The following is a 225,887-nucleotide window of genomic DNA, read 5'->3' as shown; positions in this document are numbered from 1 at the left end:
CTGCTCCTGGCTCATGCTCGGCTCGGAGAACACTTCGATACGCGGCTGCTGGGCGAAGCCCGAGAGCCGCAATCCCGCGGTGACATTTTGCTCCTGCACCATCCGTACGGCTTCCACATCGATATAGGGCTGGGCGATAGGCCCCTGGAAGAACAGCCGAGCGCGCCTCATGGTCAGGCGCTGACCATAGGCGTTGTAGCGGCCGTTGCGCAGGTTCAGCTCTCCGCGGGTGTCGAGGTTGTCGCCGATGTGGACCTTGCCGACGATTTCCGCGGACAGGCCAAAGGCGTCGAAAGTGAGCTTGTCGGAGCCGACCAGCACATCGACGTCCATGGCGATCTGCATCGCCTGCTGCCTGGCCGGCGCCTCCTGGCCGACGATGACGGCATCGTCCGACACCTTGACCGTGGACGGCGGCAGCTGCTGCACCTGGATGCGCCCGCGCGGCACCCGCACCTCGCCGGCCAGGGCCAGGCGGCCGTCTTTCATCAGGATCTTGAGATCGGGCGCCACTTCCAGCTGCGCATAGGGCTCGACGTTGACCGGCAGCTTGTCGCCGGTGACCGCCACATTGACGTCCAGGCCATTGGCCCAGCCGACGCTGCCCCGGATCTGGCCGCGCCCCTGGGTGCCGCTGCGCCAGCCGCCGTCGAGCAAGGCGGTGTCGCCCTGGATACGGGCGGTCAGGCCGAGGTCCTGCAGGCGCGTCGGCACGCTGCCGCCGCCGATGTCGCCGCCGCTGAGCTGGATCTGACCGTTGACCCGCGGTTGCAGCAGGGTTCCGCCCAGCTCGCCCGCGCCGTTGATCTCGCCTTCCAGATGCTCGATGCCTTCGACGAAGGCCTTGCCGAGGGCCAGATTCAGGCCCTGCAACTGGAAGCGACCGGCCAGCGCCTGGTTCGGATCGCGGGGATCCAGCCGCGCCTGCACATCGAGCTGGCCGAGGTCGGCACTGGTCAGGCGCACCTGGGTGTCCACCTGCTGCGGTTTCAGGGCGCTGGTGACGTCCAGGCTGTCGTAGCTGAAGGTCTGCCACTGGCCCGCGGCGTCGCGCAGCCTGAGGCTGCCACGGCCGGCCTGGAGACGGATCTCGCCATCAGGCCCGGCCTTGGGCAGGCGCAGGTCGACGTCGCCATCGAGGGTGCCCTGCCAGGCCAGTTCCGGGGGCAGCAGCGGTTGCAGACTGGCGAGCGGGAAGGCGCGCAGGTGCCAGGCGAGACGGGTGTCGGGCAGTAGCTGCTGATCGTCGCCGCAAAGGCTGGCCGCGCCGGACCGCCAGCAATGCCGGCCCAGTTCCAGGCGCCCGTTGGCCAGGCGTTCGATGCGCGCGGGGCTTTGTAGGGTCCAGTTCTGGCCGCTGGCGGCAACCGAGCCGCGGGCCAGCTGGCCCTTCCAGTCGCCGTTGTCGGCCAGGGTACCGCCGGCCGCGAGCGCAAGGTTGAGCTGGGGCCCCTTGAGCGACAGCTCGGCCTGCTGCTGGCGGCGATCGCCCTGCCCCTGCAGGCGCAAGACGCCAAAATCGCGCCCGGCCGCCTGCAGGCCCTGGGCGGTCAGCTCCAGCTTGCCACGCTGGCGATCGTCCAGAGTGGCCGCCAGCCCCAGGCTGCTCATGCGGTTGTCGGCATAGGCGAGCTGGCGCCCGTCGAGACGCAGCTGGCCAGCCGGCGCCTTGAGGGTGCCGGCCAGATCCAGGCGGCCCTGGGCGCTGCCGGACAGATCGGGCCAGAGTTGGCCGAGGCGCCGCAAATCCAGTTGCAGCTGGCCCTGCAGCCGTTGATCGAGCGCGCCCTGCCCCTGGATGCGGTTGTCACCCAGGCGGATGTCCACCTGCGAGACCTGCCATTGCTCGCCAGCGCCCTTGGCCTTGGCGGCCAGTACGGCCGGCTGGTTGCGCAGCCGTCCCTTGAGGTCCAGATCGGCATCCAGCTGCAGGCGGCCATCCTTGAAGGCACCGGAACTGCGCAGCGGACCGGCCAGGCTACCGGGCAGCTGAGCGACCCAGAAGGCCGGATCAAGGCGACTCAGATCCAGGGCCACCTGCCAGCTGACGCCGTCGGCGAAGCCCAGGTTGACCTTGCCCTGCGCCCGCCCCTGGCCGGCCTGGAGATCCAGCGAGGGCAGATTGAGCTGGGTGGTATCACCACTGAAGGGGGTGGCCAGGGTGAAGGCACCGGCCGGACCGGTGGCCGCAGCCTTGAGATTGCCCAAATAGGCACCGTCTCTATAGGCCACCTCGCCCTGCAGACGCTGCAGGCTCACCGGGGGCTCCGCCATGGGATACAGCCGGCGCCAGGGGAAGTCGCGCCAATCCAGGGTGGCGTCGGCGGCGAGCCCCTGCTGCCAGTCGACCTGGCCGGCCAGCGCCACGCGCTGCTCGGGCGCGGTCTGCAGGCGCAAGGCCGCGACCCGCGCGCCCTTGGCATCGACGCGGCCCTCCAGATTCAGGTCCACCGGACCGCCCTCGCCCGGCAGTTTCGCCTGGCCGACCAGGGCGTAGCCCGCAGCCAGATCGCCTCGCGCGGTCAGCTTGAGGTCGTTCAGCCGCAGGGTATCGGGCAGGCTGGCGGCCGCCTTGAAGCCATCGGCCACCAATTGCAGATCGGCCGGGACGTTGTCCACCAGCGGCTGCACCGTGCCGGTCAAGCGTCCGGGCAGATAGCCGCTGCTGTCGGCCTCCAGCTGCAAGGTCTTCTGCAATTCGCCGTTCAGCTTGAGCGCCAACGACCAGGGCGCCGCCTCCGGCGCCGGCAGGCCGAGGGTGCCCTGCAACTGCAGCGGCCAGGCGCCGCTGGGCTGCAACCGGCCGTGGGTATCCAGGCTGATGCCATGGGCCATGCCGGCCAGGCGCTCGATGGTTATCCCATTAGCCTGCCAGTGGGCCTGGAGTTCCAGGTCGCGGGCCTGCTCGGTGCCGTTGTAAAGAACTTCACCGATCCGTACCTCACCCAGCTGCACCCCCAACGGCAAGCCGAGGCTGGGCAACTGGATGGGTCCGCTCTTTTCCGGCACCGGCTCCGGACTGGGCGCCTGCTCGATGGCGATGCGCGAGGCGACCAGGGTATCGATGCACAGCTGCAGCCTGAGCAGGCAGCCGGGTCGCCAGGCGAATTCGGGGGCCTCGACCGTTACCCGGGTGGCGCCCCCCTCCCAGACCAGCTGCCGAGCCTGCCAATGGCCACCCAGGCGCCCCTGAAACTCGGTCAGGGTCAGACCCAGCACCCGCTCCAGCACCAGGCGGCCGATGCCGGCGTTGCCCAGGACCAGGGCCAGCAACAGGATCAGCCCACCGAGCAGGGTCGCCAGCACGCCAAGGATGACACCACCTACCGACTTCACAGCTCAGGTCCTATGGAAAAGTGCAGGCGGATGCCGCCGGGTTCGTCGAGGCCGTGCGCCAGGTCGACGCGGATCGGCCCGACTGGCGAGACCCAGCGCACGCCCACGCCGACGCTGGTCTTGAGTTCGTAGTTGTTGAGGTCGTTGAAGGCGCTGCCCTGATCGATGAAGGTCGCCAGGCGCCATTTGTCGCGCAGGGGATACTGGTACTCCACACCGCCGGCCATCAGGTAGCGACCGCCGACATAGTCGCCCTCGTCGTTTTCCGGTGACAGGGTCTGGTAGTCGTAGCCGCGAACGCTCTGATCGCCACCGGCGAAGAAGCGCAGCGACGGCGGGATCTTGTTGTAGCCATTGGTGAGGTTGCCGCCCAATTGCAGGCGTCCGAGGAAGCGATGGCCGTCGCCCACGGTGATCAACCCGCGGGCCAGCGCCGTGGCGTGAATCATGTTGGCGTCGGAGAGCAGCCCCTCCTTCGCCGCCGAGACGCCGAATTGCAGGCGGTAGCCGCGATTGGGATCGATGCGGTTGTCACTGCGCAACAGTGAGAAATCGACCCCCGGCATCACCAGGTTGGAGGTGCCTTCGTCATTGCCCAGGCGATAACTTTCGTTGCGCCACTTGAGCGAGAGCACCCGCTCCCAGCCATTGGGAAACTTGCGATGCCACTCGGGACCCACGGTCAGCAACTGGCTGAGGGAATCGTCGTCGGCGATCTGCTCGTACTGGTAGCCGCCGGCGAAGCGGAACTTGTCATTGATCGGGTCCTGCCCGGGAATGTCGTACCAGGTGGCGATGCTCTGGCGTGGCGAAGACAGCTCCGCCTCCGCACCCAGGCTGTGGCCCTGGGGGTTGAGCCAGTGGTTCTCCCAGGTGAATCTCAGCCGCGGGCCGACATCTGTCGAATAGCCGGGGCCAAAGCCGAAGGTACGCGGCTTGCGGGTCCGCAGCGTGACCGTCACCGGCACCTCGGCGGCACCTTCCTGCTTGGGATAGGTGTCGAGCCGGGCGCCATCGAAGAAGCCGCTGGCCAGCAGGTTGCTCTGGAAATCGGCGATCAGCTCGGAATCGTAGGGCGTGCCCTGGGCGAAGGGCACCATACGCTGCAGCAGATCGGGATCGAAAGGGGCATCCCCTGCGAAGGACACCTTGCCAAGGACGAAGCGCGGCCCGCTGTCGAACACCAGGGCGATGTCGGCGAAGCCAGTGGCGGGATCGATCCGCAGCTGGTGCTGGGTAAAGGTGCCGCGAAAGAAGCCATACCGCTGCGCCTGATTCTGGATCAGGCTCTTGGCATCTTCATAGAGTCCCTGGTTCAGCGGCTGGCCTGGCTTCAAGCCGGCCGGAATCGGCCGCTGAAAGGCCCGCAATCGCCGCGCTGGCCCCTCGATGCGAATATCCACGTTACGCAGCTTGATCGGCTCGCCGGGTCGCACCTCGACGACCAGCCGCGGTGTCTCGCCACTCTCTACCCGAGTCTCGATCTGCGCGTGGTAGTAGCCGAGCGCCTGAGCCGCCTGCTCGGCCTGCCGTTCCGTCGCCGGACGCAGGCGCTGCAGCCCGGCGACATCGCGCCCTTCCACCGAGCCGATATAGGCCTGGATGTTGTCTCGCAGGGGGTTGTTGGCCGGCTGGACGCGAACGCTGACCTCGGCCGGTGCCGCCCAGGCCATGCCGTGCAGACAACAAACTCCAATCAGGGCGCGGCGTAGAGCGTTCTTATTCATACGGGGATGCTAACGGGCGTTGCGCTGTGAGACAAACAGGAGTGGCCAGGGTTCGCCAAGTCGCCGCTGCGACAGGAGGCTTTCTGCTAGGCTAGGGCCATCCATTTTCCAGGACAGCTTCATGAAGATAGTCTGCTTCAATATCAATGGCTTACGCGCAAGACCTCATCAACTTTCCGCCATCATCGAACGCTATGATCCGGATGTGATCGGCCTGCAGGAAACCAAGGTCTCGGACGATCAGTTCCCGCGCGAGGAAGTCGAGGCCCTGGGTTACCACGTGCACTATCACGGCCAGAAGGGCCACTACGGGGTGGCCCTGCTGTCGCGCCTGGCGCCGCTGGAATTGCGCAGGGGTTTTCCCGGCGATGGTGAAGAGTCGCAAAAGAGATTCATCTATGGCGTCTTCGCCGACCGCAAGGGTCAGCCACTGGTGGTCATGAACGGCTATTTTCCCCAAGGGGAAAATATCGCTCACCCAACAAAATTCCCTGGCAAGAGGAAGTTCTACGCGGATCTTCAGAATCTACTTGAAGAGCGTTTCACGCCGGACACGCCCTTGCTGCTCATGGGGGATTTCAATATCTCCGCCCAGGACCACGACATCGGCATAGGTGCGGTCAACGCCAAGCGCTGGCTGCGCACGGGCGCCTGCAGTTTCCAGCCGGAAGAACGCGAATGGATGCAGCGACTGCTGGACTGGGGCCTGATCGACAGCTATCGCCAGCTGCATCCGGACGTCGACGACAGGTTCAGCTGGTTCCCCTATCGCAGCCGCGGCTTCGAGGACGAACCCAAGCGCGGCCTGCGCATCGATACCATCCTCGCGTCTCGGATGCTGCGCGAACGGATCGTCTCGGCAGGCATTGACTATGAGATCCGCGGCATGGAGAAGCCCTCCGACCACGCGCCGATCTGGCTAGAATTGACCTGAGGTCCTGTCACATCGGCGTCATGTGGCCTGCCTAAGGTGGCGGCCTCGTCTCAGGCTCGAGGCCTATTCCATGAACGGCTCTGCCCCGGTATTCCGCCGCGCCTTCCTGCGGCGAGCGGTGCTCGCGACCTTGCTGCCCCTGCTGCCTTCGCCCCTTCTGGCCGGCGAACCCACCACTGTCATTCTGCGCCTGCAAGGCTCCAACACGATCAACGCGAACCTGGGCCCGCGCCTGGTCGCGGCCCTGCTCGCCGAGCGCGGCTATCGGGATCCGCAGGTGATACCTGCCACCGTGATGGACGAATGGCAGCTGGTGGCCCGGGCGCCGAATGGCAGTGCCGTGGCCGTACAGATCGCCGCCCATGGCTCCAGTACCGGCTTCACCGCCCTGGCCGCGGGCACCACGGATCTCGCCGCGGCCTCCCGGCCCATCAAGGACGATGAAGTCAGCGCCCTGGCCAATCTGGGTGACATGGGCAGCAAGAACGCGGAGTACGTGATCGGGCTGGATGGCCTGGCGATCATCGTGCATCCCGCCAATCCCCTGCGGGAGCTCGATCTCCAGCAATTGGCGCAGGTCTTCGCCGGCGATGTCACCGATTGGCAGCAACTGGGCGGCCCGTCCGGGCCGATCCGGATCTATGCGCGGGATGATCGATCGGGCACCTACGACACCTTTCGCGAACTGGTGCTGAATCCTGCCGGCAAACGCCTGAGTGCGGCCGCCAAGCGCTTCGAGTCCAATGAAGAATTGGCGCAGCAGGTGGCCGCCGATCCTGGGGGCATCGGCTTCACCAGCCTGGCGGCTGCCGCCAAGGCGCCAAAGCTCGCCCTGCGCGACGGTGAAGGCCGCGCCATAGCCCCCAGCGAAGCCAGCATCGCCACCGAGGACTATCCACTCGCCCGGCGACTCTTCCTCTATGGCTCGCCCGCCCAGCGCTCGGACTGGGCGCGCAGTCTGCTGGAGTTCAGCCAGACCCCTGCCGGCCAGGCGGTGGTACAACAAAGCGGCTTCGTCGCCCAGCGCATCGAACCCCTGACCATCAGCGATACCCGTGGCATGCCACCCGCCTATCTGGAGCTGGCTCGCCGCGCCCAGCGCCTTACGGTGAATTTCCGCTTCACCGCCGGCAGCGCGCGCCTGGATAACAAGGCACTGCGCGATGTCGAGCGCCTGGCGGCCTTCATGCGCCAGCCGGAAAACGCCCATCGGCAGCTGATCCTGGTGGGCTTCAACGACGCCACCGAGGATCCGGCACGGGCGGCGCTGCTGGCCCGTCTGCGTGCCACTGCGGTCGCCACGGCGCTGCGCCACCAGCAAGCCTTCGCCGGTGAGCTGCTCTCCCTTGGCGACCAACTGCCTGTCGCAGGGCTGTCAGCCAACGGCCGGGTAAAGAATCGGCGGGTCGAGGCCTGGATCCAATAGGGACCGGTCGGGCCTTTCCAGGAAGCGACCTGGGGCAACACGGGGACGTCTCCTCCCTGCTGCCCAGGTTCGTGCCAGACACCCCAGCAGCCACTATCGATAGCGATAGGCATCCCGATCAAGACTTAAAGTAGTTTCTCAACACACATTTAGAATCGAAATCAAAAATCATATTCAAGCTTTTGATATTTAAAGGATATGGCCATCGATTTTTAGCAATAGAGGGTGTGAGGGCAAGCGGGACTATCGGGCGGCAGGCGCCACTTTCTCCAACCCTCGCAGACGCTCGCCCGCGCGAATCCCCCGCGTCGAAAACCAGCCAGCCTGGGTTTCCAGGGCATAGCGCGCCGGGGCCCGGGAGCAGTGGCGGGTATCGGTCAGCGGCTGCATTTCGACGGTATTGAGGATCTTGCCGCCGGCATCGATGAAGGCGGCGGCTAGCGCGCTGGGGGTATCGCGCATCCACAGGCAGCGTTCGTCATCCCCGGCAAAGACGAACAGCATGCCTTCGTGGGCTGCCAATGGCGGTCGCCCCATGAGTCCTTGAGCCCGTTGGGCTGGAGTCGTTGCCACTTCTACAGCGAGGCGCTGGTCGCCGATCCGCAGCTCGATGCGCTCTGCCGCCCAGGTGGGCATAGCCGCCAGTGCGGCCAGCAGCAGGCCGCTCCGACCAGGGCCCAGCGCCCGTTTCGCTCCGTCTCGGACCTGGATAAAAAATGTCATCGCATGTGACCTTTGCCAGGCGAAAGCAATCTATCCCACATTGTCAGACAACCTCTCGAGTCCGATGTCGACCGCCAGCCTACCGCCTGCACCCTCACCCGCTCTGGCCACCCGCATTACCTTGGGTACGGTGCTCTTTACCTTTATCGCCTACCTTACCATCGGCATCCCCCTGGCCGTGCTGCCGGGCTTCGTGCACGACCAGCTGGGCTTCAACTCCATCATCGCCGGCCTGGTGATCAGCAGTCAGTACCTGGCGACCCTGTTCTCGCGCTCCCATGCCGGACGCATCATCGACACCGTGGGCGCCAAGCAGTCGGTGCTCTATGGCATGCTCGGCTGCGGTCTCAGCGGCGTGCTGATGCTGGCCTCGGTACTCTTGCAAGCCTGGCCCTGGGTCAGCCTTGGTGCCCTGTTGCTTGGCCGACTGGTGCTGGGCTGCGCCGAAAGCCTCTCGGGTACCGGCGCCATCTCCTGGGCAATCGGCCGGGTCGGCCCGGCCAACACCGCCAAGGTGATCTCCTGGAACGGCGTCGCCAGCTACGGTGCCCTGGCCATAGGCGCCCCCCTTGGCGTGGTGCTGGTGGACAGCCTGGGACTGTGGAGCTTGGGCGCCAGCATCATCGGTCTGGCGGCGCTGGGCTATCGGATCGCCAAGCCCCGCCCGCCCATCGTTCCGGTGCGAGGCGAACGCCTGCCCTTCACCACGGTGCTGGGCCGGGTATTGCCTTTCGGCCTCGGCCTGGCGCTGGGTGGCATCGGCTTCGGCACCCTGGCGACCTTCATCACCCTCTATTACGCCAGTCAGGGCTGGAGTGGCGCGGCCCTGTGCCTGACCGTGTTCGGCTGTTTCTTCATCGGTGTACGCCTGGTCTGCGCCAACGCCATCAATCGCCACGGCGGCTTTCGCGTCGCCATCGTCAGCCTGGCGGTGGAAGCCGTGGGCCTGGCCATCCTCTGGCTGGCCCCCAGCATGACCACCGCTCTGGTGGGCGCCGCCCTCACCGGGATCGGCTTCTCGCTGGTGTTTCCGGCGCTGGCTGTGGAAGCGGTGCAGCGGGTTCCGGCCTCGAACCGCGGTGCCGCCCTGGCCGGCTATTCGGTGTTCATCGACCTTTCGCTGGCGGTGACCGGGCCCCTCATCGGCGCCGTGGCCACCCATTTCGGCTATGCCGCCAGCTTTCTCTGCGCGGCCCTGGCCGCGCTGGCAGGCTTGGCCCTCAGCGTTCGCCTCCTCTGCCGTTTCGACGAGTCCTCGCGAGAACAGCCATGACTACGACCGCCCCACCCGCCCCTTCGCTCGCCATCACGCTGCGCATCGTCTCCATCGTCATCTTCAGCTTTCTGCTGTTCCTGGCGATCGGCCTGCCACTGGCGATCCTGCCGGGCTACGTGCACGACGATCTCGGCTATGGGTCGGTCATCGCCGGACTGGCAATCAGTATCCAGTACCTCGCCACTCTCTTCACCCGCCCCCTCGCCGGCAAGCTGGCTGACAGCATCGGCGCCAAGCGTGGGGTGATCTACGGGCTGTTCGGCTGCGTCGCCTGCGGCGTGTTGACCCTACTGGCCACCTCGCTGCAGAGCGTGCCAGGTCTCAGCCTGGGCCTGCTGATCGTCGGCCGGGTCATCCTCGGCATGTCCCAGGCCATGATCGGTACCGGTTGCCTGAGTTGGGGCATGGGCAGCGTCGGCATGCAACACGTGAGCAAGGTGATCTCCTGGAACGGCATCGCCGCCTATGGCGCCCTGGCTCTGGGCGCGCCCCTTGGCGTGGCCATGGTCGCGGGCCTAGGGCTCTGGAGCCTCGGCGTGGCCATCGCCCTGCTCGGTGCCCTGGGTTTGGCCCTGGCCTGGAACAAGGAGCCGGCGCCGGTGATTCCAGGCGAGCGGCTGCCCTTTCACAAGGTGTTCTGGCGTATCAGCCCCTTCGGCCTCTGCCTGTTGCTCAGCTCTATCGGCTTCGGCGCTATCGCCACCTTCGTCACGCTCTACTACGCAAGCAACGGCTGGCCCAACGCGGCCTTCTGCCTGACTGCCTTCGGTGCGGCCTTCATCTGCGCGCGGCTGCTGTTCGCCGGCACCATCAACACGCTCGGCGGCTTCCGCGTCGCCCTGGCCTGTTTCAGCGTGGAGACTCTGGGGTTGCTGCTGCTCTGGCTGGCGGTCACCCCGCAGATGGCGTTGGTAGGCGCGGCCATGGCGGGTTTCGGACTCTCGTTGGTCTATCCGGCCTTGGGCGTGGAGGCCATCGTCAAGGTACCGCCAACCAATCGCAGCGCGGCGCTGGGCGCCTACTCGCTGTGCCTGGATCTGGCGCTGGGGATCACCGGCCCTCTCGCCGGCGCCATCGCCAACGGCTTCGGCTTCAGCGCCATCTTCCTCTTTGCTGGTCTCATGGCCCTGGCGGGCCTGGGCCTGAGTGCCTCGCTCTATCATCGAGCGCTGCGTGAGAGCAAAGACCCGATCAAGACCTGAATGGCCGCATTGGTCGAGGGCGAAGTCCTGGATCAGGAAAGCCCAGGCTGCTGCCCCCTGTGATCTCTACAATGGGCCGGGATCCGGAATCGGTGCGGGCGGCTTGGCCGGTTCGGTGAGATTCTCGACCACCTCGTCAGGGATATCGGTATCGATCTCCTCATCGGCCATGTCGGAGTCGTTGAGCGGTGCCTGATCGCCGCCCAGCCAGAGGGCCAGCGGAGCGGTGGTGTCGGGCGCGGGAGAAAGAGAAAGGATCATGCCGTGGCTCCTGTGCCGTTCGGTCTCAAGCTTTAGTTGGTCGACGACGCCAGATGTTTCACCCTGGTGCCTACCGCACGTCGCCCCATTCGCCAGCGGCGTCAGTGCCTTGCCAGAGCCTTCGGGCGGAGACGCCGTCCCGGTTGGCAAGTCCATACCCCAAGTAATCGCCAGTCTTTTCGGGCAATTGGCCAGCAGCCTGGCCTGCGCCTGACTAGACTCCAGGGATCCTCCCATGCCGGATTGCCTGCCTATGGATACCCCGACCCGCTCTGCCAGCCCCGCGAATCTGCTCGCGGTCGTTTCGGAAGATGAGCTGCTGCTGCAAGCCCTGGTACGCGAGGTGCTCAAGCAGGAAGGCTTCCATGTGGAAACCTTTGGCACCGCCGACGCCGCCCTGCAATTTCTGGAGCTGCACTGGCAGCAGGTGAACGTCGTGGTGTCGAACGTGCGGATGCCCGGCGTGATCGATGGCGTGCAACTGGCCAAGATCGTCAGCGAGCGTTGGCCCGCGGTGCCCTTCGTCTTGATGTCCGGCTACGCCGGCTTGAGAAATGACATCCCGTCCGGGGTGCCCTTCCTGCACAAGCCGTGGACGCTGGATCAACTGACCGAGGCCGTCTGGAAGGTGGTACCCCGGCCCGACTTCCCCGGCCCCGCCGCCAGTTAGTCCAGCGACAGCCAGCCGCCGCCTGCGCCGTACAAACCACCTCGCAGCTATGCCACAATAGGCGGCATGTCGGGCGCCGCCCGCCTTTACCGCAGCCCAGCCAGGCCGCCGCGCACCGTCGCTGCCCATCGACCCTGCCCGCTGGAGCTCTGCCCATCCGACCGGAACGTCCTGTCCAAGCCGCCTGCCGGCCCGGACAGCGGCCGAGCTCCGGTCTGAAACCCCTTACAGGTATCCCCCCTTGATCTCCACCGCTAACATCACCATGCAGTAAGTCATGGGGTTGTGTGGGGATCAGAGGGCAGTAACCATGCGGGTTTCGTCCCCACCAATCCCCTGCCTTGCCCGCTGAATTGCACCGATTGGCCCCAGAATTAGCCCCGGCCGCAGCCCCTCTTTCGGCGTTCTGCCGACCCAAAATCCCCCTCCTTTCGTCACCACCTGCTCGACATCGTTCTCGACGGATTTACCGTATGCCCGAACAGTAAGGACGCGATCATCCTTTTCGACCCAGACAACCCCACCGTGCTCGGCCTGCAGAGATACCTGACCTACGAGCGCGACCGGCTCGACCTCCCGGAAATTTGGCACCGATTCTGTATCACTGGCGCCCTCGCGCTGCTGGAGCGCAGGGCCATCAGCCAGCCGGACTGCGTCGAGCTCTGCGAGCATGCCGATGCCGGGCTCGACCACTCCATAGAAATCCAGGCGACCTGGCCACGCGGGTGGGACATCCGCCTCAGTTACGAATTGACCTGTCCAGATACCAGCGAGGCGTGGGCGACATCAGGCGGGCCCAGCTTCGTCACGCCCGAGCTCGGGCGACTTCCAGTGGGTCAGTTCAGCCGTCGCAATCAGGGACGCATCTACCTGGTGGACATGCGCCAGGAGCAAGTTCTGGGTGTTTTCGTGACGCCGACCGCCGCCGAGAACGATGGCCGGCTCTACGAGATGGTGCTGGCAGGGCGCTGGGACGGCCAGAAGGTCGTGCCGATCACTGACACGCCTGGACAGCTGCCTGCAGCTCTCTGAGGTATTCCTTCGCCTGCCGACACTTAAATAGCATGGCATTCACCTCCACCCTCAAAGTTGTCCTGCCCGAGTAATCAGCCTGCCGTAAGGGGAAGGTTACAGCGCTCGTGTTGTCTGGGCTGCTCACCTTTACTCGAAGGCTGGCGACTATTTAAGCTGAGCTACTTAGACTGCTGGCAACGGGATCCATCCCTGAGTAGATACCTTATATGCTCAACTCTATATGAATGCTTGGTAGCAGCGGCGCCCTCGTACACTAAGCCCCTAGGATATTTGAGGTGGGCAACAATAACCTCGTCAGAAAACTCAAATTTTCTAGCCCTTAGCTTCTTGAGTCCGATACAACCGACCAGACCGACACCATAATATGCAACCATCAAATAGCATCGAGCCAAGTCCTCTTTCGTAAAAACAGAAGACACCATCACCGCTAAGATCTGCTCGCGAACTTTGCGCCTTGGACTTTTTTGATACCGTCCTGTTATTGTACGAACAAGTTGCTGCTCAATGGTACTAGCTCCCTGCCTTTTACCTTCAAATACTCTAACCTTTAGCGCCCTGACAATCGCCAAAGGATCAACACCAAAATGAAGCTTATTTCGGTGATCTTCTGCAAGAATAAGCGTATGGATCAAGGCATCTGAAATCCCATCAACGCGTCTGGCCCGCGATCGCTCGACCGCTAAAATGCATTTGGAGAAGTCTTTCAGAATTGGGCTATACCCTCCAATTCTTACGATTGCGATACCGAGGTAGACCGGCAGCGTGAAAACCCTATAGGATGCTCTTTGAAAGGCTGTCTGCCACACGATAAAATTCCATTTGAATTCGCAGCAGTTGAATAAAAAGTCCCAGCTTCTAATTTTTCCCACCAGCGATACCGCCGTACTTTTATCGTCATGAACGAACTGGTCTGTCGATTTGCTCCATCCTCCACGATATGAAGGTTCATGACGGTACTCCGCAAATAATTTCTTTCTACACGGCCTGTCACAACCCCCCTGGTTTTATCCGCCCCCCGATACTCGTATGATCTTTTTTTGTCTATATCTCCAGTTTTCTCGGAGGTTCCATAAACGTCATGCCCATCCGAATAAAGGACAAGAGTATAAAATATGCGCATGCCCTTATAAGGACGATAGGAGGACTGCTCTACCGTACTTGCAACAAAAAAAACCCCCGAATAATTCCTTGCCTTTATCAGCAACTCGCGAAACGAAAACAAGATAAATGCAGCCAAAAGCGCCGCGACCAATGAACCATAATTGGATGAGGCGATTCCAAACTTATGCAAACACTGGAACCCATTTGCTACCCACTCCACAACCAACATACAGGTCGCTCCAAATCATAAAGCCTTAACAGATCAAGCAATTTAGGTAACATCTGCATTTTCCTGATCCAAACTGCAACTGTCGATCATTATTCACAGCTTGCTACCGTACTCACCAGTTTTCGCTCGTATCCTATCCGCTGCCTTCGCTCTGCAAGCAAGGCCCGGACCTTCACTTCCAGGCTGTCCTCCCTTCGCAGTCCATCCGCCGCCCAGGCAGGTACCGCCTGGAACGCGGAACAACTACAAGGGTACGCTGAACCTCTACTGGATGCCGAGGCTGGCGCTTACCCGGGTGGGCCTGATCACCACCACTATGATCCGTCGGATCATCACCGAGACCGAATGGGCTTCGCCAGGCGTCAAGCGCAATGCGCTGGTGTGGCTTTCTACGATCCTGAAGGCTGCGGTGCGCGATGGATTGATCACCAGGAACCCGGCCGCGGTGCTGGAACTGCCGAAGCGTTCCCGCAAGGAGGTGGACCCCTTCAGCCTAGACGAGGCTAATCAGATCATCGCCCAGCTCTACCGGCACGAGCATTGGCCCAGCACGATCTACGCCGCCGTCTTCGAATTTCTGTTCTTCACCGGGCTTCGCATCTCGGAGGCGCTGGCGCTGCGCTGGGACGCCATCGACCTGCCGGCGCTCCAGATGCACGTCTGTCGGACCGTAGCCCAGGGCGAGGTGGTCGAGCGGAGCAAGACCGGCGCCGGCCGTTTCGTGCTGCTGAACGAACGGGCGCTTCATGCCCTGGAGTTCGCCAGGCAGTACGCCGAGCGACGGAAGTCAGGAGTCGGCAAGATCAAAGAGACGCCCTACGTCTTCCCTCCTTCCAAGAACAACGAGCACATCAAGCAGGCGTCCGACGTCCATCACCAGTGGAAACCGGCACTGAAGGCGCTGGGGATCCGCCATCGGCCGCCATACAACTGCAGGCACACCTATGCCACAATATGTCTCATGTCGGGCATGAACCCCGCCTTCATTGCAGGCCAGCTAGGCCACAGCGTGCAGATGCTGCTATCGACCTATGCCCGCTGGATCTCCTCCCAATCGGACTGGAACGAAATCGCAAAGCTGCAGATTGGCCCCAAATTGGCCCCGGCAGCAATTGAACCAGTCTGAAACCCTTTACAGGTACCCCCCTTGATCTCCACCGCTAACATCACCATGCAGTTTGGCGCCAAGCCGCTGTTCGAGAACGTGTCCGTCAAATTCGGCAACGGCCATCGCTACGGCCTGATCGGCGCCAACGGCTGCGGCAAGTCCACCTTCATGAAGATTCTCGGGGGCGATCTCGAACCCACCGGCGGCCAGGTGATGCTCGAACCCAACGTACGCCTGGGCAAGCTGCGCCAGGATCAGTTCGCCTATGAAGACTGCACGGTCATCGATACCGTGATCATGGGCCACGCCGAGCTGGCCAAGGTCAAGGCAGAGCGCGACCGCATCTACGCCCTGCCGGAAATGAGCGAAGACGACGGCATGGCCGTGGCCGAACTGGAGGTGCAGTTCGCCGAATACGACGGCTACACCGCGGAAGCGCGGGCAGGCGAGTTGCTGCTCGGCCTGGGCATCCCCCAGGACCAGCACTTCGGCCCCATGAGCGCCGTCGCCCCCGGTTGGAAGCTACGGGTACTGCTGGCCCAGGCACTGTTCTCCGATCCGGAACTGCTGCTGCTCGACGAACCTACCAACCACCTGGACATCAATACCATCCGCTGGCTGGAAGGCATCCTGGTCGCGCGCAACAGCACCATGATCATCATCTCCCACGATCGCCACTTCCTGAACAGCGTCTGCACCCACATGGCCGACCTGGATTACGGCGAACTGCGCCTGTTCCCCGGCAACTACGACGAGTACATGACCGCCGCCACCCAGGCCCGCGAACGCCTGCTGTCGGACAACGCCAAGAAGAAGGCCCAGATCGCCGAACTGCAGCAGTTCGTCAGCCGCTTCTCGGCCAACGCCTCCAAGGCCAAGCAGGCTACCAGCCGGGCGCGCCAGATCGACAAGATCCAGCTGGACGAGGTCAAGCCGTCCAGCCGCGTCAGTCCGTTCATCCGCTTCGAGCAGTACAAGAAGCTGCATCGCCAAGCGGTGACCCTAGAAAACGTCACCCAGGGCTTCGACGGTACCCCGTTGTTCAAGCGCCTGGGCCTGCAGATCGAAGCCGGCGAGCGGGTCGCCATCATCGGCCCCAACGGCATCGGCAAGACCACCCTGCTGCGCACCCTGGTGGGCGAGATGGCCCCCCAGAGCGGTGAAGTGAAGTGGACCGACAGCGCAGATGTCGGCTATTTCGCCCAGGACCACGCCGAGGACTTCGCCGACGACGTCACCCTGTTCGACTGGATGGGCCAATGGACCCAGGGCGGCGAGCAAGTGGTCCGCGGCACCCTGGGTCGCATGCTGTTCTCCAGCGACGACATCCAGAAGTCGGTCAAGGTCATCTCCGGTGGCGAGCAGGGTCGCATGCTGTTCGGCAAGCTGATTCTGAAGAAGCCCAACGTGCTGGTGATGGACGAACCCACCAACCACCTGGACATGGAATCCATCGAGGCGCTGAACCTGGCACTGGAAAATTATCCGGGCACCCTGATCTTCGTCAGCCACGACCGTGAATTCGTCTCCTCCCTGGCCACCCGCATCCTCGACATGAGCGAGACCGGCGTGGTGGATTTCAGCGGCAGCTACGACGACTACCTGCGCAGCCAGGGCATCAACGGCTGACTCCAGGGTTCATGTAGTGGGCACCGCGACCCACTACACGAACAAAATAGATGGTGCCCTAAGCAGTTACCCTAGGTATCATTTCGCACCGAAACGGGTACTCGACCAGGATCGCCGCGATCATCACCTATCGTTTGCGCCGGGAGACCAGGGGTCTCCTGCCACGTCTCGTAACACGTAGCGCCCCCTTCCGGCACGCTCGACGGGCTCCCTGTCGCATCCTGATCTCCCCGCCTGGCATCGGCCCCTGTCGATCCGCCAGAACGGTCGGCCCCAACCTAATAAATCAGAACATTGCCGGACGGCCGCTGTCGCAACTGACTGCCATGCCCTACCGGTTGCTTGCCCCTGCCTGTCCGTCCGTGGTCAGTCCGGGGTTGCCCAACTCGAGGTCGGGCTCCGACGCCCGCTCTCCCTCAGGTGTAAAGCGAGACACTGTCTCAGGAGTACGATGAATGCACAGTGGTAACGAAGAGTCGGATTTCGTTTTCGTCGGCGCGGGAATCATGAGTGCGACCCTGGCGGTCATGCTCAAGGAGCTGGAGCCCACGAGTACCGTCGAGGTACTCGAACTGCTCGACGTAGGCGCGGCGGAGAGTTCCAACCCCTGGAACAACGCCGGAACCGGCCATGCGGCCCTCTGCGAGTTGAACTACACGCCGGAAAAGGCGGACGGCAGCATCGACGTCACCAAGGCCCTCAGCATCAACGGCATGTTCGAGGCCTCCAGGCAGTTCTGGTCCTACCTGGTCGAGGAAGGCCACTTCGGTTCGCCGCGCGCCTTCATCAGCCCCGTGCCGCACATGTCCTTCGTGCATGGCGCCAAGGACATCGCCTTCCTGCGCAAACGCTATGAAGCCCTCAAGGACCACGCCTGCTTCGACGGCATGGAGTATTCCGAGGACCACGCCAAGCTGCGCGAGTGGATGCCCCTGGTGATGGAAGGTCGCCCAGCTACCGAGGCCGTGGCGGCGACCCATGTGGCCGGTGGCACCGACGTCAACTTCGGCGCCCTGACCATGAGCCTGCTAGGTCACCTGCAGACCCGTCCCGGCACCCAGGTGCGCTACAACCAGAAGGTGGTGGACCTGACCCGCGAAGCGGATCAACGCTGGCGCCTGACCATCGAGGACAGCCGCTCCGGTGCTACCCGCACGCTGATCGCCAAGTTCGTCTTCCTCGGTGCCGGTGGCGCGGCCCTGCCGCTGCTGCAGAAGTCCGGCATCCCCGAGGGCGCCGGCTACGGCGGCTTCCCGGTGAGCGGCCAGTGGCTGCGCTGCGACGACCCACACATCGTCGAACGGCACCAGGCCAAGGTCTACGGCCTGGCCGGCGTCAACTCGCCGCCGATGTCGGTGCCGCACCTGGACACCCGCGTGGTGGATGGCAAGAAGTCGCTGCTGTTTGGCCCCTTCGCCGGCTTCACCACCAAGTTCCTCAAGCGCGGTTCCTTCCTCGACCTGCCCAAGTCGATCAAGTCCGGCAACATCGGCCCCATGCTCGCCGTGGCGCGGGACAACATGCCGCTGACCCGCTACCTGGTCGGCCAGGTGCTGCAGTCCTTCGACCAGCGCGTCGAGGAATTGCGCGCCTTCTACCCGGCCGTGCGCAAGCAGGACTGGCGCCTGGAAGTGGCCGGCCAGCGGGTGCAGATCATCAAGAAGGACCCGCAGAAAGGCGGCATCCTGCAGTTCGGCACCGAGATCGTCGCTTCCGGTGACGGCACCATCGCCGCCCTGCTGGGCGCCTCTCCAGGTGCTTCCACCTCGGTGTCCATCATGCTGACCTTGGTCGAGCGCTGCTTCCCGAGCCGCTACCAGAGCGAAGAGTGGCAGGCCAAGCTGCGCAAGATGTTCCCCTCCTTCGGTCACAAGCTGGCCGAAGAGCCGGAGCTGCTGCGGGAAGTACGGGAGCGCACCACCCGCGTGCTGCAACTCGACCAGCCGGCGTGACACCACCTGGATGGCCCACTGGGGGGCCATCCCTGCTCCTGACGTCCCCACCCCAGCAAAACCGCCCCCTCTCCCTCTGGGAGAGGGTTGGGGTGAGGGGCTATCGCCCTCCGACACCTACTTAATCCCCCAACGCCGCGCCCTCCCGTCTTGGATCCGCGCCCCCCTGCCAGCCTGATCCCATCCGGCGAATGACCTGGATGCCACTGGTCATCTCGTCTTCGCGCAGCTGATGCCCACGCTGCTCCAGCGCCTGGCGCAAGGCCGGGGTGGTCTGGCCGCGTTCCAGCTCGGTGGGACCGTTGCGGCTGCCGAAATTCGGCAGCCCCGCGGCCGCCTGGGGATCCAGTTGCCAATCCAGCAAGCCCACCAGGGTCTTGACCACATAGCCGGCGATCTGCGAGCCACCCGGCGAGCCCAGGGCGGCCAGCAGCTCACCGCTCTGGCGATCGAACACCAGGGTCGGGGACATGGTCGAGCGCGGACGCTTGCCCGGCTCCACCCGGTTGGCCACCGGCAGGCCCTTCTCCCGCGGTACGAAGGAAAAGTCCGTCAACTGGTTGTTGAGCATGAAGCCCTTCACCATCAGGTGGGAGCCGAAGTAGCTTTCCACCGTGGTGGTCATGGACAGGGCGCCGCCCCAGGCATCTGCGGCTACCACCTGGGAGGTGGAGAGGCGCAGCGGCGAGCGGTCCGGCGCCCAGGCCAGGGTCGGTCCGGGCGGCACCCCGGGGGCGGCCTTGCCAAGGCTGCGCTCACCGACCTGCTGCGCACGACTGGCCAGATACCCGGGATTGAGCAGCCCCTTGACGTTGACCGGCACCAGCTCCGGATCCGCCACGTACTGGGCGCGATCGGCATAAGCCAGGCGCTCGGCTTCGGCGATCAGATGCACGGCGTCGGCACGCGGCTCCTGGGCCGCCGGCAAGGTGGTCGGTACCGGTCGCAGGGGCGCCAGCGCCCAGGCCGGATCCCGCACCTCCAAGGCCTGGAGGATGCCCAGGGTCTGGGCCACGGTGATGCCGCCGGCGGGCGGCGGCATGCCGCAGACACGCCAGCGCTGGTAGTCGGTGCACAGTGGCGTGCGCGTCTTGGCACGATAGCCGGCGAGATCCTGGAGGTTCAGGCTGCCGGGATTGGGGCTCCGCTGTACGGTCGAGGCGATGGCCTTGGCCAGGTCGCCGCCATAGAGCGCCCCGGCACCTTCCCGGGCGATCAGCGCCAGGGTGTCGGCCAATTCAAGGTTGCGCAGCCGGGTGCCCACCGGCTTCACCTGACCCTGCCCATCCAGATACAGCGCGGCCATACCGGGCGACTGCTTGAGGAAGGGATCGTGCACAAGCTGGTTATGCAGCCGCGGCGACAATGGGAAACCCTCGCGGGCCAGGCGGATGGCCGGCTCGAACAACACCCGCCAGGCCAGCTTGCCGTGGTCGCGATGCGCCAGTTCCAGGGCGCGCAACACCCCGGGCACCCCGACCGAGCGCCCGCCGATGCGGGCCTCCTCGAAGGCCATGGGGCTGCCATCCGCACGCAGGAAGAGCTGTTCCGTAGCACCTGCCGGGGCAGTTTCGCGACCGTCGTAGGCCTGAACCTTGCGACCGTCCCAATAGAGCAGGAAGGCACCGCCGCCGATTCCCGAGGATTGCGGCTCGACCAGGGTCAGGACCGCCTGCATGGCGATGGCGGCATCGATGGCCGAGCCACCCTGCCGCAGGATCTCCCGCCCGGCCTCGGCGGCCAGCGGATTGGCCGCCGCCGCCATCTGCCGGGTGGCTTCGCTGGCCGTCAGTCCGGGCCGATAGCCGGAGCCGGCCTCGGGGGCGACGGGCAAGGAGGTCTCGCGGCTGTGGCTACAGGCCGCCAGGGTCAGGGACAGGAACAGGGGCGTGAGGATCGACAGAGGGGTTCGCAACATGGGGCTCCTGGGCAACGGGCGGCATTCGCCCGCCTAGCCTAGCCCATCACCTGCAGCCATGCCGCCTGCCTGACCTCAGAACGGCAGGTGACGGTGCAGCACACCGCCGCAGAGCACATCCAGCCACAGCAGCTGATGCAGGGCGACGATGGCGAAGAACACCAGCCGAAAGCTCAGCTTGACCGTCTTGTGGCGGAAGCGCTGCTGGGCGATCAGGGCACCCGGCCAGCCGCCGAGCAGCTCGCCCAGGTGCAAGACCCGCTCCGGCACCCGCCAGCCCTTGTCGCGTGCGCGTTGCTTGTCATGCTTGTAGAACAGGTAGGTGACGATGCTGGCGATCAGGTATAGCGGCAGTGGCCAGAGCACACCGCGGCCGAAGGCCAGGGACAGCATGCCGACCAGGGGCAGAATAAAGACCGCGATCTGCAGCAGCGCCAGCATGTCCTGACGGGCGATGGCCGCGCGCTGTTGATAGGGCGTCGGCGCGGACGCCCGCTTGGCGGTCTTGGGCGTAGCGGGCTGCGCAGACGCACGAGCCGGCTTGCGCCGGCTCTGCTGTTCCTTCTCGGGTTTCACCCAGCCGCCTTGGCCGCATGCCAGTCGATCCAGCCGAACTGCCAGGTGGCCAGGATCAGCAGTCCGAAGACGATGCGGTACCAGCCGAAGACCACGTAACTGTGATTGCCGATGAATTTCAGCAGCGCCTTCACCGCCAGCATGGCGAAGATGAAGGAGGTGACGAAACCGACCGCAAAGATCATGGCGTCGCTTGGGACGAACATATGGCGGTACTTGTAGACCGAATAGACCGTCGCGCCGACCATGGTGGGCATGGCCAGAAAGAAGGAGAACTCGGTGGCTGCCTTGCGCGACAGACCGAACAGCAGGCCGCCGATGATGGTCGAGCCGGAACGGGAGGTGCCCGGAATCATCGCCAGGCACTGGGCGAAACCGACCTTGAGGGCGTCGTGCCAGCGCATGTCGTCCACTTCTTCCACGCGGATGCGGTGCTTGCGCTTTTCCGCCCAGATCATGATCACGCCGCCGATCACCAGGGCGAAGGCCACGGTGATGGGGTTGAACAGGTACTCGTGGATCAGATCGCCCAGGATCACACCCAGCACCGCCGCCGGCAGGAAGGCCACGATCAGGTTGCCGGTGAACCGCTGCGCATAGGATTTGCGCGGCAGGTCGGTGACGATCCCGAAGACCTTGAAGCGGTACTCCCAGACCACGGCCAGGATGGCCGCCAGCTGAATCACGATGTTGAAGGCGATGACGGTATCGCCGCGAAAGCCGATCAGGTCAGCCACCACGATCTGGTGGCCGGTACTGGAAACCGGCAGGAATTCGGTGATGCCCTCGACGATCCCCAAAATCAGCGCCTGCAAGGCACTCCATAGGTCCATGGTATTACTCCATCCAAGTGAAACATTTGCAGGTAGCCGGATCCGAAGACGCCGGCGGCAACGGGGTTCGAACCGTGACGCTCCGCAGGGCGTGGCCCTTCGCGGTACCCAGGACAGCTCATGCTGTGGTGGTCGCCCGGCACCTTACCAGAGCGAGACCGGTTGAAGAGACCGATAGACGGCCATTAGGTGCCGTACAACGACGAATTGAATCTTTCCGGATGTGAAGCATGTCGTTTCTGGAGTCACTCACCACCCTGCTGGGCATGTCGCGCGTGGAGCTGCTGGCCGCCGTTCTCGGGGTGATCGCCGTCTGGCTGACGGTCCGCCAGAACATCTGGGCCTGGCCCATCGGCCTGGTGATGGTGGTGCTCTACGCCTGGATCTTCCTGGAGGTGAAGCTCTATTCCGACATGTTGCTGCAGTGCATCTATGCGGTGCTGCAGCTCTATGGTTGGTGGCAATGGCTGCGGGGCGGCCAGCAACACCAGGGTCGGGTGGTCAGCTCGCTCACCACCCGACCGCTGCTGGCCGGTCTGGCCCTTGGCGCCCTGGGTAGCCTGGTCCTGGGCTACCTCATGGGCACCCACACCGATGCCGCCCTGCCCTGGCTGGATGCCGCGCTCACCGGTTTCAGCCTGGTCGCCCAGTTCTGGATGGCGCAGAAGCGCCTGCAGTGCTGGGTACTGTGGTTCGTGCTGGACGTCATCTATGTGGGCCTCTTCTATTACAAGGGCCTCTACCCCACCGCCTTCCTCTATGCGGTCTTTGTCGGTCTGGCCGCCTACGGCTGGCTCGACTGGCGCCGAGCTCTAGCGAGCGCGCGATGAAGGTGGTCGTGCTGACCGGCCCTGAGTCGAGTGGCAAATCCTGGCTGACGACGGTTCTCGCCGAGCGCTTCGGCGGGGTCCGGGTAGACGAGTACGTCCGCGAATACTGCGAGCGGCACGGCACCGATACCTGCCTAGCGGACGTGGATGTCATCGCCCGCGAGCAACTGCACCGCGAGGACCGGGCACGCGCGAGCGCACCGGCGCTCCTGCTGCTCGACACCCACCTGCTGAGCAACCTGCTGTGGAGTCGATTGCTGTTCGGCGCCGCGCCTGACTGGCTGGAGCCGGCTCTACTGGCCCGTCGCTATGACCTGCACCTGCTGCTCGATCCTCGCGATGTCGCCTGGCAGGACGACGGTCAGCGCTGCCAACCGGAGCTCGCCGAGCGCTTGGCATTCTTCGCGCAGTGCCGGGACTGGCTGCAGGCCCATGGCCAGCCGGTGCTGGAAATCGCCGGCGACTGGCCCGAGCGGCAAAGGGCCGCGCTGGCCGCGGTGAGCCGATTGCTGCACGACGCTTGACCCGCCGGTAGAATGACGCCCTGTACCGGAGAACGCCATGCACGACGACGATGCCTCTTTCGCCGACTTCACCCGCGGGATCCGTCCGCTCAAGCAGGATCGCGCCGACACCGGCAAGTCGCGCGCCGACCTGGGACAGATCGCCCAGCGCCGCGCCGATGCGACCAAGACCACGACCGCTACCCGGGTCGACGGCCTGAGCGATGCCTTCGTCATCGACGTAGGCGCCGAGGACGAACTCTACTGGGGCCGCGATGGCGTCCAGGACACCCAGTTACGTCGCCTCAAGGGCGGCCAGATTCCCTTCGAGGGCAGCCTGGACCTGCACGGCATGACCGTGGAAAGGGCCCGGGAAACCCTCTGGGACTTTCTCGCCGAGGCCACTCGCCTGGAAATCCGCTGCGTGCGCATCACCCATGGCAAGGCCGCGCGCCTGGATGGGCGCCGACCGCTGATCAAGAGCCACGTCAACACCTGGCTGCGCCAGCACCCGCAGGTGCTGGGCTTCACCTCCTGCCTGCCCCGCCACGGTGGGACCGGCTCGCTTTATGTCTTGCTCAAGCGCACCATGCTCGAAGGTCGCGACGAGTGATCCTGTGACTCGGGTGACGTCTCATCCGAGCGCCAACTTCCTTATCGACAAACAGGAACCCAAATGTCTCTCGAACAGCACTACTCCTCGATCCTGACCGGACTCGGCGAAGACATCAGCCGTGAGGGGCTGGTGGACACGCCCAAGCGCGCGGCCAAGGCCATGCAGTACCTCTGCCGCGGCTACAGCCAGACGCTGGAAGAAGTGGTGGGCGACGCCCTCTTCACCTCGGACAACAGCGAGATGGTGCTGGTCAAGAACATCGAGCTGTACTCGCTGTGCGAGCACCACATGCTGCCCTTCATCGGCAAGGCCCATGTCGCCTACATGCCCAAGGGCAAGGTGCTGGGCCTGTCCAAAGTGGCGCGGGTGGTCGACATGTTCGCCCGCCGCCTGCAGATCCAGGAAAACATGACCCGGCAGATCGCCGAGGCCATCGAGCAGGTCACCGGCGCTGCCGGGGTCGCGGTGGTCATCGAGGCGCAGCACATGTGCATGATGATGCGCGGCGTGGAGAAGCAGAATTCCTCCATGGTCACCTCGGTGATGCTCGGCCAATTCCGCGCCAACGACGCTACCCGTGCGGAATTCCTTGGCCTGATCAATCGCTGAGACCGGTACGACGTCCGCTATCCTGAAGAGTCGAAACCTCGACCCTTCAGGAGACTTGTCCATTATGACGGACGTCCACAGCCTTACCCTGTTCCGAGCCCAACCCGAACGCTCCCAGGCGCTGGGTGCCCACCTGCTGGATCTGGCCGCGCTGGCGGTCAAGGACGAGGGCTGCCTGGACTATCGGGTATTCCAGGGCAGCGAGGACGGCGATCTCTGGGTGGTCCAGGCCCGCTGGACCTCGATCGCCGCCCAGGACGGGCACTTCAAGCAGCCGCACACCCTCGCCTTTCTGGACGAGCTGCCCAAGCTGGCGGACGAGGTGGATCTGTATCCGCTGGAGCCGAGAAAGCCGACGGCTGAGCTTTGATCAAAGGCTGGCAGGACTGCGATAAATCGTAGGTTGGGCTGAGGCCGCCCTATCGTCGAAGCCCAACAGGGCCAGTGCCGGGGCAAACGCTGTTGGGCTTCGCTGCGCTCAACCCAACCTACGGTGCCCGTAGCAGGATCGTAGGTTGGGCTGAGACGGCTCTATCGTCGAAGCCCAACGGGACCGGTGCCGGCGCAACATCCGTTGGGCTTCGCTGCGCTCGACCCAACCTACGGTGCCCATGGCAGGACCGTAGGTTGGGCTGAGACGATTCTATCGTGGAAGCCCAACAAGGCTGGTGCCGAGTCAAACGCTGTTGGGCTTCGCTGTGCTCAACCCAACCTACGATTCGAGCAACCCGTTACGGCCATGGCGGTCCGCCGAGGCGGACGCTCCGGCATCGCAAGGTGTTGCCTTTCGCGTACGGGCGCCATGGAAGGTGCCAGCAGGACGTTGAGGTACGACGCCGTTATCGCGGCCATGGGCCGCTCCTACCGTCGTGCGCTACCCGTAGGAGCGGCCCATGGCCGCGATCGATCGCAAACTCAATACTCGGACAGCGCGAAGCTCGTCAGGGCGAAGGTGGGGATGCCGGCCGCTTCCAGGCGCTTGGAGCCGCCCAGTTCGGGCAGGTCGACGATGGCGGCAGCTTCGTGGACCTCGGCGCCCAGGCGGCGGATCAGGTTGCCGGCGGCGACCAAGGTACCGCCGGTGGCGATGAGGTCATCGACCAGCAGCACCGAATCACCGGCGCCGACGCTGTCCTTGTGTACCTCGATCACCGAGTCGCCGTATTCGGTGCTGTAGACCTCGGTCAGCAGCTCGGCCGGCAGTTTGCCCTGCTTGCGGAACAGCACCAGTGGCTTGCCCAGCTCATAAGCCAGGATCGGACCGATGAGGAACCCGCGCGCATCCAGCGCCCCGACGTGGGTGAAGGACGCCGAGCGATAGCGCTCCAGCAATTCCGCCATAACGGCGCGCAGGCCTTCGGGCGACTGGAACAGCGGCGTGATGTCCCGAAAGATCACCCCCGGCTTGGGAAAATCGGGCACGGCGCGGATGAGGGATTTCAGGGCGGATTCGGAAAAGGACATGGCAGAGACTCTCGGGCGCCGGGCGCCTGGTTGAATACGATTGCCCAGTATACCGGGGCCCGCACGGCCGGGGCCAACCAGCCGTCCTTGGGAGCTGAATCGATTCATGTAGTGACCTGGATTGACAGCTACCAATGGGGCGGACATCCTTCGCTACGCGCAAACGTTTGCGTGACCACAAAAACCATAAGAATTCGGAGATCCTCCTATGCTGGCCTTTCGCCCTGCCCGCCTGCTGGCGGCTATCGCTCTCGCCTCCGCTTCGCTGATCCTGCCGCTCACCGCCAGTCATGCCACGGCCGCCGAAAAGCCCAAGGTCGCGCTGGTCATGAAGTCCCTGGCCAACGAATTCTTCCTGACCATGGAAGACGGCGCCAAGACCTACCAGAAAGCGCATTCCGCCGACTTCGATCTGATCTCCAACGGGATCAAGGACGAGACCGATACCTCCAGCCAGATCCGCATCGTCGAGCAGATGATCGTGTCCAAGGTCGACGCCCTGGTCATCGCCCCGGCCGACTCCAAGGCACTGGTTCCGGTGCTGAAGAAGGCCAGCGACGCCGGCATCAAGGTGGTCAACATCGACAATCGCCTGGACCCGGACGTGCTCAAGTCCAAGTCCCTGGACATCCCCTTCGTTGGCCCCGACAACCGCAAGGGTGCACGCCTGGTGGGCGAGTACCTCGCCAAGCAGCTCAAGCAGGGTGACCAGGTCGGCATTATCGAGGGCGTCTCCACCACCACCAACGCCCAGCAGCGCACCGCGGGCTTCAAGGACGCCATGGAAGCGGCCGGCATGAAGATCGTCGGCGTGCAATCCGGCAACTGGGAAATCGACAAGGGCAATGCCGTCGCCGCGGCCATGCTCAACGAATACCCCGACCTCAAGGCCCTGCTGGCCGGTAACGACAGCATGGCGCTGGGCGCCGTCTCCGCCGTGCGTGCCGCTGGCAAGAAAGGCCAGGTGCAGGTGGTCGGCTACGACAACATCAAGGCCATCAAGCCGATGCTCAAGGACGGTCGCATCCTCGCCACCGCCGACCAGTACGCCGCCAAGCAGGCCGTGTTCGGGATCGAAGCCGCGCTCAAGCTGGTCAAGGGCGAGCCCACCGGTGCCAAGGACGGGGTGATCGAGACGCCGGTCGAACTCGTCACCCAGCCCTGATCCGAGGAGAGCCCCATGTCGTCCGAGGTCATCCTCAGCGCCCGTGACATCGGCAAGACCTATGCACAGCCGGTACTCGGCGGCGTGGACCTGGAGTTGCGCGCCGGCCAGGTGCTGGCGCTCACCGGGGAAAACGGCGCCGGTAAAAGCACCCTGTCCAAGATCCTCTGTGGCCTGGTGCAACCCACCACCGGCGAACTGAGCTTTCTCGGCCGACCCTATGCCCCGGGCAGCCGCTGCGAGGCGGAGGTCCAGGGGGTGCGAATGGTCATGCAGGAACTCAATCTGCTGCCCACCCTCACCGTGGCGGAAAATCTCTTTCTCGACCGCCTGCCCCGCCGCCTGGGCTGGATCGACCGACGCCAGTTGCGCGAACAGGCGCGGCTGGCGATGGCCCAGGTCGGCCTGGAGTCCATCGATCCGGATACACCCATCGCCGAGCTGGGCGTGGGTCATCAGCAGATGGTGGAGATCGCCCGCAACCTGATCGGCGACTGCCGAGTGCTGATCCTCGACGAGCCCACCGCCATGCTCACCTCCCGCGAGGTGGACCTGCTGTTCGAGCAGATCGAGCGCCTGCGTGCCCGCGGCGTGGCGCTGGTCTACATCTCCCATCGCCTGGAAGAACTCAAGCGCATCGCCCAGCAACTGGTGGTCTTGCGCGATGGCCGCCTGGTGGCCGATGCGCCCATGGCGCACTACGACATCGACCAGATCGTCAGCCTCATGGTGGGTCGCGATCTCGGCGAGCACCTGGACATGGGCGAGCGCCGCTTTGGACCACCCTTGCTGGAAGTCCAGGGACTGACTCGCGCGGACAAGGTCCAGGACGTCTCCTTCAGCGTCCGCGCCGGCGAGATCTATGGCATCTCCGGGCTCATCGGTGCCGGTCGCACCGAGTTGCTGCGGCTGATCTTCGGTGCCGACCGTGCCGATTCCGGCGCAGTGCGCCTGGCCGGCAAGCCGGTCGACCTGGGGTCACCGGCCAAGGTGGTACGTCAGGGCATCGCCCTGATCACCGAGGATCGCAAGGGCGAAGGCCTGCTGCTCACCCAGCCGATCAGCGCCAACCTGGCCCTGGGCAACATGGCCAAGGTCGCCCAGCAGGGCCTGGTCAGCGGTACACGCGAAGCGGCCCTGGCAGAGCGCCATATCAAGGGCATGCGCATCCGCTGCAACGGTGGCAGCCAGCCGGTGGGCGAACTCTCCGGTGGCAACCAGCAAAAGGTGGTCATCGGGCGCTGGCTCGAACGCGATTGCCAGGTGCTGCTGTTCGACGAACCCACGCGCGGCATCGACGTCGGCGCCAAGTTCGAGATCTATGGCCTGCTGGCCGAACTCACGCGCCAGGGCAAGGCCCTGGTGGTGGTCTCCAGCGACCTGCGCGAGCTGATGCTGATCTGCGATCGCATCGGTGTGATCTCCGCCGGCCGCCTGGAAGCCACCTTCGACCGTCATGACTGGGACCAGGAGCGGCTGCTGGCCGCCGCCTTCGCCGGCTATCGCTCCCGCGAAGCCCTGCTGGAAGAACCCGTCCCGCCGCAAACCCTTTCTCAGGAAGCCATTCGATGAGCAGTCTTCCCGTCACCTCCGCCCGACGTGCCTTCGGCCTCGGCCTGGGCACCTACGTTGGCCTGGCCGCCGCCCTGCTGGCGATGATCGTGCTGTTTTCCCTGCTGAGCAGCCACTTTCTCTCCTACGCCACCTTCACCACCCTGGCCAACCAGATCCCCGATCTGATGGTGCTCGCGACCGGGATGACCTTCATCCTGATCATCGGCGGCATCGATCTCTCGGTGGGTTCGGTGGTCGCCCTGGCCGCCGCCGTGGTCAGTGTCGCCACCCTGGAATGGGGTTGGGGCATCCTGCCAGCCGCCGCCCTGGGCATGCTGGCCGCGGCCCTCACCGGCACCCTCACCGGCAGCGTCACCGTGGCCTGGCGCATCCCCTCCTTCATCGTCTCCCTGGGCGTGCTGGAGATGGCACGCGGCGCCGCCTACCAGCTGACCGATTCGCGCACCGCCTATATCGGCGATGCCTACGCCTGGCTGTCGACCCCCTTCGCCTTCGGCATCTCGCCCTCCTTCGTCATCGCCCTACTGGTGATCGTGGTCGCGCAGCTGCTGCTGACCCGCTCGGTGCTCGGGCGCTACCTGATCGCCATCGGCACCAACGAGGAAGCGGTGCGCCTGGCCGGGATCAATCCCAAGCCCTACAAGGTCATCGTCTTCGCCCTCATGGGTCTGCTGGCAGGCCTGGCCGCGCTGTTCCAGATCTCCCGTCTGGAAGCCGCCGACCCCAACGCCGGCGTCGGCCTGGAACTGCAGGTGATCGCCGCCGTGGTGATCGGCGGGACCAGCCTCATGGGCGGGCGCGGTTCGGTGATCAGCACCTTCTTCGGCGTGCTGATCATCTCGGTGCTGGCCGCGGGGCTGGCCCAGATCGGCGCCAGCGAGCCGACCAAGCGCATCATCACCGGCGCAGTCATCGTGGTTGCGGTGATCCTCGACACCTACCGCAGCCAGCGCGCGAAGAGCAAGGGCTGATGGCGACCATCAAGGATGTCGCCGCCCGTGCCGGCATCTCCTACACCACGGTCTCCCATGTGGTGAACAACAGCCGCCCGGTCAGTCCGGGCGTGCGGGAAAAGGTCGAGGCGGCCATCGCCGAACTGGGCTACGTACCCAGTGGCGTGGCCCGCTCCCTGCGCAGCCGTGCCACCGGCACCTTTGGCGTGCTGGTGCCCAATGCGGTCAACCCCTACTTCGCCGAACTGGCCCGCGGCATCGAAGATCACTGCGAGCGTCAGGGCTACAGCGTCATCCTCTGCAATTCCGATGACGATGCCGACAAGCAGCTGCGCTATCTGCGGGTGCTCAAGGAGCGGCGGATCGATGGCCTGGTGGTCGCCACCGTGGACGGCGATCCGCGCTTCGCCCGGGCCCTGGCCAGCCTACGCATCCCGCTGGTCCTGGCCGACCGGCCGCTGGAGGGCGTCCAGGCCGCGCATATCCGCATCGATCACCACCAGGGCGGTCTGCTCGCCACCCGCCACCTGCTGGAACTCGGCCATCGCCGGATCGCCTGCATCGGCGGCCCGGCCGATTCCCCGGTCGCCAGCGAGCGGATCACCGGCTACCAGGAGGCCCTGGCGCAAGCCGGCGTCGCGCCTGGCGCCATCCAGCGCTGCCCCTTCACCGCCGCGGCCGGTCATGCCGCCGCCCGCGCGTTGCTGGCCCAGCCAGAGCGTCCGACCGCGATCTTCGCCGGCAACGACACCATCGCCCTGGGCGTGCTGCGCGCCGCCGCCGAGCGGGGTCTGAGCGTCCCCGCCCAGCTCTCGGTGGTAGGGTTCGACGACATCGAGCTCAGCCGCTATCTCTACCCCGCCCTCACCACCATCGGCCAGTCGATCCGCGATCTCGGCGAGCGCGCCGCCCAGCTGCTGCTGGCGCGCCGCGAGACGGTCGGCAGCCCTTCCACCCACGACATCGCCGTACCCCGGCTGGTGCTGCGCGAATCCACCGCGGCGCCCCCTGCTCTGGAGACCTCCCATGCACCCTGACGTCGTCGTCATCGGCAGCCTCAACATGGACCTGGTGGTGCGCGCTCCGCGCCTGCCCAAGGGCGGCGAGACCCTCGCCGGCCATACCTTCACCACCGCACCGGGCGGCAAGGGCGCCAATCAGGCTGTGGCGGCCGCGCGCCTGGGCGCCCGGGTCGCCATGATCGGCTGCGTCGGCGCCGATCCCTACGGCGACTTCCTTACCCACAGCCTGCTGCAGGAAGGCATCGACTGCCGGGGCGTCTCGGTGGCGCCCGAGGTGCCCACCGGCATCGCCTCCATCCTGGTGGATGACCAGGGCCAGAACGCCATCGTCATCGTCGCCGGTGGCAACGGCGAATTGTCCGCCGCGCAGCTGCAGGCCCAGGAGACTCTGCTGGACCAGGCCAAACTGGTGATCGCCCAGCTGGAAGTCCCCCTGGCTACCGTAGGCGACGCCCTCGCCCGCGCCCATGCCCTGGGCAAGACAATGATCCTCAACCCCGCGCCCGCCACCGGCCCGCTGCCGGCCGAGTGGTACGCCCATATCGACTACCTGGTGCCCAACGAAAGCGAAGCCAGCCTGCTGACCGGGCTGCCGGTGGAGACTCTGGAACAGGCCGAGGTCGCTGCGCGTCAGCTGGTCGCCGCCGGTGCCCGCCAGGTGCTGCTGACCCTGGGCAGTCAGGGTCTGCTGCAGGTCACCGCAGACAGCTGTCGTCACCACCCGGCCACTGCGGTCAAGGCGGTGGACACCACCGCCGCTGGCGATACCTTCCTCGGCGGCTTCGCCGCCGGTCTGGCGGAGGGGTTGAGCGTGGAGGCGGCCATCGCCCTCGGCCAACAGGCCGCCGCCATCGCCGTCACCCGCCCAGGCGCCCAACCGTCCATTCCCACCCGCCAGGAGCTCGCCCGGTGAAGAAAACCGCTCTGCTCAACATCGCCCTGTCCCAGGCCGTGGCCAGTCTCGGCCATGGCGATCTGGTGGTCATCGGGGACGCCGGCATGCCGGTGCCGCCGGGTACGCCACTGGTCGATCTAGCCGTCACCCCGGGCGTACCGGATTTCATCAGTGTGCTGCAGGCGCTGCTCAGCGAGATGCAGGTGGAAAGCCATCTGCTCGCCGAGGAAACCCTGAAGGTCCAGCCGCCGGCGCTGGCCGAACTGGAACGCCTGACCGCGAGCGGTGCCCTGGGCAGCCGCCGCCTGGTCTCCCACGAAGAACTAAAGACCCTGTGTCGCCAGGCACGGGTGCAGATCCGCACCGGCGAATGCCAGCCCTATACCAACCTGATCCTGGTGGCCGGCGTCGCCTTCTAGTCAGCGCAGCTGGCCAGCAGGCGCCGGGTCGCCAGCAGATCCAGCGGACGGGCGAAGAGATAGCCCTGGGCATGGCGCGCGCCCATGTTCTTGAGCAGTTGCAGCGCCTGGGCGTCCTCGACGCCCTCGGCGACCACGTCCAGGCCCAGGGACTCGGCCATGCGCACGATGGCGCGGACGATGGCGACACTGCGTGCGCTGTCGGCGAGGCGCAGCACAAAGGACTTGTCGATCTTGAGGCCGCGAAAGCGATACTCATGGACATAGCCGAGCGACGAAAAGCCCGCGCCGAAATCATCCAGCACCACCGATACACCCTGTAGATCCAGCGCCTCCATGGCGGCCTTGGCGCGCTCGGGTTCAGCGACCAGGGCCCCTTCGGTCAACTCCAGGCAGATCCGCGACGGTGCCACGCCGTGCATGGCCAGGATGTTCAGTACCTCGTCGGCGAATTCCGGACGCACGATGCTGTAGCTGGAGCAGTTGACGTGGACCACCGGCCAGTGGGCATGGGCCGGCTCGGCCAGGATGGCGGCGATCCGCGTCAGCATGTAGGTATCCAGCCGACCGATCAGCCGCAGGCCTTCCAGTTCGGGTAGAAAGGCGCCGGGCGCCAGCACGCTGCCGTCCGGCTGCCGCCAGCGGATCAACGCTTCCAGCGCCGCCACGCGGCCGGTCGTGACCTCGATGATCGGCTGGAAGAAGGGTTCCAGCTCGTCGCCGTTCTTCAGCGCCTTGCGCAACGCGCCCTCGCGCACCACCTGGTCGGACACCACCTGGCGCAACTCCTGGTTGAACACCGCAAAGTTGTCGCGCCCGCCCTGTTTGACCCGGTACATGGCGGTGTCCGCATCGCGCAGCAGATCGTCCGGCTGGCGATGCAGACTCGCATCGGCTACCACGATGCCGATGCTGCAGGAGGCGAACAAGCTGTGGTCGTCGATCACCAGTGGCCGGTCGAAGGCCTCGATGATCCGCTGGGCGATAGCCACCGGCGATTCCAGCCCACCACCGGGCACCAGGATGGCGAATTCGTCACCGCCCAGCCGCGCCAGCAGATCGGTTTCCCGCAGGCAACTGGACAGCCGCTGCCCGGCGGCGACCAGCAGCAGGTCGCCGAAGGGGTGGCCGAACTGGTCGTTGATGCGCTTGAACCTGTCCAGATCGAGAAACATCACCGCCAGGCCGCTGCCATCGCGCTCCAACGCCGCCCAGAGGTCGGCCAGGCGTTGCTGGAAGAAGCTGCGGTTGGGCAGCCGGGTCAGGGCATCGTGGTTGTTCTCGTACAGCAGTCTGGCGTTGGCATCGTCCAGCGCCCGGGTCCGCTCCTGGACCCGGACCTCCAGCGCCTGGCGTGACTGCTGGATGGCTTCCGCCGCGCTGCGCCGGGACAGGGCGGTATCGATATGGCGTGAAACGAAGGTGAGCAGCTCCTGGTCGCGCTGGCTGTAGTAGACGTCTTCGCGATAGCTCTGCACCGCCAGCACCCCGCGGACCTGCTTGCCGTCATAGAGCGGGATGCCCAGCCAGGACCAGGCCTCGACAGTACCCGGCACCGGGGTGATTTCACCCTGGGCGACCAGTAGACGGGCCTTCTGACGATCGATTAGACAGGGCCGCCGCTGGCGGATGGTGTATTCCGTGTAACCACGACTGCCACGCCGGGCAACCGGTGCCGTGGCGCGGCGCTCGTCGGCGAAATAGGGAAAGCTAACCTCACCCGACGCATCGTCGTAGAGTGCGATGTAGAAGTTGTGGGCATAGAGCAACTCGCCCACGACCCGGTGCAGGCCGCCCAGCAACTCGGTCATGTCGGTGCTGGCGCTGGACAGCTCGGCGATGCGGAACAGCGCCGCCTGCAGTTGCTCGGCGCGCTCGCGCTCGGCGATCTGTTCGCGCAGCCGGGCGTTGACTTCGGACAGCTCCTGGGTGCGCTGCCCCACGGTGGCCTCCATGTCTTCGCGCCGCAGGATGCGATCCAGCGCCATGGCCACGTCGCGGGCGATCACCTGGAACAGCGCCTGATCCTCAGGGCCGTAGCGGCGTTCGCGGTCGTAGACCTGCAGGCTGAGCACGCCAAAGGTCCGATCGGCGCCATCCTTGAGCGGAATGCCCATCCAGAACTCCGGAACCGAGCCCTGGCAATAGTAGGGGCCGTTGGTCTGGGCCGCCTCCATGGCCTCTTTGGGTAATAGCAAGGGCTCGCCATGCAGGAGCACATAGGCGGTCAAGCTCGGTTGCGCCCGATCCAGTGGCTCGAAGGAGCCCGGTTCAGGCGGACTCTCGTCGCGCTGGTCGAAATAATAGGGATAGTGGATCTGGTCAGCGTCCGGATCGAGCAGCGCCAGACAGAGGTTTTCCGCGTCGATCAGGGTCACCAGCAGTTCATGGGTGCGCTGCATGAACAGCTGCCGATCCACCGTTGAGCTGGCCAGATAGGTGATGTCGTAGAGCACCTGCTGGATGGCCTGGGCCCTTTGCAACTGCAGGCGCTGCAGCACGAAGCCGAATCTCAGGGCCAAGGCGGCGAAATCGGTACGGTCGTCCGGACGGGCCAGCAGCCAGCCTAGGGGCGTTGGTCCATTGCCGGTGGGATGACAGCTGAGTGAGGCTTGGGCGCAGAGCTGCGCCAGCTCCTCATCGTCGAGCAACGCCGGCCAGGCACTGGCGCCACTACCGGTGGCCATGCACGACCAGTTGCCGCGACGCTGGTACCAGGCCCAGTCCGCATCGGCCGCCGCCGCACAGAGTTGCGCGATGATCTGCTCCGCTTCCAGCCCCCGGGCATTCGGATCCGGCCAGCGTTCCTCCAGCGGCTTGGTCGAGCGTGCGCCAGACTGCTGTTCCTTGGGCCCCTTCATGCTGACTCCTTCCCTTGCATCCACCGGATCCTGACACAGATGCCTGCCTCTCCGGCAAGTACGGGGTGAACGGTTTTCCTAGGGGCGCGAACGGCAAAGATATTACTAAACTCAGGATTGACTGGGACAAGAGTTGTACAGCGGAGGGGTCGCTGTCCAACAACCAGCCCTGCCAGACGATCCTTTGCCGCTTGGCTTGTAGAACAAAATCCCTGGCCCTTTTCCATCGATCAGAAAGACCGCCGTACCGCGAATCTCTTGCTAGCCGTGCCCCACTAATAAGCAGACAGAACGCAATCTGGCGGGGCCTTCCGGCCCGTTGTCGCCTCTCTCTACGAGCAGGAGTTTTCCATGACGGCTTCCAAGCAAGACAACCTGATCGACTGGCTGCGTGACGCTCATGCCATGGAAGAACAGGCCGAGAAAATGCTTTCCGCCCAGGCCGCGCGGCTGGAGCACTATCCGCAACTGCGCCAACGCATCGAGCAGCACATCAAGGAAACCCAGGAGCAACGCCAGGTCCTCGAAGGCTGCCTGAGCCGCCTCGGCAGCAGCGCCTCGACGCTCAAGGACATGGGCGGCAAGTTGATGGCACTGGGTCAGGCGATTGGCGGTGCGCCCATGAGCGACGAGGTCATCAAGGGCGCCATCGCCGGTTATGTCTTCGAGAACATCGAAATCGCCACCTACACCACGTTGATCGCCGCCGCTGCCGAGATCGGTGATACCGAAACGCAGCAAGCCTGCGAACGCATCCTCGAACAGGAGAAGGCCATGGCGGCCTGGTTGCTGGAAGACCTGCCCGTCACCACCAGAGCCTTCCTGGAACGCTCCGCCGATCCCGATCTGACCGCGAAGCGCTGAACTACCCCGTGTTACCCGTGACTAGCCCCTGGAGGTTACATGTTCGTCCATAATAAGCGACTGCAATATACCGTGCGCGTGTCCGAACCCAATCCCGGCCTCGCCAACCTGATGCTGGAACAATTCGGCGGCCCCCAAGGCGAACTCGCCGCCGCCATGCGCTACTTCACCCAGGCGATAGCCGAGCTCGACCCGGGCCGCAAGGACATGCTGTTCGACATCGCCACCGAAGAACTCAGCCACCTGGAAATCATCGGCTCGATGATCGCCATGCTGAACAAGGGCGCCAAGGGCGACCTGGCGGAAAAGACCCAGGAAGAAGCGGACATGTACCGCTCTCTGACCGGTGCCGGCAATGACTCCCACCTCACCCAGATCCTCTACGGTGGCGGCCCGCAACTGATCAACTCGGGCGGGGTGCCCTGGACTGCGGCCTATATCGACACCGTCGGCGAACCGACCATCGACCTGCGATCCAACATCGCCGCCGAAGCCCGGGCCAAGATCGTTTACGAACGCCTGATCAACGTCACCGACGATGCCGGCATCAAGGACACCCTGAGCTTCCTGATGACCCGCGAGATCGCGCACCAGAAGTCCTTCGAGAACGCGCTGCATTCCATCCAGCCGAACTTCCCCCAGGGCAAGATGCCGCCGCGACCGGAATTCGCCAGCGTCTACTACAACATGTCGCAGGGCGAGGGCGATATGCGCGGTCCGTGGAACCAGGGTCAGGATTGGGAGTTCGTCGAACAGCCCAGCCCCGCCGTGGACGGCGGCGACGGCCTGGCCAGCGTCAAGCTGCCGCCGATGCAGGCCAAGGCAGTCGAACAGCTCGCGACCCGTACGATGTCTGACCCGAATGCAGCGCCGGTGACAGGTGCCGATCTGGGCGCCGGCCTGGCCAAGCAGCTCGACAAGAACCGTCTCAACGAGTGATGCCGATGCGGCGACACCCCTGGGGTGTCGCCGCCTTCACCCCCACCTATGACCTTCCGTCGGCTAGTCTGCGCCGACTCGCCTTCCGCAAGAACCTGGCCATTTGCCATCGGTCCTACTGCCGTCATCGTAGTAGGGAAAGCCCTGATGGAAGATTATCTCCTGGCGTTCGCCATGGTCGTCCTGACCACCTTGTTCATAGGTCTCACTACCGTCGGTCTGGTGGAATTCGCCTGATGGCGCTTTGCCGCCTTTTGCGCTGAACATTTGTTCAGCGGTGCAGTCTGCCGCTGTGCATTGATGCCATCACGTCTTACCGACGTAGCCAGGGACGCCACCATGAAACGCCACGCCTATGCCTTAGCCCTCGTTGCAGCCGCCGTCTGCAGCGCACCCGCCTTCGCCATGGATCAGGATGCCCTGCAATTCGAGCAGGCCAGCATGATCGCCTTCAAGAGTTGCGCGAACAAGGCGGTGATTGCCGGTACCCGGATCGGCGACACGGCCCGTTTCTCCGATACCGACAGCTGCGTCGCCCAGGCGCTGTCGCAGATCGAACCGGCCTATCAGAAGGCTCTGACCTCCCTGCAGAACAACGGCACCGCCCGGCGCTGCCTGCAGACCTACTACAGCAACTGGCGCACGCTGATGAAATCGCTACCGGAGCTGCAGTCCAAGCCGCCGTCCTCGGTCCTGCTGACCGCCAACGGGGGTGAGCGCCGACTCAACCAGTACTGGCAATTCGTGGTCAGCGCTCGCTGATCACGCCCCGGCGCCCACTGGGGAGCCTGGCGCCCCTCCTTGCGTTTCAGCCGATGGCGACATGGCCCGGCTGCGCCGCCACCCGTGCCAGCCACGCCTGGATCGCCGGATAGTCGTCCAGGCGAAAGCCCCCTTCGTGGGCGACGTGGGTATAGGCATAGAGCGCTATATCGGCGATCGAATACTGCTCCCCCACCAGGAAAGGCGTGCGTTGCAGCTGCTGCTCCATCACCCGCAACGCCTTGTAGCCACGGACCTGGCAGACCTCGTACTCCTCACGGCGCTCCGCAGGCAGCCCCTGATAGAGCTGGATGAAGCGCGCCACCGCCACATAGGGCTCGTGACTGTATTGCTCGAAGAATTGCCATTGCAGCACCTGGGTGCGCAACCGCGGTTCGCTGGGCAGGAAGCCTGTGCCGTCGGCGAGGAAGTTGAGAATGGCGTTGGACTCCCACAGGCAGGTGCCGTCTTCCAGCTCCAGCACCGGAATCTTGCCGTTGGGATTCTTCGCCAGGAAGGCGTCGCTCTGGGTCTCGCCGGCGAGGATATCCACCTCGTGCCAGCGATACTCCACGCCGAGCAGGTGCAGCATCAGCACCACCTTGTAGCAGTTGCCGGAACGGCGATCGCCATAGACCTGATACATCTCACAGCTCCTTGTAGGTAGGGGTGGCGTCGCGAATCACGTCGGCCAGGCGCGCCAGACCGGTATCCAGGCGCTCGGGCAGCACATGGCTGAAGTTGAGCCGCAGCAGGCCAGGGTGGCGATCCGGCTCGGCGAAGAACGGCTCGCCCGGCATGAAGGCGACGTCCTGCGCCAGGGCCGCGTCCAGCAGGGTACGGGTATCCAGGGGCGTTTTCAGCTGCAACCAGAAAAACAGCCCGCCCTGGGGAATCTGCCAATCGGCCAGCTCGCTGAAGTGCCGGGTCAGCGCCTCAGCGAAGCCATCGCGACGCTCGCGGTAGAAGGCCCGCACCTCCTGCAAGTGCCTTGCGTAGCGCTCGCTGCCGAGCCATTGCAGCACCTGCCACTGGCTCATGCGGCAGGTATGCAGATCGGCGGCCTGCTTGAGCGCTCGCAACGGCTTGAGCAGCTCCGGCGAGGCGATGAGGTAGCCCACGCGCAGGCCGGGCAACAGGGTCTTGGACAGGCTGCCGGTATGGATCCAGGCGCTGCGCTGCAACTGGGCGCACAGCGGTCGTGCCGGGGCGCCGTCATAGCTGAGTTCGCGATAGGGCTCGTCCTCGACCAGGGTCACGCCGAATTCGTCCAGCAGCGCTGCCACGGCCGCACGGTTGGCCGTGGAGTAGCGCACGCCGGAGGGATTCTGGAAGGTCGGGATCAGGTAGGCGAAGGCCGGGCGCCGCTCTTTCAGCCGCAGGCGCAAGGCGTCCAGATCCAGCCCCTCCGGGGTCAGGCTGACCTCCAGGCAATCGGCGCCAAAGAACTGGAAGCTCTGCAGCGCGGCCAGATAGGTGGGGCCCTCCACCAGCACCGGCGTGCCGACATCGAGATACAGCTTGGCGATCAGGTCCAGCGCCTGCTGCGAACCGGTGGTGACCAGCACCTGGTCCGCCGTACAGTCCAGGCCATAGTCGCGCGCCTGGGCGGCGATGGCCTCGCGCAGCGCCGGCTCGCCCTCGCTCATGCCGTACTGGCCCAAGCCGGCCGGCAGCTGGCTCCAGTCCACCGCCGGCAGACAGCGCTCGGCCGGCAGACCGCCGGCGAAGGACATCACCTCCGGCCGCTGCGCCGCCGCCAGGATGTCGCGGATCAGGCTGCTCTTGAGTCGGCTTACCCGTTCGGAAAATGCCATCTGCCCTCCTGTGGCCCGTGGCCGGCTAATGAGTCAAACTACTTGACCGACCCTAATCCACACCGGAAAGACAAGTCAATATGCTTGACCTAAATCAGACCGCTCAGCAGCGCCTGGTCATGGAGACCTTCTTCTTTAGTTACCAGGCCTTCACCGCCAAGGCCGACGACATGCTGGCGCGCCGTGGCCTGAGCCGGGTCCATCAGCGCATCCTGTTCTTTATCGCCCGCGAGCCGGGGCTCAGCAACAAAGCCCTGCTGGAGGTGCTCGGGGTCAGCAAGCAGGCGTTGAACATTCCGCTGCGGCAGTTGCTGGAGATGCAACTGGTGGCCATGGAGACGGATGCCACGGACAAGCGCAAGCGGCGGCTGTCGCTGACCCGGGGCGGCGCTGCGCTGGAGCAGACCCTGAGACGCGAGCAGATGCGCCTGGTGCAGGCGGCGCTGGCCACGGCCGGGCCGACCGCGGCCGAGGGCTGGCTGGCCTTCAACCAGGCCCTGGCTGATCGCCAGGACACCGCTGGTAGCCAGGACAGTTCGGAACCCTCGGTCAACTCCTGAAAACTGTACTGCTCGTTCGCGGCCCTGGTGTATGGATACCGGCCCCAGGTGCCTGGCTAAGCTGACGCAAAGCTCAGGGATGCCCTCATGACCGTCGAACTGCTCTCCGCCTTCATGCTCTTCGCCTTCGTCTCTTCCGCCACGCCCGGTCCCAACAACATGATGCTGCTGGCGTCGGGGGTCAATTTCGGTTTCCGCCGTACCCTGCCGCACATGTTCGGCATCAGCCTGGGGCATATGCTGCTGGTCATCTGCACCGGTCTCGGACTGGGTCAGCTGTTCGTGCTCTATCCGCCGCTGCAGATCGCCTTGCGGGTGATCGGTGGCGCCTACCTGCTGTATCTGGCCTGGAAACTGGCCACCGCCGCGGCCCCCACGCCGCGGGAGTCAGGCAGCGGCAAGCCCTTCGGCTTCTTCCAGGCTGCGGCCTTCCAGTGGGTCAATCCCAAGGCCTGGGTGATGGCGATTGGCGCGGTCACCGCCTATATTCCGGCCGAGAACTTCACCGCCAATCTGCTGCTGGTCGCCCTGCTTTTCGCCTTGATCAACCTGCCCAGCGTCAGCCTCTGGACGCTGTTCGGCATGGGCCTGCGCCGCCTGCTCAGCAGTCCGGCGCGCCTGCGGCTGTTCAATTGGAGCATGGCGCTGCTGCTGGTGCTGTCCCTCTACCCCATCCTGTTCGGCCATCACTGAGGTTTTTGATGCACGCGGCTCCGCAACGCCTTACCCCGCTGGCCGATAGCTCCCCCGCCGCCGTGGTCGCCGGTTTCGTCGCCATGCTGGTGGGCTACACCAGCTCCCTGGTGCTGATGTTCCAGGCCGGCCAGAACGCGGGGCTCAGCACGGGCCAGATTTCCTCCTGGATCTGGGCGCTGTCCATCGGCATGGCCCTGACCACCATCGGCCTGTCGTTGAAGTACCGCACCCCCATCGTCATCGCCTGGTCGACCCCGGGCGCCGCCCTGCTGGTCACCAGCCTGCCCTCCGTGCCCTACAGCGATGCCATCGGCGCTTTCGTCCTCTGCGCGGTGCTGCTCGCCCTGGGCGGCCTCACCGGCAGCGTCGACCGTCTACTGCGTCGGGTACCCCCGGCCCTCGCCGCCGCCCTGCTGGCCGGCATCCTGTTTCGCATCGGCATCGAGATCTGCGCGGCAGCCCAGCACCAGACCGGGCTGGTGCTGGGCATGGCCCTGGGCTATCTGGTAGCCAAGCGGCTGTGGCCGCGCTATTGCGTGCTGGTGGCCCTGGTGGTCGGCCTGCTGCTGGCCGCCGGACTGGGCTTGCTGGACTTCCACGCCCTACGGCTGGAACTGGCGGTGCCGGTATGGACCACCCCGACCTTTTCCCTGGCCGCCACCATCGGCATCGCCCTCCCGCTGTTCGTGGTGGCCATGGCGTCACAGAACATGCCCGGCATCGCCGTGCTGCGTACGGATGGCTACGCGGTTCCAGCCTCGCCGCTGATCGCCACCACCGGCCTCGCCTCCTTGCTGCTGGCCCCCTTCGGCTCCCATGGCATAAACCTGGCGGCCATCAGCGCGGCGATCTGCACCGGTCCCCAGGCCCATGAAGACGCCAGCAAACGTTATACGGCGGCGGTCTGGTGCGGATTTTTCTATGGCATCGCCGGTTTGTTCGGCGCCACCCTGGCCGCGCTATTCGCCTCGCTGCCAAGCGAACTGGTGATCTCGGTGGCCGCCCTGGCGCTGCTGGGTTCCATAATGAACGGTTTGCACGGCGCCCTGGCCGAACCCAGCCAACGCGAACCGGCGCTGATCACCTTTCTGGTCACCGCCTCGGGGCTGACGCTGGCCGGCGTAGGCTCTGCCTTCTGGGGTCTGGTGGCCGGTCTATTGGCCAGTTTGCTACTCACCGCACGCCGCCGGTAGAACCTGAAACCCTCCTGACCGGTCGGAACTGCATCCTTCCCGTCAGGAGAACACCATGTCCCGTACCAATCGCCAGTTCCTGCTCGCCAAACGCCCCTCCGGCGAACCCACCGCCGACACCTTCGAGCGCGTCGAGCAGCCGGTCGGCGAACCCGGCGCCGGCCAGGTGCTGATCAAGAATCTGTTCCTGTCCCTCGACCCGGCCATGCGTGGCTGGATGAACGAGGGCAAGTCCTATATCAAGCCCATCGGTATCGGCGAGGTCATCCGCGCCCTGGGCGTGGGTGAGGTGGTGGCCTCCAACCACCCGGACTTCAAGGTGGGCGATACCGTCAACGGCATGCTCGGCATCCAGGACTACTACCTGGGCGAACCCCAGGGCTTTTACCCGGTGGATCCCAGCAAGGCCAGCCTGCCCCAGTATCTCTCGGTACTCGGCATGACCGGCCTCACCGCCTACTTCGGCCTGCTGGAAGTCGGCGAGCCCAAGGCCGGCCAGACCCTCGTGGTCTCAGGCGCCGCCGGCGCGGTCGGCAGCATGGTCGGCCAGATCGGCAAGCTCAAGGCCTGCCACGTGGTGGGCATCGCCGGCGGTGCGGAAAAATGCCGCTATCTGATCGAGGAGCTGGGCTTCGACGCTGCCATCGACTACAAGGCCGAGCCAGACCTGGCGGCCGCCCTGCGCCGTGAGTGCCCCAACGGTATCGACGTCTATTTCGACAACGTCGGCGGCCCGACCCTGGATGCGGTCCTGGCGCAGATCAATTTCCGCGCCCGGGTAGTCCTGTGCGGTGCCATCAGCCAGTACAACAGCGACAAGATCCAGGGCCCGCAGAACTATCTGGCGCTATTGAGCAATCGCGCCCGCATGGAAGGCTTCATCGTCCTCGACCACGCCGCCCGCTATGCCGAGGCGCAACAGCAGCTGGCGATCTGGCTGGCCGACGGCCAGCTCAAGTCCCGCGAGCATGTGGTGGAAGGCCTGGACACCTTCCCCACGACCTTGATGAAGCTGTTCTCCGGCGAGAACTTCGGCAAGCTGGTGCTCAAGGTCTGAACCGCGTCGGAAAATCGTCGCGAGCGGGCCGCCTATGGGGTCCGCTTGGCTTCCAGGCGCCAACTTATAGACGGCTAATCGCCATCATCCGCCTAAGTCATTGATTTTTATAAAACTATAATACTGGCACGCTTCTCGCTTCAGAGGGACTATCCGCCAAGGAGAACAGGCATGGTCCCGCCCTCATCCAACACCATCAATCTCGATCGCGCTCGCCAGCAGCGTAACGCCAGCCAGGTGGCCCCCGTTCGCGAAAGCGATCCCCTGGTGCTGAGTACGCTACGTCAGCGCCTGCTCAGCGTCCTGCAGTCATCGTTGGATCTCGAACGGGTCCTGCAGCTCTTTCGGCAGGAGGTGTATACCCTCGTGGACGTGCCTGGGCTCGCCTATCGCAACGCCGCAGAAGACGTGGTCATCAGACTGGGCGAAGAGCAGGGTCACCAGGTGCACTACCACCTGAGCCAGGGCGATATCCGCCTGGGCGAGCTGACCTTCTACCGTCAGGAGCGCTTCCAGGACAGCGAACTCAGTGCGCTGGAATACCTCCTCGGCACCCTGCTGTTTCCCCTGCGCAACGCCCTGCTCTATCGCGAGGCGCAGAACAATGCCCTGCGCGATGCCCTCACCGGGGTCGGCAATCGCAACGCCCTGGACCGCGCCCTGGTGCGGGAGCTGGAGCTGGCGCGCCGTACCCAGCAGCCCCTGTCGCTGCTGATGCTGGATCTGGACCACTTTAAACGCATCAACGACCGCTTCGGCCACAGCGTCGGCGACGACGTGCTGCGGCAGACCGCCCGCACCCTCAGCAACTGCCTGAGAAGCATGGACATGATCTTTCGCTTTGGCGGCGAGGAATTCTGCGTGCTGCTGTCGGCCACCGGTCATGAGGCAGCCCATATCGTGGCGGAGCGCCTGAGAGCGGCTGTCGAAGCTCAATCGGAGACCGCCGGCGCCATTCCACTGCCGGTCACCCTGAGCCTCGGACTGGCGACGCTACGTGACGTCGAGTCCCCGCGCTGCTTGCTGCTGCGCGCGGATCGAGCCCTCTATCAGGCCAAGGCCGAAGGCCGCAATCGATCCTGCAGCCTGACCTGAGGGTCGCCTGGGGCCAGGCGACCGCTCTGCTTAGCGGCGACCGCCCTTGCCGGTACCGCCACCGCTCGGACCGCGACGCGGCGCGATACCAGGCGAGGTACGGCCCTTGCTGACCGGCTTGCGGCCCATTTCGCTCGGCCGCTCGGCCACGGCCGACCCCTGGGGCTTGCTGGCCTTGCCTGCCTTGTTGAGCTTGTTGCGCGAACCCCGACCGGCATCGATCGGCCGCGCGGTCTTGCGCTGCTGACGTTCGAGCTTTTCCTTGGTCTTGCCGCCCATGGCCGGCAGCGCCACTGGCGGCAGGCCGACTTCGCCAGCGAGGATGTCGATCTCCCCCTGGGTCATCTCGCGCCAACGACCGACCGGCAGATCACTGGTCATGAACACCGGACCGAAACGGACGCGCTTCAGACGGCTCACCACCAGACCCTGGGACTCCCACAGCCGGCGGACTTCACGGTTGCGGCCTTCCATCACCACGCAATGGAACCAGTGGTTGAAGCCATCGCCTTCCGGCGCCTGCTGGACGTCGGTGAAACGTGCCGGACCGTCTTCGAGGATCACCCCGTTCTTCAGGCGCAGCAGCATCTCTTCGGTCACCTCGCCACGTACCCGTACCGCGTACTCGCGGTCCATCTGGTAGGACGGGTGCATCAGCCGATTGGCCAGTTCACCATCGGTGGTGAACAGCAGCAGGCCGGTGGTGTTGATGTCCAGGCGACCGACATTGATCCAGCGGCCCTGCTTGGGCTTGGGCAGGCGGTCGAAGACGGTGGGTCGGCCTTCGGGATCGTCACGGGTGCAGATCTCGCCCTCGGGCTTGTTGTAGATCAGTACCCGGCGTACCACTTCCTCGGCCTGGTCGCGCTTGAGCAGACGTCCGTCCACTGCGATGGCGTCCTTGGGCATGACTCGCAGCCCCAGGGGGGCGACCACGCCATTGACCTTGATGCGGCCTTCGCCGATCCAGGCTTCGACATCGCGACGCGAGCCGACGCCTAGGCGCGACAGCACCTTCTGCAGCTTTTCGCCAGCTGGCGCAGGTACGGTTTCTTCGAGGGATTCGTTTTGGGGATTCTTGTCGAGGGTCATCAGGCACCTCCCGGTGTAGTGGACGACAAAGGCGCCGCGGAACGGGCGCCAGGAAAAAGACAGGGGCGCATGATAGCGCCCCTGCTCGCGCCAGCCTAGCGAGTGTGGTGTCTCTGAAATTGACTGCACAATTTTGGCGGCGCTTTTTCGGCTGTGGCGGCGTTGCCACTCCTCGCCATAGCCCTGCTATGACTCGTACCGGCGCCTGGCCACAGCCAAAAAATCACTCGCCAATTCTTGCGCGAACTTCAGAGACACCGCACTAGCCCAGCGGGTGACGGATGGCCGCAGGCTCAGTCGAGCGTCGCCAGGGCCTCGCGGCAGAGTTGTTCGACGCGCGTCCAGTCCTTGGCTTTCACCACGTCACCCGGCAGCATCCAGCTACCGCCGACGCACAGCAGATTGGGCTGCTGGAAGTAGTTCTTCACATTGCCCGGATTGACGCCACCGGTCGGGCAGAACTTGAGCTCGGCGAAGGGACCAGCGAAGGCTTTAAGCGCATCCACGCCGCCATAGACGTTGGCGGGGAACAGCTTGAAGCGGCGATAGCCCAGGCGATAGGCCTGCATGATCTCGGAGGGCGTGGCGATGCCCGGCAAGAGCGGAATGGGTGCCGCTACCCCGGCCTGGAGAATTTCCTCGGTGGTGCCCGGGGTGACGATGAACTGGGCGCCAGCCTCGACCGCGGCGTCGAACATCCGCACGTCCAGCACGGTGCCCACCCCCACGTCCAACTCAGGACGCTCCTGGCGCAGTAGCCGTACGGCATCCAGCCCGTGGGCGGATCTCAGGGTGATCTCCAGCGCCGTAAGACCACCAGCGGCCATGGCATCGGCAAAGGGCAGCACGTCGGCCGGATCGTTGATCACGATCACCGGCAGAATGCGCGCGCGGGCGCACAGGGCATCTAGGGTCGCGATCTTGTTCTGCATGTCCAAAACTCAACTCCTCGTCAGGGGCACCAATAGACGACCAGGGGTTCGCGCAGGAACGCCTTGATCGGAGTGGCCAGCTCGTCGCCCTCGGCCAGAGCGGTTTCCAGTACCTGTCGCTTGCCCGCGCCCTGGACGGCGAGGATCTGTTGCCGCGCCCGGCTCAGATAGGCGCGGCTCAGGGTGATGCGGGTCTGGGGCGCGGACGGTGCCACGCCGGGGAAGCTCAGGCGTTCGCTGGCCGGATCCAGGGCCTCTTCCAGACCGGGACTGCCGGGGAACAGCGAGGCGGTATGGGCGTCGTCACCCATCCCCAGGACCAGCACATCAGGCGTACCCAAGGCGTCGCGGAGCCGGGCTTCGGTCAGGACCATGCCCTCCTGGGCAGTGGCCGCCGGGGTATAGAGATCGACGAATCCGGCCGCAGCGGCAGGTCCTTGGAAGAGGTGCTTGCGCAAGAGGCCGGCGTTGCTGTCCGGGTCATCGATGGGTACCCAGCGCTCGTCGGCCAGGGTGACCAGCACCTTGGACCACTCCAGGTCCGCCTGAGCCAGGCGTTCTAGGAAGGGCACCGGACTGCGCCCACCGGAAACGATCAGCAAGGCCTCGCCACGGGCCGCCAGAGCCTCGCGCAGCGCGGTGGTGACCGTCTCGGCCAACGCCGTGGCATGGGCCTCGCGGTCGGGCAATTCGCGCAGGGTCACGCCCTGCCCCAAGTCAGACGTCGCCATACCAGGATCTCCCGTCTCGTGCGATCAGTGCGATGGAGGTCAGCGGACCCCAGCTGCCGGCGGCATAGGACTTGGGCGAGTCGCCCATCTTCGACCAGCCATCCATCAGCTGATCGCACCATTTCCAGGCCGCTTCGATCTCGTCCTTGCGGACGAACAGCGACTGGTTGCCCTGCATGACTTCCAGCAACAGCCGCTCATAGGCATCCGGGGTGCGCAGATGCTTGAAGGTCTCGGAAAAATTGAGTTGCAGCGGACCGCTGCGGAGTTGCATGCCCTTGCGCAGACCCTGGTCCTTGCTCATCACCTGCAGCGAAATACCCTCGTCCGGCTGGATGCGGATGATCAGGCGGTTGCTGATCAGGCTGCGCTGCTCGGGGGCGAAGATATAGTGCGGTGGTTCCTTGAAGTGGATGACGATCTGCGACAGCTTCTGCGGCATGCGCTTGCCGGTACGCAGATAGAAAGGCACGCCCGACCAGCGCCAGTTGCGAATGTCGGCGCGGATGGCGACAAAGGTCTCGGTGCGGCTTTCGGTGTTGGAGTTGGGCTCTTCCAGATAGCCCGGCACCGGCTTGCCGTCGCTGTAGCCTGAGGTGTACTGGCCCAGGACCACGCGGCTGGCCAGCTGGTCGGCGGTAATCGGTTCCAGCGCCTTGAGCACCTTGACCTTCTCGTCACGGATGCTGTCGGCCGACAGATCCGCCGGCGGATCCATCGCGGTCAGGCAAAGCAGTTGCAGCAGGTGATTCTGCACCATGTCGCGCAACTGGCCAGCCTGGTCGAAATAGCCCCAGCGGCCTTCGATGCCGACCTTCTCGGCCACGGTGATCTCCACATGGGAGATGTAGTTCTGGTTCCACTGGGTCTCGAACAGGCTGTTGGCGAAACGCAGGGCGATAAGGTTCTGGACGGTTTCCTTGCCCAGGTAGTGATCGATGCGATAGACGCGATCCTCGGGGAAGAAGCGCGCCACGGCGTCGTTGACCACCTTGGAGGATTCCAGGTCGTAGCCGATGGGCTTTTCCATCACCACCCGGGTGCGCTCGCACAGACCGACGGCGGCGAGGTTCTCGCAGATGGCACTGTAGACCAGCGCCGGGGTCGCGAAATAGGCGGTCAGCGGCGAGGTCTCACCCACATCCTCGGCAAGTCCCGTATAGTCTTCGCGATTGCGGAAATCGATGGCGCGATAGCCGAGGCGACCACGCATCCGCGTCCATACCGTTTCGTCCCAATCGGCCTTGGGCACATAGTGGCGCAGGCGCTCCTCGATGTGCTCCAGCTGCTTGACCCCATCGCCCTGGTCACGCGCCAGCGCCATGATGCGGGTATCCTCGTGCAGTAAACCTTCACGATCCAGCTGATAAAGGGCAGGGAAAAGTTTGCGCAGGGCCAGGTCGCCCAACGCGCCGAAGATTGCCAGGGTACAGGGTAGAACTCGGACGCCAGCCATAAATATTCGTTCTTTTACTTAAAGTTTGAGATATTCCAGCACCATGATAGGGGAGCTGGGGCGATTCGCGTAGTCTTTATATTAAAAAATACGGCGCAGGGGTAACCTCGGCCCAAACCTTTTATAGCCTTAGGATAGAGGCACAACAACCACTAGGAGTTCTCATGGATCGTGCCAGCACCCTGCTGCAAACCATCCAGACCCGCATCGGCGAACTCAACCGTGCGGAGCGCAAGGTCGCCGAGGTCATCCTGCAGAATCCCCGGCAGGCCACGCGCTACACCATCGCGGCCCTGGCCCAGGCGGCGCAGGTCAGCGAACCCACCGTCAACCGCTTCTGCCGCTCCCTGGGCGTGAGCGGCTATCCGGAAATGAAGATCCAGCTGGCGCAGAGCATCGCCAGCGGCGCGGTCTATGTCAGTCAGGCGGTGGAAGCCAACGACGAATCCGAGGCCTACGCGGAAAAGATCTTCAGCAGCACCATCGCCTCGCTGGACAGCGCCCGCCAGCGGCTGGACGCCCGCACCGTCGATCGCGCGGTGGATCTGATGATCCAGGCGCGGCAGATCCACTTCTTCGGCCTGGGTGCCTCGGCACCGGTGGCTCTGGACGCCCAGCACAAGTTCTTCCGCTTCAACATGGCGGTGTCGGCGCATTCGGATGTACTGATGCAGCGGATGCTCGCGTCCATCGCCAGGACTGGCGATCTGTTCGTGATCATCTCCTATACCGGCCGCACCCGCGAACTGGTGGACGTGGCCAAGCTGGCGCGGGACAACGGCGCCTCGGTGCTCGGCCTCACCGCCAGCAATACCCCCCTGGCCAAGGTCTGCACCCACAGTCTGGACATCCCGTTGCCGGAAGACACCGACATCTACATGCCCATGACCTCGCGGATCATCCAGCTCACCGTGCTGGACATCCTGGCCACCGGCGTCACGCTCAAGCGCGGCGTGGATTTCCAACCGCACCTGCGCAAGGTCAAGGAAAGCCTGGTCGCGACCCGCTATCCCTCCGAGCCCGACCAGGGCTAGCGAGCAGCCAATAGAACAGACTGCGCGTCCGCCAGGCGGGCACGCGCCTGACAACCGCTCGCCAGCGCTTCGTCAGCCGCTCTCAAAGCGCCCAGCTCACTCGCGTGCTCCAGTTTCCCGGAGCACGCTGGCCGTCAGATATCGTCGCGGTGACTGAACAGATCCCAGGTGGACATGAACAGGGCGGCGATCAGCGGGCCGATGACGAAGCCGTTCAGGCCGAACAGCGACATGCCGCCGATGGTGGAGATCAACACCACGTAGTCGGGCATCTTGGTGTCCTTGCCGACCAGGATGGGGCGCAGCAGGTTGTCCACCAGACCGATCACCACCACGGCGAAGACGATCAGGATGACCCCTTTGATCACTGAACCGGTGGCCAGGAAGTAGATGGCCACCGGCACCCAGATCAGCGCTGAGCCGACCGCGGGCAGCAGCGACAGGAAGGCCATCAGGGTGCCCCAGAGTACAGCGCCCTGGACGCCCAGCACGCCGAGGATGAAGCCGCCCAGGGCGCCCTGCACCACGGCAACGATGATGTTGCCCTTGACCGTGGCGCGCACCACGGCGGTGAACTTGGCCATCAGGCTGCGCTTGTGCATGTCGCTCAGCGGAATGGCCTTGCGGATCAGCGCCACCAGTTGCGAACCGTCGCGCAGGAGGAAGAACAGCAGATAGAGCATCACGCCGAAGCCGATCAGGAACTGGAAGGTGCCCTGACCAAAGCTGAAGGCCTGGGTGGCGACGAACTGGCTGCCCTGCATGGCACCTTCGGAGAGTTTCTCGCGAATGCCGTCCAGGTCACCGGCGCCGAAGCGCTCCAGCACGCCACGTACCGAATCCGGCAAGGCGCCCCAGATCTGCTGATAGTACTGACCGAAGTTGAGCTGACCGCTGCTGACCTGCTGGTACAGCAGCGAGCCTTCCTGCACCAGGGAAATGGCGATGAACACCACTGGCAGGATGACGATCAGCAGGATCACGAACAGGGTGCAGAGCGCCCCGAGGTTGCGTCTATTGTTGAAGCGGCGGACGAACCAGCGCTGCAGCGGGGCGAACAGGATGGCGAGAATGGCGCCCCAGAACACCGCCCCTAGGAAGGGCGTGAGGATCCAGACGAAGGCTAGGGAGACCACTACCAGCAGGATCAGGAACGTCTTGTTTTCCAGCCGAGCACTTTTCATTGGCTTTCGCGATTCCACACAAGGATGACAGGCCTTGCTTAGAGCCTCGGAAGCCGTGGGGTTCCCATAAGCACCCCCAACTCGACCCGAAGAGGCGCGCCGGCGTGGCCGGCGCGCCCGGGATCATACGCGAAACTGACGAACCAGGCCGTCCAGGCGATCGCCCAGGCCGACCATGCCGGCGGTGTTGCGCGCGCCTTGCTGGGCACCCTGGGCCATGCTGTCGACCGCACTGGCGATGGTGTGGACGCTGCGATTGACCTCTTCGGCCACCGCCGTCTGCTCCTCGGCGGCACTTGCGATCTGGCTGTTCATGGCGTTGATGGTGGCGATCAGCTCGCTGATCGCGGCCAAGGCGGTACCTGCCTGCTCGGCCTGAGCCGTAGTGGCCTCGCCCATACCGCCCGAGCGTTCCATGGCCCCGACCGCGCGGCCGGTAGCCTGTTGCAGGCGATCGATCATGGCCTGGATTTCCTGGGTGCTCTGCTGCGTCCGGCTGGCCAGGGCTCGTACCTCGTCGGCGACCACGGCGAAACCGCGACCGGCCTCGCCCGCCCGAGCCGCTTCGATGGCAGCATTGAGGGCCAGCAGATTGGTCTGCTCGGCAATGGCGCGAATCACGTCGAGCACGCCGACGATGGCGCCCACGTCCTGCTTGAGGCCATCCAGGGACACGCTGCTCTGGCGGACCTCCTCGACCAGTTCGTGAATGCGCGCAACGCTGGTGGCAACCGTCTCGCGGGCCAGCCGACCTTTCTCCTCGGTCTGACGGGTGGCTTCGGAGGCCTGCAGGGCACTGCTCGCCACTTCCTGGGCCGCCGCGGACATCTGGTTGATGGCGGTGGCCACCTGGTCGGTTTCGCTGCGCTGGCGCTGCATGTCGCGATCAGTGCGCTGGGCCTGCTGGGCGACGTCGTCGAGCAGACCGGTGAACTGGTGAGTGATGTCGACGACCTGGGCGATGGTGCCCTGGATGCGATCGACGAAGCGATTGAAGGCGGCGGCGAGTTCACCGATCTCGTCACGCCCGTTGACCGGCAGGCGGCGGGTCAGATCGCCCTCCCCGGCCGCAATGTCGTCGAGATTCTCCCGGATCTGCGCCAGAGGCCTGAGGGTGCGGGCGGCAAACAGCTGCGCGACGATGCCGATCACCACCAGCAGCACGCCGGCCACGCCGAAGATCAGCCAGAGCTGGTCCTGGGTGCGCTTGGCGACCTGCTGGGCCACGGCAGCGACCTCGGCCTCCACGCCATCCAGATTCACCGCCGAGCCGATCACCAGATCCCATTTGGGCAGGTAGTCGGTGTAGGCGAGTTTGGGCACCAGCACGTCCTTGTTGCCGGGCAGCGATGAGCTGTAGCGACTGAAATGCGAGCCATCCTTGCCGACCCGAACCAGTTCCTGGTTGAGGTAGACGCCAGCCGGGTCGCGGTTGTCCTTGAAGCTCTTACCGATGCCGGCCGGGTCGTTGCCCTTGAACAACCGGACGACGTTCGAGTCGTAGCCGAAGATATAGCCGTCCTTGCCATAGCTGATGGCCGACAGCAGGCGGATGGCCTCCTTGCGCGCCTCGGTATCACCATCAGCGGCCTTGTCGTACAACGGCTTGACCACGGTCACGGCCGTTTCGACGGTATTCTGCAGGGCGCTGCGACTCTGCAACATGAGCCGCTCGCGGGCATCGGCGATATCCTTGGCTGCCTGCGCCTGGAACACCCAGTAGGACAGGCCGCCCAGGACGACAGTGAAGAGGCAAACGGGCAGCACTGCCAGCAGGGTGACTTTCAGTTTCAGGCTCACGGGGTTCTCCTTGGTCGCAAGAGCTCAGGGCGTTATCGACCCCTTGCCCACAAACTTGACCGCAGAGTCATCTCCCGGACGAATGCCTGGTGCCGGCACCAGGCAATGGCAGACGGATCACCACGGCGAGACCGCCCAGCGCCGCGACCTCTAGCGCCAGGGTTCCACCGCAGCTGTCGACGATGTCCCGAGCAATCCCCAGGCCCAACCCATGCCCCGCCACCGCCTCATCCAGACGGGAGCCCCGGTCCAGAATGGCCTCGCGCTCCGCTTCCGGCACACCGGGTCCATCGTCTTCGACCCGGATCAGATAGCCCCCCTTATCCTGCGCCACCTCCAGCCGGACCTGCCGATCCGCCCACTTGCCGGCGTTGTCCAGCAGATTGCCGAACAGCTCCAGCAGGTCTTCACGGTCCCAGGGCAGCCGAAGCCCTACGGGCAGTTGGCAGTCGAAACTCAGGTGCTCGCCATGCAGCCGATTGAGCAGCACGCAGAGCTCGCGCAGCTCGGCGACGTCCAGATGAGCACCCGGCAAGGCCTCGCCGGCCAGTCGGGCACGGCGCAGCTCTCGCTCCAGCCGTTCGCGAATGCGCGCCAACTGCTCGCGCAGGCTGTCGCGCTGCTCCGGCAACCCCTGCAATTCCGGCCGCTCGGCCAGGCTGGTGAGCACCGCCAAGGGCGTCTTGAGCGCATGGCCCAGATTGCCGATGCCATGCCGTGCACGCTTGAGGCCTTCTTCGGTATGGCGCAATAGCGCATTCATTTCCGCCACCAGCGGCGCGAGTTCGGTGGGCACGCTGGCGTCCAGCGTCGAGCGGCGGCCCTGGTGCAGCTGGGCGATCTGCTCGCGCACCTGCTCCAGTGGACGCAGCGCCCGACGCACGATCAGCCGCTGCAGCAGCAGGACCACCAGCAGGGTCGCCAGGCCCAACAGGGCGCCGAAGGCGAGGATACGCTGCAGGTTGGCCAGCAAGGGGTTGTAGTCGTCGGCGACCGTGACCTGCACCGTCTGGCCATAGCGCTGGTAATCAGCGCGGTAGGTGAGCAGGCGCTGGCCACTGGGACCGTCCGCCAGGGTATCGCTCAAGCCATTGCCGGGCGGCGCTTCCAGTTGCGCATCCCATAGCGAGCGCGAGCGCCAGCGGATATCCAGCGCCGGGATCTCGATCAGGAAATAGCGGCCCGACAACGGCCGGGTGTAGAGGCTGCCCAGGCGTCCCTCGTCCAACTGCAGGCCATGGGGGCCGCGTACCAGGGCAGCGAGCAGATTTTCCGTCTCGCCGCGTAGCCCGGTTTCCAGATAGCGGCGCAGGGCATGATCCACCAGCCAGGCGCCGCCGAGTACCAGCACCAGACCGGCCACCAGCAGGATGGCCACCAGCCCGACCCTGAGGTGGGTCTGGATGGATCTCAATCGACACCACCCAGGCGATAGCCCTGACCGCGACGGGTCTCGATGACGTCCCGCCCCAGCTTGCGCCTCAGGTGATTGACGTGCACCTCGATGACGTTGGAATCCCGCTCGCTCTCGCCGTCATACAGGTGATCGTTGAGTCGCGTCTTGGACAGGATCTGGCCGGGATGCAGCAGAAAACAGCGAAGCAGGCGAAATTCCGCCGCGCTGAGGGCGATAGTGTCACCGCCACGGACCACGCACTGGCGCGCCTCGTCCAGCGCCAATCCCCCGGCTTGCAGCAGTGGCTGATTGGCGACGCCACGCACCCGCCGCAGCAGCGCGGCGATCCGCAGGCCCAGCTCTTCGGGGTGAAAGGGCTTGGTAAGGTAGTCATCGGCGCCCGCCTTGAGGCCATCGATGCGTTCGGCCCAGCTGTCGCGCGCCGTCAGGATCAGCACTGGCGTCGCCAGCGCGGCGGCGCGCCACTCTCCGAGCACCTCGAGGCCTGGCCGACCTGGCAGGCCCAGGTCGAGAACGATAAGGTCATAGGGCTCCTGGGCACCCTGCCAGGCGGCGTCGCGGCCATCGGCCAACCAGTCGACGGCGTAACCCTGGCGCGAGAGGAACGCCGCGATCTCGTCGGCCAGGGCCACATCGTCTTCCACCAGCAGCAGGCGCATCTAGTCGTCCACCTCGTCCTTCAGGATGGCGCCATCCATCGCGCCGATTTCCAGTTCACGGACCACATCGCCAACGAGGATCTCGATCTCGTAGCGATACTGGCCGTCTTCTTCTTCCAACTCGGCTTCCAGCAGCCGGGCCTGGGGGTAGCGTTCGTTGACCCGCTGCAGCAGGGTCTCCAGGGGCCGGATCACCCCCTCCTTGCGCAGCCTGAGGGCCTCGTCCTGATCCAGGTCGCGGGCCTGAATCAGGGGAGAGACGCCGCCGAGCAGGATCAGCCCGGCAAGGACGACGGTCAGTCGTCGCGCTGATTTTTCAGGACTTCGCCAGTGGTGGCGTCGAGTTCCAGATCCCATTTCACACCTTTGGGGTCACGCAGTTCCAGTTGGTAGATGTAGCGGCCATATTCTTCTTCCAGTTCGGTCTCGTGGGTGGTCGAGCCCGGGTGCTTGGCGATGGCGGCCTGGTTGAGCACCTCGAAGCTCTTGATCTTGCCGCTGTCACGCAGCTTGAGGGCTTCGTCGGGGCCGAGGTCGCGGGCCTGGGCGACGCCCACACCGGTGAGCAGGAGGGCGGCGGTCGCGAGGGCGGTGAGCTTTTTCATGAGGATTCTCTCTCTGGTTGCTGTTCGATCTGGGTCCAGAGTAGCGATCCGCCATTAATCGAAACTTAAACGCCGCTTAAGCCAAGCTTAATCGGATCGGACCGCGCCAGGGCACTTCAGTGTCCAGGGATTCGCCCTTTTGCGTCACCCGCAGTCGACCTTCGCGAGCCAGTTCCCGTGCCGTGTCGCGCAAGGGCTCCATCAGCGGTCGCCAGTCCGCGGCCAGGCCTCGTGCCACTTCCGAGGGGCAAAAGGTCGTGCCCGGACGACACGCCTGGGCCTTGGCCAGCAAGGCGTCGCGCAGCTGTACGTCGGTCGGCTTGGGTGCGGTCATGAGAACCTGGTCCCTTTTCCTGGAGTCCACCGTTTCGACCAGGAAAACGTCGGTGCAGTCATGACCTCTCGCTCGAAAGTAATGCAACGCCTCGCCCAGACCGACTTGCCCATCCCCGCCGATGAGCGTGACGATACCGGAACCGCCCTCTGTACCCCCCTGCCGCCCGATCTCAACTACGTCGATGACAATCAGGCCGGCCTGAGCCGCCGCAAGCTGCGTGGCAAGTGGGCCTACTTCACGCCCGAGGGCGAACGCATCCGCGATCAGGCGGAAATCGAACGCATCAACAAGCTGGCCATTCCGCCGGCCTATACCGATGTCTGGATCTGCTCGGACGCCAATGGCCATCTGCAGGCCACCGGACGCGATGCCCGCGGGCGCAAGCAATATCGCTACCATCCGCGCTGGCGCGAGATCCGCGATACCGACAAGTATGAGCGGATGCTGGCCTTCGGGCAGGCCTTGCCCAAGCTGCGGCAACGGGTGGAAGAGGATCTCGCTCGGCGCGGCCTGTGCCGTGAGAAGGTCATGGCCACGGTCATCAGTCTGCTCGATGCCACCCTGATCCGGGTGGGCAATGCCCAGTACGCCAAGAGCAACAAGTCCTATGGGCTCACTACCCTGCGCAACCGGCATGCCGAGGTGCACGGTAATACCATCGCCTTCCACTTCCGTGGCAAGAGCGGTGTGGAGCATGACATCAAGGTCAGCGATCCGCGGCTGGCACGCACCGTGAAGAAGTGTCTGGAGTTGCCTGGCCAGCACCTCTTCCAGTACGTGGATGGCGATGGCGAACGCCATACCGTGACCTCATCCGACGTCAACGCCTACCTGCACGAGCTGACCGGTGCGGATTTCACCGCCAAGGACTATCGCACCTGGGCCGGCAGTGCCCTCGCCCTGGAAGCCCTGCGCGAATTGCGTTGTGAAACCCAGACCGACGCCAAGAAAGAGCTGGTGGACATGGTCAAGGCGGTGTCCCGCACCCTGGGCAATACCCCGGCGGTATGCCGCAAGTGCTACATCCATCCAGGCGTGCTGGATGCCTTTCTGGCCGGTGACCTCTGCACCCTGCCCAAACCGCGCAAGCGCAAGGGGTTGAAGGAGGAGGAGGTCCTGCTGCTCAACTTCCTGCAGCGGCTGGAACAGCGGATGGCGGAAACCCAGGCGGCTTGACGGAAAGAGGCGGTTCGCTCCGCCTCTGGTTATCGCGGTGCGCCATCGTTGGTAAGGGTCGCTCCAACGGTCCTGACGCCTAGGTGTCTCGCTGCAAAAGTGGCCCTGACGACCTGATGACGAATCAATATTTGTTATGTTATAACTTTTGCATCGTTATCCAAGGCTCGATCATGGCATCCCCGCGCCCTTCTCTGCTGCTGCTCTCCGTACCCGCTCGTCTGTCGCTCGCCTGCATTCCTCTGGTCGCTCTGTGGCTGGCTGTAAGCTGGGCGGTCGCCCTGCCATGAGCGCCGCCATCGAACTCCAGGATCTGACGCTGGCCTATCAGCGGCATCCAGCCATTCATCATCTCAGCGGGTGCTTCCGGACCGGCAGTCTGACCGCCATCGTCGGTCCCAATGGGGCGGGCAAGTCCACCCTGCTCAAGGCCATCGCCGGCACCCTGCGACCGATCAGCGGCCGGGTCAACCGGGCAGTGCCGCAACGCCGTCTGGGCTATCTGCCCCAGGCCGCGGAGATCGATCGCAGCTTTCCGCTCAGCGTGCTGGAAACCGTGGTGCTGGGCGCTTGGCGTGGTTTGGGCCTCTGGCGCGGCGTCACCGCTGCCCACCGGAAGGAAGCAACAGAGGCGTTGCAGGCCGTAGGCCTCGAAGGCCTGGCGGATCGCCTGGTCGGCGCCCTGTCTTCTGGCCAGTTCCAGCGGGTGCTGTTCGCGCGCTTGCTGCTACAGGACGCGCCCGTGCTGCTGCTGGACGAGCCCTTCACCGCCATCGACGCCCGCACCACCGCGGATCTGCTGACCATCGTAAGGCGCTGGCATGGCCAGGGCCGTACCGTGATCGCCGTGCTGCACGACCTGGAGCAGGTCCGTCAGCACTTTCCCGAAACCCTGCTGCTGGCCCGGGAAGCCATCGCCTGGGGCCATACCGACCAGGTGCTGATCACCGAGAATCTAGCCCGCGCCCGCAATCTCGCCGAACACTGGGACGCCCATGCGGGGGTCTGTGAACGCGCATGACCCTCTATCAACTCCTCTTCGAACCCTTCGTCGAATTCGGCTTCATGCGCCGTGCCCTGGTGGCCTGCCTGGCCCTGGCGCTGGGCGCCGGTCCGGTGGGCGTTCTGCTGATGCTCAGGCGCATGAGCCTGGTGGGCGATGCCATGAGTCACGCCGTGCTGCCGGGTGCGGCGCTGGGCTTCATGGTCGCCGGGCTGTCGCTGCCAGCCATGGGCATCGGCGGCATGCTCGCCGGACTGCTGGTGGCCGGACTCGCGGGTCTGGTCAGCCGCTTCACCAGCCAACGCGAAGACGCCAGTTTCGCCAGCTTCTACCTGATTTCCCTGGCTGCCGGGGTGCTGATCGTCTCGCTGCACGGCTCCAGTGTGGATCTGCTGCACGTGCTGTTCGGCACCATCCTGGCCATCGACGCCACGGCGCTCTACCTGGTCGCCGGCATCGCCACCCTGTCGCTGGTGGTGCTGGCGGTGATCTACCGGCCACTGGCCCTGGAATGCTTCGACCCGGGCTTTTTGCGTGCCGTGGGTGGCCGTGGCTCACTCTATCACCTGCTGTTCCTGCTGCTGGTGGTGCTCAACCTGGTCGCCGGCTTCCAGGCCCTGGGCACCCTGATGGCAGTGGGCCTGATGATGCTGCCGGCCACCGCCGCGCGCTTCTGGGCCAACAGCCTGCCCGGCCTGATGGCGGTGGCCAGTCTGATCGCCAGTCTCAGCGGGCTGGTCGGCCTGGTGCTGTCCTACCACCTCGGCTGCGCCTCCGGCCCCGCCATCGTGCTCACCGCCGGTGGCTGCTATCTCCTATCCCTGCTGCTCGGCCGTCTGGGGCTCTATCGACGGCTGCGTCCCCGCCCTCATCTCACCCATTGAAAGGAGTCACCATGAAATCCCTGTTTTCCCTGGGCGCTGCCCTGCTGCTCGCCGCCGCCGGCCAGGTACAGGCCGCACCGGTCAAGGCTGTCGCCACCTTTACCGTGATCGCCGACGTGGTCAAACAGGTCGGCGGCGACCAGGTCCAGGTCACCTCCCTGGTCGGTCCCAATGGCGACCCCCATGCCTACGAACCGACGCCCACGGATGCCCAGGCGCTGAAACAGGCCGATGTGGTCTTCATGAGCGGCTTGCACCTGGAAGGCTGGATGGATCGCCTGATCAAGGCTTCCGGCCAGGCACGTCCACCAGTGGTGCTCAGCGAAGGGATCAAGACCCGCGAAATGGCGGAAGACGAAGATGAACACGGCCATGCTGACCATGATCACGACCATGGCGGTATCGATCCCCATGTCTGGAACAACCCGCTCAACGTGGTCGTCTACACCCGCAACGTGGTGAAGGCGCTGTCCGAGGTGGATCCGGCGGCTGCCGCCACCTTCAAGGCCAACGGCGATCGCTACATCGCCGAACTGGAGGCCCTGGATCGCTATGCCCGCGAGCAGATCGGCCAGGTGCCCAAGCAGCAGCGCAAGGTGCTGACCTCCCATGACGCCTTCGGCTACTTCGCCGATGCCTATGGCGTGACCTTCATTTCGCCGTTGGGCCTGTCGACCGAGGCCGAGGCCTCCGCCCAGGACGTCGCCAAGCTGATCCGCCAGATCAAGCAGGAGCACGTCGCCGCCTACTTCTTCGAGAACTCCAATGACCCGCGCCTGGTGCAGCAGATCGCCAAGGCCAGCGGTGCCCAGCCGGGCGGCGAGCTCTATGTGGAGGCCCTGTCACCCGCCGATGGCCCGGCGTCCACCTACGCAGCCATGTTCCGCTACAACGTGGATACCCTGGTCAAGGCGATGAAGGGCGGGCATTGAGGCCCGGGGTCTTTCGGTAGGTTGGGCTGAACGTAGCGAAACTCAACAGCGCGAGAGCCGAGTCCCCTCACGTTGGGCTTCGACAGTGGAGCCGTCTCAACCCAACCTACGCCGGACCGGTAGGTTGGGTTGAGCATAGCGAAGCCCAACAGCGCGAGGGTCGAGCCCCTGCCTGCTAGGCTTCGACGATGGAGCCGTCTCAACCCAACCTACGCCGGACCGGTAGGTTGGGTTGAGCGGAGCGAAGCCCAACAACGCGAGGGTTGAGCACCTTCGCGTTCGGCTTCGACGCGAGACTGGTCACCTAAACCACCGGCACCTCTTCCAGGTGCCGGTATTTCGCACCCAAGCGCCGGGCCAGCTCCGCTGCCCGTCCCAGGCGCAGCGGTCCCAGTTCGATATCCAGCACCCGGATGGGGCAGTCCGGTATGGCCAGCCCCTCCAGCTCACGCAGGCGCCCGTCGGTGACCAGCAGCAACCGGCATTCCTCGCCCGGACGCTGCCGCCGCCGAGTCTTCAGCCAGTCATGAGCTTCCGCCAGCCCCGCCAGCAAGGGCGTACCGCCCCCTGCGCCTAGCTGCTCCAGCCAAGCCTGCAACGCCTGACCGCTGCGTTGCCCCTGGAAGGACCATTCGGGTCGTTCCCCTGCTGTCTGCAGCACAGCGACGCTGACCCGCTGGCGGTAGGCCTGCTCGAACCAGTCGGCCAGCAGGCCCTTGGCCTGGGTCAGGGCACCGTGGCGGCGGGTGGAGGCGGAATGATCGAGGATCACCAACCAGAGCTGTGCCGGACGCCGACTGCGCGGCTGGCGCAGGAGATCACCGGCGCGCCGCGGACGACCGCGGAGCAGGGTCGGCACCCAGGCGATGGCACCTTCCGTGCCCGACGAACGAGCGCCGTGGCGACCCCCAGTGGCCTTGCCGGTCCCGCTTCGGGCATCGCGATCCAGGGTATGGGACGATCGGATGCCTAGGGCTTTTTTGCCTCGCCCAACCGGCGTCTGGGGCCCGATGCCACAGGCTCCGCTGCCAGGGCGCCCCAGCCATCGTCGCCTGAGGGCTCGACGTCACCCTGTCCTTGCTGATCACTTTTCCCTCGCTCCGAAGGGCCAGAGAGCAGTCTTTCCTGTAGGGGTGGTATTAAAGAGGTTGAATCTTTTATGTCCCGTCGCCGATGGCGCAGGGCGAAATCGGCGACGGCAATGATATCCGCGTGTTCGATCAGCGCGGCATCGCGCCAGGCGGCATGGGCCCGGGCGGCGCGCAGCCAGACCAGGTCGGCGCGCAGGCCATCGACGCCGGCTTGGTGGCAAGCCGTGGTGATGGCCTCAAGGGCCGCCTCATCCAGGGGAATGCTGCCAAGGCGTGCACGGGCCTGGGCGCAACGCTCGCGCAACTGCGCCTGATCGAACGCCCATTGAGCGACAAAGGCCGCGGGATCGCTGTCGAACGCCAGGCGTCGACGCAGGATCTCGGCCCGCTCAAGAGGTGCCGGCCGGCTGTCCAACGCCAGGGCGAAGCCGAATCGATCCAGCAACTGGGGGCGCAAGTCGCCCTCCTCCGGATTCATGGTGCCCACCAGCAGGAAACGGGCGGCGTGCTCATGGGAGATGCCGTCCCGCTCCACCCGGTTGACACCGCTGGCGGCCACGTCCAGCAGCAGGTCGACCAGGTGATCCGGCAGCAGATTGACCTCGTCGACATAGAGCACGCCCCCATCCGCCGCCGCCAGGACACCCGGCGCGAAGCGCGCCCGGCCCTCGCCCAGCGCAGCGTCCAGATCCAGAGTGCCGACGATGCGTTCCTCGCTGGCACCCAGCGGCAAGGTGATGAAAGGACCGCCACCGAGCAGGTCGGCCAGCCCGCGAGCCAGGGTGGACTTGGCCATGCCGCGCGGCCCCTCGATCAGTACGCCGCCGATGCGGGGATCTATGGCGTTGAGGCACAGCGCCAGCTTCAGGGGCTCGGCGCCGACCACGGCGGCCAGGGGAAAGACGGGGGCGGTCATCTCAGGCTTCATCCATATCCATCAATAGCTGTTCGAGGGCGTCGCGGTAGTCGCCTGGTTCCTGCCAGAGCCCACGTTGCTGGGCTTCCAGCAGGCGCTCGGTCATGTCGCGCAGGGCCTCGGGGTTGTGGCGTTCGACGAAGTCGCGGGTATCGGCATCGAGCAAGTAGGCATCGGCCAGTTGCCGGTACTGGTGATCCTCCACCAGCTCGGTGGTGGCGCCGAAGCCGAACAGATAGTCCACGGTAGCGGCCATCTCGAAGGCGCCCTTGTAGCCGTGGCGCTTCATGCCGGCGATCCACTTGGGATTGGCCGCCCGGGAGCGCACTACCCGCCCCAGCTCTTCCTTGAGGGTACGGATCCTGGGCAGATCGGCCTGGGCGTGGTCGCCGAAGTAACTGGCGCGACGCTGGCCGCTCAGGGTCTCGGCCGCGGCCAGCATGCCGCCCTGGAACTGGTAGTAGTCGTTGGAATCGAGCAGGTCGTGCTCGCGGTTGTCCTGGTTCTGCAGCACCGCTTGCAGGCGACCCAGGCGGCGCGAGAAGTCGTCACGGGCGGCGGTGCCGTCATCCTGGGCGCCATAGGCGTAGCCGCCCCAATTGAGATAGGCCGTGGCCAGCTCGCTGCGCTCCTGCCACTGGCGCTCTTCCACCGCACCCTGGACACCGGCGCCATAGGCCCCGGGCTGGGCGCCGAAGATGCGCCAGCCGGCCTGACGCCGCGCCAGATCGGCGGCGGTACCGGCCGCTTCCAGGACCGCGCGCTCGCGGCGCACCTGGGCAGCCAGGGGGTTGAGATCGTCCGGTTCGTCCAGCGCGGCGACCGCCTGGACCGCGGCATCGAACAGCCGTACCAGACCGCCGAAGGCGTCGCGGAAGAAACCGGAGATGCGCAGGGTGACATCCACCCGCGGTCGATCCAGCAGCGACAGCGGCAGGATCTCGAAATCCTCCACCCGAGCGCTGGCGGTCTGCCATACCGGACGCACGCCCAGCAGCGCCATGGCCTGGGCGATGTCGTCGCCGCCGGTTCTCATGGTCGCGGTGCCCCAGACCGAGAGGCCCAGTTGGCGCAGGTGATCGCCCTCCTCCTGCAGATGACGCTCCAGCAGCAGATTGGCCGACTGCCAGCCGAGGCGCCAGGCGGTCATGCTCGGCAGATTGCGCACATCTACGGAAAAGAAGTTACGCCCGGTGGGCAGGACGTCCAGCCGGCCGCGACTGGGGGCGCCGCTGGGTCCGGCAGGAACGAAGCGCCCGTCCAGGGCCGCCAGCAGGCCGCCGATTTCCGCCGGTCCACAGGCGTCCAGCGCCGGCGCCACCTGGGCGACCAGGTGCTCCAGTACCGGGCGGGTCGCCGGCAGTTCGGCCAGCGCCATTGGCAAGGGTTCACCCTCCACCGTTGCGGCGACCAGGGCAAGCGCCAGCAACTCGAGCCGCTCGCGCGTATCACCCAGGGTCCGCCAGGCTTCGGTCGAAAGAGCCATCAGGCACGGCGGACGCGGTCCCTGCCATGGCTCGCCGAGATCGGCGGCCAAGGGATCGAACGCCAGCTGCAGATCCTTGGCCAGCGCCCGCAGGAGACTGGCATTCCCGCCCTGGGCATCGCCCCGGGGGATGCGCAGTAGGGCGACCAGAGTATCCCGCCGCAGCTGCCCGGTGGGCGACTCGCCGAACACATGGAGGCCGTCGCGGATCTGGGATTCCTTGAGATCGCAGAGATAGGCGTCCAGTTGCGGCAGCCAGCTGTCCGGGTCCTCGGTGATCACCAGCCCCAGTTCGCGATCCAGGGCCGTTTCGCGCACCAGTTGCAGGATCTCGCCGCGCAATTCGGTCGCGCGTCGCAGGTCCAGCAGGCTGGCGTCATAGTATTCGTCGGCCAGGCGCTCCAGGTCACGCAGCGGCCCGTAGCTTTCGGCGCGGGTCAGCGGTGGCATCAGGTGGTCGATGATCACCGCCTGGGTGCGCCGCTTGGCCTGGGCACCCTCGCCCGGGTCATTAACGATGAAGGGATAGACGTTGGGCAGCGGTCCGAGAATGGCATCCGGCCAGCATTCCTGGGACAGGCCCACGCCCTTGCCCGGCAGCCACTCCAGATTGCCGTGCTTGCCCAGATGCACCACCGCCTGGGCGCCATAGGCCTCGCGCAGCCAGAAATAGAAGGCCAGGTAGCCATGGGGCGGCACCAGCGAGGGATCGTGGTAGACCGCCGCCGGATCGACGTCATAGCCGCGCGCCGGCTGGATACCGACGAAGGTCAGGCCAAAGCGCACCCCGGCTACCATGAGCCGACCGCGCCGATGCATGGGATCGGCCTCGGGCGCCCCCCAACGTTCCGTCACCGCCTGCTGCAAACTCAGCGGCAGGCGGGCGAACAGCGCCTGGTAGTCATCCAGCGCCAGGCTCTGTAGGGCTGGGCGCAGATCACGCAGGGCGCTGTCGTTGGTCACTCCACCAAGCAGGCGCTCGATCAGGGCGGTACCGCTCTCGGGCAGATTGGCCACTGGATAACCGGCCGTCTGCAGGGCCTGAAGCACCTTGAGTGCCGCTGCCGGGGTATCCAGGCCAACGCCGTTGCCGATACGCCCATCGCGGGTCGGATAGTTGGCCAGGATCAGGGCGATGCGCTTGTCCGCCGCCGGACGCCGCGCCAACTCGATCCAGCTGCGCGCCAGCCGCGCGACGAAGGCCATGCGCTCGCCATCGGCCTGGTAGTTGACCACGTCGCTCTGACTGCGCTCGCAGCGCCAGGCCAGCCCCTTGAAGCTGATCGGCCGGGTGATGATGCGCCCGTCCAGCTCCGGCAGGGCGATGTGCATGGCCAGGTCGCGGGCACCGAGCCCCTGGGGGTTCTCCTGCCAGCGTTCGCGATTGTCCTGGGCGCAGATGGCCTGGAGTACCGGCACCGGTCGGCGGAACGGCGTGAGATTCGGCCGCTCCGGACTGGACTGGGCGAAGCCGGTGGTATTGAGAATCAGCGCGGTGTCGGTCTCGTCCAGCAGCCGCTCGACTTCCGTCAGGCAGGCCGCCTCCTTGAGGCTGGCCACGGCGATGGGCAGCGGATTCAGACCCTGGGCTTCGAGTTGCGCGCAGAAGGCGTCCACGAAGGCGGTATTGGCCGACTGCAGATGGGTGCGGTAGAACAGCAGCGCCGCCGTGGGCCAATCCGCTCGCCAGCGCGGGCGCCAGCCATCCAGGCCCAGTCCTTCGGGCTGATAGACCGCCACCCGCGGCAATTCCTGTGGCGGCTCGTAATGGTATTGGGCATCCAGGCACTCGGTGGCCAGGCAGTGCAGGAAATCCCGGGCATTGCCCAGGCCGCCCTGGCGCAGGTAGCGCCATAGTCGCTCGGCCAGCTCGGGCGCGACCGTCCCCAGGGCCATCAGCTCTGGATCAGGACGATCGCAGCCGGGCACCGCGATCAGGGTCAGCCCCCGCGCGGCCAGTTCGGCGAGGCGCTCCATGCCATAGCGCCAGTAACCCTGGCCGCCATGCAGGGAGATGAACACCACCCGCGCCTGGCTCAGCACCTCCTCGACATAGAGGTCCACCGAGGCGTGGTTCTGCAGCTGCATGGGATTGGCCAGGCGCAGGCTGGGATAGCCGGCATCCAGGGTACGGGTCGCCTCGGCCAGCAGCGCCAGGTGCGAATCGCCACTGCAGAGCACGACGATCTCACCCGGCGTCTGCGCCAGATGGGCGATGCCGTCGTCCGGGACGAAGCCGCCCGGCTGGGTACGCAGCAGATGCATCTGGCGTCAGGCGACCGCGGCGCGCAACTGGGCGGTGATCGCCGCCTGGTCCAGCTCCTGGCCGATCAGCACCAACTGGGTGCTGCGGGTCTCGCCGGTCTTCCAGGCACGGTCGAAATGCCTGTCGAAGCGGGTACCGACCCCCTGCACCAGCAGTCGCAGCGGCTTGCCGGCAATGGCCGCGAAGCCCTTCACCCGCAGCACGCCATGGCTCTTGACCACCTCGGTCAGCGCCGCCAGCAGGGTCGCTTCCGCCACCTCGGGCAGGTCTACGCCAAAGGAGTCGAATTCATCGTGGTCATGGTCTTCATGACCTTCGAGGTCATGGTGGGTCGGACGGCTGTCGATATGGGCCTCGGATTCGGCTTGCAAGCCCAGCAGCACCGACAGGGGCAGCACGCCACGACTGGCTTCCACCACCTTGACCGCGGGCGGCAACTCTTCGCTCACCTCGGCGCGGACCCGGGCCAGGGCCTCGGCGTCCAGGCCGTCGGCCTTGTTGAGGATCACCAGGTCGGCACTGGCCAGTTGATCTTCGAACAACTCGTGCAGCGGCGATTCATGGTCCAGGTTCGGATCCTGGCGGCGCTGGGCATCCACCTGCTCGGGATGGGCGGCGAAGGTACCGGCCGCCACCGCGGGACTGTCGACCACGGTGATCACGGCGTCCACGGTGCAGGCGTTGCGGATCTCCGGCCACTGGAAGGCCTGCACCAGGGGCTTGGGCAGCGCCAGGCCACTGGTCTCGATGAGGATGTGGTCGATGTCGCCGCGACGCGCCACCAGCTCCTTCATCACCGGAAAGAACTCTTCCTGCACGGTGCAGCACAGGCAGCCATTGGCCAGTTCGAAGACGCGCCCCTGGGCCTCTTCTTCGGTACAGCCGATGCTGCACTGGCGGAGGATTTCGCCATCGATGCCCAGCTCGCCGAATTCGTTGACGATCACCGCGATGCGGCGGCCTTCGGCATGGTCGAGCATGTGCCGCAACAGGGTGGTCTTGCCGGAACCGAGGAAGCCGGTAACGATGGTGACGGGAGTCTTGGCCAGGGTTTTCATGGGCTGCCCTTAGAAAGAAAGCGAAAAAAGACGGGCAGGCATGCCAGGCGCTCGCGCAGCGGCAAGGCCCTGGTGGCAGCCCGGATCACCCCGCCCGGTTGCGTATGGAAAGCTAGCGAGGCAGGTCTCCTGGCTCACGGCGCCCTACTCCGGCCTTCCCGCGTGAGCAGTGGCCTTAAAGCTTGTTCATCATTTCGCGAGCTAGCGTCAACTATGAACAGGCTCTGTGGAGAGGCTGAAGATGCCGCTTACAGTTGCGGGGGCAGCCGCGGTGTCGCACCGCGTTCCCTTTCAAGCTCTTGCGGACAAGAGCACCTCGAAGCCCGACAGGCTACGAGTGCCCCGCCGGGGTGTCAATCGAACAGGCTTGACCGTCGGACGACCCGCGTGGTCTGCTCGCCCCTGCTTCAGGTGTCGCGACTCCGCCAGGGGTCGCGGTGAAACGGGAAGCCGGTCCAAGTCCGGCACTGCCCCCGCAACGGTAGACGAGCGCAGGATCACGATGCCACCCGGCTGGCAAGCTTGGGGAAGGCGATCCTGGTAGTCGTACGGGAATGCGGTCTTGCGCGAGCTAGCACCTGGCAAGGCGGAACCCTGCAAGGAAGCGCAATTTACCGAGAGTAGATGAGCACTCCGCGAAGGGCTTCAGCGCAGCCAGGCCGACGCGCAGCCAAGACCGCACCTTGAGACCCTCGTGAGTCCGGAGACCGGCCTGTCGCTTTCAAGCAACCCGCGGTGGGCGGTCGTGCTGGACGGCGGCCGCCTGCGGTTCGCTGCCTCGGCGCGTCCCTGCCGCTTCGACTCCGAGGCCTTGCCATGACCGCTACCCGCTCGACGACCGCCCTGCCCCAGCCTCATACCCATACCCGCGCCCAACGCCTGACCGCTACGCTGCTCACCTGCCTGCTCGGCCTGGGCCTGGTGTTCCTGGCCGGTTTCTCCCATGTCGAGGCGCTGCACAACGGCGCCCACGATACCCGCCACAGCGAAGGCTTCCCCTGCCACTAGAGGAGTTCGTCATGTTCCAGCGTATCGCCTTCAGTGTCGGCGTGGCCGGGCTGCTCGCCGCTCTGTTGCTGAGCATCTTGCAAAGCGTCTGGATGACGCCGCTCATCCTCCAGGCGGAAACCTACGAGGTCCAGACCGAAGCCCCGGCCATGGCCGAGCACCAGGATCACGGCGAGGAAGAAGCCTGGGCCCCGGCAGATGGCTGGCCGCGCACCCTGTCGACCTTCGGCGGTAACCTGGTGGTGGCTGTGGGTTTCGGCCTGGTGCTCGCCGGCCTGTTCAACCTGCGCGCGCCGAACCGGACCTACCAGGGCCTGCTGTGGGGGCTGGCCGGCTACGCCACCTTCTGCCTCGCGCCGAGCCTGGGCCTGCCACCGGAGCTACCAGGCACGGCCGCGGCGGACCTCACCCTGCGCCAGGCTTGGTGGATAGGCACCGTGGGCGCTACCGCAGCTGCCCTCGCCCTGCTGGCGTTCGCCCGCCACCCGGGCTTCAAGATCGCCGCTCTGGGCCTGCTGGTCATTCCCCATTTGCTGGGAGCGCCCCAGCCGGTCGCGCATGAGAGCCTGGCGCCACAAGAACTGCAACGGCACTTCCAGATCGCCGTGCTGGTGAGCAACCTGCCCTTCTGGCTATTGCTAGGCCTGGCGTGCAGCTGGCTGTTCCGCCGTCAGGAGCCGCAAGGCTGATGGCGCTGGTCCTGGGCTTGGGTTGCCGTCGGGATTGTTCGGTGGAGGAGCTTGCCGAGCTGGCGCAAGAGGTAATGCAGGAAGCCGGCTGCGACCACGCCGCCCTGACCGCCTTGGCGACGGTGGCCAGTCGACTCGAAGAACGCGGACTGCGCACCCTCGCCCAACGCTGGCAGCTGCCTTTACAGGGCTTTCCCGCTGAACGCCTGGTGCAAGAACGCGGCATAACCTCAGCCAGCAAGCGGGTATTGCAGCATGTTGGCAGCTCCAGTGTCGCCGAAGCCGCGGCCCTGGTGGCGGCCGGTGAAGGCGCCCGCCTGTTGGTGAGCAAACGAAAGAGCGCGGCGGCAACGGCAGCCTTGGCCTACGCCTGAGACGCCGCTTGCGCGTCGGCGTCGCTGACCCGGGCGCGGACATGGATGGGGCTGAAGGGCTCGTTCTGTACCAGTTCCACCAGGGCTTCCTTGACCAGCTCGAGGATCGCCATGAAGGTCACCACCACGCCAAGGCGCCCCTCATCCAGGGTGAAAAGCGCCACGAAGGGCACGAAGGCGCCATCCTTGAGGCGCTCCAGCACCTGACTCATGCGCTCGCGGGTGGACAGGACCTCGCGGCTCACCTGGTGACTCTCGAACAGATCGGCCCGGCGCAGGACCTCACCCATGGCCAGCAGCAACTCGCCCAGCTCCACCTCGGGCAACAGCTTGCGCGCCCGTGCCTCGGGCGCCGGCAAGGTGGGCACCACGAAGTTGCGGCCCTCCCGCGGCAGATCATCGAGCTCCTCGGCGGCCTTCTTGAAGCGCTCGTACTCCTGCAGGCGGCGGATCAGTTCGGCGCGGGGATCCTCCTCCTCGGCTTCCAGGCCTTCGGCGCGCGGCAACAGCATGCGCGACTTGATCTCCGCCAGCATGGCGGCCATCAGCAGGTACTCGGCCGCCAACTCCAGCTGCACCGCCTTCATCAGCTCGACATAGCTCATGTACTGCCGGGTGATCTCGGCGACCGGGATGTCGAGGATATTGATGTTCTGCTTGCGGATCAGATAGAGCAGCAGGTCGAGCGGCCCTTCGAAAGCTTCGAGAAAGACCTCCAGCGCATCCGGCGGGATATAGAGGTCCTGGGGCAGTTCGGTGAAGGCCTCGCCATAGACCAGCGCCAGGCGCAGCTGCTCGGGTTCGAGCAGCTGGGGATCCAGGGCTTCGCTCATGCTTCGATCATAAAGGGCGTCGGATCCCCGGCACCGACCCTGATCACTTCCGGTTCGTCGGCGGCCAGGCTGATGACGGTCGATGGCTGCAAACCTCCCGGTCCGCCTTCGATCACCAGGTCGACGAAGTGCTCGAGACGCTCGCGGATCTCCCAGGCATCGCCCAGGGCTTCGTCATCCCCCGGCAGGATCAGGCTCACGCTCATCAAGGGTTCGCCCAACGCCTCCAGCAGCGCCAGGGTGATGGGATGCTGGGGCACCCGTACGCCAATGGTGCGCCGCTTGGGGTGCAGCAGCATGCGCGGCACCTCGCGCGTGGCGTTAAGGATGAAGGTGTAGGGGCCCGGGGTATAGGCCTTGAGCAGCCGGAAGGCGCTGGTATCCACCTTGGCATAGATGCCCAGCTCGGAGAGATCGCAGCACACCAGGGTGAAGTTGTGCTTGTCGTCGAGCTGGCGGATGCGGCGGATGCGCTCTACGGCGCTCTTCTCGCCGATACGGCAGCCCAGCGCATAGGACGAATCGGTGGGATAGGCGATGACGCCACCGGACTGGATGACTTCCACGGCCTGACGAATCAGCCGCGGCTGGGGATTCTGCGAATGAATCTCGATGAACTGGCTCATTGGGGTTCCCGATTCTGAGGGTACAGCGGTTGACTGAAGCGCGCCCAGAGGGGCGGCAGATCTTCGGGCAACGGACGGTACATGCCCAGGTCCGACCAGTCGGCCGGCGCATGGAAATCGCTGCCCGCACTCACCATCAGACCGAATTCCCGCGCCAGAATTGCCAGGGTGCCGACCTGCTCGGCCGGCTGCACGCCATTGACCACCTCGATGGCGTGGCCGCCGCCGGTGACGAATTCCCCGATCAGCTTGCGCAGCTTGGTGCGGGTGAAGCCATAGGCCAGCGGATGGGCCAGACTGATCCATGCCTTGGCGCCCTTCAGGGTCGCCAGGGTCTCGGCCAGGGTCGGCCAGTGCTGCTTGACGTCGCCGAGCTTGCCGCCGCCCAGCCACTTGCGAAAAGCCTCGCCACGGTCTTCGACAAAGCCCGCCTGCACCAGGTATTCGGCGAAATGCGGCCGGGCCGGCGCATTGCGACTGTCGCCCAGGGCCAGCTGCACCGCCCGGGCGCCGTCCAGGGTGCCGGGCATGCCCTTGGCCGCCAGCCGCCGGTCGATTTCCCGAGCGCGCTCCCAGCGCCCTTCGTGCAGGGCTTCCAGCGCGGCGTTCAACTCAGGCGCCTCGGGGTCGAAGTTGTAGCCCAGCACATGCAGGGTCGCGCCGCCCCAGGTGCAGGACATCTCGATCCCGGAGAGCAGGCGCAGCCCCAGGCCATCCGCGGCTGCCAGGGCTTCGGCATAGCCATCCAGGGTGTCGTGGTCGGTGATGGCCAGCAGTTGCACCCCGCGCTCATGGGCGCGTCTGACCACCTCGGCGGGCGCGAAGGCGCCGTCCGACGCGGTGGTATGACAGTGCAGGTCGATACGCATGGCTTTCTCCTCCGGCTTCATCAGGTATTATGCCGCGATGCACTGCTATCGGCTGCGTTAATGAAACAATTCATCGATTTCATCCCCCTGCTCCTGTTCTTCCTGGTCTACAAGCTCGATCCGCGTCCGGTGGAGTTCGCCGGGCACGCCTTTACCCTGGGCGGCATCTTCAGTGCCACCGCGGTCCTGATCATCGCCTCCCTGGTGGTCTACGGCGCGATCTTCGCGACCCAGCGCCGGCTGGAGAAGAGTCAGTGGCTGACGCTGATCGCCTGCCTGGTGTTCGGTGGCATGACCCTGGCGTTCCATAGCGAGACCTTCCTGAAGTGGAAAGCGCCGGTGGTGAACTGGCTGTTCGCCCTGGCCTTCCTGGGCAGTCAGTTCATCGGCGACAAGCCGCTGATCCAGCGCATGCTGGGCCACGCGGTGCGACTGCCGGCCCCGATCTGGACGCGGCTGAACATCGCCTGGATCATTTTCTTCATCGTCTGCGGCTGCGCGAATCTCTACGTGGCCTTCACCTACGAAAGCTTCTGGGTCGACTTCAAGGTCTTTGGCAGTCTGGCGATGACCCTGGTATTCATGCTCGGTCAGGGCCTCTATCTGGCGCGCCATCTGCAACCCATGGATGAACCGCGAGACTGATCCCATGAGTCAGATACTGCTGATCGACGACGACCAGGAACTGTGCGACCTGCTCGGTGCCTGGCTGAAACAGGAAGGCTTCGAGGTCACCGCCTGTCATGCCGGCAGCGACGCGCGCATCCAGTTGCGCGAGGCGACACCGGACGTGGTGGTGCTGGACGTGATGCTGCCTGACGGCAGTGGCCTGGAATTGCTCAAGCAGCTGCGCAGCGATCATCCGCAACTGCCCGTGCTGATGCTGTCGGGACGGGGCGAACCGCTCGACCGGATCCTCGGCCTGGAGCTGGGTGCCGACGACTACCTGGCCAAGCCCTGCGATCCGCGCGAACTCACCGCCCGCCTCCGAGCCATCCTCAGACGCAGTCATCCGGCCCAGCCCGCGGCCCGCCTGCAGCTGGGCGACCTGTCGCTGAGTCTGGCGCGCGGCGTCGCCAACATCGGCGAAACCGAGATCACCCTGACCCTCACCGAGAGTCGCATCCTCGAAGCCCTGCTGCGCCAGCCGGGCGATCCCCTGGAAAAGCAGGCCCTGGCCCAGGCGGCCCTGGGCCGCAAGCTGACCCTCTACGATCGCAGCCTGGACATGCATGTCAGCAATCTGCGCCGCAAGCTCGGCAGCCATGCCGACGGTCGTCCGCGCATCCTGGCGCTGCGGGGCCGCGGCTACTACTACAGCGTCTAGCCCACCGCGCAGCCTTTACCCCCTCTTTACGCCCGCTGACCGCCACTGACTCCCCCGCTCCTAGACTGGGCTCATCCGGTGTTGCACCGGTCATCCCAAGGAGATTTCCCGATGCGCAAACTCATGCCCGCCGTGCTGTTCGCCGCCCTGCTGCCGACCCTGACCCTGGCCGCTACCCAGGACAGCACCGACATCACCCCGCCGCCCCACGGCAAGCTGATGGATGGCGGTCCGCGTGGCGACGGCCCCCTGCGCGGTCTCAAGCTGACCCCCCAGCAACGCGAGCAGGTCGGCAAGCTGATGGGCGAGGAACGCCAGCAGCAGCGCGAGATCGTCAAGAGCTACCTCGACAAGCTGCCCGAGGATCAACGCAAGGCTCTGCACGATCAGCTGGATGGCAATCGCGACAAGACCCGCCAGTCCATTCGCGCCCTGCTCAAGCCCGATCAGCAGAAGCGCTTCGACGAAATGGAGAAGAAGCGTGAGGATCGCGCCAAGGAGTGGGCCGAGTTCCAGCAGTGGAAGCAGGACCACAAGTCCTCCTGATCCCCGATCGCTGCGCCGATGGTCCTCGGCGCAGCGTCTGACTAAGAATCTGCCCAAAGTCTCGCGAGCTAGAGACAAACAAGGCGAAAATGCCTAAGGAAGCGGATCGGACCCGCGCTCGGGTTTACGAGTGGTAAATGAGCATTCCGAAGGCATTTTCAACGCCGTTTGGCCGACGCGCAGCAGACTTTGAGCAGCTTCTAAGGCGACTGCATGGTTTTTCGTTCTCTCTTCTGGCGCATCTTCGCCACCTTCTGGCTGGCCATCCTGTCCGCGGTCGGCCTGACCATGCTGCTCGGCCACCTGGCCGATCAGGATTCCTGGATCCTCGCGCAGCATCCCGGCCTGCGCGACCTCCCCGAACAGTGGGTGCAACGTTATGAAAACGAAGGTCCCGCCGCCGCCCAAGGCTTACTCGAACAGCGCAAGGGCCGCTACGGCATCGATGTGCTGGTGCTGGGCGAGAACGGCTCGCCCCTGGTGCGCGGCACCCTGCCACCGCGCATCTTCGACCAGGATCTCGACCAGCCGCAGCGTCAGCAGCGCCCCGGCCCCGGCGCCCGCGACCCCAACCGGCCGTTGCCCTGGCGACGCCTGACCGACGAATACACCAGCCCGAGCGGCCAGACCTACCTGTTCATCTATCACCTGCCCACCCCCGAGCTGGGTGCCTGGCGCCGGCAGAGCCTGTTCTGGCCGGTCGGCATGCTGGCCATCGCCACGGTGGTGCTGACCCTGTTCAGCCTGCTGCTGACCCTCAGCCTGACCCGCCCGCTCAATCATCTAAGGCGTGCGGTCCATGATCTCGGGCAGACCGCCTACCAGCAGGACACCCTCGCCCGCCTCGCCCGCCGCAAGGACGAACTGGGCGTGCTGGCCGAAGACTTCAATCGCATGGGCGCCCATCTGCAGCGCCTGATCGACAGCCAGCGGCAGCTGCTGCGCGACGTGTCCCACGAGCTACGCTCCCCGCTGGCCCGCCTGCGCATCGCCCTGGCGCTGGCCGAACGCTCCGACCCCCATGACCTGGGCAACATGTGGCCGCGCCTGACTCTGGAATGCGACCGCCTGGAAACCCTGATCGGCGAGATCCTCGCCCTGGCGCGTCAGGAAGCGGATCCAGGCCCACCCGAGCAGCTGGAACTGCATCCGCTACTCGAAGGCCTGGTGGACGATGCTCAACTCAGCGCACCCCAGCAGCGGGTGGAGCTTGACGTTCCCGCCGCCCTGCGCCTGGACGGCTGGCCGGACGTCCTGGAACGCGCCCTGGACAATCTCCTGCGCAATGCGCTGCGCTTCAATCCGCCCGCCCGCCCCATCGTCATCTCGGCAGCCGCGACCGCCGGCGAGGTACGCATTCAGGTACGTGACCATGGCCCCGGCGTCAAGGCCGACGACCTGCCGCGCCTGGGCGAACCCTTCTTCCGCTCGGACCAGCAGCACGCCACAGGGTACGGCCTGGGGCTGGCCATCGCCCGCCGCGCCGTGGAGCGCCATGGTGGCGAGCTGCACCTGAGCAATCACCCGGACGGCGGCTTTCTCGCCACCGTCACCCTGCCGCTCAGACCGGTGCTGGCCAATGGCTGACCTGAGCGCTCAGATCACGTGGCGCCGGAAGCCGCGGAGCCACCTCGGGCGTGCCCAGGTAGATGTAGCCCACCAGTTGCTCGCCTTCGGTCAGGCCAAGGCCCTGCAGGACCCAGGGATCGTAGCTGAACTCACCGGAGCGCCAGACCGCACCCAGGCCCAGGGCGAAGGCCGCATTGACCAGACCGTGGGCCACGCAACCGGCGGTGATGATCTGCTCCTGAACGGGCACCTTTGGGTGCGCCTGGGGCACGGCGACGACGGCGATCACCAGGGGCGCCCGCAGCGGCATGCGCCGGGCCTTTTCCACGGCCGCGGTATCCGCGTCGGGCTCGCGACGGCGCAAGGCGTCGGCATAGAGCTCGCCAAGCGCCGTGCGACCCTCGCCGGCCACCAGGATCAGCCGCCAGGGGCGCAGCAGCTTGTGGTCCGGCGCCCGGTCCGCGGCGCGCAGCAGGACCTCCAGTTGCTCGGGGGTTGGGCCCGGTTCGGTCAGGCGACCGACCGAGGCGCGATTGCAAAGAGCTTCGAGGGCATCCATAGCGTCTCTCCTGTAAGGATGCTGCAGTGTAACCCAGGGACGACGGCCGAATTTGGCTGTCACAGCAGCGGAATCACTGACATTCTTGGCCGCTACCCGGATGGTCAGCTAAGATCGCGAATGCTAGAAAACCCGGCCGCTTTCATCGTCGCGAACGGAGTTATCCCGACCTCTCGCCTTTCTCGAAACGGACCCGACAGATGAAGTTTGCGCTCAACCGGTTCCTCGCTGCGTCCGGTGACAGCCTGGGCGTCTACTACGCCCGGGTGTTCGCCTATCTGATCGCCGCCGCCAGCGTCACTGCGGGTTACTACACCCAGACCGATGCCGTGGGCCTGTGGTTGATCCCCTATGCCCTGCTCTATCCGCACCTGGCCCAGACCCTGAGCCTCAAGCTCAGACGCGATCGTGGCGCCCAGACCGATATCCTGCTGGCCGCCATAGACGCCATTCACGTCGGCATGGCCGCAGTGGTGTTGCGCTTTCCGCTGATGCCTACCCTGATGCTGCTGTTCATGCTCGGCTACACCAGCATGCTGCGCGGTGGTCCCCGTCTGCTCGGCCTCTGCCTGCTGTTCGCCACCAGTGCCGCGGCGTTGGGCAGTGCCACCTTCTTCCAGGGCGTCGACCTTACCAGCCCGCTACTGGTGGCGGTCACCAGCGTAGTGGGCACCATGCTGCACCTCTGGGGTACCGGCTACTTCCTGCACCGGCAGCGCAAGCGCCTCATCCAGATCAACGACGACCTCAAACGCGAGCAGGAGAAGTCGGCGATCCTGGCGCATAACCTGGCGAAATACCTCTCGCCCCAGGTCTGGGAATCCATCTTCACGGGCAAGCAGCACATCGCCCTGGGCACCCAGCGCAAGAAGATCACGGTGTTCTTCTCCGACATCAAGGGCTTCACCGAGCTGTCCGAAGAACTCGAGGCCGAAGCCCTCACCGACATGCTCAACAACTACCTCAACGAGATGTCGAAGATCGCCGTGAAGTACGGCGGCACCATCGACAAGTTCGTCGGTGACTGCGTGATGGTGTTCTTTGGCGACGCCAACAGCCAGGGCGCCAAGAAGGACGCCGTGGCCGCGGTCTCCATGGCCATCGCCATGCGCAAGCACATGAAGGTCCTGCGCCAGCAGTGGCGCAGCCAGGGCATCAACAAGCCGCTGGAAATCCGCATGGGCCTGAACACCGGTTACTGCACGGTCGGCAACTTCGGCTCCAGCACGCGCATGGACTACACCATCATCGGTCGCGAAGTGAATCTGGCCAGCCGCCTGGAGAATGCTGCCGATGCCGGCGAGATCCTGATCAGCCACGAGACCTACTCGCTGGTCAAGGAAACCATCATGTGCCGCGACAAGAGCTGGATCACCGTCAAGGGCTTCAGCAAGCCGGTGCAGATCTACCAGGTGGTGGACTTCCGTCGCGACCTGGGCGCCTCCCCCAGCTATGTCGAACACGAACTGCCGGGCTTCTCCATGTACCTGGATACCAACAACATCCAGAACTACGACAAGGAGCGGGTCATCCAGGCGCTGCAACTGGCGGCGGAAAAGTTGAAGGACAAGGTGATCCTCTAACTCCCCCCGCCTTTCCTGCAGGCAGAAAAAAGCCCCGGATATCCGGGGCTTTTTCATGGGACCGCGGGGATCAATCCTCGCGATAGCGACGCAGGCGCAGGGCCTTGCCAGCTACACGGGTGTCCTTGAGCTTGGTCAGCAGACGCTCCAGGCCTTCCTCGGGCAGCTCCACCAGGCTGAAGGAGTCACGGATCTGGATGCGGCCGATGGCCTCGCGATCCATGCCGCCTTCGTTGATGATGGCACCCAGCAGGTTCTTGGCGGCAACGCCGTCACGGGCGCCCAGGGCGGTGCGGCAACGCACGCGGCCTTCCGGCAGCGGCTGCATCGGACGACGCTCGCCGCGATCCGGACGCTCGCCGCGCTCAGGGCGGTCGCCCCGCTCAGGACGCTCGCCACGGGGACGTTCGCCACGACCGGCGCCGGGGGTCAGCGGCTGCTCGCGACGCACCGACTCGATGTCCAGGGCGCGGCCGCTGGTCAGCTTGGCCAGCAGGGCCGCCGCCAGGGTCGAAGGATCGCACTGCAGACGCTCGCACAGTTCCTGACGCAGGGCGCCGTGGGTGGTGTCGGCATCGGCCAGCAGCGAACCCACGCCATCGGCCAGGCGGGAGATACGGGCTTCCAGCACGGCTTCGGCGTCGGGCAGGCGGATTTCGCCGACGCGCTGACCGGTGACGCGCTCGATGACCTGCAGCATGCGGCGCTCGCGCGGGGTGACCAGCAGCAGCGCACGACCTTCACGACCGGCACGGCCGGTACGACCGATCCGGTGCACATAGGATTCCGGATCGTAGGGCATGTCCACGTTCAGCACGTGGGTGATGCGCGCCACGTCCAGACCACGGGCAGCGACGTCGGTGGCGACCACGATGTCCAGCGAACCGTCCTTGAGGGACTCGATGGTCTTCTCGCGCTGGGCCTGGGGCATGTCGCCATTCAGGGCGCTGACGCGATAGCCCTGGCGCTCCAGCAGCTCGGCCAGGTCCAGAGTCGCCTGCTTGGTGCGCACGAAGGCGATCAGGGCGTCGAAGTTCTCCACTTCCAGCAGGCGCAGCACCGAGGCCGGTTTCTGGTCGGCGTGGACCATCAGGTGCGCCTGCTCGATGCGGGCGACGGTCTGGGTCTTGGCCGCGATGCGGACGTGTTGCGGCTCCTTGAGGTGACGCTCGGCGATGGCGCGGATCGACGGCGGCAGGGTCGCCGAGAACAGCACGGTCTGGCGGGATTCCGGCATGGCTTCGAAGATGAATTCGAGGTCATCCATGAAGCCCAGCTTGAGCATCTCGTCGGCTTCGTCGAGCACCAGGTGCTGGACGGTGGCCAGCAGGTTGTCGTCGCGACGCAGGTGGTCGCACAGACGACCGGGGGTGGCGACCAGTACCTGGGCACCCATGCGCAGGGACTTCAGCTGCGGGCCCATGGGCGCGCCGCCGTAGAGGGCCACGACCTTCACGCCGGGCATCTCGGTGGAATAGGTTTCGCAGGCGGTAGCCACCTGCAGGGCCAGTTCACGGGTGGGAACCAGCACCAGAATCTGGGGTTCTCGACGGGACGGGTCGAGCTGCGAGAGCAGCGGCAGAGCGAAGGCTGCGGTCTTGCCGGTACCGGTCTGCGCCTGGCCGATCATGTCGTGGCCGGCGAGGATCACCGGGATGGACTGCGACTGGATGGGCGACGGCTCTTCGTAGCCGACGGCCTTGATGGCGGCGAGGATGGCGGGATTGAGATTGAGCGCAGCGAAATTGCTGATGTCCTGGGTCATTGTCTTGCCTCGTGTGCTTCGCAAAGACCCCAAAGCCAAGAGCTGCGCTTATCCGAATGACCGAAGTCGCCCAGGCAGCCAAGGTGTGAGCTTTTTGCGAAATAAAGATGAAAAAGGGGTGGAGCGTCTAGGATTGTTCGCCGTCGGGCGAACGCACGACCGGTGTAACCATGGCGGCGGACCGGGAAAATGCAGTTCCTGAACGGAAGGTCAAAAAGACCGGGGCGAATAATACCCGAACCCTGGACATTTCTCCAGAGAACCTTGGTCTACTTTTAGGGTCAGGTTGCCGCACGCAGGTTGTTCAGATAGGCCTCCAGATCGAAGCCGATGCGCAGGCTCAGTTCGCGAACGCGCTGCCGTGTGCCAGCTTCGTCCAGCTCCTGCTCCAGGCTCGCCGGTACCAGCAGGATCACGTTGCCCTCCACCACCGGGCACTCCCAGTAATGATGGCGGAACAGCCCGCGCAGCAGCGCCGCGCCCAGCGGCTTGCCGTCGGTGGCGCTCCACTGGTTGATCATCAACCAGCCGCCCGGGTTGAGCTTGGCCTGGCAGTTTTCCAGAAAGCGCCAGGCCAGGTGGGCGCTGGACGGGCCGACATCGGTGTAGAGATCGACAAAGATCAGATCGGCCGGCGCCGCGCTATCGAGCAGCTCCAGGGCATCGCCGATCCGGATCTGCAGCCGCGGATCTTCGCCAAGGCCAAGATGCTGCCGTGCCAGGCGCGGCACCGCGGGGCGCAGCTCCAGGGCTTCCACCGCCTCCAGGGGCAGCCACTTGAGGCAGGCCTGAGTCAGGGTGCCGGCGCCCAGGCCGAGAAAGAGCGCCCGCTGCGGCTGCGGGTGGCAGAGCGCGCCCAGCAGCATGGCGCGGTTGTAGTCGTATTCCAGCCAGGCGGGGTCCGTGGTGAAGACACAGCTCTGCTCCACCTCTTCGCCGAATTCAAGGAAGCGATAAGGCCCCACCTCCACCACCCGAATCCGGCCATGGTCGTCGACGACCTCTTCCAGCAACACTTCCGTCTCGACCATCACCACCCTCCTCTATAGCCGCCCATGGTAGCCGCGATGGGCACTGTCTATCGAGAGTTGTCGCTGCTATCGGTTACCATGGAAGGCTTCGTCGCACCACTCAGAGAGAATCATGTCCGCGCCCTGGAGCCCCACCAGCTGGAGAGGCCTGCCCATCCAGCAACAGCCCGAATACCCCGATCAAGCCCGTCTCGCCGATGTCGAGCGCACCCTGGCGGGTTATCCGCCCCTGGTCTTTGCTGGCGAAGCCCGCGAATTGCGACGACAGTTCGCTGAGGTCACCCAGGGGCGGGCCTTCCTGTTGCAGGGCGGCGATTGCGCGGAAAGCTTCTTCGAATTCTCTGCCGGCAAGATTCGCGACACCTTCAAGGTGCTGCTGCAGATGGCGGTGGTCATGACCTTTGCCGCCGGCTGCCCGGTGGTCAAGGTCGGTCGCATGGCCGGCCAGTTCGCCAAGCCACGCTCTGCGAACGATGAGGTCCAGGATGGCGTCTCCCTGCCGGCCTACCGCGGCGACATCGTCAATGGCATCGACTTCACCGAAGGCAGCCGTGTCCCGGATCCTCAGCGCCTGATCCAGGCCTACAACCAGTCCACCGCGACCCTCAACCTGTTGCGCGCCTTCGCCCAGGGTGGTTTCGCCGACCTGCACCAGGTGCATCGCTGGAACCTGGACTTCATCGCCAACTCGGCCCTGGCCGACCGCTATCACCAGCTGGCGGACCGCATCGACGAGACCCTGGCGTTCATGCGCGCCTGCGGCCTGGACACCGCGCCCCAGGTCAAGGAAACCAACTTCTTCACCGCCCACGAGGCGCTGCTGCTCAACTACGAAGAAGCCTTCGTCCGCCGCGACAGCCTGACCGGCGATTGGTACGACTGCTCCGCGCACATGCTCTGGATCGGCGATCGCACCCGCCAGCCCGACGGTGCCCACGTGGAATTCCTGCGTGGCGTGAACAACCCCATCGGCGTCAAGGTCGGCCCTTCCACCACCAGCGAAGACCTGATCCGCCTGATCGACACCCTCAATCCCGCGAACGATCCAGGCCGCCTCAACCTGATCGTGCGCATGGGCGTGGGCAAGGTTGGCGATCACCTGCCGCGGCTGATCCAGACCGTCGAGCGTGAAGGCCGCCAGGTGCTGTGGAGTTCGGACCCCATGCACGGCAACACCATCAAGGCCTCCAGCGGCTACAAGACCCGGGATTTCGCCAGCGTGCTGGGCGAGGTCAAGGAGTTCTTCGGCGTGCACAAGGCCGAGGGCACCTATGCTGGCGGCATCCATATCGAGATGACCGGACAGAACGTCACCGAGTGCATCGGCGGCGCCCGTCCGGTCACCGAAGACGCCCTCTCCGATCGTTACCACACCCATTGCGATCCGCGCCTGAACGCCGACCAGTCCCTGGAACTGGCCTTCATGATCGCCGAGACGCTCAAGGGCATCCGTCGTTGAGCAGCCTGCGCGGCCTCTAGCGCCGCGCCACTGCCTCCCGCAAGACGTCCGCCGGCCCGTGCAATTGCAGGTCGGCGAGACCCAGCCAGCCGCCCAGGGCCCGTAACTGCCCAGCCAGGGCATCCAGGCCTTCCTCATCCAACCCCGCCGGCTCCAGGTGCACCGCATGCACCGCCAGGCGCGACTGCGCCCGCTCGGCGCGCAGATCCACCCGCGCGGCCAGCCGCTCTCGGTAGAGAAAGGGCAGCACATAGTAGCCATAGACCCGTTTGGGTGCCGGCGTGTAGATCTCCAGTCGATAGCGGAAACCGAACAACTGCTCGGTGCGCTCGCGCTCCCAGACCAGGGAATCGAAGGGCGACAGCAACGCGGCGGCCTGCACCGGCCGCCCGGGGTCCGGGGTATCCACCACATAGGCTGGCTTCGACCAGCCCTGCACCTGGATCGGCTGCAGACTGCCCTCCTCCTGCAACTCGGCGATACCCTGGCGTGCTTCGGCGGGACTCAGACGGAAGTAGTCGCGCAGCTGGACCTCGCTCGCCACCCCCAGGGCACGGGCGCTGCGCAACAGCAGTGCCCGCCGTGCGGCTTCAGGCGTGGGGGCCGGAGCCGCGAGCAGCGCCGCCGGCAGTACCCGCTCGGGCAGGTCATAGAGCCGCTCGAAACCGCGCCGCCCCGCCACCGTCACCTCGCCGGCAGCGAACAGCCACTCCAGCGCCAGCTTGCCCGGACTCCAGTCCCACCAGGGACCGGCCTGCTCGGCACGCTTCGCCAGGCTGCCAGCGCCCAGGGCGCCGCGTTGCACGACCGCTTCCAGGGTCTGGGCGACGACCTGCGGCTGCTCGACGGCGAACCGTGCCAGCTGGCGATAGATGCCGACGCCCTGGCGCGCCTGCTCGCGACGCCAGCGCAACTCGGCCCAGACCTCGGCTGGCACCAGCGAGGCCTCGTGGGCCCAGCACTCATAGAGCTGGCGCTTGCGCCCCCGGCCCCAAGCCAGGGCATCGAAGTCGGCGAAGGCATAGCGGCCGAGACGACTGAACAGCGGTAGATAGTGCGAGCGCACCAGGGCGTTGACCGAGTCGATCTGCAGCACATTCAGGCGCACGGCCTGGCGGTACAGGGCGGCAGCGCCCGCGCCGCCCTTGGGTTGGCTACCGAAGCCCTGGGCGCGCAAGGCCAGGCGTCTGGCCTCGCGCAGGGAAAGGCTTTCCATCCGAACTCCTGATAGCGAGAGGTGATGCTCCACCCTAGCAGGATCGGCGGCCGCCCTCCTCTGCCGGCTGCTGCCAAAAGGGCTTGTCAGCCTCCTGCCAGGTATCGGCGCGACTCAGACCCAGGTCGTGCAAGGCACTGTCATCCAGCCGATAGAGCGCACGGCGCTGACGGGAGACCTGCACCGCTCGCTGCAACCAGGCCAGGGCCCGACGCAGGCGGCAGCTGACGTCCAGATATCCACGGGCGCGAGCGAACGAATCATGGTGAGTAGCGAGCCGAGCCATGGTGAAACTCCTTCTCCAGGGGGTATGGCACAAGTCTGGAAGCTGGCATAACATCAATCAAACGAATCTTTCTGATGTGATCCATTCACCAGGCTGATGCCATGAACTACCCCAGCATAGAGACCGATCTGTTGCGCACCTTTGTCGCCATCGCCGACCAGGGCGGCTTCACCCGTGCCGCCGAGGTGGTCAATCGCACCCAGTCGGCGGTGAGCATGCAAATGCGCAAGCTCGAAGAAGACGTGCTACAGCGGCGGCTGTTCGAGCGGGAGGGCCGCCAGGTACGCCTGACGGCGGAAGGCCAGATCCTGCTGGGCTTCGCCCGGCGGATCCTCAAGCTGCATGGCGAGGTGATGACTACCCTGCGCGAGCCGCACATGGTGGGCACGGTGCGTATCGGCACCCCCGATGACTATGTCATGAGGTTCATTCCGGGCATCCTGGCGGGCTTCGCCAAGGCCTATCCGCTGGTGCAGGTGGACGTCCACTGCGAGACCACCGCGGGCCTGCTGCAACGTCAGGACCTGGATCTGACCATAGTCACCCGCGAACCGGGCAACGAGATCGGCCTGCCCCTGCGTCGCGAGCGCTTCATCTGGGCCGAGGCGCCGGGTTTCGATATCCACCAGCGCGATCCGTTGCCGCTGGCGATGTTCAACACCTCGTGCTTTCTCAGCGAATGGGCCCGACGCGCCCTGGACAGTCGTGGGCGTGGCTATCGCCTAGCCTACAGCAGCCCGAGCCTGGCGGCGCTGCTGGGCATCGTCAAGGCGGGCCTGGCGGTCACCGCGCAATTAGAAAGCCTGTTGCCCAGCGAACTTCGCCGCCTGAGCGAAGCCGAGGGCATGCCCGATCTGCCAGCCTGCTCCATCGAACTGCTGCGCAATCCGCGCAGCGCTTCACCCATCATCGACACTCTCGCCGAGCATATCGCCGAGGGCTTTCGGCAGTAGTCAGCGCAGCGCCAGCAGCACCGCACACAGCAGCAGGAAACCACAGAACAGCAGCCGCAGCAGGCGCTCGGGCAGCTGGTGCGCCAACTTCACGCCCCAGCTCACGCTGAGCAGCCCACCCAGGGCGAGCGGAATACCCACGCTCCAGTCGACTTCCCCATGCCAGGCGTAGCTGGCCAGGGTGACCCCGGTGGTGGGCAGCGCCATGGCCAGGGACATGCCCTGGGCCGCCACCTGGGTCAGGCCCATGACTCCGGCCAGGATCGGCGTGGCGATCACCGCCCCACCGACACCGAACAGCCCGCCGACCATACCCGCCACCAGCCCCAGCACGCCGAGACCCAGCCGGCTCGGCGTTGTCAGCGGCGGCTGGCCACGACGATAGAGTTGCCAGAGGTTGTAGAGCACCAGCAGGAACAGGAAGCCGACGAAGCCGTGGCGCATCGAGCGGGCATCCAGGGACACCGCCAAGGCCGTGCCCACCAGGGCCGACAGCATCCCGGCCGCGGCCAGCAGCCCGGCGCGTTGCCAGTCGATGCGGTTGCGCTGGTTGTACTTGTAGACCGACAGCAGCACGTTGGGCACCACCATCACCAGGGCGGTGCCCTGGGCCAGTTGCTGGTCAAGGCCGAATAGCAGGGCCAGCACCGGAATGGCGATCAAGCCGCCGCCGATGCCGAACAGGCCACCCACCACACCCAGCAGCGCGCCGAGGACGACATCGATCAACAACGTAAACAGCGATTCCACGATGGCACTATCCAGCAGCGAAAGGTTGAAACAGCGGTCGATTCCGGCAGACACCCAGACAGCAAAAAGCCCGGCAAGCCGGGCTTTCTGTCGAGACGCCTGGTTTAGACCTTGGCGCGCGACTTGTACTCGTTGGTACGGGTGTCGATCTCGATGTGGTCGCCGATATCGCAGAACTCGGAAACCTTCAGCTCGTAGCCATTGTTCAGGCGCGCGGTCTTCATGACCTTGCCCGAGGTGTCGCCGCGAACGGCCGGCTCGGTGTAGGCGATCTGGCGCACGATGGTGGTGGGCAGTTCGATGGAGATGACGCGGTCGTTGTAGAACACCGCTTCGCAGACGTCGGTCATGCCGTCTTCGATGAAGGCGATGGCCTCGCCCAGGTCGTCTTTCTCCACTTCGTACTGGTTGTAGTCAGCGTCGACGAAGACGTACAGGGGATCGGCGAAGTAGGAATAGGTCACTTCCTTGCGATCCAGAATCACCGGCTCGAGCTTGTCGTCAGCGCGGAAGACGGTCTCGGTCGCGCTGCCGGAGAGCAGGCTCTTCAGCTTCATCTTGACCACTGCAGCGTTACGGCCGGACTTGTTGTATTCAGCTTTCTGGATGACCCAGGGAGCGTTGTCGATCATGGCCACTTGGCCGGCACGGAACTCTTGTGCGGTTTTCATGCGGTTATCCGTATGGATGGAAGAACGGGATTTCGAGGCGCCATATGATAGCCAATCTGTATGGAAATGCACCAGGCTGGCGGCAAGATCGCTGTGAGAAGCCATCCGATCGCTCCAATCCCGCGCCAGCAGACGCCAGTCCTCGACCTGCGCCTCCAGCGCCGACCAGGCCACCGCCAGGTCGCCGCGACCGTTCCAGGCCAGCCACAGGTCACTGACCGCGGCGCCCAGTTCAGGGGTACCTGAGGCGACATAGCGCGCCAGAAAGGCCTCGAGCTTGACGAAATGGGCGTCTTCCTCCTGCGGATAGATGTGCCACACGAAGGGGTGCGCCGCCCACTGGGCGCGGACGAAGGAGTCCTCGCCGCGGATGGCATTGAAGTCGCAACACCACAGCAGTCGGTCGTAGTCCTGCTGGGAGACGAAGGGCAGCACCTGCACCCGCAGGGCGCCGCGACGGTGGCTGTCGCCGGCCTTGAGCCAGTCGACGCCGAGCCAGGCGGCGACGTTGGCCAGCACCCGGCCCTCCGGTACCAGCAGGCAGGTAAGGCGAGTGCCGGCGCTGAGGGCGTCGAGCCAGTCGATCAGCGCCGGGTTCTCGTAGGCGAACAGCGAGAACAGTCGCTCCCCGGGCTGGCGCCGAACGCCCAGCCCAGCCAGAAAGTCGTCCCGGGCCGCGGCCGCCTGGAGGAAGCCGTCACGCTGATCGAGCAGGTCGTGCTCACGCAGCAGCCCGCCCACCTTGGCGGTAAAGCCGGGAAAGAAGAAGTACTTGTTCAGCCCGGTGGGCTGCAGCGAAGGCAGGGCGTGACAGCCTTCGATCCACTCCTCGGCGCTCAGGTATTCCAGGTTGAGCCAGAGCGGGCGCTCGGCGCGACGCGCCATGGCGGTGACGAAACCTTCCGGCAACTGACAGGCGAAGGCTTCCACCACCACGTCGCCGGGCTCGGCCGCCGTCCAGTCGGCGTGCCAAAGACGCACCTCGACGCCACGGTGGCATTGCTGCTCGGCCTTGCCATCGACGCCCGGCTGGATCCGCGCCAGGGGATAGAGATCGTCGATCCAGAGGCGGACCTGCTGCCCATGCTCAGCGGTCAGCTGATGGGCCAGACGCCAGGTGATACCCGCGTCGCCATAGTTGTCCACCACCGTGCAGAAGATGTCCCAGGCTGCCATGCCATACCTCTAAGTCATTGATATCGAATCGTGTTCTGCGCCCTTGCCAGGCGGTCGCGAGGCGGATTCCAGTGAACCCAATCACACCGCGACCCCAAGCGGGTCGGTAGTATCCGCGCTTTTTCGGACGGATTCTCCATGTCGTTGCGCCCTGCCCTGCTGTTCTGCCTGAGCCTGGCTTCCCTGAGCGCCCTGGCGACGCCCCAGCCGCCGCGTACCTTCGGCGAAGCCAAGGTGGTGGCGGCCAAGGTCTATGCCAAGCAAGGCGTGGACTTCTATTGCGGCTGCCACTACAGCGGCAAGACCGTGGACCTCAAGAGCTGTGGCTACGTCCCGCGAAAGAGCGCCCAGCGCGCCAGCCGCATAGAATGGGAACACATCGTCCCCGCCTGGGTGATCGGCCACCAGCGCCAGTGCTGGCAGAAAGGCGGTCGCAAAAACTGCACGGCCAACGATCCGGTGTACCAGAAAGCCGAGGCCGACCTCTTCAACCTGGTGCCGGTGGTCGGCGAGGTCAATGGCGATCGCAGCAACTTCGCCTTCGGCTGGCTGCCGCAGAAGCCCAGCCAGTATGGCGCCTGCCAGATGGTGGTGGACTTCAAGGCCAAGACCGCCATGCCCCGCCCGGAAATCCGCGGCATGGTCGCCCGTACCTACTTCTACATGAGCGATCGCTACGACCTGCGCCTGTCCAAGCAGGATCGCCAGCTCTACACCGCCTGGACCAAGCAGTATCCACCGGAGGCCTGGGAGCGTCAGCGCAACCAGCGCCTGGCCTGCATCATGGGGCGCGGCAATCCCTATGTAGGCGAGACCAAGGCCTGCAAGTAAGGCGGTGCAGAGCCAGTTCAAAGGCTCTCAGGCTGCGGAGGGGATGCCGCTATGGAATCTCAGCTCGCGGTCGCTGGAGGTGATCAGCTCCACTTCCAGGGCGCGCACCTCGGCGATCTTGGCGTCGACGTCGTCGCGCTCGCCATAGAGATAGGCGAGCTTGAGATAGTCCTGGAAATGCCGGGCCTCGGAGGCCAGCAGGCCGCTATAGAACTTGCCCAGCTCCGCGTCCAGGTGGGGCGCCACAGCACCGAAGCGTTCACAGGAGCGGCACTCGATGAAGGCGCCGATCACCAAGCTGTCGGTCAGCTTCAGCGGCTCGTGGTTGCGACAGAGCTTGCGCAGGGCACCGGCATAGCGGGCCGAACTGACGTTGCGGTGCTCGATGCCACGGCGCTTCATGATTTGCAGCACCTGCTCGAAATGGCGCAGCTCTTCACGGGCGATGCGGGACATCTTCCAGGACAGCTCGGCGCGATTGGAATAGGTGAACAGATAGTGAAAGGCGGCGCCAGCGGCCTTCTTCTCGTTGTTGGCGTGGTCCTGCAGCAGCGTCGGCAGGTCCTGCAGCGCGGCCTCGACCCAGGCATCCGGCGTGCGGCAACCGAGGAATTCGTTCATCTCGGGCAAGGACATCAGCGTAATCCCGTGCAAAAGCCGCGCATTATAGAGAAAGGCGCGCGTCTGGGCAGCGCCACTCGCCCGGCAGCACTCAGACGCGGCTGTCGACGCCTTCGAGCAGGAAGCGTGGGGCGATGTAGCGATCGTAGTGAGCTTCGGACAGGAGGAAGAATTCCCGGTCGATGGCGTCACGCAGATCGGCAAGGGGGCGCTCGCGAAATTCCGGCAAGAGGCGCACGCCATAGGCATCCAGCTGCTGGATGTGGCGCGCACCGCGGGCCAGCAGCTGGTAGGCCCAGCAGTATTCCGACTGATCCGGCCGGAAGCGGATGCTGCGCTGCTGCAATTGCTGGCGCAAGAGCCCCGGATCGAAGACATCGACCTTGGCCGACACCACCTGCACCAGCAGCAATTCCAGACGCGCCCAGACGGCGCGGCGCTCTTCTTCGCCGTAGAGATTCCAGTTCACCACCTCGTGGTGGAATCTCTTGCAGCCACGGCAGACGTGGTCGCCGAACATCGTCGAGCACAGGCCGACACAGGGCGTCTTGATGACAGGAGCGGGCATGGGCGGCAAGCCTTGGAGCAAAACGCCTAGTCTAGCCGGAAACGTCGACGACCGGCGCGGGCCACCCGCGCCGGTCGTGCAGAACCCCAGGCCAAATCACACCGCGGCGACGCTCCGGCTTGGCAGCGGATTAGCGCTACGGCGGCTCAGCCCGTAGAAGAACAGCCCGCCCAAGAAGCAGCCGGTGAACCAGGCGAAGTTGGCGATGGGCTTGAACCAGGGCACGAAGGTGAAGCACAGCCCGATCAGCGCCGCGGCCACCAGTGCCTGGACCGCGACCCAATTGACGCCGCCGCTATACCAGTAGGCGCCACTCGGGCTGTCGTCGAACAGCGCATCGACATCGATACGGCCCTTGCGCAGCAGGTAGTAGTCCACCAGCAAGATGCCGAACAGCGGGCCGATGCAGGACGCCAGGACGTCCAGGGTGTAGTGGATCACCTCGGGGTTGTTGAACAGATTCCAGGGGGTGAGGAAGATCGAGGCCACCGCGGCGATCATGCCGCCTGCGCGCCAGCTGATCTTGCTCGGGGCCACGTTGGCGAAGTCGAAGGCGGGCGAAACGAAGTTGGCGACGATGTTGATGCCGATGGTGGCGGTGACGAAGGTGAAGGCACCCAGCAGCACCGCGGTGGTGTTGTCGATGCGGGCCACGGTGGCGATGGGATCGTGGATCATCTCGCCGAACACCGGAAGGGTGCCGGAGACGATCACCACGGTGACCAGGGAAAAGGCCAGGAAGTTGATCGGTAGCCCCCAGAAATTCCCGCGACGAACGTCCTGCATGGAGCGGCAGTAGCGGCTGAAGTCACCGAAGTTGAGCGTGGGCCCGGAGAAGTAGGACACCACCAGGGCAATGGCGACGACTACCTGGCCAAAGGCCGCCCAGCCGGTCAACTGCTTTTCCGCCAGGGTAAAGCTGATGTTGCTCCAGCCGGCGCGCCAGACGATCCAGGCGGCGAGCAGGAACATCACCGCATAGACGGCAGGGCCAGCCCAGTCGATGAAGCGGCGAATGGACTCCATGCCGGCCCAGAACACGCAGGCCTGCAGGAACCAGAGGGTCAGGAAGCCACCCCAGCCCAGGTAGGAAAGACCCAGGAAATCGCTGTCGCCATAGACCGCCAGCGCGGGGAAGAAGCGCAGCACCACGATGACCAGGGCGCTGGAGGCCAGGTAGGTCTGGATGCCGTACCAGGCCACCGCGATCAGGCCACGGATCACCGCTGGAATGTTCGCGCCGAAGACGCCGAAGGCCAGCCGGCAGACCACCGGATAGGGTACGCCAGCCTGCTGGCTGGGCCGGGCGACCAGATTGGCGATGACCTGAACGATGCAGATCCCCACCAGCAGCGCGATCAACACCTGCCAGCTGGCCAGCCCCAGGGCGAACAGGCTGGCGGCGAAGACATAGCCGCCGACGCTGTGCACGTCGCTCATCCAGAAGGCGAAGATGTTGTACCAGCTCCATTTCTGCTCGACCGGGCCGAGGTCTTCGTTGTACAGACGTGGGCTGTAGCCCGGGGGAATCTGCTGGTTCATGAATCGCCTCCTCCGTGGTGGCGGGTACCTGCATACGGCGCCCGCCTTGTTTTGTATACAATCCCACCGAGCAGAGACCGTGCCAGTTACCGCGAAATACCCTTAACTCGCTGGCTCACTAGGGATTTCTCACAGGAAGAGCTGCCAATGCAGCATTCCAGACGTTACCGGACGTGCACTCCCCTGGGGCGTTTGGTGGCAGACAGGCGCTACCTTGGCGCACAGCGTCAACCAGATTCCCCCATCGTCGAGGCCCCATAACTTGTATACAATCTAGGCAAATCGCTGGAGCCAGCCCATGAGTGCAGTACCCTCGCCGCTCGCCGTCGCCGCCTCGCCCCGTGACGAACGGATCTACCAGGACATCCTCGACGCCATCGTCGAGCATCGCCTGACTCCGGGCACCCGGCTGCCGGAAGACACCCTGGCGGAAACCTTCGGCATCAGCCGCACCGGCATTCGCAAGGTGCTGCAGCGGCTGGCCCTGGAACGCCTGGTGACCCTGCGCGCCAATCGCGGTGCCCAGGTCGCCCAGCCCAGCGCCAAGGAAGCCCAGGACATCCTCGCCGCGCGCCAGCTGATCGAACCGGCGCTGATGCCCCTGGTGGCCGCACGGGTCGACAGCGCCCAACTCGCGCCCCTGCGGCAGCTGTGCCTCGAGGAGCACGAGGCCCAGCATGGCGGGCGCCACAGCCTGGCGATCCAGCTGTCCGCGCGCTTCCACGTCGAACTCGCCGCCCTGGCCGATAACCAGGTGCTGACCGAGCAGGTCGCCCAACTGGCCAGTCGCTCCTCGCTGCTGATCGCCATCTATGGCTCGCGGCACAGCCTGGGTTGCGATTGCGGCCAGCACGAAGACCTGCTGGACCTGCTCGTCCAGGGCAAGGGCGCGGCCGCCAGCGACTGGATGGCGCAGCATCTGCGCCTGATCCGCGAATCCCTCCGGATCGACCGGCCCGTGGCCGCCGAGCCCGATTTCCGCAGCATCTTCAAACGCAGTTGAGGCGTCCCATGCAGATTCAGGTCATCAATCCCAATACCAGTGCCAGCATGACCGCCAAGATCGGTCGTGCGGCCCAGGCCATCGCCCGCCCGGGTACCACCATTCTCGCCAGCAACCCCGAAGCCGGTCCGGTTTCCATCGAGAGTCACTACGACGAAGCCGTGGCCGCGGTCGGCGTGATCGAAGAGATGCGCAAGGGCGTCGAGGCCGGCTGCGCCGCCCATGTCATCGCCTGCTTTGGCGATCCAGGTCTGCTCGCGGCACGGGAAATGGCCAAGGGGCCGGTGCTCGGCATCGCCGAGGCCGGTTTCCATTTGGCCAGCCTGCTGGCCACCCGCTTCGCCGTGGTGACCACCCTCACCCGTACGCGCATCATTGCCGAGCATCTGCTGCAGCGATATGGCTTCGCCGAGCTGTGCACCTCGGTACGCTGCATCGATCTGCCAGTGCTGGCACTGGAGGACGCGGACGACAGCCTCATCGAGCTGATCGCCGCCGAAGGGCGCCGGGCGCGTGACGAGGAAGGTGCCGGCGCCATCGTGCTGGGCTGCGGCGGCATGGCCGATCTGCGCGAAGCCCTGAGCGAGGCCATCGGCGTCCCGGTGATCGAAGGCGTGAGCGCCGCGGTCAAGCTGGCCGAGTCGCTGGTCGACCTGGGCCTGGGGACCAGCAAGCACGGCGACCTGGCCTATCCCATCGCCAAGCCCTTCACCGGGCGCTTCGCGCATCTGGGCCGCTAGACTACGGCCAAGGTCTAACAGCGTGACGCACACGATGCGACAACGCAGCGCTTAACTTCGCCAGAGGCTTGGCGTAGAATTAGGCAGCCTTATAGGCGCAATGTCCGATACGAAGCTGTTTTCAAAGCGTCACGAGCAAAGTTTCCGGCGACCTTCCGGGCAGCGGCGGCCTCATCAACCGCCAACTGCCCGACCTGCCTTGCAGCAGCCGGCGTAAAACTTTGAAAACAGCTTCTAGCGGAGTGCGTCCGGCGTGACGGTGGTCCTGCCCGCAGCCTCCCCCGTCAAACCCTGCCGGATACATTTCGGGGCGCCAGCCCCCGGACGCAATATTGGACCACTGATGAGGGTCAACCCGTGCTTGAAGCCTATCGTAACCACGTAGAAGAGCGTGCCGCCCAGGGCATCGTGCCCCAGCCGCTGAACGCCGAGCAAACGGCCGGTCTGGTCGAACTGCTGAAGAATCCCCCTGCCGGTGAGGAAGCCTTCCTCGTCGACCTCATTACCAACCGCGTCCCGCCGGGCGTCGACGAAGCTGCCTACGTCAAGGCTGGCTTCCTCTCCGCCGTCGCCAAGGGCGAGGCCCAGTCCCCACTGATCTCCAGGCAGCGTGCCACCGAACTGCTGGGCACCATGCAGGGCGGCTACAACATCGCCACCCTGGTCGAGCTGCTGGACGATGCCGAACTGGCCGCCGTGGCCGCCGAACAACTCAAGCACACCCTGCTGATGTTCGACGCCTTCCACGACGTGGCCGAGAAGGCCAAGGCCGGCAACACCCACGCCAAGGCTGTCCTGCAATCCTGGGCCGAAGGCGAGTGGTACAAGAAGCGTCCGGAAATCGCCGAGAAGTACACCCTGACCGTGTTCAAGGTGCCTGGCGAAACCAACACCGACGACCTCTCCCCCGCGCCCGACGCCTGGTCGCGTCCGGACATCCCGCTGCACGCCCTGGCCATGCTGAAAATGGCTCGCGACGGCATCGTGCCCGAGCAGCAAGGCAGCATCGGTCCGCTGAAGCAGATCGAGGAAGTACGTGCCAAGGGCTTCCCGGTCGCCTACGTCGGTGACGTGGTCGGTACCGGTTCTTCCCGCAAGTCCGCCACCAACTCGGTGCTGTGGTTCTTCGGCGACGACATCCCCTACGTGCCCAACAAGCGCGCAGGCGGCTTCTGCTTCGGTTCCAAGATCGCCCCGATCTTCTACAACACCATGGAAGACGCCGGCGCCCTGCCGATCGAGTTCGACGTGTCCGCCCTGGAAATGGGCGACGTCATCGACGTCTATCCCAAGGCTGGCAAGGTCACCCGCCATGGCAGCGATGAAGTCGTCGCCACCTTCGAACTCAAGACCCCCGTGCTGCTGGACGAAGTCCGCGCCGGCGGCCGTATCCCGCTGATCGTCGGCCGCGGCCTGACCGAGAAGGCGCGCGCCGAACTGGGCATGGGCCCGTCCGACCTGTTCAACAAGCCGGACCAGCCCGCCGAAAGCACCAAGGGCTACACCCTGGCGCAGAAGATGGTCGGCAAGGCCTGCGGCGTCGAGGGCGTGCGCCCCGGCACCTACTGCGAGCCGAAGATGACCACCGTCGGTTCCCAGGACACCACTGGCCCGATGACCCGCGACGAGCTGAAGGACCTGGCCTGCCTGGGCTTCTCCGCCGACCTGGTGATGCAGTCCTTCTGCCACACCGCGGCCTACCCCAAGCCCATCGACGTCAAGACCCACCACACCCTGCCGGATTTCATCCGTACCCGTGGCGGCGTCTCCCTGCGTCCTGGCGACGGCATCATCCACAGCTGGCTGAACCGCATGCTGCTGCCCGACACTGTCGGCACCGGTGGCGATTCCCACACCCGCTTCCCCATCGGCATCTCCTTCCCGGCCGGTTCGGGCCTGGTGGCCTTCGCCGCCGCGACGGGCGTGATGCCGCTGGACATGCCCGAGTCGGTACTGGTGCGCTTCAAGGGCAAGATGCAACCCGGGATCACCCTGCGTGACCTGGTGCATGCCATCCCCTACTACGCCATCCAGAAGGGCCTGCTGACCGTCGAGAAGAAGGGCAAGAAGAACATCTTCTCCGGCCGCATCCTCGAGATCGAAGGCCTGGAAGACCTGACCGTGGAGCAGGCGTTCGAGCTGTCCGATGCCTCCGCCGAGCGTTCCGCCGCCGGCTGCACCATCAAGCTGTCGCCCGAGTCCATCACCGAGTACCTGCAGTCCAACATCACCCTGCTGCGCTGGATGATCGAGGAAGGCTACGGTGACCCGCGCACCCTGGAGCGCCGTGCGCGCGCCATGGAAGCCTGGATCGCCAACCCGGAACTGCTCGCCGCCGATGCCGACGCCGAATACAGCGAAGTCATCGAGATCGATCTGTCCGAGGTCAACGAGCCGGTGCTGTGCGCCCCGAACGATCCGGACGACGCCCGCCTGCTGTCCCAGGTGGCCGGCGACAAGATCGACGAGGTGTTCATCGGTTCCTGCATGACCAACATCGGTCACTTCCGCGCCGCCGGCAAGCTGCTGGACAAGGTCAAGGGTTCGATCCCGACCCGTCTGTGGCTGTCGCCGCCGACCAAGATGGACCAGCACCAGCTGACCGAGGAAGGCTACTACGGCATCTACGGCAAGGCCGGCGCGCGCATGGAAATGCCGGGCTGCTCACTGTGCATGGGCAACCAGGCCCGCGTGGCCGCCAACGCCACCGTGGTGTCCACCTCCACCCGTAACTTCCCCAACCGCCTGGGCGACGGCGCCAACGTCTACCTGGCGTCGGCGGAACTGGCCGCGGTGGCCTCGATCCTGGGCAAGCTGCCCACCGTCGAGGAATACATGGAATACGCGAAGAGCATCGACAGCATGGCCGCGGACGTCTACCGCTACCTGAGCTTCGATCAGATCGCCGAATTCCGTGAAAGCGCGGAAAAGGCCCGTATCGCCGCCGTCGAAGTCTGACGTTAGCGTTAGGTACTGAAAAACCGCCCTTCGGGGCGGTTTTTTATTGCGCCGCGATCCTGGCTGTCCAGGACAGCTGCCTCCCCTTGAACCGGTCTTAAGCGGCGGTTAACCCAGACGCCCTACCCTCAGATTTCCTTCTACCGAGATCACTCCATGAAACGTCTTGTCATCGTGAGCCTATCCACCCTGCTGCTCGGTCTCAGCCAGACGACGATGGCAGCGGGTTGTATCAAGGGCGCCGTGGTTGGCGGCGTGGCGGGACATGTGGCTGGTCACCACGCCATCGCCGGCGCAGTCGCCGGCTGTGTCATCGGCCATCACCTGGCGGCGAAGGCCAAGGAAGAGCAGCAGCACGGTCATTCCTGAATGCGATAAGGCGCTTTCCAGCGGTGGACATGAGTCGCTATCAACATCGCGACTATTCACCGAAGCAGCCATTCGCACAGCGCCTGAGACGGCTTTAGCGCAGACTCTTCACGCTCTCCCCAAGCCCAGTCCGTATCGCGGCCATGGGCCGCTCCTACATTCATAACTGAGGCTGTAGGAGCGGCCCATGGCCGCGATATCGATAGTCCGCCAACGACCCAGGTGATTAATGGCGTCCAGGGCGACTTGGCGGCCAAGCTGTAGCGCAGGAGAACTGGCGAGGCTCGTCAAGGTCAATTGTTACAGGACATTACTTCGCACCCACGAGAGGTCGCCACCATGAAGCTCCTGCCTACCCTTGCCCTGTCTGCTCTGCTACTCGGCGCCAGCCAAGCCACCTTTGCCGCTGGCTGCGTCAAGGGTGCCGTGGTCGGGGGCGCCGCGGGTCATGTCGCCGGGGGTCACGGCGTCGCCGGTGCCGCCGCGGGCTGCGCCATCGGGCACCACGAGGCCAACAAGAAGGCCAAGGAAGACCAGCAGAACGCACCTAAGCAATAGTCTCCAGGCCCCGCCAGCACTGACGGGCGGGGCCGATTTAACGCTTTCTTTACGCCCCGCCACCGCTCCCCGCCTCGCTTCTTTACACCCCTGCTCACGACAATTTCTCCACGCGGCAATGGCCGTCTCTGGAGAACTCGCGATGACCCCCTGGAATCTTCTGGCCCTGCTCCTGGCACTGGGTCTGTTCGTCTATCTGCTGGCGGCGCTGCTACGCGCCGGCCGATCCTAGGGAGGCGGCATGGACAGCCAAGCCGCGTTCCTGATCCTGGCCTTCCTGGCCCTGACCTTTCTTCCTGCCCCTTTCCTGGGGCGTTACTTCTACCGTGCGTTGGAAGGCGAGCGGACCTGGCTGACCTTTGTCGGCGGCCCGTTGGAGCGCCTGACGCTGAAAGTGGCGGGCTCAGATGGTCGCGGCCAGGACTGGCGCACCTATGCCATCGCCCTGGTGCTGTTCAATGGGCTGGGCATCGGGCTGTTGTTCGCCATCCTCGTACTCCAGGGCGGTCTGCCGTTGAATCCGCAGCATCTGCCCGGGCTGGAATGGACCCTGGCGCTGAACACCGCCATCAGCTTCGTCACCAACACCAACTGGCAGGCCTATAGCGGCGAAGCCTCGCTGAGCTATTTCAGCCAGATGGTCGGCCTGGGCGTGCAGAACTTCGTCAGCGCCGCGGTGGGCGTCGCCGTGCTGGCCGCCCTGGCCCGCGGCATCACCCGCCGCAGCGCCCAGGAGATCGGCAATTTCTGGGTCGACCTGTTCCGCGCCACCTTCTATGTGCTGCTGCCGCTGTGCGCGCCTCTGGCGCTGCTGCTGATCTGGCAGGGCGTGCCCCAGACCTTCGCCGCCTACGTCGATGCCACCACCCTGCAGGGCGCCAGCCAGACCCTGCCGGTGGGTCCGGCCGCTAGCCAGATCGCCATCAAGCAGCTGGGGACCAACGGTGGCGGGTTCTTTGGCGTCAACTCCGCGCATCCCTTCGAGAACCCCACGGCGCTGAGCGATCTGCTGGAGCTGTCGGCCATCCTGATGATTCCGGCGGCCCTGGTGTTCAGCTTCGGTCACTACGTCAAGGATCGGCGGCAGAGCTGGGCGATCTTCGCCGCCATGTTCGGCCTGCTGGTGGTTGGAGGCGCTGTCGCCATAGTTGCTCAGAACCACGCCAACCCTGCCTTGGCCGGTCTGGCGATCACCCAGGGGGCGTCCCTGGAAGGCCTGGAGACCCGCTTCGGCGGTACGGCGTCAGCGCTCTGGGCAACAGTGACCACCGCCGCCTCCAACGGCTCGGTGAATGCCATGCATGACAGCCTGGCACCCCTGACCGACCTGATCGCCCTGTTCAACATGATGCTTGGCGAGGTGATCTTTGGCGGCGTCGGCGCCGGTCTCTACGGCATGCTGCTCAATGTGCTGATCGCCGTCTTCATCGCCGGCCTGATGGTGGGCCGTACCCCGGAATATCTGGGCAAGAAGCTGGAAGCTCCCGAGGTACGGCTGCTGGTGGCGACCCTGCTGGTGATGCCGCTGGGCGTGCTGGTGCTGGGCGCCATCGCCGCCAGCGTTCCGGCCGGCGTGGCCGGGATCGGCGCCACGGGTCCCCATGGCTTCAGCCAGCTGCTCTATGCCTACACCTCGGCCACGGCCAACAACGGCTCGGCCTTTGGTGGCTTCGGCGCCAATACGCCCTTCCACAACCTGATGCTGAGCCTGGCGCTGCTGATCGGTCGCTTCGGCTACATCCTGCCGGTCCTGGCCATTGCCGGCAGCCTGGCGGCCAAGCGTGCCGTCCCGCTCGGCCCCAACAGCTTCCCCACCCACGGCCCGCTGTTCGTCACCCTGCTGGTGATCACCCTGCTGCTGGTGGGTGGCCTGACCTTCCTGCCGACGCTCGCCCTGGGGCCGATCGCCGACCATCTGCAACTGTTCGGAGTCCGCTGAAATGGATGCCCAGACCCACACCCTGCCCACTCCTACCCCTGGCACCCTGTGGCGCCAGGCGCTGCGGCAGGCCTTCGTCAAGCTTGACCCGCGCCAGCAGATCCGCTCGCCGGTGATGTTCGTGGTGGAGCTCACCGCGCTGTTCTCCACCCTGCTGTGCCTGGCGCCGAACAATGGCGTGAGCGCCGGGGTGGCGGTGCAGATCACCCTCTGGCTATGGTTCACCCTGCTGTTCGCCAACTTCGCCGAAGCCCTCGCCGAGGGGCGCGGCAAAGCCCGCGCCGACAGCCTCAAGGGCATTGGCCAGAATCTCGCCGCCCGCCTGGAGGAAAACGGCGAGCACCGCATGGTGCCGGCCAGCTCGCTGCGCAAGGGCCAGATCGTGCGGGTGGAAGCCGGCGAGCTGATCCCCGGTGACGGCGAGATCATCGAAGGCGTGGCCGCGGTCAACGAGGCGGCCATCACTGGCGAATCGGCGCCGGTGATCCGCGAATCCGGCGGCGATCGCTCGGCGGTCACCGGCAACACCCGGGTGGTGTCGGACTGGATCCGGGTACGCATCACCGCCAACCCCGGTGAATCGACCCTGGACCGCATGATCGCCCTGGTGGAAGGCGCCAAGCGCCAGAAGACCCCCAACGAGGTCGCCCTGGACATCCTGCTGATCGGCCTGACGCTGATCTTCCTGCTAGTGGTGGTGACCCTGCAGCCCTTCGCCGCCCTGGCCGGTGGCGAGCTGCCGCTGCTTTTTCTGGTGGCGCTGCTGGTAACGCTGATCCCCACCACCATCGGCGGCCTGCTCTCGGCCATTGGCATCGCCGGCATGGATCGCCTGGTGCGGCTGAACGTGATCGCCACTTCGGGGCGCGCCGTGGAAGCCGCCGGTGACGTCCATACCCTGTTGCTGGACAAGACCGGCACCATTACCTTCGGCAATCGCCGCTGCAGTGCCCTGTACGCGGCCCAGGGCATCACTCCCAAGGCCCTGGCCGAAGGCGCCCTCTATGCCTCGCTGGCCGACGAGACCCCGGAAGGCCGCTCGGTGGTGGAATACCTGCGCAATCTGCACCCGCTGGAAGAGCCGCCGCGCGCCCAGGTCGCGCCCATTCCCTTCAGCGCCGAGACGCGCCTATCGGGCATCGACTGGCAAGGCCGCGAGTATCGCAAGGGAGCGGTGGACGCCGTGCTGCTGTTTCTCGGCCAGACCCGCGCCGACTTGCCGGAGGTGCTGGCCCGGGAGATCGAGACCATCGCCAAGAGTGGCGGCACTCCGCTGCTGGTCTGCGGCGAAGGCCGGCTGCTGGGCGCCATCCACCTCAAGGACGTGGTCAAGCCGGGCATCCGCGAGCGTTTCGCCGAGTTGCGTACCCTGGGTATCCGCACCGTGATGGTGACCGGCGACAATCCCCTGACCGCCACCGCCATCGCCGCCGAGGCCGGGGTGGACGACGTCATCGCCGAAGCCACGCCGGAAAAGAAGCTGGAGCGCATCCGCAGCGAACAGGCCGAGGGCAAGCTGGTGGCCATGTGCGGTGACGGCGCCAACGACGCCCCGGCCCTGGCCCAGGCCGATGTCGGCATGGCGATGAACGATGGCACCCAGGCCGCCCGCGAGGCCGCCAACCTGGTGGATCTGGATTCGGACCCCACCAAGCTGCTCGACGTGGTGCAGGTGGGCAAGGAGCTGCTGGTGACCCGCGGTGCCCTGACCACCTTCTCGGTGGCCAACGACGTAGCCAAGTACTTCGCCATCCTGCCCGCGCTGTTCGCCGGCATCTATCCGCAGCTCAACCTGCTCAACGTGATGCACCTGGCCAGTCCGCAGAGCGCCATCCTCTCGGCCATCGTGTTCAACGCCCTGATCATCGTCGCGCTGATTCCCCTGGCGCTGCGCGGGGTACGGGTCAAGGCCGCCAGCGCCGCCGCCCTGTTGCGCCGCAACCTGCTGATCTATGGGCTGGGCGGCATCGTCGTGCCCTTCATCGGCATCAAAGCTATCGACCTGGCGCTCGGCGCCCTGGGTCTGGTCTGAGGAGACCGCCATGCTCATGCAATTGCGTTCCGCCGCGCTGATGCTCCTGCTGCTCAGCGCCCTGACCGGGGGAGCCTACCCGCTGCTGGTGACGGTGCTCGGCCAGGCGCTGTTCGCCGACCAGGCCGGCGGCAGCCTGCTCCAGCGCGCCGACGGCAGCGTGGTCGGCTCACGCCTGATCGCCCAGAAATTCACCGGCCCCGAGTGGTTCCAGCCGCGCCCTTCAGCAGGCGCCTACGCCACCGTCTCCAGCAGCGCCAGCAACCTGGCCCAATCGGCGCCGGGGCTGCGCGAACGGATCGAGAAGGCGCTGCCCGACGTGCAGGTGGCCGGCCAGGGCCCGGTGCCCCAGGAACTGGTGACCACCTCCGCCAGCGGCCTTGATCCGGACCTCACCCCGGCCGGCGCCCGCTATCAGATCGCCCGTATCGCCGCCGCGCGAGGTCTCCCACCGGAGCGTCTGGACGCCCTGGTGAGCGAGCAGACGCACACCTCGCGCTTCGGTCCGCCAACGGTTAATGTCCTGCTTCTCAATCTAGCCCTGGCGGAACTGGCTCCATGACCGACAGCACCGGGCGCGCCGAGGCGCTGCTCGCCGAACACCGCGAAGGCCGTGGACGCCTCAAGGTCTTCCTAGGGGCGGCGCCTGGCGTAGGCAAGACCTACGCCATGCTGCAGGCGGCCCAGACCGCGCTGCGCCAGGGCCGCCGGGTGCGCGCCGGGATCGTCGAAACCCATGGGCGGCGGGAGACCGCTGCCCTCCTCGCCGGCCTGCCGCAGCAGCCGTTGCGGCGAGTCGAGCACCGCGGCCTCAAGCTTACCGAATTGGATCTGGAAGGCCTGCTGGCCGACCCGCCGGAACTGGTGCTGGTCGACGAACTCGCCCATAGCAACGCCCCCGGCAGTCGCCATGCCAAGCGCTGGCAGGACGTCGCGGACCTGCTTGCCGCCGGCATCCACGTCTATACCACCATCAACGTCCAGCACCTAGAAAGTCTCAACGACGAGGTGCGCGACATCACCGGCGTCCAGGTCCGCGAGACGGTGCCGGACCAGGTGCTGCTCGACGCCGATGACCTGGTGCTCATCGACCTGCCACCCCGGGAGTTGCTGGAGCGGCTGCGCGAGGGCAAGGTCTATGTGCCCGAGCAGGCGCGCGCGGCCATCGATGCCTTTTTCAGCCAGACCAATCTGACCGCCCTGCGCGAACTGGCCATGCGCACCGCCGCTGCCCAGGTGGACTCGGCGCTCGCCCTGAGATATCGCCAGCAGGGCCAGGCTGCCCCGCCGCTGCTGGGCCGCCTGATCGTCGGCGCCGGCACCGCGCCTTCGGCGGAACGTCTGGTGCGCCATGCCAGCCGCCTCGCCGACCAGCGCCACCTGCCCTGGACCCTGGTCCATGTCGATACCGGCCAGCCGCTGGACGACACCGCCCGCGCCAACCTCCAGGCCAGCCAGCGCCTGGCCGAACGCCTGGGGGGCGAGGTGCTGACCCTGAGAGACAGCGATCCGGCCCGCGCCCTGGTCCACCATGCCCGCGACCAGCGCGCCAGCGTGCTGCTGATCGGTCGCGGCCGGCCGCGCGGCTTCAGCCTGCGGCGCCGCCTGGCCAGTCGCCTGCTGCGCCTGGCCCAGGGGCTGGAGATCGCCATCCTCGATCTGGATCGCGACGCCCCGCCGGTCGCCCGCCCGCGCCGGGCGATCAGGCCCGGTCCCTATGGCGCCGCCGTCCTGGCGACCGCGGTAGCCGCGGCCATCGCCGAGGGCCTGTCCGGGCTGCTGGAACTGCCCAATATCTCGCTGATCTTTCTGGCCGCCGTGCTGCTGGTGGCGGTACGCAGCAGTCGCGGTCCGGCGCTGTTCTGCGCCCTGCTGGGCTTTCTCGCCTACGATTTCCTGTTCATTCCGCCGGCCTTCTCGCTGACCATCAATCGCGAGCAGGACGTCCTCACCCTGGCCTTCTTCCTGCTGATGGCGCTGCTCACCGGCGACCTGGCCGCCCGTCAGCGACGCCAGCTGCAGGCACTGCGCCGGACCCAGCGCGAGACCCTGGCGCTGCTGGACTTCACCCGCCTGCTGAGCGCTGCCAGCGATCGCCAGGCGGTGGCGAGCGTCACCCTCAAGCAACTGGGCGACGCGACTCGTCACGTCTGCCTGCTGTTGCCGGAGAAGGCGGGGCAGCTGGTGAGCCAACCAGGCGATCTGCACCTGGCCGACAACGAGCGCATCGCCGCCGAATGGGCCTGGAAGCAGGAAAAGCCGGCGGGTCGCGGCACCGACACCCTGCCTTCTGGCGGCTGGTGGTGGTGGCCGCTATTGGGCGAGGGTGGCAGCCTGGCCGTGCTGGGCGTACGGCGTGACGATGCCCAGCCGCTGGATCAGGCCGAGCGCCGCCAGCTGGCCAGCCTGGCGCAACCGCTGGCCCAGGCCCTGGCCCGGGTGCGCCTCAGTGAGGATCTCGAGGCCGCGCGCCTGCACGGCGAGACCGAACAGCTGCGCAGCGCCCTGCTCGCCTCGGTGTCCCACGACCTGCGCACGCCGCTGACGGTGATGCGCGGCTCCATCGACGCCTTGGCGACCCTCGGGGACGCCATTCCCGCCAGCGATCGCCAGGAATTGCTGGAAGCCACCCGCCAGGAGGCCGAACGCCTTGATCGCTATATCCAGAATCTGCTGGACATGACCCGCCTCGGTCACGGCAGTCTGCAGCTGGCCCGGGATTGGGTCGATCCTGGCGACATCCTGGCCAGCGCCCTGCAGCGCCTGCAGCCGCTGCTGACTGAATTGCAGGTAGCCACCCGGATCGAGGCGGGTCTGCCACTGCTCTGGGTGCATCCGGCGCTGATCGAACAGGCGCTGGTCAATGTGCTGGAGAACGCCATCCGCTTTTCCGTACCCGGTGGCCGGCTGGAGATCAGCCTGCTACGCCAGGGAGGTGAACTGCAGATCGCCGTAGCCGACGAAGGCCCTGGCATTCCGCCCGAGGACCGCGCGCGGATCTTCGACATGTTCTATACCGCCGCGCGGGGTGACCGGGGCGGCCAGGGCACCGGCCTGGGCCTGGCGATCTGCCAGGGCATGGTGGGGGCCCATGGCGGGCGGGTCAGCGTGGAAGACGGCCTGGACGGTCGTGGCACCACGCTGCGGATGCACCTGCCGCTACCGGCGGCGCCACCTGCGGAATAAGGCTACGTATCCCTGCAGTACCAGACGCTATGATGATGCCCTCTTGCCTGGAAAGCCCAGATGCCCGCTCACGTCCTCGTCATCGACGACGAACCCCAGATCCGCAAATTCCTGCGCATCAGCCTCGCGGCCCAGGGCTATCAGGTCAGTGAAGCCGCCACCGGCACCGAGGGCCTCGCCCAGGCGGCGCTGGGCCAGCCGGATCTGGTCATCCTCGACCTGGGCCTGCCCGATCGCGACGGCCAGGAGGTGCTGGTCGAATTGCGCGAATGGTCCGCGGTGCCGGTGCTGGTGCTGTCGGTGCGGGCGGACGAGCGCGAGAAGGTGCGCGCCCTGGATGCCGGCGCCAACGACTACGTGACCAAGCCCTTCGGTATCCAGGAATTCCTGGCACGCAGTCGCGCCCTGCTGCGCCAGAGCCCGGCCACGGCGACCCCGCAGATCGCGGCCTTGGACGTGGGTGACTTGAGAGTGGATTTCGCCTATCGCCGGGTCACTCTGGCCGCGAGCGAGATCGCTCTGACGCGCAAGGAATACGCCGTGCTGGCTGCCCTTGCCCACTATCCAGGACGCGTAGTAACTCAGCGCCAGTTGCTGATCGATATCTGGGGCCCGACTCATGCGCAGGACAGTCATTATTTGCGCATCGTGATCGGCCATCTCCGACAGAAGTTGGCAGACGATCCGGTCGCCCCGCGTTATATCGTGACGGAGCCCGGTGTGGGCTATCGCCTGCGTTACGACGGTTAGTCCGCCTAGGCTGGATAGGATTCGTCCATTAAGAAAAGCACCTGCCCGCCCAGTCTTCACCACTTTCCGAAGCGCCTGCAAAAGCGCGGCCGGCATGGCCTTCCAACCCCGGCGTAGAAGCATTGAAGATATGATGAATATGACCGGAATCGGCGACCAAGATGCGCATGGACGACAATCGCCCGATATTGCGGTCTGATGCTGGCGGAATTGCGGAACGTGCTCAGGCGGCTCTAGCGGTAGAAAGATTCCGGTCGGTAGACACGTCTTGCACGGCACCGACCGAAACCCGGGTAACGCCTTACTGCAACCAGCCTTCCACGGTATCGGCGCCGTGTTCGGCTTTCCAGGCCTTGAGCACCTTGTGGTTGCCGCCCTTGGTTTCGATGACCTCGCCGGTCTTGGGGTGCTGATAACGCTTGGTGCTGCGCGGACGACGCTTGCCAGCCGGCTTTTCCGGATGCGGCGTCTGCGCCTTGTGCTTGGGGGCAGCGTTCGGATCCAGAATGCCAATGATATCGCCCAGGTTCATCTGGTATTCGTCCATCAACTCCTGCAGCTTGCTTTCGAATTCGATTTCCTTCTGCAGGGAACTGTCCTGCTTGAGGTCTTCGAGCAATTGCAGCTGAGCACGAAGTTGTTCTTCGGCAGCACGGAATTCGGCGAGACGGGACATGGGCGCTCCTGACAACAACATGAAAAAGGGAATGTAGGATTTCGCCCGCGGGCGAAACTTGAACGCGAAGATAAAGGATTGATGTCCTGGTTGCCAGTGGCAAATAACCTTTTTGAAAAATAGGGGGCATTATGCGCGATGGCAAGTTTGAACGTTAAGAAAAGTTTAAGCCAAGCCCATGAATCGACGCTGTCAGACGCCAATACTCAAGGTTTGCGGTGGATCAGGTAGTGGCAGGCTATAGCGCAAAGAAGACCGACCGATTAAAAGTTTCAATCCCAACTCGCATAATCAATGAGAACTTGGTCGAACCGCGTCAGTTCCTTGGAAAAGGCGTTGGAGAAATGCGCTGGAATGGACCTCAGGCGGACGCGTCCATATCCAGCTGCGCTTCAGGCGCGGGCTGCCAATTGAAGGTATGGGCTATTACCCGCCGGTATTCAGTATCTATGGCCACCGGCGTTCGGCGAATATAGTCCCGCGCGTGAGCCTGGCGCTCAGGATTGAGTTTACGCAGGTAGTCGAGCGCCTCTTCCACGCTGGGCATGCGCTGATTGAGGCCACCGCTGCGCGGCGGCAAAGCGGTCCAGACCACGGCGTCGAGACCCTGCTCGCCTGCCCACGCCGCGATTCGTTGCTGGAATGGCGATTGCGGACCGCTTGGCCAGCTGCCAATGCACGCAGGCTGCTCGACTGGAACGCCTTCGCGCTTGCGCAGGGCTTCGCGGGCCGCTTCCAGGGTGTCGACCGCGAGAAAGGCCCAGAGTACCTGGACCTCGGCCACACCTTCGCAAAGGACCGTGGCCAATTCGCCGCTGTCGCCCTCCCGGGCGAATTCGACGGGCAATAGGGGACCCTCGGCGAACCAGTCCGAGGCGACCGGCAATTCCGCCGCCTTCCAGATCAACGAACCCCAACCCAGACAGGCGATCTTCATGGCCACTCCCGTACACCGACGATAGCCATTGGAGGCTACCGAGGCGTTGGGGTTTCCAGGCAGCAAGACTTGGCGACAAAAGTACCGGACGAAAAAAAGCGGCCACGAGGGCCGCTTCTTTCAATACCCGCGAGGCAGAGCTCATGGGTGGTATATGGCGCAGCGGACGGGACTCGAACCCGCGACCCCCGGCGTGACAGGCCGGTATTCTAACCGACTGAACTACCGCTGCGCATGGAAGCCTTGCGGCATCCGGCTGGCAGTTGCCGAGAACCTGTTCAGCGGGGGTTCTCTGCACCAGCGGCGGCTAAGATACTGATTTATCAGGGAAGAAACAACAGGCGTAGAGAAAATATTTCTCGCCGTGCACCGGCGGCGGTGAAAGCCCGCGTCTCGTTCAGGCCGTGGCGCCAGCGGCCTGCTGCCTGAGCAGGCCGAGAAATCCTTCCAGGGCCGCGCTGGGTACCTGCCCCGTGCGCAGCAGGATACCGAAGGGCGTCAGGGGTTCGGTGATTTCCAGGTCGAACGAGACCATCAGCCCGGTACGCAGGTGATCGCGCACCACCGCCTCGGTTAATACCAGGATGGCGTCGGTGATCTGCACCAGTTGCAGCATGGCGAACACCGAGCCGCATTCGATGACGTCTGCGGGGGGCGGCAGCTGACGGCGGGCGAAAGCCGCTTCCAGCGCCACCCGTGCCGGACTGGCCTCGGGTTGCAGGATCCACGGCCAGTCCGCCACCAGTTCCGCCAGATCGGGCGTGATGCGACCGGTCAGCGGATGTCCGGTACGCACCACCACGGCCAGATGCTCGTTGCCCAGCGGCTCGAAGACGAAACGCCCGCGGTCCGCCGGCTGGGTGAACCGGGCGATGGCCACGTCGATCCGTTCCTGCTCGAGCAATTCGGTGAGCTGATCGCTGGTGTCGCCTAGGATGCGTAGCTGCAGGCCCGGCTGGCGCGCCTTGCTTTCGGCGATGGCCCGCACCACGAGGTCGGGCAAGGCGCCCATGATGGCGCCGATTGCGAGATGCCCGTACCCCCCGGCGCGTCGCGCATTGAGATCTTCGGCGCAACGATCCAGACCGTTGAGGGCGCGCCTGGCGAAGTCGAGGACCTCTTCTCCCAGCGCGGTCGCTTGCAACCCGCGCGCCTGACGCTCGAACAGCACGCAGCCAAAGGCTTCCTCGACGTCCTGCAGCATCCGTGTGGTCGCTGGCTGCGACATGTGCAGGGCTTCCGCGGCGCGGTGCAGATTGCGGGTGCCGGCCAGGGTCACCAGCATCAGCAGGTGCTTGTAGCGCAGCCGACCGAATAGCGCGCGGGCATGGGGGGAGGCATTCATCGGCAGCATCCTGGTAGCGCGAGCGGAGGCGTCCAGCAGGGCTCCCTGGCCCTGGCCAGGCCCCTACCGCGAACCGATACCTTAAGGGTATCGGACCTAAACAAAAAGCGATTATCCAGGCATTGCGACTGCGACTACCTTGAGCCGTGGCCGAATCACAACAACAAGAGAGATCGCCATGCATACCACCCTGTCACCGGGGCTAGTCGCCAAGGTCACCTGGCGCCTGCTGCCCTTCCTGCTGCTGATGTACGTCATGGCCTTTCTCGACCGGGCCAACGTGGGTTTCGCCAAGGTCGCCTTCCAGGCCGATACCGGCATCTCCGACGCGGCCTTCGCCTTTGGCGCCGGGGTTTTCTTCGTCGGCTACGCCTTTCTCGAGATCCCCAGCAACCTGATCATGCACCGCGTCGGTGCCCGGCTGTGGATGTGCCGGATCATGGTCAGCTGGGGGCTGATCTCCGCCGCCATGATGTTCGCTCACACGGCGACGGCCTTCTATGTGCTGCGCTTCCTGCTCGGGGTAGCCGAAGCCGGCTTCTTCCCGGGCGTCATCCTCTACCTCACCTACTGGTTCCCCTCGCGCTACCGCGCCCGGGCACTGGGTTTCTTCTACTTCGGCGCGCCCCTGGCCTTCATCTTCGGCAGTCCGCTGTCGGGCCTGCTGCTGGAGTTCGACGGCCTTGGCGGTCTGCACGGCTGGCAGTGGATGTTCCTGGTCGAAGGGGTGCTGGCCAGCCTGGTGGGTGTCTGGGCCTGGTTCTACCTGGACAACCGACCGCACGACGCCCGCTGGCTGAGCGATGCGGAAAAGCTGACTCTGCAAGAGGCGCTGGATGCCGAGGACGCCGCCAAGCCGCACCACGGCGGGCTGCTGCGCCTGCTCGGGCAGCCGCGCATCCTGCTGCTGTGCAGCATCTACCTGCTGATCCAGGCCAGCGTCTATGGCGTGGTCTTCTACCTGCCGACCCAGGTGGCCGGGCTGCTCGGGCAGAAGGTCGGGTTGCTGGTCGGCCTGGTCTCGGCGATTCCCTGGGTCTGCGCCCTGCTCGCCGCCTGGCTGATCCCCAGCTGGTCGGATCGCACCGGCGAACGCCGTCGCACCGCCGCCGCCACCCTGGCCATCTCCGGTCTCGGCATCGCCGCCTCGGTGACCTTCTCGCCGCTCTATGCGCTGCTCGCCCTGTGCTTCGCCGCCGCCGGCTTCATCGCCGTGCAGCCGCTGTTCTGGACCTTTCCGTCCGACCAGTTGCGCGGCAGCGCCGCCGCGGGCGGCATCGCCCTGATCAATACCTGCGGCGCCATCGGTGGCTTCATCGCACCCCTGGCCAAGCGCTGGGCCGAGGTGACCTTCGCCCACCCTGGCGCCGGCCTCTATCTGCTCGCCGGCACCACCCTGGTCGCCGCCGCCCTGATCCTCGGCCTGCGCCGACGCGACCAGGCCGACCCCCAAGCCCAGCTCACGCCCAGTCATTAAGGAAGCCTCGCCATGACCCTACCCACCATCAAGCAGGTGCGCGCCTACACCCTTCGCGGCGGCGGCGCCGACTACCACGATCAGGGCGACGGCCACTGGATCGACGATCACATCGCCACGCCCATGGCCAAGTACCCGGAATATCGCCAGAGCCGCCGCAGCTTCGGCATCAATGTGCTGGGCACCCTGGTGGTGGAAGTCGAGGCCAGCGACGGCACCGTGGGCTTCGCCGTCACCACCGGCGGGGAGCTGGGCGCCTTCATCGTCGAACGGCACCTGGCGCGCTTCCTGGAGGGCGCCAAGGTCACCGACCTGGAAAAGATCTGGGACCAGATGTACCTCTCGACCCTCTACTACGGGCGCAAAGGCATCGTGCTCAACACCATCTCCGGTGTGGATCTCGCGCTCTGGGACCTGCTCGGCAAGCTGCGCCAGGAACCGGTACACCAGTTGCTCGGCGGCGCCGTGCGCGACGAATTGCAGTTCTATGCCACCGGCGCCCGGCCGGACCTGGCCAAGGAGATGGGTTTCATCGGTGGCAAGCTGCCGCTGCAGCACGGCCCGGCCGAGGGTGAAGAGGGCCTGCGCAAGAATCTCGAGGCCCTGGCGACCATGCGCGAACGGGTCGGCGACGACTTCTGGCTGATGCTCGACTGCTGGATGAGCCTGGACATCAACTACGCCACCCGCCTGGCCCAGGGCGCCCAGCAGTACGGTCTGAAGTGGATCGAAGAGGCGCTACCGCCGGACGACTACTGGGGCTATGCCGAACTCAAACGCAACGTGCCGAAGGGGATGCTGGTCACCACCGGCGAGCACGAGGCCACCCGCTGGGGCTTCCGCCTGCTGCTGGAGATGGGTTGCTGCGACATCCTCCAGCCGGACGTGGGCTGGTGCGGCGGCCTCACCGAGCTGATCCGCATCTCGGCACTGGCCGATGCCCACAACGCCCTGGTGGTGCCCCACGGCTCCTCGGTCTACAGCTACCACTTCGTCATCACCCGCACCAACAGTCCCTTCGCCGAGTTCCTGATGATGGCGCCCAAGGCCGATGAGGTGGTGCCCATGTTCCATCCGCAGTTGCTCGACGAACCCGTTCCGGTGCGGGGCCGCATGCGCGCCTCGGCGCTCGATCGACCCGGCTTCGGCGTGCGCCTCAATCCGGAGTGCGCCCTGGAACGTCCCTATCGCCACTGAGGCCTTGCCCGGGAGGGCTGGATGAAAGCGACCCAAGACACCCTGGCGGCACCGGTGCCGGATGCACGCCCCGCGGCGACGCCGCTGCCACCCAAGAGTGCTCGGCTCAAGCGGGTCCAGGTGATCGCCCTGGCGCTGCTGGTGCTGGCGGGCTTCGTCAACTACCTGGACCGCAGCACCCTGGCCATCGCCAACCAGACCATCAGCGGCGAGCTGGGCTTCACGCCGACCGAGATGGGCCTGCTGCTGTCGGCCTTCGCCTGGGCCTATGCCTTCGCCCAGCTGCCCATCGGCGGCCTGCTGGATCGCTTCGGCGCGCGCCTGACCCTGGGCCTGGGCATCTGCCTCTGGTCCATCGCTCAGGGCGTGCTCGGGCTGCTCAGCAGTCTGCACCTGATGATCCTCGCCCGCGTCGGCCTGGGCATCGGCGAGGCGCCGCAATTCCCGGCCGGCGCCAAGGTGGTCAGCGAGTGGTTCAACGTGCGCGAGCGCGGCCTGCCCTCCGGCATCTTCAACCTCTCCTCCTCTCTGGGGCCGGCGATCTCCCAGCCGATCCTCACCGCCCTGCTGCTGTGGCTTGGCTGGCGGCAGATGTTCATCGCCATGGGCGTGCTGGGCGTCTTGGTGGCGGCGCTCTGGTACCTGAGCTATCGCGATCGGGTCCAGGTAGCGCTGGACGCCGCCGAGCGGGCACACCTGGACGCCGGACTGCCACCCCAGGACGCCGGCCAGCGGCTGACCTTCGCCGACTGGCTGGGGTTGTTCCGCCGCCGCCTGACCTGGGGCGTGGTGATCGGTTACGTGGGCATCATCTACATGCTGTCGCTGTTCCTGACCTGGCTGCCGGCCTACCTGGAGCGGGTTCACCACCTGTCCCTGTCCCAGGCCGGCTGGGTCGCCAGCCTGCCGTTCCTGGCCGGCGCCTGTGGCGTGATCGGTGGTGGCCTGCTGGTGGATCGCCTGACCCGCAGCGGGCGCAGCCTGGCCTTCAGTCGCAAGCTGCCGATCTGCGGCGGTCTGGCCGCGGCCGGGCTATTCGCCCTGTGCAGCGCCGGGGTGACCGGCATCGGCAGCGTCATCCTCTGCTTCAGCCTGGCACTGTTCAGCCTCAACGTGGCGGTGGCCGGCACCTGGTCGCTGGTGAGCGTCGCCGTGCCCTCGCACCAGGTGGCCTCGCTGGCCAGCATCCAGAACTTCGGTGGCTACTTCGGCGGCGCCTTCGCCCCGGTCATCACCGGCATGATCGTCCAGCAGACTGGCTCCTTCGGCCTCGCGCTCGGCATCGCCGCCGCGGTCGCGGTGGCCGGTGCCCTGAGCTATGGGCTGCTGGTGCGCCTGCCAGACACCCCTTCCTGATTCCCCTGGAGACGACCGTCATGGATCTGCCGCGCAATCCCTTCAAGGCCCGCCTCACGGGCAGCGACACCCTCTACGGCCTCTGGGCCGGCTTCGCCACCGGCTATGCCGCCGAGATCGCCGCCGGCACCGGCTACGACTGGATGCTGATCGACGGCGAGCACGCCCCCAACACGGTGCCAAGCATCCTCGCCCAGTTGCAGGCGGTGGCGCCCTACCCCACGGCGCCGGTGGTGCGTTGCGTGACCGGCGATGCGGTGCTGATCAAGCAGTTGCTGGACATCGGCGTGCAGACGCTGATGGTGCCCATGGTGGAGACCGCCGATCAGGCCCGCGCCCTGGTGCGCGCCATGCGCTATCCGCCCCACGGCATCCGCGGCGTCGGTGGTGGCCTGGCCCGCGCCACCCGCTGGGACGCGGTACCCGACTACCTGCACAACGCTCACACCGAGTTGTGCCTGATCGTCCAGGTGGAATCGCGGCTGGGCAGCGATAACGTCGCCGAGATCGCCGCGGTGGAGGGCGTGGACGCCGTCTTCGTCGGCCCCGCCGACCTCTCCAGCGGCCTCGGCCATGCCGGCAATCCGGGCCATCCCGAGGTGCAGGCACGTATCCGCGCCGCCATCGATGCCACCCGCGCGGCCGGCAAGGTGGCCGGAATCCTGGCGCCCCAGGAAGACGATGCCCGGCGCTATCGCGACTGGGGTTGCCAGTTCGTTGCCGTCGGCATCGACATCAGCCTGTTCCGCCAGGCGGCGCTGGCCAACCTGGCCCGCTATCGCCCCCTCGAAGCGCCCCAGGCGCCCTCTCGCACCTATTGACCCGGAGTCCGCCATGGCCGATCTGCCTCTTTACCAGAACTACATCGATGGCCGCTTCCTGCCGGCCGCCGAGGACTTTCTCGTCCATAACCCGGCCACCGGCGAGGCCCTGGCCCGGGTACCGGCGTCCAGTCGCGAGGACGTCGACCGGGCCATCGCCGCCGCCCGCCGCGCCCAGAAGCCCTGGGCCCGCAAACCGGCCATCGAGCGTGCCGGCTATCTCAGACGCATCGCCGCCAAGCTGCGCGAGCAGGCGCCGCGGCTGGCCCGGACCATTGTCGCCGAACAGGGCAAGGTCCATGGCCTGGCCGAGGTGGAGGTCAATTTCACCGCCGACTATCTCGACTACATGGCCGAGTGGGCGCGGCGCATCGAAGGCGAAATCATCACCAGCGACCGGCACGACGAGCAGATCTTTCTGCTGCGCAAGCCGCTGGGCGTGGTGGCCGGCATCCTGCCCTGGAACTTCCCCTTCTTCCTGATCGCCCGCAAGCTGGCTCCGGCGCTGATCACCGGCAACACCATCGTCATCAAGCCCAGCGAAGAAACTCCGATCAATGCCCATGAATTCGCCCGCCTGGTGGCCGAGACCGACCTGCCGCCCGGGGTCTTCAACCTGGTCAGCGGTGACGGCGCCGTGGGGGGCCAGCTCAGTGCCCATGCCGGCATCGACATGGTCAGCTTTACCGGCAGCGTCGGCACCGGCTCGCGGATCATGGCCACTGCCGCGCCGAATCTGACCAAGCTCAACCTGGAGCTGGGCGGCAAGGCGCCGGCCATCGTCCTGGCCGATGCCGACCTGGACCTGGCGGTCCGGGCGATCCGTGACTCGCGCATCATCAACACCGGCCAGGTGTGCAACTGCGCCGAGCGGGTCTATGTGGAACGCGCGGTGGCCGAGGACTTCATCGAGCGCATCGGCCGCGCCATGGCCGCCACCCGCTATGGCGACCCCCAGGCCGACACCAGCGTGGAGATGGGACCGCTGATCAACGCCGCCGGCCTGGACAAGGTGGCGGCCAAGGTCGACGTCGCCCTCGGCCATGGTGCTCGCTTGGTCACCGGTGGCAGCCGCGCCGACCTGGGCCGCGGCTTTCACTTCCAGCCCACGGTACTAGCAGACTGTCGCGCCGAGATGCCGATCATGCGCGAGGAGATCTTCGGCCCGGTGCTGCCGATCCAGGTGGTGGACGATCTCGACGAAGCCATCGCCCTGGCCAACGACTGCGAATACGGCCTCACCTCATCCGTCTATACGCGCAGCCTGAGCAAGGCCATGCACGCCATGCGCGAGATCGACTTCGGCGAGACCTACATCAACCGGGAGAACTTCGAGGCCATGCAGGGCTACCACGCCGGGGTGCGCAAGTCCGGCATCGGCGGTGCCGACGGCAAGCACGGGCTCTATGAGTACACCCACACCCAGGTGGTCTATCTGCAGGGATGAGTAGCGCGGCGTGGTTCCCTGCCAGGCCAGGCCTGGCCGCTTCGCTCGAATGTTCTCGAATGAAAGCGGGTCGAAACAGACGCAATCCAAGATCAGGCACGGGCCTAGGGCCCCAGGGAGTCCAGATGCAGAACTACCACATCGTACCTACCGACACCGGCTGGGAATTCAAAGAGGAACATGGCGATCGCGCCCTGCTCAAGGCCTCGACCAAGGACGCCATCGTTCATCAGGCAGCGCAATACCTGGACGGCAAGACCGGCAGCGTCAAGATCCACACCAGCGACGGTCGTATCGAGGAAGAGCGCACCTATCCCCGCAGTGCGGATCCGGCGCGGTCCAAAGGCTGAGCCCAACCAGCCACCGTTGCGGTGGCTGGCGCGTTGCGGGATGCCGACTCAGCCGTAGGCTTTCTCGCCATGCTGGAAGAGGTCCAAGCCCTGGGCTTCGGTCTGCTCGCACACGCGCAGGCCGCGGGTCAGGACCCGGGTGACGCAGAGCAGCACGAAGGTCATGACCCCACAGAAGACCACGGTGAAGAGGACGCTCTTGAGCTGGATCATCACCTGGCTGGCGATGGCGATGTCCTGGTAGCCGCCCAGGCTCTTGCTGGCGAAGACGCCCGTCAGCAGCGAGCCGACGATGCCGCCGATGCCGTGCAGACCGAAGGCGTCCAGCGCATCGTCATAACCGAAGGTGCGCTTGAGATAGACCACCGCCGCGTAGCAGAGGGCGCCGGTCAGCAGGCCCATGGCAAGGGCACCGGCCGGACCGACGAAGCCGCAGGCTGGGGTAATGGCGATCAGGCCGGCCAGGGCACCGGAGGCGACGCCGAGGGCGCTGGCCTTGCCGGTGCGCAGCCACTCCACCGCGAGCCAGCCGAGGATGCCGGCACAGGCAGCGATCTGGGTGGTGAGCATGGCCATACCGGCGCTGGCACTGGCGGCCACCGCGGAGCCGACGTTGAAGCCGAACCAGCCGACCCAGAGCAGCGCCGCGCCCGTGAGCGCGAAGCCCAGGTTGTGCGGCGGCATGGCCTGGAGACTGTAACCCTGACGCCGACCGAGCATCACGCAGGCCACCAGCCCGGCGACGCCGGAATTGATGTGCACCACGGTGCCACCGGCGAATTCGAGGATGCCCCAGTCATAGAGCAGACCACCGGGCCCGCTCCAGGCCATGTGCGCCAGGGGCAGGTAGCAGAAGGTGAACCAGAGGGCGCAGAACAGCACGGCGGCGCTGAATTTCATCCGCTCGGCGAAGGAGCCGGCGATGATCATCGGGGTGATCAGCGCGAAGGTCATCTGGAAGGTGGCGAAGACGCTTTCCGGAATGGTGCCCACCAGACTGTCCCGCACCACGTCGAGCAGCATCCAATGCTTGAAGCCGCCTATAAGGCTATGGAAGTTGAACTCGCCGGCCACCATGCCGGTGGTGTCGGCGAACAGACTATAGCCATAGACCACCCAGAGTACACCGATCACCCCGGCAACGGTAAAGCTCTGGGTGAAGATCGAGAGCAGATTCTTCGACCGCACCAGGCCGCCATAGAAAAGTGCCAGGCCGGGGACCAGCATCATCAGCACCAGCACGCTGGAGATCATCATCCAGGCCGTGTCGCCGCTGTCGAGCCTGGCCTCCTGGGCCAGGGCCATACCGGGCATCCCGAGGGCTGCCACCAGAACCGCAACCGCCTTGCCTTTACCGATCATGTCTAGCTTCCTTCGCTGAGGGATGAAAGGGAACGAAATTCGCCGTGCGACCAGGTACCCAAGGCAGCCTGGCCGAAGTGACGTGTTGCAGACCGCCTGATCGCGACCATGGCGGGCGCCCGTAGGTTGGGTTGAGACGGCTATCTCGTCGAAGCCCAACAGTGCCGGACTCGGGGCGACGTTGGGCTTCGCTGCGCTTAACCCAACCCACGCTCACTCACGGCCATGGCAGCAATGAGAACGTTGCTCCAACCCCACTAGAACCCAGTCTGCCCGGGAATCCATTGGGTACCCGCCAGCGGCACCCGCGCCATGGCGGCGGCCTCGATGGTCAGGGCCACCAAGTCTTCCGGGTCGAGGTTGTGCAGGTGCGACTTGCCGCAGGCGCGCGCCATGGTCTGGGCTTCCAGCACCAGCACGCGCAGGTAATTGGCCAGCCGACGACCGCCTTCCACCGGGTCGAGGCGCTTGGCCAGTTCCGGGTCCTGGGTGGTGATACCTGCTGGGTCGCGGCCGTTCTGCCAGTCGTCGTAGTAGCCGGCGGCTGAGCCAAGCTTGCGCAGTTCGGCGTCCAACCGCGGATGGTTGTCGCCCAGAGCGATCAGCGCCGCCGTCCCGATGGCCACGGCATCGGCACCCAGGGCCATGGCCTTGGCCACGTCGGCGCCATTGCGGATGCCACCGGAGACGATCAGCTGGACCTTGCGGTGCATGCCCATCTCCTGCAGCGCCTGCACCGCCTGGGGGATGGCCGGCAGGATGGGGATGCCGACGTGTTCGATGAACACCTCCTGGGTCGCCGCGGTGCCACCCTGCATACCGTCGAGCACCACCACGTCGGCGCCAGCCTTGACCGCCAACTTGACGTCGTAGTAGGGCCGGCTCGCGCCGATCTTGACGTAGATGGGCTTTTCCCAATCGGTGATCTCGCGCAACTCGGCGATCTTGATGGCCAGGTCGTCCGGGCCGGTCCAGTCGGGATGGCGACAGGCACTGCGCTGGTCGACGCCGATGGGCAGGGTCCGCATGCCGGCCACCCGCTCGGTGACCTTCATGCCCAGCAACATGCCGCCACCGCCGGGCTTGGCGCCCTGCCCCAGAACGATCTCGATGGCGTCGGCCTTGCGCAGGTCGTCGGGGTTCATGCCATAGCGCGACGGCAGGTACTGGTAGATCAGGTGCTGGGACTGGCCGCGTTCCTCGGGGGTCATGCCGCCATCGCCGGTGGTGGTGCTGGTGCCGGCGATGCTGGCACCGCGGCCGAGGGCTTCCTTAGCGTTGGCCGAGAGCGCGCCGAAGCTCATGCCGGCGATGGTCACCGGGATCTTCAGGTGGATGGGCTTCTTGGCGAAGCGGGCGCCGAGCACCACGTCGGTGCCACACTTCTCCCGGTAGCCTTCCAGCGGATAGCGCGAGACGCTGGCGCCTAGCAGCAACAGGTCGTCGAAGTGCGGCAGCTTGCGCTTGGTACCGCCACCGCGGATGTCGTAGATGCCGGTCTCGGCGGCACGCTGGATTTCCTGGATGGCGAGGCGATCGAAGGTGGCCGATTCGCGCAGCACGGGGGTGTTCTGGTCAGTCATGGCGATTCTCCTGCGCGATCAATAGGCCGAGGCGTTGTCGACCTTGAAGTTGTAGAGCTGGCGGGCGGAGCCGTAGCGCTTGAAGTCGGCGGCCCGCTCGGCGAAGCCGGCGGTGTCGAGCAGTTCCTGCAACTCGGCCAGGTGCTCGGCGCGCATCTCCTTCTCGATGCAGTCCGAGCCCAGGGAGGCGACGCGGCCCTTCACGTAGATCCGCGTCTCGTACAGCGAGTCGCCCAAGGCGTCCCCGGCGTCGCCGCAGACCACCAGGCGCCCGGCCTGGCCCATGAAGCAACTCATGTGGCCAATGCTGCCGCCGACGACGATGTCGACACCCTTCATGGAAATACCGCAGCGCGCGCCGGCGTCGCCTTCGATGACCAGCAGGCCGCCATGGGCAGTGGCACCGGCGGCCTGGGAAGCGCTGCCCTTGACCCGTACCGCGCCGGACATCATGTTCTCCGCGCAGCCGACGCCGACGTTGCCATGCACGGTAATGGCGGCATGCTGGTTCATGCCCGCGCAGTAATAGCCGGCGTGCCCGTTGATATCCACGGACACGGCAGCGTTCACGCCCACGGCGAGGTTATGGGCGCCGTTAGGATGGATGACCACCCACTCGCGCTCGGCAGCGGTCTGGGCGGTGTCGTGCAGGGCCTGGTTGAGCTCGCGCACGGCGGTTTGGTTGAGATCGAAGGTTTTCATGTGCGCTGCTCCTCAGGCCGACTCGCGTTCCCAGACGTACAGGGTGGCCGGTGCCGGCTCCCAGACCTTGGCGCGCTCGATGCCGGGCAGGCTCGACAAGGCCTGGTACTCCGAGGCCATGGCCACGTAGTCGTCGGTTTCGGCAAGGATCGCCGGCTTGCAGGCGATGGGATCGCGGATCACCGCGAAGCCGTTGCGGGTGCCGATGGCAAAGGTGAAGAAGCCGTCCAGGTCTTCCAGCGATCGATCCAGTGCCTCCTTGAGGCTGTCGCCCTGGCGCAGCCGCCAGGTCAGGTAGCCGGCGGCGACCTCGGTGTCGTTCTCGGTCTCGAAGGTGATGCCTTCCCGACGCAGGTCCTGGCGCAGCCGCGAATGGTTGGAGAGCGAACCGTTGTGCACCAGGCAGAGGTCAGCGCCGGTGGAAAATGGATGGCTGCCCTCCAGGGTCACGGCGCTCTCGGTCGCCATGCGGGTGTGGCCGATGATGTGGCTGCCCTGCATCCCGGCCAGGCCGAAGCGGCTGGCGATCTCCTGGGGCAGGCCCATGCCCTTGAGGATCTCGATGCTGCGCCCGGCGCTCATGATGCGTAACTCAGGCGCCAGCTCGGCCAGCACTGCGCGCACCTCGGCCTCCGCCGCGCGGATCTTGAGCACGAGGGCACTGGCGTTCTGGAACCAGTCCAGCTCGGCACCCAACCGCTGCTGCACAGAGGCGACCAAGGCGGCGAAGTCGTAGCCCTCACTGGTGGCCTGCAGGGTCAGCTTGACCCAGCCCTCGGCCACCTCGTCGCCATAGATGGCGAAGCCGGCGCTGTCCGGACCGCGGTCGGTCATGGCTTCGAGCATGGGCTCGAAGAGGCTGCCGAGTTGGGCCTCCAGCGCCGGGTTCTTCAGATAGAGTCCAACGATTCCACACATGGGTGTCACTCCTTCGCAGGCAGGGGGCGCGCCGGGGCGCCCGAAAAACGATCGATAAGAGGTGGCGATCAGAAGAATTCGGTGTAGCGCTGGATCTCCCAGTCGGAGACGTGGCGGCTGTATTCCACCCACTCCATGCGCTTCAACTTGATGAATTCGTCGACGATTTCCGGGCCGAGCATCTCGCGGAACAGCGGGTCGGTATCCAAGGCGTCGCAGGCCTCCTTGAGGCTCTGCGGCAGGGTCTCGATCCCCCGCGCGGCGATGGCCTCGAGGCTCAGGTTGTAGAGGTTCTCGTTGCAGGGCGCGCCCGGATCCAGCTCGCGCTCGATACCGTCGAGACCGGCGGCGATGATGGCGGCGGTGACCAGGTAGGGATTGCAGCCGGCGTCGGGCAGGCGGAATTCCAGGCGACCATAGGGCACCCGTACCATCGCCGAGCGGTTGTTGGCGCCGTAGGCGATGAAGGCCGGCGCCCAGGTGGCGCCGGACAGCGAGCGGCCCACCACCAGGCGCTTGTAGGAATTCACCGTGGGCGCGGCGAAGGCGCACAGCGCCGGACCGTGGGCCAGCAGGCCACCGAGGAAGTGGTAGGCCAGTCGCGACAGGCCCATGCTGCGCGGATCGCTGTCGTCGTGGAAGAGATTGCGGCTGGTAGCGCTCGCCAGCGACAGGTGGAAATGCATGCCGTTGCCGGCGCGCTTGGGATCGGGCTTGGGCATGAAGGAACAGATCATGCCCAGTTCGTTGGCGATCTCGCCGGCGGCCATGCGGAAGAAGGTGAAGCGATCCGCCGACTCCAGCGCCTCGCTGTAGGTGTAGTTGATCTCGAACTGGCCGTTGGCGTCTTCGTGGTCGATCTGATAGATGTCGAAACCCACCGGCTGCAGGGCTTCGGTGAGCTTTTCGAGAAACAGCCGCGAACGCGACAGGCCCTTGTAGTCGTAGCAGGGCTTGTCCAGGGTGTCGCTGCCGTCCACCAGGGACAGCTTGCCGACCTCGTCGCGGCGCATGAGAAAGAACTCAGGCTCCAGCCCGGTGTTCAGGCTCCAGCCGCGGTCGCCAAGGCGCGCTACCTGGCGCTGCAGGACGTAGCGGCTGTCATAGGGATGGGGTTTGCCGTTGACGTGCCCGATGCACACCACCCGCCCGTAGCCGGCCTGCCAGGGCACCGGGATCAGGGTGGAAAGATCGCCGCGGGCCATGAAGTCGGGACCATGGGGCTCCATGCCCATGCCGCAGATGGCGAAACCAGCGAAACCCGCACCCTCCTCCGCCACGGCGGCGAGGCCGGCCACCGGCACGGACTTGGTCTTAGCGGAACCATGGATGTCGACGAACTGGGCCAGCACGTAGCGGATACCGTGCTGGTCGATAAGATGCTGGGTTTCGCTGGGCAACATGACGGGCTCCTTAGCTGAGATCCACTATATTCCCAATGGGAATTTATTCTTCCCATCAGGAAAGCAAAGACTTTGCCAAGTCGCGTCAGCTTCGCCGACCGCTATGCCAGAACCTCCCCGTCAGCGAGTTAACCTGCGGATCCCAAGGAAAATCCCGGCAGCAGCCCGCGGAGATTTTTTCCGGCATGATGGGAGCCACATCGGACGCCCGCGCGTATCCGCCCTCTTTCCTGCACTTTACTGGTGCGAATTTTTTATTCCCAAAACTAAAATGATGCAAGAATTCCCGAGTCGTGAGCCACGCCTGAAGATCGAGCAGTACATAGGCATCCAGATTCGTCGTCAGCGCCAGGATCAGGGCCTGAAGACCGCCGAGGTGGCGCGCATGGCCGGTATCAGCCAGGGCATGCTGAGCAAGATCGAGAACGCCCAGGTTTCCACCAGCCTGGAAACCCTCGGCCGGCTGTGCGACACCCTGGGCCTGCCGCTGTCGCGGCTGTTCAGCCAGTACGACCAGCAGGAACGCGACGCCCTGCTGGTCAAGGCGGGCGAAGGTCTCGAGGTGGTGCGCCGGGGGACCGACAAGGGACACACCTATCACCTGCTCAACCACTCCCGCGGGCCGAAGAAGAGCCTGGAGGCCTATCTGGTCTCCATGGACGATGCCAGCGAGGAATTCCCCACCTTCTCCCATCCCGGTACCGAGTTCATCCACCTGCTCGAAGGGAGCCTGATCTATCGCCACGGCAATCACCTCTATGAAATGGGCCCGGGCGACAGCCTTACCTTCGACAGCGACGTCCCCCACGGCCCGGAGCGATTGAATCAGGTGCCAATCAAGCTGCTGTCGATCATGACCTTCAAGGACGACTGAGCCGCGTCCGCCTCACCGGTGAAAGGGTATTTCACCGGCAAAAGACTACCTTATAACTGACAGGAAATTTTTATTACTCGAAGCTGGACGAGCGCCTACGCTTGCCCTATAAAAGCATCCGTGAATTTTATATTCCCAAAAGGAAATAACGCCGTAGCGAAATCTTCCTCCACTGGTGAAATCCGGACGCGAACATGGAAACCTTGCCCACCTACATCCTCAATGTCAGCTGCCCGGCTACCTCGGGCATCGTGGCCGCCGTCAGCACCTATCTCGCCCGCAACGACTGCTACATCGCCGAGATGGCGCAGTTCGACGACGATTTCACCGAGCGCTTCTTCATGCGCACGGTATTCCGCTTCAACCCCGGCGCCAGTACCGGCATCGAGGCGCTGCGCGATGGCTTCGCCGCGGTCGCGGCTGACTTCGCCATGCAATGGGAGCTGTACAGCACCGCCCGCCCCACACGCGTGCTGCTGATAGTGAGCAAGTTCGATCACTGCCTCGCGGACCTGCTCTATCGCCACCAGAAAGGCGAGTTGCCGATGGAAATCACCGCCATCGTTTCCAATCATCTGGAGCTGCGTGCCATGGCCGAGCGGGAAGGCATCCGCTTCGTCTATCTGCCGGTGACCAAGGACAGCAAGCGTCAGCAGGAGATCGAGCTGCTGCGCCTGGTGGCGGAAACCGGGACCGAACTGGTGGTGCTGGCGCGCTACATGCAAATCCTCTCGGACGAGTTGTGCCAGGAACTGGCCGGGCGCGCCATCAACATCCACCACTCCTTCCTACCCGGCTTCAAGGGTGCCAAGCCCTACCACCAGGCATTCGAGCGTGGCGTCAAGCTGATCGGGGCCACCGCCCACTACGTGACCTCGGATCTCGACGAAGGCCCGATCATCGAGCAGGAGGTGCAACGCGTCGACCACGGCTATCGCCCCGATGACCTGGTCGCCATCGGCCGGGATACCGAGACCGTTGCCCTGTACAAGGCGGTGAAGTACCACATCGAGCGGCGGCTGTTCCTCAATGGCAATCGCGTGGTGGTGTTCCGATGAGCGCCCGGCTGATCGACGGCAAGGCCGCCGCTGCCCGCCTGCTGCAACGGGTCGAGCTGGACGTGGCCGAGATGCGCGCGCGGGGTATCCAACCGGCCCTGGCGGTCATCCTGGTAGGCAGCGATCCGGCCAGCCAGGTGTACGTGCGCAACAAGATTCGCCGCGCCGCCGAGGTGGGCATCCGCTCGCTCAGCCACGAGTTGCCGGCGGATCTTGAGCAGATCGAGTTGCTCGGCCTGATCGCCGCGCTCAACGTCGACCCGGAAGTGCACGGCATCCTGGTGCAACTACCATTGCCGCCGCAGATCGACGAGGTGGCAGTGATCCAGGCGATTCGCCCGGACAAGGACGTCGATGGCTTCCACCGCGAGAACGTCGGCGCTCTGGCCCTAGGTCAACCCGGCTTGGTGCCCTGCACCCCGGCCGGCTGCCTACGGCTGCTGCAGGACCAGCTGGGCGATCTCAGCGGACACCATGCGGTGGTGGTCGGCCGCTCCAACATCGTCGGCAAGCCCATGGCGGCCCTGCTGTTGCAAGCGCACTGCACGGTGACCCTGGTGCATTCGCGCAGCCGTGACGCCGCCGCGCTTTGCCGCCAGGCCGACATCCTGGTGGCCGCGGCCGGCCAGCCCGACCTGATCACCGCGAACTGGGTCAAGCCCGGCGCGGTGGTCATCGACGTCGGCATCAATCGCGTGGAGCACGCCCACGGCGCCCGACTGGTGGGCGACGTTGCTCCCGAGGTAGCGGCCGTGGCGGGGGCCCTCACCCCGGTGCCGGGCGGGGTTGGCCCCATGACCATCGCCCTGCTCCTGCACAACACCCTGAGCGCCGCCCAGCGCCAGCACCCCTACGCCGTCACGATCTGACCGGGAGCCCACCATGCCTTTCAGCCTGTTGAAATACGGCCTGTCCGCCGATTATCCGGTTGAGGTCGATCTGCCGCCGCCCAAGGAACTCAAGTCCAGCTACGACGTGGTCATCATCGGGGGCGGTGGCCACGGTCTGGCCACCGCCTACTACCTGGCCAAGTACCACGGCATCACCAATGTCGCGGTGCTGGAAAAGGCCTATCTGGGCGGCGGCAACACCGCGCGCAACACTGCGGTGATCCGTTCCAACTACCTCACCAGCGAGGGGGTGAAGTTCTATATCGAGTCGGTGCGGCTGTTCAAGGAGCTGTCCAACGAATTCGATTTCAACATCATGTACTCCGAGCGCGGCCAGCTGACCCTGGCGCACACCGACGCCACGGTGCGCGCCTTCCGCCAGCGCGCCGAAGTGAACAAGCACTTCGGCGGGCGCACCGAGCTGATCGATCGCCAGCAGATCCGCGACCTGGTGCCCTGCCTCAATCTCGATCCGGGCCACCTGCCGGTGCTGGCAGGGCTGTGGCACATCGATGGCGGCACCGCCCGCCACGACGCCGTGGCCTGGGGCTACGCCAAGCAGGCGGCCAAGCGCGGCGTAGAGATCCACCAGCTGACCGAAGTGCAGGACTTCGTGGTGGAGAACAATAGGATCGCCGCCATCAAGACCAACCGCGGCACGGTGCGCTGCGGCTGCGCGGTACAGGCGGTGGCCGGTACCAGTTCGCTGCTGATGAACAAGCTGGGCATCCGCGCGCCGCTGCACACCTACCCGCTGCAGGCCATGGTCACTCAGCCGTTCAAGCCCTTCCTTGATCCGCTGGTGAGTTCCAGCGCCCTGCATTGCTACGTGCAGCAGACCAGTCGCGGCGAGATCGTCTTTGGCGGCGGCTCGGACCCCTATCCGCTGTATCACACCCGCTCCACCCTGGACCTCAAGGAGAGCCTGCTGGCCCACGCCATCGAGATGTTTCCCTTCATGGCCAACGCCAAGCTGATGCGCCAGTGGGCCGGAATGACCGACATGACCCCGGACTACAGCCCGCTGATGGGCCTTTCGCCCATCGACGGCTATTACCTGGACGCCGGCTGGGGCACCTGGGGCTTCAAGGCCACGCCGATCTGCGGCAAGACCATGGCCGAACTGGTGGCCAGCGGCGGCCGGGTGCCCGAGCTCATTGCCCCCTTCGGCCTGGACCGGTTCAGCCGCTTCCAGCAGGTCAACGAGATGGGCGCCACGGCGGCCAGCCACTAAGGAGCTTTCATGAAGATCCTCACCTGCCCGCTCAACGGGCCGCGCAACATCAGCGAATTCACCTATGGCGGCGAACTCAAGGCCATGCCGGATCCCAAGGCCTGCAGCACCGCCGAATGGGCCGACTACGTCTTCAACTGCGAGAATCGCCGGGGGGTGGTCACCGAGTGGTGGCTGCACAACGCCTCCAGCTACTGGTTCCTGGCCGAGCGCCATACCGGCACCGACGAGGTGCTGCGCACCTTCGATCCCCGCGAGCTGTTTACCCAGCGCGTCGACTTCACCGCTGCGGAGGTGCGCTCATGACCCGACTGCCCGCCCCCATGGGGCTGCTGATCGATCGCAATCGTCCCCTCACCTTCAGCTTTGAAGGCCAGACCTTTCAGGGCTATGCCGGCGATACTCTGGCCAGCGCCCTGCTCGGCGAGGGTCGCTGGTTGCTGTCGCGCTCCTTCAAATACCACCGGCCCCGCGGGCCCCTGACCCTGGCCGGTCAGGATGCCAATACCCTGGTGCAGTTGCCGGACGAACCCAATGTGCTGGCGGATGAATTGCCGCTACGCGAAGGTTTGAGCGCCACGGCGCAGAACGTCAGCGGCAGCCTCGAGCGCGACCGCGATGCCCTGCTCGGCAAGTTTTCCAAGTTCATGCCGGTGGGTTTCTACTACCGGGCCTTCTACAAGCCCAAGGGCATGTGGAAACGCTGGGAGCCGCTGATCCGCAAGAAGGCCGGTCTCGGCATGCTCGACCTGACCTTCGTCCCCACCTACCACGACAAGGCCTACCTGTTCTGCGACGTGGCGGTGATCGGCGCCGGACCCGCTGGCCTCAGTGCAGCGCTGGCCGCCGCTCAGGGTGGCGCCGAGGTATTGCTGATCGAACAGCAGCCGCTGCTCGGCGGTGCCCTGGCCTGGGGTCGTTTCGGCCTCGATGCCGGCCAGGGTGAAGGGCTGCGCGAGGAGTTGGTCGCCGCGGTGCGCGCCGAGCCACGCATCCGGGTGCTGGAGTCCGCCGTGTGCAACGGCTGGTTCGCCGACCACTACCTGCCGATCATCCAGGGCAACCGCATGTTCAAGGTCAGGGCGCGGCAGACCGTCCTCGCCAGTGGTGCCTTCGACCAGCCGGTGATCTTCCGCAACAACGACCTGCCCGGCATCCTGCTGACCAGTGCCGCCCAGCGCCTGATGCGTCTCTATGGCGTGAGACCGGGCCGCCGCGCCGTGGTTTTGGCCGGCAACGACGATGGCTATCTGGCGGCCCTCGACCTGCAGGAGCAAGGGGTCGCCGTCGCCGCGCTGCTCGATCTGCGCACCGCGCCGCGGGATACCCAACTGCTGCAGGCGGTAAGCGAACGCGGCATTCCCTTGCATCTGGGCCATACGGTGTACGAGGCCCACGCCGATGCCGACGGTCGCCGGCTGGCACGGGTCGACGTCCGTCCCATCGTCGGCCAGGGCCAGGTCGGCCCCGCGGGCCTGACCCTGGATTGCGACCTGCTGTGCATGTCCGCCGGCTACATGCCGGTCTACCAGCTGGCCTGCCAGGCCGGCGGCACCCTGGGCTACGTCGATGACCAGGCCGCTTTCAGCCTCGGCAACCTGCCCCGTGGTCTGCACCTGGCCGGCTCGGTCAACGGTCGCCATGCGATGGAGCGGGTGCTGGCCGATGGTCGCGCCGCCGCGGCCCGCGCCCTGACCGAACTGGACCTCGCTCCGCTCGCCATAGAGCAGACCCAGGCCGACGATAGCCAAGTCAACTTTCCCTGGCCAATGTTCGCCCACCCCCAGGGCAAGGAATTCGTCGACTTCGACGAGGATCTGCAGATCGCCGACATCGTCAATGCCACCCGCCACGGCTATCGCGACGTCCAGCTGGTCAAGCGCTTCTCAACCGTCGGTATGGGCCCTTCCCAGGGTCGCCATTCGGCGCTGCCCACCGCGCGCCTGGTGGCTGCCGCCACCGCGCGTAGCGTCAGCGATACCGGGGTGACCACCGCGCGCCCCCCCTTCACTGCGGAAAAGCTCGCTCACGTCGCCGGCCGCGCCTTCGAGCCCTATCGGCGCACCGCCATGCACAGGCGCCACCTGGAACTGGGCGCCAGCCTGATGCCGGCAGGCGTCTGGCAACGGCCGGCCTTCTACGGCCCGGCCAGCGAACGCCAGCGTTGCATCCAGGCCGAAGTCCGCCAGGTCCGCGAAGGCGTCGGCCTGATCGACGTCTCCACCCTGGGTGGACTCGACGTACGCGGCCCCGATGCCGCCGAGTTGCTGGAACGGGTCTACACCTTCGGCTTCCGCAAGCTGCCCGTGGGGCGTACGCGTTACGCCCTGATGACCGCCGAAGACGGCGTGGTGATCGACGACGGCGTGGCTGCGCGCCTGGGCGAGCAGCACTTCTATGTCTCGGCGACCACCAGCGGCGTCGACCGCGTCTACCGCAACCTGCTCAAGTGGAACGCCCAGTGGCGGCTGGACGTGGACATCGCCAACGTCAGCGCCGCCTTTGCCGCCGTGAACCTGGCCGGTCCGCACTCCCGGGAGGTGCTGCGCGAGCTGTGCCCCGAGCTGGACCTGGCGCCGGAAGCCTTTCCCTATCTTGCCGTGCGTGAGGGCCGGGTCGCCGGCATCCCCGCCCGCCTGCTGCGCGTCGGTTTCGTGGGCGAGCTGGGCTACGAGATCCATGTGCCGGCGCGCTTCGGCGAGCGGCTTTGGGACGCACTGATGGAGGCTGGGGCCCGCTTCGGCATCTGCCCCTTCGGCGTCGAGGCCCAGCGCCTGCTGCGGCTGGAGAAGGGGCACGTGATCATCGGCCAGGATACCGACGGCATGACCCACCCCGCCGAAATCGACATGGGCTGGGCCATCGGCCGCCAGAAACCCTTCTTCGTCGGCCAGAAATCCATCGAGATCCTCGAAAGCCAGCCACTGCGTCGCAAGCTGGTGGGTTTCACCCTGCCGGCGACCGCCAACCAGCCGCTGGAAGGCCACCTGGTGCTGCGCGGCGACGACATCGCAGGCAACGTCACCTCCTGCGAGTTCTCCCCCACCCTGGGCCACATCATTGGCCTGGCCTATGCCGCCTTCGACCAGGCCGAGCCCGGCATGTCCCTGCCGATCCGCGTCGAAGGGGACGAGATCGTCCAGGCCACGGTGACACGCCTGCCCTTCTACGATCCCCAAGCCCAACGCCAGGAGGTGGACGCATGACGCTGAATCCCTTTGACTTCGACGAACGCAGTCCGCTGGTTGAATTGCAGCTCGATACACCCGTACTGCAGCATCAGGGACGGATCTTTGCCGAGCGTCTGAGTGATGGTGACGAAGCGGCGCTACTCCGCCGCGGTGGCCTGGCCGACCTGAGCAATCTGCCGCGCTTCGGCCTGCGCGGCCCGACCGCCGCCGGCCATCTGCAGGGCCAGGGTTACGTCCTGCCGGAACGTCCCAATCTGGCGCTGCGCCAGGCGACCGGGGAATGGCTGCTGCGGCTGTCCCCGAGCGAGTACCTGCTGCTCGGCGCCCTGGCCGACGGCGGGGCCCGGGTCGCCGCTCTGGAAGCGACTGCTGCCGACCTCGGCCCTGGCTGCTACCCGCTGCCGCGCCAGGACTCCCACGCCTGGCTGATCCTCACCGGGTCCCAGCTGCCCGCACTGTTCGCCAAGCTGTGCGGCGTGGACCTGGGCAAGCCCTTTGCGGTCGGCCAGGTGGTGCAGACCTCGGTGGCCAGACTCAACGCCATCCTGCTCAATGCCGGCGACGGTACGCTGCCGCAGTTCCACCTGCTCTGCGACCGCGCCAGCGCTCATTACCTCTGGCACGTGCTGCTCGATGCGCTGGAGGAGTTCGATGGCGGTGCCCTGGGCGTCGCGGCCCTGCTCGCGGCGGGCATCCCATGACCGTCGTCGAAGCGACGGCGGTCGAGGCCGACGGCGACTATCGGGTGCCCGCCCTGCTGCGCGGCCTGCGGGTGTTGGAATTGTTCGGTCCCGAGCGCCGCCTGTTGAGCCTGCAGGAGATCGCCGACGGCCTCGGCGGCTCGACCTCGTCGGTCTATCGCATCGTCATGACCCTCACCGAGCTGGGCTACTTGCAGCGCCAGTCCAAGACCGAATACGGCCTGGGCATCAAGGTAGTCAGCCAGGGCTTCGCCTACCTGGCCAGCCGCGACCTGGTGGATATCGCGCAGCCCCACCTGGAACGGCTGCGCGACGTCACCTCGCTGTCCTGCCATCTGGGCGTCCGCGATCGTACCGAGGTGGTCTATCTCTACCGCAGCATGGCCAGCCAGCGGTTGACGGTGAACGTCCCGGTAGGTACCCGGTTGCCCTGTACCCGTACCGCCCTGGGTCGGGTGCTGCTCAGCGGCCTCGACGACGAGGCCTTGAGCGCCCTCTACCAGCACGAGCGGCTGGACGACCAGCCACCGCCTGCGCCCCGTACCCTGCCGGAGCTGTTGCGCCTGGTCGAGCAAGACCGCCGCCAGGGTTGGGTCCTGCACCGCTCCGACTACTCCACCGCCATCGCCACCGGCATCCGCGATCATCGCAACCAACTGGTGGCGGCGCTCAACGTCTCCGGCCCCGATGCCGTGATGGATGCGACAGCGACGCGGGAATGGGTCGGTGCCCTGCTGGCCGAGACCGCCGCGCGGATCGCCGCCGAGCTGGGACACCGTCCCCACGCTGACACCTGACATTGCGACTAGGCCGCCGAGGCAATCTGGTATACCGTAAGACCAGAACAATCAGAGTAGCGGCCACCCGAGGTCAGCATGAGCCCTTCCCCGCGTTTCTGTTGCCAGTGCGGCAGCGCTGAACTGGTCCGGCGCCGTCCCCTTGGCGATAGCCACGAACGACTCCTCTGCAACGCCTGTGGTCATGTGCTCTACGACAATCCGCGAGTGATCACAGGCTGCCTGGTGGAGCACGAGGGACGCTACTTGCTGTGCCGTCGGGCCATCGAGCCCCGTCGGGGCTACTGGACGCTACCGGCAGGCTTCATGGAGAACGACGAGAGCGCCGAGCAGGCCGCGCTGCGGGAGACCTGGGAGGAAAGCGGGGTCAGGGCCCGGATCCTCGCGCCCTACTCTATCTTCAATGCCGCGGGCGTCAATCAGGTCTATCTGATCTTCCGCGCCGAATTGGTCGAAATCGACGCCGAGGCTGGCGTTGAGACCTTAGAACGCCGCTTTTTCGCGCCGGACGAGTTGCCCTGGGCCGACCTGGCCTATCCCTCGATTCGCCAGATCCTCGAACGCCGGCTTCAAGAACAGGTACAGGGCCATCACGGCCTCTATTTCGGTACCGCCGAAGCCGGACAGTTGCATACCCTTGGCTGACTTGAGCGGGCACTGTTGGGCTTCGACGATGGAGCCGTCTCAACCCAACCTACCTCGACCGTAGGTTGGGTTGAGCTCCGCGAAGCCCAACAGATCCAGCTGGCGGCGGTATCAGACGCCCAGGCAGAGGTACTTGATCTCCAGGTACTCTTCGATGCCGTACTTGGAGCCCTCGCGGCCCAGGCCCGAGGCCTTGACGCCGCCAAAGGGCGCGACCTCGTTGGAGATCAGGCCGGTGTTGATGCCGACCATGCCGTACTCCAGCGCCTCGGCCACGCGGAACACGCGGGACAGGTCGCGGGCATAGAAGTAGGAGGCCAGGCCGAATTCGGTGTCGTTGGCGAGCTCGATGACCTCGGCCTCGTCCTTGAAGCGGAACAGCGGCGCCAGCGGGCCAAAGGTCTCTTCCTTGGATACCTTGGCGCTCTTGGGCACGTCGGCGAGGATGGTCGGCTCAAAGTAGCTGCCCCCATTGGCGTGGGCCTTGCCGCCGGCGATGACCTTGGCGCCCTGGCTCACGGCGTCGTCGATGTGTTCCTTGACCTTGGCCGCGGCCTTGGCGTCGATCAGCGGGCCGATGGTCACGCCCTCTTCCAGGCCGTTGCCGACCTTGAGCTTGGCCACCGCGGCCTTGAACTTCTCGGCGAAGGCGTCGTAGACACCGTCCTGGATATAGAGACGGTTGACGCAGACGCAGGTCTGGCCGGCGTTGCGGTACTTGGAGGCAATGGCGCCTTCCACGGCCTTGTCCAGGTCAGCGTCGTCGAAGACGATGAAGGGCGCGTTGCCGCCCAGCTCCAGGGACAGCTTCTTGATGGTGGGCGCGCTCTGCTCCATCAGCTTGGCACCAATCTCGGTGGAGCCGGTAAAGGAGATCTTGCGCACGATGGGGCTTTCGGTCAGCTCGGCGCCGATCTCGGCGGCGGAGCCGGTGACCACGCTCAGCACACCCTTGGGAATGCCGGCGCGCTCGGCCAGTTCGACCAGGGCCAGGGCCGAGTACGGGGTCTGGCTGGCGGGCTTGATGACCATGGTGCAGCCGGCGGCCAGGGCCGGGCCGGCCTTGCGGGTGATCATGGCGGTGGGGAAATTCCACGGCGTGATGGCGGCGGTGACGCCGATGGGCTGCTTGATCACCAGGATGCGCTTGTCGGCCTGATGGCCGGGGATGGTGTCGCCATAGATGCGCTTGGCTTCTTCGGCGAACCACTCGATGAAGGAGGCGGCGTAGACGATCTCGCCCTTGGCCTCGGCCAGCGGCTTGCCCTGCTCCAGGGTCATCAGCCGGCCCAGGTCATCCTGGTTCTCGATCATCAGCTCGTACCAGCGCCGCAGCTTGGCCGAACGCTCCTTGGCGGTCAGCGCACGCCAGGCCGGCAGGGCGCGGTTGGCGGCGTCGATGGCGCGCTTGGTCTCGGCGCGACCAAGCTTGGGAATGGTGCCCAGGGTCTCGCCGGTGGCCGGGTTGTCCACGGTGACGGTGGCACCGCTGTCGGCGTCGATCCAGGCGCCGTCGACATAGGCTTGCTGGCGAAACAGGGAAGCGTCTTGCAACATGGTCTGGATTCCTAGCTAGAGAGTTGAAGGCGATTGCGGAGGGCTGCTGCGGTCATTGCGGGGAAGCTGCCTGCAGACGCGCTACCTGGGCCGGTGAGCCCTGATAGGCCAGCCAGAAATACAGCGGGCAGGTCACCAGCAGACCGAACAGCCAGGAGAGGTCGGCGCCTGCCACCAGGTCGGCATAGGGCCCCTTGAACAGCGCCGTGTTGGCGAACGGCAGCTGCACCAGGATGCCGACCGCGTAGGCGGCGATGGCATGTCCGTTGAAGCGACCGTAGCGGCCACCGTCGGCGGCGAACAATGAAGGGATGTGGTAGTCGCCGCGCTTGATCAGATAGAAATCGATCAGATTGATGGAAGCCCAGGGCACCAGGATCATGGTCATGGCCAGTACCAGGCCGATGAATCTTTCGATGAAATCGGCCGAGGCCATGAGCGCCACGCTGCAGCAGCCCACCAGCACCAGGCTGGACAGCACCACCTTGACCTTGACGCCCGGTGTCCAGCCGGCGGCGAAGGTCTGCACGCAGGTGATGATGGAGAGCACCGCGCCATAGAGGTTGAGGGCGTTATGGCTGATGATATTGAGCAGGAACAGCACCATCAGCACCGGGCCCAGCCAGCCGGTGGCCTGGGCCACGGCGGCCATGGCGTCGTTACCGGCCGGCACCGCCAGCACCGCCACCACACCAAAGGAAAAGGCCAGGATGGTGCCCAGGGTGGCGCCGAGATAGGTCGCCCAGAAGGGCCGTGCGATCCCCACCGCTTCCGGGAGATAGCGCGAATAGTCGCTGGTGTAGGGCGAGAAACTCAGTTGCCAGATCACCCCCAGCGACAGCGTAGCGACGAAACCACTGGCGTTGAGGCCGCCCCGGGTCAGGAAGTCCGCCGGCAGCGGCTGGCTCAGCATCATGGCGAAACCCGCCAGCAATCCCGCGCCCATGACCCAGGTACCCCAGCGATTGAGGGTATGGATGCAGCGATAGCCGATTACCCCGATGGCCGTGGCGCTCAGGGCGCCGAGCACGATGGCCAGCGGCATGGGCACGGCCGGTACCAGGCCCTGGATGGACTTACCGGCCAGCACCACGTTGGAGGTGAAGAAGCCCACGTAGATCAGCGCCGTGACGCAGACGATCAACAGCGCGCCATAGCGGCCGAACTGGCCGCGACTCTGCACCATCTGCGGAATGCCCAGGCGCGGGCCCTGGGCCGAGGCCAGGGCCAGTACCACCCCGCCGAGCAGATGCCCGAGCACGATGGCCACCAGGCCCCAGATCAGATTCAGGTGGAAGGTCTGGACCACCATGGCGCCGGTGACGATGGGCAACGGCGCGATATTGGTGCTGAACCAGAGGGTGAAGAGATCGCGGCTATGGCCGTGGCGTTCGGCCGGGGCGACGTGATCCACGGTATGGGTTTCGATGGCGACGGCGGAGCGAGGGGCTGCGGACATCCAGGAATTCCATTGTTGTAGTTGTGGAAGACGCCTGCTGGACAGGTCGTCCTGGTAAGCAGAAAGTATTACGGTATACCAGATTACACAACCGCCTTTTGGCGTGTGGAAGCGACGTCTGGGGACTGACGCCGAATCTCGTTACATCTCTGCTTGCCAGCTCACGTATTATGGTATACCAATAAAAACATCGACTGGCTGAGCCGTCGCGTACCGCCAACAAGAGACACCCGAGCCCCGCGCCGAGGTGGAAGACAAGAGGTAGGCTTCTATGAAATTTTCCCTGTTCGTGCACATGGAACGCTGGGACGAAAGCGTCAGCCATCGGCAGCTGTTCGAAGAACTGACCGAGCTGACCCTGATGGCCGAAGCCGGCGGGTTCTGCACCGTCTGGGTCGGTGAGCATCATGCGATGGAATACACCATTTCCCCCAGCCCCATGCCGATCCTGGCCAACCTCGCAGCCCGTACCTCGACCATCCGCCTGGGCGCCGGCACCCTGATCGCGCCGTTCTGGCATCCCCTGCGTGCGGCTGGCGAATGCGCCCTGCTCGACGTGATCAGCGAAGGCCGCATGGAAGTGGGCCTGGCCCGCGGTGCCTACCAGGTGGAATTCGATCGCATGGCCGGCGGCCTGCCCGCCACCGCTGGCGGCAAGCATCTGCGCGAACTGGTCCCGGCGCTGCGCAAGCTCTGGGAGGGCGACTATGCCCACGACGGCGAAGTCTGGCAGTTCCCCACCTCCACCAGCGTGCCCAAGCCGGTCGGCACCCCGCCGATCTGGATCGCCGCGCGGGATCCGGATTCGCACAATTTCGCGGTGGCCAACGGCTGCAACGTCATGGTCACGCCGCTGATGAAGGGCGATGAGGAAGTGGTCGACCTCAAGCACAAGTTCGACAACGCCCTGGCCAACAATCCCGGCGTCGCCCGGCCCAAGCTGATGGTGCTGCGGCATACCCATGTACATACCGCCGAGGAGCCCGAAGGCTGGAAGATCGGTGCCCAGGCCATTGGCCGCTTCTACCGCACCTTCGATGCCTGGTTCGGCAACAAGGAAACCCCGGTCAACGGCTTCCTCGCCCCGAGTCCGGAAGAGAAGTTCGCCGGCCGCCCGGAATTCGAGCTGGAGAACATCCGCAAGAACACGATGATCGGCACGTCGGAAGAGGTGATCGCCCGCCTGCGCCACTACGAGGAACTGGGCGTCGACGAGTTCAGCTTCTGGTGCGACAACAGCCTGCCTTTCGCCGAGAAGAAGAAGTCGCTGCAACTGTTCATCGACAAGGTGGCGCCCGCCTTCGCCTGATCCCCGGGCTGCGTAGTGACGCGGCCCTCAACACGCCCAATCGCGTGGCATACCATCATCCAACAGACATCTCAGGAGTCAGCATGAGTTTCGAAATCCGCAAGGTCGTCACCTATCTCGAAGAAACCCATATCGAAGGGGGCAAGGCCACCGACAAGCCGGTGACCATGGCCGGCGTCGCCGTGGTGATCCGCAACCCCTGGGCCGGCCAGGGCTTCGTCGAAGACCTCAAGCCCGAGATCAAGGCCCACTGCTCCGACCTGGGCGCCTTCATCGTCGAGCGCCTGACCCGCGCCATCGGCGGCGCCGAACGCATCGAGGCCTATGGCAAGGCGGCCGTGGTCGGCGCCGACGGCGAGATCGAACACGCCTCGGCGGTGATCCATACCCTCAGATTCGGTAACCACTACCGCGAGGCGGTCCAGGCCAAGAGCTACCTGAGCTTCACCAACAAGCGCGGCGCGCCGGGTACTTCCATCCAGATCCCCATGATGCACAAGGATGACGAGGGCCTGAGATCCCACTACATCACCCTGGAAATGCGCATCGAGGATGCCCCGCGGGCCGACGAGATCGTGGTGGTGCTGGGCGCTGCCGATGGTGGCCGCCTGCATCCGCGCATCGGCAACCGCTACATCGACCTCGAGGAACTCGCGGCTGAAAAGGCGCGCTGAGGAGAACCCGCGAATGATCCGGTCTACAGACGCCAAGACCCCCGCCGGCACCACCTACCGCATCGCCGGCGATGGCAGCCCCCTCGTCCTGATCCACGGGGTGGGGCTCAGCAAGGACATGTGGGGCGGTCAACTCGCGGGGCTCGCACCACGCTACCAGGTGATCGCCTATGACATGCTCGGCCATGGCGAGAGCCAGCGCCCGGCGGCGCAGGCGACGCTCGACGACTATGCCGCGCAGCTCAACGAACTGCTCGATCACCTGGGGCTGGAAACGGCCGTGGTGGTCGGTTTCTCCATGGGCGGCCTGATCGCCCGGGCCTTCGCCCTGAGCCATCCGCAGCGGCTGGACGCGCTGGTGATCCTCAACAGCGTGTTCAATCGCTCGGTGGAGCAACGCAGCGGAGTTCTGGAGCGGAGCCGCCAGGCCGAACTCGAAGGCCCCGACGCCAATCTCGATAGCGCCCTGGCCCGCTGGTTCAGCCGCGAGTATCAAGGCGCCAACCCGGCGCAGATCCAGGCGCTGCGTCAAGCCTTCGCCAACAACGACCCCCAAGGCTATCTGACCACCTACACCCTGTTCGCCACCCAAGACCGCTACGGTGCCGAGCGGCTGGACAGCCTCCAGGTACCCACCCTGGTGGCTACTGGCGAGTTGGACAGCGGCTCGACCCCGGAGATGGCGCGCCAGCTGGCCGCACGGATTCCGCGCGCGCGCACTGCCGTGTTGGCCGACCAGCGCCATATGATGCCGGTCGAGTCACCCAAGCTGGTCAACGCCCTGCTGCTGGACTTCCTCGACGACGCCCTGGGCAAGGCCCCTTCCACTTCCATCAAGGGATACGTGGCATGACCCTGCAACGTTTTCAGATGTGCATCGACGGCGAATGGACCGCAGCCCAGTCGGGCCGTACCTTCGCCAGTCTCGATCCGGCCACCGCGACCGCCTGGGCGGAATTGCCCGACGCCGACGCCGACGACGTCGACCGCGCCGTCCAGGCCGCCCAGCGAGCCTTCGAGGCGCCGGCCTGGCGTGGCCTGACCGCCAGCGCCCGCGGCAAGCTCTTGCGCCGGCTGGGCGATCTCATCGCCGCCAACAAGGAGGCCCTCGCCCAGCTGGAAAGTCGTGACAACGGCAAGCTGATCCGCGAGACCCGCGGCCAGGTCGGCTACCTGCCGGAATTCTTCCACTACACGGCGGGCCTCGCCGACAAGCTCGAAGGCGGCACCCTGCCCCTCGACAAGACCGACCTCTTCGCCTACACGGTGCATGAACCCCTGGGCGTAATCGCCGGCATCGTGCCCTGGAACAGCCCGCTGTACCTGACCGCCATCAAGGTCGCCCCGGCCCTGGCCGCTGGCAACACCGTGGTGATCAAGCCGTCCGAGCACGCCTCGGCCACCATCCTGGAGCTGGCGCGACTGGCCCTCGAAGCCGGCATTCCGCCCGGCGTGTTCAACGTGGTGACCGGCTATGGTCCGGGCGCCGGCGCGGCCCTCACCCGCCATCCGCTGGTGCGCAAGATCGCCTTTACCGGTGGCGCCGCTACGGCCCGCCACGTGGTCCGCGCCAGCGCCGAGAACTTCGCCAAGCTGAGCCTGGAGCTGGGCGGCAAGTCGCCCAACATCATCTTCGCCGACGCCGACCTCGATAGCGCTATCAACGGCGCGGTGGCCGGTATCTATGCCGCCTCCGGGCAGAGTTGCGTGGCCGGCTCGCGGCTGCTGGTGCAGGACGAGATCTACGACGAATTCGTCACCCGGCTGGTGGAGCGCGCCCAGCGCATCCGCATCGGCAATCCCCAGGACGATGCCAGCGAGATGGGCCCGATGGCCACCGAGCAGCAGCTTGCCATCGTCGAGCAGCTGGTGGAAGCGGCCCTGGCCGAAGGCGCGACGCTGCGCCTGGGCGGCAAGCGACCCGACACCGGCAGCGCCGGCTGGTACTACGAACCCACCCTGCTGGAATGCGACCGGCACTCGCTGCGCATCATGCAGGAGGAAGTCTTCGGCCCGGTGGCCGCGGTGATCCGCTTCAAGGATGAGGCCGAGGCCCTGCGCCTGGCCAACGACAGCGAGCTGGGACTCGCCGCTGGCATCTGGACCCGCGACCTGGGCCGTGCCCATCGCCTGGCGCGGGACATCCGCTCCGGCATCATCTGGGTCAACACCTATCGCGCGGTCTCGGCCATGGCGCCGATCGGCGGTTTCAAGAACAGCGGCTACGGCCGCGAGAGCGGCATCGACTCGGTTCTGGCCTATACCGAAACCAAAACGGTATGGATCAATCTGTCCCAGGCGCCGATGCCCGATCCCTTTGTAATGCGTTAAAAGAGGTTGGCAGTCATGATCGATCCCGCAATCTACAAGCAAGTGATGGGCGCCTTTCCGTCCGGCGTCACCGTGGTCACCACCCTGGATGCCGAAGGCAACCTCGCCGGCCTGACCGCCAGTGCCTTCAGCGCCCTGTCGCTGGATCCGGCGCTGGTGCTCTTCTGTCCCAACTACAGCTCCGACACCTACCCCCTGCTGCGTGACGGCAAGGGTTTCGCCATCCACCTGCTGAGCGCCGAACAGCAGCGTATCGCCTATGCCTTCGCCAGCAAGGGCAAGGACAAGACCCAGGGCATCGAATGGACGCGCAGCGCCCTGGGCAATCCGCTGCTGGCCGATGCCACGGCGGTGATCGAGTGCGAGCTGTGGCGCGAGTACGATGGGGGCGACCACGCCATCATCGTCGGCGCGGTGAAAAATCTGATCGTGCCAGACCAGGAGGTCATCCCGATGCTCTATCACCGGGGCCGGATGGGTGCCGCACCGATCTATGCCTGAGCGGACAGGCCCATGAACGCCTGCAGGGGGCATGCTAGACTTGCCCTCTTCCGCCCTGGCGAGCACGCAGGCCCCACGTAGTCGCGTGCCTCGTCGTCGCTTGTAGAACCGGTCCGCCAGAGAGCCCCATGAGACGCGCGCAACTAGACGACAGCTTCAAGATCACCCGCAGCCCGGTCACCCTGCGTGAAATGGTGTGCAATCGCCTGCGCCAGGCGATCCTGAACTTCCAGTTGCTGCCGGGTGACCGCCTGGTGGAGCGCGATCTCTGCGACCGCCTGGGTGTGAGCCGCACCTCGGTGCGCGAAGCCCTGCGTCATCTCGAATCCGAAGGCCTGGTGGAATTCGCCGATGCCCGTGGGCCGCGCGTCGCCATCATCACCCTGGAGGATGCCTGCGACCTCTATGAGCTGCGCTGCGTGCTGGAAGGCCTGATCGTGCAACTCTTCACCTTGCGCGCCGGCCCCCGGGAAATCGAGGCGCTGGAACAGGCCCTCGAGGAAAACCGCAAGGCCCTGGAGGGCGCCGAACTGCCAGAGGTCATCGAGACCGTGCAGAATTTCTACAACGTGCTCATGGAGGGCTGTGGCAACCGCGTCGCCGCCACCCAGCTGCGCCAGTTGCAGGCGCGGGTGAGCTACCTGAGGGCCACCTCGGTGTCCCAGGCCAATCGTCGCCAGGCGAGCAACGCGGAGATGGAGCGCATGGTCGCCGCCATCCGCAGCGGCGATGCCCTGGCCGCCCACCAGGCTTCCGTCGATCATGTTCGCGCCGCCGCCCAGGTCGCCCTCGACTACCTGCAGCGGCAGCAGGAGCACCAGGGCGAACAGGCCCGTGAGCTGTTCATTCCCCGCGTCCAGGACGAGCCGCGCATCGAGCGCTAACCCTCTTCGGCCAGAGGCGGCAATCGCCGCCCCTGGCCGCCGCGCTTAAAGTCCTTCGACGATGAAGATCTCGGCCCGCGCCGCCGTCTGCCGGTGCCCGCAGGCGTCCTGATACTCCGCCGAGCGATAGCAGGCCAGGGCCTGTTCGTAGGAATCGAACTCGATCACGACCCGGCGCGTCGCCCAGCCTTCGCCCTCCAGTTGCTCGGCGCGGCCGCCCCGGGCGAGGAAGCGTCCGCCATAGCGGGCGAAGGCCGCAGGGGCGCGCTCCGTATAGCCGCGATAAGCCTCGGGATCGGTCACATCGACCTCTGCAATCCAATAACCTTTCATGGCGCTTTGCCTCTTTCGCTGCGTTTTGTATCATGGTATACCAGATTACAGAACAATCCAGAACCCTGGGAGGTAGCCGTGGCCATCCATCCCATCGAAGCGATCATTGAGGATTTCCGTGCCGGCAAGATGGTCATCCTGGTCGATGACGAAGACCGCGAGAACGAGGGCGACATCCTGCTCGCGGCCGATGCCTGCACCCCGGCGGCGATCAGCTTCATGGCGCGCGAAGCCCGCGGCCTGATCTGCCTGACGCTGACCGAAGAACGCTGCCGCCAGCTCAACCTGATGCAGATGGTCAGTGACAACGGCACCGTCCATGGCACCGCCTTCACCGTGTCCATCGAAGCCGCCACCGGTGTCACCACGGGCATCTCGGCCGCCGACCGGGCGCGCACCATCGAAGCCGCGGTGGCGCCCGATGCCACCCCGCGCGATCTGGTCCAGCCCGGCCACATCTTTCCCCTGCGCGCGCGCGACGGCGGCGTGCTGACCCGTGCCGGCCATACCGAAGCCGGTTGCGACCTGGCGCGCCTGGCAGGACGCGATCCGTCCGCCGTGATCGTCGAGGTGATGAACGACGATGGCAGCATGGCCCGCCGACCGGACCTGGAGCGCTTCGGCGAACGCCACGGCATCAAGCTGGGCACCATCGCCGACCTCATCCACTACCGACTGCGCCACGAGCACACCGTCACGCGCATCGGCGAGAGCGAATTGCCCACCGTGCACGGCACCTTCCGCCTGCTGACCTACGAGGACCGCATCGAAGGCGGCGTGCACCTGGCCATGGTGATGGGCGACATTGATCGCGAGACCCCCACCCTGGTGCGCGTCCATGCCCTGGACCCGTTGCGCGACCTGGTCGGTGCCGAATACAGCGGGCCGCCGAGCTGGACCCTGTGGGCTGCCCTGGAACGCGTCGCCCAGGAAGGCCACGGCATCGTGGTGGTGCTCGCCAACCATGAGTCCTCCCAGGCATTGCTGGCCCGGGTGCCCTCGCTGACCCAGCCCAGGCGCTTGTTCGAGCGCTCCCAGTCGCGCATCTATGCCGAGGTAGGCACCGGGGCGCAGATCCTGCAAGACCTGGGCGTCGGGCGTATTCGTCACCTGGGTCTGCCGCTGCGCTATGCCGGCCTGACCGGGTACGAACTGGAGATCGTCGAGACCCTGCCTTTCCCTGGCTGAAGCGCCTTTCAGAGGCCTTTGGCAGGCTTGCAAAAAGTTTGGAATACCATAATATCGGATTACGCCAGGGCCCGTGCCAGACGGGCCCGATAGAACAAGTCCAAGGCCTCCTTTTTCTGGCCCCTGGCCGCACTGCTCTTAGAACGGACAAGGCATCCCTGCCGCGTCGATCCAATAACAGAGAGGGCATCAAGATGTTGCTGAAGCGCAAAGTCGTATCCGTGGTCGTCGCCGGCCTGCTCACCACCCTGGGCGTCCAGGCCCAGGCGGAGAGCCTCAACTTCACCAGCTGGGGCGGCACTACCCAGGACGCTCAGAAGAAAGCCTGGGCCGAACCCTTCACCAAGCAGACCGGCATCCAGGTGGTGCAGGACGGCCCCACCGACTACGGCAAGCTCCAGGCCATGGTGCAGAGCGGCAACGTGCAGTGGGACGTGGTCGACGTGGAAGCCGATTTCGCCCTGCGCGCCGCTCAGCAGGGCCTGCTCGAACCCCTGGATTTCAAGACCATCGATCGCACCAAGATCGATCCGCGCTTCGTCAATGACCATGCGGTGGGCTCCTTCTTCTTCTCCTTCGTGCTCGGCTACAACCAGGGCAAGCTCGGCAGCAAGCAGCCGCAGGACTGGTCGGCGCTGTTCGATACCACCACCTACCCCGGCAAGCGTGCGCTCTACAAATGGCCGAGCCCTGGCGTCCTGGAGCTGGCCCTGCTGGCCGACGGCGTGCCTAAGGACAAGCTCTATCCCCTGGACCTGGACCGCGCCTTCAAGAAGCTCGACACCATCAAGAAGAACATCGTCTGGTGGGGCGGCGGTGCCCAGTCCCAGCAGTTGCTCGCCTCTGGCGAAGCGACCCTGGGGCAGTTCTGGAACGGTCGCGTCCATGCCCTGCAGCAGGACGGCGCGCCGGTAGGCGTGAGCTGGAAACAGAACCTGGTCATGGCCGACATGCTGGTGGTGCCCAAGGGTGCCAAGAACAAGGACGCCGCGATGAAATTCCTAGCGGAGGCCAGCAGCGCTCGCGGCCAGGCGGATTTTGCCAATCTCACCGCCTATGCGCCGGTCAACGTCGACAGCATCGCCAAGCTGACCCCGGACCTGGCCAAGAATCTGCCCACCGCCTACGGCAGTGAGCAGGTCACCCTGGACTTCGCCTACTGGGCCCAGCACGGTGGCGAGATCGCCAGTCGCTGGAACGAATGGCTGGTGAAATGACATGTCTGCCTCCAGCTCCAGCCGGGCGGTGCTCGGCACTGCCAAGGACCGCCGTGCGCTGAACGATCCGGCGCGGACCCGGGGTGAACGCGCCGTCCGCTGGAAGGGCTCGAGTCACCTCGTCCCGGCCCTGCTGTTCCTCGGCTTGTTCTTCCTGGTCCCGTTGATCGGCCTGCTGTTGCGCGGCTTTCTCGAACCCGCGCCGGGCCTGGGCAACTACCAGACCCTGTTCGCCAATGGTGCCTATGCCCAGGTGTTGCTCAACACCTTTGGCGTCGCTGCCCTGGTGACCCTGTTCAGCGTGCTGATCGGCTTTCCGCTGGCCTGGACCATCACCCTGATGCCGCGCGGCTGGGGTCGCTGGCTGTTCAACATCGTGCTGCTGTCGATGTGGACCAGCCTGCTGGCCCGTACCTACGCCTGGTTGGTGCTCTTGCAGGGTTCTGGGGTGATCAACAAGCTGCTCATGGCGATGGGCCTGATCGACGAACCCCTGGCGCTGGTCAACAACCTCACCGGGGTGGTGATCGGCATGACCTACATCATGATCCCCTTCATCGTGCTGCCGCTGCAGGCGACGCTACAGGCCATGGACCCCATGGTGCTGCAGGCCGGCGCCATCTGCGGCGCCAGCCCCTGGACCAACTTCCGCAAGGTGTTCCTGCCCATGTGTCGCTCGGGCCTGGGCTCGGGCGCGCTGATGGTGTTCGTCATGTCGCTCGGCTACTACGTGACCCCGGCGCTGCTGGGCGGGGCGCAGAACATGATGCTGCCGGAGTTCATCATCCAGCAGGTGCAGTCCTTCCTCAACTGGGGCCTGGCCAGCGCCGCCGCAGCCTTGCTGATCGTCATCGCCCTGGTGCTGTTCGCCCTCTATCTCAGGTTGCAACCGGAATCCCCGGTCGACCCCCAGAACGCGAGGTAACTCCATGCTGCTCACTCCCAGTGCCCTCGGCTGGCGGCTGCGCGGTGGCCTGCTGCTGATCACCGGCGCCATCGCCGCGGTGCTCCTGCTGCCCATCGTCTTCATCGTGCTGCTGTCGTTCGGCTCGTCCCAATGGCTGGTCTTTCCGCCGCCCGGCTGGACGCTCAAGTGGTACCAGCAATTCTTTGCCAACCCGGAGTGGATGCAGGCGGCCCTGGCCAGCCTCAAGGTGGCGCTGCTGACCACCCTGGTTTCGGTAGCCCTGGCGGTGCCCTGCGCCTTCGCCCTGGTGCGCGGTAAGTTTCCCGGCCGCAAGACGCTCTATGCCTTCTTCACCCTGCCGATGATCGTGCCACTGGTGGTGATCGCCGTGGCCATCTATGCGCTGTTCCTGCGCCTGGGCTACACCGGCACCCTGCTGGCCTTCGTGGTCAGCCACGTGATCGTCGCCCTGCCCTTCGCCCTGATCGCCGTCATCAACTCACTCAAGCTGTTCGATCAGTCCATCGAGGATGCCGCGGTGATCTGCGGCGCCTCGCGCCTGCAGGCCATCTACCGGGTGACCCTGCCGGGGATCTGGCCGGGGGTGTTCGCCGGCGCCCTGTTCGCCTTCCTGGTGTCCTGGGACGAGGTGGTGCTGAGCGTGATGATGGCCAGCCCCAACCTGCAGACCCTGCCGGTGAAGATGTGGGCGACGCTGCGCCAGGACCTGACACCGGTGATCGCCGTGGCTTCCACGGTGCTGATCGGCCTTTCCCTGCTGGTGATGCTCGCGGCTGCCCTGCTGCGCCGCCGCCAACCCCTTTCCCGCTGAGCTCCCGGAGCCTGCCATGAGCGCCGTACTCCAGAACAACGCCCCCGCGGCCCCGCTGGTCCGCCTGCAGAACCTGAACAAGCACTACGGCGATTTCACCGCCGTGGACGATCTCTCGCTGGACATCCAGGAGGGCGAGTTCCTCACCTTCCTCGGCTCCAGCGGCTCCGGCAAGTCCACCACCCTGTCGATGCTGGCGGGCTTCGAGACGCCCAGTTCCGGCGCCATCAGCGTGGCCGGTCGCTCGCTGCTGAGGGTCCCACCGCACCAACGCGACATCGGCATGGTGTTCCAGCGCTATTCGCTGTTTCCGCACCTGTCGGTGCGCGACAACATCGGCTTCCCCCTAGATATCCGCAAGATCGCCACCGCCGAGCGCAACCAGAAGGTCGACGCCATGCTGCGCCTGGTGCAGCTCGAAGCCTTCGCCCATCGGCGTCCCGCGCAACTCTCCGGTGGCCAGCAGCAGCGCGTGGCCATCGCCCGGGCGCTGGTCTACGAACCACGCATCCTGCTGATGGACGAACCCCTGGGCGCGCTGGACAAGAAGCTGCGCGAAGACCTGCAGGACGAGCTGCGCCAGCTGCACCGTCGCCTGGGCATCACCATCGTCTACGTGACCCACGACCAGGAGGAGGCGCTGCGGCTATCCCAGCGCATCGCCATCTTCAGCCACGGGCGCATCGTCGGCCTGGGCAGTGGCTACGACCTATACCAGAATCCGCCGAACGCCTTCGTCGCCGCCTTTCTCGGCAACTCCAATTTCCTGCGCGTGACCGCCCGTGCCCAGGCGCACTGCGCGTTCGAGGGCCAGGAACTGGCGATGCGGCCCACGGCCAGCGTCAGACCGAACCAGGAACTGCTGCTGATGCTGCGTCCGGAAAAGCTACAGCTGCTGACCACCGAGCAGGCGGCGACCCTGCCCATGCCGGCGGGCTGGAACGAGATCCCGGCACGGGTCGGCGAGGCGCTGTTCCTGGGCGAGAGCCAGAGCTGCATGCTGCAGACCGCGGGGGGTGCCCAACTGATGGTCAAGTCGCTGGCCCACACCCAGGGCCTGCAACCTGGCCAGGTAGTACGCCTGCGCTGGGCCGCCAGCGACGCTTGCGTCTACACCGAGTGGAACGACGCCGACCTGACCAAGGCCGCCGCCCACTGACGCCGGAGGGCGGACCTGCGTGTCCGCCTCAGCCCGCCGCCGATACCAGAAACTGCCGAAACGCCTGGGCCCCAGGGCTCAGGCGTTCCTCGGGACTCCAGATCAGGCCCAGCTCCATGGGTGGGATGGCATCGGCCACCGGGCGGGCTTCCAGCTTGCGCCCTTCCAGGGACCAGCCGCGATAGAGCATGTCGGACAGGATGGTCACGCCAAAGCCATGGGCGACCAGGCCGCGCAGGGACTCCATGGACGAGGTCTTGAACACCACGTTGGGTTCCAGGCCGGCCGCGCGCCAGTAGCGCAGCGTGGAGGTTTCCCCTTCGTCCACCGTGGCGAGGATATAGGGATAGGGCGCGATGTCGGCCAGGGTGACGCGTTCCGCAGCCAGCAGCGGATGAGCGCTGGGCAGCCAGAGCTGGCGCGGCGAGCGCATCAACAGATGCCGCTCGAAGGGCTGGGCGGCGTCGACGTTGGAGATGACCGTGAGACCCAGCTCCAGGGTGCCATCGTTGATGCCCGCCTCGATACTGGGTCTGTCCATATCGCGCAGGTCGATGTCGATCTGCGGATAGCTGCGCTTGAAGCGCGCCAGGAGGGTCGGCAGGTAGTAGCCAAGCACCGCATAGGAAGCGCCGACCCGGGCCTGGCCGGTCAGGGCATGACTCTGGAACAGCGGCTGACTCACGGCGTCTTGCAGGGTGTCGAGGATGTGTCGGGCATGGTGGTAGAACTGGTGCCCCTCGGCGGTCAGCTTGACTCCATGGGGCAGTCGCTCGAACAACCGCACCGCAAGCATCGTCTCCAACTGGCTGACCGCCGTGGTCACCGCCGACTGGCTGACGTTGACCGCGCTGGCGGCCAGGGAAAACTGGCTGTTCTCGGCGGCGGCGACGAAATAGCGCAGTTGCCGCATCGAGATGTCCTTATGCAGTGCCATCTGATTTTCCAATACCTGGATTCTATTTTTATCGTTTCACGATAGCGCATTTCTCCTCCTAGACTCAGAGGCACAGGCGCCGCGGTCCTCTCGCGGTCGCTATGACAAGAACAATGAACAGGAGGACGGGTCATGCGCACCCTCGCGCATCGCTCAACATCGGCGTCTGTCCCGGCGCCCCTGCCTTGCCGTTGGTGGCCACGCCCGAGCCCTGCCCGGCTGCCGCTGCCTAACCGCGCCAGAATCGCCGACTTTTCCGCTGCCCTTTTCGATACGCCGACGCCTGCCGTACGGCACGTGCGTGGCCGCTCGACCGCTGCTCTCACCCGACAATCCCAAAAACAGGTGACCCCATGAGCTACCCGAGTCTCAACTTCGCCCTGGGCGAGACCCTCGATCTGCTGCGCGATCAGGTGCGCAACCTGGTCATGCGCGAGGTGGCGCCCCGCGCCGGCGAGATCGATGCCAGCAACAGTTTCCCCATGGACCTCTGGCGCACCTTTGGCGACCTGGGGCTGCTCGGCATCACCGTGGACGAGGAGTACGGCGGCTCCGGACTCGGCTATCTGGCCCATGCGGTGGTCATGGAGGAGATCAGCCGCGGCTCCGCCTCGGTCGCCCTCTCCTATGGCGCCCACTCCAACCTCTGCGTCAACCAGATCCATCGCAACGGCACCACGGAGCAGAAGGCGCGCTACCTGCCCCGGCTGGTCAGCGGCGAGCACGTCGGCGCCCTGGCCATGAGCGAGCCCAACGCCGGTTCGGACGTGGTGTCCATGAAGTTGCGCGCAGAGCGGCGTGGCGATCGCTTCGTGCTCAATGGCAGCAAGACCTGGATCACCAACGGCCCCGATGCCCATACCTATGTGATCTATGCCAAGACCGAGCCGGAACAAGGCGCCCATGGCATCACCGCCTTCATCGTCGAGCGTGACTGGAGCGGTTTCAGCCGCGGCAGCAAGTTCGACAAGCTGGGCATGCGCGGCTCCAACACCTGCGAGCTGTTCTTCGACGACGTCGAGGTGCCGGAGGACAACGTGCTGGGGCAGGTGAATGGAGGCGTGAAGGTGCTGATGAGCGGCCTGGATTATGAGCGGGTGGTCCTCGCCGGGGGTCCGGTGGGCATCATGCAGGCCTGCCTGGACGTGGTCCTGCCCTATATCCACGACCGCCGGCAATTCGGCCAGAGCATCGGCGAATTCCAGCTGATCCAGGGCAAGGTGGCCGACCTCTACACCGGTCTCGCCGCCAGCCGTGCCTATCTCTATGCCGTGGCCCAGGCCTGCGACCGCGGCGAGACCACGCGCAAGGACGCCGCCGGGGTGATCCTCTATACCGCCGAGAAGGCTACCCAGATGGCGCTGGAAGCCATTCAGATCCTGGGTGGCAACGGCTATATCAACGAATACCCCACCGGCCGCCTGCTGCGCGACGCCAAGCTCTACGAGATCGGTGCCGGCACCAGCGAGATCCGCCGCATGCTGATCGGGCGCGAGCTGTTCAACGAAACCCGGTGAGGAGCCTGCCATGACCGTGCTGACCTCCACCCTGAACCGCCGCACCCCGGACTATCAACGCAATGCCGCCGTCATGGCCGAGCAATTGGCCCGGCTCGACCAGCTCTTGGCGCACATCCGTGAAGGCGGCGGGCCCAAGGCCCAGGCGCGCCATACCAGCCGCGGCAAGCTGCTGCCCCGCGAGCGCATCGACCAACTGCTGGACCCCGGCTCGCCCTTCCTGGAGATCGGCGCCCTGGCGGCCCTCGACGTCTATGAGGAAGAGGTACCAGCGGCCGGGGTAGTGGCCGGCATCGGTCGCATCGAGGGCATCGAGTGCATGATCATTGCCAACGACGCCACGGTGAAGGGCGGCTCCTATTATCCGCTGACGGTGAAGAAGCACCTGCGCGCCCAGGCCATCGCCCTGCAGAATCGCCTGCCCTGTCTGTATCTGGTGGATTCCGGCGGCGCCAACCTGCCGCGCCAGGAAGAGGTCTTCCCCGACCGCGAGCACTTCGGGCGGATCTTCTTCAACCAGGCGACCATGAGCGCCCAGGGCATCCCGCAGATCGCCGTGGTCATGGGCTCCTGCACGGCCGGCGGCGCCTATGTGCCGGCGATGAGCGACGAGACCATCATGGTGCGCCAGCAGGCCACCATCTTTCTCGCCGGGCCGCCGCTGGTGAAGGCGGCCACCGGCGAGGTGGTCACCGCCGAGGAACTGGGCGGCGCCGATGTCCACTGCCGTACCTCCGGCGTGGCCGACCACTATGCCGAGAACGACACCCATGCCCTCGCCCTGGCGCGGCGCTGCATCGCCAACCTCAACTGGCGCAAGCTGGGTGAGTTGCAGCTCAAGGCGCCAATCGCCCCGCTGTATCCGGCCGAGGACCTTTATGGCCTGGTCCCGGCCGATCCCAAGCAGCCGCTGGAGGTGCGCGAGGTGATCGCCCGGCTGGTGGACGGCAGCGTCTTCGATGAATTCAAAGCGCAATTCGGCGCCACCCTGGTCTGTGGCTTCGCCCATCTGCAGGGTCATCCGGTGGCCATCCTCGGCAACAACGGCATTCTCTTCGCCGAATCGGCGCAGAAAGGCGCGCACTTCATCGAGCTGGCCTGCCAGAGACGCATCCCCCTGCTCTTCCTGCAGAACATCACCGGCTTCATGGTCGGCAAGAAATACGAGGAAGGCGGCATCGCCAAGCACGGCGCCAAGCTGGTCACCGCGGTGGCCTGCGCCCGGGTGCCCAAGTTCACCGTGATCATCGGCGGCAGCTTTGGCGCCGGCAACTACGGCATGTGCGGTCGCGCCTACGATCCTCGCTTCCTGTGGATGTGGCCCAACGCGCGCATCGGCGTGATGGGCGCCGAGCAGGCGGCCGGGGTGCTGGTGCAGGTCAAGCGTGAGCAGGCCGAACGTGCCGGAGAAGCCTTCGACGACGAAGAGGCGGCGCGCATCAAGGCACCCATCGTCGAGCAGTACGAGCGTCAGGCCCATGCCCACTATTCCAGCGCGCGCCTATGGGACGACGGAGTGATCGACCCGGCCCAGACCCGCGAGGTCCTCGCCCTGGCGCTGTCGGCCAGCCTCAACGCCCCCCTCGAGCCGACGACCTTCGGCGTCTTCCGGATGTAGGCCATGACTGACTTCCACACCCTGGATCTGACCCGCGACCCGCGCGGCTTCGCCACCCTCTGGCTCGACCGTCCGGACCGCCACAACGCCCTGGATGCACGGATGATCGCGGAGTTGGGCACAGCGCTCACCGAGATCGCCGCCGATGCCGAGCTGCGCTTTCTACTCGTGCGCGGGCGCGGCCGGCACTTCTGCGCCGGCGCGGATCTCGCCTGGATGCAGGCGTCCGCTACCCTGGACGCGGCCGCCAATCAGGCCGACACCGAGCGCCTGGCCGAGGTGATGTATCGCCTGCAGGCCTTGCCGATGCCCACCCTCGCCGTGGTGCAGGGCGCAGCCTTTGGCGGCGCGGTAGGGCTGGTCAGCTGCTGCGACCTGGCACTGGCTGCCAGTGACGCCACCTTCTGCCTGTCGGAGGTGCGCATCGGCTTGGTGCCCGCCGTCATCAGCCCCTTCGTCATCCGCGCCCTGGGCGAACGGGCGGCCCGGCGCTACATGCTGGGTGCCGAACGCTTCTCCGGCGCGCGCGCGGCCGAGCTGGGGCTGGTGGCCGAGACCGCGCCCGCCGCCGACCTGGAGACCCTAGTGGACGCCTGGATCGTCCGCCTGCTGGACAACGGCCCTCAGGCCTTGCGGGCCTGCAAACGCCTGCTGGACGGCGCCGGCGCAGGCGCACCCAGTGCCACGGTGCGCCCGTTCACCGAGGGCCTGATCGCCGCCGTCCGCGTCACCCCTGAAGCCCAGGAAGGCCTTGCCGCCTTCCTGGAAAAGCGCCGCCCCGCCTGGCAGGAGACCACGCCATGACCTTCGACCGCCTGCTCGTCGCCAACCGGGGCGAGATCGCCTGCCGGGTGATGCGCACCGCCAAGGCCCTGGGCCTGGGCACCGTCGCCGTGCACAGCGCCATCGACGCCAGGGCACGCCATGTGCGCCAGGCCGACCTGGCGGTAGACCTCGGGGGCGCCAAGCCAGCCGACAGCTATCTGGCCGGCGAACGCATCATCGAGGCGGCCCTCGCCACCGGCGCCCAGGCGATCCATCCGGGCTATGGCTTTCTGTCCGAGAACGCCGCCTTCGCCGAGGCGGTGGCCGCGGCGGGACTGGTCTTCGTCGGGCCGCCCGCAGCGGCGATTCGCGCCATGGGCAGCAAGTCCGCCGCCAAGGCGCTGATGACCGACGCCGGGGTGCCCCTGGTGCCGGGCTATCACGGTGAGGACCAGTCCCTCGCCACCTTTCGCGACGCCGCGGCACGCATCGGCTATCCGGTCCTGCTCAAGGCCACCGCCGGCGGTGGCGGCAAGGGCATGAAGATCGTCGAGCGCGAAGCCGACCTGGCCGAAGGTCTCGCGTCCGCCCAGCGCGAAGCGCTCTCGGCCTTTGGCGATGCGCGGATGCTGGTGGAGAAATACGTGCTGCAACCGCGCCACGTGGAGATCCAGGTCTTCGCCGACGGGCACGGCCATTGCCTCTATCTCAACGAACGCGACTGCTCCATCCAGCGCCGCCACCAGAAGGTCATCGAGGAGGCCCCCGCGCCCGGTCTTACCCCCGAATTACGTCGGGCCATGGGCGAAGCCGCGGTACAGGCGGCCCAGGCCATCGGCTATGTCGGCGCCGGCACCGTGGAATTCCTGCTCGACGCCCGTGGCGACTTCTTCTTCATGGAAATGAACACCCGGCTGCAGGTGGAACACCCGGTCACCGAGGCCATCACCGGCCTGGATCTGGTGGCCTGGCAGTTGCGCGTCGCCGCCGGTGAGGCGCTGCCCCTCACCCAGGCCCAGGTACCGCTGCACGGCCACGCCATCGAGGTACGGCTCTATGCCGAGGACACCGACCAGGGCTTCCTGCCGGCCTCGGGCACCCTGCAGCTCTATCGCGAGCCCACGCCTGGTCCGGGGCGGCGCGTGGACAGCGGCGTGGAGGAAGGCGACGAGGTCTCGCCCTTCTATGATCCCATGCTGGCCAAGCTGATCGCCTGGGGGGACAGCCGCGAACAGGCGCGCCAGCGGCTGCTGGCCATGCTGATGGAGACCGCGGTGGGCGGCTTCGCCACCAACCTGCCCTTTCTGCAGCGGCTGCTCGCTCATCCGGCCTTTGCCGCGGGCGAGCTGGACACCGGCTTCATCGAGCGTCACCGGGATGCCTTGCTGCCCGCACCCGGAGAGCTGACCGACGCCTTCTGGACCCTGGCGGCCCAGGCCTGGCTGGCGACGCTGCCGGCGGCTGCCGGCCCGACGTCACCCTGGGCTTCCCGGCAGGGCTGGCGCCTGGGCGGACCGCCCCAGATAGCGCTGCGCCTGGCCTGTCGCGGTGAGGTACGCGCCGTCACCCTGCCCGGTTCGGCGGCGGTCGAGCTGAATGGTGACCGCCTCCATTGGCAGGCCGAAGGCATCCGCCAGAGCGCCCGCCTCTATCGCCTTGGGCAGACGCTGTTTCTCCAATGGCGGGAGCGCTTCGAAGCCGTCACCTGGGCCGATCCCCTCGCCGAGGTCGCGCGCCAGGCGGAGGCCGGCGGGCTCACGGCGCCAATGAACGCCAGTGTGGTCGCCGTCTCGGTAGCCGTGGGCGACACCGTGGAAGCCGGCGCGCCGCTGGTGGTGCTGGAGGCGATGAAGATGGAGCACAGCATCCGCGCGCCCCGCGCCGGCGTCGTGGCCGCGCTGTTCTGCAGCCCTGGCGAACTGGTGGCCGAGGGCACGCCTCTGGTGGAACTGGAGGAGACGGCACCATGAGCGAGGCCCTGCCGTCCCGGGTGCGGGTGGTCGAGGTCGGGCCACGCGACGGCCTGCAGAACGAACCCCAGGCGCTGGACATCGCTGAGCGCATCCGGCTATGCGAGGCCCTGGTCGCCAGCGGCGTGCAGCATCTGGAAGTGGGCAGCTTCGTCTCGCCCAAGTGGGTACCGCAGATGGCCGGGACCGCCGAGGTGCTGGCGGGACTGGGCCGCCCGGCGTGCGTGGTGCGCTCGGTACTGGTGCCCAATATGAAAGGCTTCGAAGCCGCCCTGGCGGCGGGCGTGGAGGAGATCGCCATCTTCGCCGCCGCCTCGGAGGGCTTCTCCCAGCGCAACATCAACTGTTCCATCGCCGAGAGCCTCGCGCGTTTCGTGCCGGTGGTCGAGGGCGCGCGGGCGGCGGGCATCCGGGTGCGCGGCTATGTGTCCTGCGTGCTGGGCTGTCCCTACGACGGCGAGATCGCACCCGACCAGGTGGCCAGCGTGACCCGCGAGCTGCTGGAGCTGGGCTGCGCCGAGGTTTCCCTCGGCGATACCATCGGCGTCGGTACCCCCGGCCGAACCCGGGCGCTCTGGCAGCGGCTGGGGCGGGAGGTGCCGCTCAGCCAGCTGGCCGGGCATTTCCACGACACCTATGGCCAGGCCCTGGCCAACGTCTACGCCAGCCTGCTCGAAGGGGTCGCGGTGTTCGACAGCTCCGTCGCCGGGCTGGGTGGCTGCCCCTATGCAAGCGGCGCCAGCGGCAATGTCGCCAGCGAGGACCTGGTCTATCTGCTCGACGGCCTGGGCATCGCCACCGGCCTCGACCTGGCCAAGTTGGTGGCGACGGGACAGGCCGTTTCCGCGCAGTTGGGACGACCCTATCAGTCGCGGGTCGGCCGCGCCCGGGCCGCCAGAGCGCTCGACTAGCCAGCGCTCTGGCGGACGCCCATGGCAACCGCCGGGGCTTGCTCCCATAATGGCGGTCTCTCTCATCCAAGGACCCGTTTTGGCCAGGAAGTCCCGACGCGAACTCGCCCAGCTCGATGGCACCACCGAGCTGCCCCTCACCGTGCGCGAGGTCGCCCTCGCCGCCGGGGTGTCGCCCATCACCGTGTCCCGGGCGCTGCATCGGCCGAGTCTGGTGAGCGCCGCCACTCGCGAGCACGTCCTGGCGGTGGTCAAGGAGCTGGGCTACGTGCCCAATCTGCTGGCGGGCAGCCTCGCCTCCAGCAAGAGTCGCCTGGTGGCCATCCTGCTGCCCACCATCGCCAATTCCATCTATGCCACCGTGGTGCAGGCGATCATGGAGCGGCTCACCGAGGCGGGCTACCAGGCGCTGATCGGTCCCACCGGCTATTCACCGGAAAAGGAAGAGGAACTGCTGGAAGCCATCCTCGGCCGCCGGCCCGATGGCATCGTCCTTACCGGCACCCTGCACACCCCGGCCAGTCGCGAGCGGCTGGCGGCCCTGAACATCCCGGTGGTGGAAGCCTGGGACCTGAGCGCCGAGGCCCTGGACATGCAGGTGGGCTTTTCCCATGAGCAGGTTGGCATGGCCCTGGCGGATCACTTCGTCGCCCGCGGCTATCGCCGCTTCGGGGTGATCTCGGTGGACGATCCCCGCGCCATGCGCCGCAACCTGGCGCTGCAGGCGCGGCTGGCCGAGCTGGGTATCGGCGAAGTGCCCATGGAAGTGCTGCCGCTGCCCGCCACCTGGGAGGTCGGCCGGATCGGCCTGGCGCGCCTGCTGGAACGCCCGGTGCCACCGGAACTGGTGCTGTGCAGCTCCGATACCCTGGCCCTGGGCGTGGTGGCCGAGGCCAACAGCCGCGGCCTGCGCATTCCCGAGCAGCTGGCGGTGATGGGTTTCGGCGACACCACCAATGGCCGCTTCGCGACCCCGGCGCTGTCCACCGTCAGCGTCAACGCCGATGTCATGGGCCGCAGCGTCGCCCAGTCGCTGCTCGACCGGCTCGCCGGAGAGCGGACCGCGGTCAACCTCGACACCGGTTTCGTTCTCATCGAGCGCCAGAGCTCCTAACGGATTTTTTGCACCCGACCACAGATTTACCGGTTGAATGATAGCGTTATCTGTTTAATGATAACGCTATCGTTGTCAGACGACTTACAACATAAGACCGCTGCTCGATCTCCGCCCGCACACAAAAACAAACCAGTGGGAGCTCTCCATGCAAGAAACCAAGCAGACGCGCGTCCGCTATCTGATCCTGTTCATGCTGTTCGTCGTGACCACGATCAACTATGCCGACCGCGCCACCATTTCCATCGCTGGCTCCGCCCTGCAAAAAGACCTCGGCATCAGTGCCGTCTCCCTCGGCTACATCTTCTCCGCCTTTGGTTGGGCCTATGTGCTCGGTCAGATCCCCGGCGGCTGGTTGCTGGATCGCTTCGGTTCGAAGAAGGTCTACGCGGCGAGCATCTTCACCTGGTCGGTGTTCACCCTGCTGCAAGGCTACATCGGTGAATTCGGCATCGGCACCGCGGTATTCCTGCTGTTCGCCCTGAGATTCATGGTCGGTCTGGCCGAGGCGCCCTCCTTCCCCGGTAACGCCCGCATCGTCGCCGCCTGGTTCCCCACCAAGGAGCGCGGTACCGCCTCGGCGATCTTCAACTCGGCGCAATACTTCGCCACCGTGCTGTTCGCACCGCTGATGGGCTGGATCGTCTATCACTTCGGCTGGCAGCACGTCTTCGTGGTGATGGGCGTCCTGGGCATCGCCTTCTCGGCGGTCTGGATGGCGGTGATCTACAGCCCCCGTGAACATCCCCGGGTCAATGCCGCCGAAGTCGAGTACATCGCCAGCAACGGCGGTCTGGTCGACCTGGACACCCCCGGCAAGAAGAGCGAAGGCCCGAAGTGGAGCTACATCGGCCAGCTGCTGACCAATCGCATGATGGCCGGCATCTACCTGGGCCAATTCTGCATCAACGCCCTCACCTACTTCTTCCTGACCTGGTTCCCCGTGTACCTGGTGCAGGAACGCGGCATGACCATCCTCAAGGCCGGCATCATCGCCTCCCTGCCGGCCATCTGCGGCTTCATTGGCGGTGTGCTGGGCGGGGTGATCTCCGACTATCTGCTGCGTCGCGGCAACAGCCTGAGCGTGGCACGCAAGACCCCCATCGTCGCCGGCATGCTGCTGTCGATGAGCATGATCCTCTGCAACTACGTCGACGCCGACTGGATGGTGGTGGGCTTCATGGCCATGGCCTTCTTCGGCAAGGGTATCGGCGCCCTGGGTTGGGCGGTGGTGTCCGACACCTCACCCAAGCAGATCGCCGGCCTTTCCGGTGGCCTGTTCAACACCATCGGCAACCTGTCCTCCATCACCACCCCGATCATCATCGGCTACATCATCGCCGCCACCGGCTCCTTCAAGATGGCCCTGGTGTTCGTCGGCGCCAATGCCCTGGTGGCCGCCATCAGTTATCTGTTCGTCGTGGGCGAGATCAAGCGCGTCGAGTTGCGTGGGGTACCCACGCCGCCCGCCGAAGCCCCGCTCGCCGCTGAAACCTCTCGCTGATCGACAAGGAGCCCGACCATGACTCAATTCAATGCCACCCCGGCCCTGCACACCGGCACCCCGGTGGTCACCTCCCTGGAGGTCGTCCCCGTCGCCGGCCAGGACAGCATGCTGCTCAACCTCAGCGGCGCCCACGGCCCCTACTTCACCCGCAACGTGCTGATCCTCAAGGACAACGCCGGTCGTACCGGCGTGGGCGAAGTACCCGGCGGCGAGACCATTCGCCAGACGCTGGAAGACGCCCGCCAGTTCCTGATCGGCCAGCCGTTGGGCCAGTACCAGCGCATCCTCGGCCAGGTCCGCCAGGCCTTCGCCGGTCGCGATGCCAGCGGCCGTGGCCTGCAGACCTTCGACCTGCGGGTCACCATCCACGCGGTGACCGCCATCGAAGCCGCCCTGCTCGACCTGCTCGGTCAGCACCTGGAGGTGCCGGTGGCCGCCCTGCTCGGCGAAGGTCAGCAGCGCGATGCCGTGGAGATGCTCGGTTACCTGTTCTATGTCGGCGACCGCAACAAGACCACCCTGGACTATCGCAGCGAAGCCGAGAGCGACGACGCCTGGTTCCGCGTGCGCAACGAAGAGGCCCTGACCCCCGAGACGGTGGTGCGCCTGGCCGAGGCCGCCTATGACCGCTACGGCTTCAAGGACTTCAAGCTCAAGGGCGGCGTGCTCAGCGGCGACGCCGAGATCGAGGCGGTCACCGCCCTGGCCGAGCGCTTCCCCGAGGCGCGCGTGACCCTGGACCCCAACGGCGCCTGGTCGCTCAAGGAAGCCATCCGCCTGTGCCGCGACCAGCACCAGGTGCTGGCCTATGCCGAGGACCCCTGTGGCGCCGAGAACGGCTACTCCGGTCGCGAAGTCATGGCGGAGTTCCGTCGCGCCACCGGCCTGCCCACCGCCACCAACATGATCGCCACCGACTGGCGCCAGATGGGTCACGCCATCCAGCTGCAATCGGTGGACATCCCCCTGGCCGATCCGCACTTCTGGACCATGCAGGGTTCGGTGCGGGTGGCGCAGATGTGCAACGACTGGGGCCTGACCTGGGGTTCGCACTCCAACAACCACTTCGACATCTCCCTGGCCATGTTCACCCACGTCGCCGCCGCGGCGCCGGGCAAGATCACCGCCATCGACACCCACTGGATCTGGCAGGATGGTCAACGCCTCACCCGCCAGCCGCTGGAGATCAAAGGCGGCCTGGTCGAGGTGCCGCAGCAGGGTGGCCTGGGTGTGGAGCTGGACCTGGACGCCCTCGCCCGCGCCCATGAGCTGTACAAGGCCAAGGGCCTGGGCGCGCGGGACGACGCCATGGCCATGCAATTCCTCTCGCCCAACTGGACCTTCGATAACAAGAAGCCCTGCCTGGTGCGCTAGGCCCCTCGGCCCGCCAACAGCGCCCGCTCCGGACTCTCCGGGGCGGGCGCTGTTTCCGTTCCAGCGTCCGAAACATCGTTTTACACCTACCGATAGCCTGCTAAGCGTTCGTTAAGCTCACCGGATCGACACTGAACCCACGGTATCTCGCAGTCCCGCCTGATACCTCTGCGGTTCCAGTCACTTTCGTCTCCGGGAGAAGCACATGAACCTCAATCGTCGTATCGCCAAGAGCCTTCTCGTCCTGACCCTCGCCTCGGTGTTTTCCACCGCCGCCCTGGCCGACACCCGACCCGACATCGCCACCCAGCAGGTCGCCACTCTGCCGGCGATCTCCCAGCAGGGCCAGCAGGCCTTCATGGACGTGGTCGCCGCCCGCCAGGATCTCTTCGAGGCCCATGTCGATCAGGCCAAGCAGCAACTGGCCGCCGCCGAAAGCGCGCTGCAGACCGCCCAGACCGACAAGACCGCCTACCTCAAGTCGGCCAGGGACCTGCGCGGTCAGGACGGCAAACTCATGCAGGTCTCCGCGCAGGACGCCAAGGCCACGTCCTGGCTGCCGATCTGGAGCGGCATGGCGCTGCGTGACGACTATGTCGCCACCCCGGCCAAGAACCAGGCCGTGGCCCAGGCCAACGAGAAGATCCAGCAGGGCGACACCCAGGGCGCCGGCGCGATCCTCAAGGTAGCCGGCGTCGACGTCGACTACTCCACCGCCGTGCTGCCGGCCCAGGAAACCCTGGACCTGGTGCACCGGGCCAACCAGGAGCTGGGCCACGAGCAATATTGGCAGGCGAACCTCACGCTCAAGCAGGTGCAGAACAGCCTGAGATACGACAACGCCAACGTGGACGTGACCCCCACCAGCTGGTTCTCCAAGACCACCACGGTCTTCACTCCGGTCGACAAGGCCTAAGCGGGCATGGGCCATTGGGGTGCTGTGCCCGATGGCCCGACCCCTACAACCGTTAACTTCAGCGTAACGTTTCCGTCCTCAGGTTGATTGAACGCCCGGCAGTCGAAGGCTAGGGTGACTCCACGACAGGTGATTCGTGGAGACCCCAATGACAACGACATCCTCCCCACCGGCTCGGATCGCCAGGCGCCGCAGCGACAAGCAGCAGCGCCTGGACCGGGTGGCCGCGCTGGCCGATGGCAAGGTGCTGCCCACCGCCTCCATCGTCGCGGCCCTGGAACAGCTGCTGGCCCCCGGCGACCGGGTGGTGCTGGAAGGCAACAACCAGAAGCAGGCCGATTTCCTCTCCCGCAGCCTCGCCCAGGTCGATCCGGCCCGGCTGCACGACCTGCACATGATCATGCCCAGCGTGGGGCGCGCCGAGCACCTGGACCTGTTCGAGCGCGGCATCGCCCGCAAGCTGGACTTCTCCTTTGCCGGCACCCAGAGCCTGAGGATCAGCCAGCTGCTGGAGGACGGCCTACTGGAAGTCGGCGCCATCCACACCTACATCGAACTCTATGCCCGGCTACTGGTGGACCTGATTCCCAAGGTGGTGCTCAGCGCCGGCTTCATGGCCGACCGTGCAGGCAACATCTATACCGGCCCCAGCACCGAGGACAGCCCGGCGCTGATCGAGCCGGCGGCCTTCAGCGACGGCATCGTCATCGTCCAGGTCAACCAGCTGGTGGACGATGTCTCCGAGCTGCCACGGGTGGACATCCCGGCGGACTGGGTCGACTTCGTGGTGGTGGCCGACCGGCCTTTCTATATCGAGCCGCTGTTCACCCGCGATCCGCGCCACATCAAGCCGGTGCACGTGTTGATGGCGATGATGGCGATCCGCGGCATCTACGAACGCCACCAGGTGCAGTCGCTCAACCATGGCATCGGCTTCAACACCGCCGCCATCGAGCTGATCCTGCCCACCTACGGCGAGCGCCTGGGCCTCAAGGGCAAGATCTGCCGGCACTGGACACTCAATCCCCACCCCACCCTGATCCCGGCCATCGAGAGTGGCTGGGTGGAAAGCGTGCACTGCTTTGGCACCGAGCTGGGCATGGAGGGCTATATCGCCCAGCGCCCGGACGTCTTCTTCACCGGTCGCGATGGCTCGCTGAGATCCAACCGGCTGCTCTGCCAGCTGGCCGGTCAGTACGCCGTGGACCTCTTCATCGGCGCTACCCTGCAGGTGGATGGCGACGGCCACTCCTCCACCGTGACGCGGGGTCGCCTGGCCGGCTTCGGTGGCGCGCCCAACATGGGCCATGATCCGCACGGTCGGCGTCACCCCACCCCGGCCTGGCTGGACATGCGGCAGCAGACCGGTGACAGCGCGCCCGCCCTGCTCGAACGTGGTAGGAAGCTGGTGGTGCAGATGGTCGAGACCTTCCAAGAAGGCGGCAAACCCACCTTCGTCGACACCCTGGATGCCGTGGAAGTAGCGCGCAAGAGTGGCATGCCCTTGGCGCCCATCATGGTCTATGGCGACGACGTCACCCATCTGCTCACCGAAGAAGGCATCGCCTATCTCTACCGGGCGCGCTCGCTGGAGGAACGGCGGGCGATGATCGCCGCCGTGGCCGGGGTCACCGCCATTGGCCTGCGCAGCGATCCCGCCGAGGCCCGCCGCCTGCGCCATGAAGGCCTGGTGGCCCTGCCCGAAGACCTCGGCATCCGCCGCACCGATGCCAGTCGCGAGCTGCTCGCGGCCAAGAGCATAGGCGAGCTGGTGGAGTGGTCCGGCGGTCTCTATCAACCCCCGGCCAAGTTCAGGAGCTGGTGATGCGCGCCCTCGCTCGCCGTACCTCATCGCCCGCCGAGCGCCTGGCCGAGTTGGCCGTATCCGCCCTGGTGGACGAAGCCGAACTCTCGCCCAAGCCGGCCCTGGTGGATCGCCGCGGCCAGGGCGCCCACACTGATCTCAGCCTTGGCCTGATGCTGACCTCGGCCCAGGCCCTGCAGCCCTGTTTCCAGGCCATGGCCGAAGCCGCAGAGCGAGGGCTGCCCGCCGCCGAACTGCGCCGCCTGATCGGCCAACTGGGGCGTGACGGCGAAGCCGCCATGCTGCAGGTCACCGGCGGGGTCAACACCCACCGTGGCGCCATCTGGGCGCTGGGGCTGCTGGTGACGGCGGCGGTACATGAACGTCCGACTTCTGCCCAAGCGCTATGCCTGGCGGCCGGTCGCCTGGCCAGCCTGCCCGATCCGGCGGCGCCCCAGGCCGCGCCCAGCCATGGCCAGCGCGTCGCCCAGCGCTATGGCGTCGGCGGTGCCCGGGCCGAGGCCGCCGCGGGCTTTCCCGCCATCCACCAGCGCGGCCTGCCGCAGCTGCGCGCCAGCCGCCAGGCCGGTGCCGGCGAGCAGAACGCTCGCCTGGATGCACTCCTGGCCATCATGACCGTGCTGGACGATACCTGTGTATTGCACCGCGCCGGCCCCGCGGCCCTCACCATCATGCAGCAGGGCGCCCGCGCCGTGCTGCAGGCCGGGGGCAGCACCAGTCTCGCCGGGCGCCGCCAGCTGCTGAGGCTGGACCGCCAGTTGCTGGCCGCCAATGCCTCCCCCGGCGGCGCGGCCGATCTGCTGGCCGCCACCCTTCTCGTCGATCGCCTGGAGCCCCGGCTCCCTGGAGACCTCTGATGGAACATTTCACTTGCAGCTATCCGGCCAGCCAGCGCCGCCAGGGTCGCGCCCTGGTGGGCTGTGTCGGTTCGGGGGACCTGGAAGTCCTCCTCGAACCCGCCAACGCCGGCTTCACCCTCAAGGTGACCACCTCGGTCAACGGCAGCGAGCCTCGCTGGCGCGCCCTCTTCGACCGGCTGTTCGCTACCCGCGAGGACCTGCCGGCCCTGACCCTGGACATCCATGACTTCGGCGCCACCCCTGGGGTGGTGCGCCTGCGCCTGGAGCAGGGTTTGGAAACCCTCGACCTGGAGGAAAGCACCCATGGCTGAAGCCCCTCTTCCCGATGTCCAGGAGCTGCTGCACAGCCGCAGCTTCGTCGAACTCGGCGCCCGCGAGCGGGCCCGTGTGGTGCTCGATGCCGGCAGCTTTCGCGAGCTGGTCGGGCCCTTCGAGCGGCTGATGTCGCCGTGGTTGTCCAAGCAGGGCATCGTCTGCCAGGCCGATGACGGCGTGGTGGTGGCCAAGGGGCTGATCGACGGCCAGCCTGCGGTGGTCTGCGCCATCGAGGGCGCCTTCCAGGGTGGCAGCATGGGCGAAGTAGGCGGCGCCAAGATCGCCGGTGCCCTGGAGCTGGCGCTGGAAGACAACCTCGCCGGCACCCCGACCCGCGCGGTGCTGCTGCTGGAAACCGGCGGCGTGCGCCTGCAGGAGGCCAATCTGGGTCTGGCCGCCATCGCCGAGATCCAGGCGGCCATCGTCGCCTTGCGCGCGCATCAGCCGGTCATCGGCGTCATCGCTGGCAGCGTCGGCTGCTTTGGTGGCATGTCCATCGCCGCCGGCCTGTGCACCCAACTGATCGTCACCCGCGAGGCCCGCCTCGGGCTCAATGGCCCCCAGGTGATCGAACAGGAAGCCGGCATCGAGGAATACGATTCCCGCGACCGCCCCTTCATCTGGAGCCTGACCGGCGGCGAGCAACGGGTCGCCACGGGCCTGGCCGATGTCTTCGTCGCCGACGACAGCGCCGCCGTGACCGCCGCCATTCGCCAGGGCTTCACCCAGGGCATTGCCGGCGCCTTGCGCAGCCAGCAGGCCGACCACTACCTGACGCGCCTCGTCGATCTCGACACCCGTCCCCAGGCGGACGCCGCCGCGGTCCGCCACCTCTATGCCGGAGACCAGCCATGAGCACCCAGCCTTCGCAACGCGGCCTGACCTGGTTCCAGGCCCTGGCCGGCCAGGGTGAAACCGTCACGGGCCTGCCCGCCTCCCTGTGCGTCGCCGACCTCGAACTGGCCGGCCGGCCCGCACGCTGGCTGGCCGTGGTGCCCGATACCGACAATCCCTTCCCCCGTGCCCGCCAGGGCGAGGTCGGTCTGCTGGAGGGTTGGGGCCTGGCCCGAGCCATTCAGCAGGCCATCGCCGAGGATGCTGGCGCCCCGGTGAAACGCACCCTGATCGCCTTGGTAGACGTGCCCAGCCAGGCCTATGGTCGCCGCGAGGAAGCCTATGGCATCCACCAGGCCCTGGCCGGGGCCGCCGGGGCCTACGCCGAGGCGCGCCTAGCCGGCCACCCGGTGCTGGGCCTGCTGATGGGCAAGGCCATGTCCGGCGGCTTTCTCGCCCACGGCTACCAGGCCAATCGCCTGCTGGCCCTGCGCGATCCCCAGGTGCAGGTGCATGCCATGGGCAAGGCCTCGGCGGCGCGGGTCACCCTGCGCAGCGTCGAAGACCTGGAGCGCCTGGCCGCCGACATCCCGCCCATGGCCTACGATCTGGACAGCTATGCCTCCCTGGGCCTGCTATGGCGACAGCTGGAAGTGGCCCAGCCCGACCAGCCCTCGACCGCAGATCTGCAGCAGGTACGCCAGGCCCTGGCCGAGGCCCAGGCCGATGTGCTCGCCAGCGGTACCACCGATCTCAAACTACGTCAGGACGGCGCCAATCGCGCGGCTTCTCGCGCAGTACGCGAACGCCTACGGGCGGGATGGAACGCGTGATGAGCGGGCGGATGGGCCCGTTGGGCTTCGCTGCGCTCAACCCAACCTACGAGGCTCAGGTAGGTTGGGTTGAGCGCAGCGAAGCCCAACACCGCCCCCACGACCTCCTCTGGGGCCTCACCCCGGACGCCTTGCCTGCAGAGGCCCCCGCCTGGGCGGTAGAAATAGCCCAGACCGGCCTGCCTGTGGTGGTCCGCCGGGCGGTATCCGATGCGGGCCTCATCCCGGTCGGCCTGCGCGGCACCACGCGCGCCGAGCGATTGGCGGCTTGGCTGCAGCCTGCTGCCGTATTGCAGCGGCGGTCTCCCGAAGAGCTGCGGATCACAAACGGTTGCCGGGATCTACCCCCCCTCGACATCCTTGCCCGCCTGCAAACCCGGCTGGACGACCTGGGCTTACCCTGGGGCCCCACCGGCGCTGCGGGCTACGAACTGGCCTCCGGCTGGCCGGCGCTGCATGCCGGGAGCGATCTGGATCTGCTGATCCGCTGCACCGCCCCGCTGCCGCGCGACCAGGCGCGGGCCCTGCTGGCGTTCCTGCAAACACAGGCGCTATGTCGCCTGGACATCTTGCTGGAGACCCCCCTCGGCGGCGTGGCCCTGGCCGATTGGGCCGGAGACGCCCCACGCGTGCTGCTCAAGGCCGCTACCGGTCCCCAGCTGGTGAGCGATCCCTGGCCAGAGGCACGCGCCGCATGAGTACCCTCTTCCAGTTTCCCGGCCAGGGCGCCCAGCGTCCCGGCATGCTGCACGCCCTGCCCGAGGACCCCGAGGTCCGGCGCACCCTGGCGGAGGCCGCCGCGGTACTGGACCTCGATCCCTTAAACCTGGACTCCGCCCAGGCCCTGGAACATACCCGCGCCGTGCAGCTCTGCCTGCTGATCGCCGGCGTGGCCACCGCGCGCCTGCTGAGCCGCGGACCGGCGCCCCAGCTGGTGGCCGGGCTGTCCATCGGTGCCTATGCCGCAGCGGTGGTGGCCGAGGCCCTGGACTTCGCCGACGCCCTGCGCCTGGTGGCCCTTCGTGGCGAGCTGATGCAGACGGCCTATCCCAAGGGCTACGGCATGCTGGCGATCCTTGGTTTGGACCGTGCCACGGTGGAAAGCCTGGTCGCCAATCACTATCGGCCTGACGCGCCGCTGTACCTGGCCAATGCCAATGCCGAGCAGCAATACGTGGTCGCGGGCAGCGATGCCGGTCTGGCAGTGCTGTCCGAGGCGGCGCGCACCCAGGGCGCCGCGGCGGCCAAGCGCCTGGCCATGAGCGTGCCGTCCCACTGCCCGCTGCTCGCCGAAGCCGCCCAGACTCTTGATCAGGCCTTTGCCGAGGTCGAGCTACGCGCGCCCCGGCTGGCCTATCTGAGCGGTACCTCGGCACGACGGCTGGTGCGTGCCGAGCAGTTGCGCGACGACCTGGCCTTCAACATGGCGCGGCCCATCGAATGGCACGCCACCCTGGAAGCCGCTCGCGAGCGCGGCGTGCGGCTGGCCATCGAACTGGCGCCCGGCAGCGTCCTCAGCCAACTGGCCAAACGCGTCTTGCCCGCCAGCGGTGTGCTGGCCTGGCAGGACACCCATCCTGACACCCTGGACGCGCTCAGGCGCGAGGAGGCGGCACGACTGGACTGAGCAATCCCCATACGGCGGCTGCCCTCACCCCAGCCCTCTCCCCGTGGGAGAGGGGGTAAAAGCGGGCGCAGCGGCCAGGCTTCACCCCACCCCAAGCACAACCGAGGACAACAACAATGATCATCTACGGTGTAGCGCTCCTGGCCGTCTGCATGCTTGCAGGCGTCATCATCGGTGACTTCCTGGGCGTCCTGCTCGGGGTCAAGTCCAATGTCGGCGGGGTGGGCATCGCCATGCTCCTGCTGATCTGCGCCCGGCTCTACATGGAGCGGCATGGCGGCATGAGCAAGGAATGCGAATTCGGCGTCGGCTTCTGGGGCGCGCTCTACATCCCGGTGGTGGTGGCCATGGCCGCCCAGCAGAACGTGGTCACCGCCCTGCATGGCGGACCCGTGGCAGTGCTGGCGGCCGTCGGCGCCGTGGGTATCTGCGGGGTGACCATCGCCCTGATCAGTCGCAGCCATCGCGGCGAACCGCTACCCCCATTGCCGGACGCCGCCGTGGCACCCGCGCCAGTGGTCGCCCATGCCGCGCCAGCCGGAGGTCGCTAGGATGAACGATATCGTCACCAAAGCCCTGCAACACAACGGCCTGGTCGCCGCCTTCGCGCTGATCGGCCTGATCATGTGGGTCTCGGTGGTCCTTTCGCGCCGCCTGACCTTCGGCCGGGTGCACGGCTCGGCCATTGCCATCGTCATCGGCCTGGTGCTGGCCTGGGTCGGGGGCACCGTCACCGGTGGCCAGAAAGGCCTGGCCGACCTGGCCCTGTTCTCCGGCATCGGCCTGATGGGCGGCGCCATGCTGCGTGACTTCGCCATCGTCGCCACCGCCTTCGAGGTGCAGGCCACGGAGGCACGCAAGGCGGGGATGATCGGCGCCGTGGCCCTGCTCCTCGGCACCATACTGCCCTTCATCGTCGGCGCCGCGGTGGCCTGGGCCTTCGGCTATCGCGACGCGGTAAGCATGACCACCATCGGCGCCGGTGCGGTGACCTACATCGTCGGCCCGGTGACCGGCGCCGCCCTGGGCGCCAGCTCCGACGTCATGGCACTGTCCATCGCCACCGGCCTGATCAAGGCGATCATCGTCATGGTGGCGACGCCCGCCTCGGCGCGGCTGCTGGCGCTGGACAATCCGCGCTCGGCGATGGTCTTCGGCGGCCTGGCCGGCACCGTCAGCGGCGTCACCGCGGGGCTCGCCGCCACCGACCGCCGGCTGGTGCCCTATGGTGCCCTCACCGCCACCTTCCACACCGGCCTGGGCTGCCTGCTGGGGCCGTCGCTGCTGTTTTTCTGCGTGCGGGCATTGGTTGGTTAATTACGCGCATACATCCGGCATTCGGCGACGAAGGCCAGCAGATTGGGATCGCGCTCGCGGCTGCGCAGGAACACCGCGCCAATGCGCTGCTGGAGGCGATAGCGCGACGCCAGGGGCAATAGCTTGAGGCGGTTCTGGTAGACCGCCTCGACCCGCCCCGGCAGCAGCGCGTAGCCCACCCCGGAGCTGACCATGCTCATCAGCGAGAAGATGTCGTTGACCTGCATGATCACCTCCGGCTCGAAGCCGGCCTGGGCGAACACCTGGCGGCCGTCGCGAAAGGTGGCGAAGCCCTGGGTCAGGGTCACGAAGGGCACCCCCGAGAGGTCGCGCAGGTCCACCTCGGCCTGGTCGGCGAAGGGCGAATCACTGGGCGCAGCGAGAAAGATGTCGTCGCTGAACAGCTCGACGCTCTCGCAGTCGGCATCCACCACCGCGTCGTCCAGCGCCACCAGCATGGCGTCCAGCTTGAAGTCGTGCAGTTGCTCGGCGAGATCGGCGTTGGAACCCAGCACCAAGTCGATGTTGAGTTCGCTGCGCCTGAGCTTGAGGCCCATGATCAGCTGGGGCACGGTCTTGACCGTCAGCGAGTACAGCGCCCCCAGGCGAAAGCGCTCCGCCGAAAAGCCCGCCGCCTGGCGCGTGAGCCGGACCGTCTCGGCCAGGTCCTGCATCAGTCGCTCGGCCCGAGCCTCCAGCACGAAGGCGCCATCCAGCGGCGTCAGGGTACGCCCCTCATGCTTGAACAGTGGGCAGCGCAGGGCGTTTTCCAGGGAGTGGATGGCGCGATGCACGCTGACATGGCTGGTGCCCAGCTCGGCGGCGGCCCGCGCCAGGTTGCGACTGCGCATGAAGGCCAGAAAGATCTCCAGCTTGCGCAGGGTGATTTCATCGGTATCGGACATGACGGCCAGCGGGCGAGGAAGACAGCTGCCCACCTTGCCCGGATGCGCGGGCGGCGTCGAGGGTTACGGCCCATCAATCCGCCTTGCTCAAATATTCGCTCAGCAGCGCGACGAACGCCTGAGTCGCTGGGGTGAGGCTGCGGCCGGTGGGGGTAAGGATGCCCAGCGGCCGGGCCAGGCTCTCGCCGCGCACCGGCAGGGCCACCACCGGGGCCTCGCCGCCCGCCGACTCCGGCAGCAGGGCCAGGCCCTGGCCGGCTGCCACCAGGGCCAGCAGGGTGCTCATGTAGTTGGCTTCCAGCGCCGCCACCAGGCGCAGGCCGGCGGCGGCGAAGGCGAAGTCCAGGCATTCGCGCACGCTGCTGTCGCGACCGGTGAGCAGCAAGGGTACGGCGTCGAGTTCGCCCAGGGTGATTTCGGCGCGGCCCGCCCAGGGATGGTCGCGAGGGACGAACAGCTGCAGGTGATCGACATACAGCGGCTGGAACTCCAGGCCCACGGCCCGTGGCCGGACGCCGATACCCAGGTCCACCTGCCCTTCCCTGACCAGCGTCTCGACCCTACCGGCCACCCCATCCTGCAGGCGGACCTCGATGGCCGGATGACGGGCCTGGAAGGTCTTCAGCAATTCGGGAAAGGGGCCCATGAAGAAGGACGGCAAGGCCGCCAGGGTGATCCGCCCCCGACGCAGGCCCGCCAGGTCCCGGGCATGGGTCTGGACATCGCCCAGGTCCACCAGGACCCGTTCCAGGGGGCCGCGCAGTTCTTCACCCGCGGTGGTCAGCTGGACCCGCCGCGGGGTGCGCTCCAGCAGCTGAACTTCCAGCCACGCTTCGAGTTGCTGGATCTGCACGGTGAGCGCCGGAGGAGACAGGTGCAACTCCTCGGCCGCGCGGGCGAAGGAACCATGACGGGCCACAGCGAGAAAGGCCTGCACGTGCTGGAGCAGATTCTTCATTTTGTTTTTCTGAACGCTGCTTCGGAAGATTCCAATTTACAGGACGTCGGCCGTCTTCGAATACTGCGGGCACAATAACAAAACCTCCCGTGTGCCTGCTTGCCGTGCCACGGTCCAAGGAGTCCGCCATGCTCGCCCTGCTCGGTGTCGTCACCATTCTCGCGTTGCTCGTCGCGGTCATGAGTAAACGCGTCTCGCCCCTGGTCGCCCTCATCGTCATCCCTATTGCCGCCGCCCTGATCGGTGGCTTCGGCCTGGGCACCAGCGCCTTCATCATCGCCGGGATCAAGGGCGTCGCCCCGGTGATCGGCATGTTCGTCTTCGCCATCCTGTTCTTCGGCATCATGACCGACGCCGGGATGCTCGATCCCATCATCGACCGCATCCTGCGCACCGTCGGGACCCGGCCGACGCGCATCGTCTGCGGCAGCGCCCTGCTCGCCCTGCTGGTGCACCTGGACGGCTCCGGCGCGGTGACCTTCCTGGTGACCATCCCCGCCATGCTGCCGCTCTATACCCGCCTGGGCCTGGATCGCCGCATCCTGGCCTGCGTCGCGGCCATGGCTGCCGGGGTCAACTTCCTGCCCTGGACCGGGCCGGTGCTGCGCTCCTCCGCCGCCCTGCATGTACCCGTGGCCGATCTGTTCCAGCCGCTGATCCCGGTGCAGCTGGTGGGCCTGGCCTTCGTCTTCGCCAGTGCCTGGTGGCTCGGGCGCCGCGAGGAGAAGCGCCTGACCCTGGCCGGCCAGGCACCCTGGCTCGCCGGCGGTGGCGCCGGTGCCGCGCCGGAGCGGGTGCTCAGCGAGGCCGAGCGCGCCCTGCGCCGCCCAGAGCGTTTCTGGATCAATCTGCTGCTGACCCTGGTGGTGATGGGCGTGATGATCGCCGGCTGGGTCGATCCGGTGGTGATGTTCATGCTCGGCACCGTGGCCGCGCTGTGCCTGAACTACCCCTCGGTGGACGCCCAGAAGGCGCGCATCGACGCCCACGCCAAGACCGCCCTGACCATGGCCAGCATCCTTTTCGCCGCCGGCGTCTTCACCGGCATCATGCAGGGCAGCGGCATGCTCAAGGCCATGGCCCAGGTGGCGGTGGCCGGTATCCCGGCCGGGCATGGCCAACTGATCCCGGCGGTGGTGGGCTTCCTGTCCATGCCGCTGAGCCTGTTGTTCGATCCGGATTCCTTCTACTTCGGCGTGATGCCGGTGATCGCCGAGGTCGGCCGCAACCTAGGCGTGGATCCGGTGCAGGTGGCCCAGGCCTCGCTGCTCGGGGTGCACACCACCGGCTTTCCGGTCAGCCCCCTGACCCCGGCGACCTTCCTCCTGGTGGGCCTGTGCAAGCTGGACCTCGCCGATCACCAACGATTCACCATCCCCTTCCTCTTCGCGGCCTCGGTGCTGATGACCCTGACCGCCCTGCTCCTGGGAGTCTTCTAGATGACCCGTCTCCTTCGCATCGGCTGTGGCGCCGGCTATTCCGGCGACCGCATCGAACCCGCCGTGGAACTGGCCGAGCACGGTCGCCTCGACTACCTGGTGTTCGAATGCCTGGCCGAACGCACCATCGCCCTGGCGCAACAGGCGCGACTGGCCGATCCCGAGGCCGGCTTCGATCCGCTGCTGGAGGCGCGGATGCGCCGCATCCTGCCACTGCTGCGCCAGGCGGATCGTCCGCGCCTGCGGGTGATCACCAACATGGGCGCCGCCAACCCGACCGCCGCGGCGCGCAAGGTCGCCGCCCTGGCCCGGGAGCTGGGCGTCACAGGGCTCAAGATCGCCGCGGTAGCCGGCGACGATGTGCTGGCCCAGCTGCCGGCCGACGCCCTGCTCGACAATGGCCAGACCCTGGCCGAACTGGGCGACCGCGTGATCTCGGCCAATGCCTACCTGGGAGTGGACGGCATTGTCCAGGCCCTGGAAGCCGACGCCGATGTCATTATCACCGGCCGGGTGGCAGACCCTTCCTTGTTTTTGGCACCGCTGGTGCATGAGTTCGGCTGGGCGGCGGATGACTGGGAGCGGCGCGGACGCGGCACCGTGGTCGGTCATCTCCTGGAATGCGCCGGCCAGGTCACTGGCGGCTACTTCGCTGACCCAGGCTACAAGGACGTCACGGACCTCGCCCGCCTGGGTTTCCCCCTGGCGGAAGTAGACTCCGATGGCCACGCCACCATTACCAAGGTGGCCGGTTCCGGCGGCTGCGTGACCCCGGCGACTTGCACCGAGCAGTTGCTTTACGAGGTGCATGACCCAGCGGCCTATCTGACGCCGGACGTGACCGCCGACTTTTCCGGCGTCGCCCTGCAGCAAGTGGGTCCGGATCGGGTCGTCGTGAGCGGCGCTCGCGGCACCGCGTGGCCGGACCAGCTCAAGGTGTCGGTGGGCTATCGCGACGGCTGGCACGGCGAGGGCCAGCTCTCCTACGCGGGTCCCGGCGCCGTCGCCCGCGCCCGGTTGGCCGGTGCCGTGGTGCGCGAGCGATTGCAACTCTGCGGCGTACCGGTCGAAGAGCTACGTTGTGAGCTGATCGGCTGCGACGCTCTCCACGGAGAGACGCTCGCTGCCCAGGCCTCCGGCGAACCTTGGGAGGTACGGCTGCGGGTCGTTGGCCGCTGCGCCACCCGCTCGGCGGCAGTGCAGATCGGCAACGAGGTGGAAACCCTCTATACCAATGGCCCAGCGGGCGGCGGCGGTGCGACCAAGGCGGTGCGCGAGGTCATCGCCGTGGCTTCGCTGCTCTGGCCCCGAACCGCCGTCACCACCACCCTGGATCTGGAGACGCTGCCATGAAAGTACGCGAGATTGCCCACGTCCGTACCGGCGACAAGGGGGACACCTCGAACATGGCGGTGATCGCCTATCGTCGGGAAGATTTCGACCGCCTGCGCCAGGTCCTAACCGCCGAACGGGTCGCGGCCTGGTTTGCCGACAGCCGCCCGACCGATGCCGCGCCCGTTCGCCGCTACGAGCTACCCGCCCTGGGCGCGCTGAACTTCGTGCTGCCAGGCGCCTTGCGCGGTGGCGTCACTCGCTCCTTGGCCCTGGATGCCCATGGCAAGGGTCTGGGCGCGGCGTTGCTGGATCTGGAGCTGGAGGACTAGGTGCGACTCAGCCGGGGGTGCCGACGCCAGCACCGGGCAAGCGCGTCAGCAGGACGGTGTCCTTGTCGAGGGGCACCTGGGCGCCCTTGCGCCTGAGTTCGTTGATGGCGTGCAGGAGGATCAGATTCACCTGCTCGACCTCGCGCATGTCGTCCGCCTTGAGCAACCGCGAGACCCGCACATTGTGATCAGGCTCGATGAGGGTGATCAGCAGGCCGTCGTTGCGCCGCTCCAGCTCGTGGCGCACGGGCGGATCGAGTTTGGCCAAGCGTTCATGCAACCTGTTCATCTACAGGCTCCCGAAGGAACGTCACCCACTTCAGGCTAGCCGCCTCGATAGAGAACGCAAGGCGTCTACGTCGACTCACGATGCCAGGGTCACTGGCGGGTACCGCGGTGAGAAAGCGGCTGCGGTTTGTCATGAAGCTGCCATCCGCATCCGGCACGCTGGGCCTCTTGACCGCCACCTCGTGGCAGAGGCCTATCCATGGATACCCGCCCCGCCCTCCGCCTGCGCACCCCTGGAGTCACTCCCTCGGCACGCGTGGCGTTGGTTGCCACGTCGACCCGCGGTCGCGCCGCCGCAGCGCACGGCCAGCGCATCGCCCTCGCCACCCAGCATCTACTGACGCTCGGGCATCGTCGGATCCTGCTGGTGACCCCTCAGCAACGGCCAGCCGCCGAGGCCGACGCCGAATTGCAGGCGCATTGCCAGGTCATGCTGGCGGAGGGGCTGGCGCTACTGCCCCGGCTGGAGCTCGATCCGGCGGCTCCCGCCTGCTGGCCGGAGCTTGCCGCTACACTGATCGGCATTGCCCCGACCGCCCTGCTCTGCACCCAGCCTGCCCTGGCCAGGGCGCTGCAGACCGCCCTTACGCCCCAGGGTGAGCTGACCATCGTGGGTCCTGAAACAAGGGATGGGGCGCAGGACGCATCCTGGCACTAGCTCAGACACCCCCCCTCAGAAATTCGACCCCCGGATCGTCCGTCCAGCCTGATCGGGCTGCTGCAGGTTGCCCGAGGTGTCGGCCTTGACCGGATTCCAGTCGATCTCGGCGCGCTGCACCGCAGCGGCCGTGAAGCGTTCGTTGAGCTCCGGCGCCAGGCGATGGCCCCAGTAGGCCATCTTCGCCTTGTAGCCCACGGTGATCTCCTTTTGCGGTTGCAGCAGCGCCTTGACGATGGCCTGTACCGCCTTGTCCGGAGTGTCCTTGGTCGGCAGATCGGGACGATGGCCGGTATAGGTGGCCGCATGGCCCCAGATCGGGGTATCCAGCGCCCAGGGCAGCACCGTCGACAACTGGATGTTGGGCTGCCGCCCGCGACGCAGTTCCTGCTGCAGGACCCGGCCAAGGCTGAGCACCGCAGCCTTGGATGCCGAATAGGTGGCCTGATAGGCATGGGGAATCTCGCCGTCCACCGAGGCTACGTTGACCAGCCGACCATAGCCCTGGCGGCGGAAGCGCTGCAGGGCCAGATGGCTGCCGATCACCACCCCCTTCACATTGGTATCCAGCAGGCGCAGGTGATCGTCCAGCGGGATCTCCTCGAAGCGGCCCACCGCTACCACGCCGGCATTGTTGATCCAGCCGTCGATGCGACCGAAGCGCTGCTCGGCCTGTTCGGCCAGCGCCGTCATCTGCGCCACGTCGGCGACGTCGGTCGGCACCGCCAGGGCCGCGACGCCCAGCGCCTGTACCTCCACCGCCAGGGCTTCCAGGGCTTCGGTCCGCCGCGCCGCCAGCACCAGATTGGCTCCGTGCCGGGCCAGCGCCAGGGCCACACCGCGGCCGACGCCACTGGACGCGCCGGTGACGACGATGGTCCGGCCATTCAGTTGCTGGGGATCGGGCCGCGACGTACGCCGGGACGAGGTGCGGTTCAGCAGGGCCAGGGCGGCAGGTAGGGCGAGCAACAGTGGCAGGGTACGCATCGGGGGTCTTCCTCGCAGTCTGTGTCTGAGGTGTGACCCGTGGGCGGCCGCACTGACGTCCCGCTTGGGACGACCGGAGCCTGGCGCGCCGACGGTGACCGCCTCGCTTGATCGCTGAGATCGCCGTGCCAGGGCAGCTGCCAGCGGCCACGACCGTTCGGCGGAAGACGTCAGTCTTCGGGCTGGCGGTGGGGCATGGCAATGCCGTGCAGCTTGAGCCGTCGATAGAGGGTGGCCCGGGACATACCCAGCGCTCGGGCAGCGGGAACGGCCTTCCAACGGTGCCGCACCAGCGCGGCGAGGATCAATCGCCGTTCAGGGCTATCGACCTGAGGCCGTGGCTCCGTGGACAGCGGCATGCCCGGCTCCAGACTGGCCGGCAGGTGATCGAGGGTGATCAGGGCGCCATCGCACAGGGCGCAGGCATAACGCAGCGCATTGCGCAGCTCGCGCACGTTGCCCGGCCAGTCGTGGGCGAGGATGGCTTCCTGCACCTGGGGCGCCAACTCCGGGACGGCGCCGCTACCGCGCTCCTCCGCCAGCACGCGCCGCGCCAGGGCCAGACGGTCGGCCCGCTCACGCAGCGGTGGCAACTGGAAGACGGCGCCGTTGAGGCGATAGAGCAGATCTTCGCGGAACAGCCCGGCGGCCACCTGTACCTGGAGATCGCGGTGGGTGGCGCAGACCAGCCGCACATCGACCCGCCGCGGCTGGGCGCTGCCTACCGGCAGCACCTCGCCTTCCGCCAGCACCCGCAGCAGGCGGGTCTGCAGGGCCAGGGGCATGTCGCCGATCTCGTCGAGAAACAGGGTGCCGCCATCGGCCGCCACGACCAGCCCCTCGCGTCCCTGGCGCTGGGCCCCGGTAAAGGCACCGGCCGCATGGCCGAACAGCTCGCTTTCGATCAGGCTCTCCGGCAGCGCCGCGCAGTTGAGGGCGACGAAGGGCCGTTCTGCCCGATCGCCACTTTCATGCAAGGCGCGGGCGAAGACCTCCTTGCCGGTGCCCGTCTCACCCGTGACCAGGATCGGCAGGCCGTGGCGATAGAGGCGCTGGCCAGTCTGCAGTGCCTGGCTGACTCGGGGCTCCTGCTCGGGTTCGGCCTCGATGGGCCCGCGGATCAGCGGAATCACCACGCCCAGGCGCTGACGCGGGGCGCGCACCCGGGCGTGAAAATGCGCCTCACCCAGGCGCAGGGGCTCGCCGTCGTCCTCCTGCAACCGCACCGAGGCATCGCGACCGAACAACTCGTCGAGACGCTGCGGCAGGTAGCCCAGCTGATTGAGGCAGAGTTGCCGGGCCGGCCGGTTCAGGCCGGTCAGGCGACCACTCGCGTCCCAGGCCAGCAGGAATTCCGGCTGGGTGTCCAGGTAGCTGGCCTGGGCATGGCCGCAGAGCACCCAATCGCCCCGGGCACTGTGCATGAAGTAGGCATTCTCGATGCGCTGGGCGCTGTCACGGGTGAATTGCTGGATCAGCAACTGGCTGCGCCGGTCATCCGGCGAGCGTGGCGCCGAGACGTCCAGCACCCCGAGCAACTCGCCACCCGGGGCGAATACCGGCGCGGCGGTACAGGTCAGGCCGGTGAAGGCCACGCGGAAGTGATCGGCCTTGTGTACCGTCACTGGCGCGCGGTCGGTCAGCACTGCCGCCACGCCACAGGTGCCCTCCTCCTGCTCGGACCAGCAGGTGCCCAGGTAGAGTCCGGCGCGGCGGCATTCTTCATCGAGCCGATCGCTGACCCGGTAGTCCAGGGTATGGCCCTGGGCATCGGCCAGCAGCACGCAATAGTCGGCTGCCTCAACCCGCGCATGCAAGGCGCCCAGCTCGCCATCGGCGACGCGCAGGAAGTCTTCCGCCGCCTGCTGGTGCTGGCGCAATTCGTAGCGCGAGAGGATGCGCGGGCCGCGCAGGCTGCCCGGGTCAAGCCGATACTGCTCGAAGGAACGGCGCCAGGAATCGAGGATGCGCCCGGGCGGACTGGCCGCGCGCAAGGGCGCGCGCAGGGCCTGGTCGATGGCGCGGGCGTGATAGCGGGCCTGGGTAGACAACATGGGCGTCTCTCCCTGAATTCCGGTCATGGCATGGAAGGCCGGTCATTGTTCTGGCCTTCATTTAGCGCTCCCAGGGCGCTGCCTTCAAGTCCGCGACACCGTGAGACGAATCGTCTCAGCGTCTCTCCATCCCGTCGCAGTCGTGAGACGCCCCGGCGCGTGGAGGCGCTCCTCCCACTGCCTGCCGCTTCCTTCCAAACCCGCGCCCTGCCTGCACTGCAGCGAATTCATCGCGGCTTGGCACCGGCCTTGCTCAGGGCTTTGCGACGCTCCCATCACAACGACAAGAGGGCCAGCCCCATGAGCGCACCCCGGCATCGCCACACGGCTGCCCTGACCGCTGGCCCAGGCCTCGGAGGCCAGCCATGCCCATAACCGTCGGCATCCTGCCCAACCCGGCCTCGGGCCGTGACCTGAGACGGCTGACAGGTAATGCCGCCCTCACCTCCAGCACCGACAAGGCCGGGGTAGTGATGCGCCTGCTGGCCGCCTTTGGCGCCACCGGCGTGGAGCGGGTGCTCTTGCCGCCGGACATGACCGGCATCGCCGCCGCCGTGCTCAAGGCCAGCAGCAGTCGCCAGGCCCGCGAGCAGCGCTGGCCGGAGCTTACGTTTCTCGATCTGCCGCTGACCCAGACCGTGGACGACACCCGGCGCGCCGCGCGGCTGTTGCTGGCCCAGGGCGCCCGGATGATCGCCGTGCTCGGCGGCGACGGCACCCACAAGGCGGTGGCCGCCGAGGTGGGCGACCTGCCGCTGCTGACCCTGTCGACCGGCACCAACAATGCCTTTCCGGAGTTGCGTGAGGCCACCAGCGCGGGGCTGGCCGGCGGCCTGGTCGCGGCCGGCCGGGTCGACCCGACGCTGGCGCTGCGGCGCAACAAGCGGTTGCGAGTGGAAGTGCCCGAGCGCGGCGTCCGCGACTGGGCGCTGGTGGACGTGGCGGTCTGTCGCCAGACCTATCTCGGTGCCCGCGCGGTGACCCAGGTGGAAGATCTTGCGGAGGTTTTCACCACCTTCGCCGAACCCTGGGCCATCGGCCTCTCGGCCTTGTGCGGCCTCTGGCACCCCGTCGCGCGCAGCGCCCCCCATGGCGGCTGGGTGCGACTTGAGCCGGAGGCCCCGGCGCAACTGACCGTCCCGCTCGCCCCTGGCGTGCTGGCCCAGGCCGGAATCGCCGCCAGTGGCCTGCTTCTGCCCGGCGAACCCCGGGCGCTGTCGTTAACCACCGGCACCCTGGCGTTGGACGGCGAGCGGGAAATCGAATTCGGCCCCGGGGAGCGTCCGTTAGTGACGCTGGACCTCGACGGCCCCCTGAGCATCGACGTGGAGCGAGTCCTGGAGCTGGCGGCGCAGCAGCGCCTGCTGGTCCGCCGCCTGCCCGCGTCGGCCCTCGGCAATCCTGGAGAACAATAAGATGAGCGAGAACCCCAGCGTCGAAAATCTGAGCCATGCCTACCGGGTGATGCGCACCATCCGCGCCTTCGAGGAGCGGCTGCACGTGGAATTCGCCACCGGCGAGATTCCCGGCTTCGTCCACCTCTATGCCGGTGAGGAAGCCTCGGCCGCCGGCGTCATGGCCCACCTGGGCCACGAGGACAGCATCGCCTCCACTCACCGTGGCCACGGCCACTGCATCGCCAAGGGCGTGGACGTCTACGGCATGATGGCCGAGATCTACGGCAAGAAGACCGGGGTCTGCCAGGGCAAGGGCGGCTCCATGCACATCGCCGATCTGGAAAAGGGCATGCTCGGCGCCAATGGCATCGTCGGGGCCGGAGCCCCGCTGGCCGCCGGCGCCGCCCTGGCGGCCAAGCTCAAGGGCAGCGACGCCGTTGCCGTGGCCTTCTTTGGCGACGGCGGCTCCAACGAGGGTGCGGTGTTCGAGGCGATGAACCTGGCCTCGGTGTGGAATCTGCCGTGCATCTTCGTCGCCGAGAACAACGGCTACGCCGAAGCCACCGCCTCGAACTGGTCGGTGGCCTGCGACCACATAGCCGATCGCGCCGCCGGCTTCGGCATGCCCGGGGTGACGGTGGACGGCTTCGACTTCTTCGCCGTCCATGAAGCCGCCGCGGCCGCCGTGGCCCGCGCCCGGGCCGGCGAAGGCCCCTCGCTGATCGAGGTGAAGTTCACCCGCTACTTCGGCCACTTCGAGGGCGACGCCCAGACCTATCGCGACCCCAACGAGGTCAAGCAGGCCCGGGAGCAACGCGACTGCCTGATGCAATTCCGCGAGCGGGTGACGCGCTCCGGTCAGCTCCAGCCCGCCCTGCTCGACAGCATCGACCAGGAGGTGGAACAACTCATCGAAGACGCCGTGCGCAAGGCCAAGGCCGATCCCAAGCCCGGCCCGGAAGACCTGCTCACCGACGTCTACGTCACCTACGCCTGATCGGAAAACAACAAGGAGCGCCACCATGGCCAGAAAGATCAGCTACCAGCAAGCCATCAACGAAGCCCTGGAACAGGAGATGCGCCGCGATCCCACCGTCTTCCTCATGGGCGAAGACAACGCCGGCGGCGCCGGCGCGCCCGGCGAGCAGGACGCCTGGGGCGGTGTGCTCGGGGTCACCAAGGGCCTCTACCACAAGTTTCCCGGGCGGGTGCTGGACACCCCGCTGTCGGAGCTCGGCTACGTCGGCGCCGCGGTAGGCGCCGCCGCCCGTGGCACCCGGCCGGTGTGCGAACTGATGTTCGTCGACTTCGCCGGCTGCTGCCTGGACCAGATCCTCAACCAGGCGGCCAAATTCCGCTACATGTTCGGCGGCAAGGCGGTCACCCCGCTGGTGCTGCGCACCATGGTCGGCGCGGGTCTCCGCGCCGCGGCCCAGCATTCGCAGATGCTGACCTCCTGGTGGACCCATATCCCCGGCCTCAAGGTGGTCTGCCCGGCCACGCCCTATGACGCCAAGGGCCTGCTGATCCAGGCCATTCGCGACAACGACCCGGTGATCTTCTGCGAGCACAAGCTGCTCTACGGGATGCAGGGCGAGGTGCCCGAGGAGTCCTACGCCATCCCCTTCGGCGAGGCCAGCTTCCTGCGTGAGGGCGACGACGTCAGCCTCATCACCTATGGCCGCATGGTGCACCTGGCCATGGAGGCCGCCGCCAACCTGGCGCGCCAGGGCGTTTCCTGCGAGGTGCTGGACCTGCGTACCACCAGCCCGCTGGATCGCGACAGCATCCTGGAAAGCGTCGAGAAGACCGGCCGCGCGGTGGTCATCGACGAGGCCAATCCGCGCTGCTCGGTGGCTACCGACATCGCCGCCCTGCTCGCCGAGCAGGCCTTCGATGACCTGCGCGCCCCGGTGCAACTGGTCACGGCGCCGCACACCCCGGTGCCCTTTTCCGATGCCCTGGAAGACCTCTACATCCCCGACGCGGCCAAGATCGAGCGCGCCGTGCTGAAGATCACCCAAGGGAGGCAGGCCGCATGAGCCAGATCCATACCCTGACCATGCCCAAGTGGGGCCTGTCCATGAGCGAAGGCCGGGTCAACGCCTGGCTCAAGGCCGAAGGCGACAGCATCACCAAGGGCGACGAGGTGCTCGACGTCGAGACCGACAAGATCAGCAGCAGCGTGGAGGCGCCCTTCTCCGGCACCCTGCGCCGCTGCCTGGCGCGGGAGGACGAGACCCTCGCGGTAGGCGCCCTGCTGGCCATCGTGGTGGAAGGCGAAGCCAGCGACGCCGAGATCGAGGCGGTGATCGCGCGCTTCCAGGAAGACTTCGTACCCGGTGGCGAAGACGCCGCCGACGCCGGTCCCCAGGCGCAGCGCATCGAGCTCGACGGGCGGCCGCTGCGCTATCTGGAACGCGGCGAAGGCGGACTGCCGCTGGTGCTAATCCACGGCTTCTCCGGCGATCTGGACAACTGGCTGTTCAACCACGAGGCCCTGGCCGCCGAACGCCGGGTGGTCACCCTGGACCTGCCGGGCCATGGTCAGTCCGGCAAGGGCCTGGCCACCGGGGACCTTGCCGAGCTAAGCGCTGCGGTGCTGGCTCTGCTCGACCATCTGGACATCCCCCGCGCCGTGCTCGTCGGCCACTCCATGGGCGGTGCCGTGGCCTTGCAGCTGGCGCAGACCGCGCCACAACGGGTTGCCGGCCTGGTGCTGATCGGCAGTGCGGGACTGGGCCGGGACATCAATGGCGCCTACCTGGAAGGCTTCGTCGCCGCCACCAGCCGCAACCAGCTCAAGGGACCGGTCAGCCTACTGTTCAGCGATCCTGGCCTGGTCACCCGACCACTGCTGGAGGACCTGCTCAAGTACAAGCGCCTGGAAGGGGTGGACCAGGCCCTGAATCGACTGGCCGGCACCCTCTTCCCCAATGGCCAGCAGGCCCAGGTGCTGCGCCAGGTACTCGAAGGCGATCTGCCCGCCCTGGTGATCTGGGGCAAGGCCGACGCCATCATTCCGGTCCAGCATGCCGAAGGCCTGCCGGAAACCGTCCAGGTCGAGATCCTGGACGGCCAGGGCCATATGGTGCAGATGGAGGCCGCGGACCGGGTCAATGCCCTGATCCAGGCCTTCCTCCCCCGCTGCGAACGCTAGAGGAGCCTCACGATGAAAGCAGCCCGTTTCCATGCCGCCCGCGACATCCGGGTGGAAGACGTCCCGGCTCCCGGCGAGCCGGGCCCTACCCAGGTCCTGGTGAAAAACCAGTTCTGCGGGATTTGCGGTACCGATCTGCACGAGTACCTTGGCGGTCCCATCTTCATTCCCACCGCGCCGCACAGCTACACCGGCGGTAAGGTGCCGCAGATCCTTGGCCACGAGTATTCCGGCGTGGTGGAGGCTGTGGGCAGCCAGGTGACAGCGGTGAAACCCGGTGACCGGGTCTCCATCCAGCCGATGGTTTCGCCACGCGACGATTACTACGGCCGCCGCGGCCAGTACCAGCTCAGCGAACAGCTGGCCATCATCGGCCTGTCCCATCCCTGGGGCGGCATGGCCGAGTACTCCCTGGTGGAGGACTACAACGCCATCCCCATGCCGGACGACCTCAGCACCGAGCACGCAGCGCTGATCGAGCCCACGGCGGTGACCGTCTACGCCACTCACCGGGGCGGTGTGAAGCCTGGCGACAGCGTGCTGGTGGCCGGCGCCGGGCCCATCGGCCAGCTGCAGGTCATGGCCGCTCGCGCGGCCGGGGCCACCCGGATCTTCCTGGTGGACCTCAACGACAACCGCCTGGAGATGGCCCACAGCCTGGTGGATGGGCTCGTCACCCTGAATCCCGGCAGCACCGATGTGCTGCGCGAGATCCGCGCCCGGACCGCAGGGGGCGTGGGGGTGGATGTGGCCTTCGAATGCGTGGGCGCCGAGGCGCCCTTGGGACTGTGCCTGGAAGCCGTGCGCCGCCAGGGCGTGGTGGTCCAGGTGGGGATGCAGGGCAAGCCACCGGCGCTGGATGGCTTCACCCTGACCTACAAGGACGTCGACCTGCGCGGCTCCTGGTGCTACTCCACCCTGATGTGGCCCCAGGTGGCCGCCCTGATCGCCAGCGGCCAGCTACCGGCCGAGAAGGTCGTGACCCGCCACATCGCGCTGGACGACGTGGTGGAACAGGGGTTCGAGGCTTTGCTGGACAAGGCCGGGACCCAATTGAAGATCCTGATCGAGCTCTAGGGCTTTACCACGCGGTCGGCGGGGGCCGCCGCGTGGGGCTTTTTTGCTTTACTGGAAAGCCGTCGCGGCAAAGCTGGGACGCGCCAGGAGCCGCTGGTGAAAGGCCACCAGCTGCGGATGCGCGGACCAGCCGATTTCCGGCAGCCGAAAGCTCAGGTAGTCGAGGCCGACCGCCACCAGGTAGTGGCTGAAATCGAGGTCCTCAGTATCCAGTGTGGAAGCCTCGTCCAAGCGCACCAGCAGCCGGTCGATGGCCGCCAGCCGGCGGGCGCCCAGCACCGACTCATCCTGGGCCGCACCGTCATGCTTGCGGGCGATCACCGTGCCGAAGGCCGCGTCGATCAGGCCCTGGCCCAGACCGGCCAGTTGCAGGCGCTTGGCGGAAAGCCGACCGCCGCCGGCCAACAGATGCAGATGGAGGCAGATCAGCAGGGTCTCGCTGAGGGCGATGCCCTCGTCGGTGATCAGTACCGGGACCTTGTTGCCGGGATGGGCGGCCAGCAAGGTCGGATCGTCGTTCCAGGGATCGCTCCACACCAGCTCAAGACGCTCGCCGAAGCCAGCTTCGAGGGCGGTGACGCGCGCGGCGCGGGCATAGGGTGAGGTCTGGTTCAGCAGCAGTTGCATGGCGGACTCCGGGACACGGGCGGGCGATAGAGGCACCCGCCAGTGTAGCCGCTGCCGTGCACCCTCAGTGCGGCCGCGTCACCGTCAGCACGACCGCGGCGATGCGATCGGTATGGGCATAGACCCCTGTCTCCAGCTCTTCACCGAAGACATCCGGATCCAGCTCGCGATAGCGCCAGGCCACGTCCTGGCCGTCCAGGCGGGTGCGTACTTCTTCGAGGAAGGGATCACGGTTATCGACCATGGCGACGCCGGTATAGAGCAGCAGGGTGCCGCCCGGTGCCAGGCGCTGCAGCGCCGTGTCCAGGATGGCCAGCGACAGGCCAGCCCCAAGAGGACCACCACCATGGCGATAGGCACGCTCGCCGGGATCGACCAGATAAGGGGGATTGGACAGGATGAAATCGAAGTCACCCGCCACATCGTTCAGCAGGTTGCTGTAGCACGCGCTGACATTGTCGGCCCCGGCCAGCTCGGCGTTGACCCGGGTCAGCGCCAGGGCACGCTCGTTGATGTCCACCGCCAGCACCTCGGCATCGGGCCGGGCCAGGGCGACCAGGATGGCGCCGGGACCGGCCCCACTGCCGATGTCCACGGCGCGGCGGATGTCACCGGTCTCGAAGCGCAACTGGGCTTCCAGGGCATTGGCATAGCGATAGGTGTCGGGGCCGAAGAACACCGCATCGGCGTCCTCGGTGGGATAGGCGGAATGCACGAACAGCTGGTCACCCAGGCTCGATACCCGCACCCGACTGCGCCAGCCGCCCGGCACCGCGGTCAGCAGCTCGGCTGCCGCCAGGGTGTCGATTAGAGAGCCAGGCAGCAGCTCGGGGGAAAACGGCCGGCTCCAGCCGAAGATGCCCAGCAGATCCCGCGCCCAGGCGTTGCCTTGCCGGGCATTGACCCGCGCGTGGGAGGCCGGGGTGGGCGTGATGAAGTGATAGTCCGCTGCGCGCAGCGTCTCGATCAGCAGTTTCAGGGCAGGGACCGCGTCAGGGCTGGTCGCGATGCGTTCGGGATGTTCCATGGCCGTCACGGGTGGTTCCTTCAATGACAGTCGAAATGAAAAGGACCCTTGCGGGTCCTTGAATAGGGATCAGCCCAACAGGGAGGCGAACAGTCGTGTCGCCAGCAGACCTGCACGGCTGTGGTGGCGCGCCGGTGACAGCTGCTCCACCAGTAATGCCATGGCGGCCGCGCGGCTGGGTTGGCTGGCCAGACGCTGCTCCAATGCGACCTCATCGCTATCGAAGTCGCTCGCCTGGGCCTTGCTCGCATTGGCCGCCGTGCCCTGCTCGGCTTCCAGCGCTGGACACAGACGCTCCTGCTGACGCTGGCGAGCGCGAAAGCTCACCTCGCGGCGCGGCAAGACGGACACCCGCTCGGCGGCCGCCTGGTGCCGGGCGCCGCTGTGCACGAAGTCACCGGCGATCCAGTCGTGAATCAGCTGCTGCTCGTAGGCGGTGAAGACGCCGAACATCTCGGCGCGCTCACCCTGGATCAGGCGCCAGAAGCGACTGTTGGTCGGGTCTTCATGACGCTTGATCCAGCCCTGCTCCTGCATCACCTGGAGGAATTCGGGAATCTGCGCGGGATCGGTCAACCAGTCGCTGACGCTACGGCCCCCGATGCGGCAATAGTCCGAATGCACATAGCGGCCAACGGTACTCTTTTCCGCCAGTACCTCGATCACCGCCTGTTCCAGCTCGAAGCCGCCGATCACCGAGGTGGTGCTGGCGCCCAGTTCATTGAGCAGGTAGCCCTGCACCACGCGCTGGTAGAAGGCAGCGCGGCCTTCGGCGGGCATGGCGTCATGTACGGCTTGCAGCGCCTTGCGCGCATGACCGGTGCCGGCATTGTCGACGGTCACATGCAAGGTGAAGTAATAGGGATCGATACCCAGTTCGTTGAGCTCGTAGGAGGTGATAAGCAGGTGCAGCGGCAGCTGCTCGTAACCGAGGTTGAAACCCAGCACCTCGGGCAGGTAGTGATCGGCGTTATAGGCCAGAGCCAACTGGATGGCGCCCTGGACATAGTGATCGTCGCTCAATTGCGAGAAATCTTCACAGCCATGGCTGGCCAGCAGCTTGCGATAGAGCACCACATGATTCTTGTCGGGCTGACCGTCACCCAGCTCTTCGAGATAGATCTGGATGGCCGCGCGATAGCGCAGGTCGTCCCAGTGAGCGAGCGTGCCATAGAGCCAGGCGCCATCGACCAGCTTGGTAGGCGCCACGCTACGCAGGAAGTACAGCGCATGGGCCTTGCTGCCAAAATAACGTCGCGGCGCGCCAGCCTTGCGGTTCGCCAGATAGTCCTGGTACTGGGCGCCGACCCGTTCGTTGTTCTCCAACACCCAGGTTTCCAGTGCCGCGGGATCCGCCGGGAGGTCGGCCTTCATGGCACTCACGGCCTGCAGCTGGTCGTCGAGATAGTGCCGCGCCTGCTCCCGCGCACCAACACTGGGTTTCTCCACGAGGAGCTCGCGGTAAAGAGACTTGGCGGGTTCCAAGGCAACGGGGGTCGACCCGGCGTGCTGGCCGGTTACGGCTCTTGTAGTGGTCTGCATAGAGGGCACATCTGGCAGCTGATGAATACCCTATTCGGCCCGCAGGCGACGGCTTGGTTCCGATCGGCCCGGGCACGCGGGCTGGCCGTCTCGCTTGAAGCCGTCAAACGCCTGCGCCTGCCTGGCCTACCATTCGTCGGCGAGCGCCCCGATCGCCTGACCTGCCCCGCTCTACCGACAACACGGCGACGGGTGACCGGACGACAGACCTCAGTTCCTGCCGTACCAGGCCGATAGCCTGACAATTCGTACGACCTCCAGGCCCTGTCCATGTCCGCTGCCGATTCCGACATCGATCTTCGCGCCCTCCTCGATTCGATTCAGGAGTTCATCGTCGCCAAGGACGGTCAGGGGCGTTGGCTGTTCGTCAACCGCATCGTGCTCGAGGCCTATGCCATGGTTGGCTTCGACTACGTCGGCGTCACCGACGCCGAGTTGATCGAGCGCTTTCCCGCCTTCGCCGAGGCGTTCGTCTACAACATCCAGACCGACGAGCTCGCCTGGCAGAACGCGGCGCCGACATTGGTCGAAAAGTCCTTCATAGGTCCCGATGGACGTATCAATACCTGGGAAGTGGTCAAGACACCGCACTTCGACGCCCAGGGCGACCGCCGGCTGCTGACCATCGTCAGCCGCAACGTCACCGAGCGCAAACTGGCGGAGACCGCCCTGCAGGAAAGCGAAAGCCGCTACAAGTCCCTGGCCTATCTGGATGCCCTTACCGGGGTCGCCAATCGACGCAGCATTCTCGACCAGATCGCACGCCACAGAGCCAGCGACGCCAGCAGCCCCTGTGCCCTCCTCTACCTGGATCTCGACCGCTTCAAGGCTATCAATGACGAATTCGGCCATGAGTTCGGCGATCTGCTCCTGGTGGCCTTTGTCGCCCGGGTCAGCGCCTGCCTGCGTCGGGAGGATCTGCTTGGCCGCATCGGCGGCGACGAATTCATCGTCTTCCTGCGCGACACCACGCCCACTGCCGCCTTGACCATGGCCGAGCGCCTGTGCCGCGCCCTGCAGGAGTCCTGGCACATCCAGGGCGTCACCCTGAGTACCACGTCCTCCATCGGCATCGCCCGCTGCACCGATGGCAGCCTCAGTGTCCATGAGCTGATCCGCCGGGCGGACGCCGCCCTTTACCAGGCCAAGCGAGCTGGGCGCGCGCGAGTCGTGCTGGACGAGGCCTAGAGTCGTTCCGTGGGCTGGGCGCGGATCAGGATCTCGCGCTGCCGGAAGGCCGTTTCCAGCTGTCGGCGATAGCCGTCCCACCAGGCTCGATCCAGGGTCTCGGTCATCACTTCGTAGACCAGCAACTCATCGTCCTCGACCCGGTCCGCCTCGTCCTGGCACAGGCCTTCGACCGGAGCCCGGCTGAAGGCCGTCAGGCCGCCGAAGCGCTCGACCAAAACCTGGCGTACCTCCTGAAACAGTGTCCCCGGCAGGCGCTGGCCGTCATTGTCGTTGAGGGGTAGCAGCAATTGGACGAGGTACATGGCATCTCTCCGCTCGTGATAGTAGGACAGACCGTCCCGGACCCCGGTCGGGTTCCCGCACGTCCCAAGGACAACCGCCTGGACACGAAAAAGCCCCGCCAGCGGTAGACACCGGCGAGGCCTTTCGAGCAAGCGGCTAAGTCTGCGATCAGACCGAGAAGCGGCCAACCAGACGATTCATGTCCACCGCCAGGCGCGAGACCTCATGGGCCGCCGCAGCGGTCTGGTGGGCACCGGCCGAGGTCTGGATCGACAGATCGCGGATGCTGACCAGGTTCTGGTCCACCGACCGGGCGACCTGGGCCTGCTCTTCCGATGCCGTGGCGATGAGGAAGTTGCGCTCGTTGATCTCGGTGATGGAGCGGGCGATTTCCTCCAGGGCGGCGCCGGCTTCGTTGGCGATCTTCAGGGTCGCGGTGGCCTCGTCACGGCTGCGCTGCATGGCCTGCACGGCGCCTTCCGAACCGCTCTGGATGCCGCCGATCATCTGCTCAATTTCGCGGGTGGATTCCTGGGTCCGGTGGGCCAGGGCGCGTACCTCATCGGCGACCACGGCAAAGCCGCGACCCTGTTCACCCGCCCGGGCGGCCTCGATGGCCGCGTTCAGCGCCAACAGGTTGGTCTGCTCGGCGATCCCGCGGATCACATCGACCACGGTGGCGATGCCCTGGGCCTGTTCGGCCAGGGCGACGATCTGCTCGCTGGTATGGGACACGGTGCCCGTCAGCGAATGGATGGCATTGACGGTCTCGGTGACCCGGGCCGCGCCCAGACCGGTCGAGCGCTCCGACTGTTGCGCGGACGTCGAGGCCGAGGCGGCGTTGCGCGCCACTTCCTCGACGGCGGCGGTCATCTCGTTGACCGCCGCGGCAGCCTGCTCCACCTCGCCATTCTGGCGCTGCAGGCCACGGCTGGCCTCGTCGGTCACGGCATTCATCTCTTCGGCGGCGGACGCCAGCTGCGTCGAGGCCTCGCCAATGTGGCTGACGGTGTCGCGCAGGGTCTGCTGCATCTGCACCGTGGCGCGCATCAGCTCGGCCATCTCGTCGCGGCCGGTCGCCTGGGCCTCGACGCGCAGATCGCCCTCGGCGATGCGCCGGTTGATGGCCAGCACCTGGCGCAGCGGCTGCAGGATGCTGCGGGTATAAAGCACGGCCACCACCACGGTGAGCACGATGGCGATGGCGGCAATCACCCCGAGCAGCCAGAGGTTGCGGCTGTAGGTCTGGGTGGCCAGTTCGCCGGCCTGCTTGGCGCCGCGTTCGTTGAAGGCACCCAGGGCCACGATCTTCTCTTGCAGCTCGTTGGTCAGCGGACGGATATTGGCATTGGTGAAGGCGGTTCCCTCGCTGGCCGGACGCGTCCGGGCGATGACGATGATCTCGTCGAGGCGCGCATCGTAGGCCTTGACGCCAGCGGACACGGCGTCGGCCAATCGTTGCTCTTCAGGCGAGGCGACCAGGGCCTGATAAGCCGCCACTTCCTTCTGCAGCTGGCCGCGTGCCTGGGCGATGGTCGCCGCGGCGGTCTGCTTCATCTGCTCGTCTTCCGACGCCACCATGCGCAGGGTTTCCAGACGCAACCTGAGCACCAGGCTATCCATCTTCGCCGTTTGCGCGATACTGGCCATCCAGTTGGTCTCGACATCCTGTTCGGCCTGGTACAGAGAATTCAGGCCCACGGCCGAGGTAATCACCAACACCAGCAGCAACAGGGTAACGGTGGCAAAGCACACGGCCGAACGGGCCGACAATTTCAGGTTACGCATGGTGCAACTCCAGGCAAAAAAGGCGTATTCACCCCTTTTGTTCGGCGCTATCACCCCTGGCTGAAGAGCCGCCCATCGGCGATCAGTGGCGTGCCCCTATAAGCCGCAGGCTAGAGCTGGCGCGGCCTCCAGCGACATGCACCCAACCGACGATGGGCGCACGATCCTGGCAAAGGGCCACCCGAACTCAGGCTAGAATGAGCCTTTTCCGCCATCGAAATTCCTATGCCGCCGACGAAGCCCCGCCCTGCGCACCTGGTCCCCCTGCGCAACCGCCTGCTGGCCATCGCCTTCGCGGGGATCGTGCCCCTGGCGCTGGTGGCCGGGCTGGGGCTGTGGCTGCTCGTCCATCACCAGCAGCACGAAGCCGAACAGCGGGCCCTGGAATCCAGCCGCCAGGCCGCCACCACCATCGAGAGCGAATTGCGCCGTTCGGCGACCATCCTCCAGGCCTTGGCCGAGTCGCCCCTGCTGGCGGCGGGTGATCGGGAGGGCTTCGCGACCCTGGTGGAGCGGGTCCTGCCGCTGGTGCCGGGGTGGCGCACGGTGCTGCTCGCTACCCCGGATGGGCAGGTCATCAAACGGATATCGAGCGTCAAACGGGCGCCGGGGGGGCCTGTCGCCGAGCCGGACAGCTTCGCCGAGGTGGTCGCCAAGCGCCGGCCAGTGGTTGGGCAACTGGGCCGTGGCTCCTCCGGCCTGCTCGCCTTTCCGATTCGGGTCCCGGTGTTGCGTGAGGGTCAGCTGAGCTTCGTGTTGACCGCGGTGATGACCCCGGAAAGCATACGCGCCGCGCGCATGGCCCGCGCTCTGCCCAAGGACTGGGTGGGCTCGGTATTCGATCGCCATGGCCTGCGTATTGCCCGTACCAATTTGCATGAGGAAAGCCTGGGCGAGCCCGCCTTGCCAGGCCTGGCGGCGATCCTGGCGCAACCGGGCGAGGAAGGCATAGGCACCGCCCGCACCCGCGAAGGCCACCAGGTCTATACCGCCTTCGTGCGTCTGCCCGATTCCGGCTGGACCGTAACCACGGCCATTCCCACCGAAGAGGTGGCCGCGGCGGCCAATCGTTCCTTCGCCCTTTATGGCGGTGGTCTGGTGCTGTCGGTAGCCTTTGCCTGGGCGGTGGCCCTGCTGCTATCACGGCGGATCAGCCAGCCGGTGCAGGCGCTGCAGGAGGCCGCCCAGGCTCTAGGCCGGCGCCAGCCGCCCGTGCTGCCGGACAGTGACGTCCTGGAGATCCGCCAGGTCGGCGAAGCCCTGCAGGAAGCAGCCGACGCCCGCCGGTTGCTGGAAGAGGAGCGTGACGACTACCTGCGGGGCCTGCAGCTGAGTCAGGAACAGTTGCAGCTGCAGGTCGCCGATCTGGAGGTCCTGCAGCAGCTCAATCATCGCCTGCTGCAATTGCCCTCGCTGTCGCAACAGCTGCAGGAGATCGTCGAGGTTCTCTGCCGCTTTCATCAGACCTCCAAGGGCTGCGTCTCGCTGCTGGAAGACGGCAAGCCGCCGCAGCTGTATTTCGCGGCCGGTTTCTCGGCCGAAGATCAGGCGCAGTTGGCCACCCTGCCGCTGGCGGAAAGTGCCTGTGCCGCCGCCGTGCGCAGCGGCACCCGCATAGTGGTGCCGGCGCTGGCGACCGCACCTGAGTTCGCCGCCCTGGGCGCACTGGGCCAGCACCTGGGCTTCTCCGCCCTGCATGCGGTGCCCTTGCGCAGCACCCTGCACGGCATCCTCGGCGCCATCACCGTTCACCTGCCAGAGGCCCGGGAACCCACGCCGCGCCAGCAGCGCCTGGCCGATCTGTGCGCCTCCAAGGCGGTGCTGGTGATCGATCGTGCCCGTATCCAGAAGGCTGCCCTGCGTTCGCAACGCCGCCTGCGGGTGGCGCTGGAAAGCTCGCAGGTGTCCTTTGGCATCGCCGTACCCGCTGCCGAAGGCACTTTCGCCTGGGACTATCTCAACCCCATCGGAACCACCACCCTGGGTCTCGACAGCCGTGACGCCAACGCCCGCCTGCCCTGGGCCAGCGCCCACATCCTGCAGCTCTGCGCGGACCACCAGGCCGAGGAAGTCGCCTGGTCCGTCGAATTGCAGGGACCGGATGCCCAGGGCGCCAGTTGCTGGCTGCAGATCGGCGCGACACCCTTCGACGGCAACGTCGCGGTGTGGTTTCTGGACATCAGCGAGCGCAAGCGCCAGGAGCAGCAACTGCGCGACAACGATCGGCAAAAGGACGAATTCCTCGCCGTGCTGGCCCATGAACTGCGCAATCCCCTGGCACCCATTCGCCACGCGGCGGCACTGATCGCCGCGCCGCAGGCGTCGCCCGAACAGCAACAGCGCAGTTGCCAGACCATCGAGCGGCAGGTGGAGCGCATGGGTGCCCTGCTCAACGACCTGCTGGATATCTCGCGAATCACCTTCGGCCGCATCACCCTGCACAACACCTTCGTCACCCTGCAGTCGGTACTCGAGGCAGCGGCCGACGCGGCCCTGGCGCCGATGGAGGACAAGCGCCAGCGCTTCGACCTGCACCTGCCCGAGGCACCGCTCTGGCTGTACGCCGACCCGCTGCGCCTGGAGCAGATCTTCGTCAACCTGCTGGGTAATGCCGCCCGCTACACCCCGGAGGGCGGTCGGATCGTGCTCGCCGTCTCCACGGGTGACGAGGTACGGGTGGAGATTGCCGACAACGGCATCGGTATCGCTCCGGAACGCCTGAGCGATCTGTTCCAGATGTTCGGCCAGATCGATCCACGCCTGGCGGAGCGTTCGCCTGGCCTGGGTATCGGCCTGGCCCTTTCCCGCGAGCTGGCACGGCTGCAGGGCGGCGACATCGCCGCCACCAGTGCCGGCCTGGGCCAGGGCAGCCGCTTCACCGTGAACCTGCCGCTGACGGTGGCGCCCCCGGCGACAGAGCAGGAGGCCGTAGCGGCCGCCTCGGCGGCACCTGCCACCCGCCGGATCCTGGTCGCAGACGACAACTCCGACATCGCCGACACCATCGCCGAACTCCTTGAGTTGGACGGCCACGAGGTGCGTGTCGCCTACGATGGCCAGCAGGCGCTGACCCTGTTCCAGAGGTATGGCCCCGAGATCGTCATCTCAGATATCGGCATGCCGGGCCTGACCGGTCATCAACTGGCCCGGGCGATCCGCGAGACGCCGGCCGGTCAGACCGTCAAGCTGATCGCCATGACCGGCTGGGGCCAGGCCCAGGACAAGGCCGAGGCCCTGGCGGCCGGCTTCGATCATCACCTGACCAAGCCGGCCGACATGCAGACCCTCTATGCGCTGGTGGGTGCCTAGGCCGTTACCCGGCGCGCGCCTGCCAGCCGCGTCAGCCCATAGAGCGCCACGCCCACCAGCAGCATCAGCCCGGCGCGCCACCAGGTCGCAGCGCCCTGCTGGGCGATCAGTAGCGCGCAGGAGGCCAGGGCCAGCACTGGGAAGATCCAGTGCACGCGGAAATGCGGATGCTCGACCCGGTCGCGCTTGAGCACCAGCACCGCCAGGTTGGTGCTGATGAACACCACCAGGAGCAGCAGCACCACGGTTTCGGCCAGCACATCCAGGGTGCTGGTGAAGGTCAGGGCGATGGCCACCGCGGTGGTGGCGAGGATGGCGATGCCGGGAGTCTGCCGCCGTGGCAGCACCCGGCCGAGCACCGCGGGCAGCAGACCTTGACGAGCCATGCCGTAGGCCAGACGGCTGGCCATGATCATGGTCAGGAGCGCGCCATTGGCCACCGCGATGAGCGCGATGACGGCGAACACTCGGGTCGGCACGCCCAGGCCCGAGGCGCCGAGGACGTCCATCAGCGGCGCACCCGAGGCCTTGAGTTGCGCCACCGGTAGCACCAGGGCGGCGCCGGCGCCTACCAGCATGTAGACGATACCGGCGATGACCAGAGCGCCAAACAACGCCCGCGGATAGACCCGGCTGACGTCCCGTACCTCTTCCGCCAGGTTGGCCGAGGTCTCGAAGCCGACGAAGGAGTAGAAGGCCAACAGCGAAGCACTGAGAATGGCCACGGTGGCCGAGGGCGCATCCACCTCCAGTAGCCGCGCCGGCTCGCCCTGCCCCTGGGCGACGAACCAGGCCGCCGCCGCGACGACGATCACCAGACCTGACAGCTCGATCAGGGTCATCACCAGATTGACCGACAGCGACTCCTTGATGCCGCGCGCATTGAGCAGGCCTATCAACAGCAGAAAGCCCAGGCAGACCCAGCTGGCGGGCCAGGGCACCAGCGCCTGCAAATAGCCACCGGCAAAGGCCACGGCCAATCCCGCGGCGCTGGTGACCCCGGCGGCCAGCATCGAGAAGCCCACCAGGAAGGATAGCCAGGGCCGCCCGAAGGCCCGTTCGGCGAACACCGCCGCCCCGCCGGCCTTGGGGTACTTGGTGACCAGCTCGGCATAGGAGGCCGCGGTCAGCAGGGCGAACAGCAGGGCAATCAGCAAGGGGGCCCAGATGGCGCCGCCGACCCGGCCGGCGATGGTGCCCGCCAGGGCATAGACGCCCGCGCCCAGGACGTCGCCCAGGATGAAGAACAACAGCATGGGCAGGGTGATGGCGCGTTTGAGTGCGCCCGGTGCGGCTGAGGATTCCTGGGCCATGCGGTGGTGCTCCTTGAGCGATCGAAGGGAAAGCGGCGAACCCTTGCCGGGTCCGTCTCGTGCAACCGTAGAGAGCGCGGGCGACGACCGGGTTCCAGGCGCGGACCGTTCATCCAGCGAACCTGCGGACGCCTTGCAGGCCTGGCCGTCGCTCAGACGTGCCGGTTTCGCTGCCCTGCCCGCCTCGCTTGCCCTGCTCTAGGCCAGGCGACTGGACCAGGTCGCCGTCTCGCTCGAAGGCGCAGCGCTTTTCTCGCGCTGGAGCGTCCTCTCATCCAGTCGGCTTGCCGATCAGCGGCAGAGGCTTTTCTGCCCGAAGCGCGCCCGCCACACTCTGGCGTTTTTCGCGGTCCAACCCTCCCGTGACCGCTTTCGCCGAGGATTTCCAGCAAGATGAGTGAGGTACCCCTGGCCACGCTGACCCGCGCAGAGCTCGAAGCCGAAGTTCTGCGCCTGCGTGCCGCCCTGCAGCCTGCCGCGCCCCGCCCCAGCAAGGCTCGTAGTCGCGCGGTGCTGGAAAGCACTACCCAATTCGCCATCGTGGTCAGCGACCGTCAGGGGCGCATCACCGATTGGAATCCGGGTGCCGAGCAGGTCATGGGCTGGAGCGCTCGGGAGATGATCGGCGAGCAAGCTTCACGTTTCTTCACCCCCGAAGACCGCGCCAACCATCGCGCCGAATACGAGATGGCCAAGGCCCTGAAGGACGGCAGCGCCCTGGACGAGCGCTGGCACCTGCGCCAGGACGGCCAGCGCTTCTGGGCCTCGGGGGAGATGATGGCCCTCACCGACGAAGACGGGGAGCCCCTTGGCTTCGTCAAGATCCTGCGCGATCGCACCGTCGAACACCTGGCGGGCCTGGCGCTCAAGGAAACCCAGGAGCGCTATCGCCTGGTGGCCGAAGCCACCAACGACGCCATCTGGGATTGGGACTTCAACAGTGGCCAGGTCCTGTGGAACGAAGCCCTGACCACGGCCTATGGTCACCTGCCAGAAATCGTGGAGCCCACTGGCAGCTGGTGGCTCGGCCAGATCCACCCGGACGACCGCGCGCGGATCGATGCCTCCATCCACGGGGTGATCGACGGCGACGGTACGGTCTGGACCGGCGAGTACCGCTTCCTGCGGGCCGACGGCTCCTATGCCCTGGTGTTCGATCGCGGCCGGGTGATCCGCGACAGCTACGGCCGCCCGACGCGGATGATCGGCGCCATGCTGGACATGAGCCAATTGCAGACCGCCGAAACCGCCCTGCGCAAGAGCGAGGAACGCTTTCGCGCCATCATCGAGACCATCGGCTCGGCCTTCGCCATCGTCCAGGTCAAGTTCGACGCCGACGACAAGCCCATCGACTACCGCTTCCTGGAGGCCAACCCGGCCTTCGAACGCCAGGCCGGGGTCAACCTGCGCGGCAAGTGGGTGACCGAATTCGCCCCCAACCTGGAACGGTTCTGGTTCGATACCTACGGCCACGTGGCCAAGACCGGCGAGCCGGCGACCTTCGAGAACTACGCCAACACCTTCGAGCGCTGGTTCGATGTCCGCGCCGTGCGGGTGGGCGATCCTGACGAACGCCAGATCGCCATCCTCTTCAGCGACGTGACCGAGCGACGCAACGCCGAGGAACGGCTGCGCATCAGCGAGGCCCTGGCGCGGGAAAACATCGAGCGGGTGCAGCTGGCACTGTCCGCCGGCGCCATCATCGGCACCTGGCACTGGGACCTGCCCACCGACCGATTCACCGTGGACGAGGCCTTCGCCACGGTCTTCGGCCTCGATCCGCGCCTGGGTCGCGAAGGGCTGAGCCTGGCCCAGGTGGTGACCAACGTCCATCCCGACGACAAGGACGGTCTCGCCCACGCCATCGACGTCGTGATCGCCCAGGGCGGTCCCTTCGCCCACCAGTACCGGGTACGGCGCGCCGATGGCCGCTACTACTGGATCGAGGCCAATGGCCGGGTCGATCACGCCGCCGACGGCACCCCGCTGCACTTTCCCGGGGTGCTCATCGACGTCGAGGAGCGGCGAGCCATCGAAGCCGAGCGGGACAAGGCCCTGGCCGCCCTGCGGACCCTCAACGAGACCCTGGAGATCCGGGTCGCCGAACGCTCGGCCGAGTTGATGCAGGCCGAGGAAAAGCTGCGCCAGTCGCAGAAGATGGAGGCGGTCGGCCAGTTGACCGGCGGCCTCGCCCACGATTTCAACAACCTGCTGGCCGGCATCTCCGGTGCCCTGGAGCTGATGGAGACGCGCATCGCCCAGGGGCGGCTGCGCGAACTCGATCGCTACCTGGTGGCCGCCCAGGGCGCCGCCAAGCGCGCCGCCGCCCTCACCCACCGACTGCTGGCCTTCTCCCGGCGCCAGACCCTGGCGCCACGCCCGGTGGACGTCAACCAGCTGATCGATGGCCTCACCGAACTCATCCAGCGCACCGTGGGTCCTGGCATCCAGGTGGAAACCGTCGGCGCCGCCGGCCTCTGGCCCGCCCTGGTGGACCCCAGCCAGCTGGAAAATTCGCTGCTCAATCTCTGCATCAATGCCCGCGACGCCATGCCCAAGGGCGGTCGCATCACCATCGAAACCGCCAATCGCTGGATGGATCGTGAAATCGCCCGCGCTCAGGACCTGCCGGAAGGCCAATACCTTTCGCTGTGCGTGACCGATACCGGAGTGGGCATACCGCCCGAGGTCGCCGCACGGGTGTTCGAACCCTTCTTCACCACCAAGCCCATCGGCCAGGGGACCGGCCTGGGCCTGTCGATGATCTATGGCTTCGCTCGCCAGTCCGGCGGCCAGGTGCGGCTCTACTCCGAGGTCGGCCAGGGCACCACCCTGTGCATCTACCTGCCGCGCTACCTGGGCGAGGCGCCGGCCGCCGAAGGCCTGGCCACCCGCCTGGACGTGGCCGGTACCAGCCAGGGCGAAACGGTGCTGATCGTCGACGACGAGCCGACGGTGCGGATGCTGGTCATGGATATTCTCGAAGACCTCGGCTACGCGGTGCTCGAAGCGGCCGACAGCCTGACGGGTCTGAAGATCCTGCAATCGGACGTGCACCTCGACCTGTTGATCACCGACGTCGGCCTGCCCGGCGGCATGAACGGGCGGCAGATGGCCGATGCGGGGCGCCAGTCACGCCCGGGGCTCAAGACGCTGTTCATCACCGGCTATGCCGAGAACGCCGCCATCGGCAATGGCCATCTGGATCCCGGCATGGAGATCCTCACCAAGCCCTTCGCCGTCGATGCCCTGGCGGCGCGGGTGCGCGAGATGATGGGTGCGGTCTAGAAGCTGGCGCCGAGCTTCAGCGCCACGGTATAGCCCTCTGCCCGGTTGCGCGCCTCGAATTCCTGGTAGGCGTGCAGCCAGATGGCCGGCAATCCTGAAGAGGGGTCGAAGAAGCTGAGCGCCGGCCCCAGTGCCAGGGTCCGGGCACGGTTGCCGCGGGTCAGGCCGGGGGCGTCGTCGTCGCTGAGCTGGCGGTAGTAGTAGCCGCCCAGGCCCGCGGTCCAGGGGCCGAAATGCTGGCCGACGGCGAATTCGTGGCGATACTCCACCCCGCTGCGATAGTCGGTGGCGGCGTTGCGGGCATTGAGGTCGACCTGGAAGCTGGACGACAGCTCCAGTCCGCTCGGGCTGATGTAGCTGGCGTTGAGGATCGGCGAGACCGTCCAGTGGTTGGTCCCGGGGCTGACCAGGCGATCCTTGTCGTAGTCGCCGGTAGGTGCCTGGATCGACAGCTGGGTGTTGATGCCGACGCCAGGCGCCGGCTCCCAGCCGAGGATCAGCGGAATCAGCTGCAGATCCGCCGGGCGGAACAGCTCGGCGCTGTCGCTGAACACGCGCTGGCCGCCGGCGTTGATGCCGAGATCGGCGTCCATGCGAAAGAACACCGAGACCGCGCCGAAGCCGTAGCGCGCACCGAACAGCTGCTGGTCGGTCATGCGTAGGTAGGCCAGGCCGATGGCCAGGACGTTGATGTTGAAATCGTTGCCATCGTCCTTGCCATGGCTGTCCTTGATCACCCGTGCCTGGTAGTCGCTGAAGCGCAGGCCGACCGTACCGACGGGCGTCGACGGCGGCATGAAGCCGGCGCCGAAGTCCTGCACCCCGGCCGCGGTGGTCGGCATGCCCTTTTCGGTGGCGTGGGTGGTGGCGGCCAGCGCGGCAAGCGACAGGACGGCGGCGCGAGTCAGCATTCCGGGCAGAGACGGCATGGCAGGATTCCTCAGGGCATTCGAGCGGGCGAGCGAGGCCTCACCGGGCACGAGCGGCGCCCAGTCTTGGCGTAGGGGATCAGGGGAGGATCAGTCCGGCGCGGCGGCGACCTGTTGGGCGATCTGCGCCTTGCGGTTGACGCCGAGCTTCTCGTAGATTCGCCTCAGGTGATGGCGGACCGTGGCCGGCGCCATGCCCAGGCTGCGGGCGACTTCCTTGTAGGTCTGGCCCAGGGCGAAGCACTGGGCCACTTCCAGTTCTCGGGCGCTGAGGCGTTCCGCCGAACTGCGCCGACGCGCCTTGAGCAGCAGCAGATCGCCCAGCGGCTGGGCATCGAGCTGCAGGGTGCGGCCCTGGTAGGTGCCCTGGGGATCGCAGGCAGGCGGCAGGCGATTACCCTGCCAGCCCTCCCACTCCCCCGCCAGCAGGGCGGCGAAGCCGGGCTCCATGGACAGCAGCACGCCATAGCGATCGCAGACCGCCAGGGCCGTTTCGTCGAAGCTGCCCTGGCTGTCTCTCAGGGTCGCCAGGGTGCGCAGGCAGCTCTCGCGCTCGGCATGCAGCAGGTGGAGCATCAGCCATTCCACCAGCTGGCATTCCAGCGCGGTGAAAGGCGTGGCGGGATCTTCGCGGAACAGCGTGAGGTGCACGCCCAGGCGGGTCTGGTCGTCGGTGAGCACGATGCGCAGGCCATGGGCCAGGCCATACCGCTGCCCCAGGGCGGCCAGGGCCGGCGCGGCCGTCTGGTCCCGGCAATCGAACAGCTGGCAGCGGCCCTGCTCCTGATGCAGGTCGCCGAGGGCGTGGTCCTCGGCCTTGAGGGCATCCCATTCCTGGGTATAGCTGCCAGGCAGCCCCAACAGGAAGGTGCTGTGCGCCACGGGGACGCCGTCGCGCCAGGCGGAGTTGCCCCACCAGGCCTTGTCGAAGGCAACCAGGCGCTGCAGCTGCTCCAGCGCCTGGGCATGGAATTCGGTGATGGCCCCGCCACGCAGGCGGGCCTGCAGCGCCAGGACGACCTGGCTGAAGCGAGCGACCACCGCACTGGGCACGCTGCAGGAAAAGACGGCTAACTGATCCATGCTACCCCCATTGTTTTGATTGTCTTTGGGTAGGATGCCGGCCTCGGGAGGGCCTGGCTGGGATCCGAGTCTACCGGAGCGGGACGGCGCGCCTATCGTTCAGATGCAGGATAGGCCGCCCCCTCCGCGGCCAACGCGTCCGCGCAACGGCCCCGTGCCAATCGCAGTCCAAGGCCCGTCGCCGTCGTTCATCTGATCGATAGACCCGCCCGTGACCTCCGGCGAGGCTGGCGGCGACCCGGCCTCCATCCTGGCGCCCGGGACCACAGGAGAAGCCCCATGCCCGACGTCTTCGCGCGCCTCACCCCGGAGGTGGCCGGCCTGCTGGCGCAGCTGGCCGCCCACCCGCAGCCGCCGCTGGACAGCCTTACCCTGGAGCAGGCGCGCGCCGCCTATGTGCAGCTGAATCGCGCCCTCGGCCTGCCGCCGGCGCCGGTGACGCGGGTGGAGGCGCTCACCGCGCCAGGCCCCCTCGGCCCCATCCCGTTGCGCCTCTATCGGCCCTATGCGGAAGACGCTCGACCGCGCCCGCTGGTGGTCTATCTGCACGGCGGTGGCTGGGTGATCGGCGACCTGGACAGCCATGATTCGCTCTGCCGCCAGATCGCCCTGGGCACCGACTGCGCGGTGCTGGCGGTGCACTATGCCCTCGCCCCCGAGCATCCGGCCCCGGCGAGCCCTGACGATGTGCTGGCCGCCCTGCACTGGCTGGCCGAGGCCGGCAGCGCCTTGCACCTCGATCTCGACCGCGTCGCCGTAGCCGGCGACAGCGCTGGCGGCGGCCTTGCGGCCATGGCCGCGCTGCACTTGCGCGAGGGACCGCTCGGGCTCAAGGCCCAGGTGCTGATCTATCCCGGCGTCGACAACACCCCCGAGGCCTGGCATCACCCCTCGCGGATCGAGAACGCCCAGGTCCCACCGCTGACCCGGCCGATGATGGACTACTTCTCCGGCATGTACCTGCAGGACGTGGATACCCGCGATCCACGGGTGTCACCCCTTTATGCCTCCTCCCACGCCGACCTGCCGCCCGCGCTGATCTTTGGCGCCGAATGCGATGCCCTGCGCGACGATGCCCGGCTCTATACGCAGGCGCTGATCGGCGCCGGCAACGCCGTGGAGTACCACGAGCTGCCGGGCATGATCCATGGCTTCATCGAGATGCTCGGGGTGCTGCCGAGTGTGCGCTGGACCCTGGCGCGGATGAACGCCTTCCTGCGCGAGCATCTGCAGCAGGAGGCCTGATTCCGCCCCCGAATGTCAGACCTGGCCGAACCAGTGCAGCACCAGCCGGTAGAGATGCTCCGGCCAGCGTGACCACCAGCCGGCCTGCTCCACCGCCTCCAGGGCTACCAGCGGCCGGGTCTGCAGGATGCGCTCGCCAGCCACCAGCTCCAGGCGCCCGACCACCGCGCCCTGGGCGATGGGCGCCACCAGCGGCTCGTCCAGCACCAGCCGACGCTCGGGCGGCTGTTGACCCTTGGGGCGGGTCAGCACCACGTCCTGGGTCACCCCCACCGGTAGGGTCGCCTGCTCGCCTTCCCAGATCGCCGGGGTACCCAGGGCGACGCCGGCCTGGTCCAGCGTCTGGTTCTCGAAGAAGCGATAGCCGTAGGTCAGCAGCTTCTGTGTATCCGCCGCGCGGTTGTTGATGGAGTTGGAGCCGAACACCGCGGTGATCAGCCGGCGCCCATCGCGCAGCGCCGAGGTCACCATGCAAAAGCCAGCCGCCTCGGTATGACCGGTCTTGAGACCATCCACGCTGTGATCGCGCCAGAGCAGCAGATTGCGATTGGGCTGGCGGATACCGTTCCAGGTGAAGTACTTCTTGGCATAGAGCTCATAGTAGGCCGACTCGTCCTGGATGATGGCCCGCGCCAGCAGCGCCATGTCGTAGGGCGAGGAAAAGTGCCCGGGGTCGGGTAGCCCGGTGGGATTCATGAAGTGGCTGTCGTGCAGGCCCAGGCGCTGCGCGGTGGCGTTCATCAGGCTGGCGAAGCTCTCGTTGCTGCCGGCGATGTGCTCGGCCAGGGCCACGCTGGCGTCGTTGCCCGAATCGATGACGATGCCCTGCAGCAGATCGTGCACCGACACCGGGGTGCGCGGATCGAGAAACATCCGCGAGCCCTCGGTGCGCCAGGCGTGCTCGCTGACGGTGACCTGATCGTCGGCCTTGAGCTGGCCGGCCTGGATATCGCGGGTCGCCACATAGACGGTCATCAGCTTGGTCAGGCTGGCCGGCGGCAGGTGCTCGTGGGAATCCTCCTCGGCGATCACCTGGCCGGTGGTGCCATCCATCAGCACCCAGGCCTTGGCCGAGAGCTGGGGTGGCGAGGGAATGAGCACATTGGCGGCGGGCGCAGCGGCGGGCGCGGCCTCGACCTGGCCGAGCCAGGCGAGACCCAGGGCGGCGAGACCGAGGCAGAGCAAGGGGTGTTTCACGGGCGACGGATCCGGTGTGGCAGTGGGGCCCGCCATCCTGGGAGCGCCCTGCCCCGGTCTCAAATGAAGGAAAGTGAAGAAAAATTTAGGAAGCCGCGCCTCAGCCGGCGCTGGTGATGACCACCCGGGCGCCCACCGGCTCGGCCGCTTCGATGCTCAGGCTGAAACCATGCAGGCGGACGATGGCCGCCACCAGCGACAGGCCCAGGCCGTAGCCCGGCTGTTGGCGACTGGCATCGCCGCGATAGAGCCGCCGCAGCACGCTCTCCCGCTCGGCTTCGGGAATGCCGGGGCCGTCGTCGATCACCTTGATGCGCACCGCGGTGCCGACCCCGCGTGCCACCAGGCGCACCTGGCCACCCTCGGGGGCGAACTTGAGGGCGTTGTCCAGGAGATTGACCAGGGCCTCGAACAACAACTCGGCGTCGCCCTGCACCTCCGGCAGTTCCTCACCCAGTTCCAGGCTCAGGGTCTGGGCCTTTTCCTGGGCCAGGGGCTCGTAGAAATCATGGGCCTGGCGCAGCAGCGCGGCCAGATCGAGGGGCGCGAAGGCCATGCGCCGCCGGGTGTCCTCCAGCTCGGAGATACGCAGCAAGCCCTGGAAGCGCGACATGATGGCTTCGGTCTCGGCCAGGGCTTCACCGAGGCTGTCGGCCTGGGGTTCGGCCAGCGGCAGCTGCTGCAACTGGTGCAGGCGCGCCCGCAGCCGCGTCAGCGGGGTGCGCAGATCATGGGCGATGCCGTCGCAGACCCCCTTCACCTCGTGCATCGAGCGCTCCAGCTGGGCCAGGGTGGTATTGACCGCATCGGCCAGCATGTCCAGTTCGTCGTGCCGCGGTGACAGCGGCAGCCGCTCCTCCAGATGACCGGCGACGATCCGCTCCAGGCTGAGTTGCAACCGTTCCACTCGCCGCAGCGGGCGCCGCCGCAACAGGTGCCAGCCCACGAGTCCGGGAATCAGGGTCAGCGACAGCCCCCAGAACAGCGCCTGGCCGATGATGCCGCCGACTGCGGAGATGGAGCCGCCATCGCGGGCCAGCACCAGGATCCGGCCGTCCGCGCGGCGCTGCAGAAAGGCATGGCTGCTGCGCGTCTCGTCCAGGGCGTCGGAGGTCCGGAGTCCCCGCTGCAGGTAGTGCACCTGGCCATCGTCCGGCAGGTTGCGCAAGAGCTTGACCAGGTTGCCGGCGACATAGCGACCATCGGCCTCGAACAGGCCGTAGGCGTCGATACCGGGCATGGAGTAGACCTCGCTGGCCTGCAGCTCGCCCAGCAGGTCGGCATCCGCCACCTTGCCGTAGTAGTGCGCCCGCTGCAGCAGGGTGCGCTCCGCCACGGCACCCAGATAGCCGGAGATCTGCCAGTAGAGCACCCCGGTGAAGACCGCACCCCAGGCCACGAAGAGCAGCGCATAGAGCGCCAGCAGGCGACTGCTCCCCGAGCGCCAGCGCCTGCCGGCCCTAGTCCGGGACGACGAGGACATAGCCAGCTCCGCGGACGGTATGCACCAGCGGCCGCCCCGCCCGCTCGATCTTGCGTCTCAGCCGCCCCATGTGCACGTCGATGATGTTGGTGCCCGGATCGAAGTGATAGCCCCAGACCTGCTCGAAGAGCATGGTGCGGGTCACCAGTTGGCCGGCGTTGCGCATCAGGTAGGTGAGGATCTTGAATTCGGTGGGCAACAGGGCGATGGCCTCGCCGGCGCGGGTCAGGGTGTTCTCGATCAGGTCCAGGGTCAGCTCGCCCACCCGCAGCTGGTGACTGGCGGACTGGGCCACCGGCCGCCTGAGCAGTGCCTCCAGACGGGCCATCATCTCCACCAGGGAAAAGGGCTTGGTCAGGTAGTCGTCACCGCCGCATCTCAGGCCGCGGACGCGCTCGTCGACATCGGACAGGGCGCTGAGCATCAGCACCGGGGTGGCGATGCCGAGGCCGCGCAGGGTGCTGACGATGGTCAGGCCGTCGAAATCCGGCAGCATGCGGTCGAGGGTGATGATGTCGTGGCCGCCGGCGATGGCTGCGGCCAGGCCGTCGCGGCCGGTGCGTTCCCAGCGCACCTGATAGTCTTGCGCCTGCAATTCGCTGGCGATGGCATGGGCGGTCACCTCGTCGTCTTCGATGACCAAAGCCTGGGTCATAGCGGCCTCTGGATCTGGCGCCCGGTCTGGCGGACCGGACACCCTAGGGAAAACCACCAGGCCGGTAAATTAAATTTTTCTTCATTCGGACTAACGCGCTCCCGCCTTGCCCGCGGTCTATCGTCGGTCTTTTCACCCTGGAGTCACCACCATGTTTCGACGTTTGCCCACCCTCGCCCTCGGCGCCCTGCTGCTGGCTTCCACGCCGCTGCTGGCGGCGCATCCCGCCACCACCCTCACGGTGCTGAGTTCGGGCGGGATCATGGGCGCCATCCGTGAGGTCGCGCCGGCCTATGAAAAGGCCACCGGCGTGAAACTGGATATCGCCGCCGCGCCGTCCATGGGCGACACGCCCCAGGCCATCCCCCAGCGCCTGGCCCGCAACGAGCCGGCCGACGTGGTGCTGATGGTGGGTTCGGCGCTGGACAAGCTGGTCGCCAACGGCCAGGCGCGCAAGGACAGCCGCGTCGACCTGGGCCAGTCGTTCATCGCCCTGGCGGTGCGCAAGGGCGCGCCCAAGCCGGACATCTCCACCATGGACGCCTTCAAGCAGAGCCTGGAGAACGCCCAGTCGGTGGCCTATTCCGACAGCGCCAGCGGCGTCTACCTGTCGCACATCCTCTTCCCGCGCATGCAGCTGAGCGATGCCTTCAAGGCCAAGGCGCGCATGATCCCCGCCGAGCCGGTGGGCGAAGTCGTCGCCCGCGGTGACGCGCAGCTGGGCTTCCAGCAACTGAGCGAATTGAAGCCGGTGCAGGGTATCGACATCGTCGGCCTGATCCCCGACCAGGCGCAGAAGATGACCCTCTATTCCGGCGCCGTGGTCAGCAAGAGCACGCACCCGGATGCGGCCCGCGCCCTGCTGCAGTACCTGGCCTCGAAGGACGCCGCCAAGGCCATCCAGGACAGCGGCCTCAAGCCGATTCCCGCGCAGTGAACCCCAGGGGAGTCGCCCTCGCGACTCCCCCCCCCTCTGCTACCAGAGCGCCAGGTCGTAGGTCAGGTACAGGCGATTGCTGTCCCGGCCACGGGCGAAGTCGGCGCGATAGACATAGTTGCGCAGCTTGACGCCGAACCCCTTGAGCGAGCCCCTGGGCACCACGTAGGCCAGTTCCACATCGCGTTCCCACTCGTGCAGGCCTTCGCTGCCGGAGCGGCCGTTGTCGCCGCTGATGTAACGGGCCATGAAGGTCAGCCCGGGCAGCCCCAGCGTCTTGAAGTCGTAGACGTAGCTGAGCAGCCAGGTCTTCTCGTCTTCCTCGATGAACTTGCCGATGCCGACGTTGCTGAAGGAATAGACGGTGGCACCGCTGATGTAAGGCAGGCCGGCATCCCCACTCAGCTTTTGCAACCCCGCGCCGACCGTATGGCCGCTGTGGGAGTAGGTCAGTTGGCCGCTGAGCATGTCGTTATCGATCTTGCCCGCGTAGGCCGCGCCCGTGTCGCGACTCTTGAAGTAACGCAGGTCGCCCGTCAGCACCCCGCCGGCGAGCGGCAAGTCATGCTGGATACCGGCGAAATCCTGGCGATAGAAGTTGTTCAGCTCACCGTGGAAGTAGCTGAGCCTCAGGCTCTTGCTCACCTGGTACTCGGCACCGCCGTAGCTGAAATTGCCGGACTGGCTGCCGCTGTAGCCGTCGGGAAAGAGGCCGTTGCTGTTGGTGGAATCGCGCAGCTTGAAGCGATCGAGGTGGGTCAGGGTCAGCGTCAGGCCCTGGATGTCGTCACTGGTGACCTGGGTGCCCTGGTAGGTCTGGGGCAGCAGGCGGGCATCGTTGTAGACCAGCACCGGGGTCTTGGGCAACAGGGTGCCGTGCTTGACCACCGTCTTGCCCAGCCGCGCCTTGGCGGTGGCGCCGAAGGCGCTGGCCTCCGCCGCCGCCCGCCCGTCGCCGTGCACCGGCAACAATCCAGTACCGCTACGCCCACGCCCGGAGTCCAGGCGCACGCCCAGCAGGCCGAGGGCGTCCAGGCCGAAGCCAAGGGTGCCCTGGGTGAAGCCCGAGCGGTAGTCCAGCAGGAATCCCTGGGCCCACTCGGTGCGCTCGCTCTTGGCCGTGGCAGCGGCGCGCGCGCTCAGGCCCTGTTCGTCGCGGAAGTTCTCGTTGAAGTAGACGTTGCGCAGTTGCAGCTTGAGCTTGCTGTCTTCGAGGAAGCCGGCGGCGTCGGCGAAGGGCATACAGGCGCACAGGGCGGCGCAACCCGCGCCACTCTTGAGGAGTTGGGACATGAGGGAGTCTCTTGTTGTTTTTGGAGTGGGACTGCAGCGGGCGGGCACGACCATGCCCGCCCGCCAGGAGGATCAGACGAAGAAGGAGATGGCGCCGGTGAGCAGTGCGATGGCGGTGATGACCAGGGAGGTCAGTACCGCCCATTTGACGGTGGCCTTCTGGAAGTCACCGATGTCGCGGTCGACCATGCCCACCAGCAACAGGGTAGAGGCCACCAGCGGACTCATCAGGTGCACCGGCTGGCCCAGCACCGAGGCGCGGGCGATCTCCACCGGGTCAATGCCGTAGGCCGCGGCGGCATTGGCCAGGATGGGCACCACGCCGAAGTAGTAGGCATCGTTGGACAGCACGAAGGTCAGCGGCATGCTGGTGATGGCCACCACCAGCGGGAACCAGTGGCCCCAGGCCGGCGGAATCCAGTCGACCAGGGTCTGGGCCAGGGCATCGACCATCTTGGTGCCGGAAAAGATGCCGGCGAAGATGCCCGCGGCGAACACCAGCAGCACCACGGTCATGGCGTTGCCGGAGTGGGCCAGAATGCGCTCCTTCTGCAGCTCCAGCTGCGGATAGTTAATCATCAGCGCCAGCACGAAGCCGATCATGAAGAGAATGGCGGCATGCATCACGCCCATGACCAGGGCGGTCATCACCGCGATCACCAGCACCAGATTGACGTAGGCCAGGCGGGGGCGCTTGGTCGGCGCATCGCCGAGGATCTCCTCGATATAGCACTTGCCATTCGCCCCGCCACCGCTGGCCAGGCTGACGTTACCGATGCGCGCGCGCTCGCGGCGGCCGAGCAGGAAGGCAGTGAAGACCACCCAGGCCGCCCCGCCGATCACCGTAGGCAGCATGGGAATGAAGTAGGCGGTGGCGTCCAGCCCCAGCGCGGCGATGGCGCGGGTGGCCGGGCCGCCCCAGGGACTCATGCCGCTCATGATGCTCAGCGAGAGCATGGAGACGGTCGCCAGCACCATGGGATTCATGCCGATGCGCTTGTACAGCGGCAGCATGGCCGCGCAGGTGATCATGTAGGTGGTGGTGCCGTCGCCGTCCAGGGCCACCAGCAGCGAGAGCAGCGCGGTGCCGATGGCGATCTTCACCGGGTCGCCGTTGACCCGCTTGAGGATCTTGCGGATCAGCGGATCGAACAGGCCGGCGTCGATCATCAGGCCGAAGAAGAGGATGGCGAACAGCAGCAGCGCCGCCGAGGGCGCCACCATCTTCAGGCCGTCGAGCATCATCTTGCCGGTGGTGGGGGCGAAGCCACCGATGAGGGCGAAGACGATGGGCACCACGGTGAGCGCCACGATGGGCGACAGACGTTTGCTCATGATCAGGTAGGTGAAGGTCACCACCATGATCAGACCGAGAAGCGCGAGCATAGGCATATCCCTTGTTCTTGTCGTGTGCCTGGCCAAACGCGGGCCAGCCGATCCCCGCCTCCGGCCAGCTGAAGGCGCGGAGGTGGGACTGCAGCGGTAGCGGGGTTGGAACGATCAGGCGTGGGGACGGGCGTCCGGTGCCGTCCACTCGGCGGCCTCGGGCAGCGCCAGGGGTTCGGCCTTGCCGGTTTCCAGGGCGCGCATCAGCTTGTCGCGGTCGCAGGCGTCCTCGCCCAGCGCGATCACCACCGTGGCCACGGCGTTGCTGGCCAGGCTGGTCAGGGCGCGGGCCTCGGACATGAAGCGGTCGATACCGATGAGCAGCGCCAGACCGGCCAGGGGGATGTCATGGATCACGGTGAGGGTCGAGGCCAGGGCGACGAAGCCGCTGCCGGTGACGCCGGCTGCGCCCTTGGAGGACAGCAGCATGATCGCCAGCATGGTCAGGGTCTGGCCGACGGTGAGGTCGATGTTGCAGGCCTGGGCGATGAAGACCGCGGCCAGCGACAGGTAGATGGCGGTGCCGTCCAGGTTGAAGGAATAGCCGGTGGGCAGCACCAGGCCGACCACGCCCTTCTTGCAGCCCAGGCCTTCGAGCTTCTGCAACATGCGCGGCAGCACCGGCTCGGTGGACGAAGTGCCCAGCACCACCAGGAATTCCTCGCGGAAGTAGCGCAGCAGCTTCCACAGGCTGAAGCCGCGCGAGCGGCACAGGGCGCCCAGCACCACGAAGACGAAGAAGGCGCAGGCGATGTAGAGGGTGGCGATCAGCTTGGCCAGGGAACCCAGCGAGGTGATGCCGTACTGGCCGACGGTAAAGGCCAGGGCGCCAAAGGCACCCACCGGCGCGAAGCGCATCAGGTAGCCGAAGATGCGGAAGACCATCTGCGACGCCGACTCCAGCACATCCAGCACCGGCCGGCCGCGCTCGCCCATGGCGGACAGCGCGAAGCCGCAGAGCACGGCGATGAACAGCACCGGCAGCACCTCACCCTTGTTGAACGCCCCCATGAAGGTGTCCGGGATGATGTGCATGAAGAAGTCCACCACGCTGAGCTTGGCCGCCGACGCCGTGTACTGGGCGATGCTGGCAGTGCTCAGGGTCGCGGGATCGATGTTCATGCCTACGCCGGGCTGGAACAGATAGACCGCGCCGAGGCCGATGAACAGGCTGATGACGGTGAGCACCAGGAACAGCAGCAGCGTCTTGCCCATCAGCCGACCCAGGGTGCTCTTGTCGGTCATGCCGGCGATGCCGGTGACGATGGTGCAGAACACCACCGGGGCGATCATCATCTTGATCAGCTTGATGAAGGCGTCACCCAAGGGCTTGAGCGCGACGGCCTGTTGCGCCCAGAAGTGACCGACCAGCACCCCGAGGACCACGGCGCAGAGGATCTGGAAGTACAGCGATTTGGCAAGTTTCATGGGGCATCACCGTTTATTGAAGTTGTGCGGATGCGCTGGTGGTTGGGGGATATCGCGTTAGCCGGCGAGCCTCCGCGCGGTGGGCGCGTACACATGGCCGGCGAACAGGCGGCGCGCGGTCCGGACGACCGAGGCCTGGATGGTAGTGCCGTCCGCGCCGCCGCGCGACAGCACGACGTCGATCCCGCCGCTGGGATGCTCCAGGCGGACGTGGGTCAGGTCACGCGCCGACTCGCCGAGCAGCGCCATCACCACCGTTTCCGGGGTGACGCAGGCGGTGGCCAGGCCGATGGAACCGGTGATGGCCAGGGCGCGGTGGCAGCTGTGCGGCATGAAGTAGCGCACCTGCAGGGTGCCGCCGTGCTGGGGCGGAGAGACCAGTACCGGCTTGGGGATCACCTTGCCGCTGACATCGCCCAGGCCCATGGCCCGGCCGGCCTGCAGCCGCAGGGCTTCCAGACGCGCCAGCAGCCCGGAGTCGGCGTCCAGCTCGGCCGGGCGCTCGCTGCCGGTCACGCCCAGGTGGCGGGCGTCGATGACCATCATCGGCATGGCCATGTCGATGATGGTCACCGGCACGCCATCGAAGACATCGGTGGCCTGGCCGGTGGGAAACAGCTTGCCGGTCTTGCTGCCCACGGCGTCGAGAAAGGTCAGCTGCACCGGCGCGGCGGTACCGGGCACGCCGTCGATGGCAGTGTCGCCTTCATAGCGCACCAGGCCGCCCGGCGTGTGCACCAGCGAATCGACGAAGCTGTTGGTGTTGAGGTTGCGGATGCGTACCAGGGTCTTGCCGTCCTCAGCGGCGACCAGCCCCTGCTCCACGGCGAAGGGACCCACGGCACACAGCATGTTGCCGCAGTTGGGCGCGGTATCGACGCGGCGCTCGGCGACCATCACCTGGACGAAGAGATAGTCCACGTCGGCATCGGGATGGCTGGACGGGCTGATGATGGCGACCTTGCTGGTCTGGGGGCTACCGCCACCAATGCCGTCGATTTCCAGTTCGTGACCGGCACCCATGAGGTCGATCAGCATCTCGTCGCGTAGCGCGGGATCGCGGGGCAGGTCGCTGGCGTGGAAGAAGGGGCCCTTGGAGGTGCCACCGCGCATGAGAACGCAGGGAATACGTTGCATGACTGCTGTCTCTTGTTGATCAATAGCGTTTATTGATGTTCTAGGGGCAAGATTGGCAGCCGTAGATAAATCTATCCAATGCAAATATCGTCGCTATTATTCCACTTGGATAATCAATACTCGAGACGCTCGATCAGAGGTTGTTCATGGACTATGAGCTGCAAGACATTCGATCTTTCGTTAAAATCGCCGAACTGGGCAGCTTCCATGAGGCTGCCGACGCCCTGCACCTGTCGCAGCCGGCGCTCAGTCGACGCATCAAGAAGCTGGAAGACGGCCTGGGCACGCCCCTGCTAGAACGCACCACCCGTCGCGTCGGTCTCACCAGCGTCGGCCGCGATTTCCTGCCCAAGGCGCGGCGCCTGCTGGATGACTTCGAGGACTCCATCCTCAGCATCCGCGAGTTGGCCGAACGCCAGACCGGCCAGGTCACCCTGGCCTGCATCCCCACCGCGGCCTTCTATTTTCTGCCCTCGGTGATCCGCCAGTACAACGAGCACTACCCCAAGATCCGCATCCGCCTGCTGGACCTCAGTGCCAACGACGGCCTGGAAGCCGTGCTGCGTGGTGAAGCGGACTTCGGTATCAACATGCTCAGCGGCCAGCACCCGGACATCGAATTCGTGCCCCTGGTGCAGGAGCAGTTCGTGCTGGCCTGCCGGCGGGACCACGAACTGGCCGGGCGCCCCTCGATCAGCTGGGCCGAGCTGGTCGAGCACCGGCTGATCGGCGTGGGGCGCCTGAGCGGCAACCGGGTGCTGCTCGACCACGCCCTCTCCGCGCGGGGCATCCGCCCCAAGTGGTTCTACGAGGTGCAGCACCTGTCCACCTCCCTGGGCATGGTGGAAGCCGGCCTCGGCGTTTCCGCCATGCCCAGCCTGGCCATGCCGGACGCCGACCACCCGACCCTGGTCAGCGTGCCCCTCACCGATCCGGAAGTGACCCGCACCCTCGGCCTGGTCTCGCGCCGCGGGGCCTCGCTGTCGCCGGCCGCGGAGAAATTCGTCGCTATCCTGCTCGGCCAGTGGAAGACCGAACAGCCCTAGTCCGGGCCTTGCACGTCACCCACACCCGAGCCAAGGCGGCCAAGCGCCAGTATCCAGTGAACGTCGCGCCCCCTCGGGCGGTCTGTTGGCTGCAACAACTGGTTACGGTCGGGTCCGCTCATGTCCCTAGCGCGAATATCGCGTCCTTCTTCTCCTCGTCCGGGGAGCACCTCGAAGCGTCGCTCCGCCGTCCGAGCGCTGGCCGGCCTGGTGCTCGCCGCTTCGCTCACGGGCTGTTCGCCGCTGCAACACGGCTTTTTCGCCCCGGCCGGCCTTGCCGCCAGTGGCGAACGCGACCTGCTGCTGTGGATCGTTGGTCTGGCCCTGGTGGTGGTGCTGCCGGTGATCCTGCTCACCCCGCTGATCGTCTGGCGCTATCGCCACGGCAACGACCGCGCCGCCTACCGGCCGCGCTGGGAATTCTCCTGGCTGCTGGACATCTTCGCCTGGGGTGTCCCGGCGCTGATCGTCGCAGCCCTGGCCTTCCTGGTCTGGACCCACACCCACAGCCTGGACCCCTATCGCTCACCGACACCCGGCGTGACGCCGCTGGAGGTCCAGGTGATCGGGCTGGACTGGAAGTGGCTGTTCCTCTATCCCGAACAGGGGATCGCGACGGTCAATGAACTGGTCCTGCCAGCAGGTCGTCCGGTGCAGCTCAGGCTGACCAGCGATACGGTGATGCAGTCCCTGCTGCTGCCGCGCTTGGGGGGCCAGATCTATGCCATGGCCGGCATGCAGACTCAGCGCTATCTGCAGATTCCCCTGCCCGGCCAGTTCGAGGGTCGCAATGCCCAGTACAGCGGCGAGGGCTTCCAGGATCAGCACTTCCCGATCCGGGTGCTGGCGGAAGCGGATTTCCAGGCCTGGACTCAGCACATGAGCCAGGTTCGCGAGGCCTTGGATTGCGCCCATTACCAGGTGCTGGCCCGTCCCGGCACCCTGGAGCAGGCCGCCCAGCTGCGCCTGACCCAGCCCGCCCTCTTCGCCTGGGTGCTGGCGCGCTATCGCCAGGATCCGGTACCCGCCTGCAATACCTTCCAGGGAGCCACCCATGACTGATTTCTCGGCCCTCTGGCACCTGCTGTTCGGCCGCCTGGGCTACGACGCCCTGCCCTTCTACAGCCTGGTCGCCACCTGCGGCGCCAGCGTGGTGATCCTCGGCGCCCTGGCTACCGCCGGGGTGATCACTTGGCTCGGCAAGTGGCGCTATCTCTGGCAGGAGTGGTTCACCAGCCTGGACCACAAGCGCATCGGCATCATGTATGTGGTGCTGGCCCTGGTGATGTTCAGCCGCGGCGTGGTGGAAGGGGTGATGATGCGCACCCAGCAGGCGCTGGCCATCGATGCGCCGGGCTACCTGCCGCCGGAACACTTCGGCCAGCTGTTCAGCACCCACGGCACCATCATGGTGTTCTTCGTCGCCATGCCCTTCCTCACCGGGCTGATCAACTTCGTCATGCCGCTGCAGATCGGCGCCCGCGACGTGCGCTTTCCCCTGCTCAACGCCATCAGCCTCTGGCTGACCGTGGCCGGGGCGGCGCTGGTGATGGTCTCGCTGGTGCTGGGACGCTTTTCCACCGGTGGCTGGAGCGGCTATCCGCCCTACACCGGTGCCGAGTACCAGCCCGGCGTCGGTACCGACTACTGGATCTGGGCCCTGACCCTGAGCTCCCTGGGCAGCACCCTGACCGGCCTCAACTTCGCCGTCACCCTCTACAAGGAACGGGCGCCCGGCATGCGCCTGTTCCATATGACGCTGTTCAGCTGGACCGCGCTGTGCACCAGCATCCTGATGATCTTCGCCATGCCGCCGCTGACCGTGGCCACCCTGCTGCTGGCTCTGGACCGCTACCTGGACTTCCACTTCTTCACCAACACCCAGGGCGGCAACCTGATGAACTACATCAACCTGTTCTGGCTGTTCGGCCACCCGGAGGTGTACATCCTGATCCTGCCGGCCTTCGGGGTGTTCTCCGAGGTCTTCGCCACCTTTTCCACCAAGCGTCTCTATGGCTATCACTCGCTGGTCTGGGCGACCCTGGTGATCGCCGTGCTGTCCTTTACCGTGTGGTTGCACCACTTCTTCACCATGGGCCAGAGCCCCAGGATCAACGCCGCCTTCGGCATCGCCACCATGCTCATCGGCATTCCCACCGGGGTGAAGATCTACGACTGGATGGCGACCATGTTCCGCGGTCGCATCCGCCTGACCACGCCGCTGATCTACGCGGTGATGTTCATCATGCTGTTCGTGATCGGCGGCCTCACCGGCATCACCCTGGCCACGCCGCCAGTGGACTACCAGGTGCACAACACCGTCTACCTGGTCGCCCACTTCCACAACATGCTGATCCCGGGAATGCTGTTCGGCATGCTGGCGGGCTACCACTTCTGGTTTTCCAAGGCCTTCGGCTTTCGCCTCGACGAGCGCTGGGGGCGTATCGCCGCGCTGAATTTCGGCCTGGGCTTCATTCTCGCCTTCATGCCCCTGTATGTACTGGGCGTCTCCGGTCTGCCGCGGCGCAGCCAGCCCATTCACAACCCCGATTTCGCCCCGTTGCTGTGGGTCGCCGAACTCGGTGCGGTGGTGCTGCTGGCTGCCCTGGGCAGCCTGGTGATCCAGCTGGTGGTGAGCATTCGTCGCCGCGACAGTGCGCGGGTGCCGGTGGGTGATCCCTGGAACGGCCGCACCCTGGAATGGGCGGTCGCCGCGCCGCCGCCGGAGTACAACTTCGCCGTGCCGCTGCCGATCAACGACCGCGACCCCTTCACCTGGCTCAAGGAACAGGGTCTGGCCTACGACCGGCCGCGAACCTATGCCGACATCGTCCTGCCGAAGAACAGCGCCGTCCCGGCAATCGTCGGCGCGGCGGGCTTCGCCTGTGCCTTCGGCCTGGTCTGGCACATCGGCTGGATGGCTGTACTGGGGCTGCTGGTGGCCTGGGGGGCGGTCATCGCCCGCAGTTTCCAGCGCGATACCGAGCGACTGATCTCGGCGGCGGACGTTCGGCGCGAACATGAGGCCTGGCTGGATAAGGTCGCAGCGACCCGCCCCGTCAAGCGCGACGAGGAAACCGGGCCGGGCAATCGTGGCCTGGCGGAGATGGGGCCATGAGTTCGCGTGATATGAACCACGCCGGCCTCAACGTCGGCCCCACCGATCACGCGACCCACGCCGAGGCCGAATACTCGCTGTTCGGCTTCTGGATCTTCCTGATGAGCGACGCCCTGGTGTTCGCGCTGCTGTTCGCCATCTATGCGACGCTGCAGCACGCCACTGCCGGGGGACCGGTGGCCCGGGACGTCTTCGAGATCGGCAGTGTCACCGTCCAGACCCTGGTGCTGCTGGCCAGCAGCTTCACCTACGGCCTGGCATCGCTGGCGATGAAGTACCACGAGGGTCGGCTGCGGCCCCTGGTGACCTGGTTGCTGGTGACGCTGGCCCTGGGGCTGGTGTTCCTCGGCCTGGAGGTGCACGACTTCCTCGGCATGGCGGACAAGGGCGCCCTGCCCCAGCGCAGCGCCTTTCTCTCGGCCTTCTTCACCCTGGTGGGCATGCACGGGGTGCACGTCGCCAGCGGCTGCCTGTGGCTGGTGGTGATGCTGGTGCAACTGAGGGTGTTCGGCCTGGATACGCCAGTAAAGACCCGGCTGATGCGCCTGGGGCTGTTCTGGCATTTTCTCGATATCGTCTGGGTCGCCATCCTGTCGGTGGTCTACCTGCAGGGGCTGTTGCCATGAAGCTTGACGACTATCGCCGCGAACTGGCGAGCTATGTGATCGGCCTGGTGCTGGCGGTGACGCTGAGCCTGATCCCCATCGGCCTGGTGCTCTTCCCGACCTGGCCACGCGGAACCACCCTGGGCGTCATCTTCGGCCTGGGCCTGCTGCAGATCCTGGTGCACCTGCGCTGCTTTCTGCATATCAGCCTGGGTCGTTCGCATCGCCACGACCTCTATCTGTTGCTGTTCACCAGCCTGATCCTAATGCTGATGGTGGTGGGTAGTTTGATCGTGCTGGGCGATCTGCACCACCGCATGGGTTAATACCGGTCACCGCCCCGAAAGACGGCAACCGGATCGTCACCCACCTTACTGGGTGCGCGTCACCCGCCAGACGGTATTGGCCAGGTCGTCGGCGATGATCACGCCGCCACGTTGGTCTACCGCCACCCCGACCGGTCGGCCGCGGGTCTTGCCATCGTCGCCAAAGAATCCGGTGGCGAAGTCGATGGGCTCGCCGGCCGGGCGGCCCTGCTGGAAGGGCACGAAGACCACGCGGTAGCCCACCGGCTTGTCGCGGTTCCAGCTGCCGTGTTCGCCAACGAAGACGCCATCGGTGAATTGCCCACCCACCGCCGCGGTGGCAAAGGTCACCCCCAGGGCGGCGACATGGGAGCCCAGGCTGTAGTCGGGCTTGATGGCAGCGGCGACCTTGGCCGGATCCTGCGGCTGGGCGCGGGTATCGACGTTCTGCCCCCAGTAGCTGTAGGGCCAGCCATAGAAGCCGCCCTCGCGGATGGAGGTCAGGTAGTCCGGCACCAAGTCCGGGCCGATCTCGTCGCGCTCGTTGGCCACCGCCCACAGCTGGCCGCTGTCGGGCTGGATGGCCAGGGCGGTGGGATTGCGCACCCCAGTGGCATAGTTCTTGTGCGCGCCGCTCTGGGCATCGATCTGCCAGATCACCGCGCGATCCACCTCGACATCCATGCCGCGCTCGCCGACGTTGCTGTTGGAGCCGATGCCCACATAGAGGTAGCGACCATCGGCGCTCGCGGCGAGGGACTTGGTCCAGTGGTGATTGATCGCCGCCGGCAGGTCGACCAGCTTGTCCGGCGCGCCGCTGGCCTGGGTCTGGCCGTCCTGGTAGGGAAAGCTGACCAGGGCGTCCTGGTTGGCCACATAGATCCGCCCATTGGCGAAGGCCAGGCCATAGGGCGCGTTGAGATTCTCGGCGAACACCGTCTTGAGTTCGTATTTGCCATCGCCGTCGGCATCGCGCAGCAGGGTCAAGCGATTGCCACCCTTCACCTGGGTGTTGCCCTGGGCCTTGATGTAGCCGGCGATGACGTCCTTGGGCTTGAGCTTCGGCGCGTTGCCGCCGCGACCTTCGGCCACCAGGATGTCGCCATTGGGCAGCACCAGCATCTGCCGCGGAATGCGCAGGTCAGTGGCGATGGCGGTAATGGTGTAGCCCTGGGGCACGGTGGGCGTGCGATCGCCCCAGGGGGCCGGCTCGGCGATCTTCATGCTCGGCAGGAGGCCGCGCTGGGGTTCGGGCAGCTTGGGATCGGGCCCGCGTGCCTGGGTGTCGGCACCGCCTTCGTTGCCGCAGGCGGCCAGCAGCACGGCCAGACCAAGGACGCTCAAGGCTCTTGGAGTGCTCATCGAACCACCTCCGAACGCAGGTTGGAGAGGGCGATCCAGGCGGCCACCAGGCTCAGCACCGAAACCACCACCGAGAGGATCAGCCCGGCGGGCATCACCGCCCAGGCATCCTTGGCGTGTTCAAAGGCATTGGCCAGCCCCAGCACCCAGGCCAGCAGCAGCAGGAGGAAATAGGCTACCGGTCGGCGACCCCGGAAACGGGCGCCAAAGAGGTTGCCCAGAGCGAACAGCAGGGCCAGCCCGGACAGCAACAGGGCGCCGGCGATCAGCCAGGCGGCGAAGTTGGCCCACTGGATCTGCATCGTCTGGTAATAGGCGATATCGCTGAGCAGACCGCCGATGAACAGCGGGACGGACCCGGCCAGCAGCAGCGCGTGCAGCGGGCCGGGCCGGACAGGATGGTAATGGTGGGCAGCTACGGTCACTGACGACTCCTTTTCTAGACGGGACGTGGCAGGGCCGGGCAGCCACTGCGCGACGCAAGACGCACTGAAAAGGATTGCGCGCGCCCGGGGTTAGTTCAGCCGCTTCGCCTGGCGGACACCTCTTGCAAAAGAAGAGATAATGACAGTCTCGTTGCAGCCACGGCCTCTGTCTGGCGTCTGTCCGGCCGAGCCGTCCCTGCAATCCGCTGTCCAGTTGCCGACCGAAGGGCTGGACGTCACCTCCGCTACAGGAATTCCTTGCGCATGACCTCTTCCCGGTCCGTCGACCAGGCCTCCCGGCGCGCGGCCATCGTCCTCGCCTTCTGCCTGCCCAGCGACGTGCTGCTCTACCTCGTCCTGCCCATGTACGCCCCGGTCTTCGGCATCACCCTGATCGAGGCCGGCATCCTGCTGGCCGCCAACCGGGTGATCCGCATCGTCGGCTATCGCTATGTGGTGCAGCTCTATGCCCGCTGCGGCGATCGGCGCAGCCTGGTGGTGGCCGCCGCGGTGGCCGCGCTCTGCGCCCTGGGCAACGCCAACCTCTCGGGTTTCTGGGCGCTGCTGGGGCTACGGCTGGCCTGGGGCCTGAGTTTCGCCACCTTCAACCTGTCCACCCAGGTTCTGGCCACCGCCGACCCGGCCGGCGCCGCCCGGCGCACCGGCACCTCCCGGGCGCTGATCGCCATCGGTCCCATGCTCGCCCTCTCCGCGGGTGCCTGGCTCACCCTGCAATACGGGCCGCGCGCCGTGCTGCTGCTGAGCAGCGGTCTCTGCCTGATCGGGCTGCTGTTGGCCCTGGGGCTGCCGCGCGCCGGTCACGAATTGCCGGCGCCCGGGCGGCGCCTGCGCTGGCCGGATCGCATCGTCACCTGGTCCTTCATCGAAGGCGTGACCCTGGACGGCCTGTTCATCTTTGGCCTGTCGGCCTTTTCCCAGGCGGTGCTGGGCGGCAACGCGGTACTGGTGGCCGGCTTGCTGATGGCGCTGCGTTATGTGTCCGACATGCTGCTCAGCCCCCTCGGCGGTCGGGCGGCGGATCGCTATGGCGCGGCGCCCATGCTGGTGGTCTGCTCGACGCTGACCGCGCTGTTCCTGATCGCCTTCGGCTTCCACTGGCTGATCCTCGGCGCCGGCGGCGTACTGATCCTGCGCGCCCTGCAGATCCCCCTGGTGGTGACCCTGGTCGCCACCCGCCATCCCGGTCAGGCCCGGCTGCCGGCGCTGGCCTCCAACGCCATGTGGCGCGACGTGGGTGCCAGCGTGGGGCCGCTGCTGGCGGGCGTGCTCATCCCGCTGGTGCCTTCGACCCTGCTGTATCCGCTGTCCGGCCTGGCGATCCTGGTCAGCTCCCTGGCTTGCCTGAGATTGAAGCCCTTGGCCGAGTAGCCGCGGCCCCTGGCACCGCCGGGACTGAGCGAGGAAAGGGGATCTGAATTGATTGGCTAAACCCTTCTTTTTGTTGACAAAACTCTGTTAAAAAGTGGATCTGGGATTACAATCAGAATTACCGAAAGCCCAATTTTACGAGGCGCGGGCTCATCTAAGACTGTGACGGTGACGGTGACAGTTCACTCTGAGGTTTTGATTCTCAGATAATGCATCACCAGAAGCTGATGATCAGGATCAGAACAGGAGGTGCCTGGCGCTGAGTACGGGTGAAGGTAGAGGTATACACTGCGAAATTCCCAGGAGCTGCCTTAACCTCAGCAGCCCTTTTCCTGCCCGCGCAACGTAAACCGCCTGCAATAGACACGCTCGGTTCGAATCGAGTAGTGTCACAGGCGAATTTGCTCCCACGCTTGGTCGAGCAAGCGTGGCTGCCTATGCGTGATGTATAACTCCCTCATACGCTAATCTGCACTCTGAAAGTCTCAGCCTAGACACGGATAGCCAAAGGAATTAGGAATATTACACACCATGCCCGTTCCGGGAGTTATCCGCCAATTGGCGTCTATTTATAGTTATACACAGCCTACTCGGAATGCGAAGCGATGGAAATTCTTTCTTTTTATCTAACAGTAACGTCAATTTTTATTGGGTTAATTTCCGCAGTAAGCTGGCTGCGCGCTAGTACTATAAAAGTCAGCCATGAAAAAGCGATGAGAATTCGTGAGCGTGAGGCTAAGAAGCGGGGAGAAAAACCAAACTATGCATCGGTAAGTTTGGATGGATGGGATATGTCGGCCACTTTCTCGGCACAATCAAAGTGGAATGCCACCGGTGCCTTCTTCGCTGCAATTTCAATTTTACTCCAAGCTACTGCGCAGATGCTCGGCAGTGTATAAGCAACCATTCGGTTAATCGGACGCCCAATCGGCTGCGCCGACTAGGTTTCCTCCGCGCTGCGCGCTCCGGCGTCGGTTACCTCCCACGTTAGACCACAAAGGGAAAGTCTATGGCATTCGATGCAGAAACTAAGAAAACCATCAACGCATATGTTTCAGCGCACGTTGCCGACGAGGCTTGGCATGTCGCGTACTTCGACTTCATTGGTAACGCGACTCTTGCACAGCGCCTTGGCGAAGAGTTCATCTCTACGCGCTATATCTACAAAATCTTGGAAGGGCTTGAGGCCGATGACTGGATGCTGCGATCACAGATACGACTGCAAGTACTGTCATACGCTTCCATTTACGAAGCGGTACTTCATCACTTGCTCTTTGATTGCCTTGACACAGAGCCACGAGTTATCGCTCTTACGGAATTCCCCACGAAGAAGCAGATTTCAATTCCGCCGGCTAGCCTCGCGTTGCTTGAGAAGCATCTTGAGCACGATGGAAAGAAGATCATCCCCACGTATGAGGCCGTCGGGAGGACTGATTACACCAAGGTCCGATTCGACAAGAAAGCCGAATGTGCTGCCGCGCTTGGAATGATTGAGCCTTGGCTCAAAGATGAGCTGATTGAGTTCTATGAAGCGCGCAATGCGATACACATTCACGCAGAGATTAGAAAGAGCTTGAACTACCAACTGGACTTGTCAAAGCGGGCCTACCTCCGGATGCAGCCATTCAAGGAACAACTCTCGGCTTGGAGGTCAGCGTATGTGGTCTAACCCGTTTGGAATACCCAAACGGCCAGACCTTGATGGACGCCAAAAGCCTTGATAGCGCTGTAGCCTAGTTTTTGCTGGATTTCAGACACAAAAAAGACGTCCGTGGACGTCTTTAGATGTTGTAGCGGTGGAGCCGGGGTCCATCCATCACTACTGGCCGTGAACCTGCAGCACCGGCTCGCTGACGCCCTTGACGCCCACCAGGGTCAGGCTGGTCAGCAGCACGTTCTGCGGACCCTGGTAGGCGTCCACCGGCTTGTACCACTCCGCCAGCGAGTGGGCACTGCCGCCCTCCCCGCCGCCGCTGATGGTCATGGCCGGCACGCCGAGAGACATGGCGGTGTTGGAGTCGGTGCTGCCGCCGCTCAAGGTGACCTTGGCGCCGTTGGTGACGGCGGCGATGGCGCGCTGCGCCGTCTGCACCATGGGCGAATCCTCCGCCGTGCCACCGGCCGGACGATCACCGATCAGCTTGATGTCCACCGAAATCTGATCGGTGTCCCAGCGCTTGTTCTCCTCCTTCACCGCGTCCTGCACCAGGGCCAGGATCTCCTTCTCTTCGGCCAGCAGCGCGGCCTCCTCGTTGGATCTCATGTCCAGGGTCAGGCGCGCTTCGCCGGCGATGGCGTTGACCGAGGTGCCGCCCTGCACCGTGCCCACGGTAAAGGTGGTCTTGGGCTCCTTGGGCGGCCGTACCTCGGCGATCTTGGCGATGGCGCGACCCATGGCGTGGATGGCGCTGGGTCGCCCGAATTCGGCGAAGCTGTGGCCACCCGGACCCTTGAAGGTCATCTCGTAGCGGTGGCTGCCGGTGCCGCGATTGACGATCCGCCGCACGTCGATGCCATCCACCGAGATGAAGCCGTCGATGCCCTGGCGATCCTTGAACAGGGCCTTCACCCCGCGCAGGTTACCCAACTCCTCCTCGCCCACGGTACCGACGAAGACCAGGTCGCCCACCGTCTCGATGCCGCTCTTGTTCAGAACGTCGATCACCGACAGCAGCGCCGCCAGGCCCCGGGCGTCATCGCCGATGCCGGGGCCATAGGTCTTGCCGTCCTGCTCCTTGAGGGTCAGGTCGGTGCCCTCGGGAAACACCGTATCCAGGTGCGCCGAGACCACCAGCTGCGGCCCCTGGCCGCTGCCCTTGCGGGTAGCGATCACATAGCCTTCCGGGGCGATGCTGGCGTCCTTGAGACCCAGCTCCTGGAAACGCTTGAGGTAATACTCGGCGCGCACCTTTTCCTTGAACGGCGGCGCGGGAATCTGGCGATGTGCTTCTGTTCCGTGAAGGTGCGGCCGTCATCGGCGCGCAGCGCGTCCAGCGCCTTGGTGACCCGGGCATCGCCTTGGACAGCAGACAGGGAACCCTCGACCCCCGGCGCGGCGGCCAGGGGCAACGCCAGGGTGGCGGTCGCGGCAGTAAGCACTAGAGCGGAAAAGCGGTTGGCCAAGGCCGAACGAGCAAAAGACATCTGACACTCCCATTGCCTGAATTGGTATTCCGAAGAAGCGCAATCGTCAGACGAATACGCCCCGCCTGACCCTAGGTGCCCGCGAACGAAAGGTCAAAGAACCGGGCGCTCTCGGATATGCAGCGTCGTTCAGGATGCTGCCTTCGACTCACAGGTCCAGAAATGTCCGGCCCTCGGCCGCCAGCTGCCTGAGCCGCGGAGAGATTCGCGTCCCGCGCTCGGCCAGGGCGGCGGACCAGCCTTCCAGGGTACTGACGATCCGCTCCAGCCCACACTCGTCGGCGTGGTACAGCAGCCCGCCGCGATAGCGCGGAAAGCCGTAGCCGTGCAGCCAGACCAGATCGATGTCCACTGCTTGCTCGACGATGCCCTCCTCCAGCAGCCAGGCTGCCTCGTTGATCATCACGAACAGGCAGCGTTCGAGGATCTCAGTATCACTGTGGCTGCGCGGCGCGATGCCCCGGCGCTGGCGGTGGGCGGCGAGCAACTCGGCGACCAGGGGATCCGCCTGGCCCTGGCGCTGACCCGGCCCATAGCGGTAGTAGCCGGCGCCGGACTTCTGGCCAAGACGGCCGAGGGCGTGCAGCTGCTCGATCAGGTCGCAGGCCCGCTCGGCAGGGCTGAGGGATTCACCCCGCCCCTGGCGATTGCGCCAGGCGATGTCGATCCCGGCCAGGTCGCGCAGCTCGAAGGGGCCCATGGGAAAGCCGAATTCACGCAGCACCCGGTCGACCTGTTCGGGTGCTGCGCCCTCTTCCACCAGCAGGGTCGCCTCGCGCTCGCGTACCGCCAGCAGGCGATTGCCGACGAAGCCATGGCAGTTGCCCACCGCCACCGTGGTCTTGCCCAGGCGCTCGCCCAGCTGCAGGGCAGTGGCCAGTACGGCAGGCTCGACCGCGCGGGTGCGAACCACCTCCAGGAGCTTCATCACCTGGGCCGGACTGAAGAAGTGCATGCCGATCACCGCCTCGGGCCGGCCGGTCACCCCGGCGATGGCATCGATGTCGAGATAGGAGGTGTTGGTGGCCAGGATGGCGCCGGGCTTGGCCAGGCGATCGAGCTGACGAAAGACCTCCTGCTTGACCGCCAGATCCTCGAATACCGCCTCGATGATCAGATCGGCGTCGGCTACCGCGTCCAGGGTCGCTTCACAGCGGATCAGGGCGGCGCGCGCGCTGGCCTGATCCGCCGTCAGGCGGCCCTTGGCCAGGGCCCCGGAGAAATAGCCGTCGATCGTGGCGCGGCCTCGCTCCAGGGCCTGGGGCTGGGTATCGATCAGGACGGTAGCCAGGCCGGCGTTGGCCAGGCAGAGGGCGATACCGCTGCCCATCAGCCCCGCGCCGATCACCGCCACCTGCCGCAACGCTACGGGAGGCGCCGCCTTGGCCAGGGCGCGGTTACGACCCGCCAGGGCGCGCTCGGCGAAGAATACCTGGCGCAGGGCCCGGGCCTGGGCGGACTCGCGCCGGGCAACGAACAGCTCACGCTCGCGCTGCAAGGCGGCGGACAGCGGCAGCTGCCAGGCACCGCGCAAGGCGTCCAGCGCCAGCACCGGTGCCTCCTGGCCCGGCAACTTGCGCAGCAGCCCACGGGCCTGGGCCTCGAAGGCGTCGGGGTCGAACGGAGATACTGTCTGCGCCGCCGTCGGCCGTGGCGACAAGGAGTGATGATCACGCAGAAAACCCTGGGCCAGGGCCAGAGGTTCACCTTCGCCCAGACCATCGATCAGCCCCGCGCCAAGCGCCGCACTGGCATCCAGGCGCGTGCCGCCCACGATCATGTCCAGCGTCAGGGGTGCGCCAACCAGGCGCGGCAGGCGCTGGGTGCCGCCCGCACCCGGGATCAGGCCCAGGCTGACTTCCGGCAAGGCGAAGGTGGTAGCGGTCGCCGCGACCCGGTAATGACAGGCCAGTGCCAGCTCCAGCCCGCCGCCCAATACCGTGCCATGCAGCGCGGCGATCACCGGCTTGGGCGAGGCTTCGAGGGCCGCCAGCACAGCCGGCAGCTGGGGCTCCTGCAGCGGCAGGTCGAATTCGCGGAGGTCGGCGCCGGCGACGAAGGTCCGCCCGGCGCAGGTGATCACCAGCGTCTGGATCCCGTCATCGGCCAGGGCCTCCTGCAGCCGTGCCAGGAGCCCCGCACGCACCGCGCGGGACAGGGCATTGACCGGTGGATGGTCCAGGGTGATGACGCCCAGGGCGTCGATCCGTTGCAGGGTTACGGTGGTCATGTAGGGTCTCCCGAAGGGTCAGAGCAGCGACAGCGGATAGCTGGCGATGACGCGGACGTCATTGGCGTCCCGCGAGAAATCGGAACGGTAGGTGGCGCTGCGCAGGCGCAGGTTCAGGCCCTTGAGCGAGCCGCCCTGCAGCACGTATTGCAGCTCCACATCCAGTTCCCGTTCGCCGCCGGACCCGCCGCCGCGCAGTTCGGCCTGGCTGCCGCGTACGAAGCGCGTCATGAAGTTCAGGCCGGGGATACCCAGCTGGCCGAGGTCGTAGTCGTAGCGCGCCTGCCAGGAGCGCTCGTTGGTCTCGGCGAAGTCGCCCACCTGGACGAAGTTGACCAGATAGGGGTCGGTGCCATTGACGTAGGGAAAGGCCGTTGGGCCCGACATCTTCTGATAGCCCAGGCCCAGGGAGTGGCCGGCGCGCTTGTAGGTACCCAGGGCGCTGAAGGCGCGGTTGTCGATGCGTCCGCCGCGGGCGCGACCCTCGTCGTCGCTGTCGAACAGCCGCACCTCGGTGAGGAAGGCGCCCCAGTCGCCCTTGCGGCGGTCAGTCAGACCAAGAAAGCGCTGGCGATAGACATCTTCCAGCACGGCGTACTGGGCGCTCACATCGGTGGTGGTGCCGAAGCGGTAGAGGGCACCGACGACATCGAAATCGCCCCCCTCAAGAGAGCCGCTGAAACGGCGATTCTTGTTGTTCAGCGAAAGGCCGTCGGCTCCGGAGCTGTCGCGATAGACCGTGCGCTGGATGTTGGCGCCGGTCAGGGTCAGCCCCTTGATCTCCCTGAATTCGAACTGGCTGCCCTCGAAGGTCTGGGGCAGCAGGCGGCCATTGTTGGTGACCAGGGTCGGCCAACGCGGTAGCAGGGTGCCGATCCGCAATTCGCTCCTGGAGAGGCGCGCCTTGAAGGTCGCCCCGGCCTTGGCGTACTCGCCGGGCGCGCGGCCCTCGTCGTCTACCGGCAGCAGACCGGTGCCGGTGCGGCCACGGCCCGAATCGAGCTTCAACCCAACCAGGCCCAGGGCGTCCAGGCCGAAGCCAAGGGTGCCCTGGGTAAAGCCGGATTCGTACTTGAGGATGAAGCCCTGGCCCCACTCCTCGCGCTTGGACTGGCCGCTGCCGTCGCGAAAGTCGCGATTCATGTAGAAGTTGCGCAGCTCCAGGGTGGCCTTGCTGTCTTCGAGGAAGCCCTCGGCATAGGTCAGGGGCGACAGCAGGGCAATACCCAGCCCTGCCGCCAGGATCGGCTTGTCATGATGCCTGTGCATAGGAGGTCTCTACCGAACCCTGGCCACTCGCGGCGTACCAGGGGGATGGAAGGAAGCGTGCGGCTCAGCGCACCTGCGTCAGGTAATCGGCGGCGGTACCGGGGATCTGGGTGTTCTGGATCTGGCCCAGGAAGGTAATGGCGCGCTGGACGTCCTCATCGGTGAGATAGGGCGTCGCGGGGAAGGACTTGCGGTTGTTCTTCCAGGCGGCGGCATAGACCTCGTCGTTGACGCCCTCGAAGCGGGTGCGCACGGCCTTGGCGGCCTCGTCCGGATGCTGGCTGATCAGCTGGGTGGCGTCGTTGAGCGCGGCAAGAAAGGCCTTGACCGTGTCCGGATGCTCTTGCGACCACTCGCGGCGAGCACTCAGGGCGATGGAAGGATAGCCGTCCAGAGCTTTCACCTGGCCCTCGGACATGTCCAGCAGGGTGAAGCCCTGCTGCTCGATCACCGCGCTGTCCGACGCCGGCGACGACAGCGCGAAGCCGTCGATGCGGCCCTGGGCGAAGGCGGCCAGCATGGCGCCGCCATTGTTCAGGTACAGCAGGGTGAAATCCTTCTCCGACTGCAGCTTGGCTTCCTGACTAAGGAAGCGCACCAGGAAGTCGGCGCTGCCGCCAGTACCGCTGACCGCCAGGCGCAGCCCCTTGAAGGCGGCCAGGCGCTGCTCGACGGTGGAGTTGGCGTTCAGCCCCAGGCGGTCGGCCACCTCCTGGCGGATCACCACGTTGCTCGCATACTGGCCGACCATGCGCCCCAGCAGGGTCACGTCGGCGCCCTTCACCTTGGCGTTGATGGCGTTCTGGATGGCGCAGGAACAGAACTCCACCGAGCGGCTGACCAGTCCGGAGGCGGCGGCGCCGCCGCCCTTGAACTTGACCAGGCTGACGTCCAGCCCGCGCTTCTTGAACAGCCCGGCATCCAACGCCACGAACAGCGGCATGTGCACGAAGCCTTCGGTACCTATGGCCACCTTGACCGCTTCATCGGCCTGCACGGCGGGGGTGGCGGCCAGCAGCGCGGCACTCAGACCGAGGACGGAAAACAGACGCTTGAACGACATGGCAAAGACCTCTCTTCTTCTTGTAATGGGTAACGGGAGCATTCAGATCGAGAGTTCGCGGGCGTCCTGTTCCTTCTTCCAGGGCATCAGCGCGGTTTCCAGCTTGCGCACCGCCGCCTGCAGCAGCAGCGCCAGGAAGATGATTGCCAGCAGCGCGGCGAAGACCCCGGCGGTGTCCAGCTGGCCGGCGGCGTCCTGCAGCAGGTAGCCCAGGCCGCGGTTGGCTGCCATGATCTCGCCGACGATGGCGCCGATCAGCGCATAGGGCACCGACAGCTTGAGCCCGGTGAACACCCACTGGATGGCCGAGGGCAGCACCACCTTGCTGATCAGGTGATGTTCCCTGGCGCCCATCAGCCGCAGGATCTCCAACTGCTCGCGCTCCACCGCGCGCACGCCGCTGTAGGTGTTGAGGAACACCAGGAAGAACACGATGGTGGCGGTCAGGATGATCTTCATCTCGATGCCGATGCCGAACCACATGATGAACAGCGGCGCCAGGGCCACCTTGGGCAGGCTGTAGATGGAGATCAGGATGGGGTCGAGCAGCTTGGCCAGGGTCTCGTTGCGGCCCAGCAGCAGGCCGACGCTGATCCCGGCGCAGGCGCCGCAGAAGAAGCCGGCCAGGGTCTCGACGACGGTGATCCAGCCGTGGGCGAACAGCCGCCCGCTGGAGACCAGCTCGACGAAGCGGCCGCCGATCTCGCTGGGCGAGCTGACGAAGAAGGGATCCACCAGCGGTCCCGAGGCGAACTGCCAGGACAGCAGGATGACGGCAAAGATGGCGACGCGGCCGAGAAAGATGTTCATAGCAGGATTCTCCAGGGGTGGGCCGCTCAGGCGTCTTGGCTCGGGGTGATGAATTCCCAGAGGTCACCGCAGAGCTGGTGGTAACGCGGGTCCTTGCGCAGCTGCAGGATGTTGCGCTCGTCGCCCAGGGGGATGGTCACGTCGCGCACGATGGTGCCGGGACGGCCGGAGAAGATCAGGCAGCGATCGCCCAGGGCCACCGCCTCGTCCAAGTCGTGGGTGACGAACAGTACGGTCTTCTTGAGCTGGCGACTGAGCTTGAACAACTCGGTCTGCATGCGCATGCGCAGCTGGGCATCGAGCGCCGCGAAGGGCTCGTCCATCAGCAGGGTCTCGGGATCGTAGGCCAGCAGCCGGGCCAGGGCGGCGCGCTTGCGCATGCCCCCGGAAAGCTGGCTCGGGTAGGCCTTTTCGTGGCCTTCCAGGCCGACCAGGGCCAGCAGCTCGCGGATGCGTGCCTGACGTTCGGCCTTGCCCACGCCGCGGATCTCCAGCGGCACGGCGATGTTGCCGACCACGTCGCGCCAGGGCAGCAGGTGATCGCTCTGGGTCATGTAGCCGGTGCGTCCGTTGATGCCCTTGACCGGCTGGCCGCTGTAGAGCACCTGGCCTTCGGTGGGGGCGAACAGGCCGGCCACCATGTTGAGCAGGGTGGACTTGCCGCACCCGGAGGGACCGACGATGGTCACCACCTGGCCCTGCTGGATGTCGACGTTGATGCTGTGGGAAGCCTGTTTCGCCACGCCCTTGACGGTAAAGGCCTTGGCGACGTTGCGAAAGGAAATCACGGTGGGCGCCGGGGCGATGCTGCCGATCGGCTCGCGAGGGCTGGCGTTCTTCAGTACGGCGGACATGGCGTTACTCCCGGTTCGAGGACGTGGCGTCGGGTTCAGGACTCATGAACGACGCGACGGCGTCTGACGGTAGGGATGCACACCATGGGCGATTGATCTGGAAGCTGTTCATAGTGACCTACTTATTGTTATGAGTCAGAAATGAAGCGTTCTTGGATTATGCAAGGGTGAACCTGAGCGGCAATGGTGCTGTTCCACGCTGTGGAACAGCACCGCTTCAGCTCAGCACGGTGAGACCGTCGAGGGCGACCACGCCCTGCCCTTGCGGCCTGACCAGCAGCGGATTGATCTCGGCCTCCTGCAGGCGCTCGCCCAGGCGCAGGGCCATGTCGGAGAACGCCACGATGCAGTGCGCCGCCGCCTCGACGTCGGCCCTGGGTCGGCCGCGATAGCCGTCCAGCAAGGGATAGGTACGCAATTCGGCGAGCATTTCCCGGGCATCTTCCAGGGTCACTGGCAGCAGGCGCAGCGTGGTGTCCTGCAACAGTTCGGCGGTCACTCCACCCATGCCCAGCAGCAGCGCCGGGCCCAGTTGCGGATCACGGGTGAAACCGAGGATCAGCTCCTCGCCGCCGCTGACCATTTCCTGCACCAGGAAGGCCTCGGGATTGAAGCCGACCCGGGTGGTCACCTCGTCGCGCATCCGCTCCAGACGCACACCGATCCCCTCGGGTCGCTGCCGCAGGGCCACGCCGCCTACCTCGCTCTTGTGCGGGATGCGCGCCGAGAGCACCTTGAGCACCACCTCGCCGCCCAGCTCACGGGCCGCCGCCTCGGCCTGGCGCGCATCGCCCACTACCCGCTCGCGGGTCACCGGAATGCCGAAGGTCTCGTAGAGCTGCTTGCTGCGCGCCTCGTCCAGCGGACCGGGTTGCAGGTCCGCCAGAGCCACCGACTCGGCCGAGGGGGCGGCGCCGAGCTGCCCCGGCCGCTGCCTTGCATAGCTGCCTTGCAAGGCCAGCGCCTTGAGCGCTCCGGCACAACTTTCGGGGGCGCTGAAGGCCACCCCGCCCGAACCGTTGATGCGCTGCGCCGCCGCCGGCGCATGGGGACTGATATAGGCCAGCACCGGCTTCTCCGAATTGGCCAGGCTGTCGCGGATGGCATCGGCCATCAGGTGCGGCTGGGCCACCCCGGAGGAACCCACCACGCTGATCACCGCGTCATAGTCGGGGCTGTCCAGCAGGATGCTGATGGCGCCACGCATCACCTCCGGTTGCAGGCCCGCCAGGGTCAGGTCGATGGGGTTGCGGTCGAGCACTGCCTGGTCGCCGACGTCTAGGGCGCGCAGTCGCGCCGCCGTCTCCGCGCCGGGCGGCGGGGTCTGGAAGCCGTTGACGCCCAGGTTGTCGGCGATCAGGGTGCCGGCGCCACCGGTAGAGGTCAGGATGGCTACCCGGGTGCCCTGCATCACCCGGCCACTGGCCAGGGCGAAGGGAACGTCCAGCAGATCGGCGAAGGTCTCGGCGCGGATCACCCCGAGCTGGCGGAAATAGGCCGAATAGAGACCGTCGGAGCCAGCCAGGGCGCCGGTATGGGAGGCCGCGGCGCTGGCGCCGGCTTCCGAGCGGCCGACCTTGAACACCACCACCGGCTTGCCGGCGGCGCGGGCTCGGCCCACGGCGCGGGTGAACCTGGCGGTGTCGCGCAGCCCTTCGAGGTAGAGGGCGATCACCGCGGTGGCCGGATCGCCGGCCAGATGGTCGACGAAGTCGGCGACGTCCAGATCCACCTCGTTGCTGGTGGAGATCAGTTTGGAAAAGCCGATGCCGGCCGCTACGCCACGGGAGAGCAAGGCGCCGAGGATGCCGCCGCTCTGGGAGACCAGGGCCACCTTGCCCGGCAGCAGGGCGTCCATGTCCAGGGCGCCACTGGCGGACAGGGTGATGCGCTCGCTGACGTTGACCAGGCCGATGGTATTGGGGCCGAGGATACGCATGCCGCCGCGCGCGGCCTGGAGTTCCGCCTGGCGGCGGATGCCGCTCTCCCCGGTTTCGCCATAGCCGCCGGCCAGCACGATGGCCGCCGCACAGCCGAGCGCCGCCAGTTCGGCCACCGCCTGATTGGCGCGTTCGGCACCCAGCAGGATGACCGCCACGTCCGGCACCTCGGGCAACTCGGCGATAGAGGTATAGCAGCGCAGGCCGTCGATCTCCTCGTAGCGCGGATTGACCGGATAGAGGCGTCCCTGGAAGCCATGCTTGCGCAGGAAGGCGATGGGCCGGCCGGAGGTCTTGCGGGCGTCGCCCGAGGCGCCGATGACGGCGACGCTGGCCGGACTGAGCAGACGGTCGAGGGCGCTCATCGTTGGCCACCCGCGCTCTTGCGCGCCAGGAAGGCGGCGACCGACTCCTGGTGTTCGCTGGAGGTGTAGCAGATGCCCTGGGCCTGGCTGCCCATGGCCGAGATCTGGCCCTGGGTCAGTTCGAAGGTATTGTTGAGGATCGACTTGCTCAAGCCCAGCGCCGTGGCGGAACCGGCCGACAGTTGCAGCGCCCAGTCCTGGGCCGCTGGCAGCAGAGCATCGTGGGGCACCACCCGGTCGATCATGTTGATGCGCTCGGCTTCGCCCGGCGCGACGGTGCGACCGGTGAAGATCAGCTCCTTGGCCCGGCTCAGGCCGACCCGTCGTGGCAGGAAGTAGAGGCCACCGCCGTCGGGGATGAGGCCGCGGGCGATGTAGCTCATGGCGAAGGACGCCTGCTCGGACGCGATGATGAAGTCGCAGCTCAGCGCCATGTCGCAGCCCAGCCCGGTGGCGGCGCCGTTGACCGCGGCGATGGTCGGTTTGGGCAGATTGTGCAGCAGCGAAACGGCATGGTGAACCCGTTGCTGGCGCTTCCAGCCGTTGAAGGCCACCGAACCGGCCGGCACACTCATGCGCGCCTGCATGCCCTTGATGTCGCCGCCAGCGCAGAAGCCCTTGCCGGTACCGGTCAGGATCAGCGCCTTGATTGCGCTGTCGGCGGCGATGCGCTCCAGGTGCTCGATCAGCAGGGTGCGCAGGTCGTCGCTGATGGCATTGCGCGCTTCGGGGCGGTTGAGCGTCAGGGTGGCGATGCCCTGGGTCACCGTCAGCTCGATGGGGGTCGACGATTCGGGAGCTGTCGTCATGGGAGGCCTCTCTCTTATTCTTGGGTTGATTGGCTGCCCGGATCTGCGCCAGGCTTGAAATCAATCTGCGCGAGGAGACTTGTCATGACAACGCAGCCATTCCACCAGGTGGAACACGCCGTCGCCGAGCCGAACGCCGCCGACATGCCTGGCCAGGGCAAGGCGCCGGCCAATCGCTCGCTGGAGCGTGGCCTGGATGTCCTGCGGGCCTTTCGTCCGGGCACCGAATACCTCACCAATGGCGAACTCAGCGACCTCCTCGGCCTGGCCAAGTCCACCGTCAGCCGCCTGACCCAGACTCTGGTGCGTACCGGCTTTCTGGACTACGACGGCGGCCGCAGCGCCTATCGCCTGGCGCCGACCTTTCTCGGCCTGGCCCATGCCATGCACCAGGGCAGCAGCCTCCTGCAGGCCGCCTCGCCGCTGATGATCAAGGTGGCGCGGGAGCACCAGGTCAACGTCAGTCTGGCGGCGGCGGACCGCGACGAGATGATCTACCTGGAGTCGATTCGCCTGAGTCAACGCAAGACCCCGCGCAACGTCCTGGTCGGCCAGCGCCTGCCGATGGACATCACCTCCCTGGGCCGCGCCTGCCTCGCCGGCTTGGGCGAAGCCCAGCGCGAAACGCTGATCGCCACCTTCTGCGCCCGCCGCTGCGAGGCACGCCGGGCGCCACTGGAACAGGAGATCCGCGCCGCCCTAGCCAGCGTCCGCAGCAGAGGCTACTGCCTGGCTGCCTGGCAACCCGAAGTGGTCGCCATCGCCACCCCCCTCGGCCTCCCTGGCTATCGCACCCATGCCCTCAACATCAGCCTGGCCACCCCGCTGTCGGAGGCGGAGATCGAGGAGCGCTATGCCGGGGTGCTGCTGGAATTGGCTAAGGCGATCAGGGAGGCGTGCGGGCGGGCGGATTGAGTTCATTCCCTCCGCAGTGGGCCTGCGCGCTAAGCTGGATTGAACGCCTTGATCGTACGAGGCCATCCCACTCAGGAGTCGCCCCCATGAGAGCTTCCAGCCTGGATCATCTGGTCGTCGTGGCCCCGACGCTCGCCGCGGGCGCGCTGTACATCGCCCAAAGACTTGGCCTGGAGATGCAGCCAGGCGGCCAGCATCCGCGCATGGGCACCCACAATCTGCTGCTGCGCCTGGGCGATGCCTATCTGGAAGTCATAGCTCCGGACCCTGATGCAGTCCCACCGGCCAGGCCTCGATGGTTTGGTCTGGATGACCTGGGCCCCCAGTCCTCACCCTACCTGGCCCACTGGGTGGTGCGGACGCAGGGGCTGGAGCGCGCGGACGACGGCCTCACGCAGACCTTCGGCGCCATCGAGCGGATGAGCAGAGGCACGCTTTCCTGGCAGATTTCGATCCGGCCGGATGGCCACCTCCCGCAGGGAGGAACGCTTCCCAGCCTGATCGACTGGGGTGATGCCGAGCATCCCGCGTTGAAACTGGCCGAGACAGGCTGTCGGTTGCAGCGCCTGAAAATCGGTCATCCTGATCCGCCATTGATCGAACGGCAGTTGGACGCTATCGGCTTTTCGGGGCCCGTCGTCGTGATAGCTGGCGAGCACCCTGTCTTGCGGGCCCATAT

The 225,887-nt window shown here is 66.2% G+C and carries 204 protein-coding genes, 1 tRNA gene, 3 pseudogenes and 2 riboswitches (2 of these 210 only partly in view); of the genes and pseudogenes, 123 read left to right on the top strand and 85 right to left on the bottom strand.

What is annotated here, in order from left to right:
- Positions 1–3,336 carry the 5' portion of a translocation/assembly module TamB domain-containing protein gene (locus tag LRS53_RS05455; protein WP_231355216.1) on the bottom strand. It extends 357 nt beyond the left edge of the window, so only the first 3,336 of its 3,693 coding nucleotides appear in the window; the start codon lies at positions 3,334–3,336; its stop codon lies off the left edge, out of view.
- Positions 3,333–5,009, bottom strand: coding sequence for an autotransporter assembly complex protein TamA (locus tag LRS53_RS05450; protein WP_231355409.1), 1,677 nt, complete (start codon positions 5,007–5,009; stop codon positions 3,333–3,335). Before LRS53_RS05450 ends, LRS53_RS05455 begins: the two co-directional genes overlap by 4 nt.
- Before the next feature lie 175 nt (positions 5,010–5,184).
- On the opposite strand from LRS53_RS05450, the gene xthA reads away from it, so the two are divergent.
- Both xthA and LRS53_RS05440 read left to right on the top strand, forming a co-directional pair.
- The gene (gene xthA, locus LRS53_RS05445; RefSeq protein ID WP_231355215.1) at positions 5,185–5,997 is read left to right on the top strand and encodes an exodeoxyribonuclease III; all 813 of its coding nucleotides are present in this window, start codon (positions 5,185–5,187) and stop codon (positions 5,995–5,997) included.
- A gap of 70 nt (positions 5,998–6,067) precedes the next feature.
- A complete protein-coding gene (locus LRS53_RS05440) occupies positions 6,068–7,423 on the top strand; it encodes a substrate-binding domain-containing protein (protein ID WP_231355214.1) in 1,356 nt (451 codons plus the stop codon).
- Positions 7,424–7,666: 243 nt separating this feature from the next.
- Here LRS53_RS05440 and LRS53_RS05435 read toward each other — a convergent pair whose 3' ends face one another.
- On the bottom strand, positions 7,667–8,059 hold the full coding sequence (locus LRS53_RS05435; RefSeq protein WP_269216665.1) for a DUF192 domain-containing protein: 393 nt from the start codon (positions 8,057–8,059) through the stop codon (positions 7,667–7,669).
- 151 nt (positions 8,060–8,210) lie between these two features.
- On the opposite strand from LRS53_RS05435, the gene LRS53_RS05430 reads away from it, so the two are divergent.
- Positions 8,211–9,419, top strand: a complete 1,209-nt coding sequence (locus LRS53_RS05430) for an MFS transporter (protein WP_231355212.1) — start codon at positions 8,211–8,213, stop codon at positions 9,417–9,419.
- Entirely contained in the window at positions 9,416–10,624 is a 1,209-nt protein-coding gene (locus tag LRS53_RS05425) for an MFS transporter (protein ID WP_231355211.1), read from the top strand. Before LRS53_RS05430 ends, LRS53_RS05425 begins: the two co-directional genes overlap by 4 nt.
- Before the next feature lie 66 nt (positions 10,625–10,690).
- Here the strand turns inward: LRS53_RS05425 and LRS53_RS05420 are convergent, their stop codons facing one another.
- Complete coding sequence (locus LRS53_RS05420) at positions 10,691–10,885, bottom strand: hypothetical protein (RefSeq protein WP_231355210.1); 195 nt, start codon at positions 10,883–10,885, stop codon at positions 10,691–10,693.
- 253 nt (positions 10,886–11,138) lie between these two features.
- On the opposite strand from LRS53_RS05420, the gene LRS53_RS05415 reads away from it, so the two are divergent.
- Both LRS53_RS05415 and LRS53_RS05410 read left to right on the top strand, forming a co-directional pair.
- Positions 11,139–11,555: a response regulator gene (locus tag LRS53_RS05415; protein WP_017640547.1), complete on the top strand. Its 417-nt coding sequence runs from the start codon at positions 11,139–11,141 to the stop codon at positions 11,553–11,555.
- Between the two features lie 525 nt (positions 11,556–12,080).
- Complete coding sequence (locus LRS53_RS05410) at positions 12,081–12,587, top strand: hypothetical protein (RefSeq protein ID WP_231355209.1); 507 nt, start codon at positions 12,081–12,083, stop codon at positions 12,585–12,587.
- 161 nt (positions 12,588–12,748) lie between these two features.
- Here the strand turns inward: LRS53_RS05410 and LRS53_RS05405 are convergent, their stop codons facing one another.
- Positions 12,749–13,396 carry a biosynthetic peptidoglycan transglycosylase gene (locus LRS53_RS05405; protein ID WP_231355208.1) on the bottom strand — a complete coding sequence of 216 codons (648 nt, stop codon included), beginning with the start codon at positions 13,394–13,396 and terminating at the stop codon, positions 12,749–12,751.
- 738 nt (positions 13,397–14,134) lie between these two features.
- Between LRS53_RS05405 and LRS53_RS05400 the strand changes: the two are divergent.
- The 3 genes and pseudogenes from LRS53_RS05400 to mqo form a co-directional block, all read left to right on the top strand.
- Positions 14,135–15,046: pseudogene (locus tag LRS53_RS05400) on the top strand (tyrosine-type recombinase/integrase); the annotation flags it as partial.
- Between the two features lie 21 nt (positions 15,047–15,067).
- Complete coding sequence (locus LRS53_RS05395) at positions 15,068–16,657, top strand: ABC-F family ATPase (protein ID WP_231355207.1); 1,590 nt, start codon at positions 15,068–15,070, stop codon at positions 16,655–16,657.
- A 455-nt stretch (positions 16,658–17,112) separates the two neighbouring features.
- A complete protein-coding gene (mqo, locus tag LRS53_RS05390; RefSeq protein WP_184287940.1) occupies positions 17,113–18,609 on the top strand; it encodes a malate dehydrogenase (quinone) in 1,497 nt (498 codons plus the stop codon).
- 121 nt (positions 18,610–18,730) lie between these two features.
- Here mqo and LRS53_RS05385 read toward each other — a convergent pair whose 3' ends face one another.
- From LRS53_RS05385 to LRS53_RS05375, 3 genes are all read right to left on the bottom strand, one after another.
- Positions 18,731–20,527: a gamma-glutamyltransferase family protein gene (locus LRS53_RS05385; RefSeq protein ID WP_231355206.1), complete on the bottom strand. Its 1,797-nt coding sequence runs from the start codon at positions 20,525–20,527 to the stop codon at positions 18,731–18,733.
- 75 nt (positions 20,528–20,602) lie between these two features.
- The gene (locus LRS53_RS23700) at positions 20,603–21,103 is read right to left on the bottom strand and encodes a DUF1294 domain-containing protein (protein ID WP_231355205.1); all 501 of its coding nucleotides are present in this window, start codon (positions 21,101–21,103) and stop codon (positions 20,603–20,605) included.
- Positions 21,100–21,936, bottom strand: a complete 837-nt coding sequence (locus LRS53_RS05375) for an undecaprenyl-diphosphate phosphatase (RefSeq protein ID WP_231355204.1) — start codon at positions 21,934–21,936, stop codon at positions 21,100–21,102. The genes LRS53_RS23700 and LRS53_RS05375 overlap by 4 nt, the downstream gene beginning before the upstream one ends.
- A 266-nt stretch (positions 21,937–22,202) precedes the next feature.
- Between LRS53_RS05375 and pnuC the strand changes: the two genes are divergently transcribed.
- The 5 genes from pnuC (at position 22,203) to LRS53_RS05350 (ending at position 24,864) form a co-directional block, all read left to right on the top strand.
- Positions 22,203–22,766, top strand: coding sequence for a nicotinamide riboside transporter PnuC (gene pnuC, locus LRS53_RS05370; RefSeq protein WP_231355408.1), 564 nt, complete (start codon positions 22,203–22,205; stop codon positions 22,764–22,766).
- A complete protein-coding gene (locus LRS53_RS05365; RefSeq protein ID WP_017640540.1) occupies positions 22,763–23,290 on the top strand; it encodes an AAA family ATPase in 528 nt (175 codons plus the stop codon). Before pnuC ends, LRS53_RS05365 begins: the two co-directional genes overlap by 4 nt.
- Before the next feature lie 37 nt (positions 23,291–23,327).
- Entirely contained in the window at positions 23,328–23,882 is a 555-nt protein-coding gene (locus LRS53_RS05360) for a Smr/MutS family protein (protein ID WP_017640539.1), read from the top strand.
- Between the two features lie 63 nt (positions 23,883–23,945).
- The gene (gene folE, locus LRS53_RS05355) at positions 23,946–24,494 is read left to right on the top strand and encodes a GTP cyclohydrolase I FolE (protein ID WP_017640538.1); all 549 of its coding nucleotides are present in this window, start codon (positions 23,946–23,948) and stop codon (positions 24,492–24,494) included.
- Between the two features lie 64 nt (positions 24,495–24,558).
- The gene (locus LRS53_RS05350) at positions 24,559–24,864 is read left to right on the top strand and encodes a putative quinol monooxygenase (RefSeq protein ID WP_231355203.1); all 306 of its coding nucleotides are present in this window, start codon (positions 24,559–24,561) and stop codon (positions 24,862–24,864) included.
- A 545-nt stretch (positions 24,865–25,409) separates the two neighbouring features.
- Here the strand turns inward: LRS53_RS05350 and LRS53_RS05345 are convergent.
- Positions 25,410–25,958, bottom strand: coding sequence for an adenine phosphoribosyltransferase (locus LRS53_RS05345; RefSeq protein WP_017640536.1), 549 nt, complete (start codon positions 25,956–25,958; stop codon positions 25,410–25,412).
- 208 nt (positions 25,959–26,166) lie between these two features.
- Between LRS53_RS05345 and LRS53_RS05340 the strand changes: the two genes are divergently transcribed.
- The 6 genes from LRS53_RS05340 to rbsD are packed head-to-tail and all read left to right on the top strand — an operon-like array spanning position 26,167 to position 31,987.
- Positions 26,167–27,123 carry a sugar ABC transporter substrate-binding protein gene (locus LRS53_RS05340; protein WP_231355202.1) on the top strand — a complete coding sequence of 319 codons (957 nt, stop codon included), beginning with the start codon at positions 26,167–26,169 and terminating at the stop codon, positions 27,121–27,123.
- Between the two features lie 15 nt (positions 27,124–27,138).
- Positions 27,139–28,695, top strand: coding sequence for a sugar ABC transporter ATP-binding protein (locus LRS53_RS05335; RefSeq protein WP_231355201.1), 1,557 nt, complete (start codon positions 27,139–27,141; stop codon positions 28,693–28,695).
- Positions 28,692–29,669: an ABC transporter permease gene (locus LRS53_RS05330; RefSeq protein ID WP_017640533.1), complete on the top strand. Its 978-nt coding sequence runs from the start codon at positions 28,692–28,694 to the stop codon at positions 29,667–29,669. The genes LRS53_RS05335 and LRS53_RS05330 overlap by 4 nt, the downstream gene beginning before the upstream one ends.
- Complete coding sequence (locus LRS53_RS05325) at positions 29,669–30,688, top strand: LacI family DNA-binding transcriptional regulator (RefSeq protein ID WP_231355200.1); 1,020 nt, start codon at positions 29,669–29,671, stop codon at positions 30,686–30,688. Before LRS53_RS05330 ends, LRS53_RS05325 begins: the two co-directional genes overlap by 1 nt.
- Positions 30,678–31,586, top strand: a complete 909-nt coding sequence (rbsK, locus tag LRS53_RS05320) for a ribokinase (protein ID WP_231355199.1) — start codon at positions 30,678–30,680, stop codon at positions 31,584–31,586. The genes LRS53_RS05325 and rbsK overlap by 11 nt, the downstream gene beginning before the upstream one ends.
- Complete coding sequence (gene rbsD / locus LRS53_RS05315; protein ID WP_231355198.1) at positions 31,583–31,987, top strand: D-ribose pyranase; 405 nt, start codon at positions 31,583–31,585, stop codon at positions 31,985–31,987. Before rbsK ends, rbsD begins: the two co-directional genes overlap by 4 nt.
- Here rbsD and LRS53_RS05310 read toward each other — a convergent pair.
- On the bottom strand, positions 31,984–34,848 hold the full coding sequence (locus tag LRS53_RS05310; RefSeq protein ID WP_231355197.1) for a bifunctional diguanylate cyclase/phosphodiesterase: 2,865 nt from the start codon (positions 34,846–34,848) through the stop codon (positions 31,984–31,986). The genes rbsD and LRS53_RS05310 overlap by 4 nt on opposite strands.
- 351 nt (positions 34,849–35,199) lie before the next feature.
- On the opposite strand from LRS53_RS05310, the gene LRS53_RS05305 reads away from it, so the two are divergent.
- The 3 genes from LRS53_RS05305 (at position 35,200) to LRS53_RS05295 (ending at position 37,413) form a co-directional block, all read left to right on the top strand.
- A complete protein-coding gene (locus LRS53_RS05305; RefSeq protein ID WP_017640528.1) occupies positions 35,200–35,712 on the top strand; it encodes a ferritin-like domain-containing protein in 513 nt (170 codons plus the stop codon).
- A gap of 39 nt (positions 35,713–35,751) precedes the next feature.
- Entirely contained in the window at positions 35,752–36,651 is a 900-nt protein-coding gene (locus LRS53_RS05300) for a manganese catalase family protein (RefSeq protein WP_231355196.1), read from the top strand.
- A gap of 339 nt (positions 36,652–36,990) precedes the next feature.
- The gene (locus LRS53_RS05295; protein ID WP_017640525.1) at positions 36,991–37,413 is read left to right on the top strand and encodes a hypothetical protein; all 423 of its coding nucleotides are present in this window, start codon (positions 36,991–36,993) and stop codon (positions 37,411–37,413) included.
- 46 nt (positions 37,414–37,459) lie between these two features.
- Here LRS53_RS05295 and LRS53_RS05290 read toward each other — a convergent pair whose 3' ends face one another.
- Together LRS53_RS05290 and LRS53_RS05285 are read right to left on the bottom strand one after the other, a co-directional pair.
- On the bottom strand, positions 37,460–38,059 hold the full coding sequence (locus LRS53_RS05290) for a glutathione S-transferase family protein (RefSeq protein ID WP_173147555.1): 600 nt from the start codon (positions 38,057–38,059) through the stop codon (positions 37,460–37,462).
- A gap of 1 nt (position 38,060) precedes the next feature.
- Positions 38,061–39,230 (bottom strand): aminotransferase-like domain-containing protein, encoded by a 1,170-nt coding sequence (locus tag LRS53_RS05285; RefSeq protein WP_231355195.1) that lies wholly within the window; start codon positions 39,228–39,230, stop codon positions 38,061–38,063.
- An 80-nt stretch (positions 39,231–39,310) separates the two neighbouring features.
- Here LRS53_RS05285 and LRS53_RS05280 point away from each other — a divergent pair, with 80 nt between their 5' ends.
- The 5 genes from LRS53_RS05280 (at position 39,311) to LRS53_RS05260 (ending at position 43,831) form a co-directional block, all read left to right on the top strand.
- On the top strand, positions 39,311–39,790 hold the full coding sequence (locus LRS53_RS05280; protein ID WP_231355194.1) for a MarR family winged helix-turn-helix transcriptional regulator: 480 nt from the start codon (positions 39,311–39,313) through the stop codon (positions 39,788–39,790).
- 87 nt (positions 39,791–39,877) lie between these two features.
- Positions 39,878–40,483, top strand: coding sequence for a LysE family translocator (locus LRS53_RS05275; protein ID WP_064308642.1), 606 nt, complete (start codon positions 39,878–39,880; stop codon positions 40,481–40,483).
- An 8-nt stretch (positions 40,484–40,491) separates the two neighbouring features.
- Positions 40,492–41,679 carry a benzoate/H(+) symporter BenE family transporter gene (locus tag LRS53_RS05270; RefSeq protein ID WP_231355193.1) on the top strand — a complete coding sequence of 396 codons (1,188 nt, stop codon included), beginning with the start codon at positions 40,492–40,494 and terminating at the stop codon, positions 41,677–41,679.
- 55 nt (positions 41,680–41,734) lie between these two features.
- Positions 41,735–42,736 (top strand): NADP-dependent oxidoreductase, encoded by a 1,002-nt coding sequence (locus LRS53_RS05265; protein ID WP_064308640.1) that lies wholly within the window; start codon positions 41,735–41,737, stop codon positions 42,734–42,736.
- Between the two features lie 171 nt (positions 42,737–42,907).
- A complete protein-coding gene (locus LRS53_RS05260) occupies positions 42,908–43,831 on the top strand; it encodes a GGDEF domain-containing protein (RefSeq protein ID WP_231355192.1) in 924 nt (307 codons plus the stop codon).
- Between the two features lie 30 nt (positions 43,832–43,861).
- Here LRS53_RS05260 and rluB read toward each other — a convergent pair whose 3' ends face one another.
- From rluB to zwf, 4 genes are all read right to left on the bottom strand, one after another.
- Positions 43,862–44,923: a 23S rRNA pseudouridine(2605) synthase RluB gene (gene rluB, locus LRS53_RS05255; RefSeq protein ID WP_064308638.1), complete on the bottom strand. Its 1,062-nt coding sequence runs from the start codon at positions 44,921–44,923 to the stop codon at positions 43,862–43,864.
- Between the two features lie 293 nt (positions 44,924–45,216).
- Positions 45,217–45,855, bottom strand: a complete 639-nt coding sequence (locus LRS53_RS05250) for a bifunctional 4-hydroxy-2-oxoglutarate aldolase/2-dehydro-3-deoxy-phosphogluconate aldolase (protein ID WP_044342103.1) — start codon at positions 45,853–45,855, stop codon at positions 45,217–45,219.
- A 20-nt stretch (positions 45,856–45,875) separates the two neighbouring features.
- Positions 45,876–46,586 carry a 6-phosphogluconolactonase gene (gene pgl / locus LRS53_RS05245; RefSeq protein ID WP_231355191.1) on the bottom strand — a complete coding sequence of 237 codons (711 nt, stop codon included), beginning with the start codon at positions 46,584–46,586 and terminating at the stop codon, positions 45,876–45,878.
- Positions 46,573–48,042: a glucose-6-phosphate dehydrogenase gene (zwf, locus tag LRS53_RS05240; RefSeq protein ID WP_231355190.1), complete on the bottom strand. Its 1,470-nt coding sequence runs from the start codon at positions 48,040–48,042 to the stop codon at positions 46,573–46,575. The genes pgl and zwf overlap by 14 nt, the downstream gene beginning before the upstream one ends.
- 164 nt (positions 48,043–48,206) lie before the next feature.
- On the opposite strand from zwf, the gene LRS53_RS05235 reads away from it, so the two are divergent.
- Positions 48,207–49,076 (top strand): MurR/RpiR family transcriptional regulator, encoded by an 870-nt coding sequence (locus LRS53_RS05235; RefSeq protein WP_017640513.1) that lies wholly within the window; start codon positions 48,207–48,209, stop codon positions 49,074–49,076.
- 134 nt (positions 49,077–49,210) lie between these two features.
- Here LRS53_RS05235 and LRS53_RS05230 read toward each other — a convergent pair whose 3' ends face one another.
- From LRS53_RS05230 to LRS53_RS05200, 8 genes and pseudogenes are all read right to left on the bottom strand, one after another.
- Positions 49,211–50,260: an AI-2E family transporter gene (locus LRS53_RS05230; RefSeq protein WP_231355189.1), complete on the bottom strand. Its 1,050-nt coding sequence runs from the start codon at positions 50,258–50,260 to the stop codon at positions 49,211–49,213.
- Positions 50,261–50,383: 123 nt separating this feature from the next.
- Positions 50,384–51,088 (bottom strand): methyl-accepting chemotaxis protein, encoded by a 705-nt coding sequence (locus LRS53_RS23795; RefSeq protein WP_442968483.1) that lies wholly within the window; start codon positions 51,086–51,088, stop codon positions 50,384–50,386.
- Positions 51,089–51,289: 201 nt separating this feature from the next.
- Positions 51,290–51,976 (bottom strand): annotated as a pseudogene (locus tag LRS53_RS23790) (cache domain-containing protein); the annotation flags it as partial.
- Positions 51,977–52,127: 151 nt separating this feature from the next.
- Positions 52,128–53,474 carry an ATP-binding protein gene (locus tag LRS53_RS05220; protein WP_231355187.1) on the bottom strand — a complete coding sequence of 449 codons (1,347 nt, stop codon included), beginning with the start codon at positions 53,472–53,474 and terminating at the stop codon, positions 52,128–52,130.
- Complete coding sequence (locus tag LRS53_RS05215; RefSeq protein ID WP_231355186.1) at positions 53,471–54,136, bottom strand: response regulator transcription factor; 666 nt, start codon at positions 54,134–54,136, stop codon at positions 53,471–53,473. The genes LRS53_RS05220 and LRS53_RS05215 overlap by 4 nt, the downstream gene beginning before the upstream one ends.
- Positions 54,137–54,412: a PepSY domain-containing protein gene (locus LRS53_RS05210; RefSeq protein WP_085984307.1), complete on the bottom strand. Its 276-nt coding sequence runs from the start codon at positions 54,410–54,412 to the stop codon at positions 54,137–54,139.
- 20 nt (positions 54,413–54,432) lie between these two features.
- Positions 54,433–54,741 (bottom strand): PepSY domain-containing protein, encoded by a 309-nt coding sequence (locus LRS53_RS05205; protein WP_017640507.1) that lies wholly within the window; start codon positions 54,739–54,741, stop codon positions 54,433–54,435.
- A gap of 76 nt (positions 54,742–54,817) precedes the next feature.
- Positions 54,818–55,075 carry a DUF3253 domain-containing protein gene (locus tag LRS53_RS05200; RefSeq protein WP_231355185.1) on the bottom strand — a complete coding sequence of 86 codons (258 nt, stop codon included), beginning with the start codon at positions 55,073–55,075 and terminating at the stop codon, positions 54,818–54,820.
- A gap of 81 nt (positions 55,076–55,156) precedes the next feature.
- Between LRS53_RS05200 and LRS53_RS05195 the strand changes: the two genes are divergently transcribed.
- From LRS53_RS05195 to LRS53_RS05180, 4 genes are all read left to right on the top strand, one after another.
- The gene (locus LRS53_RS05195; protein ID WP_160922522.1) at positions 55,157–56,254 is read left to right on the top strand and encodes a DNA topoisomerase IB; all 1,098 of its coding nucleotides are present in this window, start codon (positions 55,157–55,159) and stop codon (positions 56,252–56,254) included.
- Positions 56,255–56,540: 286 nt separating this feature from the next.
- The gene (gene aztA / locus LRS53_RS05190; protein ID WP_231355184.1) at positions 56,541–57,275 is read left to right on the top strand and encodes a zinc ABC transporter ATP-binding protein AztA; all 735 of its coding nucleotides are present in this window, start codon (positions 56,541–56,543) and stop codon (positions 57,273–57,275) included.
- The gene (locus tag LRS53_RS05185) at positions 57,272–58,141 is read left to right on the top strand and encodes a metal ABC transporter permease (protein ID WP_231355183.1); all 870 of its coding nucleotides are present in this window, start codon (positions 57,272–57,274) and stop codon (positions 58,139–58,141) included. Before aztA ends, LRS53_RS05185 begins: the two co-directional genes overlap by 4 nt.
- An 11-nt stretch (positions 58,142–58,152) precedes the next feature.
- A complete protein-coding gene (locus LRS53_RS05180) occupies positions 58,153–59,073 on the top strand; it encodes a metal ABC transporter substrate-binding protein (RefSeq protein WP_231355182.1) in 921 nt (306 codons plus the stop codon).
- 304 nt (positions 59,074–59,377) lie between these two features.
- Here the strand turns inward: LRS53_RS05180 and LRS53_RS05175 are convergent, their stop codons facing one another.
- The 4 genes from LRS53_RS05175 to cobW are packed head-to-tail and all read right to left on the bottom strand — an operon-like array spanning position 59,378 to position 65,890.
- Positions 59,378–60,022, bottom strand: coding sequence for a vWA domain-containing protein (locus tag LRS53_RS05175; RefSeq protein ID WP_231355407.1), 645 nt, complete (start codon positions 60,020–60,022; stop codon positions 59,378–59,380).
- Between the two features lie 20 nt (positions 60,023–60,042).
- The gene (locus tag LRS53_RS05170) at positions 60,043–61,080 is read right to left on the bottom strand and encodes an ATP-binding protein (RefSeq protein ID WP_231355181.1); all 1,038 of its coding nucleotides are present in this window, start codon (positions 61,078–61,080) and stop codon (positions 60,043–60,045) included.
- A 1-nt stretch (position 61,081) separates the two neighbouring features.
- Entirely contained in the window at positions 61,082–64,831 is a 3,750-nt protein-coding gene (gene cobN / locus LRS53_RS05165) for a cobaltochelatase subunit CobN (RefSeq protein ID WP_231355180.1), read from the bottom strand.
- Positions 64,832–64,837: 6 nt separating this feature from the next.
- On the bottom strand, positions 64,838–65,890 hold the full coding sequence (gene cobW, locus LRS53_RS05160) for a cobalamin biosynthesis protein CobW (protein WP_331275289.1): 1,053 nt from the start codon (positions 65,888–65,890) through the stop codon (positions 64,838–64,840).
- Between the two features lie 102 nt (positions 65,891–65,992).
- A riboswitch (cobalamin riboswitch) is annotated at positions 65,993–66,224 on the bottom strand.
- 58 nt (positions 66,225–66,282) lie between these two features.
- Positions 66,283–66,620: riboswitch (cobalamin riboswitch) on the top strand.
- Positions 66,621–66,706: 86 nt separating this feature from the next.
- On the opposite strand from cobW, the gene LRS53_RS05155 reads away from it, so the two are divergent.
- Genes LRS53_RS05155 through LRS53_RS05145 form a run of 3 tightly spaced genes read left to right on the top strand, consistent with a single transcriptional unit; the run spans position 66,707 to position 67,961 of the window.
- The gene (locus LRS53_RS05155) at positions 66,707–66,898 is read left to right on the top strand and encodes a CbtB domain-containing protein (RefSeq protein ID WP_231355179.1); all 192 of its coding nucleotides are present in this window, start codon (positions 66,707–66,709) and stop codon (positions 66,896–66,898) included.
- A gap of 11 nt (positions 66,899–66,909) precedes the next feature.
- Positions 66,910–67,587, top strand: coding sequence for a CbtA family protein (locus LRS53_RS05150; RefSeq protein WP_231355178.1), 678 nt, complete (start codon positions 66,910–66,912; stop codon positions 67,585–67,587).
- Positions 67,587–67,961 (top strand): cobalamin biosynthesis protein, encoded by a 375-nt coding sequence (locus tag LRS53_RS05145; RefSeq protein WP_231355177.1) that lies wholly within the window; start codon positions 67,587–67,589, stop codon positions 67,959–67,961. Before LRS53_RS05150 ends, LRS53_RS05145 begins: the two co-directional genes overlap by 1 nt.
- Here the strand turns inward: LRS53_RS05145 and LRS53_RS05140 are convergent.
- The 3 genes from LRS53_RS05140 to LRS53_RS05130 form a co-directional block, all read right to left on the bottom strand.
- Entirely contained in the window at positions 67,952–68,680 is a 729-nt protein-coding gene (locus LRS53_RS05140) for a segregation and condensation protein A (RefSeq protein ID WP_231355406.1), read from the bottom strand. The two genes, LRS53_RS05145 and LRS53_RS05140, sit on opposite strands and share 10 nt — an antisense overlap.
- A 110-nt stretch (positions 68,681–68,790) precedes the next feature.
- Positions 68,791–69,420 carry an L-threonylcarbamoyladenylate synthase gene (locus LRS53_RS05135; protein WP_231355176.1) on the bottom strand — a complete coding sequence of 210 codons (630 nt, stop codon included), beginning with the start codon at positions 69,418–69,420 and terminating at the stop codon, positions 68,791–68,793.
- Positions 69,417–70,289: a PHP domain-containing protein gene (locus LRS53_RS05130; RefSeq protein ID WP_017640492.1), complete on the bottom strand. Its 873-nt coding sequence runs from the start codon at positions 70,287–70,289 to the stop codon at positions 69,417–69,419. The genes LRS53_RS05135 and LRS53_RS05130 overlap by 4 nt, the downstream gene beginning before the upstream one ends.
- Before the next feature lie 60 nt (positions 70,290–70,349).
- Here LRS53_RS05130 and LRS53_RS05125 point away from each other — a divergent pair, with 60 nt between their 5' ends.
- The 4 genes from LRS53_RS05125 (at position 70,350) to LRS53_RS05110 (ending at position 73,749) form a co-directional block, all read left to right on the top strand.
- Positions 70,350–70,934, top strand: coding sequence for a septation protein A (locus LRS53_RS05125; RefSeq protein ID WP_064308855.1), 585 nt, complete (start codon positions 70,350–70,352; stop codon positions 70,932–70,934).
- A gap of 4 nt (positions 70,935–70,938) precedes the next feature.
- The gene (locus LRS53_RS05120) at positions 70,939–71,616 is read left to right on the top strand and encodes a response regulator transcription factor (RefSeq protein ID WP_017640490.1); all 678 of its coding nucleotides are present in this window, start codon (positions 70,939–70,941) and stop codon (positions 71,614–71,616) included.
- A 111-nt stretch (positions 71,617–71,727) separates the two neighbouring features.
- Positions 71,728–72,162 carry a Spy/CpxP family protein refolding chaperone gene (locus tag LRS53_RS05115; protein WP_231355175.1) on the top strand — a complete coding sequence of 145 codons (435 nt, stop codon included), beginning with the start codon at positions 71,728–71,730 and terminating at the stop codon, positions 72,160–72,162.
- A gap of 213 nt (positions 72,163–72,375) precedes the next feature.
- Positions 72,376–73,749 (top strand): sensor histidine kinase, encoded by a 1,374-nt coding sequence (locus LRS53_RS05110; RefSeq protein WP_017640488.1) that lies wholly within the window; start codon positions 72,376–72,378, stop codon positions 73,747–73,749.
- On the opposite strand, the gene LRS53_RS05105 is transcribed toward LRS53_RS05110, so the two are convergent.
- Positions 73,724–74,290: a nitroreductase family protein gene (locus LRS53_RS05105; RefSeq protein ID WP_231355173.1), complete on the bottom strand. Its 567-nt coding sequence runs from the start codon at positions 74,288–74,290 to the stop codon at positions 73,724–73,726. The genes LRS53_RS05110 and LRS53_RS05105 overlap by 26 nt on opposite strands.
- 200 nt (positions 74,291–74,490) lie before the next feature.
- Between LRS53_RS05105 and LRS53_RS05100 the strand changes: the two genes are divergently transcribed.
- A complete protein-coding gene (locus tag LRS53_RS05100) occupies positions 74,491–75,873 on the top strand; it encodes an adenylate/guanylate cyclase domain-containing protein (protein ID WP_017640486.1) in 1,383 nt (460 codons plus the stop codon).
- 70 nt (positions 75,874–75,943) lie between these two features.
- On the opposite strand, the gene LRS53_RS05095 is transcribed toward LRS53_RS05100, so the two are convergent.
- Positions 75,944–77,638, bottom strand: a complete 1,695-nt coding sequence (locus tag LRS53_RS05095; protein ID WP_017640485.1) for a DEAD/DEAH box helicase — start codon at positions 77,636–77,638, stop codon at positions 75,944–75,946.
- Between the two features lie 281 nt (positions 77,639–77,919).
- Positions 77,920–78,669, bottom strand: a complete 750-nt coding sequence (locus tag LRS53_RS05090; RefSeq protein WP_017640484.1) for a spermidine synthase — start codon at positions 78,667–78,669, stop codon at positions 77,920–77,922.
- Positions 78,670–78,781: 112 nt separating this feature from the next.
- Between LRS53_RS05090 and LRS53_RS05085 the strand changes: the two genes are divergently transcribed.
- Positions 78,782–80,128, top strand: a complete 1,347-nt coding sequence (locus LRS53_RS05085) for a class II 3-deoxy-7-phosphoheptulonate synthase (protein WP_231355172.1) — start codon at positions 78,782–78,784, stop codon at positions 80,126–80,128.
- A 16-nt stretch (positions 80,129–80,144) separates the two neighbouring features.
- Here LRS53_RS05085 and LRS53_RS05080 read toward each other — a convergent pair whose 3' ends face one another.
- Together LRS53_RS05080 and LRS53_RS05075 are read right to left on the bottom strand one after the other, a co-directional pair.
- The gene (locus tag LRS53_RS05080; protein WP_231355171.1) at positions 80,145–81,344 is read right to left on the bottom strand and encodes a winged helix-turn-helix domain-containing protein; all 1,200 of its coding nucleotides are present in this window, start codon (positions 81,342–81,344) and stop codon (positions 80,145–80,147) included.
- Positions 81,345–81,378: 34 nt separating this feature from the next.
- The gene (locus tag LRS53_RS05075; protein ID WP_231355170.1) at positions 81,379–81,630 is read right to left on the bottom strand and encodes a DUF1127 domain-containing protein; all 252 of its coding nucleotides are present in this window, start codon (positions 81,628–81,630) and stop codon (positions 81,379–81,381) included.
- 101 nt (positions 81,631–81,731) lie between these two features.
- On the opposite strand from LRS53_RS05075, the gene LRS53_RS05070 reads away from it, so the two are divergent.
- Entirely contained in the window at positions 81,732–82,583 is an 852-nt protein-coding gene (locus LRS53_RS05070) for a LysR substrate-binding domain-containing protein (RefSeq protein ID WP_017640480.1), read from the top strand.
- Here the strand turns inward: LRS53_RS05070 and LRS53_RS05065 are convergent, their stop codons facing one another.
- From LRS53_RS05065 to earP, 3 genes and pseudogenes are all read right to left on the bottom strand, one after another.
- Positions 82,584–83,324 carry a sulfite exporter TauE/SafE family protein gene (locus tag LRS53_RS05065; protein ID WP_026083774.1) on the bottom strand — a complete coding sequence of 247 codons (741 nt, stop codon included), beginning with the start codon at positions 83,322–83,324 and terminating at the stop codon, positions 82,584–82,586.
- Between the two features lie 113 nt (positions 83,325–83,437).
- Positions 83,438–84,004 carry an elongation factor P gene (gene efp, locus LRS53_RS05060; RefSeq protein WP_007158497.1) on the bottom strand — a complete coding sequence of 189 codons (567 nt, stop codon included), beginning with the start codon at positions 84,002–84,004 and terminating at the stop codon, positions 83,438–83,440.
- A gap of 48 nt (positions 84,005–84,052) precedes the next feature.
- Positions 84,053–85,180: pseudogene (gene earP / locus LRS53_RS05055) on the bottom strand (elongation factor P maturation arginine rhamnosyltransferase EarP); the annotation flags it as partial.
- Between the two features lie 138 nt (positions 85,181–85,318).
- On the opposite strand from earP, the gene LRS53_RS05050 reads away from it, so the two are divergent.
- The gene (locus LRS53_RS05050) at positions 85,319–86,011 is read left to right on the top strand and encodes an endonuclease (RefSeq protein ID WP_158892791.1); all 693 of its coding nucleotides are present in this window, start codon (positions 85,319–85,321) and stop codon (positions 86,009–86,011) included.
- A 27-nt stretch (positions 86,012–86,038) separates the two neighbouring features.
- On the opposite strand, the gene LRS53_RS05045 is transcribed toward LRS53_RS05050, so the two are convergent.
- The 3 genes from LRS53_RS05045 to LRS53_RS05035 form a co-directional block, all read right to left on the bottom strand.
- Positions 86,039–86,650 carry a tRNA-(ms[2]io[6]A)-hydroxylase gene (locus LRS53_RS05045; RefSeq protein WP_160922795.1) on the bottom strand — a complete coding sequence of 204 codons (612 nt, stop codon included), beginning with the start codon at positions 86,648–86,650 and terminating at the stop codon, positions 86,039–86,041.
- Positions 86,651–86,723: 73 nt separating this feature from the next.
- A complete protein-coding gene (locus tag LRS53_RS05040) occupies positions 86,724–87,200 on the bottom strand; it encodes a DUF1289 domain-containing protein (protein ID WP_026083772.1) in 477 nt (158 codons plus the stop codon).
- Positions 87,201–87,296: 96 nt separating this feature from the next.
- Positions 87,297–88,742: an NCS1 family nucleobase:cation symporter-1 gene (locus LRS53_RS05035; RefSeq protein ID WP_231355169.1), complete on the bottom strand. Its 1,446-nt coding sequence runs from the start codon at positions 88,740–88,742 to the stop codon at positions 87,297–87,299.
- Positions 88,743–89,040: 298 nt separating this feature from the next.
- On the opposite strand from LRS53_RS05035, the gene LRS53_RS05030 reads away from it, so the two are divergent.
- The 11 genes from LRS53_RS05030 to LRS53_RS04980 all read left to right on the top strand — a co-directional run bounded on the left by LRS53_RS05030 (position 89,041) and on the right by LRS53_RS04980 (position 102,277).
- On the top strand, positions 89,041–89,745 hold the full coding sequence (locus tag LRS53_RS05030) for a GntR family transcriptional regulator (RefSeq protein ID WP_017640473.1): 705 nt from the start codon (positions 89,041–89,043) through the stop codon (positions 89,743–89,745).
- Positions 89,746–89,753: 8 nt separating this feature from the next.
- Positions 89,754–90,485, top strand: coding sequence for an aspartate/glutamate racemase family protein (locus LRS53_RS05025; protein ID WP_231355168.1), 732 nt, complete (start codon positions 89,754–89,756; stop codon positions 90,483–90,485).
- Between the two features lie 357 nt (positions 90,486–90,842).
- Positions 90,843–93,443 carry a bifunctional aconitate hydratase 2/2-methylisocitrate dehydratase gene (acnB, locus tag LRS53_RS05020; protein ID WP_231355167.1) on the top strand — a complete coding sequence of 867 codons (2,601 nt, stop codon included), beginning with the start codon at positions 90,843–90,845 and terminating at the stop codon, positions 93,441–93,443.
- A 156-nt stretch (positions 93,444–93,599) separates the two neighbouring features.
- Positions 93,600–93,812, top strand: a complete 213-nt coding sequence (locus tag LRS53_RS05015) for a hypothetical protein (RefSeq protein ID WP_093251390.1) — start codon at positions 93,600–93,602, stop codon at positions 93,810–93,812.
- 339 nt (positions 93,813–94,151) lie between these two features.
- Positions 94,152–94,370, top strand: coding sequence for a hypothetical protein (locus tag LRS53_RS05010; RefSeq protein ID WP_231355166.1), 219 nt, complete (start codon positions 94,152–94,154; stop codon positions 94,368–94,370).
- A 142-nt stretch (positions 94,371–94,512) separates the two neighbouring features.
- The gene (locus LRS53_RS05005) at positions 94,513–94,602 is read left to right on the top strand and encodes a potassium-transporting ATPase subunit F (protein ID WP_017640468.1); all 90 of its coding nucleotides are present in this window, start codon (positions 94,513–94,515) and stop codon (positions 94,600–94,602) included.
- A gap of 9 nt (positions 94,603–94,611) precedes the next feature.
- The gene (gene kdpA, locus LRS53_RS05000; RefSeq protein ID WP_231355165.1) at positions 94,612–96,309 is read left to right on the top strand and encodes a potassium-transporting ATPase subunit KdpA; all 1,698 of its coding nucleotides are present in this window, start codon (positions 94,612–94,614) and stop codon (positions 96,307–96,309) included.
- A gap of 1 nt (position 96,310) precedes the next feature.
- Complete coding sequence (gene kdpB, locus LRS53_RS04995; protein WP_231355164.1) at positions 96,311–98,341, top strand: potassium-transporting ATPase subunit KdpB; 2,031 nt, start codon at positions 96,311–96,313, stop codon at positions 98,339–98,341.
- Between the two features lie 10 nt (positions 98,342–98,351).
- Positions 98,352–98,903, top strand: coding sequence for a potassium-transporting ATPase subunit KdpC (gene kdpC / locus LRS53_RS04990; RefSeq protein WP_231355163.1), 552 nt, complete (start codon positions 98,352–98,354; stop codon positions 98,901–98,903).
- Positions 98,900–101,527, top strand: coding sequence for a sensor histidine kinase (locus LRS53_RS04985; protein ID WP_231355162.1), 2,628 nt, complete (start codon positions 98,900–98,902; stop codon positions 101,525–101,527). Before kdpC ends, LRS53_RS04985 begins: the two co-directional genes overlap by 4 nt.
- Positions 101,528–101,587: 60 nt before the next feature.
- Positions 101,588–102,277, top strand: coding sequence for a response regulator (locus LRS53_RS04980; RefSeq protein WP_064308595.1), 690 nt, complete (start codon positions 101,588–101,590; stop codon positions 102,275–102,277).
- 301 nt (positions 102,278–102,578) lie between these two features.
- Here the strand turns inward: LRS53_RS04980 and LRS53_RS04975 are convergent, their stop codons facing one another.
- The 4 genes from LRS53_RS04975 to LRS53_RS04960 form a co-directional block, all read right to left on the bottom strand.
- On the bottom strand, positions 102,579–102,953 hold the full coding sequence (locus LRS53_RS04975) for a histone-like nucleoid-structuring protein, MvaT/MvaU family (RefSeq protein WP_059315025.1): 375 nt from the start codon (positions 102,951–102,953) through the stop codon (positions 102,579–102,581).
- Between the two features lie 361 nt (positions 102,954–103,314).
- Positions 103,315–103,890, bottom strand: a complete 576-nt coding sequence (locus LRS53_RS04970; RefSeq protein WP_231355161.1) for a hypothetical protein — start codon at positions 103,888–103,890, stop codon at positions 103,315–103,317.
- A gap of 155 nt (positions 103,891–104,045) precedes the next feature.
- Positions 104,046–104,122, bottom strand: a tRNA-Asp gene (locus LRS53_RS04965).
- 165 nt (positions 104,123–104,287) lie between these two features.
- Positions 104,288–105,235 carry a LysR family transcriptional regulator gene (locus tag LRS53_RS04960; protein WP_231355160.1) on the bottom strand — a complete coding sequence of 316 codons (948 nt, stop codon included), beginning with the start codon at positions 105,233–105,235 and terminating at the stop codon, positions 104,288–104,290.
- A 178-nt stretch (positions 105,236–105,413) separates the two neighbouring features.
- Between LRS53_RS04960 and LRS53_RS04955 the strand changes: the two genes are divergently transcribed.
- The 6 genes from LRS53_RS04955 (at position 105,414) to LRS53_RS04930 (ending at position 111,883) form a co-directional block, all read left to right on the top strand.
- Positions 105,414–106,712, top strand: coding sequence for an MFS transporter (locus LRS53_RS04955; protein WP_231355159.1), 1,299 nt, complete (start codon positions 105,414–105,416; stop codon positions 106,710–106,712).
- 12 nt (positions 106,713–106,724) lie between these two features.
- Positions 106,725–107,909 (top strand): L-rhamnonate dehydratase, encoded by a 1,185-nt coding sequence (gene rhmD, locus LRS53_RS04950; RefSeq protein WP_231355158.1) that lies wholly within the window; start codon positions 106,725–106,727, stop codon positions 107,907–107,909.
- A gap of 21 nt (positions 107,910–107,930) precedes the next feature.
- Positions 107,931–109,265 carry an MFS transporter gene (locus LRS53_RS04945; protein ID WP_231355157.1) on the top strand — a complete coding sequence of 445 codons (1,335 nt, stop codon included), beginning with the start codon at positions 107,931–107,933 and terminating at the stop codon, positions 109,263–109,265.
- A 20-nt stretch (positions 109,266–109,285) separates the two neighbouring features.
- Complete coding sequence (locus tag LRS53_RS04940) at positions 109,286–110,086, top strand: aldolase/citrate lyase family protein (protein ID WP_231355156.1); 801 nt, start codon at positions 109,286–109,288, stop codon at positions 110,084–110,086.
- Between the two features lie 13 nt (positions 110,087–110,099).
- Positions 110,100–111,533, top strand: a complete 1,434-nt coding sequence (gene aldA / locus LRS53_RS04935) for an aldehyde dehydrogenase (protein WP_231355155.1) — start codon at positions 110,100–110,102, stop codon at positions 111,531–111,533.
- A gap of 125 nt (positions 111,534–111,658) precedes the next feature.
- On the top strand, positions 111,659–111,883 hold the full coding sequence (locus LRS53_RS04930) for a DUF2188 domain-containing protein (RefSeq protein WP_231355154.1): 225 nt from the start codon (positions 111,659–111,661) through the stop codon (positions 111,881–111,883).
- Between the two features lie 48 nt (positions 111,884–111,931).
- Here LRS53_RS04930 and LRS53_RS04925 read toward each other — a convergent pair whose 3' ends face one another.
- The 5 genes from LRS53_RS04925 to glnT form a co-directional block, all read right to left on the bottom strand.
- Positions 111,932–113,245, bottom strand: a complete 1,314-nt coding sequence (locus LRS53_RS04925; RefSeq protein ID WP_231355153.1) for an ammonium transporter — start codon at positions 113,243–113,245, stop codon at positions 111,932–111,934.
- Positions 113,246–113,502: 257 nt separating this feature from the next.
- A complete protein-coding gene (locus LRS53_RS04920) occupies positions 113,503–114,828 on the bottom strand; it encodes an FMN-binding glutamate synthase family protein (protein ID WP_231355152.1) in 1,326 nt (441 codons plus the stop codon).
- A gap of 18 nt (positions 114,829–114,846) precedes the next feature.
- On the bottom strand, positions 114,847–115,530 hold the full coding sequence (locus LRS53_RS04915; protein ID WP_231355151.1) for a protein glxC: 684 nt from the start codon (positions 115,528–115,530) through the stop codon (positions 114,847–114,849).
- Positions 115,531–115,542: 12 nt separating this feature from the next.
- The gene (locus tag LRS53_RS04910) at positions 115,543–116,448 is read right to left on the bottom strand and encodes a class II glutamine amidotransferase (protein WP_231355150.1); all 906 of its coding nucleotides are present in this window, start codon (positions 116,446–116,448) and stop codon (positions 115,543–115,545) included.
- A gap of 68 nt (positions 116,449–116,516) precedes the next feature.
- The gene (gene glnT, locus LRS53_RS04905; protein WP_231355149.1) at positions 116,517–117,851 is read right to left on the bottom strand and encodes a type III glutamate--ammonia ligase; all 1,335 of its coding nucleotides are present in this window, start codon (positions 117,849–117,851) and stop codon (positions 116,517–116,519) included.
- Between the two features lie 274 nt (positions 117,852–118,125).
- Between glnT and LRS53_RS04900 the strand changes: the two genes are divergently transcribed.
- The 9 genes from LRS53_RS04900 (at position 118,126) to LRS53_RS04860 (ending at position 127,241) form a co-directional block, all read left to right on the top strand.
- Positions 118,126–118,725 (top strand): helix-turn-helix domain-containing protein, encoded by a 600-nt coding sequence (locus tag LRS53_RS04900; RefSeq protein WP_231355405.1) that lies wholly within the window; start codon positions 118,126–118,128, stop codon positions 118,723–118,725.
- A gap of 194 nt (positions 118,726–118,919) precedes the next feature.
- A complete protein-coding gene (gene purU / locus LRS53_RS04895; protein ID WP_231355148.1) occupies positions 118,920–119,783 on the top strand; it encodes a formyltetrahydrofolate deformylase in 864 nt (287 codons plus the stop codon).
- Positions 119,780–120,652 carry a bifunctional methylenetetrahydrofolate dehydrogenase/methenyltetrahydrofolate cyclohydrolase FolD gene (folD, locus tag LRS53_RS04890; RefSeq protein WP_231355147.1) on the top strand — a complete coding sequence of 291 codons (873 nt, stop codon included), beginning with the start codon at positions 119,780–119,782 and terminating at the stop codon, positions 120,650–120,652. Before purU ends, folD begins: the two co-directional genes overlap by 4 nt.
- Before the next feature lie 13 nt (positions 120,653–120,665).
- A complete protein-coding gene (locus LRS53_RS04885) occupies positions 120,666–121,907 on the top strand; it encodes an FAD-dependent oxidoreductase (RefSeq protein WP_231355146.1) in 1,242 nt (413 codons plus the stop codon).
- Positions 121,908–121,916: 9 nt separating this feature from the next.
- Entirely contained in the window at positions 121,917–122,213 is a 297-nt protein-coding gene (locus LRS53_RS04880; RefSeq protein WP_184287830.1) for a sarcosine oxidase subunit delta, read from the top strand.
- Positions 122,210–125,113: an FAD-dependent oxidoreductase gene (locus LRS53_RS04875; protein WP_231355145.1), complete on the top strand. Its 2,904-nt coding sequence runs from the start codon at positions 122,210–122,212 to the stop codon at positions 125,111–125,113. The genes LRS53_RS04880 and LRS53_RS04875 overlap by 4 nt, the downstream gene beginning before the upstream one ends.
- Complete coding sequence (locus LRS53_RS04870) at positions 125,110–125,799, top strand: sarcosine oxidase subunit gamma (RefSeq protein ID WP_184287824.1); 690 nt, start codon at positions 125,110–125,112, stop codon at positions 125,797–125,799. Before LRS53_RS04875 ends, LRS53_RS04870 begins: the two co-directional genes overlap by 4 nt.
- A complete protein-coding gene (locus tag LRS53_RS04865; RefSeq protein WP_231355144.1) occupies positions 125,796–126,596 on the top strand; it encodes an IclR family transcriptional regulator in 801 nt (266 codons plus the stop codon). Before LRS53_RS04870 ends, LRS53_RS04865 begins: the two co-directional genes overlap by 4 nt.
- Before the next feature lie 78 nt (positions 126,597–126,674).
- The gene (locus tag LRS53_RS04860) at positions 126,675–127,241 is read left to right on the top strand and encodes an NUDIX hydrolase (RefSeq protein ID WP_231355143.1); all 567 of its coding nucleotides are present in this window, start codon (positions 126,675–126,677) and stop codon (positions 127,239–127,241) included.
- A gap of 111 nt (positions 127,242–127,352) precedes the next feature.
- On the opposite strand, the gene gabD is transcribed toward LRS53_RS04860, so the two are convergent.
- Positions 127,353–128,798 (bottom strand): NADP-dependent succinate-semialdehyde dehydrogenase, encoded by a 1,446-nt coding sequence (gabD, locus tag LRS53_RS04855; protein WP_059315032.1) that lies wholly within the window; start codon positions 128,796–128,798, stop codon positions 127,353–127,355.
- A gap of 52 nt (positions 128,799–128,850) precedes the next feature.
- A complete protein-coding gene (locus LRS53_RS04850) occupies positions 128,851–130,257 on the bottom strand; it encodes a purine-cytosine permease family protein (RefSeq protein ID WP_231355142.1) in 1,407 nt (468 codons plus the stop codon).
- Between the two features lie 271 nt (positions 130,258–130,528).
- On the opposite strand from LRS53_RS04850, the gene LRS53_RS04845 reads away from it, so the two are divergent.
- The 6 genes from LRS53_RS04845 to LRS53_RS04820 all read left to right on the top strand — a co-directional run bounded on the left by LRS53_RS04845 (position 130,529) and on the right by LRS53_RS04820 (position 135,956).
- Positions 130,529–131,566, top strand: coding sequence for an LLM class flavin-dependent oxidoreductase (locus LRS53_RS04845; RefSeq protein ID WP_231355141.1), 1,038 nt, complete (start codon positions 130,529–130,531; stop codon positions 131,564–131,566).
- Positions 131,567–131,649: 83 nt separating this feature from the next.
- Positions 131,650–132,240 carry an amino acid synthesis family protein gene (locus LRS53_RS04840; RefSeq protein WP_059315035.1) on the top strand — a complete coding sequence of 197 codons (591 nt, stop codon included), beginning with the start codon at positions 131,650–131,652 and terminating at the stop codon, positions 132,238–132,240.
- A 13-nt stretch (positions 132,241–132,253) separates the two neighbouring features.
- A complete protein-coding gene (locus LRS53_RS04835) occupies positions 132,254–133,093 on the top strand; it encodes an alpha/beta fold hydrolase (RefSeq protein ID WP_231355140.1) in 840 nt (279 codons plus the stop codon).
- Positions 133,090–134,571, top strand: a complete 1,482-nt coding sequence (locus LRS53_RS04830) for an aldehyde dehydrogenase (RefSeq protein WP_231355139.1) — start codon at positions 133,090–133,092, stop codon at positions 134,569–134,571. Before LRS53_RS04835 ends, LRS53_RS04830 begins: the two co-directional genes overlap by 4 nt.
- Positions 134,572–134,586: 15 nt before the next feature.
- Positions 134,587–135,072, top strand: coding sequence for a flavin reductase family protein (locus tag LRS53_RS04825; RefSeq protein WP_059315038.1), 486 nt, complete (start codon positions 134,587–134,589; stop codon positions 135,070–135,072).
- Between the two features lie 128 nt (positions 135,073–135,200).
- The gene (locus LRS53_RS04820) at positions 135,201–135,956 is read left to right on the top strand and encodes a GntR family transcriptional regulator (RefSeq protein WP_059315039.1); all 756 of its coding nucleotides are present in this window, start codon (positions 135,201–135,203) and stop codon (positions 135,954–135,956) included.
- A 45-nt stretch (positions 135,957–136,001) separates the two neighbouring features.
- On the opposite strand, the gene LRS53_RS04815 is transcribed toward LRS53_RS04820, so the two are convergent.
- Positions 136,002–136,289 (bottom strand): DUF1330 domain-containing protein, encoded by a 288-nt coding sequence (locus LRS53_RS04815; protein WP_059315040.1) that lies wholly within the window; start codon positions 136,287–136,289, stop codon positions 136,002–136,004.
- A 78-nt stretch (positions 136,290–136,367) separates the two neighbouring features.
- Between LRS53_RS04815 and ribBA the strand changes: the two genes are divergently transcribed.
- From ribBA to LRS53_RS04790, 5 genes are all read left to right on the top strand, one after another.
- A complete protein-coding gene (ribBA, locus tag LRS53_RS04810) occupies positions 136,368–137,477 on the top strand; it encodes a bifunctional 3,4-dihydroxy-2-butanone-4-phosphate synthase/GTP cyclohydrolase II (RefSeq protein ID WP_231355138.1) in 1,110 nt (369 codons plus the stop codon).
- Positions 137,478–137,671: 194 nt separating this feature from the next.
- Positions 137,672–138,694, top strand: coding sequence for an ABC transporter substrate-binding protein (locus LRS53_RS04805; protein WP_231355137.1), 1,023 nt, complete (start codon positions 137,672–137,674; stop codon positions 138,692–138,694).
- A 1-nt stretch (position 138,695) separates the two neighbouring features.
- Complete coding sequence (locus tag LRS53_RS04800) at positions 138,696–139,619, top strand: ABC transporter permease (protein ID WP_231355136.1); 924 nt, start codon at positions 138,696–138,698, stop codon at positions 139,617–139,619.
- A gap of 4 nt (positions 139,620–139,623) precedes the next feature.
- Positions 139,624–140,433: an ABC transporter permease gene (locus tag LRS53_RS04795; RefSeq protein ID WP_231355135.1), complete on the top strand. Its 810-nt coding sequence runs from the start codon at positions 139,624–139,626 to the stop codon at positions 140,431–140,433.
- Positions 140,434–140,449: 16 nt separating this feature from the next.
- Positions 140,450–141,592 (top strand): ABC transporter ATP-binding protein, encoded by a 1,143-nt coding sequence (locus LRS53_RS04790; protein WP_184287793.1) that lies wholly within the window; start codon positions 140,450–140,452, stop codon positions 141,590–141,592.
- A 28-nt stretch (positions 141,593–141,620) separates the two neighbouring features.
- Here LRS53_RS04790 and LRS53_RS04785 read toward each other — a convergent pair whose 3' ends face one another.
- Positions 141,621–142,529, bottom strand: a complete 909-nt coding sequence (locus LRS53_RS04785; protein ID WP_017640453.1) for a LysR family transcriptional regulator — start codon at positions 142,527–142,529, stop codon at positions 141,621–141,623.
- A gap of 353 nt (positions 142,530–142,882) precedes the next feature.
- Here LRS53_RS04785 and LRS53_RS04780 point away from each other — a divergent pair, with 353 nt between their 5' ends.
- The 18 genes from LRS53_RS04780 (at position 142,883) to madM (ending at position 161,832) form a co-directional block, all read left to right on the top strand.
- Positions 142,883–144,046, top strand: a complete 1,164-nt coding sequence (locus LRS53_RS04780) for an isovaleryl-CoA dehydrogenase (RefSeq protein ID WP_231355134.1) — start codon at positions 142,883–142,885, stop codon at positions 144,044–144,046.
- Between the two features lie 10 nt (positions 144,047–144,056).
- A complete protein-coding gene (locus tag LRS53_RS04775) occupies positions 144,057–145,664 on the top strand; it encodes a carboxyl transferase domain-containing protein (protein ID WP_231355133.1) in 1,608 nt (535 codons plus the stop codon).
- Positions 145,665–145,667: 3 nt separating this feature from the next.
- Positions 145,668–146,468, top strand: coding sequence for an enoyl-CoA hydratase-related protein (locus LRS53_RS04770; protein WP_231355132.1), 801 nt, complete (start codon positions 145,668–145,670; stop codon positions 146,466–146,468).
- Positions 146,465–148,399, top strand: a complete 1,935-nt coding sequence (locus tag LRS53_RS04765) for an acetyl-CoA carboxylase biotin carboxylase subunit (RefSeq protein WP_231355131.1) — start codon at positions 146,465–146,467, stop codon at positions 148,397–148,399. Before LRS53_RS04770 ends, LRS53_RS04765 begins: the two co-directional genes overlap by 4 nt.
- Entirely contained in the window at positions 148,396–149,310 is a 915-nt protein-coding gene (locus LRS53_RS04760) for a hydroxymethylglutaryl-CoA lyase (protein ID WP_231355130.1), read from the top strand. Before LRS53_RS04765 ends, LRS53_RS04760 begins: the two co-directional genes overlap by 4 nt.
- Positions 149,311–149,389: 79 nt before the next feature.
- Positions 149,390–150,424 (top strand): LacI family DNA-binding transcriptional regulator, encoded by a 1,035-nt coding sequence (locus tag LRS53_RS04755; RefSeq protein WP_173147610.1) that lies wholly within the window; start codon positions 149,390–149,392, stop codon positions 150,422–150,424.
- 148 nt (positions 150,425–150,572) lie between these two features.
- Entirely contained in the window at positions 150,573–151,928 is a 1,356-nt protein-coding gene (locus LRS53_RS04750; RefSeq protein WP_017640446.1) for an MFS transporter, read from the top strand.
- Positions 151,929–151,946: 18 nt separating this feature from the next.
- Positions 151,947–153,305 (top strand): glucarate dehydratase, encoded by a 1,359-nt coding sequence (gudD, locus tag LRS53_RS04745; RefSeq protein ID WP_231355129.1) that lies wholly within the window; start codon positions 151,947–151,949, stop codon positions 153,303–153,305.
- A 205-nt stretch (positions 153,306–153,510) separates the two neighbouring features.
- Entirely contained in the window at positions 153,511–154,221 is a 711-nt protein-coding gene (locus LRS53_RS04740; RefSeq protein WP_231355128.1) for a YfdX family protein, read from the top strand.
- Positions 154,222–154,369: 148 nt separating this feature from the next.
- Positions 154,370–156,046: a malonate decarboxylase subunit alpha gene (mdcA, locus tag LRS53_RS04735; protein ID WP_231355127.1), complete on the top strand. Its 1,677-nt coding sequence runs from the start codon at positions 154,370–154,372 to the stop codon at positions 156,044–156,046.
- A complete protein-coding gene (locus LRS53_RS04730) occupies positions 156,046–156,903 on the top strand; it encodes a triphosphoribosyl-dephospho-CoA synthase (protein ID WP_231355126.1) in 858 nt (285 codons plus the stop codon). The genes mdcA and LRS53_RS04730 overlap by 1 nt, the downstream gene beginning before the upstream one ends.
- Complete coding sequence (locus LRS53_RS04725; protein ID WP_231355125.1) at positions 156,903–157,217, top strand: malonate decarboxylase subunit delta; 315 nt, start codon at positions 156,903–156,905, stop codon at positions 157,215–157,217. The genes LRS53_RS04730 and LRS53_RS04725 overlap by 1 nt, the downstream gene beginning before the upstream one ends.
- Complete coding sequence (locus LRS53_RS04720) at positions 157,210–158,076, top strand: biotin-independent malonate decarboxylase subunit beta (protein ID WP_231355124.1); 867 nt, start codon at positions 157,210–157,212, stop codon at positions 158,074–158,076. The genes LRS53_RS04725 and LRS53_RS04720 overlap by 8 nt, the downstream gene beginning before the upstream one ends.
- Entirely contained in the window at positions 158,073–158,888 is an 816-nt protein-coding gene (gene mdcE / locus LRS53_RS04715) for a biotin-independent malonate decarboxylase subunit gamma (RefSeq protein WP_231355123.1), read from the top strand. The genes LRS53_RS04720 and mdcE overlap by 4 nt, the downstream gene beginning before the upstream one ends.
- Complete coding sequence (locus LRS53_RS04710; RefSeq protein ID WP_231355122.1) at positions 158,888–159,586, top strand: malonate decarboxylase holo-ACP synthase; 699 nt, start codon at positions 158,888–158,890, stop codon at positions 159,584–159,586. Before mdcE ends, LRS53_RS04710 begins: the two co-directional genes overlap by 1 nt.
- Complete coding sequence (gene mdcH, locus LRS53_RS04705) at positions 159,583–160,515, top strand: malonate decarboxylase subunit epsilon (protein ID WP_231355121.1); 933 nt, start codon at positions 159,583–159,585, stop codon at positions 160,513–160,515. Before LRS53_RS04710 ends, mdcH begins: the two co-directional genes overlap by 4 nt.
- A gap of 116 nt (positions 160,516–160,631) precedes the next feature.
- On the top strand, positions 160,632–161,066 hold the full coding sequence (gene madL / locus LRS53_RS04700) for a malonate transporter subunit MadL (protein WP_231355120.1): 435 nt from the start codon (positions 160,632–160,634) through the stop codon (positions 161,064–161,066).
- 1 nt (position 161,067) lies between these two features.
- Complete coding sequence (gene madM / locus LRS53_RS04695) at positions 161,068–161,832, top strand: malonate transporter subunit MadM (protein WP_231355119.1); 765 nt, start codon at positions 161,068–161,070, stop codon at positions 161,830–161,832.
- Here madM and LRS53_RS04690 read toward each other — a convergent pair.
- Both LRS53_RS04690 and LRS53_RS04685 read right to left on the bottom strand, forming a co-directional pair.
- Complete coding sequence (locus tag LRS53_RS04690; RefSeq protein WP_231355118.1) at positions 161,829–162,737, bottom strand: LysR family transcriptional regulator; 909 nt, start codon at positions 162,735–162,737, stop codon at positions 161,829–161,831. The genes madM and LRS53_RS04690 overlap by 4 nt on opposite strands.
- Positions 162,738–162,810: 73 nt before the next feature.
- Complete coding sequence (locus tag LRS53_RS04685; protein WP_231355117.1) at positions 162,811–163,695, bottom strand: LysR family transcriptional regulator; 885 nt, start codon at positions 163,693–163,695, stop codon at positions 162,811–162,813.
- A gap of 89 nt (positions 163,696–163,784) precedes the next feature.
- Between LRS53_RS04685 and LRS53_RS04680 the strand changes: the two genes are divergently transcribed.
- From LRS53_RS04680 to LRS53_RS04670, 3 genes are read left to right on the top strand one after another with little or no spacing between them, the layout of a single operon-like run.
- Positions 163,785–165,134: a CitMHS family transporter gene (locus LRS53_RS04680; protein WP_331275288.1), complete on the top strand. Its 1,350-nt coding sequence runs from the start codon at positions 163,785–163,787 to the stop codon at positions 165,132–165,134.
- Positions 165,135–166,487: an acyclic terpene utilization AtuA family protein gene (locus tag LRS53_RS04675; RefSeq protein ID WP_231355116.1), complete on the top strand. Its 1,353-nt coding sequence runs from the start codon at positions 165,135–165,137 to the stop codon at positions 166,485–166,487.
- Positions 166,484–166,798 carry an AtuA-related protein gene (locus tag LRS53_RS04670; protein ID WP_160922585.1) on the top strand — a complete coding sequence of 105 codons (315 nt, stop codon included), beginning with the start codon at positions 166,484–166,486 and terminating at the stop codon, positions 166,796–166,798. Before LRS53_RS04675 ends, LRS53_RS04670 begins: the two co-directional genes overlap by 4 nt.
- A gap of 7 nt (positions 166,799–166,805) precedes the next feature.
- Here the strand turns inward: LRS53_RS04670 and LRS53_RS04665 are convergent, their stop codons facing one another.
- Positions 166,806–167,087 carry a hypothetical protein gene (locus tag LRS53_RS04665; protein ID WP_064309489.1) on the bottom strand — a complete coding sequence of 94 codons (282 nt, stop codon included), beginning with the start codon at positions 167,085–167,087 and terminating at the stop codon, positions 166,806–166,808.
- A 198-nt stretch (positions 167,088–167,285) separates the two neighbouring features.
- Here LRS53_RS04665 and LRS53_RS04660 point away from each other — a divergent pair, with 198 nt between their 5' ends.
- Positions 167,286–167,744, top strand: a complete 459-nt coding sequence (locus LRS53_RS04660) for a substrate-binding domain-containing protein (RefSeq protein WP_231355115.1) — start codon at positions 167,286–167,288, stop codon at positions 167,742–167,744.
- A gap of 15 nt (positions 167,745–167,759) precedes the next feature.
- Here LRS53_RS04660 and LRS53_RS04655 read toward each other — a convergent pair whose 3' ends face one another.
- Positions 167,760–168,731: an SDR family NAD(P)-dependent oxidoreductase gene (locus tag LRS53_RS04655; RefSeq protein WP_231355114.1), complete on the bottom strand. Its 972-nt coding sequence runs from the start codon at positions 168,729–168,731 to the stop codon at positions 167,760–167,762.
- 170 nt (positions 168,732–168,901) lie between these two features.
- Positions 168,902–170,785 (bottom strand): sigma-54-dependent Fis family transcriptional regulator, encoded by a 1,884-nt coding sequence (locus tag LRS53_RS04650; RefSeq protein WP_231355113.1) that lies wholly within the window; start codon positions 170,783–170,785, stop codon positions 168,902–168,904.
- A gap of 365 nt (positions 170,786–171,150) precedes the next feature.
- On the opposite strand from LRS53_RS04650, the gene LRS53_RS04645 reads away from it, so the two are divergent.
- The 5 genes from LRS53_RS04645 to LRS53_RS04625 are packed head-to-tail and all read left to right on the top strand — an operon-like array spanning position 171,151 to position 176,419.
- Positions 171,151–172,200 (top strand): ATP-NAD kinase family protein, encoded by a 1,050-nt coding sequence (locus tag LRS53_RS04645; protein WP_231355112.1) that lies wholly within the window; start codon positions 171,151–171,153, stop codon positions 172,198–172,200.
- A gap of 1 nt (position 172,201) precedes the next feature.
- Positions 172,202–173,179, top strand: a complete 978-nt coding sequence (locus LRS53_RS04640) for a thiamine pyrophosphate-dependent dehydrogenase E1 component subunit alpha (protein ID WP_231355111.1) — start codon at positions 172,202–172,204, stop codon at positions 173,177–173,179.
- 25 nt (positions 173,180–173,204) lie between these two features.
- Positions 173,205–174,224 (top strand): alpha-ketoacid dehydrogenase subunit beta, encoded by a 1,020-nt coding sequence (locus LRS53_RS04635; RefSeq protein ID WP_231355110.1) that lies wholly within the window; start codon positions 173,205–173,207, stop codon positions 174,222–174,224.
- Complete coding sequence (locus LRS53_RS04630) at positions 174,221–175,342, top strand: acetoin dehydrogenase dihydrolipoyllysine-residue acetyltransferase subunit (RefSeq protein WP_231355109.1); 1,122 nt, start codon at positions 174,221–174,223, stop codon at positions 175,340–175,342. Before LRS53_RS04635 ends, LRS53_RS04630 begins: the two co-directional genes overlap by 4 nt.
- Before the next feature lie 12 nt (positions 175,343–175,354).
- Positions 175,355–176,419 carry a 2,3-butanediol dehydrogenase gene (locus LRS53_RS04625; RefSeq protein WP_231355108.1) on the top strand — a complete coding sequence of 355 codons (1,065 nt, stop codon included), beginning with the start codon at positions 175,355–175,357 and terminating at the stop codon, positions 176,417–176,419.
- A 48-nt stretch (positions 176,420–176,467) separates the two neighbouring features.
- On the opposite strand, the gene LRS53_RS04620 is transcribed toward LRS53_RS04625, so the two are convergent.
- From LRS53_RS04620 to LRS53_RS04610, 3 genes are all read right to left on the bottom strand, one after another.
- The gene (locus tag LRS53_RS04620; protein WP_231355107.1) at positions 176,468–177,046 is read right to left on the bottom strand and encodes a glutathione S-transferase N-terminal domain-containing protein; all 579 of its coding nucleotides are present in this window, start codon (positions 177,044–177,046) and stop codon (positions 176,468–176,470) included.
- 64 nt (positions 177,047–177,110) lie between these two features.
- Positions 177,111–178,073, bottom strand: coding sequence for a methyltransferase (locus tag LRS53_RS04615; protein ID WP_231355404.1), 963 nt, complete (start codon positions 178,071–178,073; stop codon positions 177,111–177,113).
- A gap of 69 nt (positions 178,074–178,142) precedes the next feature.
- Entirely contained in the window at positions 178,143–179,615 is a 1,473-nt protein-coding gene (locus tag LRS53_RS04610) for an iron-containing redox enzyme family protein (RefSeq protein WP_231355106.1), read from the bottom strand.
- Between the two features lie 270 nt (positions 179,616–179,885).
- On the opposite strand from LRS53_RS04610, the gene LRS53_RS04605 reads away from it, so the two are divergent.
- Entirely contained in the window at positions 179,886–180,803 is a 918-nt protein-coding gene (locus LRS53_RS04605) for a GGDEF domain-containing protein (protein ID WP_231355105.1), read from the top strand.
- Here LRS53_RS04605 and LRS53_RS04600 read toward each other — a convergent pair.
- Both LRS53_RS04600 and LRS53_RS04595 read right to left on the bottom strand, forming a co-directional pair.
- Positions 180,800–181,108, bottom strand: a complete 309-nt coding sequence (locus LRS53_RS04600) for a hypothetical protein (protein WP_231355104.1) — start codon at positions 181,106–181,108, stop codon at positions 180,800–180,802. The two genes, LRS53_RS04605 and LRS53_RS04600, sit on opposite strands and share 4 nt — an antisense overlap.
- Before the next feature lie 148 nt (positions 181,109–181,256).
- Positions 181,257–182,876: a methyl-accepting chemotaxis protein gene (locus LRS53_RS04595; RefSeq protein ID WP_231355103.1), complete on the bottom strand. Its 1,620-nt coding sequence runs from the start codon at positions 182,874–182,876 to the stop codon at positions 181,257–181,259.
- 225 nt (positions 182,877–183,101) lie between these two features.
- On the opposite strand from LRS53_RS04595, the gene LRS53_RS04590 reads away from it, so the two are divergent.
- Positions 183,102–186,185, top strand: coding sequence for a hybrid sensor histidine kinase/response regulator (locus LRS53_RS04590; RefSeq protein ID WP_231355102.1), 3,084 nt, complete (start codon positions 183,102–183,104; stop codon positions 186,183–186,185).
- Here the strand turns inward: LRS53_RS04590 and LRS53_RS04585 are convergent.
- The gene (locus LRS53_RS04585; protein ID WP_064309500.1) at positions 186,182–187,498 is read right to left on the bottom strand and encodes an APC family permease; all 1,317 of its coding nucleotides are present in this window, start codon (positions 187,496–187,498) and stop codon (positions 186,182–186,184) included. The two genes, LRS53_RS04590 and LRS53_RS04585, sit on opposite strands and share 4 nt — an antisense overlap.
- A 393-nt stretch (positions 187,499–187,891) precedes the next feature.
- Between LRS53_RS04585 and LRS53_RS04580 the strand changes: the two genes are divergently transcribed.
- Complete coding sequence (locus LRS53_RS04580; RefSeq protein WP_231355101.1) at positions 187,892–190,786, top strand: PAS domain-containing hybrid sensor histidine kinase/response regulator; 2,895 nt, start codon at positions 187,892–187,894, stop codon at positions 190,784–190,786.
- Here LRS53_RS04580 and LRS53_RS04575 read toward each other — a convergent pair.
- Together LRS53_RS04575 and LRS53_RS04570 are read right to left on the bottom strand one after the other, a co-directional pair.
- Positions 190,783–191,697: a SphA family protein gene (locus LRS53_RS04575; RefSeq protein WP_442968482.1), complete on the bottom strand. Its 915-nt coding sequence runs from the start codon at positions 191,695–191,697 to the stop codon at positions 190,783–190,785. The genes LRS53_RS04580 and LRS53_RS04575 overlap by 4 nt on opposite strands.
- 108 nt (positions 191,698–191,805) lie before the next feature.
- Positions 191,806–192,798, bottom strand: coding sequence for a helix-turn-helix transcriptional regulator (locus LRS53_RS04570; protein ID WP_231355099.1), 993 nt, complete (start codon positions 192,796–192,798; stop codon positions 191,806–191,808).
- 279 nt (positions 192,799–193,077) lie between these two features.
- Here LRS53_RS04570 and LRS53_RS04565 point away from each other — a divergent pair, with 279 nt between their 5' ends.
- A complete protein-coding gene (locus tag LRS53_RS04565; RefSeq protein WP_231355098.1) occupies positions 193,078–194,043 on the top strand; it encodes an alpha/beta hydrolase in 966 nt (321 codons plus the stop codon).
- 15 nt (positions 194,044–194,058) lie between these two features.
- On the opposite strand, the gene LRS53_RS04560 is transcribed toward LRS53_RS04565, so the two are convergent.
- The 3 genes from LRS53_RS04560 to LRS53_RS04550 all read right to left on the bottom strand — a co-directional run bounded on the left by LRS53_RS04560 (position 194,059) and on the right by LRS53_RS04550 (position 197,378).
- Positions 194,059–195,228 carry a D-alanyl-D-alanine carboxypeptidase family protein gene (locus LRS53_RS04560; protein ID WP_231355403.1) on the bottom strand — a complete coding sequence of 390 codons (1,170 nt, stop codon included), beginning with the start codon at positions 195,226–195,228 and terminating at the stop codon, positions 194,059–194,061.
- Between the two features lie 112 nt (positions 195,229–195,340).
- Positions 195,341–196,723: a sensor histidine kinase gene (locus LRS53_RS04555; RefSeq protein WP_231355097.1), complete on the bottom strand. Its 1,383-nt coding sequence runs from the start codon at positions 196,721–196,723 to the stop codon at positions 195,341–195,343.
- The gene (locus LRS53_RS04550; RefSeq protein ID WP_093251656.1) at positions 196,701–197,378 is read right to left on the bottom strand and encodes a response regulator transcription factor; all 678 of its coding nucleotides are present in this window, start codon (positions 197,376–197,378) and stop codon (positions 196,701–196,703) included. Before LRS53_RS04550 ends, LRS53_RS04555 begins: the two co-directional genes overlap by 23 nt.
- 151 nt (positions 197,379–197,529) lie before the next feature.
- On the opposite strand from LRS53_RS04550, the gene LRS53_RS04545 reads away from it, so the two are divergent.
- Positions 197,530–198,315, top strand: a complete 786-nt coding sequence (locus LRS53_RS04545) for a substrate-binding domain-containing protein (RefSeq protein ID WP_231355096.1) — start codon at positions 197,530–197,532, stop codon at positions 198,313–198,315.
- A gap of 39 nt (positions 198,316–198,354) precedes the next feature.
- Here LRS53_RS04545 and LRS53_RS04540 read toward each other — a convergent pair whose 3' ends face one another.
- The 4 genes from LRS53_RS04540 to LRS53_RS04525 all read right to left on the bottom strand — a co-directional run bounded on the left by LRS53_RS04540 (position 198,355) and on the right by LRS53_RS04525 (position 203,559).
- The gene (locus tag LRS53_RS04540) at positions 198,355–199,608 is read right to left on the bottom strand and encodes an OprD family porin (protein WP_231355095.1); all 1,254 of its coding nucleotides are present in this window, start codon (positions 199,606–199,608) and stop codon (positions 198,355–198,357) included.
- A gap of 72 nt (positions 199,609–199,680) precedes the next feature.
- Complete coding sequence (locus LRS53_RS04535; protein ID WP_231355094.1) at positions 199,681–200,994, bottom strand: CitMHS family transporter; 1,314 nt, start codon at positions 200,992–200,994, stop codon at positions 199,681–199,683.
- Positions 200,995–201,108: 114 nt separating this feature from the next.
- Positions 201,109–202,422 (bottom strand): C4-dicarboxylate transporter DctA, encoded by a 1,314-nt coding sequence (dctA, locus tag LRS53_RS04530; protein ID WP_231355093.1) that lies wholly within the window; start codon positions 202,420–202,422, stop codon positions 201,109–201,111.
- Positions 202,423–202,479: 57 nt separating this feature from the next.
- Positions 202,480–203,559 (bottom strand): 4-oxalomesaconate tautomerase, encoded by a 1,080-nt coding sequence (locus LRS53_RS04525; protein ID WP_231355092.1) that lies wholly within the window; start codon positions 203,557–203,559, stop codon positions 202,480–202,482.
- Positions 203,560–203,705: 146 nt separating this feature from the next.
- On the opposite strand from LRS53_RS04525, the gene LRS53_RS04520 reads away from it, so the two are divergent.
- The 5 genes from LRS53_RS04520 to LRS53_RS04500 all read left to right on the top strand — a co-directional run bounded on the left by LRS53_RS04520 (position 203,706) and on the right by LRS53_RS04500 (position 208,654).
- Positions 203,706–204,605 (top strand): LysR family transcriptional regulator, encoded by a 900-nt coding sequence (locus tag LRS53_RS04520; RefSeq protein WP_017641221.1) that lies wholly within the window; start codon positions 203,706–203,708, stop codon positions 204,603–204,605.
- A gap of 210 nt (positions 204,606–204,815) precedes the next feature.
- Entirely contained in the window at positions 204,816–205,667 is an 852-nt protein-coding gene (locus tag LRS53_RS04515; protein WP_231355091.1) for a ubiquinol oxidase subunit II, read from the top strand.
- A 22-nt stretch (positions 205,668–205,689) separates the two neighbouring features.
- Positions 205,690–207,723 (top strand): cbb3-type cytochrome c oxidase subunit I, encoded by a 2,034-nt coding sequence (locus tag LRS53_RS04510; protein ID WP_442968481.1) that lies wholly within the window; start codon positions 205,690–205,692, stop codon positions 207,721–207,723.
- On the top strand, positions 207,720–208,349 hold the full coding sequence (locus tag LRS53_RS04505; protein ID WP_231355089.1) for a cytochrome (ubi)quinol oxidase subunit III: 630 nt from the start codon (positions 207,720–207,722) through the stop codon (positions 208,347–208,349). Before LRS53_RS04510 ends, LRS53_RS04505 begins: the two co-directional genes overlap by 4 nt.
- Positions 208,346–208,654 carry a cytochrome o ubiquinol oxidase subunit IV gene (locus LRS53_RS04500; protein WP_231355088.1) on the top strand — a complete coding sequence of 103 codons (309 nt, stop codon included), beginning with the start codon at positions 208,346–208,348 and terminating at the stop codon, positions 208,652–208,654. Before LRS53_RS04505 ends, LRS53_RS04500 begins: the two co-directional genes overlap by 4 nt.
- A 45-nt stretch (positions 208,655–208,699) precedes the next feature.
- Here LRS53_RS04500 and LRS53_RS04495 read toward each other — a convergent pair whose 3' ends face one another.
- Together LRS53_RS04495 and LRS53_RS04490 are read right to left on the bottom strand one after the other, a co-directional pair.
- Entirely contained in the window at positions 208,700–209,995 is a 1,296-nt protein-coding gene (locus tag LRS53_RS04495) for a PQQ-dependent sugar dehydrogenase (protein ID WP_231355087.1), read from the bottom strand.
- Positions 209,992–210,420 (bottom strand): DUF2231 domain-containing protein, encoded by a 429-nt coding sequence (locus LRS53_RS04490; RefSeq protein ID WP_231355086.1) that lies wholly within the window; start codon positions 210,418–210,420, stop codon positions 209,992–209,994. The genes LRS53_RS04495 and LRS53_RS04490 overlap by 4 nt, the downstream gene beginning before the upstream one ends.
- A gap of 264 nt (positions 210,421–210,684) precedes the next feature.
- Between LRS53_RS04490 and LRS53_RS04485 the strand changes: the two genes are divergently transcribed.
- From LRS53_RS04485 to LRS53_RS04475, 3 genes are all read left to right on the top strand, one after another.
- Positions 210,685–211,809 carry an MFS transporter gene (locus LRS53_RS04485; protein WP_231355085.1) on the top strand — a complete coding sequence of 375 codons (1,125 nt, stop codon included), beginning with the start codon at positions 210,685–210,687 and terminating at the stop codon, positions 211,807–211,809.
- Between the two features lie 605 nt (positions 211,810–212,414).
- Positions 212,415–212,708 carry a hypothetical protein gene (locus LRS53_RS04480; protein WP_231355084.1) on the top strand — a complete coding sequence of 98 codons (294 nt, stop codon included), beginning with the start codon at positions 212,415–212,417 and terminating at the stop codon, positions 212,706–212,708.
- Between the two features lie 110 nt (positions 212,709–212,818).
- Complete coding sequence (locus LRS53_RS04475; RefSeq protein ID WP_231355083.1) at positions 212,819–213,478, top strand: hypothetical protein; 660 nt, start codon at positions 212,819–212,821, stop codon at positions 213,476–213,478.
- 150 nt (positions 213,479–213,628) lie between these two features.
- Here the strand turns inward: LRS53_RS04475 and LRS53_RS04470 are convergent, their stop codons facing one another.
- From LRS53_RS04470 to LRS53_RS04435, 8 genes are all read right to left on the bottom strand, one after another.
- Positions 213,629–214,717 carry a M20/M25/M40 family metallo-hydrolase gene (locus LRS53_RS04470; protein ID WP_231355082.1) on the bottom strand — a complete coding sequence of 363 codons (1,089 nt, stop codon included), beginning with the start codon at positions 214,715–214,717 and terminating at the stop codon, positions 213,629–213,631.
- A 384-nt stretch (positions 214,718–215,101) separates the two neighbouring features.
- Complete coding sequence (locus LRS53_RS04465; RefSeq protein ID WP_231355081.1) at positions 215,102–217,183, bottom strand: 3-hydroxyacyl-CoA dehydrogenase NAD-binding domain-containing protein; 2,082 nt, start codon at positions 217,181–217,183, stop codon at positions 215,102–215,104.
- Between the two features lie 18 nt (positions 217,184–217,201).
- A complete protein-coding gene (locus LRS53_RS04460) occupies positions 217,202–218,452 on the bottom strand; it encodes an OprD family porin (protein WP_231355080.1) in 1,251 nt (416 codons plus the stop codon).
- Between the two features lie 64 nt (positions 218,453–218,516).
- Entirely contained in the window at positions 218,517–219,515 is a 999-nt protein-coding gene (locus LRS53_RS04455; RefSeq protein WP_231355079.1) for an ABC transporter substrate-binding protein, read from the bottom strand.
- 42 nt (positions 219,516–219,557) lie between these two features.
- Complete coding sequence (locus LRS53_RS04450; protein ID WP_231355078.1) at positions 219,558–220,325, bottom strand: ABC transporter permease; 768 nt, start codon at positions 220,323–220,325, stop codon at positions 219,558–219,560.
- Positions 220,326–220,351: 26 nt separating this feature from the next.
- A complete protein-coding gene (locus tag LRS53_RS04445; RefSeq protein WP_231355077.1) occupies positions 220,352–221,179 on the bottom strand; it encodes an ABC transporter ATP-binding protein in 828 nt (275 codons plus the stop codon).
- Positions 221,180–221,396: 217 nt separating this feature from the next.
- Positions 221,397–223,484, bottom strand: coding sequence for an acetate--CoA ligase family protein (locus LRS53_RS04440; protein WP_231355076.1), 2,088 nt, complete (start codon positions 223,482–223,484; stop codon positions 221,397–221,399).
- Positions 223,481–224,293, bottom strand: a complete 813-nt coding sequence (locus tag LRS53_RS04435) for an enoyl-CoA hydratase/isomerase family protein (RefSeq protein WP_231355075.1) — start codon at positions 224,291–224,293, stop codon at positions 223,481–223,483. Before LRS53_RS04435 ends, LRS53_RS04440 begins: the two co-directional genes overlap by 4 nt.
- Before the next feature lie 84 nt (positions 224,294–224,377).
- Here LRS53_RS04435 and LRS53_RS04430 point away from each other — a divergent pair, with 84 nt between their 5' ends.
- The gene (locus LRS53_RS04430; RefSeq protein WP_231355074.1) at positions 224,378–225,208 is read left to right on the top strand and encodes an IclR family transcriptional regulator; all 831 of its coding nucleotides are present in this window, start codon (positions 224,378–224,380) and stop codon (positions 225,206–225,208) included.
- Positions 225,209–225,294: 86 nt separating this feature from the next.
- Positions 225,295–225,887 carry the 5' portion of a VOC family protein gene (locus tag LRS53_RS04425; RefSeq protein WP_231355073.1) on the top strand. Its footprint extends 34 nt past the window's final position, so 593 of the gene's 627 nt are visible here — the first part of the coding sequence; the start codon lies at positions 225,295–225,297; its stop codon lies off the right edge, out of view.

Source organism: Pseudomonas sp. PLB05, from assembly GCF_021106615.1.
GTDB classification, from domain to species: Bacteria; Pseudomonadota; Gammaproteobacteria; order Pseudomonadales; family Pseudomonadaceae; genus Chryseomonas; species Chryseomonas benzopyrenica.
This window is presented reverse-complemented; position numbering and strand designations above follow the sequence as displayed.

What these genes read in the sequence shown, in the direction of transcription:
- LRS53_RS04815 (WP_059315040.1), bottom strand. Translation starts at nt 136,289, where the DNA reads ATGAAAGGTTATTGGATTGCAGAGGTCGATGTGACCGATCCCGAGGCT.
- purU (WP_231355148.1), top strand. Translation starts at nt 118,920, where the DNA reads ATGGAAACCTTGCCCACCTACATCCTCAATGTCAGCTGCCCGGCTACC.
- LRS53_RS04785 (WP_017640453.1), bottom strand. Translation starts at nt 142,529, where the DNA reads ATGGCACTGCATAAGGACATCTCGATGCGGCAACTGCGCTATTTCGTC.
- LRS53_RS04740 (WP_231355128.1), top strand. Translation starts at nt 153,511, where the DNA reads ATGAACCTCAATCGTCGTATCGCCAAGAGCCTTCTCGTCCTGACCCTC.
- cobW (WP_331275289.1), bottom strand. Translation starts at nt 65,890, where the DNA reads ATGAAAACCCTGGCCAAGACTCCCGTCACCATCGTTACCGGCTTCCTC.
- LRS53_RS05440 (WP_231355214.1), top strand. Translation starts at nt 6,068, where the DNA reads ATGAACGGCTCTGCCCCGGTATTCCGCCGCGCCTTCCTGCGGCGAGCG.
- LRS53_RS04920 (WP_231355152.1), bottom strand. Translation starts at nt 114,828, where the DNA reads ATGACTGACCAGAACACCCCCGTGCTGCGCGAATCGGCCACCTTCGAT.
- LRS53_RS05120 (WP_017640490.1), top strand. Translation starts at nt 70,939, where the DNA reads ATGAGTCAGATACTGCTGATCGACGACGACCAGGAACTGTGCGACCTG.
- LRS53_RS04475 (WP_231355083.1), top strand. Translation starts at nt 212,819, where the DNA reads ATGGCATTCGATGCAGAAACTAAGAAAACCATCAACGCATATGTTTCA.
- LRS53_RS04610 (WP_231355106.1), bottom strand. Translation starts at nt 179,615, where the DNA reads ATGCAGACCACTACAAGAGCCGTAACCGGCCAGCACGCCGGGTCGACC.
- LRS53_RS04640 (WP_231355111.1), top strand. Translation starts at nt 172,202, where the DNA reads ATGAGCGAGAACCCCAGCGTCGAAAATCTGAGCCATGCCTACCGGGTG.
- LRS53_RS04570 (WP_231355099.1), bottom strand. Translation starts at nt 192,798, where the DNA reads ATGGATCAGTTAGCCGTCTTTTCCTGCAGCGTGCCCAGTGCGGTGGTC.
- mqo (WP_184287940.1), top strand. Translation starts at nt 17,113, where the DNA reads ATGCACAGTGGTAACGAAGAGTCGGATTTCGTTTTCGTCGGCGCGGGA.
- LRS53_RS05085 (WP_231355172.1), top strand. Translation starts at nt 78,782, where the DNA reads ATGTCCGCGCCCTGGAGCCCCACCAGCTGGAGAGGCCTGCCCATCCAG.
- LRS53_RS04465 (WP_231355081.1), bottom strand. Translation starts at nt 217,183, where the DNA reads ATGACCACCGTAACCCTGCAACGGATCGACGCCCTGGGCGTCATCACC.
- LRS53_RS04670 (WP_160922585.1), top strand. Translation starts at nt 166,484, where the DNA reads ATGAAAGTACGCGAGATTGCCCACGTCCGTACCGGCGACAAGGGGGAC.
- LRS53_RS05215 (WP_231355186.1), bottom strand. Translation starts at nt 54,136, where the DNA reads ATGCGCCTGCTGCTGGTGGAAGACGATGTGGCCCTGGCCGACGAGATC.
- LRS53_RS04505 (WP_231355089.1), top strand. Translation starts at nt 207,720, where the DNA reads ATGAGTTCGCGTGATATGAACCACGCCGGCCTCAACGTCGGCCCCACC.
- LRS53_RS05305 (WP_017640528.1), top strand. Translation starts at nt 35,200, where the DNA reads ATGACGGCTTCCAAGCAAGACAACCTGATCGACTGGCTGCGTGACGCT.
- LRS53_RS04750 (WP_017640446.1), top strand. Translation starts at nt 150,573, where the DNA reads ATGCAAGAAACCAAGCAGACGCGCGTCCGCTATCTGATCCTGTTCATG.
- LRS53_RS04555 (WP_231355097.1), bottom strand. Translation starts at nt 196,723, where the DNA reads ATGTCCTCGTCGTCCCGGACTAGGGCCGGCAGGCGCTGGCGCTCGGGG.
- LRS53_RS05040 (WP_026083772.1), bottom strand. Translation starts at nt 87,200, where the DNA reads ATGCCCGCTCCTGTCATCAAGACGCCCTGTGTCGGCCTGTGCTCGACG.
- LRS53_RS05010 (WP_231355166.1), top strand. Translation starts at nt 94,152, where the DNA reads ATGAAGCTCCTGCCTACCCTTGCCCTGTCTGCTCTGCTACTCGGCGCC.
- LRS53_RS05205 (WP_017640507.1), bottom strand. Translation starts at nt 54,741, where the DNA reads ATGAAAAAGCTCACCGCCCTCGCGACCGCCGCCCTCCTGCTCACCGGT.
- LRS53_RS05385 (WP_231355206.1), bottom strand. Translation starts at nt 20,527, where the DNA reads ATGTTGCGAACCCCTCTGTCGATCCTCACGCCCCTGTTCCTGTCCCTG.
- LRS53_RS04650 (WP_231355113.1), bottom strand. Translation starts at nt 170,785, where the DNA reads ATGTTGTCTACCCAGGCCCGCTATCACGCCCGCGCCATCGACCAGGCC.
- LRS53_RS05030 (WP_017640473.1), top strand. Translation starts at nt 89,041, where the DNA reads ATGAGTGCAGTACCCTCGCCGCTCGCCGTCGCCGCCTCGCCCCGTGAC.
- LRS53_RS04445 (WP_231355077.1), bottom strand. Translation starts at nt 221,179, where the DNA reads ATGTCCGCCGTACTGAAGAACGCCAGCCCTCGCGAGCCGATCGGCAGC.
- LRS53_RS05335 (WP_231355201.1), top strand. Translation starts at nt 27,139, where the DNA reads ATGTCGTCCGAGGTCATCCTCAGCGCCCGTGACATCGGCAAGACCTAT.
- LRS53_RS04775 (WP_231355133.1), top strand. Translation starts at nt 144,057, where the DNA reads ATGACCGTGCTGACCTCCACCCTGAACCGCCGCACCCCGGACTATCAA.
- LRS53_RS05365 (WP_017640540.1), top strand. Translation starts at nt 22,763, where the DNA reads ATGAAGGTGGTCGTGCTGACCGGCCCTGAGTCGAGTGGCAAATCCTGG.
- LRS53_RS04865 (WP_231355144.1), top strand. Translation starts at nt 125,796, where the DNA reads ATGACCGTCGTCGAAGCGACGGCGGTCGAGGCCGACGGCGACTATCGG.
- LRS53_RS04985 (WP_231355162.1), top strand. Translation starts at nt 98,900, where the DNA reads ATGACCGACAGCACCGGGCGCGCCGAGGCGCTGCTCGCCGAACACCGC.
- LRS53_RS04760 (WP_231355130.1), top strand. Translation starts at nt 148,396, where the DNA reads ATGAGCGAGGCCCTGCCGTCCCGGGTGCGGGTGGTCGAGGTCGGGCCA.
- LRS53_RS05375 (WP_231355204.1), bottom strand. Translation starts at nt 21,936, where the DNA reads ATGGACCTATGGAGTGCCTTGCAGGCGCTGATTTTGGGGATCGTCGAG.
- LRS53_RS05115 (WP_231355175.1), top strand. Translation starts at nt 71,728, where the DNA reads ATGCGCAAACTCATGCCCGCCGTGCTGTTCGCCGCCCTGCTGCCGACC.
- rluB (WP_064308638.1), bottom strand. Translation starts at nt 44,923, where the DNA reads ATGACCCTCGACAAGAATCCCCAAAACGAATCCCTCGAAGAAACCGTA.
- efp (WP_007158497.1), bottom strand. Translation starts at nt 84,004, where the DNA reads ATGAAAACCGCACAAGAGTTCCGTGCCGGCCAAGTGGCCATGATCGAC.
- LRS53_RS05015 (WP_093251390.1), top strand. Translation starts at nt 93,600, where the DNA reads ATGAAACGTCTTGTCATCGTGAGCCTATCCACCCTGCTGCTCGGTCTC.
- LRS53_RS04710 (WP_231355122.1), top strand. Translation starts at nt 158,888, where the DNA reads ATGAGCGGGCGGATGGGCCCGTTGGGCTTCGCTGCGCTCAACCCAACC.
- LRS53_RS05415 (WP_017640547.1), top strand. Translation starts at nt 11,139, where the DNA reads ATGGATACCCCGACCCGCTCTGCCAGCCCCGCGAATCTGCTCGCGGTC.
- aldA (WP_231355155.1), top strand. Translation starts at nt 110,100, where the DNA reads ATGGCCGATCTGCCTCTTTACCAGAACTACATCGATGGCCGCTTCCTG.
- cobN (WP_231355180.1), bottom strand. Translation starts at nt 64,831, where the DNA reads ATGCATCTGCTGCGTACCCAGCCGGGCGGCTTCGTCCCGGACGACGGC.
- LRS53_RS05230 (WP_231355189.1), bottom strand. Translation starts at nt 50,260, where the DNA reads ATGAAAAGTGCTCGGCTGGAAAACAAGACGTTCCTGATCCTGCTGGTA.
- LRS53_RS04800 (WP_231355136.1), top strand. Translation starts at nt 138,696, where the DNA reads ATGTCTGCCTCCAGCTCCAGCCGGGCGGTGCTCGGCACTGCCAAGGAC.
- mdcA (WP_231355127.1), top strand. Translation starts at nt 154,370, where the DNA reads ATGACAACGACATCCTCCCCACCGGCTCGGATCGCCAGGCGCCGCAGC.
- LRS53_RS05265 (WP_064308640.1), top strand. Translation starts at nt 41,735, where the DNA reads ATGTCCCGTACCAATCGCCAGTTCCTGCTCGCCAAACGCCCCTCCGGC.
- LRS53_RS04915 (WP_231355151.1), bottom strand. Translation starts at nt 115,530, where the DNA reads ATGAAAACCTTCGATCTCAACCAAACCGCCGTGCGCGAGCTCAACCAG.
- LRS53_RS05300 (WP_231355196.1), top strand. Translation starts at nt 35,752, where the DNA reads ATGTTCGTCCATAATAAGCGACTGCAATATACCGTGCGCGTGTCCGAA.
- rhmD (WP_231355158.1), top strand. Translation starts at nt 106,725, where the DNA reads ATGACCCTACCCACCATCAAGCAGGTGCGCGCCTACACCCTTCGCGGC.
- LRS53_RS05135 (WP_231355176.1), bottom strand. Translation starts at nt 69,420, where the DNA reads ATGAGCCAGTTCATCGAGATTCATTCGCAGAATCCCCAGCCGCGGCTG.
- LRS53_RS05095 (WP_017640485.1), bottom strand. Translation starts at nt 77,638, where the DNA reads ATGACCCAGGACATCAGCAATTTCGCTGCGCTCAATCTCAATCCCGCC.
- LRS53_RS05185 (WP_231355183.1), top strand. Translation starts at nt 57,272, where the DNA reads ATGACCCTCTATCAACTCCTCTTCGAACCCTTCGTCGAATTCGGCTTC.
- LRS53_RS04840 (WP_059315035.1), top strand. Translation starts at nt 131,650, where the DNA reads ATGAGTTTCGAAATCCGCAAGGTCGTCACCTATCTCGAAGAAACCCAT.
- LRS53_RS04885 (WP_231355146.1), top strand. Translation starts at nt 120,666, where the DNA reads ATGCCTTTCAGCCTGTTGAAATACGGCCTGTCCGCCGATTATCCGGTT.
- LRS53_RS04480 (WP_231355084.1), top strand. Translation starts at nt 212,415, where the DNA reads ATGGAAATTCTTTCTTTTTATCTAACAGTAACGTCAATTTTTATTGGG.
- LRS53_RS05275 (WP_064308642.1), top strand. Translation starts at nt 39,878, where the DNA reads ATGACCGTCGAACTGCTCTCCGCCTTCATGCTCTTCGCCTTCGTCTCT.
- glnT (WP_231355149.1), bottom strand. Translation starts at nt 117,851, where the DNA reads ATGTTGCCCAGCGAAACCCAGCATCTTATCGACCAGCACGGTATCCGC.
- LRS53_RS23795 (WP_442968483.1), bottom strand. Translation starts at nt 51,088, where the DNA reads ATGTCCGCGGCGGCCCAGGAAGTGGCGAGCAGTGCCCTGCAGGCCTCC.
- LRS53_RS04575 (WP_442968482.1), bottom strand. Translation starts at nt 191,697, where the DNA reads ATGCTGACTCGCGCCGCCGTCCTGTCGCTTGCCGCGCTGGCCGCCACC.
- LRS53_RS04925 (WP_231355153.1), bottom strand. Translation starts at nt 113,245, where the DNA reads ATGATCGGTAAAGGCAAGGCGGTTGCGGTTCTGGTGGCAGCCCTCGGG.
- LRS53_RS04870 (WP_184287824.1), top strand. Translation starts at nt 125,110, where the DNA reads ATGACGCTGAATCCCTTTGACTTCGACGAACGCAGTCCGCTGGTTGAA.
- rbsK (WP_231355199.1), top strand. Translation starts at nt 30,678, where the DNA reads ATGCACCCTGACGTCGTCGTCATCGGCAGCCTCAACATGGACCTGGTG.
- LRS53_RS04900 (WP_231355405.1), top strand. Translation starts at nt 118,126, where the DNA reads ATGCAAGAATTCCCGAGTCGTGAGCCACGCCTGAAGATCGAGCAGTAC.
- LRS53_RS04550 (WP_093251656.1), bottom strand. Translation starts at nt 197,378, where the DNA reads ATGACCCAGGCTTTGGTCATCGAAGACGACGAGGTGACCGCCCATGCC.
- LRS53_RS04625 (WP_231355108.1), top strand. Translation starts at nt 175,355, where the DNA reads ATGAAAGCAGCCCGTTTCCATGCCGCCCGCGACATCCGGGTGGAAGAC.
- LRS53_RS04455 (WP_231355079.1), bottom strand. Translation starts at nt 219,515, where the DNA reads ATGTCGTTCAAGCGTCTGTTTTCCGTCCTCGGTCTGAGTGCCGCGCTG.
- LRS53_RS04590 (WP_231355102.1), top strand. Translation starts at nt 183,102, where the DNA reads ATGCCGCCGACGAAGCCCCGCCCTGCGCACCTGGTCCCCCTGCGCAAC.
- LRS53_RS05450 (WP_231355409.1), bottom strand. Translation starts at nt 5,009, where the DNA reads ATGGCCTGGGCGGCACCGGCCGAGGTCAGCGTTCGCGTCCAGCCGGCC.
- LRS53_RS04605 (WP_231355105.1), top strand. Translation starts at nt 179,886, where the DNA reads ATGTCCGCTGCCGATTCCGACATCGATCTTCGCGCCCTCCTCGATTCG.
- LRS53_RS05235 (WP_017640513.1), top strand. Translation starts at nt 48,207, where the DNA reads ATGGATCGTGCCAGCACCCTGCTGCAAACCATCCAGACCCGCATCGGC.
- LRS53_RS04720 (WP_231355124.1), top strand. Translation starts at nt 157,210, where the DNA reads ATGGCTGAAGCCCCTCTTCCCGATGTCCAGGAGCTGCTGCACAGCCGC.
- LRS53_RS05350 (WP_231355203.1), top strand. Translation starts at nt 24,559, where the DNA reads ATGACGGACGTCCACAGCCTTACCCTGTTCCGAGCCCAACCCGAACGC.
- LRS53_RS05290 (WP_173147555.1), bottom strand. Translation starts at nt 38,059, where the DNA reads ATGTATCAGGTCTATGGCGATCGCCGTTCCGGCAACTGCTACAAGGTG.
- LRS53_RS04540 (WP_231355095.1), bottom strand. Translation starts at nt 199,608, where the DNA reads ATGTCCCAACTCCTCAAGAGTGGCGCGGGTTGCGCCGCCCTGTGCGCC.
- LRS53_RS05195 (WP_160922522.1), top strand. Translation starts at nt 55,157, where the DNA reads ATGCAACGCCTCGCCCAGACCGACTTGCCCATCCCCGCCGATGAGCGT.
- LRS53_RS04535 (WP_231355094.1), bottom strand. Translation starts at nt 200,994, where the DNA reads ATGCTCGCGCTTCTCGGTCTGATCATGGTGGTGACCTTCACCTACCTG.
- LRS53_RS04665 (WP_064309489.1), bottom strand. Translation starts at nt 167,087, where the DNA reads ATGAACAGGTTGCATGAACGCTTGGCCAAACTCGATCCGCCCGTGCGC.
- gabD (WP_059315032.1), bottom strand. Translation starts at nt 128,798, where the DNA reads ATGTTGCAAGACGCTTCCCTGTTTCGCCAGCAAGCCTATGTCGACGGC.
- LRS53_RS05035 (WP_231355169.1), bottom strand. Translation starts at nt 88,742, where the DNA reads ATGAACCAGCAGATTCCCCCGGGCTACAGCCCACGTCTGTACAACGAA.
- LRS53_RS04825 (WP_059315038.1), top strand. Translation starts at nt 134,587, where the DNA reads ATGATCGATCCCGCAATCTACAAGCAAGTGATGGGCGCCTTTCCGTCC.
- LRS53_RS05110 (WP_017640488.1), top strand. Translation starts at nt 72,376, where the DNA reads ATGGTTTTTCGTTCTCTCTTCTGGCGCATCTTCGCCACCTTCTGGCTG.
- LRS53_RS04525 (WP_231355092.1), bottom strand. Translation starts at nt 203,559, where the DNA reads ATGCAACGTATTCCCTGCGTTCTCATGCGCGGTGGCACCTCCAAGGGC.
- LRS53_RS04580 (WP_231355101.1), top strand. Translation starts at nt 187,892, where the DNA reads ATGAGTGAGGTACCCCTGGCCACGCTGACCCGCGCAGAGCTCGAAGCC.
- LRS53_RS04980 (WP_064308595.1), top strand. Translation starts at nt 101,588, where the DNA reads ATGCCCGCTCACGTCCTCGTCATCGACGACGAACCCCAGATCCGCAAA.
- LRS53_RS05105 (WP_231355173.1), bottom strand. Translation starts at nt 74,290, where the DNA reads ATGGATGCCCTCGAAGCTCTTTGCAATCGCGCCTCGGTCGGTCGCCTG.
- LRS53_RS04805 (WP_231355137.1), top strand. Translation starts at nt 137,672, where the DNA reads ATGTTGCTGAAGCGCAAAGTCGTATCCGTGGTCGTCGCCGGCCTGCTC.
- LRS53_RS04460 (WP_231355080.1), bottom strand. Translation starts at nt 218,452, where the DNA reads ATGCACAGGCATCATGACAAGCCGATCCTGGCGGCAGGGCTGGGTATT.
- LRS53_RS05325 (WP_231355200.1), top strand. Translation starts at nt 29,669, where the DNA reads ATGGCGACCATCAAGGATGTCGCCGCCCGTGCCGGCATCTCCTACACC.
- kdpA (WP_231355165.1), top strand. Translation starts at nt 94,612, where the DNA reads ATGGACAGCCAAGCCGCGTTCCTGATCCTGGCCTTCCTGGCCCTGACC.
- LRS53_RS04485 (WP_231355085.1), top strand. Translation starts at nt 210,685, where the DNA reads ATGACCTCTTCCCGGTCCGTCGACCAGGCCTCCCGGCGCGCGGCCATC.
- LRS53_RS04875 (WP_231355145.1), top strand. Translation starts at nt 122,210, where the DNA reads ATGACCCGACTGCCCGCCCCCATGGGGCTGCTGATCGATCGCAATCGT.
- LRS53_RS04635 (WP_231355110.1), top strand. Translation starts at nt 173,205, where the DNA reads ATGGCCAGAAAGATCAGCTACCAGCAAGCCATCAACGAAGCCCTGGAA.
- kdpB (WP_231355164.1), top strand. Translation starts at nt 96,311, where the DNA reads ATGGATGCCCAGACCCACACCCTGCCCACTCCTACCCCTGGCACCCTG.
- LRS53_RS04835 (WP_231355140.1), top strand. Translation starts at nt 132,254, where the DNA reads ATGATCCGGTCTACAGACGCCAAGACCCCCGCCGGCACCACCTACCGC.
- LRS53_RS05180 (WP_231355182.1), top strand. Translation starts at nt 58,153, where the DNA reads ATGAAATCCCTGTTTTCCCTGGGCGCTGCCCTGCTGCTCGCCGCCGCC.
- LRS53_RS04435 (WP_231355075.1), bottom strand. Translation starts at nt 224,293, where the DNA reads ATGACGACAGCTCCCGAATCGTCGACCCCCATCGAGCTGACGGTGACC.
- LRS53_RS04765 (WP_231355131.1), top strand. Translation starts at nt 146,465, where the DNA reads ATGACCTTCGACCGCCTGCTCGTCGCCAACCGGGGCGAGATCGCCTGC.
- pnuC (WP_231355408.1), top strand. Translation starts at nt 22,203, where the DNA reads ATGTCGCGCGTGGAGCTGCTGGCCGCCGTTCTCGGGGTGATCGCCGTC.
- LRS53_RS04910 (WP_231355150.1), bottom strand. Translation starts at nt 116,448, where the DNA reads ATGTGTGGAATCGTTGGACTCTATCTGAAGAACCCGGCGCTGGAGGCC.
- LRS53_RS05420 (WP_231355210.1), bottom strand. Translation starts at nt 10,885, where the DNA reads ATGATCCTTTCTCTTTCTCCCGCGCCCGACACCACCGCTCCGCTGGCC.
- LRS53_RS05155 (WP_231355179.1), top strand. Translation starts at nt 66,707, where the DNA reads ATGACCGCTACCCGCTCGACGACCGCCCTGCCCCAGCCTCATACCCAT.
- LRS53_RS04850 (WP_231355142.1), bottom strand. Translation starts at nt 130,257, where the DNA reads ATGTCCGCAGCCCCTCGCTCCGCCGTCGCCATCGAAACCCATACCGTG.
- LRS53_RS05070 (WP_017640480.1), top strand. Translation starts at nt 81,732, where the DNA reads ATGAACTACCCCAGCATAGAGACCGATCTGTTGCGCACCTTTGTCGCC.
- LRS53_RS05125 (WP_064308855.1), top strand. Translation starts at nt 70,350, where the DNA reads ATGAAACAATTCATCGATTTCATCCCCCTGCTCCTGTTCTTCCTGGTC.
- LRS53_RS05360 (WP_017640539.1), top strand. Translation starts at nt 23,328, where the DNA reads ATGCACGACGACGATGCCTCTTTCGCCGACTTCACCCGCGGGATCCGT.
- aztA (WP_231355184.1), top strand. Translation starts at nt 56,541, where the DNA reads ATGAGCGCCGCCATCGAACTCCAGGATCTGACGCTGGCCTATCAGCGG.
- LRS53_RS05080 (WP_231355171.1), bottom strand. Translation starts at nt 81,344, where the DNA reads ATGGAAAGCCTTTCCCTGCGCGAGGCCAGACGCCTGGCCTTGCGCGCC.
- LRS53_RS05130 (WP_017640492.1), bottom strand. Translation starts at nt 70,289, where the DNA reads ATGCGTATCGACCTGCACTGTCATACCACCGCGTCGGACGGCGCCTTC.
- mdcE (WP_231355123.1), top strand. Translation starts at nt 158,073, where the DNA reads ATGAGCACCCAGCCTTCGCAACGCGGCCTGACCTGGTTCCAGGCCCTG.
- LRS53_RS04780 (WP_231355134.1), top strand. Translation starts at nt 142,883, where the DNA reads ATGAGCTACCCGAGTCTCAACTTCGCCCTGGGCGAGACCCTCGATCTG.
- LRS53_RS05270 (WP_231355193.1), top strand. Translation starts at nt 40,492, where the DNA reads ATGCACGCGGCTCCGCAACGCCTTACCCCGCTGGCCGATAGCTCCCCC.
- LRS53_RS04545 (WP_231355096.1), top strand. Translation starts at nt 197,530, where the DNA reads ATGTTTCGACGTTTGCCCACCCTCGCCCTCGGCGCCCTGCTGCTGGCT.
- madM (WP_231355119.1), top strand. Translation starts at nt 161,068, where the DNA reads ATGAACGATATCGTCACCAAAGCCCTGCAACACAACGGCCTGGTCGCC.
- LRS53_RS04495 (WP_231355087.1), bottom strand. Translation starts at nt 209,995, where the DNA reads ATGAGCACTCCAAGAGCCTTGAGCGTCCTTGGTCTGGCCGTGCTGCTG.
- LRS53_RS05295 (WP_017640525.1), top strand. Translation starts at nt 36,991, where the DNA reads ATGAAACGCCACGCCTATGCCTTAGCCCTCGTTGCAGCCGCCGTCTGC.
- LRS53_RS04880 (WP_184287830.1), top strand. Translation starts at nt 121,917, where the DNA reads ATGAAGATCCTCACCTGCCCGCTCAACGGGCCGCGCAACATCAGCGAA.
- madL (WP_231355120.1), top strand. Translation starts at nt 160,632, where the DNA reads ATGATCATCTACGGTGTAGCGCTCCTGGCCGTCTGCATGCTTGCAGGC.
- LRS53_RS04645 (WP_231355112.1), top strand. Translation starts at nt 171,151, where the DNA reads ATGCCCATAACCGTCGGCATCCTGCCCAACCCGGCCTCGGGCCGTGAC.
- LRS53_RS04930 (WP_231355154.1), top strand. Translation starts at nt 111,659, where the DNA reads ATGCAGAACTACCACATCGTACCTACCGACACCGGCTGGGAATTCAAA.
- LRS53_RS04630 (WP_231355109.1), top strand. Translation starts at nt 174,221, where the DNA reads ATGAGCCAGATCCATACCCTGACCATGCCCAAGTGGGGCCTGTCCATG.
- gudD (WP_231355129.1), top strand. Translation starts at nt 151,947, where the DNA reads ATGACTCAATTCAATGCCACCCCGGCCCTGCACACCGGCACCCCGGTG.
- zwf (WP_231355190.1), bottom strand. Translation starts at nt 48,042, where the DNA reads ATGGCTGGCGTCCGAGTTCTACCCTGTACCCTGGCAATCTTCGGCGCG.
- LRS53_RS04860 (WP_231355143.1), top strand. Translation starts at nt 126,675, where the DNA reads ATGAGCCCTTCCCCGCGTTTCTGTTGCCAGTGCGGCAGCGCTGAACTG.
- LRS53_RS04955 (WP_231355159.1), top strand. Translation starts at nt 105,414, where the DNA reads ATGCATACCACCCTGTCACCGGGGCTAGTCGCCAAGGTCACCTGGCGC.
- LRS53_RS04970 (WP_231355161.1), bottom strand. Translation starts at nt 103,890, where the DNA reads ATGAAGATCGCCTGTCTGGGTTGGGGTTCGTTGATCTGGAAGGCGGCG.
- LRS53_RS04795 (WP_231355135.1), top strand. Translation starts at nt 139,624, where the DNA reads ATGCTGCTCACTCCCAGTGCCCTCGGCTGGCGGCTGCGCGGTGGCCTG.
- LRS53_RS05285 (WP_231355195.1), bottom strand. Translation starts at nt 39,230, where the DNA reads ATGGCATTTTCCGAACGGGTAAGCCGACTCAAGAGCAGCCTGATCCGC.
- LRS53_RS04790 (WP_184287793.1), top strand. Translation starts at nt 140,450, where the DNA reads ATGAGCGCCGTACTCCAGAACAACGCCCCCGCGGCCCCGCTGGTCCGC.
- LRS53_RS05025 (WP_231355168.1), top strand. Translation starts at nt 89,754, where the DNA reads ATGCAGATTCAGGTCATCAATCCCAATACCAGTGCCAGCATGACCGCC.
- LRS53_RS04945 (WP_231355157.1), top strand. Translation starts at nt 107,931, where the DNA reads ATGAAAGCGACCCAAGACACCCTGGCGGCACCGGTGCCGGATGCACGC.
- LRS53_RS04565 (WP_231355098.1), top strand. Translation starts at nt 193,078, where the DNA reads ATGCCCGACGTCTTCGCGCGCCTCACCCCGGAGGTGGCCGGCCTGCTG.
- LRS53_RS05005 (WP_017640468.1), top strand. Translation starts at nt 94,513, where the DNA reads ATGACCCCCTGGAATCTTCTGGCCCTGCTCCTGGCACTGGGTCTGTTC.
- LRS53_RS04830 (WP_231355139.1), top strand. Translation starts at nt 133,090, where the DNA reads ATGACCCTGCAACGTTTTCAGATGTGCATCGACGGCGAATGGACCGCA.
- folD (WP_231355147.1), top strand. Translation starts at nt 119,780, where the DNA reads ATGAGCGCCCGGCTGATCGACGGCAAGGCCGCCGCTGCCCGCCTGCTG.
- LRS53_RS04500 (WP_231355088.1), top strand. Translation starts at nt 208,346, where the DNA reads ATGAAGCTTGACGACTATCGCCGCGAACTGGCGAGCTATGTGATCGGC.
- LRS53_RS04595 (WP_231355103.1), bottom strand. Translation starts at nt 182,876, where the DNA reads ATGCGTAACCTGAAATTGTCGGCCCGTTCGGCCGTGTGCTTTGCCACC.
- LRS53_RS04675 (WP_231355116.1), top strand. Translation starts at nt 165,135, where the DNA reads ATGACCCGTCTCCTTCGCATCGGCTGTGGCGCCGGCTATTCCGGCGAC.
- LRS53_RS05100 (WP_017640486.1), top strand. Translation starts at nt 74,491, where the DNA reads ATGAAGTTTGCGCTCAACCGGTTCCTCGCTGCGTCCGGTGACAGCCTG.
- LRS53_RS05260 (WP_231355192.1), top strand. Translation starts at nt 42,908, where the DNA reads ATGGTCCCGCCCTCATCCAACACCATCAATCTCGATCGCGCTCGCCAG.
- LRS53_RS04585 (WP_064309500.1), bottom strand. Translation starts at nt 187,498, where the DNA reads ATGGCCCAGGAATCCTCAGCCGCACCGGGCGCACTCAAACGCGCCATC.
- LRS53_RS04770 (WP_231355132.1), top strand. Translation starts at nt 145,668, where the DNA reads ATGACTGACTTCCACACCCTGGATCTGACCCGCGACCCGCGCGGCTTC.
- LRS53_RS04520 (WP_017641221.1), top strand. Translation starts at nt 203,706, where the DNA reads ATGGACTATGAGCTGCAAGACATTCGATCTTTCGTTAAAATCGCCGAA.
- LRS53_RS05170 (WP_231355181.1), bottom strand. Translation starts at nt 61,080, where the DNA reads ATGACCGCCCCCGTCTTTCCCCTGGCCGCCGTGGTCGGCGCCGAGCCC.
- LRS53_RS04655 (WP_231355114.1), bottom strand. Translation starts at nt 168,731, where the DNA reads ATGCGTACCCTGCCACTGTTGCTCGCCCTACCTGCCGCCCTGGCCCTG.
- LRS53_RS04620 (WP_231355107.1), bottom strand. Translation starts at nt 177,046, where the DNA reads ATGCAACTGCTGCTGAACCAGACCTCACCCTATGCCCGCGCCGCGCGC.
- LRS53_RS04975 (WP_059315025.1), bottom strand. Translation starts at nt 102,953, where the DNA reads ATGTCCCGTCTCGCCGAATTCCGTGCTGCCGAAGAACAACTTCGTGCT.
- LRS53_RS05435 (WP_269216665.1), bottom strand. Translation starts at nt 8,059, where the DNA reads ATGCCCACCTGGGCGGCAGAGCGCATCGAGCTGCGGATCGGCGACCAG.
- LRS53_RS05330 (WP_017640533.1), top strand. Translation starts at nt 28,692, where the DNA reads ATGAGCAGTCTTCCCGTCACCTCCGCCCGACGTGCCTTCGGCCTCGGC.
- LRS53_RS04450 (WP_231355078.1), bottom strand. Translation starts at nt 220,325, where the DNA reads ATGAACATCTTTCTCGGCCGCGTCGCCATCTTTGCCGTCATCCTGCTG.
- LRS53_RS04820 (WP_059315039.1), top strand. Translation starts at nt 135,201, where the DNA reads ATGAGACGCGCGCAACTAGACGACAGCTTCAAGATCACCCGCAGCCCG.
- LRS53_RS05200 (WP_231355185.1), bottom strand. Translation starts at nt 55,075, where the DNA reads ATGACCGCACCCAAGCCGACCGACGTACAGCTGCGCGACGCCTTGCTG.
- mdcH (WP_231355121.1), top strand. Translation starts at nt 159,583, where the DNA reads ATGAGTACCCTCTTCCAGTTTCCCGGCCAGGGCGCCCAGCGTCCCGGC.
- LRS53_RS05280 (WP_231355194.1), top strand. Translation starts at nt 39,311, where the DNA reads ATGCTTGACCTAAATCAGACCGCTCAGCAGCGCCTGGTCATGGAGACC.
- LRS53_RS05310 (WP_231355197.1), bottom strand. Translation starts at nt 34,848, where the DNA reads ATGAAGGGGCCCAAGGAACAGCAGTCTGGCGCACGCTCGACCAAGCCG.
- LRS53_RS05150 (WP_231355178.1), top strand. Translation starts at nt 66,910, where the DNA reads ATGTTCCAGCGTATCGCCTTCAGTGTCGGCGTGGCCGGGCTGCTCGCC.
- LRS53_RS05340 (WP_231355202.1), top strand. Translation starts at nt 26,167, where the DNA reads ATGCTGGCCTTTCGCCCTGCCCGCCTGCTGGCGGCTATCGCTCTCGCC.
- LRS53_RS04730 (WP_231355126.1), top strand. Translation starts at nt 156,046, where the DNA reads ATGCGCGCCCTCGCTCGCCGTACCTCATCGCCCGCCGAGCGCCTGGCC.
- LRS53_RS05075 (WP_231355170.1), bottom strand. Translation starts at nt 81,630, where the DNA reads ATGGCTCGGCTCGCTACTCACCATGATTCGTTCGCTCGCGCCCGTGGA.
- LRS53_RS05050 (WP_158892791.1), top strand. Translation starts at nt 85,319, where the DNA reads ATGTCGTTGCGCCCTGCCCTGCTGTTCTGCCTGAGCCTGGCTTCCCTG.
- LRS53_RS05250 (WP_044342103.1), bottom strand. Translation starts at nt 45,855, where the DNA reads ATGCAGAACAAGATCGCGACCCTAGATGCCCTGTGCGCCCGCGCGCGC.
- LRS53_RS05145 (WP_231355177.1), top strand. Translation starts at nt 67,587, where the DNA reads ATGGCGCTGGTCCTGGGCTTGGGTTGCCGTCGGGATTGTTCGGTGGAG.
- LRS53_RS05345 (WP_017640536.1), bottom strand. Translation starts at nt 25,958, where the DNA reads ATGTCCTTTTCCGAATCCGCCCTGAAATCCCTCATCCGCGCCGTGCCC.
- LRS53_RS05425 (WP_231355211.1), top strand. Translation starts at nt 9,416, where the DNA reads ATGACTACGACCGCCCCACCCGCCCCTTCGCTCGCCATCACGCTGCGC.
- LRS53_RS04660 (WP_231355115.1), top strand. Translation starts at nt 167,286, where the DNA reads ATGGATACCCGCCCCGCCCTCCGCCTGCGCACCCCTGGAGTCACTCCC.
- pgl (WP_231355191.1), bottom strand. Translation starts at nt 46,586, where the DNA reads ATGGCGACGTCTGACTTGGGGCAGGGCGTGACCCTGCGCGAATTGCCC.
- LRS53_RS04430 (WP_231355074.1), top strand. Translation starts at nt 224,378, where the DNA reads ATGACAACGCAGCCATTCCACCAGGTGGAACACGCCGTCGCCGAGCCG.
- LRS53_RS04960 (WP_231355160.1), bottom strand. Translation starts at nt 105,235, where the DNA reads ATGAATGCCTCCCCCCATGCCCGCGCGCTATTCGGTCGGCTGCGCTAC.
- LRS53_RS04440 (WP_231355076.1), bottom strand. Translation starts at nt 223,484, where the DNA reads ATGAGCGCCCTCGACCGTCTGCTCAGTCCGGCCAGCGTCGCCGTCATC.
- LRS53_RS04845 (WP_231355141.1), top strand. Translation starts at nt 130,529, where the DNA reads ATGAAATTTTCCCTGTTCGTGCACATGGAACGCTGGGACGAAAGCGTC.
- LRS53_RS05090 (WP_017640484.1), bottom strand. Translation starts at nt 78,669, where the DNA reads ATGGTCGAGACGGAAGTGTTGCTGGAAGAGGTCGTCGACGACCATGGC.
- xthA (WP_231355215.1), top strand. Translation starts at nt 5,185, where the DNA reads ATGAAGATAGTCTGCTTCAATATCAATGGCTTACGCGCAAGACCTCAT.
- LRS53_RS05430 (WP_231355212.1), top strand. Translation starts at nt 8,211, where the DNA reads ATGTCGACCGCCAGCCTACCGCCTGCACCCTCACCCGCTCTGGCCACC.
- dctA (WP_231355093.1), bottom strand. Translation starts at nt 202,422, where the DNA reads ATGAAACTTGCCAAATCGCTGTACTTCCAGATCCTCTGCGCCGTGGTC.
- folE (WP_017640538.1), top strand. Translation starts at nt 23,946, where the DNA reads ATGTCTCTCGAACAGCACTACTCCTCGATCCTGACCGGACTCGGCGAA.
- LRS53_RS04725 (WP_231355125.1), top strand. Translation starts at nt 156,903, where the DNA reads ATGGAACATTTCACTTGCAGCTATCCGGCCAGCCAGCGCCGCCAGGGT.
- LRS53_RS04690 (WP_231355118.1), bottom strand. Translation starts at nt 162,737, where the DNA reads ATGTCCGATACCGATGAAATCACCCTGCGCAAGCTGGAGATCTTTCTG.
- kdpC (WP_231355163.1), top strand. Translation starts at nt 98,352, where the DNA reads ATGCTCATGCAATTGCGTTCCGCCGCGCTGATGCTCCTGCTGCTCAGC.
- LRS53_RS04600 (WP_231355104.1), bottom strand. Translation starts at nt 181,108, where the DNA reads ATGTACCTCGTCCAATTGCTGCTACCCCTCAACGACAATGACGGCCAG.
- LRS53_RS04685 (WP_231355117.1), bottom strand. Translation starts at nt 163,695, where the DNA reads ATGAAGAATCTGCTCCAGCACGTGCAGGCCTTTCTCGCTGTGGCCCGT.
- LRS53_RS04940 (WP_231355156.1), top strand. Translation starts at nt 109,286, where the DNA reads ATGGATCTGCCGCGCAATCCCTTCAAGGCCCGCCTCACGGGCAGCGAC.
- LRS53_RS04615 (WP_231355404.1), bottom strand. Translation starts at nt 178,073, where the DNA reads ATGGAACATCCCGAACGCATCGCGACCAGCCCTGACGCGGTCCCTGCC.